Annotated in this window: 174 protein-coding genes and 16 pseudogenes (2 of these 190 running past the window's edge); 78 read left to right on the top strand and 112 right to left on the bottom strand. The window is 57.9% G+C overall.

Annotated elements, in window-relative coordinates; genetic code table 11:
* The 4 genes in view from arsD to hcsS are tightly spaced (each overlapping or abutting the next) and all read left to right on the top strand, a layout consistent with a single transcriptional unit that may run on beyond the window.
* Positions 1-13, top strand: the end of a protein-coding gene (gene arsD, locus Har1131_RS20640; RefSeq protein ID WP_007188974.1) for an arsenite efflux transporter metallochaperone ArsD. It extends 314 nt beyond the left edge of the window; the window shows 13 of its 327 coding nt (coding positions 315-327); its start codon lies beyond the left edge, outside the window; the stop codon is at positions 11-13.
* Positions 14-1,939, top strand: coding sequence for an arsenical pump-driving ATPase (arsA, locus tag Har1131_RS20635; protein WP_151148401.1), 1,926 nt, complete (start codon positions 14-16; stop codon positions 1,937-1,939).
* Positions 1,936-2,304: a halo-CC-star protein HcsL gene (gene hcsL, locus Har1131_RS20630; RefSeq protein WP_151148399.1), complete on the top strand. Its 369-nt coding sequence runs from the start codon at positions 1,936-1,938 to the stop codon at positions 2,302-2,304. Before arsA ends, hcsL begins: the two co-directional genes overlap by 4 nt.
* Positions 2,301-2,483 (top strand): halo-CC-star protein HcsS, encoded by a 183-nt coding sequence (gene hcsS / locus Har1131_RS20625; RefSeq protein ID WP_008308608.1) that lies wholly within the window; start codon positions 2,301-2,303, stop codon positions 2,481-2,483. Before hcsL ends, hcsS begins: the two co-directional genes overlap by 4 nt.
* Positions 2,484-2,703: 220 nt before the next feature.
* Here the strand turns inward: hcsS and Har1131_RS20620 are convergent, their stop codons facing one another.
* A complete protein-coding gene (locus Har1131_RS20620; protein WP_151148397.1) occupies positions 2,704-3,093 on the bottom strand; it encodes a hypothetical protein in 390 nt (129 codons plus the stop codon).
* A gap of 106 nt (positions 3,094-3,199) precedes the next feature.
* On the opposite strand from Har1131_RS20620, the gene Har1131_RS22865 reads away from it, so the two are divergent.
* The 5 genes from Har1131_RS22865 to Har1131_RS20595 all read left to right on the top strand — a co-directional run bounded on the left by Har1131_RS22865 (position 3,200) and on the right by Har1131_RS20595 (position 5,826).
* Positions 3,200-3,640 carry a hypothetical protein gene (locus tag Har1131_RS22865; protein ID WP_050036613.1) on the top strand — a complete coding sequence of 147 codons (441 nt, stop codon included), beginning with the start codon at positions 3,200-3,202 and terminating at the stop codon, positions 3,638-3,640.
* Positions 3,641-3,878: 238 nt separating this feature from the next.
* On the top strand, positions 3,879-4,235 hold the full coding sequence (locus Har1131_RS20610) for a helix-turn-helix domain-containing protein (protein WP_050036612.1): 357 nt from the start codon (positions 3,879-3,881) through the stop codon (positions 4,233-4,235).
* Between the two features lies 1 nt (position 4,236).
* Positions 4,237-4,566, top strand: a complete 330-nt coding sequence (locus Har1131_RS20605) for a type II toxin-antitoxin system PemK/MazF family toxin (protein WP_050036611.1) — start codon at positions 4,237-4,239, stop codon at positions 4,564-4,566.
* A gap of 117 nt (positions 4,567-4,683) precedes the next feature.
* Positions 4,684-5,508, top strand: coding sequence for an N-6 DNA methylase (locus Har1131_RS20600; protein WP_151148395.1), 825 nt, complete (start codon positions 4,684-4,686; stop codon positions 5,506-5,508).
* Between the two features lie 63 nt (positions 5,509-5,571).
* Positions 5,572-5,826 (top strand): hypothetical protein, encoded by a 255-nt coding sequence (locus Har1131_RS20595; protein ID WP_151148393.1) that lies wholly within the window; start codon positions 5,572-5,574, stop codon positions 5,824-5,826.
* Between the two features lie 277 nt (positions 5,827-6,103).
* Here Har1131_RS20595 and Har1131_RS20590 read toward each other — a convergent pair whose 3' ends face one another.
* The 5 genes and pseudogenes from Har1131_RS20590 to Har1131_RS20570 form a co-directional block, all read right to left on the bottom strand.
* The gene (locus Har1131_RS20590; protein WP_151148391.1) at positions 6,104-6,943 is read right to left on the bottom strand and encodes a hypothetical protein; all 840 of its coding nucleotides are present in this window, start codon (positions 6,941-6,943) and stop codon (positions 6,104-6,106) included.
* Positions 6,944-7,038: 95 nt separating this feature from the next.
* Positions 7,039-7,917: a ComEC/Rec2 family competence protein gene (locus Har1131_RS20585; RefSeq protein ID WP_151148389.1), complete on the bottom strand. Its 879-nt coding sequence runs from the start codon at positions 7,915-7,917 to the stop codon at positions 7,039-7,041.
* Positions 7,918-8,433: 516 nt separating this feature from the next.
* The gene (locus Har1131_RS20580; protein ID WP_151148387.1) at positions 8,434-9,201 is read right to left on the bottom strand and encodes a hypothetical protein; all 768 of its coding nucleotides are present in this window, start codon (positions 9,199-9,201) and stop codon (positions 8,434-8,436) included.
* Positions 9,194-9,658 carry a hypothetical protein gene (locus Har1131_RS20575; RefSeq protein ID WP_151148385.1) on the bottom strand — a complete coding sequence of 155 codons (465 nt, stop codon included), beginning with the start codon at positions 9,656-9,658 and terminating at the stop codon, positions 9,194-9,196. Before Har1131_RS20575 ends, Har1131_RS20580 begins: the two co-directional genes overlap by 8 nt.
* 199 nt (positions 9,659-9,857) lie before the next feature.
* Positions 9,858-9,986 (bottom strand): annotated as a pseudogene (locus Har1131_RS20570) (ISH3 family transposase); the annotation flags it as partial.
* Here Har1131_RS20570 and Har1131_RS20565 point away from each other — a divergent pair.
* Positions 9,978-10,121, top strand: a pseudogene (locus tag Har1131_RS20565) (ISH3 family transposase); the annotation flags it as partial. The pseudogenes Har1131_RS20570 and Har1131_RS20565 overlap by 9 nt on opposite strands.
* Positions 10,122-10,354: 233 nt before the next feature.
* Here Har1131_RS20565 and Har1131_RS20560 read toward each other — a convergent pair.
* A complete protein-coding gene (locus tag Har1131_RS20560) occupies positions 10,355-11,044 on the bottom strand; it encodes a hypothetical protein (RefSeq protein WP_151148383.1) in 690 nt (229 codons plus the stop codon).
* A 125-nt stretch (positions 11,045-11,169) separates the two neighbouring features.
* On the opposite strand from Har1131_RS20560, the pseudogene Har1131_RS20555 reads away from it, so the two are divergent.
* Together Har1131_RS20555 and Har1131_RS22860 are read left to right on the top strand one after the other, a co-directional pair.
* Positions 11,170-11,993 (top strand): annotated as a pseudogene (locus Har1131_RS20555) (IS5 family transposase).
* A gap of 296 nt (positions 11,994-12,289) precedes the next feature.
* A pseudogene (locus tag Har1131_RS22860) lies at positions 12,290-12,439 on the top strand (ISH3 family transposase); the annotation flags it as partial.
* 56 nt (positions 12,440-12,495) lie between these two features.
* Here the strand turns inward: Har1131_RS22860 and Har1131_RS20550 are convergent.
* The 7 genes and pseudogenes from Har1131_RS20550 to Har1131_RS22035 form a co-directional block, all read right to left on the bottom strand.
* Complete coding sequence (locus Har1131_RS20550; RefSeq protein ID WP_008313763.1) at positions 12,496-12,933, bottom strand: NUDIX hydrolase; 438 nt, start codon at positions 12,931-12,933, stop codon at positions 12,496-12,498.
* Between the two features lie 2,133 nt (positions 12,934-15,066).
* Positions 15,067-15,729, bottom strand: a pseudogene (locus Har1131_RS20540) (tyrosine-type recombinase/integrase); the annotation flags it as partial.
* Positions 15,730-15,788: 59 nt separating this feature from the next.
* Entirely contained in the window at positions 15,789-16,268 is a 480-nt protein-coding gene (locus tag Har1131_RS20535; RefSeq protein ID WP_225308215.1) for a hypothetical protein, read from the bottom strand.
* Between the two features lie 257 nt (positions 16,269-16,525).
* Positions 16,526-17,086 (bottom strand): hypothetical protein, encoded by a 561-nt coding sequence (locus Har1131_RS20530; RefSeq protein WP_146418217.1) that lies wholly within the window; start codon positions 17,084-17,086, stop codon positions 16,526-16,528.
* Between the two features lie 182 nt (positions 17,087-17,268).
* Positions 17,269-17,511 (bottom strand): annotated as a pseudogene (locus Har1131_RS20525) (IS6 family transposase); the annotation flags it as partial.
* Between the two features lie 130 nt (positions 17,512-17,641).
* The gene (locus tag Har1131_RS20520) at positions 17,642-18,622 is read right to left on the bottom strand and encodes a hypothetical protein (protein ID WP_146418216.1); all 981 of its coding nucleotides are present in this window, start codon (positions 18,620-18,622) and stop codon (positions 17,642-17,644) included.
* A complete protein-coding gene (locus tag Har1131_RS22035) occupies positions 18,612-27,389 on the bottom strand; it encodes a right-handed parallel beta-helix repeat-containing protein (protein ID WP_191907525.1) in 8,778 nt (2,925 codons plus the stop codon). Before Har1131_RS22035 ends, Har1131_RS20520 begins: the two co-directional genes overlap by 11 nt.
* Before the next feature lie 170 nt (positions 27,390-27,559).
* Between Har1131_RS22035 and Har1131_RS20500 the strand changes: the two genes are divergently transcribed.
* The gene (locus Har1131_RS20500; RefSeq protein ID WP_151148381.1) at positions 27,560-28,474 is read left to right on the top strand and encodes a hypothetical protein; all 915 of its coding nucleotides are present in this window, start codon (positions 27,560-27,562) and stop codon (positions 28,472-28,474) included.
* A 92-nt stretch (positions 28,475-28,566) separates the two neighbouring features.
* On the opposite strand, the gene Har1131_RS20495 is transcribed toward Har1131_RS20500, so the two are convergent.
* The 5 genes from Har1131_RS20495 to Har1131_RS20475 all read right to left on the bottom strand — a co-directional run bounded on the left by Har1131_RS20495 (position 28,567) and on the right by Har1131_RS20475 (position 34,799).
* Positions 28,567-29,589 carry a site-specific integrase gene (locus tag Har1131_RS20495; protein WP_151148379.1) on the bottom strand — a complete coding sequence of 341 codons (1,023 nt, stop codon included), beginning with the start codon at positions 29,587-29,589 and terminating at the stop codon, positions 28,567-28,569.
* Positions 29,590-29,944: 355 nt separating this feature from the next.
* Positions 29,945-31,621: a transposase gene (locus Har1131_RS20490; protein WP_151104231.1), complete on the bottom strand. Its 1,677-nt coding sequence runs from the start codon at positions 31,619-31,621 to the stop codon at positions 29,945-29,947.
* 165 nt (positions 31,622-31,786) lie between these two features.
* Positions 31,787-32,518: a hypothetical protein gene (locus Har1131_RS20485; RefSeq protein WP_050038481.1), complete on the bottom strand. Its 732-nt coding sequence runs from the start codon at positions 32,516-32,518 to the stop codon at positions 31,787-31,789.
* A gap of 170 nt (positions 32,519-32,688) precedes the next feature.
* Complete coding sequence (locus tag Har1131_RS20480) at positions 32,689-33,342, bottom strand: TrkA family potassium uptake protein (protein ID WP_014030786.1); 654 nt, start codon at positions 33,340-33,342, stop codon at positions 32,689-32,691.
* A gap of 2 nt (positions 33,343-33,344) precedes the next feature.
* The gene (locus Har1131_RS20475; RefSeq protein ID WP_050038480.1) at positions 33,345-34,799 is read right to left on the bottom strand and encodes an APC family permease; all 1,455 of its coding nucleotides are present in this window, start codon (positions 34,797-34,799) and stop codon (positions 33,345-33,347) included.
* A gap of 211 nt (positions 34,800-35,010) precedes the next feature.
* Between Har1131_RS20475 and Har1131_RS20470 the strand changes: the two are divergent.
* The 3 genes and pseudogenes from Har1131_RS20470 to Har1131_RS20460 all read left to right on the top strand — a co-directional run bounded on the left by Har1131_RS20470 (position 35,011) and on the right by Har1131_RS20460 (position 38,451).
* Positions 35,011-35,658, top strand: a pseudogene (locus Har1131_RS20470) (potassium channel family protein).
* Positions 35,659-36,047: 389 nt separating this feature from the next.
* Positions 36,048-37,727, top strand: coding sequence for a TrkA family potassium uptake protein (locus Har1131_RS20465; RefSeq protein WP_151148378.1), 1,680 nt, complete (start codon positions 36,048-36,050; stop codon positions 37,725-37,727).
* A 172-nt stretch (positions 37,728-37,899) separates the two neighbouring features.
* A complete protein-coding gene (locus Har1131_RS20460; protein WP_014030783.1) occupies positions 37,900-38,451 on the top strand; it encodes a diadenylate cyclase in 552 nt (183 codons plus the stop codon).
* 168 nt (positions 38,452-38,619) lie between these two features.
* Here Har1131_RS20460 and Har1131_RS20455 read toward each other — a convergent pair.
* Positions 38,620-39,210: pseudogene (locus Har1131_RS20455) on the bottom strand (cation:proton antiporter); the annotation flags it as partial.
* A gap of 615 nt (positions 39,211-39,825) precedes the next feature.
* Positions 39,826-41,184 carry a Trk system potassium transporter TrkA gene (gene trkA / locus Har1131_RS20450; RefSeq protein ID WP_255356074.1) on the bottom strand — a complete coding sequence of 453 codons (1,359 nt, stop codon included), beginning with the start codon at positions 41,182-41,184 and terminating at the stop codon, positions 39,826-39,828.
* A gap of 163 nt (positions 41,185-41,347) precedes the next feature.
* On the opposite strand from trkA, the gene Har1131_RS20445 reads away from it, so the two are divergent.
* The 10 genes and pseudogenes from Har1131_RS20445 to Har1131_RS20405 all read left to right on the top strand — a co-directional run bounded on the left by Har1131_RS20445 (position 41,348) and on the right by Har1131_RS20405 (position 52,008).
* Complete coding sequence (locus Har1131_RS20445; protein WP_050038476.1) at positions 41,348-42,880, top strand: TrkH family potassium uptake protein; 1,533 nt, start codon at positions 41,348-41,350, stop codon at positions 42,878-42,880.
* An 838-nt stretch (positions 42,881-43,718) separates the two neighbouring features.
* Positions 43,719-44,150 (top strand): universal stress protein, encoded by a 432-nt coding sequence (locus Har1131_RS20440; protein ID WP_050038474.1) that lies wholly within the window; start codon positions 43,719-43,721, stop codon positions 44,148-44,150.
* Entirely contained in the window at positions 44,147-46,384 is a 2,238-nt protein-coding gene (locus tag Har1131_RS20435; RefSeq protein WP_050038473.1) for an amino acid permease, read from the top strand. Before Har1131_RS20440 ends, Har1131_RS20435 begins: the two co-directional genes overlap by 4 nt.
* Positions 46,385-47,233: 849 nt before the next feature.
* Positions 47,234-48,103, top strand: a complete 870-nt coding sequence (locus Har1131_RS20430) for a ParA family protein (protein WP_151148376.1) — start codon at positions 47,234-47,236, stop codon at positions 48,101-48,103.
* The gene (locus Har1131_RS20425; RefSeq protein WP_004966492.1) at positions 48,100-48,480 is read left to right on the top strand and encodes a hypothetical protein; all 381 of its coding nucleotides are present in this window, start codon (positions 48,100-48,102) and stop codon (positions 48,478-48,480) included. Before Har1131_RS20430 ends, Har1131_RS20425 begins: the two co-directional genes overlap by 4 nt.
* 49 nt (positions 48,481-48,529) lie before the next feature.
* The gene (locus Har1131_RS22030) at positions 48,530-48,730 is read left to right on the top strand and encodes a hypothetical protein (protein ID WP_144443782.1); all 201 of its coding nucleotides are present in this window, start codon (positions 48,530-48,532) and stop codon (positions 48,728-48,730) included.
* Positions 48,727-48,966, top strand: a complete 240-nt coding sequence (locus tag Har1131_RS20420; RefSeq protein ID WP_225308213.1) for a hypothetical protein — start codon at positions 48,727-48,729, stop codon at positions 48,964-48,966. The genes Har1131_RS22030 and Har1131_RS20420 overlap by 4 nt, the downstream gene beginning before the upstream one ends.
* A 57-nt stretch (positions 48,967-49,023) precedes the next feature.
* Positions 49,024-49,848, top strand: a complete 825-nt coding sequence (locus tag Har1131_RS20415) for a hypothetical protein (protein WP_151148372.1) — start codon at positions 49,024-49,026, stop codon at positions 49,846-49,848.
* A gap of 154 nt (positions 49,849-50,002) precedes the next feature.
* A pseudogene (locus Har1131_RS20410) lies at positions 50,003-50,994 on the top strand (hypothetical protein).
* Between the two features lie 192 nt (positions 50,995-51,186).
* Positions 51,187-52,008, top strand: a complete 822-nt coding sequence (locus tag Har1131_RS20405) for an IS5 family transposase (RefSeq protein WP_151148370.1) — start codon at positions 51,187-51,189, stop codon at positions 52,006-52,008.
* 21 nt (positions 52,009-52,029) lie between these two features.
* Here the strand turns inward: Har1131_RS20405 and Har1131_RS20400 are convergent, their stop codons facing one another.
* Positions 52,030-52,233 carry a hypothetical protein gene (locus Har1131_RS20400; RefSeq protein ID WP_151148368.1) on the bottom strand — a complete coding sequence of 68 codons (204 nt, stop codon included), beginning with the start codon at positions 52,231-52,233 and terminating at the stop codon, positions 52,030-52,032.
* 350 nt (positions 52,234-52,583) lie between these two features.
* Here Har1131_RS20400 and Har1131_RS20395 point away from each other — a divergent pair, with 350 nt between their 5' ends.
* Positions 52,584-53,066 (top strand): hypothetical protein, encoded by a 483-nt coding sequence (locus Har1131_RS20395; protein WP_151148366.1) that lies wholly within the window; start codon positions 52,584-52,586, stop codon positions 53,064-53,066.
* A gap of 1,105 nt (positions 53,067-54,171) precedes the next feature.
* On the opposite strand, the gene Har1131_RS20385 is transcribed toward Har1131_RS20395, so the two are convergent.
* A complete protein-coding gene (locus tag Har1131_RS20385) occupies positions 54,172-55,446 on the bottom strand; it encodes an IS4 family transposase (RefSeq protein WP_151148364.1) in 1,275 nt (424 codons plus the stop codon).
* Positions 55,447-55,823: 377 nt separating this feature from the next.
* Positions 55,824-57,500: a transposase gene (locus Har1131_RS20380; RefSeq protein ID WP_151148362.1), complete on the bottom strand. Its 1,677-nt coding sequence runs from the start codon at positions 57,498-57,500 to the stop codon at positions 55,824-55,826.
* A gap of 119 nt (positions 57,501-57,619) precedes the next feature.
* Between Har1131_RS20380 and Har1131_RS22855 the strand changes: the two are divergent.
* Positions 57,620-57,808: pseudogene (locus tag Har1131_RS22855) on the top strand (hypothetical protein).
* 169 nt (positions 57,809-57,977) lie between these two features.
* Positions 57,978-59,150 carry a Fic family protein gene (locus Har1131_RS20375; RefSeq protein WP_064287134.1) on the top strand — a complete coding sequence of 391 codons (1,173 nt, stop codon included), beginning with the start codon at positions 57,978-57,980 and terminating at the stop codon, positions 59,148-59,150.
* 105 nt (positions 59,151-59,255) lie between these two features.
* Here Har1131_RS20375 and Har1131_RS20370 read toward each other — a convergent pair whose 3' ends face one another.
* Together Har1131_RS20370 and Har1131_RS20365 are read right to left on the bottom strand one after the other, a co-directional pair.
* A complete protein-coding gene (locus tag Har1131_RS20370; RefSeq protein ID WP_014030809.1) occupies positions 59,256-59,936 on the bottom strand; it encodes an IS6 family transposase in 681 nt (226 codons plus the stop codon).
* Positions 59,937-60,108: 172 nt separating this feature from the next.
* The gene (locus tag Har1131_RS20365; RefSeq protein WP_014030810.1) at positions 60,109-60,372 is read right to left on the bottom strand and encodes a hypothetical protein; all 264 of its coding nucleotides are present in this window, start codon (positions 60,370-60,372) and stop codon (positions 60,109-60,111) included.
* Between the two features lie 329 nt (positions 60,373-60,701).
* Between Har1131_RS20365 and Har1131_RS20360 the strand changes: the two genes are divergently transcribed.
* On the top strand, positions 60,702-61,781 hold the full coding sequence (locus tag Har1131_RS20360; protein ID WP_050007337.1) for a CNNM domain-containing protein: 1,080 nt from the start codon (positions 60,702-60,704) through the stop codon (positions 61,779-61,781).
* A gap of 86 nt (positions 61,782-61,867) precedes the next feature.
* On the opposite strand, the gene Har1131_RS20355 is transcribed toward Har1131_RS20360, so the two are convergent.
* Positions 61,868-62,722, bottom strand: coding sequence for a coenzyme F420-0:L-glutamate ligase (locus tag Har1131_RS20355; RefSeq protein WP_225308212.1), 855 nt, complete (start codon positions 62,720-62,722; stop codon positions 61,868-61,870).
* Between the two features lie 187 nt (positions 62,723-62,909).
* Between Har1131_RS20355 and Har1131_RS20350 the strand changes: the two genes are divergently transcribed.
* Positions 62,910-63,197 (top strand): amphi-Trp domain-containing protein, encoded by a 288-nt coding sequence (locus Har1131_RS20350; RefSeq protein ID WP_008308543.1) that lies wholly within the window; start codon positions 62,910-62,912, stop codon positions 63,195-63,197.
* Between the two features lie 115 nt (positions 63,198-63,312).
* Here the strand turns inward: Har1131_RS20350 and Har1131_RS20345 are convergent, their stop codons facing one another.
* The 5 genes from Har1131_RS20345 to Har1131_RS20325 all read right to left on the bottom strand — a co-directional run bounded on the left by Har1131_RS20345 (position 63,313) and on the right by Har1131_RS20325 (position 67,795).
* A complete protein-coding gene (locus tag Har1131_RS20345) occupies positions 63,313-64,206 on the bottom strand; it encodes a hypothetical protein (protein WP_079980786.1) in 894 nt (297 codons plus the stop codon).
* Positions 64,203-64,655, bottom strand: a complete 453-nt coding sequence (locus tag Har1131_RS20340; protein WP_014030815.1) for a helix-turn-helix domain-containing protein — start codon at positions 64,653-64,655, stop codon at positions 64,203-64,205. Before Har1131_RS20340 ends, Har1131_RS20345 begins: the two co-directional genes overlap by 4 nt.
* Positions 64,656-64,743: 88 nt before the next feature.
* Positions 64,744-65,541, bottom strand: coding sequence for a hypothetical protein (locus tag Har1131_RS20335; protein WP_050036593.1), 798 nt, complete (start codon positions 65,539-65,541; stop codon positions 64,744-64,746).
* A gap of 981 nt (positions 65,542-66,522) precedes the next feature.
* Positions 66,523-67,053, bottom strand: a complete 531-nt coding sequence (locus Har1131_RS20330) for a GNAT family N-acetyltransferase (protein WP_129754840.1) — start codon at positions 67,051-67,053, stop codon at positions 66,523-66,525.
* 334 nt (positions 67,054-67,387) lie between these two features.
* Complete coding sequence (locus tag Har1131_RS20325) at positions 67,388-67,795, bottom strand: hypothetical protein (protein ID WP_050036592.1); 408 nt, start codon at positions 67,793-67,795, stop codon at positions 67,388-67,390.
* Positions 67,796-68,166: 371 nt separating this feature from the next.
* On the opposite strand from Har1131_RS20325, the gene Har1131_RS20320 reads away from it, so the two are divergent.
* A complete protein-coding gene (locus Har1131_RS20320; protein ID WP_064287138.1) occupies positions 68,167-68,661 on the top strand; it encodes a hypothetical protein in 495 nt (164 codons plus the stop codon).
* Between the two features lie 48 nt (positions 68,662-68,709).
* Here the strand turns inward: Har1131_RS20320 and Har1131_RS20315 are convergent, their stop codons facing one another.
* Positions 68,710-69,441, bottom strand: coding sequence for a hypothetical protein (locus Har1131_RS20315; RefSeq protein ID WP_014030820.1), 732 nt, complete (start codon positions 69,439-69,441; stop codon positions 68,710-68,712).
* 122 nt (positions 69,442-69,563) lie between these two features.
* Positions 69,564-70,322 (bottom strand): PQQ-binding-like beta-propeller repeat protein, encoded by a 759-nt coding sequence (locus Har1131_RS20310; RefSeq protein WP_191907524.1) that lies wholly within the window; start codon positions 70,320-70,322, stop codon positions 69,564-69,566.
* 868 nt (positions 70,323-71,190) lie between these two features.
* On the opposite strand from Har1131_RS20310, the gene Har1131_RS20305 reads away from it, so the two are divergent.
* Positions 71,191-72,186: an HNH endonuclease gene (locus Har1131_RS20305; protein ID WP_151148355.1), complete on the top strand. Its 996-nt coding sequence runs from the start codon at positions 71,191-71,193 to the stop codon at positions 72,184-72,186.
* A gap of 86 nt (positions 72,187-72,272) precedes the next feature.
* Here Har1131_RS20305 and xseB read toward each other — a convergent pair whose 3' ends face one another.
* Both xseB and xseA read right to left on the bottom strand, forming a co-directional pair.
* Positions 72,273-72,449, bottom strand: coding sequence for an exodeoxyribonuclease VII small subunit (gene xseB, locus Har1131_RS20300; protein ID WP_014030824.1), 177 nt, complete (start codon positions 72,447-72,449; stop codon positions 72,273-72,275).
* Positions 72,446-73,657 carry an exodeoxyribonuclease VII large subunit gene (xseA, locus tag Har1131_RS20295; RefSeq protein ID WP_014030825.1) on the bottom strand — a complete coding sequence of 404 codons (1,212 nt, stop codon included), beginning with the start codon at positions 73,655-73,657 and terminating at the stop codon, positions 72,446-72,448. The genes xseB and xseA overlap by 4 nt, the downstream gene beginning before the upstream one ends.
* A 247-nt stretch (positions 73,658-73,904) precedes the next feature.
* Between xseA and Har1131_RS20290 the strand changes: the two genes are divergently transcribed.
* Complete coding sequence (locus Har1131_RS20290) at positions 73,905-74,774, top strand: ParA family protein (protein WP_014030826.1); 870 nt, start codon at positions 73,905-73,907, stop codon at positions 74,772-74,774.
* 9 nt (positions 74,775-74,783) lie between these two features.
* Positions 74,784-75,176 carry a hypothetical protein gene (locus Har1131_RS20285; protein ID WP_225308210.1) on the top strand — a complete coding sequence of 131 codons (393 nt, stop codon included), beginning with the start codon at positions 74,784-74,786 and terminating at the stop codon, positions 75,174-75,176.
* Between the two features lie 89 nt (positions 75,177-75,265).
* On the opposite strand, the gene Har1131_RS20280 is transcribed toward Har1131_RS20285, so the two are convergent.
* From Har1131_RS20280 to Har1131_RS20265, 3 genes are all read right to left on the bottom strand, one after another.
* On the bottom strand, positions 75,266-75,901 hold the full coding sequence (locus tag Har1131_RS20280) for a hypothetical protein (protein ID WP_014030828.1): 636 nt from the start codon (positions 75,899-75,901) through the stop codon (positions 75,266-75,268).
* Between the two features lie 1,288 nt (positions 75,902-77,189).
* Positions 77,190-79,124: an ABC transporter ATP-binding protein gene (locus Har1131_RS20270; protein ID WP_151148353.1), complete on the bottom strand. Its 1,935-nt coding sequence runs from the start codon at positions 79,122-79,124 to the stop codon at positions 77,190-77,192.
* Positions 79,125-79,182: 58 nt separating this feature from the next.
* Positions 79,183-81,036 (bottom strand): IucA/IucC family siderophore biosynthesis protein, encoded by a 1,854-nt coding sequence (locus tag Har1131_RS20265; RefSeq protein WP_151148351.1) that lies wholly within the window; start codon positions 81,034-81,036, stop codon positions 79,183-79,185.
* Between the two features lie 296 nt (positions 81,037-81,332).
* Here Har1131_RS20265 and glnA2 point away from each other — a divergent pair, with 296 nt between their 5' ends.
* The 4 genes from glnA2 to Har1131_RS20245 all read left to right on the top strand — a co-directional run bounded on the left by glnA2 (position 81,333) and on the right by Har1131_RS20245 (position 87,278).
* Positions 81,333-82,682, top strand: coding sequence for a gamma-glutamylputrescine synthetase (gene glnA2, locus Har1131_RS20260; protein ID WP_146418198.1), 1,350 nt, complete (start codon positions 81,333-81,335; stop codon positions 82,680-82,682).
* A gap of 137 nt (positions 82,683-82,819) precedes the next feature.
* Positions 82,820-84,211, top strand: a complete 1,392-nt coding sequence (locus Har1131_RS20255) for a diaminobutyrate--2-oxoglutarate transaminase family protein (protein ID WP_014030833.1) — start codon at positions 82,820-82,822, stop codon at positions 84,209-84,211.
* Positions 84,212-84,213: 2 nt separating this feature from the next.
* Positions 84,214-86,037: an IucA/IucC family siderophore biosynthesis protein gene (locus tag Har1131_RS20250; protein ID WP_151148349.1), complete on the top strand. Its 1,824-nt coding sequence runs from the start codon at positions 84,214-84,216 to the stop codon at positions 86,035-86,037.
* A gap of 38 nt (positions 86,038-86,075) precedes the next feature.
* Positions 86,076-87,278: an ABC transporter substrate-binding protein gene (locus tag Har1131_RS20245; protein ID WP_151148347.1), complete on the top strand. Its 1,203-nt coding sequence runs from the start codon at positions 86,076-86,078 to the stop codon at positions 87,276-87,278.
* 84 nt (positions 87,279-87,362) lie between these two features.
* Here the strand turns inward: Har1131_RS20245 and Har1131_RS20240 are convergent, their stop codons facing one another.
* Complete coding sequence (locus Har1131_RS20240) at positions 87,363-88,052, bottom strand: NAD(P)/FAD-dependent oxidoreductase (protein ID WP_129754850.1); 690 nt, start codon at positions 88,050-88,052, stop codon at positions 87,363-87,365.
* A gap of 1,290 nt (positions 88,053-89,342) precedes the next feature.
* Positions 89,343-90,191 carry a hypothetical protein gene (locus tag Har1131_RS20230; RefSeq protein WP_151148345.1) on the bottom strand — a complete coding sequence of 283 codons (849 nt, stop codon included), beginning with the start codon at positions 90,189-90,191 and terminating at the stop codon, positions 89,343-89,345.
* 538 nt (positions 90,192-90,729) lie between these two features.
* On the opposite strand from Har1131_RS20230, the gene Har1131_RS20220 reads away from it, so the two are divergent.
* Positions 90,730-91,494, top strand: coding sequence for a hypothetical protein (locus tag Har1131_RS20220; protein ID WP_014030838.1), 765 nt, complete (start codon positions 90,730-90,732; stop codon positions 91,492-91,494).
* Between the two features lie 70 nt (positions 91,495-91,564).
* On the opposite strand, the gene Har1131_RS20215 is transcribed toward Har1131_RS20220, so the two are convergent.
* The 7 genes from Har1131_RS20215 to Har1131_RS20180 all read right to left on the bottom strand — a co-directional run bounded on the left by Har1131_RS20215 (position 91,565) and on the right by Har1131_RS20180 (position 97,406).
* On the bottom strand, positions 91,565-92,266 hold the full coding sequence (locus tag Har1131_RS20215) for a hypothetical protein (RefSeq protein WP_014030839.1): 702 nt from the start codon (positions 92,264-92,266) through the stop codon (positions 91,565-91,567).
* Positions 92,267-92,909: 643 nt separating this feature from the next.
* The gene (locus Har1131_RS20205; RefSeq protein ID WP_014030841.1) at positions 92,910-93,938 is read right to left on the bottom strand and encodes a hypothetical protein; all 1,029 of its coding nucleotides are present in this window, start codon (positions 93,936-93,938) and stop codon (positions 92,910-92,912) included.
* A gap of 164 nt (positions 93,939-94,102) precedes the next feature.
* The gene (locus Har1131_RS20200) at positions 94,103-95,011 is read right to left on the bottom strand and encodes a hypothetical protein (protein ID WP_014030842.1); all 909 of its coding nucleotides are present in this window, start codon (positions 95,009-95,011) and stop codon (positions 94,103-94,105) included.
* A 146-nt stretch (positions 95,012-95,157) separates the two neighbouring features.
* Positions 95,158-95,508 (bottom strand): hypothetical protein, encoded by a 351-nt coding sequence (locus Har1131_RS20195; protein WP_023842930.1) that lies wholly within the window; start codon positions 95,506-95,508, stop codon positions 95,158-95,160.
* A 556-nt stretch (positions 95,509-96,064) separates the two neighbouring features.
* Positions 96,065-96,454, bottom strand: coding sequence for a MauE/DoxX family redox-associated membrane protein (locus Har1131_RS20190; protein ID WP_008308456.1), 390 nt, complete (start codon positions 96,452-96,454; stop codon positions 96,065-96,067).
* A gap of 73 nt (positions 96,455-96,527) precedes the next feature.
* Positions 96,528-97,109, bottom strand: coding sequence for a VIT1/CCC1 transporter family protein (locus tag Har1131_RS20185; protein ID WP_050036581.1), 582 nt, complete (start codon positions 97,107-97,109; stop codon positions 96,528-96,530).
* A 6-nt stretch (positions 97,110-97,115) separates the two neighbouring features.
* Positions 97,116-97,406: a DUF211 domain-containing protein gene (locus Har1131_RS20180; RefSeq protein ID WP_008308452.1), complete on the bottom strand. Its 291-nt coding sequence runs from the start codon at positions 97,404-97,406 to the stop codon at positions 97,116-97,118.
* Between the two features lie 355 nt (positions 97,407-97,761).
* On the opposite strand from Har1131_RS20180, the gene Har1131_RS20175 reads away from it, so the two are divergent.
* Both Har1131_RS20175 and rdfA read left to right on the top strand, forming a co-directional pair.
* A complete protein-coding gene (locus Har1131_RS20175; protein ID WP_014030846.1) occupies positions 97,762-98,646 on the top strand; it encodes a universal stress protein in 885 nt (294 codons plus the stop codon).
* A gap of 128 nt (positions 98,647-98,774) precedes the next feature.
* On the top strand, positions 98,775-99,389 hold the full coding sequence (rdfA, locus tag Har1131_RS20170; protein WP_050036579.1) for a rod-determining factor RdfA: 615 nt from the start codon (positions 98,775-98,777) through the stop codon (positions 99,387-99,389).
* A gap of 2,187 nt (positions 99,390-101,576) precedes the next feature.
* Here the strand turns inward: rdfA and lpdA are convergent.
* The 10 genes from lpdA to Har1131_RS20110 all read right to left on the bottom strand — a co-directional run bounded on the left by lpdA (position 101,577) and on the right by Har1131_RS20110 (position 114,152).
* Complete coding sequence (lpdA, locus tag Har1131_RS20155; protein WP_151148343.1) at positions 101,577-103,010, bottom strand: dihydrolipoyl dehydrogenase; 1,434 nt, start codon at positions 103,008-103,010, stop codon at positions 101,577-101,579.
* A complete protein-coding gene (locus Har1131_RS20150; RefSeq protein ID WP_151148341.1) occupies positions 103,010-104,542 on the bottom strand; it encodes a dihydrolipoamide acetyltransferase family protein in 1,533 nt (510 codons plus the stop codon). The genes lpdA and Har1131_RS20150 overlap by 1 nt, the downstream gene beginning before the upstream one ends.
* Position 104,543: 1 nt before the next feature.
* The gene (locus Har1131_RS20145) at positions 104,544-105,560 is read right to left on the bottom strand and encodes an alpha-ketoacid dehydrogenase subunit beta (protein WP_050036576.1); all 1,017 of its coding nucleotides are present in this window, start codon (positions 105,558-105,560) and stop codon (positions 104,544-104,546) included.
* Positions 105,557-106,705, bottom strand: a complete 1,149-nt coding sequence (gene pdhA, locus Har1131_RS20140; RefSeq protein ID WP_050036575.1) for a pyruvate dehydrogenase (acetyl-transferring) E1 component subunit alpha — start codon at positions 106,703-106,705, stop codon at positions 105,557-105,559. Before pdhA ends, Har1131_RS20145 begins: the two co-directional genes overlap by 4 nt.
* A 681-nt stretch (positions 106,706-107,386) precedes the next feature.
* Positions 107,387-108,091 (bottom strand): ABC transporter ATP-binding protein, encoded by a 705-nt coding sequence (locus Har1131_RS20135; protein WP_014030854.1) that lies wholly within the window; start codon positions 108,089-108,091, stop codon positions 107,387-107,389.
* Positions 108,088-108,915, bottom strand: a complete 828-nt coding sequence (locus Har1131_RS20130; RefSeq protein WP_014030855.1) for an ABC transporter ATP-binding protein — start codon at positions 108,913-108,915, stop codon at positions 108,088-108,090. The genes Har1131_RS20135 and Har1131_RS20130 overlap by 4 nt, the downstream gene beginning before the upstream one ends.
* A complete protein-coding gene (locus Har1131_RS20125) occupies positions 108,908-110,215 on the bottom strand; it encodes a branched-chain amino acid ABC transporter permease (protein WP_151148339.1) in 1,308 nt (435 codons plus the stop codon). The genes Har1131_RS20130 and Har1131_RS20125 overlap by 8 nt, the downstream gene beginning before the upstream one ends.
* Positions 110,212-111,309: a branched-chain amino acid ABC transporter permease gene (locus Har1131_RS20120; RefSeq protein WP_050036573.1), complete on the bottom strand. Its 1,098-nt coding sequence runs from the start codon at positions 111,307-111,309 to the stop codon at positions 110,212-110,214. The genes Har1131_RS20125 and Har1131_RS20120 overlap by 4 nt, the downstream gene beginning before the upstream one ends.
* A gap of 332 nt (positions 111,310-111,641) precedes the next feature.
* Positions 111,642-112,760 carry a pyridoxal phosphate-dependent aminotransferase gene (locus tag Har1131_RS20115; protein WP_050036572.1) on the bottom strand — a complete coding sequence of 373 codons (1,119 nt, stop codon included), beginning with the start codon at positions 112,758-112,760 and terminating at the stop codon, positions 111,642-111,644.
* A 186-nt stretch (positions 112,761-112,946) separates the two neighbouring features.
* Positions 112,947-114,152 (bottom strand): ABC transporter substrate-binding protein, encoded by a 1,206-nt coding sequence (locus Har1131_RS20110; protein WP_050038221.1) that lies wholly within the window; start codon positions 114,150-114,152, stop codon positions 112,947-112,949.
* Between the two features lie 1,189 nt (positions 114,153-115,341).
* On the opposite strand from Har1131_RS20110, the gene Har1131_RS20105 reads away from it, so the two are divergent.
* The 6 genes from Har1131_RS20105 (at position 115,342) to Har1131_RS20080 (ending at position 123,163) form a co-directional block, all read left to right on the top strand.
* On the top strand, positions 115,342-117,045 hold the full coding sequence (locus tag Har1131_RS20105) for a thiamine pyrophosphate-binding protein (RefSeq protein ID WP_050036571.1): 1,704 nt from the start codon (positions 115,342-115,344) through the stop codon (positions 117,043-117,045).
* A gap of 61 nt (positions 117,046-117,106) precedes the next feature.
* On the top strand, positions 117,107-118,069 hold the full coding sequence (locus tag Har1131_RS20100; protein WP_050038220.1) for an NAD(P)-dependent oxidoreductase: 963 nt from the start codon (positions 117,107-117,109) through the stop codon (positions 118,067-118,069).
* 114 nt (positions 118,070-118,183) lie between these two features.
* Positions 118,184-119,452 carry a M24 family peptidase gene (locus Har1131_RS20095; protein ID WP_014030862.1) on the top strand — a complete coding sequence of 423 codons (1,269 nt, stop codon included), beginning with the start codon at positions 118,184-118,186 and terminating at the stop codon, positions 119,450-119,452.
* Positions 119,453-119,538: 86 nt separating this feature from the next.
* Positions 119,539-120,543, top strand: a complete 1,005-nt coding sequence (locus tag Har1131_RS20090; protein WP_050036570.1) for an LLM class flavin-dependent oxidoreductase — start codon at positions 119,539-119,541, stop codon at positions 120,541-120,543.
* 164 nt (positions 120,544-120,707) lie between these two features.
* Positions 120,708-121,091, top strand: coding sequence for a PaaI family thioesterase (locus tag Har1131_RS20085; protein ID WP_014030864.1), 384 nt, complete (start codon positions 120,708-120,710; stop codon positions 121,089-121,091).
* Between the two features lie 71 nt (positions 121,092-121,162).
* The gene (locus tag Har1131_RS20080) at positions 121,163-123,163 is read left to right on the top strand and encodes an AMP-binding protein (protein ID WP_050036569.1); all 2,001 of its coding nucleotides are present in this window, start codon (positions 121,163-121,165) and stop codon (positions 123,161-123,163) included.
* Between the two features lie 112 nt (positions 123,164-123,275).
* Here the strand turns inward: Har1131_RS20080 and npdG are convergent, their stop codons facing one another.
* Both npdG and Har1131_RS20070 read right to left on the bottom strand, forming a co-directional pair.
* Positions 123,276-123,947: an NADPH-dependent F420 reductase gene (gene npdG / locus Har1131_RS20075; RefSeq protein ID WP_050036568.1), complete on the bottom strand. Its 672-nt coding sequence runs from the start codon at positions 123,945-123,947 to the stop codon at positions 123,276-123,278.
* Positions 123,948-124,081: 134 nt separating this feature from the next.
* Positions 124,082-125,443, bottom strand: a complete 1,362-nt coding sequence (locus tag Har1131_RS20070) for an NAD-dependent succinate-semialdehyde dehydrogenase (RefSeq protein ID WP_050036567.1) — start codon at positions 125,441-125,443, stop codon at positions 124,082-124,084.
* 104 nt (positions 125,444-125,547) lie between these two features.
* Here Har1131_RS20070 and Har1131_RS20065 point away from each other — a divergent pair, with 104 nt between their 5' ends.
* Together Har1131_RS20065 and Har1131_RS20060 are read left to right on the top strand one after the other, a co-directional pair.
* On the top strand, positions 125,548-126,267 hold the full coding sequence (locus tag Har1131_RS20065) for an EthD family reductase (RefSeq protein WP_023842934.1): 720 nt from the start codon (positions 125,548-125,550) through the stop codon (positions 126,265-126,267).
* 1 nt (position 126,268) lies between these two features.
* On the top strand, positions 126,269-126,853 hold the full coding sequence (locus tag Har1131_RS20060; RefSeq protein WP_014030869.1) for an HD domain-containing protein: 585 nt from the start codon (positions 126,269-126,271) through the stop codon (positions 126,851-126,853).
* A gap of 289 nt (positions 126,854-127,142) precedes the next feature.
* Here Har1131_RS20060 and Har1131_RS20055 read toward each other — a convergent pair whose 3' ends face one another.
* The 4 genes from Har1131_RS20055 to Har1131_RS20040 all read right to left on the bottom strand — a co-directional run bounded on the left by Har1131_RS20055 (position 127,143) and on the right by Har1131_RS20040 (position 131,849).
* Complete coding sequence (locus tag Har1131_RS20055) at positions 127,143-128,201, bottom strand: glucose 1-dehydrogenase (protein ID WP_151148336.1); 1,059 nt, start codon at positions 128,199-128,201, stop codon at positions 127,143-127,145.
* Positions 128,202-128,656: 455 nt separating this feature from the next.
* On the bottom strand, positions 128,657-129,403 hold the full coding sequence (locus Har1131_RS20050; RefSeq protein ID WP_014030871.1) for an IclR family transcriptional regulator: 747 nt from the start codon (positions 129,401-129,403) through the stop codon (positions 128,657-128,659).
* Between the two features lie 52 nt (positions 129,404-129,455).
* Positions 129,456-130,604, bottom strand: a complete 1,149-nt coding sequence (dgoD, locus tag Har1131_RS20045) for a galactonate dehydratase (protein ID WP_014030872.1) — start codon at positions 130,602-130,604, stop codon at positions 129,456-129,458.
* A gap of 237 nt (positions 130,605-130,841) precedes the next feature.
* On the bottom strand, positions 130,842-131,849 hold the full coding sequence (locus tag Har1131_RS20040) for an SIS domain-containing protein (protein WP_050036563.1): 1,008 nt from the start codon (positions 131,847-131,849) through the stop codon (positions 130,842-130,844).
* Positions 131,850-132,094: 245 nt separating this feature from the next.
* Here Har1131_RS20040 and Har1131_RS20035 point away from each other — a divergent pair, with 245 nt between their 5' ends.
* The 4 genes from Har1131_RS20035 to nagZ all read left to right on the top strand — a co-directional run bounded on the left by Har1131_RS20035 (position 132,095) and on the right by nagZ (position 137,221).
* Positions 132,095-133,462, top strand: coding sequence for an extracellular solute-binding protein (locus Har1131_RS20035; RefSeq protein WP_014030874.1), 1,368 nt, complete (start codon positions 132,095-132,097; stop codon positions 133,460-133,462).
* 332 nt (positions 133,463-133,794) lie between these two features.
* On the top strand, positions 133,795-134,655 hold the full coding sequence (locus tag Har1131_RS20030) for a carbohydrate ABC transporter permease (protein ID WP_008308407.1): 861 nt from the start codon (positions 133,795-133,797) through the stop codon (positions 134,653-134,655).
* Between the two features lies 1 nt (position 134,656).
* Positions 134,657-135,574: a carbohydrate ABC transporter permease gene (locus Har1131_RS20025; RefSeq protein WP_014030876.1), complete on the top strand. Its 918-nt coding sequence runs from the start codon at positions 134,657-134,659 to the stop codon at positions 135,572-135,574.
* Between the two features lie 99 nt (positions 135,575-135,673).
* Positions 135,674-137,221, top strand: a complete 1,548-nt coding sequence (gene nagZ, locus Har1131_RS20020) for a beta-N-acetylhexosaminidase (protein WP_175055129.1) — start codon at positions 135,674-135,676, stop codon at positions 137,219-137,221.
* 39 nt (positions 137,222-137,260) lie between these two features.
* Here nagZ and Har1131_RS20015 read toward each other — a convergent pair whose 3' ends face one another.
* Together Har1131_RS20015 and Har1131_RS20010 are read right to left on the bottom strand one after the other, a co-directional pair.
* Positions 137,261-137,965 carry a PIG-L deacetylase family protein gene (locus Har1131_RS20015; RefSeq protein ID WP_058990903.1) on the bottom strand — a complete coding sequence of 235 codons (705 nt, stop codon included), beginning with the start codon at positions 137,963-137,965 and terminating at the stop codon, positions 137,261-137,263.
* Positions 137,966-138,009: 44 nt separating this feature from the next.
* Positions 138,010-139,227 (bottom strand): aminotransferase class V-fold PLP-dependent enzyme, encoded by a 1,218-nt coding sequence (locus Har1131_RS20010; protein WP_050007469.1) that lies wholly within the window; start codon positions 139,225-139,227, stop codon positions 138,010-138,012.
* A 131-nt stretch (positions 139,228-139,358) separates the two neighbouring features.
* On the opposite strand from Har1131_RS20010, the gene Har1131_RS20005 reads away from it, so the two are divergent.
* Both Har1131_RS20005 and Har1131_RS20000 read left to right on the top strand, forming a co-directional pair.
* Positions 139,359-140,489: an ABC transporter ATP-binding protein gene (locus Har1131_RS20005; RefSeq protein WP_151148334.1), complete on the top strand. Its 1,131-nt coding sequence runs from the start codon at positions 139,359-139,361 to the stop codon at positions 140,487-140,489.
* A gap of 1,096 nt (positions 140,490-141,585) precedes the next feature.
* Positions 141,586-142,338, top strand: coding sequence for an IclR family transcriptional regulator (locus tag Har1131_RS20000; protein WP_014030881.1), 753 nt, complete (start codon positions 141,586-141,588; stop codon positions 142,336-142,338).
* Between the two features lie 274 nt (positions 142,339-142,612).
* Here Har1131_RS20000 and Har1131_RS19995 read toward each other — a convergent pair whose 3' ends face one another.
* From Har1131_RS19995 to Har1131_RS19975, 5 genes are all read right to left on the bottom strand, one after another.
* Entirely contained in the window at positions 142,613-143,335 is a 723-nt protein-coding gene (locus Har1131_RS19995) for an ABC transporter ATP-binding protein (RefSeq protein WP_014030882.1), read from the bottom strand.
* Positions 143,332-144,096 carry an ABC transporter ATP-binding protein gene (locus Har1131_RS19990; RefSeq protein WP_151148332.1) on the bottom strand — a complete coding sequence of 255 codons (765 nt, stop codon included), beginning with the start codon at positions 144,094-144,096 and terminating at the stop codon, positions 143,332-143,334. The genes Har1131_RS19995 and Har1131_RS19990 overlap by 4 nt, the downstream gene beginning before the upstream one ends.
* Positions 144,089-146,113: an ABC transporter permease gene (locus Har1131_RS19985; RefSeq protein ID WP_014030884.1), complete on the bottom strand. Its 2,025-nt coding sequence runs from the start codon at positions 146,111-146,113 to the stop codon at positions 144,089-144,091. Before Har1131_RS19985 ends, Har1131_RS19990 begins: the two co-directional genes overlap by 8 nt.
* An 8-nt stretch (positions 146,114-146,121) precedes the next feature.
* Positions 146,122-147,369 carry an ABC transporter substrate-binding protein gene (locus Har1131_RS19980; protein WP_050036559.1) on the bottom strand — a complete coding sequence of 416 codons (1,248 nt, stop codon included), beginning with the start codon at positions 147,367-147,369 and terminating at the stop codon, positions 146,122-146,124.
* A gap of 130 nt (positions 147,370-147,499) precedes the next feature.
* A complete protein-coding gene (locus Har1131_RS19975) occupies positions 147,500-150,349 on the bottom strand; it encodes a penicillin acylase family protein (RefSeq protein ID WP_151148330.1) in 2,850 nt (949 codons plus the stop codon).
* Between the two features lie 195 nt (positions 150,350-150,544).
* On the opposite strand from Har1131_RS19975, the gene Har1131_RS19970 reads away from it, so the two are divergent.
* Positions 150,545-151,015 (top strand): VOC family protein, encoded by a 471-nt coding sequence (locus Har1131_RS19970; protein WP_014030887.1) that lies wholly within the window; start codon positions 150,545-150,547, stop codon positions 151,013-151,015.
* Positions 151,016-151,075: 60 nt separating this feature from the next.
* Here the strand turns inward: Har1131_RS19970 and Har1131_RS19965 are convergent, their stop codons facing one another.
* A complete protein-coding gene (locus Har1131_RS19965; RefSeq protein WP_151148327.1) occupies positions 151,076-151,402 on the bottom strand; it encodes an EthD domain-containing protein in 327 nt (108 codons plus the stop codon).
* 112 nt (positions 151,403-151,514) lie between these two features.
* On the opposite strand from Har1131_RS19965, the gene Har1131_RS19960 reads away from it, so the two are divergent.
* Positions 151,515-152,285 carry an IclR family transcriptional regulator gene (locus Har1131_RS19960; RefSeq protein WP_014030889.1) on the top strand — a complete coding sequence of 257 codons (771 nt, stop codon included), beginning with the start codon at positions 151,515-151,517 and terminating at the stop codon, positions 152,283-152,285.
* Between the two features lie 105 nt (positions 152,286-152,390).
* Here Har1131_RS19960 and Har1131_RS19955 read toward each other — a convergent pair whose 3' ends face one another.
* Together Har1131_RS19955 and Har1131_RS19950 are read right to left on the bottom strand one after the other, a co-directional pair.
* Positions 152,391-153,203 (bottom strand): enoyl-CoA hydratase/isomerase family protein, encoded by an 813-nt coding sequence (locus tag Har1131_RS19955; RefSeq protein WP_050036556.1) that lies wholly within the window; start codon positions 153,201-153,203, stop codon positions 152,391-152,393.
* The gene (locus Har1131_RS19950) at positions 153,200-154,084 is read right to left on the bottom strand and encodes a 3-hydroxyacyl-CoA dehydrogenase family protein (protein WP_151148325.1); all 885 of its coding nucleotides are present in this window, start codon (positions 154,082-154,084) and stop codon (positions 153,200-153,202) included. Before Har1131_RS19950 ends, Har1131_RS19955 begins: the two co-directional genes overlap by 4 nt.
* A gap of 99 nt (positions 154,085-154,183) precedes the next feature.
* On the opposite strand from Har1131_RS19950, the gene Har1131_RS19945 reads away from it, so the two are divergent.
* Positions 154,184-155,326, top strand: coding sequence for a thiolase family protein (locus Har1131_RS19945; RefSeq protein ID WP_050036554.1), 1,143 nt, complete (start codon positions 154,184-154,186; stop codon positions 155,324-155,326).
* Positions 155,327-155,335: 9 nt separating this feature from the next.
* Here Har1131_RS19945 and Har1131_RS19940 read toward each other — a convergent pair whose 3' ends face one another.
* Both Har1131_RS19940 and Har1131_RS19935 read right to left on the bottom strand, forming a co-directional pair.
* Positions 155,336-156,772 carry a zinc ribbon domain-containing protein gene (locus Har1131_RS19940; RefSeq protein WP_050036553.1) on the bottom strand — a complete coding sequence of 479 codons (1,437 nt, stop codon included), beginning with the start codon at positions 156,770-156,772 and terminating at the stop codon, positions 155,336-155,338.
* On the bottom strand, positions 156,769-157,941 hold the full coding sequence (locus Har1131_RS19935; protein ID WP_050036552.1) for a thiolase domain-containing protein: 1,173 nt from the start codon (positions 157,939-157,941) through the stop codon (positions 156,769-156,771). The genes Har1131_RS19940 and Har1131_RS19935 overlap by 4 nt, the downstream gene beginning before the upstream one ends.
* Positions 157,942-158,072: 131 nt before the next feature.
* On the opposite strand from Har1131_RS19935, the gene paaK reads away from it, so the two are divergent.
* Positions 158,073-159,362 (top strand): phenylacetate--CoA ligase PaaK, encoded by a 1,290-nt coding sequence (gene paaK / locus Har1131_RS19930; protein ID WP_044952595.1) that lies wholly within the window; start codon positions 158,073-158,075, stop codon positions 159,360-159,362.
* 3 nt (positions 159,363-159,365) lie between these two features.
* On the opposite strand, the gene paaI is transcribed toward paaK, so the two are convergent.
* Positions 159,366-159,761, bottom strand: coding sequence for a hydroxyphenylacetyl-CoA thioesterase PaaI (gene paaI / locus Har1131_RS19925; RefSeq protein WP_050036551.1), 396 nt, complete (start codon positions 159,759-159,761; stop codon positions 159,366-159,368).
* Between the two features lie 98 nt (positions 159,762-159,859).
* On the opposite strand from paaI, the gene Har1131_RS19920 reads away from it, so the two are divergent.
* Entirely contained in the window at positions 159,860-160,318 is a 459-nt protein-coding gene (locus Har1131_RS19920; protein WP_008308373.1) for a MaoC/PaaZ C-terminal domain-containing protein, read from the top strand.
* Between the two features lie 147 nt (positions 160,319-160,465).
* Positions 160,466-161,917, top strand: coding sequence for an aldehyde dehydrogenase (locus Har1131_RS19915; protein WP_050036550.1), 1,452 nt, complete (start codon positions 160,466-160,468; stop codon positions 161,915-161,917).
* Between the two features lie 100 nt (positions 161,918-162,017).
* Here Har1131_RS19915 and paaE read toward each other — a convergent pair whose 3' ends face one another.
* The 6 genes and pseudogenes from paaE to paaA all read right to left on the bottom strand — a co-directional run bounded on the left by paaE (position 162,018) and on the right by paaA (position 164,916).
* Positions 162,018-162,185: a 1,2-phenylacetyl-CoA epoxidase subunit PaaE gene (paaE, locus tag Har1131_RS22025; protein WP_004594293.1), complete on the bottom strand. Its 168-nt coding sequence runs from the start codon at positions 162,183-162,185 to the stop codon at positions 162,018-162,020.
* Positions 162,182-162,616 (bottom strand): 1,2-phenylacetyl-CoA epoxidase subunit PaaD, encoded by a 435-nt coding sequence (paaD, locus tag Har1131_RS19910; RefSeq protein WP_014030898.1) that lies wholly within the window; start codon positions 162,614-162,616, stop codon positions 162,182-162,184. The genes paaE and paaD overlap by 4 nt, the downstream gene beginning before the upstream one ends.
* The gene (paaC, locus tag Har1131_RS19905; RefSeq protein ID WP_050036549.1) at positions 162,609-163,442 is read right to left on the bottom strand and encodes a 1,2-phenylacetyl-CoA epoxidase subunit PaaC; all 834 of its coding nucleotides are present in this window, start codon (positions 163,440-163,442) and stop codon (positions 162,609-162,611) included. Before paaC ends, paaD begins: the two co-directional genes overlap by 8 nt.
* Positions 163,442-163,741, bottom strand: a pseudogene (locus Har1131_RS22850) (PacF protein); the annotation flags it as partial. The gene paaC and the pseudogene Har1131_RS22850, both read right to left, overlap by 1 nt.
* 54 nt (positions 163,742-163,795) lie before the next feature.
* A pseudogene (locus Har1131_RS22845) lies at positions 163,796-163,969 on the bottom strand (PacF protein); the annotation flags it as partial.
* A 5-nt stretch (positions 163,970-163,974) separates the two neighbouring features.
* The gene (gene paaA, locus Har1131_RS19895; RefSeq protein ID WP_014030901.1) at positions 163,975-164,916 is read right to left on the bottom strand and encodes a 1,2-phenylacetyl-CoA epoxidase subunit PaaA; all 942 of its coding nucleotides are present in this window, start codon (positions 164,914-164,916) and stop codon (positions 163,975-163,977) included.
* A gap of 106 nt (positions 164,917-165,022) precedes the next feature.
* Here paaA and Har1131_RS19890 point away from each other — a divergent pair, with 106 nt between their 5' ends.
* Positions 165,023-165,679, top strand: a complete 657-nt coding sequence (locus tag Har1131_RS19890; RefSeq protein ID WP_014030902.1) for a helix-turn-helix domain-containing protein — start codon at positions 165,023-165,025, stop codon at positions 165,677-165,679.
* Between the two features lie 25 nt (positions 165,680-165,704).
* The gene (locus tag Har1131_RS19885; protein ID WP_050036548.1) at positions 165,705-166,466 is read left to right on the top strand and encodes an enoyl-CoA hydratase/isomerase family protein; all 762 of its coding nucleotides are present in this window, start codon (positions 165,705-165,707) and stop codon (positions 166,464-166,466) included.
* On the opposite strand, the gene Har1131_RS19880 is transcribed toward Har1131_RS19885, so the two are convergent.
* Positions 166,463-167,338 (bottom strand): amidohydrolase family protein, encoded by an 876-nt coding sequence (locus tag Har1131_RS19880; RefSeq protein ID WP_050036547.1) that lies wholly within the window; start codon positions 167,336-167,338, stop codon positions 166,463-166,465. The two genes, Har1131_RS19885 and Har1131_RS19880, sit on opposite strands and share 4 nt — an antisense overlap.
* A 217-nt stretch (positions 167,339-167,555) precedes the next feature.
* Here Har1131_RS19880 and Har1131_RS19875 point away from each other — a divergent pair, with 217 nt between their 5' ends.
* Together Har1131_RS19875 and Har1131_RS19870 are read left to right on the top strand one after the other, a co-directional pair.
* A complete protein-coding gene (locus Har1131_RS19875; protein WP_064287169.1) occupies positions 167,556-168,389 on the top strand; it encodes a CoA ester lyase in 834 nt (277 codons plus the stop codon).
* Positions 168,390-168,431: 42 nt separating this feature from the next.
* Complete coding sequence (locus tag Har1131_RS19870) at positions 168,432-169,154, top strand: class I SAM-dependent methyltransferase (protein WP_014030906.1); 723 nt, start codon at positions 168,432-168,434, stop codon at positions 169,152-169,154.
* A gap of 41 nt (positions 169,155-169,195) precedes the next feature.
* Here the strand turns inward: Har1131_RS19870 and Har1131_RS19865 are convergent, their stop codons facing one another.
* From Har1131_RS19865 to Har1131_RS19830, 8 genes are all read right to left on the bottom strand, one after another.
* Positions 169,196-169,660 (bottom strand): MaoC family dehydratase, encoded by a 465-nt coding sequence (locus Har1131_RS19865; protein WP_050007482.1) that lies wholly within the window; start codon positions 169,658-169,660, stop codon positions 169,196-169,198.
* 3 nt (positions 169,661-169,663) lie between these two features.
* On the bottom strand, positions 169,664-171,382 hold the full coding sequence (locus Har1131_RS19860) for an acyl-CoA carboxylase subunit beta (protein WP_151148323.1): 1,719 nt from the start codon (positions 171,380-171,382) through the stop codon (positions 169,664-169,666).
* 2 nt (positions 171,383-171,384) lie between these two features.
* On the bottom strand, positions 171,385-173,163 hold the full coding sequence (locus Har1131_RS19855) for an acetyl-CoA carboxylase biotin carboxylase subunit (protein WP_151148321.1): 1,779 nt from the start codon (positions 173,161-173,163) through the stop codon (positions 171,385-171,387).
* The gene (locus tag Har1131_RS19850; RefSeq protein ID WP_151104034.1) at positions 173,163-174,329 is read right to left on the bottom strand and encodes an acyl-CoA dehydrogenase family protein; all 1,167 of its coding nucleotides are present in this window, start codon (positions 174,327-174,329) and stop codon (positions 173,163-173,165) included. The genes Har1131_RS19855 and Har1131_RS19850 overlap by 1 nt, the downstream gene beginning before the upstream one ends.
* A gap of 45 nt (positions 174,330-174,374) precedes the next feature.
* The gene (locus Har1131_RS19845) at positions 174,375-176,057 is read right to left on the bottom strand and encodes an acyl-CoA synthetase (RefSeq protein ID WP_151148318.1); all 1,683 of its coding nucleotides are present in this window, start codon (positions 176,055-176,057) and stop codon (positions 174,375-174,377) included.
* Positions 176,058-176,227: 170 nt separating this feature from the next.
* Positions 176,228-177,631: a UbiD family decarboxylase domain-containing protein gene (locus tag Har1131_RS19840; protein ID WP_050036540.1), complete on the bottom strand. Its 1,404-nt coding sequence runs from the start codon at positions 177,629-177,631 to the stop codon at positions 176,228-176,230.
* Positions 177,628-179,133, bottom strand: coding sequence for a UbiD family decarboxylase (locus tag Har1131_RS19835; RefSeq protein WP_014030913.1), 1,506 nt, complete (start codon positions 179,131-179,133; stop codon positions 177,628-177,630). The genes Har1131_RS19840 and Har1131_RS19835 overlap by 4 nt, the downstream gene beginning before the upstream one ends.
* Before the next feature lie 3 nt (positions 179,134-179,136).
* Positions 179,137-179,631, bottom strand: a complete 495-nt coding sequence (locus Har1131_RS19830; protein WP_014030914.1) for a hypothetical protein — start codon at positions 179,629-179,631, stop codon at positions 179,137-179,139.
* A 289-nt stretch (positions 179,632-179,920) separates the two neighbouring features.
* Here Har1131_RS19830 and Har1131_RS19825 point away from each other — a divergent pair, with 289 nt between their 5' ends.
* Together Har1131_RS19825 and Har1131_RS19820 are read left to right on the top strand one after the other, a co-directional pair.
* On the top strand, positions 179,921-181,486 hold the full coding sequence (locus Har1131_RS19825; RefSeq protein ID WP_050036539.1) for an AarF/ABC1/UbiB kinase family protein: 1,566 nt from the start codon (positions 179,921-179,923) through the stop codon (positions 181,484-181,486).
* 219 nt (positions 181,487-181,705) lie between these two features.
* Positions 181,706-182,944 carry an MgtC/SapB family protein gene (locus Har1131_RS19820; protein ID WP_014030916.1) on the top strand — a complete coding sequence of 413 codons (1,239 nt, stop codon included), beginning with the start codon at positions 181,706-181,708 and terminating at the stop codon, positions 182,942-182,944.
* 148 nt (positions 182,945-183,092) lie between these two features.
* Here Har1131_RS19820 and Har1131_RS19815 read toward each other — a convergent pair whose 3' ends face one another.
* The 6 genes from Har1131_RS19815 to Har1131_RS19790 all read right to left on the bottom strand — a co-directional run bounded on the left by Har1131_RS19815 (position 183,093) and on the right by Har1131_RS19790 (position 191,961).
* On the bottom strand, positions 183,093-185,501 hold the full coding sequence (locus tag Har1131_RS19815) for a cation-translocating P-type ATPase (RefSeq protein WP_151148316.1): 2,409 nt from the start codon (positions 185,499-185,501) through the stop codon (positions 183,093-183,095).
* 60 nt (positions 185,502-185,561) lie between these two features.
* Positions 185,562-186,311, bottom strand: coding sequence for a helix-turn-helix domain-containing protein (locus Har1131_RS19810; protein ID WP_014030918.1), 750 nt, complete (start codon positions 186,309-186,311; stop codon positions 185,562-185,564).
* 243 nt (positions 186,312-186,554) lie between these two features.
* Entirely contained in the window at positions 186,555-187,742 is a 1,188-nt protein-coding gene (locus Har1131_RS19805; protein ID WP_050036536.1) for an orc1/cdc6 family replication initiation protein, read from the bottom strand.
* A gap of 1,276 nt (positions 187,743-189,018) precedes the next feature.
* Positions 189,019-189,450 (bottom strand): Zn-ribbon domain-containing OB-fold protein, encoded by a 432-nt coding sequence (locus Har1131_RS19800; RefSeq protein WP_050007977.1) that lies wholly within the window; start codon positions 189,448-189,450, stop codon positions 189,019-189,021.
* A gap of 32 nt (positions 189,451-189,482) precedes the next feature.
* On the bottom strand, positions 189,483-190,652 hold the full coding sequence (locus Har1131_RS19795; protein WP_151148314.1) for a beta-ketoacyl synthase N-terminal-like domain-containing protein: 1,170 nt from the start codon (positions 190,650-190,652) through the stop codon (positions 189,483-189,485).
* A gap of 190 nt (positions 190,653-190,842) precedes the next feature.
* Positions 190,843-191,961 (bottom strand): NADH:flavin oxidoreductase, encoded by a 1,119-nt coding sequence (locus Har1131_RS19790; protein ID WP_151104043.1) that lies wholly within the window; start codon positions 191,959-191,961, stop codon positions 190,843-190,845.
* A 439-nt stretch (positions 191,962-192,400) separates the two neighbouring features.
* Between Har1131_RS19790 and Har1131_RS19785 the strand changes: the two genes are divergently transcribed.
* From Har1131_RS19785 to Har1131_RS19765, 5 genes are all read left to right on the top strand, one after another.
* Positions 192,401-193,597, top strand: coding sequence for an ABC transporter substrate-binding protein (locus Har1131_RS19785; protein WP_008308325.1), 1,197 nt, complete (start codon positions 192,401-192,403; stop codon positions 193,595-193,597).
* Entirely contained in the window at positions 193,597-194,481 is an 885-nt protein-coding gene (locus Har1131_RS19780; protein ID WP_008308323.1) for a carbohydrate ABC transporter permease, read from the top strand. Before Har1131_RS19785 ends, Har1131_RS19780 begins: the two co-directional genes overlap by 1 nt.
* A gap of 1 nt (position 194,482) precedes the next feature.
* Positions 194,483-195,385, top strand: a complete 903-nt coding sequence (locus tag Har1131_RS19775) for a carbohydrate ABC transporter permease (RefSeq protein ID WP_014030925.1) — start codon at positions 194,483-194,485, stop codon at positions 195,383-195,385.
* A gap of 10 nt (positions 195,386-195,395) precedes the next feature.
* A complete protein-coding gene (locus tag Har1131_RS19770; protein WP_151148312.1) occupies positions 195,396-196,535 on the top strand; it encodes an ABC transporter ATP-binding protein in 1,140 nt (379 codons plus the stop codon).
* Between the two features lie 373 nt (positions 196,536-196,908).
* Entirely contained in the window at positions 196,909-197,853 is a 945-nt protein-coding gene (locus Har1131_RS19765) for a glycerophosphodiester phosphodiesterase (protein ID WP_023842940.1), read from the top strand.
* 49 nt (positions 197,854-197,902) lie between these two features.
* Here Har1131_RS19765 and Har1131_RS19760 read toward each other — a convergent pair whose 3' ends face one another.
* Positions 197,903-198,694: an HAD-IIA family hydrolase gene (locus Har1131_RS19760; protein ID WP_050007814.1), complete on the bottom strand. Its 792-nt coding sequence runs from the start codon at positions 198,692-198,694 to the stop codon at positions 197,903-197,905.
* Between the two features lie 122 nt (positions 198,695-198,816).
* Positions 198,817-200,118: an MgtC/SapB family protein gene (locus Har1131_RS19755; RefSeq protein WP_175055128.1), complete on the bottom strand. Its 1,302-nt coding sequence runs from the start codon at positions 200,116-200,118 to the stop codon at positions 198,817-198,819.
* 299 nt (positions 200,119-200,417) lie between these two features.
* Here Har1131_RS19755 and phnD point away from each other — a divergent pair, with 299 nt between their 5' ends.
* The 4 genes and pseudogenes from phnD (at position 200,418) to phnE (Har1131_RS19735) (ending at position 204,041) form a co-directional block, all read left to right on the top strand.
* Positions 200,418-201,596 (top strand): phosphate/phosphite/phosphonate ABC transporter substrate-binding protein, encoded by a 1,179-nt coding sequence (phnD, locus tag Har1131_RS19750; protein WP_175055127.1) that lies wholly within the window; start codon positions 200,418-200,420, stop codon positions 201,594-201,596.
* A gap of 15 nt (positions 201,597-201,611) precedes the next feature.
* Positions 201,612-202,427, top strand: coding sequence for a phosphonate ABC transporter ATP-binding protein (phnC, locus tag Har1131_RS19745; RefSeq protein WP_008308314.1), 816 nt, complete (start codon positions 201,612-201,614; stop codon positions 202,425-202,427).
* Positions 202,428-202,432: 5 nt separating this feature from the next.
* The gene (phnE, locus tag Har1131_RS19740) at positions 202,433-203,248 is read left to right on the top strand and encodes a phosphonate ABC transporter, permease protein PhnE (RefSeq protein ID WP_050036534.1); all 816 of its coding nucleotides are present in this window, start codon (positions 202,433-202,435) and stop codon (positions 203,246-203,248) included.
* A pseudogene (phnE, locus tag Har1131_RS19735) lies at positions 203,248-204,041 on the top strand (phosphonate ABC transporter, permease protein PhnE). Before phnE (Har1131_RS19740) ends, phnE (Har1131_RS19735) begins: the two are co-directional and overlap by 1 nt.
* 754 nt (positions 204,042-204,795) lie before the next feature.
* On the opposite strand, the gene Har1131_RS19730 reads toward phnE (Har1131_RS19735), so the two are convergent.
* The 5 genes and pseudogenes from Har1131_RS19730 to pglX (Har1131_RS19710) form a co-directional block, all read right to left on the bottom strand.
* Positions 204,796-207,711, bottom strand: coding sequence for a helicase-related protein (locus tag Har1131_RS19730; protein WP_151104045.1), 2,916 nt, complete (start codon positions 207,709-207,711; stop codon positions 204,796-204,798).
* 82 nt (positions 207,712-207,793) lie between these two features.
* Positions 207,794-211,989: pseudogene (gene pglX / locus Har1131_RS19725) on the bottom strand (BREX-5 system adenine-specific DNA-methyltransferase PglX).
* A gap of 78 nt (positions 211,990-212,067) precedes the next feature.
* Positions 212,068-214,259: pseudogene (gene pglZ / locus Har1131_RS19720) on the bottom strand (BREX-5 system phosphatase PglZ).
* Between the two features lie 2 nt (positions 214,260-214,261).
* Complete coding sequence (locus tag Har1131_RS19715) at positions 214,262-214,693, bottom strand: hypothetical protein (protein ID WP_151148308.1); 432 nt, start codon at positions 214,691-214,693, stop codon at positions 214,262-214,264.
* Positions 214,694-214,702: 9 nt separating this feature from the next.
* On the bottom strand, positions 214,703-218,944 hold the full coding sequence (pglX, locus tag Har1131_RS19710) for a BREX-5 system adenine-specific DNA-methyltransferase PglX (protein WP_151148306.1): 4,242 nt from the start codon (positions 218,942-218,944) through the stop codon (positions 214,703-214,705).
* A gap of 151 nt (positions 218,945-219,095) precedes the next feature.
* Between pglX (Har1131_RS19710) and Har1131_RS19705 the strand changes: the two genes are divergently transcribed.
* Entirely contained in the window at positions 219,096-219,347 is a 252-nt protein-coding gene (locus Har1131_RS19705; protein ID WP_044952609.1) for a hypothetical protein, read from the top strand.
* Positions 219,348-219,514: 167 nt separating this feature from the next.
* Here Har1131_RS19705 and Har1131_RS19700 read toward each other — a convergent pair.
* The 7 genes and pseudogenes from Har1131_RS19700 to Har1131_RS19670 form a co-directional block, all read right to left on the bottom strand.
* Positions 219,515-223,356 (bottom strand): annotated as a pseudogene (locus Har1131_RS19700) (hypothetical protein).
* On the bottom strand, positions 223,353-223,934 hold the full coding sequence (locus tag Har1131_RS19695) for a BREX protein BrxB domain-containing protein (RefSeq protein ID WP_014030942.1): 582 nt from the start codon (positions 223,932-223,934) through the stop codon (positions 223,353-223,355). Before Har1131_RS19695 ends, Har1131_RS19700 begins: the two are co-directional and overlap by 4 nt.
* Entirely contained in the window at positions 223,931-227,614 is a 3,684-nt protein-coding gene (locus tag Har1131_RS19690; RefSeq protein WP_151148304.1) for a hypothetical protein, read from the bottom strand. The genes Har1131_RS19695 and Har1131_RS19690 overlap by 4 nt, the downstream gene beginning before the upstream one ends.
* On the bottom strand, positions 227,611-228,453 hold the full coding sequence (locus tag Har1131_RS19685) for a DUF1819 family protein (protein WP_151148302.1): 843 nt from the start codon (positions 228,451-228,453) through the stop codon (positions 227,611-227,613). Before Har1131_RS19685 ends, Har1131_RS19690 begins: the two co-directional genes overlap by 4 nt.
* Before the next feature lie 85 nt (positions 228,454-228,538).
* A complete protein-coding gene (locus tag Har1131_RS19680; RefSeq protein ID WP_151148300.1) occupies positions 228,539-229,786 on the bottom strand; it encodes a P-loop NTPase in 1,248 nt (415 codons plus the stop codon).
* Position 229,787: 1 nt separating this feature from the next.
* Entirely contained in the window at positions 229,788-230,399 is a 612-nt protein-coding gene (locus tag Har1131_RS19675; protein ID WP_014030946.1) for a hypothetical protein, read from the bottom strand.
* 2 nt (positions 230,400-230,401) lie between these two features.
* Positions 230,402-230,686, bottom strand: the final stretch of a protein-coding gene (locus tag Har1131_RS19670) for a HEAT repeat domain-containing protein (protein WP_064287189.1). 630 nt of this gene lie beyond the right edge of the window; 285 of the gene's 915 nt are visible here — the last part of the coding sequence; the start codon falls outside the window, past its right edge — the gene reads right to left on this strand; it ends in the stop codon at positions 230,402-230,404.

Raw genomic sequence — 230,686 nt, 5'->3', positions numbered from 1 at the left:
ACAGGAAGCGTAGATGGCTACCACACAAACACCAGCCGAAGAAGTTGTCGAGCCGAATAGCGAAGAGACAGAGTTCGTATTCTTCAGCGGCAAGGGCGGCGTCGGCAAGAGCACTGTCAGCTGTGCCACGGCGACGTGGCTGGCCGACAACGACTACGAGACACTGTTGGTAACAACGGATCCAGCCCCGAACCTCTCGGACATTTTTGAGCAGGACATCGGCCATGAGGTAACCAAAATCGACGATATCGACAACCTCTCTGCTATCGAGATCGATCCCGACACCGCGGCTGAAGAGTACCGACAGGAAACGATCGAGCCGATGCGGCAACTGCTCGACGACGATCAAATCGAAACAGTCGAAGAGCAGTTGAACAGCCCGTGTGTCGAAGAAATCGCGGCATTCGACAACTTCGTCGAGTTCATGGACAGTCCGGAGTACGACGTGGTCGTCTTCGACACTGCACCGACCGGCCACACGATTCGACTGATGGAACTCCCTTCGGACTGGAACGCCGAACTCGAGAAGGGCGGTTCGACCTGTATCGGTCCTGCTGCCTCCATGGAGGACAAGAAGGACCAGTACGAGCGAGCTATCGACACGCTTCAGGACGAACAACGTACGACATTCGCGTTCGTCGGCAAGCCGGAGGATTCCTCACTCGAAGAGATTGAACGCAGCGCGTCGGACCTCGGTGACCTGGGCATCGAATCACAGTTCCTCGTGATCAACGGCTACCTCCCCGAATCGGTCTGTGAGGACCCCTTCTTCGAGGGGAAACGCGAGGACGAACAGGCAGTCATCGAGCGGGCACAGACCGAATTCGACACCGACGCGATGGCGACCTATCCGCTTCAGCCCGGCGAAATCGCCGGTCTGGAGCTGCTGTCGGACGTTGGGGGTGTCATCTACGACGGCAACGAGGCCAACGTCGACGTGGGCGCGCCTACTGATGTCGAGTCGGAGCGGTCTGTCGATATCGATGCGCTAGCCGGTCCGGAATCGGTCGCCGACCAACTCCAGCCGGAAGATGGAACGCGGTACTTGTTTTTCACCGGGAAAGGCGGTGTCGGCAAGAGCACCGTGGCCGCAACGTCGGCGACGAAACTCGCCGAAGCTGGCTACGAGACGCTGGTCGTGACGACCGACCCAGCTGCCCACTTGGAGGATATTTTCGGCGAAGCTGTCGGTCACGAACCGACGTCGGTGAGCCAACCGAACCTTGACGCAGCTCGTATCGACCAGGAGAAAGCCATCGAAGAGTACCGAGCGCAGGTACTTGACCACGTCCACGAGATGTACGAAGGCAAGGAAGACACTGAGCTGGATGTCGAAGCTGCGATTGCGAACGTCGAGGAAGAGCTCGAATCGCCGTGCGCTGAGGAGATGGCCGCACTGGAGAAGTTCGTGAGCTACTTCCAGAAAGATGGCTACGATATCGTAGTCTTCGACACCGCTCCGACGGGCCACACGCTTCGCTTGCTGGAGTTGCCGTCGGACTGGAAGGGCTTCATGGACCTGGGCTCGTTGACGAAGGGGGCCGCACCGGCAAAGGGCGACCAGTACGACGAGGTCATCGAGACGATGCAAGACCCCGACCGGAGTTCGTTCGCGTTCGTCATGTATCCCGAGTTCACGCCCATGATGGAGGCCTACCGAGCGGCCGAGGACCTCAAAGACCAGGTCGGTATCGAGACGGCCTTCGTCGTCGCGAACTATCTCCTGCCCGAGGAATACGGTGACAATGCCTTCTTCGCGAATCGGCGGGCTCAGCAGGAAAAGTATCTCGGGGAGATCAAGGACAATTTCGAGACCCCGATGATGCTCGCGCCGCTGCGCCGGGACGAGCCGGTCGGGCTGGACGAACTGCGCGCCTTCGGTGACGAGATTACCGGCCTCTCGGAACTCACGAAGAAACAGGAGGTGAGGATGTCATGAGTGAGTTCCAGTTCGAGGAGCAAGCCGTCGAAGACACGCTCCGGACGTTCATACAGACACTCACAGACTCCGAGACATATCGCGAATTCGACGAGGCGAGCGAAGCACTTGATGAAGACTCAGAAGCGACAGCGTTACTCCGCGAATTTGACCAGAAACAGGAGCAGATGCAACAGGGTGAGTTCGACCAGTCAGTGATGAGCGAACTGCAGGACCTCAAATCGGAGATGGCAGATAACGACACTATCCAGCGACACCGCGAAGCACGAGAAGCGCTCGTCGAACTCTTGCAGGGTACCAACGAGGTAATAACTGAGCAAATCGGTCGGAAATTCGCTCAGTCAACTGGGGGTGGCTGCTGTTGAGTATCACTGACGAAGACGTGCTGGAAGCGGCCGAAGCACTGGGGGAGGAACTAACGCAGAAACAATCCGAAGCGACCGATTCTGAGTTTGAGACGATACTAGAGGAGTGTAGCAAGGCGATCAGCGAGGAGACCGGAATCAAGTACGACGATGCCTGTGACACCGGCGGTTGCTGTTAAGAGCTGACGGCGATATCGGTAGTTCTTCATATCATATTTCGCGCTTCTAGACTTACTCCTAACCAACTCAACCTACAACGTTTTCAATCGGGGTTTAGATCATGTCAGATTAGACGTATTGAAGACACACATCAAAATCCATTCTCTGAGGTTGTATGTGTGTGCTTGCAAATGATGCCTCAGCGCTTGATACCCACAGTATCGAACACCGGAGGGGTGCTTACAGGGCTGACGACGACTGACCGTCGCTTGTTCGTTCTGGAAGGTCGAGATCGCCGAGGGCAGCGTGCTGGCGGAGAACACACAGATGCGGGCAGACGGTCGTCGCCTGGAAGATTTCGTAGTTACACCAGTCGGCGTGGGTCCCGTTTGGATGCTCGGCCAGCGAGCAATTAACCGGACAGTCGTCGTCGACGGAGACGAAAAACAGGTCCGGGCGGCCGCCCTTCGTTACGTCGACATCGGCATCGAGGGCAGCGTTCCACGTTGCTGACCGGTCGTCACGAATCCGCTGGAAGTCAAGATCACGGGTGCCACTTGGCTGGCGGGATATCCACTGTTTTGGTGGCGAACACTCGCTAGTCGTGGTGGGGGACTCGGCTGTTTTCATGGTGAGTCCGTGTACTAACACATATACCCTCAAACAGCAAAAAAGTTGCTATAGAGGCGATACAGAGCGGATTTTGTGTTTCTCTAGTGGCTGATAGAATCCAACAATGAGTAGTGGATACCGACGAGGGAATACCGGGCCGAAAAAGTTGAAGTGGCGCTGGAAAGATGAGACTGACAATCGTTCTTTGCCCCAGTCGTGGGCCGACAACGGTCGCACAGAATCTCCCAAAGAGAACGAAGTGCAGTTGTACCCAATCCAGTGCCGGGCTGGACTCTTACTTGAGTGGCTGGTCAATACACGAACAGGGAAACTGCTCAGGGGCCCGCTGAGCGAGAAGCCGGGAATTCGTGTTTTGTACGTCACAGCTGACGGTGAGTATGCGGTCATGAGGCAGTTGGAGGCCCGCGAAATTGACGATAGCTGGAGGCCGCCCAAGCAGTTCACCAGCACCATCGCGAAGCATCTTGAGGAGGCTGATCCAGTTCCAGACTCCAGCCAAGACCACTATCGACGGGGGGTCGAAGACCTGTACGACCCGTTGTAGCCGCTGTAGAACGGTTTCTTTGCTCATGACGGCGATTGAAACGACCGCTCAGTGAGCGTGCGAATTGACCGCTGTGAGTCCTGTCAGTTTCAGGTGTTATTCAGAGCGCGTATGCATCACTGCTTGTGCAGCGAGAACAGAGAATATGATCGGCCGATACAGATGTTGATCACGAGCGTTTTTTGACGGCAATAATTTTATGACGTTCTCAGACAAATGCTGACATAGACAGACACTAATGCCAATCAGAATCGACTCCAGCGGAGGGGATACGCCGCCCGTTAAACCGGGCACGAACGCCCACAAACTGCTCACGGTGTTGCTTGACCATCCTGACATGGGGTTCAGCCCGAAGGAACTGACAGAACTGACCGATGTTCCGCATTCCAGCGTCCACAAGACCCTCTCCCGACTCCAAGAGAAGGGCCTCGTTCGGAAGGTTGATTCCTACTGGGCGGTTGCCAAGGACGTCGCAGCCTCGGAGATTGCGAACGCAGTGAGCCTCCAGCAAATCGAGGCCGAGTATGGCGACGACGCTTACGGTGACGATGACGAGTGGGCCGACGAAGCGCCGGATTTAGGAGAAAACGCGTAGGATGACCTACGCACAAGGCAGTGTCGTCCTCGCGCCAGCAACGTTCAAAAGCGGGGTCCGACCGTATCTCGTCGTCTCGAATCGGAACCGACCGTTCTTCGGCGATCGATATACGGTTGCAGTCATCACGTCGACCGAGCGGGAGACGGCAGTTGAATTGACGGCCGATTCGCTCACCGAAGGCGAACTGAAGACGTATCCGAGTTACGTGAGTCCGTGGTCGCTGCACGTCTTTCCCCACCAAGAGATCACCAAGCGTGTGGCGCAGGTCGACGACTCAACGATGACTATCATCGCAGACGGTATACAGGAACTGACCCGAGTACTGTAAATCAATAACGCTGGTTGGTGGTCACCCTGTACTGACCAGATCATTCCACAAGTAGAATTCCCAGAGCGACGTTCTCCGGCAGGCCAGATTTTGTGCCTCTCTGGTGGCTGAGAGAGCATGGCTTCGCCACAGATCGACGTCGACGAGATTGTTGCAACGCTTGAGCAAATTCGCCAGCGCAGGCACAGCGCGCACACGGTCTTCAGAGACTGGGTCAACCTCATGCTGTTCGCACTGCAGGACCGAGACGATCCGTATCTAGAGATTGTCGACGACTATCGCGAGCGTGGCGATATGGACCATCCAGACGGACAGCGCTCGGTCGACCTCTTCGCCAAGGCGTTCGGCCAGCTCCAAGAACGGATGGCGGCTACCGACGCCGACGTTCTGGGTGCTGTCTACGAGGAATACGGGATGTCCAGCGATGCGTTCGGCCAGCACTTCACGCCCCACTCTGTTTGTGAGACGATGGCTGAGATCGCCGGCGTCGGAGGCGAGAGCGATACCGATGATAGACAGACGGTCCTTGACCCGGCCTGTGGGAGCGGTCGAACACTGCTGGTCGCCGGTCGAAAGCAGCCAGACGCGCTGTTTGTCGGGCAAGACAAGGACCCACTGTGTGCCCGAATGACGGCGCTGAACTGCTGCTTCCTGAATCTGGATGCCTACGTTATTCAGGGCGACTCACTGACTGTCGAGTTCCAGCGAGCGTGGCAGACGTCGTACTCTTCGCTGGGTGGGAGCGTTCGCGAGCTAGACGACGAGGAGGTCGAAGAGCTACACGAGTGGGTGACCGACGCCTTCGAGAATACGGTCGAGGCGGAGAACCAGCCCAGTCCAACGCAGGGGACAGACACGGGCTCGGAAGATCGAACACCTCCCGTTGCGACATCTGTTCCGAGTGAGCAGGCCAGTCTGGGTGCGTTCGAGGGCGGCGATTGACGGCTGTTTTGTGTGCCCCAGTCAGGTGCGGGGCGTTCCAGTGAGAGCGTCCCGAGGAAAACCATGTCAGAAGAACCAGACACAGAGCCGGATGCGGGTCCAGACTCAGTTGAAAAGGTCGAACGAACGGACTTTGGGTGCAGTATGGAGGCCCGGATGAAACGAGGAACCGGGACGCGAGACGAAGACAGTATGACGGTCAAGTCGAAGGGTGAGACTGCCGAGGAGACGATTGCGGAGTTTTACAAGCTCCTAGAAGAGTATGAGCAGGAGATCGGTGGTCGGCTTCGGGATGTTCAGCCCGAGGGAGACGAGTAGAAACTCTCAGCAGTAGTCTGGTTATAGTGCGCACTTTTTGTCCCCATCTAGCTGAGCACAATGACTGTCGGTGGTATTCAAGAAACTGGTACATAGACGGCTCTGTGTGTGCGAGTGTAGTAACCGAAATTTGCCGAGATATACTTGAAGACCCTTCTGAACCATAACCCGCGCTCTTGTTGGTCTGAGGAGAGATGACCAGAATAGGGACTGCAGTGTTACTCAAGCACAACCAATTCATTTGATACCATTCAGCCGGACTCACATAGCGGTCGGCTCAAATATCGACCGTGATGACCTCACCCGTCTCAGGATCCAGTTCGGCGATTATATTGGGCCCCTCACTCAGCGAGCGGAGCTTACTGAACACCCTAGTGGAAACCCGCCAAGGATATGTATGAATGTATACGGTGTCGTGTGAATTGGTTACTTGATCGACTGTCCAAGCTATCTCACCAGTCGGCTTAATAGCCAACAGATTGCGTCCCGTCTCATACTCGTAACCCGCGTCTGCAGTCCCCTCTGAATCCGGGTCAAGGACGACGAGAGCAGAATTTGAAACTGGCAAACAATACTCGATAGCCTTAGGGAAACGCTGCTCAATCTCCGTGCCGACAATGTGACCACGGTAGTCTACCTGGAGGTCAAGCTGCGGGAATTCAGTGATGTATCCGAGGGCAGGATCTGGTGAGCGATCTGATTTCAGGAATGTGGTTCGCTTGCATGTAAGTCCGGGGTCGTACGCAACTTGGATTGTAACGTAGCAGTCCGTCGGATCCCAGTCTGAGTCTGGAGACGCCGGCGTATCACAGAACTGATTGAATCCGATGTACCCCTGAATACTATCCCCATGTAAAAATCGGATTGCCTCCAACTCAGCATCTGCTTGCCCCCGAAACTCGTGTCTGGATATGGTCGGCTCAAGTTGTGGTTCAATGTCTTGCCTCTCGTCAGTCACCGTCAGTGTAACACGAAACCAAGCATGTTCGTATTGACCGCGTGTCGGCAATATTTCTTTAGCGAGAACGAGGCTCTGTGTACCACCAGTGAGGTCGAGATAGCCCTCGTCTTCTTCCTTTTCTGCAGTCATGATGCCTGCCAGCTCTGTCTGTACCATCCGATTTGGTGTGACGAACAACGACCTAATAAATCATCAGTTAGAGCACCACTCTCAGAATTGTAGTCGTGAAGTTCAGCACCACAGCTGGTCACCTAACAGCTGTATGGCAACCTCGACTGCAAATCGTCGGGATCGGACACGCCGGCTTCCGTCTCAGTCCTGCTGAAAGACTCTCCGGTAAACTGGATTTCTCCATGGACAGCGGTCCAGTAGACCGGTATATTACGGTCATCTGCTCGGCTGAATACAGCACAGTCAGGTGCGTAACGGTCAGTTTGAGACGTCGACATTTGGTTGCTGTTCGAGATGATCACTGTCTGAGGACCAGTGGCATCCAAGATGCCGTCCGTAACGACTGCCTCCGAGCTACTACTCGTTCCATGATGACTTGCGATCAGGATATCGACACTCGATAGTTGCGAATTGTAGTCCTGGGCAAGTGACGCTTCTTGTGTGCCTCGAATATCCCCAGTGGTGAGGACATCGCCGCTGTCGTGTTGTACGTGCAGCACAATCGAATTCCGATCCATCACAGTTGAGCGAGGATTATTCTCAACCTCATCTGCGGAGCTATCGGGGTTGAGTACATCGACAGTCGCCTCACCAACGGTGAACCGGTCCCCTTCACGAACGGCAGCGGTACTCGTACTTGAAGTGACAGCGCTATTTAGGTGATTTTCAGCGTTGATTTCATTTCGAATGCCGTTGAAGTACAGATTTCGGACGACAATCGTATCATCGTTCAAAATATCATCAACATATGAAATATGATCAGTGTGGTTGTGACTCACCACAAGGTGATCGACGACATATTTACCATTGGAATTGGTTTCGAGTTGGTCGGTCAGTTCTTCTTGATATTCACTCCATGGTGTGTTGGCTATACGCGGATTCGAACCCGCACCAACGAGTAGCGTCTGGTTGCGTCCATTAGCGGGTACCTCAATCAGTGTACTTTGCCCATTAGCCATATCGAATGTCGTTGTTTCCAGTTCAGTACTGTCATCTTTTTCGTCATCGTCGTCTGAGTACTGGTCGTAGATGTTGGATGCCTTGTAGACATCGAGGGCGAAGTCACCGACAGTCCTGATCCAGAGTTTCTCGCGCTCGCTGAGCCGCCAGTCCTGTTCAGTTCCCGGTGCGTCGTCGATCTCCTCTTCGTCGGTAAGCTCCTCGTCATCCTTATTCTATTCTCAACACCAATCCCCAATTGCGGTTGATTATGGTTGTGGTTGTACTACTCGGAGAGATCGCAGGAGGGGTGAGGACTTTCGTGATATCGTGGTTTTAGCCACCAGATAGAGCTATTCTGTACGTTCAGATTCTATTGATCCAACAGAGCCCCTGATAGACTTGCTGTGTTGAATAGCGTCCCCTGAGCCACGGTGAGGCGACATCGATTTCGAGATCAGCGGCACCAGCCCCTGACAAGTCGACTCAAATCTCTACCGTCCGGGACAGCACCGCTATTCAACACAGCAGATAGACTATAAATGGAAGCTTGCGGCACTCGCTTCGACGAGATCCATTGGGATAAATTCTGAGGAGATGGCTGGTGAATATCCCTTCGCTCGTCCCAAGATCGCCAATGCGGTCGCCTCCACAGACATGATTTGCTTAACGACGTTGTCTGCGTCCATGTCCTGTTCGTGGAACGTGACCATCGACTTGATACCCGACTGGATAGCTGCCGGTTCGTCGTCGCGGATACCATGTGCAGTCGATAGCACTGCCCGCCCGTAGTGTGCGTGCGCGCTGGGTTTCTCGTCGTTGACAGTCTCCAATCCCGCCAGTGCAGCATCGTTGACAGTACCCAACACTGCGCCGGAGAGACACCAACCGAGGAAATAGCGGTCAGCCCATTGATCATCAGGGTCGCAGTCTTCTTCAGCAGCAAGCCGTTGCATCGATTCGGCGATATCGACGAGGGCGGATTCCTCGCCTGCCAGCAGTGCTGTGTACACTCCTTGCATTCGTTGGCGGGCGCTATGGACCGGCAAAGAGTCTTCAGCCGCACTCCGTTCATAATACGTCGTGGCGTCGGCAAAAGCCTCCTCTGCGGCATCTCTGTCACCGACTGCGAGTTCCAATATACCGATATTGCGTGCACTACCGGCAATACCGCTGAAGAAACTTGACAACTCGCGCTCTACCCCTCCTTCTTCGAAATTTGACTTCCGAAGCCTCAATCGGCGGCGCTTCTTATTCAGGAGATTTTCAGCCTGGTTCTTTTGATCCGAATTTAAATTAGTCATTGCTATCGTCTTCAGCTTTGAGGTCAATGACTGTTACTGCGCCAACTCCAATCACTGACTTATTACTAATGTCTGACGAGGCGCTACGCGGATTTGCTAGTGTTCGCGTGCTTGATGCTTCAACATCCCGGACGAATACCACCTCTTGACGTATATTCCCATTGTCAAGCGCTAAGATGACCTCGTCAACCGTAGAGCTGTCCAACTGACCTTGGCTCTCAAGTCTTTCTATACTATTCTCGATCCACTCCTCCGAAAGCTGTGGGTCGCCATCGTACGCATAAGTGTTGAACAACGAGATGCCAACTACATCAGTGCTACCAGTTGTCTTAGCCTCGACAATAACGTATTCTCCGGTATTTTCGTCGTAAGCAATGACGTCTGGACCGATCTCTGAGGCGTCTCCTTCGTCGAACCCGCCTTCAGGCCAGACGATCTCGTATCCCTGTTCTTCCATCAGCTCTACAGAGACTCAGTCGATCACATTGGCAAAGTCCCGACAGCCTTCAGCAACCGCTGAATCTGCGTAACCGATACCGGAGAGGGCAGCTGAGCAATAGAGCCGGTACGTTTTGGCCGATGAGGTCGCTGTCGGCGGCGATCCGCCGCCGACACGACGGTGTTGCCACCCACCACTGCACCCTGACGGGGTACAGCTACCGGAAGAACCGGTCGTCAAGTGGTTGATTCGCTGGAACAGACCTGCGGACACCAAGTGCTGTCCAAGCTGCGCGAAGCGTCATTTCGCAGAACTCCGTGAACGACCACTGTAAGAGGCGACGCCCCGCCGCGGGCGTCGCCTCTGGTCCTATTCGTTTGAGGAGTTCATCAATATGCTGTGTCGGGCAGCGTGGACAGCCCTTGCAGTGCGTCGGGCCGTCCCCGCGAACCGGCCACCGGATGACCGGTTCCACCGATAATCACTAGGCGGGGACGCCGTCTTGTGAGTGGCAACGCTGCCGCGTCGGCGGCTGATCGCCGCCGACAGCGGCAGCTCCCCTTCTATTAGCGTCCCTCGACCACTATCGACGACTCATCTCGACAGAACAGGTGACTCAGATCAGGTTAACTGGCGATGCTTTGTGAGGTACTGAGACTCTCCCTTTGGCCGAACCGTTTGTCGGGTCTTTTCGAAAGTACTATTCAGATTTCGCTAAATTGTATCTGATTTCCAATTACCATTGGTAATTATTGCTTCAATCACCTCGGGAAATTGTTCTTGTTTGAATTTGGCTCGTGCATCAAGAGATGTCCGCCTGATACGTTCCCGGTCACCGTTTTCGGGACCTAATCCGGCGGAGTCAGCCAGTTCGACGGCGATGAGAGAAAAGTCATCGAACCCGTCCTCCATCTGCCATCCAAGATCGTTGTCGATGGTCGCATATTGTTCGGCGGCAAGGGAATAGGAGTCATTATAGTTATTAAAACCAGCCACGAGCTGGAAGTCACCAATAATCTCGTGGCCCAATCCAATCTCAGCGGGATCGCGAAAAAGAGTATCTCTGACATCGGTCATGATAGCAACTCCTTGTTCACAGTGACGCTGGCATCGGTCGCCACAGTCAGCTAACCGGAAACAGAGACTGCCAAGAAGGAACTCTCTCAATGCCTGTGTAAAAAATAATTTATTTGCGGTTGACGCATCTGGTGGACGATTATCATCGGGTAACGGAAACGACTCTGCCATTCCAATCCGAGATGCTGCTACATAAAAAGAGCCTGCTGTTTCAAGGTAATCTACTTCTCGGGCTCGACGTGCTGCTCGGCGATACTCTCCGTAAGCTGAAGACAAGTCCGTATTTGTATTGTCACCATCGCCTTCTTTTTTATCAATACCAGTCATGTGTAGTGGGTAGGATCTCGTTAGTCATCTGAATAAATAGGTTTATCTAGCTCTGGTGAATTGCAAGACTGCAACGACTTGGTCCGTCACAACTAGAGAGTTGAAGCGGGAACGGCGGATGCTTCATGTCTAAAATATCCCGCTACACTGGGAAGGTAGTGACGTTGGCTAAAAGTGCTGTTGGTGGTCGAGGCGAATCCGCCGCCCCACAGGGTGGCGGCGGATTCGCCGACTACGCCGTCGTTTCGCTGCATTGTCTGCGGATTTACTTAGAGAAGTCTATCGCGAAGCGCTTGCTCTTCTGAGCGAGATGCCACAAATACTGGCGGAGATCGGCCTTCAGAAGGCCGATCCCCCTGATCACTTGACGCTAGTGAAGGTGTTTAACAGGATCAAGACGGCGGTCTGGCGAGTGATGCCGCGCCTGTCGGCGCAGCTCCACGAGCTATCTGGTCATGCAGCGATTGATGCGACGTTTTTCGACCGCGAAAACGCCAGCAAACACTACTGACGACAGACGAATTATCGTGTTCAAACGCTCAAAACCACCGCACTCGTCGATTCTGAGTCACAAGCTATTCTCGATGTTCACTGTACAACTGAGAAACGTCACGACACGCAGATCGGCTGGCAACTCGCCCGTCGCAACGCAGGCGAGTTGCACAGCTTCGCCGCAGACAAAGGCTACGACTGGCAACGGTTACGTGATAAACTCCGGGAAGAGGACGTAAGACCGCTGATCAAGTATCGGGAGTTCCGTCCCATCGATCCGCGCGTTATGCGCGTGATCGATGGGACTCTCTACGGCCAGAGAGCGTTGTCTGAGACCGTTTTCTCGGTGATCAAGCGCACGCTCGGTGACGCCGTGCGTGCGCGAAGCTGGTACCGTGTGCTTCGTGAAATCACCCTGACGTGTGCCGTCTACAACATCAACCGTGCTGTGAGCTAGGGAAATCCAACGCCGTATGGCGATTCACCACGGCAGTTTCAATCGAATCATTGGGTTAACAGGGCTACGGTTGCAGGCGAGTTGCGGCGTCGCCGTTCGCGGTCTCTCGAGGCCGGCGGCTCGTCGAGGTAGACGAGGACGTCAATCGTGAAGAGACCATGATTGACTGTACAGTACTTCACAAAGCTACTTGCTGAGATCTGAGTTGAGTGCGAGAGCCACAACTAACTAGTAAGATCGTATGAAGGATGTCTGCTTGCGGATGGTGTGTCTAAAACCAACAATCAGACGGTTCCATACACGAAGACCAGTTTCTTAATTTCCTCATCAATCAGCTTAACAAGGAAGCTGCACTCCGTCTCGGTGAGAACGCCCAATACGATGCTGAAGACATCTATGAGGTTTCGTCGGTCTCGGCATTCTATGCGAACAGCGAAGACGCACCCGAAACCTGAGAACGGATTCTTGAGGAACTCTATTCTCGGCTGTAGCTTCCTCGCGGTCAATCTTGCGTCCGGGCTTCTTCTGCGATGTCCGCAAACCGTTGGGTGAACTGTGGAACATCGTCATCCGCTACAATTTCATCATACGTCTTCCAATGTACCGCGGCGACTTCGTCTTCGTCTCTGACGTGCGCATTTCCTCCAGCGTAGCTACATAGCATCACGACGTTAAGACAGAGCGTATCGTCATTTATTTCGAATGTATTACTATGGATGAAATTGATATCGGTTATTGTTATTCCAACTTCTTCGAGGACTTCTCGACGAACTGTGTCTGTAAGGACTTCTTGTTCGAATGGCTCCGCTTCGACTGTTCCACCAGGAAATGCTAATTCTCCGCTCGCATGTTCTTCATCACTGCCACGCTCAATCAGCAAATACTGATCGTCTTTATGGACAACACCATCCGTATTAATAACATAAGCCGGTTTATCCATATTTTATTTTTGAGATTAGTATCACATAAACCAAATGATCTCTTGTTAGCTCTTATTTAGATTTTATTAATTTATAACGAGTGGGGTGGATTCTGAAAACCTGAACAAATTCACATGGTCCCCGGATATTGTGTGGATTGTGTTCGGTAGAGTGGGGGAGATTGACATCGAACAGGGTAATGTGGTTTAGTATTTGGTCTGTTTCACTGAGGTATCTGTAAATCAGAACCGTTCGGTGTCGAACCTGTACGTTGACCAGTGTAGTTGGGCGTGTTTAGAACTTCGAAATCTTGCAGGTTAGCGCTTGAGTGTGGATTCGATGTTTTTGACGGCGGCTTTGAGCGCGTTCGCGGAATTGACCGAACCAGATTCGCGCTCGCAGCGTGTCGCCGTAGCGTCGTTACAGCGAGTGGGTGACTGACTCGACGAGCGACCTGCGGTGGTACGTCTCGTCGTCAAATCGTTCTTCAATCCGGTTCGATTTTCTCTTCAACTTCCGATGGCAATCCGTCTCCGTCATCTGACACTGCCATGCACCCATTTGTAGCATGAGTTGATATATAGCATAGTTCAGAGTCGGCGTTCGACAGTTACCGAATCGCGTTCGGCAACCACCGAATAGGCATTTGTTGAATAAACAACTCTTTGATTGTTAAGTCTAATCCCACCGATGGGTAACTTAATGCTCGAACCAACTGAAAGCGTCGGCGAGCTCCTCCCATATCGACTCACGCCGCAACTGCCGGGCGCGGTCCTCGGAGAGGTAGTTCTGGAGCACGACCTCGGGTCGCTGCTGCCCTGCTCGGCCGCTTGTCCTCCAGGCCGGCGATCACCACCTCCAGTGTCTCGGAGTAACGGTCGTACCAGAACCGTCGGCACAGCTGTGGTGACGGCCGCTCTCCCTCGATGCGTTCCGGCAGATCCGCATCGTCGGAGACCTCCTAGAACCGCCACCAGATAGTCTGTCGGGAGATGTGCTCGCTGTTCGACTGCGTCGACGGGACAGATACCCCGACCACTCGTCCTGCCCCCTCATCTGGACGAGACGCTCCTCAAGGATGTCGATTCCGTAGAGGATACTCACCAACCACGGCCGTTCTTGCGCTCATCGAACTCGACACGTGGCGTGTCCTCGGTCGTGCCCTCAATCTGGTTGATGTGGAGGGCGGCGACCTCGTTCGCACGCAGGCTCCAGCCAGCAGCGCGACCACGAGCAACTCCTGCTCGAGACCGTCAGCCGGGAAAGTATCCCTCGATTTCACTGACTACCAGCCGGGGACCTACCGATTCGCCGCGATCAACTCTGATGATGACAGCGTCACCAACGAAATAGAGCAGGAGTTTACCCCGAACCTCCAGCTCGTTGAGTGGAAAACAGCAACCGAGACAGGCGCTCACACGCCTGAAAACGAAGTGGGTATCGCCAGCCCGGTATTGACTGTCGAAAATACTGGAACCGCGCCGGATCAACTAAACTGGGTTGGGTACGAATCCGAAACGTACACTGCAGAGTGGTATCCCCCGGGAGAAGAAGACGAGACCACGAGTATACCCCATGCTTGGTCGCCGGAAAGTCAACAAGAGTATCTGAGTAAACCACCCTCATTTAACAGTGGCGTAGAAGTGCCGGTAACACTCCAGCCAGGTGAAAGCCGACAATTTGTTGAAAAACGGGGGTCCTCTCTATTGGACTACGTTCGCCAAACTCTTATGATTTTCAAGATGAGGAAACGGCAGGTTGGTCAGTTCAGCAGGGGCTTGAGTACAACGTTACGATCTCAATTGCGACGAAGTACAGCGGTCTGAACTCCAAGACGAAGACTGTTGTTTGGAAACAAGTCGCTGAGGTCGAGTCGTTGGAAGAACAGCCAGAAAGTGCGTCCATCGTCACAAAAGACTCGAAGAATAGCAGTTCGTAACTTCTCCAAGGCTTTGGTATTTTCGAGCATACGCTGATAGAAACTGTGGGTGTTTCTTATTAGAGGGGCTAAAACTACGGAATTGGGCTAGACAGCGGGCGTCGATGAGGATAGCGAATTGGGGCTAGATCTCATCGCCGACGGGAATCCCGCTGACGAGGCTCCTAACTGAGCTAACCAACCTTTGGGGTTCTTGGCCGTTTTGTTGGTTAGTCTACTCACTGGAGATGATATCGTTTGCTTCGTCACGAGTCCGTTTCGCAGCCTCCTGAGCGTAGCCTTCGTGGGTTGTCTCGATGGATTTGTGACGCAGCACGTCCTGTGCCAGCTGTGGATTCTCGCGATAGATCTCCCGCCCGAGGCCACGGCGGGCACCGTGTGGCTTCAGTGGCTCCTCGAAGTCGTACTCAGACTACTCGCACAAGTCTGCGAGGATGTTCCGGGCCGACTGCGTGGTGATCGACGGCGTGGGATCAAGCGCTTTCGCAGCGTTGTCGAGTCTGGGGAAGACGGCCTCATTCTCGTCAGGTTCTCGAAGTTGCTTCCAGCGCCGGAGCGGGCGAAGCGCGTCGTCAAGGATCGGCGCAGATTCTCGGGTGCGGTTCTTTCCGAACACCTGCATTGTGCCAGCCTCTAGATCGGCATGACGCCACCGGAGGCCGTTGCGTTCCTCATCATCAGAAACAGCGACGAGCTCCGCGCTGCGAGCACCGGAGTAGGCGAGCAGGAAGACGAGTGCCTGGTCACGGTAGGCCGCCGTGCGATCGACGTCATCGCTTTCGCCGGCCTTGTCGACGCGGGCGGTCGCAGTAGCGTAGATAGCATCGCGGTCGCGTGTCGTCCAGTACTGCTGGTCTGTTTCAGTCTCGTCTTCGAGAGCGGGCACGCGAGATCCGTCGCGATGAATTATTGTAGACTTTAGATCTAAAATCGCGGTCAGTGATAGCGTTCCGTTTTCGCTAGCGAGAGACCGAGCTGGTCGGCGACTTCCTCACACTGCTGGCCCTCGTGTCCGCACTGCTTGGGTGGTTCCGTGACGGCCATGAAAACGCCACCTGAGTCGAGTTCTTCGACGTAGTAGGCCGGTGCCGACAGGACTTGCTCGCGACCGATTGCCTCAAGCGTTTCCGGACGGAAGACGTTGTACTCGTACAGCGGTGGTTTGGTCCTCGTCGCAAGGTCTTCGACCGTCTCATCTTCGCCGATAGCGAGGCCACCGCGGCGGCCAAAGCCCCATTGTGGATCGAGGATGTCTGCTGCCTTTGCGTGAATTTCCGCAAACCCTCGTCGGCGCTGTTTCACTCTGTCGATGTGGCCGTCGTCGGGGTTCTGGAGCGCGTAGATCCACGTCGTAAATTCTAAGTATGGCGTCGACTGGTGGGAGGGAAAGCCTAAACCGGTTCTATCAAATCCCAAATTGAGCTCATACCCGTCCATCCAGACTTCGACTGAGCAGGATTCAGCGGAAGTTAATACTTTGACTGCCTCTTCAGCGCCGGCACAGACGTATTTTTCTTCACCGTGGTCGGTATATGATATACTAAATTTATCGGCCTCGTATTCCGGACCTGAGTTTCGTGGTACTGCATCGAACAGTAATTCGTATGTTTCCACTGATGGCTCTTCATTGAATATATATGCTACTTCTATCCAGTCATAGTCCTCCATTGTCTCTATGATGTAATTACAGTTCCTGTGTTCTCATTAACAACCTTGATTGTGACCTTTGCTGTATCCCATCTATCACTACTCGACACTATGCCTTCCCATTTCTTGATTTTTGATTTCACCATACTCTTCTTGCCTACACAGGTAGCACGAACTTCAAGCGTATTCCCATCAAAGTCGATTTCTTGGTGATCGCGCATTGTACGTAGCTTCTTTTCGAATTGACCTTCCACTTTTGGGCCTTTATATCCAAACGAGGACTTCGATTCGATTATTTTCCCGGATTTCAGTTGGATGTCTAGCTCACCTTTAATATCGTTGCCGTCTTTGAGTTCGACACTCATTTTACGGATATTCTCTGACCCGATTTCGTCGGCGCGTCGAACTTCTCGCAATGCTCCCTTGACGTTGCCTGGATCCCCGGCGTTCCCGCGCGCACCTGCATCCACAAAGTCATCGACGGGACCGCTATTCAGACCATCGACACCTTCCAGATTGTCGGCATTGCCTCGTTCGAGATTGCGAGCTGCAGCCGTGCGGAACTCGTCAGCACGGTCGATATCCAAGTCGAGTACCCGTTGGAGCCCGTCGCCGTCTAACTCGTCAACGAGCTTGACGCCAGCACCGTCAGTCTCAGCAATGAGTTTCTTGGCCCGTCGCTGCTAAGTGCTGTCGAGGTTATCGACCTTTTTGACGGCCCTATCGATCTGGTCGAAGGAGTCGACGCTGTCGTCATCAGCCGCGCGAGCGACGGCTCCGCCGTCGGCGGGTCGCTCTGTGCCTCAGACAGTGTATGCACCCAGTTCCAGACTGCACCGTGAGAGCGATCGACACCCAACAATTCTAAGATAGCGACCGTCTCCCTGATCGACAGCCCCGCCGAGTGGAGACGCACCCCAAACCGCCGGACGGGTGTCGGGGTGCGCTCATTCTCCCAAACGTCTTGACCGTCCGTTTCCAACGTTTCGCTGAGCAGGTCTGCGAGTGTCATGAACACCTCTCGCTATGGCCTGCTCACTTCTCAATCTCTCAACTAGACAGTGCCGTGAACACTGTCTTGTCAGTGTCCAAATATAATTCAAAATATCACACATACCACTAAGCGGTTCCAATTACAAGTTTTACTCTGGTTGTATTTTCCATCTATCTTGAGTATCTTTGATAAAGATTGTTTCCTTCTCAGGATAAATCACTCTAACAGATGTTCCGTTATCATATTTGTCATCCGGTAACCCCTTACCAAGGTATAGTTGTACTTTCTCGTCAGGAGAACTTCCTCGCACCGAGGTAGCGAGAGCGTTCAGTTCTGCACCTATGTACTCTAATTTGATATCAACCCCGCCAGAATCCATCCATTGGAAATTCTCAAGTACCCACTCGATTGCGTGCCGCTCTTGCAACGAACTACACGCGGGGACCTCCTGCTCTGATGTATGTCGACCGTCCGAACCTTCGGATATCAGTAATTCTATTTCAGCCGGCTCAATACTGTCATATAATCTAAATACCGCGGTTTCCAGACGGTCGTGATCAATTTTCGAGAAGGGTGTGGTTTCCGGTTGTGAGGAGTTGGGCCCGTCCTTCAGGAGCCAGTGATCCGAGTGGCCGATGATACTCACTTTTTCTACTCGGGTAGGTCTATGAGTCTTTACCTGGCCAACTGTAATCTCAAGAGGTGTACACGGACCATCTGAATCTTTTTTGTCTTTATTTTTGATTAGTGAACTCCCGTCCGATTCGGGGAAATAATGGACGCCATCTGAGAGAGTGATACGCGTGCTTTCTGCTATTCTGACCCAACCCAATCGACGAGTGTCAACGTCTTCAACGGCCTTGCTGATTGTCTCCGCGATCTCATCGGCAGTCAGTCCATCTGAGTCTGTTAGTTTCCGTTCGCAATTCCCGTTCCGGCCAGAATCAACTATTCCAAATTCGACTGCAGTCGGGCGGACGAGATATCTGAACGAATCCAAGACATTTGTAGTCGTGCTTATTAGACGGTTGGACTGTCGTTTATTCTGTAGGTGCCCAATCGGTGTCTCGAATGTTATATCGAAGAGCGAACTGTCGTACGTGATGTAGTCGTAGCCTTTAGTTCCCATTGTTCACCTCCCGGTATGCATTTCGGATGGAGAATTCTCCGTTATCAACGACTTCGCCGTCATCATTGATTATCTTTACCGTCATGTCAGGGTTATCCCAACCAGATAAGCTCTTAGGCAATCTATTGATGTCTTCGCCGTTGCGCTTTGCTCTGATTAGTTCTTTGAACGATTCTTTCGGCGTGTCAGTTCCCGTAGTAGTCGGGTTGAAGTCGTCAGGGAGGTCGCCCTCAGCACCTACTTCAACGACTTGGTCATGGTCTCTCGATATTCCGTTGAATGAGCCATCAGCCTTGTGTATTCTGTCCTTCAATTCCAACCCACCTTTGAGGTCCCCTTTGACATTCTTTTGCTCCAGATACAGTGGTTTGGGGTTGCTTCCCCTATTAACAAGCAAATCTGGTCCCCCCTGTCCACTAGTTGCTGGCTCTACAGTCACATCTCCGTGCTTCTCGGCATAGTATTTCGTTCGACTGGCTTCGAATTTTTGACCGCGAATCTGGCTAGCTTTGGGGTCCTCAATCGTTTCCTCCACTACCCTTTCCGGATTCTTGATGTCTATATCATCATTGCCTTTCAATTTCTGTATATCTCGGACATCCTGGGCATACTGTGCGACATCTTCAGATGTGATTGGAGAATCCGTATCACTCGATTGCCGGACAAGAGCGTTTCGCCACTGCCTCATGTCGGCGCCCTGCAAATCAGCCTCAACGAACGAATCCAGCGCGTCCCCATCTGCCTGGTCTAGCTCGTCGATAAGCCTGACTCCGGCTTCATCAGTATCGTCGACTAGGTCTCGGGCTCGCTCTGCAGGTTCCCCATCGAGCTCACTGATACGGTTGTCGACTCGAGTAACCATCGCCGAATCCACACTGTCGTCAGCCAGGAGGTCGGCTTTCGTTCGGTCGTACCCGTCGATACCCCCGTCAGCTACCGCCCGCTGGACGGTATCGTCGTCGGCTTCGGCGAGGAATTCCGTGCCGTCGTCTCCGGTTGCAGCAAGGACGTCGTCAGCACCGTCTTTGCCGCTCGCGTCGAGGTTGTCGTAGCGCTTGACGGCGGTGGCGAGTTCGTTGCTGGAGACCTCACCTTGCCGGTGTGCCTTCACGAACCGGCGTTGGGTCGCAGCATCGTCCATCTTTAACAGAGCGTCTGCCGCCCGCCGGTCGGTGTCAGCGAGATCGTTCAGCGTCTTGCGCCCACTCGGCCCGGCGTTTCGGAACAGATCGGCACTCTTCGTCGCCGGTGCATCAACATCGGTTTTGCTGAGGTATCGTTTTGTCTTCGGATCAAGCTCGTCGAACTGCTCGGTGACCTGCTTGCGCTTCGGGCCCGGCATGTTGTTGAGCTTGGCGCTCAGTGTGCCCGTCCGGACGTTCGTATTTGGCAGCGTTTCATCGATTTTGCCTGCCTGTCGGAGGATACCGGGCCGCACTCCATTTGGAACACGGGATGGAATCGCCGAATCGACCGCGTTGACGACACGCTGCAGTCTGCGGGAGTAGCTGACTGCTTGAACACCGAGCGATGAACCACGAGTTACTGCTGCTGGGAGGACGATTCCAGTTGAGTATCCAAGCGACCATGCCCCACCGAATGTATTGTAGTGTTTTTCACCCCGGTCGAATGGATTCCGGGTTTCATGTTGCTGGCGGGTCTGGTCGGCCATCATTCCGGGCATTTTGGAGACAATCGCCGGGTTCGATTTGACCGTCTGTCCGAGCTGATGCATTTGCTCGGCATACTGCAGCGGGTGAGCGACCATTTCGACTATGCCGACGACTGATTCTTTCCCAACCGTAGTGCCCGCTGAGACGTACCCCATGAAGGAGATGAAGCCACGCTCTGAAGCTACAGTGGGCAGCTTCTCATACTCGCGAGCGGCCTGACCGTAGGTGTCTGGGCCACTGATGGTTTGCCGTTTGCTGTTTCCGTGAATATCGGTCGTCTCGATGTCAACCGTGGTGGGTGAGAAGAATTTTCCGGTCCCTGTGATGATCGTCCCCACCGCCCCCCGGTCCACGTTGAAGGTCCGGTCAGGGTATGTCCCCGCTTCTTCATTGACTTCCGTAACCTGAATCTGGCGCTTTCCGTTTTTGTAGATATTGATAGTGGTGTACCCACTGTCATCTACGACGCTGAATGAGACGGTATAGCTGGTTCCTTGAGCGTTGTTCGTCTTTACCGAGAGTGGATAGACGACTGGCGCAGAGTGATCATGAATCGCTGGGTCAGACCCTTCCTGTAGTTCCTTCTTATCAGGGATAGTATCGCCGTCAGAATCACGCTGTCTCGGGTCAATCCCACTCTGGTGTTCTAGCAAGTCATCTACGCCATCTTCGTCTGTATCCTTGTACAGCGGATCAGACGAGACTGTGACTTCCGTCAACTTATTAACTGAATCCCGACTCTCGTCTTTTGTTGCATTCTCATATCGCTCACCTTGGTCAGGACTTGTAGCTAAGTGTGCATTCCAACCTTCTTGTTCAGTTTTATCGGAGAGTCCGTCCCCGTCGGTGTCGACGGCGGTCGGGTCGCTATTGAGTCGATAATAGGACTGCTCATAAGTACCGGACTCGTTCTCTATTGAGAGGCGAATCCAGTCTCCGATCTCCTCACCGTCCGGTACCCCATCGCCATCAGTATCCGGGTCAGTTGGGTCCGTTCGAATTATCTCACCAGTCCCGGTTTTGAAGCCTCGCTCGATATGATCAGGCACCCCGTCACCGTCGGTATCCTGCTGGAGGCTAAGCCCTACGCGATCGATATATATTCTGGCGAAACCGTTCGTTTCGATGGAGAGTGTGGGTGTGCCCTGGCTCGGTGTCACAGTCGTATTTGCCCAGCTAAACGCACTCTCACCGCTGGTCTCGTTCGAGGCGACGATGGTGGACTCGTCTCTTGAGTTGACTTTGATAGAGGCTGTTCCGTTGTCAATCAGTGTTTGATACCTGACGGAAGCGGGGGTCCGCTGTGAGGCTAGTGAGGCAAACGAGCGCGTGATACTGCTCGTTTGGGCGTTGTAACCGAACGCACCAGGTGGGAGACAGTTCGAGTTACAGGGATTCAACGTATCCACGTCGCCGACGACTTGTCCAGAACCATCGGCGTTGAGATTTCTGTTTAGTGTGGCACCGATTGGGCCACCCTCTTGGCCCCACCAGTTTCCTTGCGCTTGGATTGGTGGCTCATTTGTATTTCTGATTGCCAGGCCGTTTCGCTGGAACACGGAATCGGTGATCGTTGGCTGCCCGGCTACAGTCGTCGGTCCTGGAACTGATCTGCCGCTGACGACACCGGTGGATGTATTCCGAATTGTCACGTGGCGCGCGTTTGATTCAACGATGTTCAATCCAGTACGAGCGCCATCGACTCGAACATGCTCTAGATCCCAGTCACTCCCCCCAATACCTACCCCGCCACCGCTGATATCGATGTTAGTTGCGGCGAAGTCCAACCGATCTACGTCTTCCGGCGACGAAGTTCCATCACTGATTCGTCTGAGGGCATAGTTCGTGTTGTTGAACGTACTATCTCGAATCTGGAACGTGTTCTCCGACCCGGTGAGATAAATACCACTGTCAGACGCGTTCCTGACAGCTATATTATTAGTAGTTACCCTTGAACCAGTGGACCGCAACACAACTCCATTTTGTACATCTTCAAATAGGACATTTGAAATTCGGGTGTCAGCACGAGAACCGTTCTGGCTAAGCCTGATTGCACCGCCGTTGTACTCGCTGAATTGGCTATTGCTAACGGACCATGAGGAGTCGGTTCCACGAGCAATAATACCAGCGTAGTCACCGGAAAACGTGGAATTCGAGACCGACCAGATGCCATCCCCACTTGCTGTGATACCGGTCCCATTGTGCACGACAATTCGATGAGCCTCCCAATCATTGGAGACGTCTACCGCGGAGATTGCGGTGTTTCCGCCCGACAGTTCGACCGATTCTATTGCCCACCTGCCGAGGGAACTGTCAGCTTCTATCGGCGCGCGATTTGTAGAGCTACGTATCGAAACGTTACGCAGTTCCGTCGGCCCGGACGATGCGGTTGATACGAGCCCACCTCTACTGCCAGCAATGGAAGTACCCCGAAGACTCCAAGTACCGGACTTTCTCGACGCGTCTATCCGGCCATCCACCGTTGAACTCGTGAAATTCCATTGCCCGGTGGTCATCTCTGCGGCAATGCTGTTCTGTGTGTATGTCTGACTGATATCCCAGGCCCCCCTGCTATCTGCCGCATCGATTGACGGTATCAGATTGCCGGCGAGCGGATTCGCCAGAGAAACGTTCTGCAGCGACCAGCTACCATAACTGGCGGAGGCATTGAGCGCTGTATCGCTGGCGTTTGTGACTTTGACGGTCGTTAATTGCCAGTCACCACTCGAACCGGCGGCAGCTATTCCGTCGCTATCGATACTCGTACCTTGGGCAATGCCATCGGCGTTCGCATCCACGGACACGTTCGCAAGCGTCCAGTCACCGTTACTGTCGGTTGCGCTAATACCACCGTTTTCAGCTGATATGTTTGCTCTACGCAGTGACCACGTACCGGATGACTCCGACGCGAGTACTGCTGGACCAGCGCTGAAATTCTGAACTAATTCAACATTTTGCAGCGACCAGTCGCCGGTGGTACGGCGGGCGTTTATCGGTGCGACGTTGACCGAAATCCTCGTTGCGTTCAGAGAAATATCACCGAGCGAATCCTTTGCGAACAGTCCGTATCGGTTAGCATCGATAGCGACATGATCCAAGGAAACGCTTGCCGTGGAAGGATTTAATTCGATACCGTCGTTATGCTCGGATTCAATTGTCGTGTTAGAGAGCGAAAGCGAGTCAGAAATGCCACGTGCTCTAACCTGACTGTTCAACTTACTGGACGAGACCGAGACCGACGAAGCAGACCTCATGTCGATACTCGGGCCCAGCGTGTCCGTAATCGTCGTCGAACGGATATCCCAGCGTCCGTACGTATACCGTGCGGATATCCCTTCAGTATATTTTCCTGTGATTGCTACGTTAGCGAGTGTGACATCGCCACTGGCTCCCTGCGCCCAGATTGCCTCGTCTTGTGGATCAATTCGTTCCCACGCCCTCCCATCCGGCATATACTCCTGCGTCCCAGCGTAATCAAGTACCCCGTTGATATGGACCCTGTTGAGGACCCAGTCGCCACGTGCCCTACTGAGGTAGAGCCCGGCAGTATCGCGAACCGTAACCGACCGCAGAGTTACGTTTGCGCTGGAGTACGCCGCAAAGATACCCTCTTCAGCGGAGTTGGAAATGAGTGTTCGGTTTATATCCCAGTATCCCGAAGCGCCTGACATCCAGACTGCAGCTCCAGTATTGCCAGTTTTACCAGTGTCATTGATATACACTTGATTGAGAGTCCAGTTACCGGACGCTGCGCGAGCGAGGATGCCCATGAAATCCGTCCGGTCGACCTCGACACGACTTAGATGCCAGTCGGCAGACGATTCGCTCGCGCGGATGCCCGTTTGCCCCCCAGTTGTATAACGACCGATGTCCGGTATTGTGGTTCGTCGAATGTCCCATGATCCCGACGACCCGTACGCATCGATACCGGTACGGAACACATTCGAATTGGTTATCGACCAGTTGGCAGCGGAATTCTCTGCTGCGATACCGCTGATACGTGAGTTGTTTATATCCCAGTTGCCGCTGCTGTTCCGTGCGTACAGTCCCTGATTCGCGATAGCGCCAGGTTGGACGGCAATAGAATCAGTTATCGACCAGTTACCCCGTGCGTTATTGGCGAAAATACGATCGATATCTGTCGAAACTACGTTCCACGACGACGAACTGTGGCTAGCGGCGAGCCGTCCGATACGAGCGTTTTCGACTGTAATCTCAGCCGCCGAACCGTTGTGTTTCAGTTCCTCAGAATAAAGGTTTTGGAGCCTGACCGACCCGTTTATCTCAGCATCGATGGTTATTGAGGAGAACCGTGTCGCGGTCGTGCCGTACGTTTCGGGCCCGCGACCGACTATCGTCAGCGGCTTATCTATAGTGAGCGAGCCCGACCCCGTCCTGTTGACGTAAATGATATCGCCCGGCTCAGAAGCGTTAATAGCATCTTGAGTCGAATTGAAGTTCGTAGGTTCCCGTGGGTCCGCCGACTGTAGAGCAGGGGCTCCGGTTGGCTGTCTGAGCGAGTGGAACCGCCCTGTCCCCCGCGGCGGCGCACTGAGAGATGCCATCCGAATACACCTCTCGTCGGGATTCGTCTCGATAGTGGTGTTATTGACCGCCGGTTTCGTTACGTTTGCTGCGATAGTCACGTTATCCAGGGCAGCCACACTGTCGGGGTACGTGGCGTTCTCTGAGATCGTCATATTCCCGAGTACAGTAATGGATGCTGGAACTGAGACGTTCGCGGCAACAGTAACGTTTGATAAGACTGTTACATTTGCTCCAATCGTGACGTTCTCGCTGATATACGTGTTCTCAACTGGGTTGGAGGAGTTCCCACCAATCGTTGCTCCTGGAGGAACCTCGACGCCTGCAGGGATAAAAATCGGATTAGTGATGGGTCTTGCTGTTTCACGACTCTCAGGACATCTGTCCCGTCCACTGTCGTCAGTCTCCGTCTGGTTTCGCCGAATGAAAAAGTCAGGATTTTCGGGTTCGTAGTTACCACTGGATGGCCCAACATCGCCACGTGTCCCGAGGCTCATGTTAGCCAAATAGCTCCGGTTCGCCGGTTCGTGTCCCACCGAGGTCACCGGGCCCAGCGAACGCGGGGCTTCGACATCAGCAACACTACTTGTGATATTACTCCCGGCGGATATTTCACTCCGGTTTTCGGGTTCGTCGTAGCCCGCGTCTTCGAGGCGAGCTGGATAGGCTCCAATCGGTTCCTTGTCCTGCGGTGAACCAACCCTGACCGAACCGTCCATTACCTCCACCGACCCGTTTGCATTCCAGTCCGAGAGCGAGTCAGTGCTATTGAACTCGTACGTCGATGACGGATTGCCGCCCACCCTATATCTCTCGATAGTCTCGTTTTGAACGAGTACGGTGTATGTCGAAAAGTGGGGTGTCTCGGCAGAAATTGTGTTATTCGCTGCATCAACCGTCGAGTTCAGCGAGATGTACGTCTGGAGGGTCCGATTATAACGGGCCACTGAAAGCGCCGACTCGGTCCGATTGCCAAGTTTTGACTCGTTGTATTGGAACGTGATTGTCGCGTTCTCGAACGAGTTATTGGTGGTAATGTCAACGACAGGGGCGACACGTTGTTCGTTGAGCGCGTCAGACGCCGCGATAGGATTGGTAGCCTCGCTGACCGAGATACCGTCCGCTTGGTTTCCGTTCCCCGTAACCGATATATTTAGATCGAAACCGTCGCTTGCGGTTGCCGTCTCGAAGGTCTCGTTCCCGTCGAGAACGCCGTCGCCGTCCGAATCGTTGTCCAGCGGGTCGGTTCCGATGGCGAGTTCCTCGTCGTCGTCCAGTCCGTCGGCGTCCGTGTCCGGCAGCGTCGGGTCCGTCCCCAGCTCGATTTCGCGACTGTCGTTCAGCGACTCGCCGTCGGTGTCGGGTCGGTCGACGAGCGTCCCGCGCTGGGCCTCCTCACCGTTGGTCAGTCCATCACCGTCGAGGTCGCCCGAAGCGTCGCTCGTGCCGTCACCGTCCGTGTCGGCGTCGAGCGGGTCGAACTGGTCGTTCCGGTATTCGAAGCCGTCTGAGAGCCCGTCACCGTCCGTGTCGCTCACGAACGGGTCCGTATCGATGGTGTACTCCACGTAGGTCCCCAGCGTGTCCTGGTCGAAGTCCTCCATCCCATCGATGACGTCGTTGTCCGCTTCGGTGTAGTTCGTCAGAGGGGACTCGCTATCGTTGTCGGCGGGGTCGGTCTTTGTGACGTTGCGCTCGTAGCTATCGGGGAGCCCGTCGTTGTCACGATCGTTGTCCAGATAGTCCGGCATCCCGTCGCCGTCGCTGTCGGCGGTGCCCTCCGTCCCGTCGGGGGCCCCGTCGCCGTCGGCGTCGGTGTCGAGCCAGTTGACCGTCTCGTCGAAGTCGACGTCGTGGCTGTAGTTCTGGCCGTCAAGCGCTTCGGTCCGGGTGGTGATGCCGTCGCCGTCGTCGTCGGTGTCGCGGTAGTTGGGCGTCCCGTCACCGTCAGTGTCTTTGGTCCCTTCGCGGATGTCAGGGATACGGTCGCCGTCGCTGTCCGCGTCACGGGCATCGATGATGCCGTCGCTGTCCGTGTCGATGGGCTTACCGCCGTTGGTTTCGGTCCAATCGCCGATTCCGTCGCTGTCGGTATCGGTGTCGAATGCGTTGGTGCCGAGCGCGATTTCGACGGTATTGTTGAGTCCGTCGCCGTCAGCGTCGGTCTCGGTCGGATTGACAGCCTGAACGTAGAGCCACTGGCCGTCGCTGACCGTGACTCGTCCGTCACCAGTGAAGTCGAAACTCGAACTGTAGTTCTGGACGGAGGCGTTCGTGAGATGAGCAAGCAACGCCTGGCTGTCGACGACGTCGAAGCTGCCATCACCGTTGACGTCCTCGAAGCGTCCATCACCGTTCGGGTCGGTCGGGCCCGCCGAGCCGACGACCGGGTCAGGTGTCACAGCCGTGTTTCCGGCGCCAGTGCCGATGCCGGTGTTACCCGCGCCCGTACCGGTGTTGCCTGCATTGCCGGCCTGTGTGAGTGCGCCGGCCGGAACCGCTGCGACGACTGGGCTGGTGACGAGCAATACGGTCAGGATGACCGCCAACAGCGGCCGTGCCTGCTCACTTACGAGTTCGATACCCTCACGAGTACGACTGTGACCTCTAGACATGAAGTATTCCAGTATTAATTCAAAGATTACTTCCGGTTTATTTAATACTGTGGATGTCGGGTTCGATAATATCGATGCAACTCGCTCGTCTCATGAGGGTAGTATTGGTTAGCGCTGCGCTGATTGGGAGTACTGCTGTCGTTTCTGGTGCCGGCGGGACAGAGGTTCGACTTTCGCCGGCTGCAGAGAGCGTTGATTCGGGCGCAACCGTCGAGTACGAGCTGGTGGTGGCCGAGGCCAGCGGTGGTGTCGGTACGTTCAACGCGACAGTGTCGCTCAACGACAGCAGCGTCGCGACCATCGAGAGCGTCAGGTATGCCGACAGCCCAGCGTACGCCAAGCAGCCCGACGGCGGGGCGTCAGTGCAGTTGGCGGCGACGGGAATGAACACGCTCCAGAGCGGCCCAGTGGAACTCGCGACTGTCACTGTCCAAGCCGAGAATTCCGGAACTGTCGGGCTCTCCGTGAGTGTCGCGGCGCTGGGTGACGAGAACGGCAGTGCCTACTCGGTCACCGGAACAGAAGGGCGCGTCCTCACCGTCGAAGGCCAAACCGACGATGCGAATGGGTCGACACCAACGCCGACGGAAACAGCCACACCAACACCAACGGACACGTCAACGCCTACGCCGACTGCAACAGAAACTCCTACCGAGGAAGACTCGTCGAGTTCCGGCGGTAGTAACAGTGATGATGGTGATGACAATGACGATGATACCGATTCCGGCAGCGGTGACTCCAGTGACACAGTAACAGCGACGGACACACCGACAGGAACGGAAACAACGCCGAGTGACACCCCAACAACAACGGCCACGGAAACTGAACACTCGACCGAGACAGACACCAAGCAATCAACCTCAACCCAGACCAGCAGTGGTGGGCCAGCAATCACACCGTCTCAGACCGCGGCCACAGACACTGTCGAGCCGTCTGGCGGCTCACCCACGCATCTGCTTATTGTCGGGAGCATGATCGTCGCTGTTCTCGGTGGGATCATCATCTATCGTCGGTTGTAGAAGCGAGTCCAAGACACACGACACGTTCTCACCTCGCTGACCGGCTCAATTGGGGGTCGTCTGTCGCTTCCTTGTGAAGAGTTGTCGGCAACCTACTCACCGCCGATGATATCGTTCGCTTCGTCACGCGTGCGTTTTGCGGCCTCCTGAGCGTAGCCTTCGTGGGTTGTCTCGATAGACTTGTGCCGGAGTACGTCCTGTGCCAGCTGTGGATTCTCGCGATAAATCTCCCGCCCGAGGCCACGACGGGCGCCGTGTGGCTTTAGTGGTTCCTCAAACTCATAGTCGGCCCACTCACAGAGATCGGCGAGGATATTTCGAGCCGACTGTGTGGTGATCGACGGTGTCGGGTCAAGTGCTTTCGCAGCGTTGTCGAGTCTGGGGAAGACGGCCTCATTCTCGTCGGGCTCTCGGAGTTGCTTCCAGCGCCGGAGCGGGCGAAGCGCGTCGTCAAGGATCGGCGCAGATTCTCGGGTTCGGTTCTTGCCGAACACCTGCATTGTACCGGCTTCGAGGTTGACGTGTCGCCACCGCAGACCATTCCGTTCTTCATCATCAGAGACAGCAACCAGTTCCGCGCTGCGGGCTCCTGAGTACGCGAGCAAGAAGACGAGTGCTTGGTCGCGGTAGGCCGCCGTGCGGTCGATATCGTCGCTCTCGCCGGCCTTGTCGACGCGAGCCGTCGCGGTAGCGCAGATAGCGTCGCGGTCCCGGGCGGTCCAGTACTGCTGGTCTGTTTCGGTCTCATCGGTCGGGAGCGGACCTTCGGCGTGGTTGGTCTTGGCCGGGTTCGTCGGGATCAAGCCCTCATAGACACCCCACGTGAGAAACGAGCGGACATACGCGAAGTACCGACGAGCAGTCTCCGGTGAAATATCGTCTCGGTCATCAGCTCGAGCAAGGTCACGAGCGTATTGCCGACAGAGGTCGTCGTCGATGTCCTCGGGACTGGAGATATTGTGCTGGTCCCGGGACCAAGCTGCGAACTTCCGTAGCACGCTGGCGACGTTTGTTCGGTAGCGCCCGGAGTCGATATCGACCAGTCGTTTCTCGATGGCTGCTTCGAGGGCATCATCCCCGGGAGTAGCGTCGTATGCAGGCGGAAGCCGATCCATGCTTCCCGTACAGCGGCGGCCCGCCTAAAACTGGTGGTGCTTATTACTATAATACAAACCTATCTACAAAACCAGAATATCAACGTTTCAGGCACTCTGTGTGAGAATATTCGGGCTTTCTGTGTCTGATAAAGTCTATGTAGCTATATCAATCTCGCTCAATCTGGAAGTTGAGACTACAGCGGGTTTAGCGGGGCTGTGATGCGTGGTTTCAGCCGAATCAATGAACAGAATCTGCTTCAGATCCCTCTCCAAACGGACATTCTTGTTGAGATGGAAACTAATTCAAGCGATTTCCGATACTCGGGATAGTGTAGCCACTCAGACGCCTCGCTAACCCAGACTGAGTGTCTTTCTACCCGATTCCGGTTTCCTTCTTTAGCAGCGTCAGCGTATTGTCGGCTGTCACAATTGGCGAGTGTTCGTATTCACCGGTCACTTCGACCTGTACGAGTAGATCCACCGCACGCCAAATCGAGTACAGCAGACACGCGAACGCGAAATAGAAGAACCGTAACCCGAAATCCTTTGACGTGGTGGCAGCCATGAACCGCTTGATCGACCTGTAGCCACTCTCGATCTCCCACCGATACCCGTATTCAGTGAGGAAGCTACTACCGCGATTGGACATGAACACCGAGTACTGCCGGTGATCATCATATTTAGAGTCCTCCTTCCGTCGGTAGATCAGCGTTGTCTCGTGCCACTCGTTCTTCCCGAGATGGAGCTTGCGGTCGGTCTCGTATCGGTCTTGACCCCGCTGGAGCAATCGCTTGGCTTGGGCTTTCTCGCTCGTCTGCATCCGTTTCGGGACGACATACGACAGTCCACGCTGGCTAAGCATCTCTAGAATGTGCTGGCTGTCGAACTCCCGATCCATCAACACGTTATCGACGTGGACCAGTTCCTCGGCAGAGTTGAGCAAGTCTTCGACGATTTCCTTACGAGCCTCATCCTTCCGAACTGGTCTCGCATCCAGTACGATTGGGACAGCGTTCCCGACCAGCTGGACTGTCGCCCACTGATAGGCGTACTCATGGGTCTTTTCTTCTGTCCCAATAATCTCGTCTTCATGCCCGGTTCTGTCGCCTGTGAACGGGTCTGCTTCAGTAATATCGATAGCGACGATCCCTGCTCGGAAGAACTCCCCCGTCTCCGCTGCTTCTTCCAACAATCGATTCACAGCCTTCCGGTACATCTCTCGGACCTGTTCAATCGAGAGGTCACGAATCTGATCGCGATGGCCGTGTCCCAATGGCGTCCTATCCCGAGTCGATTCATAGACGAAACTGCGAGCACCTTCGTTAGCAGCCAGCCCCTCACGAAGTCCGAGATACGTTTGTAAGTCCCAATACGCGTTCTCGTGGATCTCACAGCCATCGCCACGATTCAGTGAGAATGCCGGGAAAACGACGTGACTGATGTGGTCCGTAATTGATTCCGCTTCGTCGAGGAGAGCTTTGTTATCTGGGTCTGATTCCTCTTGTTCATCACCGGAAAATGGAAGCTGACGTTCTGGCTCGCGTGGGACAGCAACGTCCGCGTCCTGAGCTTTGATGAGAATCGTCCGAGCGGCTGCCTCGACTGTTTCACGAAGTTCGGCGGTGAACCGATTATGCCAGCTGCGCCACAGCGTCGACTGATCCGGAACTGTTTCCATCCCCAGTTGTTCACGGAGTTCAGGGTGGTGGGTGAGGCACGTAACGAGTGCTGTCTCATGCGTCCAGCCGTGAATTTCTTTGAACAAGAACACGCGAAACAGGTTCGATATCTCATATTCGGTTGCTCCAGAATATCGGTCGTGTGGTCGAAACTGGAAATACGCTACTGGGTAGTGAGACACGAACTCGTCAACGGAGTGGTGTGCCTGGTGGTCGAACCATATGGAGGCAACGGTCCAGATGTCTTCTTTGAGACCAGCAAGGGAACTCCGGTCGTAGAGTGGCGTTGAATCATATGCTGGCCACTCAGCGTATGATTGAGATGCGATTCGTCGAAAGACACTACGTCGAGAGCTACAACTTACAACCACTACAAGTCCGTTTACTGCTTAGCGCGTATGATAGACTTACCAGTGACATAGTACAATTTCGTTCGATGCCTTCAGGTAACTGCTTGACGTCTTTTTAACAGCGCCAGGGTTTGCCAGGTTGACACACAAATTCGGTCCGCAGTGAGGATGCCCCATCAGAGGAATTCAGACACCCGAGCGGATTGTGAGTTGAGGTTTGGCTGTTTGTTCAGCAAGCGTTTTTTGAACAGACCCAAAGACTCGCTCTCGCACTGACGGTTCGGTCTCGCCGAGGACAACAAAGTCAAAGTCAGAAACACGCGAGAGGACTACATCAAGCCGTTTATCTTTCGTCGATTGTTCCCACTTGATTCGGTCGGGGTCGATACCGAGTTCCGCAAGTCGATCTGCGAGGCCGCGGAGCATATACTCTGTTGCATCATACAGACGTTCATTGTCGTTCGTCGCGGCGTGAAAGAGAAGGAGTTCCACATCACTATCGGCAAACAGGGCTCCAAGGGTAGTGACAATCCGATTGAGATCGGCATTCGGTTTCACCAGAACAAGTCCACGTCTCGTCTCCGACGGCGACGATGTTGTCCCCGGAAGGAGGATTGATTCACACTCGTACTTGTTCGCGGCCCCATCGATTGATTGGTCCTTATCATTTGTAAATACCAATCGAGTCTGCACCGTGGCACCCTCATCGGTAAAACGGAGTGCCACTGTCTCAAGTCGCTCCTGAGCTTCCTCTTCGAACTGATTACGGACTTGGCTGGGGGCCGATTGGTCCGGAATTGGCCAGTATCCCAGAAGGATAACCTCTGATGATTGCACTATCTGAGTGTCCATCTCAGACCGAGATGTTGAATCGGACACATCAATCGGAATCAAGACCCTGTTGAGCGATTCCGGCATAACGTACGAAGATACGCTCCCCAGCGCTTATTTGTGTTTTCCCTGTCACCTCAGTGAGTCCAGTGGCTACATCACGTGGGTAGTTGTGCAACAGGACAGGCCCGACCACGGTTCACAGGCAGTCGAGACGGATGCCACGAGGCTTGACTCCGAGGTGATTGATTAGCCGCCTAGCCGCGCATCAAATTCATGACCTCATCGACCACGTCAGGTTCGACAGCGACGACGTAGCTGCTCCCTGGTGTCAGGGTCGTGTCGGCACGAGCGATTTGCTCACCGTTCGCGTCGGACACGACGAGGGTTCCCTCGGGAAAGCGTACGTCCGAGAGCGCTTTCCCAGCGGCCGGAGCGCCGTCAGCAACGCGAATAAGCATGATATCGAGGGAGCCCGTGACGTCGGCAAGTGTTTGGACATCGCTACCCAAGATTTCGTTGGCCGCCACTCTCGAGCCGGCCCGTTCGGGAAAGACCACCGCGTCGACGAATCGGGTGTAGGCCTCACCGCCTGTGCGGTCAATACGCGCGACCGTCCGGATGTCGGGTGTCAACTCTGCGGCAGCTAAACAGACCGCGAGATTTAATCCTGTTTCACCCGTAAGCGCGGCAATTACGTCCGCTCGCTCAAGGCCTGCCTGTTCGATGATATCCGGATTTGTCGCGTCACCCTGGATAACAGTCGCTATCCATTTATCGGCGATATCCGAGACAATCCGGTCATCGCGTTCGATAATCGTCACGTCGTGACCGCGGTCAGCGAGTATCTCGGCTGTCTGGAAACCGACGCGTCCACCGCCAGCGATGATAATGTCGAGGTCACTAGTCATGGTTAGTCTTCAGCTTCAGGTGTTATTTCAGTGGCGGCAGCCGCCTGTTCGCGGTCCGATTGCCCTTTGACCCGTTTAAGCGCGAAATACACGAGGGCTCCGAGCAGAATCCACGCCATGCTGAGTGCCAACGCCAATGGATCTGTTCGGAGCAGGTACTCCACGAGCACCCCTGTTAGAAGCAGATTGAGCGCGATACCAATCAGTGGTGGTGCCGGGTAGAACGGCATCTCGTACGGCCGGTTCATGTTCGGGCGCTCCCTGCGGAGTCTGATGACGGCGACGTTGACGATAATGAACGACAGCAGGAAAAACAGGCTCGACATGTTGCCAGCACTTTGTGTCGGCAGTGCCACTGACCCGAGCATCACGACTGCGCTGGCGAGGATTGCGACGAACGGCGTCCCGTAGCGGTGGTGAATCTGGCCGATCGACGGGAGCAACTGTCCTTCACGTCCCATCGAGAACGCCACGCGTGACGACGCGATGACGACTGCGTTGAGGGCGGTGAGTGTCGAGAACACGGCCCCGAAAACAATGAGTGCACCACCGTTCTGGATAATCGGTAACCCGGTCGGCATGAACGATGTTGCTGCCGTTGCGATGCCGGCTTCGCCAGCGTCGGCGAGTCCCTCAGCCCCGAGCGTCCCGATGGCGACTGTCACAACGGCCAGATAGACGACAACCGTAACGGCGAGACTGATGAATATCGCCTTGGGGATGTTTTCACGCGGGTTCTGTACCTCCTCGGTGACGGTGGTGATGAGGTCGTATCCCTCGAAGGCGATGAAGGTTAGCCCCATCGCCGGCAGAACCGCGGCCGCCCCGCTGCTCTGTGGAAACAGCGGCTGGAATTCGGCCCCAGAGAACATCGGAGATGTGAGTCCGAACGCGACGAACACCACCAGAATGGAGACTTTGATGATGGTGAAAATCGTCTCGACACTGCCGCTGGCGGCCGTCGAGACGGCGTTGAGCGCCACCAAACCGAGTACCGCCACGAACGCCAGCAGGAAGGCCAGCGGGAGCGCCGCGTCGATGACTGGAACCGCGACAGCCCCCACTTGATCCGGTGGCGGGACCACACCGTAGACGTGCAGCAATTCGAGAAAGTTCGGTGCAAAACCCAGCGCATACAGCGCCCCCGCAATCATGTAGGCAAACCAGAGCATCCAGCCCATGATGAACGAGGCAAAGTCATCGAATATCTCTCGCACGAAGGCGTATCCACCGCCACTTTTCGGAATCGAGGCGGCAAGTTCCGCATATGAGAGTCCTGTGAACGCTGTGACGACGCCGTTCAACGCGAAGACCAGAATCGCTGCCGGACCCGCGATTTCGGCGGCCAACCCTGTCAACACGAAGATACCGGCCCCGATCATCGCTCCCATCCCAATCATCGTCGCGTCAAGTAACCCGAGTTCAGCCTCAGGTGATCGAGTCTGGCTCTTACTCATTGCGTCCTGTTTTTATTCGGCGTGCCATCAATCGTACGCTGTATGCACTTTGTTCAGACCATTTGAGTACCGGGGAGAGTTCTTCCATTGGAAGAACGGTGAGTGGATTTTTTAAAAGCTTATTATAGCTGTTCCCCGGTACAATAGTGGTATTCTCGACCCATTAGAACTGCCGGGGCATTGAAGATGACGCGTTTTAAACAATACTGCAATGACCCGAACAAAGCGATTCGTCATCGCCGGTGGCGGCCGTGTCGGGAAACAGGCCGCCGACAATCTCGCGGATCAGGGTCATGACGTACTGCTAATCGAATCCGACGAGGAGCGTGTTGAGACATTGTCCGGTGAGTACATCGGCCCCGTTATCCACGGCGAGCCACAGCCCGTCAATTCTTGAACAGGCCGACATAGCCGATGCGGACGCCATCGCCGCACTCACTGACCAACCGGGCACGAACCTCGCAATCTGTATGGAGGCCCAGCAGTACGCCCCGTCGATTCGGACCATCGCGAGAGCGGAGACGGGGACGGAGCAGGAGTACGACGAGGTGGTGGATGCGACGCTGCTACCCGAGTATCTTGGTGGCGACTATGCGGCAGATATACTGACCGGCGAGGATATCCGCATCCTCGTCTATCCGACCGCTGAGCTCGACATCCTCGAAGTGAGTGTCGCCCCATCGGCCCCCGTTGCGGGGTGCCGTCTCGATGAAATCGCTCTTCCGTCCGGAAGCCTGCTGATCTCGACGGCGGACCGGACCTCGCAGGAGCTGATACGGTGCTGGAACCTGATGAGCGCTATATTCTCGCTGTCGAAACCGACGTGGTCGATGCAGTGCTGAATCTCATGCGTGGCTAGCATTATAGAGATTAAGACAGAGTACAACCACGAGTGATTGGAATTCTATATATAACCGATAGGCGACCTCTGAGCGGTTCAGCCATCGCACAGCTTTCGACCAGGCTAGCGGAATATTTCTTCAGAGAACAGGTCGTATCGTAACCCAGCAAATATTCTACCTGCGGTACAAAAAGTACCGGCATGAACCCAGGGGTGGACGTCACAAGTCGGTTTCAGGGTCGAGGTACCTGAGATCCTCACGAGCCTATTAACGATTGTTTGGGAGTGGCCAGTGGCCCTGCCACGAGGACTCACATCCGCCATTGAGTATACCCAAGACTATATAAGTTGAAATAGTATCAGGAACTCTTTTCAAATCATAATAACTATACTGGTAGCACCCACCGATGGTTGACCCTCTGAAACGACTGACTAATATCCAGCTTTCTCGGCGAGACCGCCTCGTCACCTATTACCTCACCGGGCTCGCTGCATTGATTGTTGTCTATACGGTCACGTATAATTTCGCGCTGGCACAATTAGAGGGGGTCAACCAATCGATATTCGCGTCATTCGAATTTATCGTCCAGACAATGACGACGACTGGATACGGCCAAGATTCGGGTATCTGGAGCCATCCATTGATGTTCTTGTTCGTTGCAGCGACACAGATCTCCGGCATCGCGCTCGGGTTCTTTACACTCCGGCTCATCATTATCCCGCTGTTTACTGGTGCAGAGGTCAATCTTGACAATCGTCTCACCTCCAAGCAGGACCACGTCATTATTTGTGAATACCGTCGGGATTCGGCCGTACTACTCGACGAGCTAAGAGAGCTCGGCATCGAGTATGTCCTGATCTCCTCGTCCGAAGAGCACGCCAAGGAACTCGCTGACGACGGGTACTCCGTCATTGACGGCTCACCGCAGCATACGTCGGCGTTCGAACGAGCCAGCATCGATTCCGCACGGGCCGTCATTACAGATGCCGGTGATGCGAACGTCAACACTATTCTGACAGTGCGCTCGATCGACCCGGACATAGAAATCATCACCCTTACCGACGACAGCGATATGCGTGATATCCTGCTGGATACGGGCGCCGATACCGTGCTGTCACCACACGGCGTTCTCGGTCGCCGACTCGCCGAAAAGGCCATCTCTTCGTTCAGTTCGGACTTGACGGATACAATCGATATCGGCGGTGAGATAGAGGTCACAGAAGTCCCAGTCCAGCAGGGGAACCGACTCATCGGGACGCGAATCCGCGATTCGAAAATCAGGGAAGAGACCGGCGCAAATATCATCGGTGCGTGGATCGACGGGGAGCTACAACTCCCACCTCACCCGGATGCGATTATCCGCTCGAATACGGTATTGCTCGTCACGGGCGCCCACGATGCCCTAGAGGCGTTCAGTGACTTTACCCAGCCGGCCCGAACGCTCCGGAAACACGAGCGTATCATCGTTGCCGGACAGGGAGAAGTCGGCCAGGCTGCACGTGACGTTGTGTCCGAGAGAGGGCTTGACACCGTGACGATTGATATCGAAGACCGAGATGGCGTGGATGTCGTGGGTGATTCCGGATCTGACGAAATCTTGGCTGAAGCGGGTATCGAGAGTGCTGGTGCTATTATTATTGGTCTGCCGGATGACTCTGCGGCACTACTGACAACCGTGTTAGCTCGGTCGTTGAATCAGGATATCGAAATCCTCGTTCGGGTGAGTGACACCGATGCGACCCGGAAGGCACTCAGTGCTGGAGCGGACTACGTGCTGTCGGTTCCACGGGTGAGCGCTCGAATGGTCGCCAGGGAACTCCGCGGCGAGGATGTCCTTGCACCAGCGAGTCAGATTCGGCTACTCCGTGTTCCCGCCACACCGCTGGTTGGGTCGACACTCGCCAAGTCAGGCATCTACGAAAAAACGGGTTGTCGCGTCATCGCTATCGAGGACGAGTCTGGGTTCACCAGCGCGGTTGATCCACAACGGAAGTTCACTGGAACCGAGCACATTGTCCTCGTCGGCTCCGATGAGTCAGTCCAGCAGTTCAGAAAGCAGTTCGACGTCTCACCGATAAAGTCTTAGAGATAACAGCCTGGGGGGTATCTAACCCTGCTGTTCGATGGGTGTGGATCTCTCTGAGGCCGATGATTGCGCCACAGACCGACCCAATATCGAATCGATACCTGATCTGCTGTCAATCCGTAACCGACCGGTCTTATTACAGTAGACAAGTGAATGTAGGATACGGATTCTCATGACGGACCCGGATCCATTACGAGTCGAATACACGACAGTGAGAGAGCTGATTGATTTTCTCATGTATACGGTCGAGAGCATCAGCCTTGGCTTCGATCGGTGGGAGGAAGAGCACATCCGCGGCCCTGGATTGTATTTCGTTATCGTGACAGGGGTCCACTCCGGGGCATATGCTGACTCATTAGGCGAGAATATGTGGCCGACCGAAACCTGTCAGGTCGTGTCGGAAGATCTTGATAGACTCGTCGAGGCGGCACGCACGGTTGGGTTCACACGTGATGGTGCTGTTATCATCAGCACGGACGGCACCATCCAAGAGCAGATGGTCCGAATCAAAAGCCAAAGTGACGCCGACGAAGACACACCGCTTGATTATGCCGACTGGATGGGAACAAAGCATCTGAGCGCCATTGAGGTCTCGGTTCGTTCAGAGGTCGTTGCAGCTATCACACTCAGCGAAGAAGACGGACGGATGTCGCTTTTCCAAGATGGCAGTTACGAGGATTACAAGCGCCACGAATTAGGTGGTGTGTGGCGTCCATCAGACTAATCAAATCGTCTTTGTCCCCGCTCACAAGTCGATTCCAATTTCACTACCCCATAAAAAAGGCAGTTAGCTACCTCTACGACGGATACATATCGTCGGACGGTATATGGGAGACCAGAATTGCTTCGATCCCTCAGCGAGTATTTCCGTCGGTTGCGGTTGCTCGTGTGGAACCAGCAAAAGGAGGATGACACCCAGTGCGACTCCGATCGACTGGACAGCCGCCCCGATATCACCGCCCCCAAGCAGCAGTGCCGAGGCGATCATGAGGTACACCGCGATGACGAGGTCCTCGTAGACGAGCGTCCCCAGCATCGGTTCGGCCTCATCGTTGGCGATCCACCCGATGTCGATGAGGGATTTCGTAATGATGGCCGACGAGGAGATGTAGACGATTCCCGCCACCAGAAACGCCGGCAGGAACGCCCGAAAGAGGACGAACCCGAGCACCAGCCCGCCCCCGAAGTTGACGACGAGGTCGACCGTCCCGGCTTTGCCGATGCGGCTCCGGTTGGCGAGCAGGCGATTGAGGTTGAACTCAAGCCCAAGGAAGAACAGCAGGAACACGATACCGAGTTTTGCTCCCAATTCGACGAACTCGGTCGCGTCAAGCGCGTAAGGACCGAGTCGCCTGGCAACATTTGGACCGAGAAGGATGCCAGCGCCGATATAGAACAGGACGACCGACTGCCGGAGCTGGCTGGCGATGCTACCGACGAGTGCAACCGCGGCAAATAACACTCCGAGTTCGAAAAGCGCCACTTCACTGACCACACCACATCACCTCCAGTTCGTTCGCCATGGAGTCACTCTGAGTTAGCGGCGTCGTTGGAGAGGAACGAATCGAACTTCTGCAGATCCTCTTGGGTGCCTAATAAAAACGAGCGAGTATCCAGTGAAAATCAGACTATTCGCTCCATCGGTGTCGTCAAATCGACCCCTGTCGATGGCACTAAAAACTAGGAGAACGGTAGTGGGCAATCATTATTTTTGACTTATTTGCTTTCCACAGTTTGGACAATACCTGACAGAGGACAACACAGGATGGAGAAATTTCACTTCGAATTCGTAGTCACAGTGTGGACAGGTATTATCGGGCGGTTCACGCATCCAAATTCGGAGATTGGGCTCTGGTTCCTTCTTTTGAATCCTCCCAGCCATGGTGAGACTTCGAAGGATCGACCACATGTTACCGAGAGATGTACCGATGCGGTCTGCCAACTCTCGGGTAGTATAGGGTACGAACGGTTCCATTTCCTCGTAGACCGTTTCATCTGAGATCTGTCCAGAATCGTGGTTGTCCGATGGGGGATCAGTGGGCATTTGATAGCAGTACACTCCGGACCGTTGTAAACGCCTATATTCACAGTGACTCCCTCAGATGGCGTTCATGACTTCTGAGAGGATATGGGTACTAACAAAGAGCACGACGTGGTCGCCAGGCTTGATAATGGTCTCACCCCGAGGGACAATGAACTCACGGCCACGGGTGACTGCGCCAATCACAACTTCGGATGGAAGGTCAGTGATGCTTTCGTTGATCGGACGGTCCGCGAGAACACTCTCCTCAGTGACTTCGATCTCGATAACCTCTGCTTGACGATTCTCAACTAAAGAGAGATTCTCGATCTGTCCTTCTTGAGTGAAGCGGATAATTTCCTCGGCAGTAACTTCCCGCGGGTTGACTGCGACGTCAACGCCCACCGCCTCAAACAACGGGGCGTACTCCCCGTCTTCAACGATTGCAACCGTCCGCTGGACGCCAACATCCTTGGCCAGCAAGGAAACGAGAAGGTTCTTTTCGTCGCTATCTGTCGCTGTGATGAGTGTCCCCACCTGGCCGATATTTTCACTGCGGAGGAACTCCGTATCAGTTGCATCGTTATTCAGCACTAGGGTGTGTTGTAGCGTCTCGGCCAGTTCCTGTGCTCGGTGTGCATCTTGTTCGATCAGGCGCGGCTCGATATCTTGGCCTTCGAGTCGTCGTGCCGTATGATATCCGATATCGCTGCCGCCAACAATGACGATATCGTTACTCTTGTCTGGGACAGTAGCAGGGGTAACTGTTCTCGAAAATGCCCGAATGCTTGCTGCCTCACCAATGATAATCACTCTATCTCCGGCTTCAATGAGGGAGTCTCCATCCGGGATAATAATGTCTTCATCTCGGGCAATCGCAGCAAATGTCAGTGCCTCGAACTGGTCCGCCTCCGCAACAGTTTGGCCGACAAGTTCGTTTTCTTCCATAAGCTCAAATTCAGCCATCTGGACAAGGCCGCCAGAGTACGTCTCAACATCAACTGCTGCTGGGAGTCCGACGATGCGAGCAATGTTATCAGCTGTCAGGAGATTCGTTGAGACCATGAAGTCCACGCCGAATGCCCCCTCAGACAGTTCCCACGTATTAAAGAAGATCTCGTTACGGACTCTGGCAATCGTAAAGGCGTCGCTGACGGTCTTTGCTGTCCCACAAGTGACTAGGTTCGTCTCATCATCGTCTGTGCTGGCGATGAGCATATCGGCCTCCGCAATGCTAGCTTCCTGTAGTGTCTCAAGGGAGGTCCCATCTCCCTCAATCGCCAGCACATCTATTGAATAAGTGAGTTGTTCAACTTTTTCCGGGCTAGTATCGATAACGACGACATCGTGGTTCTCAGAAAGACTTGCTGCGATATTTAACCCCACCTGGCCAGCGCCGACAATCACTACTTGCATTGGCTTCCGGGAACCATTCATACTCTGATTAATAGACGACACCCACTAATGGTCGTTCTGCATATCCCAGTTTGATGACGTATACTATATGGGGCTCTCGGCAGCATCGGGAGACGTGAAGACTTTTTATACTCCTCTCAACATGGTGATGACGGGAAGTTAAACGGAGAAAGTTGATTCTACTATGAGAAGCTACGTCGACTGGCGATCTGGGTTCAGCTTCGTTGGGACAATCCTGCGGAAACTATCTATGGCCCCGCTTGTTCCGGCTCTGGTTGCAGTGTATTACGGTGAGAATATACTCCCGTTTATTGTCACCACAGTAGCTATGTTTGGAGCTGGTTTCGTACTCGAACAACTTCGTGATGACCGGGAACTCGGCAAGCGTGAGGCGTTCCTAATGGTGAGTGCTACATGGCTAATTGTTCCTATTTTTGGTGCCATTCCGTATCTTATCGCTGGTCAGGGGACAATCGCACAACCCGTGAATGCCCTGTTCGAAAGCATGAGCGGATTTACGACGACCGGGTCAACCGTTCTGGCAGAAATCTCTTTTGAACAGCACTCCCACTCGATTTTGTTATGGCGACAACTCACACAGTGGATTGGGGGAATGGGGATTATCGTTCTCATGGTCGCAATTCTCTCTGAACTGTCTGTCGCTGGAGCCCAAATCATCAACGAGGAAGCACCCGGTTTTTCACTTGAGAAGTTAACGCCACAGATTCAGGAAACTGCACGAGCACTGTGGAAGATCTATCTCGGATTCACTGTTGCTGCCGCTCTCGTTTATTATGGTTTGCACTTCGCCGGGGTCGCTCCAAACATGGGTGCTTACAATGCCGTTGCACACGCTCTTACGACAATGCCGACAGGTGGTTTTTCGCCCGAAGCACGGAGTGTCGAAGCCTTCGCTCCCATCGTCCAGTGGGCAGTGATGCCGTTCATGATCGTTGCCGGAACCAATTTCGCGTTATTGTGGTACCTCTTCAACGGTGAACCGAGACAACTAACGAAGAATCCAGAGTTCCGAACGTATCTCCTCGCTGTAGCTGCCATTGGCTCGCTCTTATCTGTCCTCTTAGTAACTGGATTAGGGATAGCGGAGATTCCGACCAATATCGGTCAGCTTTCCGGGGATCTGGAAAATTCGCTACGCCAGGGACTCTTTCAGACAATCGCGATCATCACGACCACGGGGTATGCCAGTATGGATTTCAATACATGGGGAGAGTCAGCTCAACTGGTTCTTCTGTTCGCCATGTTTCTCGGCGGGTCAGCTGGCTCAGCAGCGGGGTCTGTCAAAATCATTCGCTGGTATATTGTCTCCCGAGCGATGGGTCGACAGTTGTTCACGACAATACATCCGTCGGCTATTCGACCAATTCGTCTGAACGACGATACAGTCAACGAAGAGACTGTTCGAGACATATTTGTCTTTATATTCACATTCGTCTCGATATTCGTGTTTTCAACCGTGTTAATCTATTTAGACGCACTCCGTATCGGCCTCGATATCTCCGCACTCGAAGCAATCAGTGCCACGATTGCCACACTCGGGAACATCGGTCCGGGTGTGGGTATCGTCGGCCCAATGGACAACTTCCGGCCGTTCTCTGCGCCGGCCAAGCTCTATATGGTGGTTCTAATGTGGATCGGGAGACTTGAGATTATATCCGTGCTGGTAGTCTTCACGCCGAGCTTCTGGCAGCGATAGGAGTGAACCGCCTCGGGGTCAAGCTCCGAGGCACTCAGCCTGTCCCGCCTGTAGAGCACTCTGGATTACCGTATTACTCTCTTTGACTTCAAAATTCGCTGACCGATTTTCGAACGAGTATAGAAACTGTGCTCTCTGTAGATACATCCTATCTCCAGAAAGCGTCGTTGAGACAGAATCCGCTACCTATAGGCCCAGTATGAAACAAACGATAGGAAATGAGAGTTCAGATAAGGATCAAAAAAAATTGAATCGCCTGCGGGAGGGTAACTCGAAGTACTGCCCCGCTGCACCCGAGACTAATGAAACCAAACAGGATAGCAAGCTGTGATTTATCATCTTCTATCCCGACCAACATCTGGTACAAAACGAACGATCCGGAACTCTGTAGCATAAATAGTCCCATCAGTGCCCCACCACTTACAAAAAATGGGTCTGCTTCGAGTGAAAAGACTGGATACGATAGAGCAGGCCATCCGAGCAAAATTGCAGATATACCTGTAATGACGTAGAGAAAGAACGGGGCCAATACTACAAGAGTGGCACGGACCCCCATAGCTAAAGTGAATTTGAGAGACGCCTCCAGAAGGGTAGCTATCATGGCCATCCGTGATTGAGGCGAATCCAGCGTATCGGACACAGCTATCTCGTATCGGCGTTATGTGGGGAGAGCTTATCAAAATACTGTAACGACTGTATACCTATCGAAAAGCATCAAACTGATGAAATGTTTGCCTTGTAGTATTGAGTTGGCAGAGCCGCAATCCGTCATAGACTGGCCCCACACACTACGGAACTGGATACACACTCTTAACAGATAGTGGATGAACCTACCAGTATGAGCAGTGAGACCGACGACGAAGATATCCTTGCACACGTGCTTCTTCCCGTCGCTCACGAAGCCGACGCGTTAGCGACGGCAACCGCGCTTGAACCATACGGGCCAGCCAATGTGACCGCCCTTCACGTTGTAGAGAAAGGCGGTGGCGTCCCGGACAAGACACCAGTCGAACAGTCCGAGGACCTGGCAGCGGAATCGTACGCCGCTGTCCGGTCCGTGTTCCCTGACGCCGACGACCACACCGCCTACGGACGGGATGTCGCAGCGAAAATATTCGACGCAGCTGACGAGGTCGACGCCAGTGCCATTGCCTACCGTTCCCGCGGCGGGAATCGCCTCATGCAGTTTCTGTCCGGCGACATCTCGGTGAAACTGGTGACTCAAGCAAATCGCCCCGTCATCGCGCTCCCCCGAGAGGAAGAGACATGAGCGAGGAAGACCTCGCCAAGGACCTCGGACCACTCGCGGCACTGACCATCGGTGTTGGAACGATGATCGGTGCAGGCATCTTCGTTCTGCCGGGCGAGGCTATCCTCAAGGCTGGGTCGCTGGCGTCTGTGGCGTTCGTTTTGGGTGGCATCATCGCCATGTTCACGGCACTGTCTGCCAGCGAACTCGGCACTGCGATGCCCCGATCAGGTGGGGCCTACTACTACGTCAATCACGCGCTGGGGCCGATGTTCGGGTCGGTCGCTGGCTGGGCCAACTGGCTCGGACTGGCCTTCGCCAGTGCCTTCTACATGGTCGGGTTCGGCCGGTACATTGCCCGCATCTTCGGTCTCTCCGGTAGTGTCGGTGTCGGTCCGATATCGATCACCGTAGTGAAGATAATCGCGCTCGTCGGTGGCGCCTTCTTCGTCCTCATCAACTACGTCGGTGCGAAGGAGACCGGCCGGCTTCAGAACATCATCGTCGTCCTGCTGATTGGTATCCTCACGGTGTTTACGTTCCTCGGGACGCTCCGAGCCGAACCGTCGAACCTCCCGGCTGCTACTGATGTCGTCACCACCCTGGAAACCACGGGCCTCATTTTCGTCTCCTATCTCGGTTTCGTCCAGATTACGAGCGTCGCCGAGGAAATCAAAGACCCTGGTAAGAACCTCCCGCGAGCGGTCATCGGCAGCGTCGTCATCGTGACTGTCATCTATGCGCTTGTCTTGGTGATCATGAGCGCAGCCGTCCCACAGGGCTTCATCGCGGACATCATCAGCTCTGACGCCGAGAACCCCATCGCTGTCGTCGAGGTCGGGAGCTACATCCAGGGGGCCGCGATGGGTGGTGCACTCCTGTTCGGCGGCTTGCTCGCTACCGCTTCCAGTGCGAACGCCTCTATCCTCGCGTCCTCGCGTATCAACTTCGCCATGGGACGCGATCGGATCGTCACACCAGCTCTCAACGAGATACACCCGAAGTACGGAACGCCGTACAGAGCCATCGGTATCACTGGCGGTCTGATTCTCCTGTTTATCGTCATCGGGGACTTAACGCTGCTTTCGGGCGCTGCATCGGGACTCCATCTCATCATCTACGGGTTGCTGAACCTCGCACTCATGGTCATGCGGTACGTAAACCCCGAGGAGTACACGCCCGACTTCGTCGTCCCACTGTATCCCTTGATGCCGATTCTCGGTGTCGTGCTCTCCTTTGCGTTGCTGGTGTTTGTCGCCGGAGACGCCCTGTTGCTTTCGTTTGGTATCGCCGCCGCGGCGGTACTATGGTACGGACTCTATGCCCGCTCACGTACCGAAAAACAGGGGATCCTCTCGAAACACATCATTTCACGGTCCGAGAAGATGCCCGACGCGGCCGTCAACGCGGCGGCCGGCGTCCAACCCGATGGCGGACAGTACCGTGTGATGGTGCCCCTGGCCAATCCCGAACACGAGAAGGACCTCATCACACTCGCCAGCGCTGTCGCCAAACAGCGCGGCGGGAGTGTAATTGCCACCCACATCGTCACGGTGCCTGACCAGACGGCGCTCTCGGCCGCTGCCGAGCGGTCCGACGAGATAGACAAGAGCTCACAGCACCTGCTTGATAGCGCCCGTGAGGACGCTGAAACCTTCGGCGTCGATGTCGAGACACATACTATCCTTTCGCACAAATCCTACGAAGCCATCTTCGATGCCGCCCGCACACACACCGCCGACCTCGTCGTGATGGGATGGGGCCCGGACTCACACGGTTCACCAGGGCGGGCCGAATCGGCTATGGACGAACTCACCGAGGCGGTCCCCTGTGACTTCCTCGTCCTCCGTGACCGCGGGTTCAACCCCTCGCGTATCCTCCTTCCCACAGCTGGCGGCCCGGACTCTGAGCTGTCAGCCAACATTGCGAAGCTGCTCCAGTCCGAATACAACTCCGAGGTGACGCTGCTCAACGTCAACGACGACCGCGGGGCAGGCGAGCAGTTCCTCCAGGATTGGGCGGCCGACCAGGGATTAGAGGACGCCGGACTCCTCGTCAAATCCGGTGACGTCGAAACAGCTATTATGAATGCCGCTGATGACGCCACACTCCTGCTCCTTGGCGCGACTGAGGAAGGGTTACTTCGCCGACTCGTCTCCAGGTCGCTCGTGTTAGACGTTGTTGACGACGTGGAGTGTTCGGTACTGCTGGCGGAGAAACACCGTGACCGAGGCCTGATTGAGCGACTGTTCTGAATGGGGGACCTCCCCACATTATCCGTTCGGTTGTGCTAAAACTCGTTGAAATAGCGATTCGAAGACGTATGCATTGAGAGCGCCAGTCTCAACTAGCAGCCCCAAATTCTGACCTCTAAGAAACAATATATTAGCATAGATCGTGCAGGAGACCAAGATGGACGTCTGATGCGTGAGAATTTAGCCGTCTCAGCGGTTACAGTGGGCTGAGAATGAAGCAAGGTTGGTTCATGATAGGTTATATTTTAATACCTGCGAAGAAATAACAAATATGTGACTGATAGTTTTGATAAGCTAGGGGGCGAATATCTGCGTATCAAGTTGGCCCTTGTAGTGTGGGCATTTGTTACAGTTGCTGCTACCCTGATAGTGGAGATGTTCATCAAGAATGTATTTGATTTAGTTCTATCTCTGATAGTAGGAATTATATTCGCGTTCGTCACATACCGAGGAATTTAGATTTTCTTGACTTCCGATCTGACCTTCCCAAAGTGATCAACTTCATGATCGCACATTTATCCAGCTTGGTGACCTTCCGAACTGTTGAGAGGACTTCTTTGGTTTTCTCGTGAAGCGGTTCGAATGCTCTTGCACAGGTCGCGGCTGTGTGGGTCATCGTGACAGCTGATGACCCACACGCCACTCAGCCATTCATGGAAATTGACGGTTACAACAGTGCGTTCGTTCAGTTATCCGTCGAATCACACGCATTAGGAGCGTCATTCTGTACTACATATATGGGTCTTAGACAAGCATCTTAGATAACTGTCTTAGCTAACTGTCTTAGCTAAGACTCTTAGATTAGTTGTCTGACGAAGTTACTTATCTTAGAGGGACACAGAAGAACATATGCTGAGCTACACAGTGTACTCTGAAGCTGGGGGCGTCGGCAAGACATCGCTGACCGCGAACCTCGCCGTCGCACACGCCCGGGCCGGTCTCGATGTCCTGACCATCCCACTCGATCCACAGGATGGTGACCTCTCCAGACTGCTGGGCGTCGACGACGACCGCGCCGACAGTAGCGCCGACAACCTCGTCCGGCATATGGTAAACAGCCCCCGAGGACCGTTCGAGGATCTCATTTGTACCGCCGACGGCGTTGACGTGGTCCCAGAGCACAATATGCTTTCGGACCTCTCGGACCACCTATCCCGTGAGCAAGACAAAGCTGAGGATCTCGGCGACGCGTACAACATCTACGCGCAGTTGCAGCGTGTACTTCGTGGTGCCGGCGTTGCCGACAAGTACGACATCCTCATCTGTGACCCACCGGCAACTGAGTCGGACCACCTCTACAACGCAATCTACGCGACGCGGAATCTCGTCATCCCCGTCGAACCTTCCTGGAAGGGGCAGGCCAGTGTCGAGGGGCTTGCCGAGCTCGCTAGTAACTTCGCTGACCAGCTCAATATCGATGTCGGCGTCCTCGGCGCCGTCCCGAACGGTGTCAAAAACACGAGCGACCAGCGCGAGATGCTCGATGACATCGAGTTCGCCACGCCAGAGACAATCGGCGACAGGACATCGCTCATGGAAGGCTGCTGGAAGCAGCAGTGCTCTGCATTCCGATATGTCCAAGAGCATCGCGACCGCCGCCGCGACTACGAGGTCGAGACGCTTGCTCAGTTTGACCGTCTCGCCCGGTTCTTTGAGGCCGAAGCCGGCGTCGATGCACCGAGTCCGCCCGAGCCCGGCGCACTGGAGGAAACAGCATGACGGGCTTCAAGAGCGGTGCGAGTAATGACGACCCGCTCGGCAACGATGATGATAGCGACGGAGACGACAACGATACGCCGGCGATGACCGACGCGGAGATATCTATAGAGTCAGACACCGATGTCACGGAAGAGCCGTCTACGTCAAGCCTGCCGTGGATCTACGCGCGCAATGGAATTACCGATGGCCGCGCCCGGACCGTGCAGCTCCACCTGCAGCAATCGACTCTCGATAAGGAGCAAGCCGCGCTGCGAGACGTCGATATCACTGAATCAGTTAATAAAGCCGACCTCCGCGAAGCAGCGTATTTAGTGGGTCTTGCCAATTTAGACGCCGTCGCCGGCCAGTTACGGGAGTGGGGCTACGACGCAGAGTAACCAAGGGATATCTTGGAAAAATATACACCGGTCTCTCAGTTGCGGCAGTATGTACAGGACGATCAAAGCCGGCGCTGGCTTCGTGTTCGTTGGGACAATCGGCGTAATTGTCGAACAGACAATTTTGAGCACCAGTATCGAAGTTACCTCCGGACCGTTTTCAGGCGCAATCAGGGCCGTGGCGGCGCTGCCACAACTGAGTATCGTCGCCGGGTGTGCAGTTATACTGGCCTCTGTTTTGACAGATTGATTTATCAGAACCGGAAGCTCCTACTCTGGCAGCTCGCAGCAGACGGACGCTCGTTCTGTGGTATCCAGTTTATCGCTCGGGAGCGCGACTTGCAGGACGCTTCTATCGACGAGCAAGTCCAAGCCTTCGTCGACGATATGCTCTCTGACGGCGAGGTCCGGCCAGAGTACGACGCGATGGCGGACTGGGAAGCCCTGGAAGCGAACCACGGCGACACCGCCGACCAGTACCTCTAGATCGGACTCTGCCGCAGGGCGATTTTGTGTCGCCTCCATGGCTGGAGGCTTTCCAGTATGTTGCCGACAACCGAACCACCGTTTGACCCGATCTTCGTCGATGAACCGCTGCTTATCTCAAACTACAAAGAGACGATCATCAGCAAAGTCGGCTTGCCATTCTACGCCGACGTTGACCGCCCCGATGAAGCGCCCGCTGACGAGCGCGAGCGAACTATCGACCTCGCGGAGCGAATCCTGCGTGCCGGCGGCGTCCGAACCGGCTTCGGACACCACGAGGAAGTCCGAACCTCAATGGAGTCGTGGGCTCCCGATGCCGACGAGGAATGCGACGCTGACCCCGGCTACTGGCGGTCGTCAGTTCTCTTGATGGCTCCCCAAGAGATGAACTTCGGACAGCTGGACGGCGAGCCCGAGCAGAAGTACAAGAAGGCCAAGACCGTGCTTGCGTGGGCCGCCGACTGTATCGACAGCGACGTCCTTCAGGAGATCGAGCGGTCCCAAGCCGAGGACATCAAGCAAGCGTGGCGCGACGCCGCAGAAGCCGAGCTGACTCAGCGCGAAATCGAGCAGTTCGCCGAGGACCCGCCGGAAGCGCTCGATGGGTGGACGAGACTTGACGCCAACCACGACGCTGTCAAGGTCGCATACGTCGCTGACAACCACGGGACGCCATCGGTCGCGGCCGTCTTTGAAGACGCTGACAGCGAGTTGGAGGCGCTTGAGTTTACGCTGGAAGAGTGGCAAGAGAACGACGGCAATCCTCGTGAGGCCCGGCTGAACCGGTACTGCGTCACCACTGACGGCGACGGGGCCTACGCCCAACTTCGGTCGCATCTGCTGACATTCGAGGTCGAGCCGATGGAGCCACTCGAAGTGTAGGCCATTCCTGCGCTGAGCATGGTCACATCCCAGGTTCACCACACCGTGTTTCGAGTGTAAACACTACTGCTGTCTGGTGGTTTTTCACCGGAAATGGTGGTGTGTCTGCACGCGTGAGCAGTAGTCATTTGATGGTGGCAGTACTGGATCGAATATGTCGTTCAGTGTCAACTGGCACACGCTGTTGGAGGAGGCTGATGAACTCCCATCTGATGCAGTGCTGGTGACGCCACTCTCACATACGCCATTCCGGATCAGTGAGACACAGGAACACCGAATCATCGTCGACTACGTGGAAAAGGATGAGACACGACCACTCCAGCGCGAACAGTTCGAAACGCTGTTTCGGCGAGTGCATGACGAACCAAATCAGGAGTTCGCTCTTGACCGATTGCCACCCGACGCCGAACCCTTCGCTACGGTCTGGTCGCTCCATCCACGAATAGAGATTGATGAAGACGCCGGCATCATCCGACAGAGCGACCTCGAAACCACGACACAGATCGCTACGACCGGCGATGAGGATAAAGAAACCGAGCGCACTGAACCGGATCTGCAGGTGTACAGCGACGCACTTCTATTGACTGATGCGCTTGAGCGCCACGACGTCGACACGTTTGGCGATATCGAGACGGATACGCTGTGGACCTGTACACGATGTTGTCGGATGTCCAGCGCAGTGCCAACGACCTCCGGAAAGAGGTCGCTGACGTCATCCTGAGTCGGCTCCATCACGATCAGCCAGTCAGCGGGCAGTTTGGCTCCGTCCAGCGGACCGCACGCCGCCAACGCTCGCTCAAAGACGAGGAGACTGTGCTGAACGCACTGGAAGCCGCTGGGATTGACCGCGAGCGAGTAACGAGTGTTGATCGAGACAAGGTAGACGATGCTCTTGAGGTGACCGAGCTGTCAGAGGCGGATCTGTATGACATTGAGAGTACCGAGTACGTCCGCAAAGCCGATGTTGACGAGGAGACCAAAGAGACCCGGCTTCAGGGGCTGAAAGATCGCCTTGTCGCCAGCGATGCTGACGATGACGAAGTTCAGCAACTCCAAGACGAGATTGCGGAACTCGAAGACCGCATCGAGGAGTTGACCTCGTTTGACTCCGGGGCGTCCTATCACACGTCTTCAGCGACCGAATAAGCGCTCATCAGCTGCCTGCTTGTAGTAGTCTGTTGTCGCCTCAGGTGAGCAAATCACACTAGGTGTAGCTGTTCTATCGGTTTGAACTGTCAGCAACAAAAACTCAGGCTCAGACACACACACCAGATTTTGAGTAAGGAGGCTCTGTTGAAATCCTTAGAGAATTACAGGATTGAGCAGTAGTTTGATCGAATGCAGGCCCTCCCAAAGTCGCAGTTGCTCCGGTTTGTTGAGCAGGCGTATCACTTGGCTCAGCGAGCTGTCGCTCGGTACTCTTCGAAATTCTCGAAACGGCGGTACACACTTCATCAACACATCGTCCTCCTCTGTCTCAAGGTTCGGAAGAATACAACGTATCGAACGCTCCTTGACGAATTAATCGAGATGCCTCGGATTCGAAGCGCTATCGATCTTGAGGAACTCCCATCCCCCTCGACGTTGTGTAAGGCGTTCAATCGCCTCGATATGGCGGTTTGGCGCGTCCTGCTCAACCTCTCAGTCGCACTCCTTCCGACCAACGGTGTCGTCGGGATTGATGCCTCGGGGTTCGACCGGAGTCACGCCTCGAAACACTATACGAAGCGAGCAAAGCTGACGATTCAGCAGTTGAAAGTCACGCTTCTCGTAGACACGAGGTCGAACGCGATTCTCGACGTACACGTAACGACGACACGAAAACACGACTCGAAGATCGCGCCGTCGCTCATCAAGCGGAATACCGACGAAGTAGCGATTCTCCTCGGTGACAAGGGGTACGATGACCAGAAGATTCGTACATTAGCTCGTGAAGATGATGTTCGTCCGCTCATCAAGCATCGAGAATTTTCGCCGCTCCACAAGGCGTGGAACTCCCGGCTTGACGCTGACCTCTACGGGCAACGTAGTCAGAACGAGACGGTGAACTCTCGTCTCAAACGGAAATACGGCACATTCGTCCGCTCACGACGCTGGTGGAAGCAGTTCCGGGAACTCGCTATTGGCTGTCTCACCCACAACCTCGACAAGACACTCTGAACATTCTACAGAGCTGGCACACTAATCAGGCCGTCGAGATTGTACGACTGTTGCTACCCCTGAGATAACGAGAAGGAGGCTACCACCAATTGCAACCAAATTAACTGGTCTATTTTGTATCTCTGGCCCAAGTGGGTTCTGAAATGCACCAGTAATTCCGAGAAGAGCAAGACCGACTGCGCCAAGAATGAGAGTCCCAATCCCCCACTTGAGTTGGTCGTTCATACTCGGAAGAAGCTATCGGATAAATAAAAAACTGTGCCAGAGTCGGCGATTGGTTCGCAGTTCTACCCAACAACTGCTTTAGCGGGGAAGTGTCTATCCAATAGGACTTCAACAGAGCCGGTACTTCATGAATTAGGCCACGCATTGATCGACTATAGCAATGAACACAACTTAGGCTATCTCCAAGAACCATCTGGTGAATCCGAGAACTTCGCAACTCCATTGGCCGATCAGTATCAAGATGGTGAGTACAAATGTGGTAGTACACCAACTCAATATCAGGGCTCACACGACTTTATGTTTTATTCCGATTGTGCAGATGATCTAATGGAGCACACGGGGGTTCCATCATGAAAAACCCGATTTCTCGTCGGGAAGCACTTCGAAGTGGGGCTATTCTCTCAGTCACGGGATTTGCAGGGGCAGTTAATGCAGCCCCCAGTTCCGATAACGGTAGTCAGGGACGTAAAGAGCTTGAAGCTGAGTCTGAGACTCCGAAAACCGAGAACGATATTATACTTAAGAATCACAGTGCAGATACCACAACCCTTACTTTAGAATTTAGTCGTGGTGAGGATGGCTCTGGCAATACCGAATATAGCGTGGAGGAGCAGTTAACCTCCGGTCAGGATCCTAGCAGTGATAAATCTTGGAAAGCCGAAGAAACGAATATCCCTTTGAAGCGAGGAAGATACTTTGTTGAGGCATCAGATGATGATGGAAATTCGGATTCCATGTATCTCAAGTTAGCAGGTAAAGAAAATAGAGGTTACATCAAAATCACATGTAGGAAAAAATTTAATTCGCTACACGTTTGGATTACTGAATACTAGTGTATTCCTTCTGACTTTATAAAGGAAAATACCGATCGTTTTCCAATATACTTCTGCAAATTATTTTGGTATTTAGTAAATAAGCTTGTCTTAGTAAAGCCATAAGTATCCTAGTTAGTGTACTATAACAACTATTAATACCAATTTTCTTCTGATCAGACTAGTATACACAAAGTTTTTACATTTTTGGAGAGACAAAGCAATTATGAAGCGCCGAAAAATAATCACATCTTCGTTATCCGTAATATTCTTATCTGGATGTTCTAACGATTCGAACAATCAAAATACCCCGAACAGTACAACCACTGAATCTACCCCAAACAGTACAACCACTGAATCTACCTCTTCAACGGGAGATTGTTACCCACAGTTTTGCAGGGGAACGAAGCTTGTAGACGTGGTTGTAGACGCAGACTTTTCGGGTACAGTTGTAGTAGAAGCAGCATGTCGTGAGAGGGACTACAAACTTCAATCGGGTGACTCAATCACGATCACACGGGAGGTTGATGGCGAATCTTGCGATATTATAATATCTGCGAATAATCAGACAGTGTATAATCAGACTATTGCTGACTATGTATCTATTTCACTTCGAGTTGGCCCAGATGGCAACGTCTCTAGATCAGCAATTACAGAATTGTAACTATATAACGACTGTTAATATCTTGACCTTGAATTAGCCGGCTGGTTTATAAAATGTCCAGATATGCCACACCCCTCCGATTTTGTCCAAAAAGAAGGGTGTAGGAGAAGTGAAGGCAAACGGCGCTCGAACGCAACTTCAGACGACAGCCAGACTTCACGGAACCTATCAGGAAAACAGGATAGGGAACAGCGGAAGCGGTGGTGTGCTCAATCGATCGGTGCGTCGGCGTTCGCGAACTGGTCGGCCCCTCCTGCCCAACATCATCGATTGCTCTAGGGTCCTCAACATTGCGGATGTAGATGTCGAACTTCTCGCGCCACCGGGCGACCGCTTCTTCTTCACCGAGGAGCCATGGTTTGAGAGTAAATAAATCAAATTGTGATTTCATCAAGCGCGTTCAGGCGTGAGAAATACGCATCCAGAATGAACAATTAATCCAGCCACGGCATTCGTCTTTAGCTAAGACTCACACCTCGGTTGTGTAGCGGTAGCGAGCGTCTCTTGTAAGATCGGTCGTTGTTGGTGGATTTTCTGAGCATCCTCGATCAGCCGCTCCAGCAACGGCGGTGGCGAGTAGCCGAGGTACTCACTGAGTTCGTGGAGGATGAGCTGGGCGTGCGACCAGAAGGTCGCCGCCCAGCGTTCCGGCGGAAACACGATCTCATCGTCGGCCTGCTCGGTGACCAGATCCAACAACTCCCGGCTCACCAGCAGTGACAGCAACGCAGCGTATAGTAGAATTTTCACGACATCAGGGTTGTTCGTGTCGAATTCGTCCAGTTCGTACTGCGTTTTCAACTCACGGAACAACGTTTCTACCTCCCATCGACACCGATACAGCGTCGCTAGATCCGCCGGGAGAAACTCCTCTCGCGGCAGATTCGTGATGTAGAGATGGTAGTCGTCGGCGTCCTCGTTGCGGACGCCGACGACGCGAAACCGCTTCGTGTCCAGCGACCGTGTGCCGTTGTACGGCCCACGTTTGAACTCTGCCTCGACTTCTACGACGATATACTTCCGCGAGAGATCATCGACCACGTCGTGAATCTGCTTGCCCTCCAAGGGAATGGCGCGGCCGCGCCATTCCCGTAATTCCGTCGTTATCACCGGATTTGCGTTCTGCTTCAGCCGACTCACAAAGTAGCCGTCATTCTCATCAATCAACGCAAAGCGGCGGTACTTGAAGTACGCTCGATCAAACAGAACCAGTCGTCCTTGCAGCCACGATCCTGTCTTGAACAGCGCGCTGTCGTGCGTTTTCTCATCAGTCACATCGATCCGTTCAATCGTCTGGTCGGTGGCGTTGTGGAGCAGGTGGAGCTTCGCTCCAGCCTGCTCCTCGTGACGGGCTTGGAACTCATCAGAGAGGAACTCGTGCAACCGCAACACCGTTCCATCAGCGATCATCACGTCCCTGAATCGGTCGATATCAGCGTCAACAGCGTCTGGAACAGCGACCTCGTCGAGCACGGACTCGACGAGGTCGCGGAGATACTCTGCCAACGTCGGTGTCAACCGGTGATAGAAACCGCCAGAAGAGATCGGTTCGTCAGCTGTGGCGTTATAGTAGCGTCTGAACCCAGCGAGTGTTCGGCTCTCGCCTGCGGCGAAGCCGAACACGAGCGCCCACACGAGGACAGGAATCTGCAGTTTGCCATCCCGTTCGACCACGCCGAGTTCCTCGGCGTGCTCTTCGAGGAACTCAGATGGAAAAAGCGTAGTGAGCCGACGCATGATTCTCGGTGAGGAGGTGTCGTTGTGCACACTCGTCGCCTCCTCATTCCTCTCGAAAAGTAGCCCCGATAAGCCGTCGCTGTCACGTGGTTTGTCTCTTAGCTAAAGACGGATGTCCAGCCACGGTTCCCCTGGATCTAATTTCGTATGCATTGAGACGGCCAGTCTCAACTTCTGGCCTCAGTCTGGAAGTTGAGACTACAGGGGGTTTAGCGGGGCTATGATGCGTGGTTTCGGCTGGTTCAGTGATCGGGAACTGGCACAGACTGCTCTCCAAACACCTGATCTTGTTGCACTGCCACTCATTTTCGCGAATTTAGACGACTTCCGACAGCGTTGCCACTCAGACGCGGCGCTAACACGGAGAGAGCCCCTCACTATCCGATTCCCGTTTCCTTCTTCAACAGCGTCAGCGTATTGTCGGCTGTTACGATCGGCGAATGCTCGTATTCACCAGTCAATTCGACCTGTACCAGTAAATCGACTGCTCGCCAAATCGAGTACAACAGACACGCGAATGCGAAGTAGAAGAATCGGAGGCCAAAATCCTTCGATGTCGTGGCGGCCATGAAGCGCTTGATCGATTTATAACCGCTTTCAATCTCCCAGCGATACCCATACTCGGTAAGATAGGCGCTGCTGGTGTTTGTCATGAATACCGAGTATTGCCGGTGATCGTCGTGCTCAGAGTCTTCTTGCCGACGGTAGATCAGCGTCGTCTCGTGCCACTCGTTCTTCCCAAGATGGAGTTTCCGATCAGTCTCGTATCGGTCTTGACCCCGCTGGAGCAATCGCTTGGCCTGGGCTTTCTCACTGGTCTGCATCCGCTTCGGGACGACGTAGGAGAGCCCACGTTGGCTGAGCATCTCTAGAATATGCTGGCTATCGAACTCACGATCCATCAATACGTTATCGATGTGAACCAACTCCTCGGCAGAGTTGAGCAGGTCCTCGACAATCTCCTTGCGAGTCTCGCCTTTCCGAACCGGACGTGCGTCTAACACGATTGGGACGGCATTGCCGACTAACTGGACCGTAGCCCACTGATAGGCGTACTCATCGGTCTTCTCCTTGGTCCCAATAATCTCGTCTTCGTGCCCGGTTCTGTCGCCTGTGAACGGGTCGGCTTCCGTAATATCGATAGCAACAATCCCAGCTCGAAAGAACTCCTCTGTCTCTGCAACTTCATCGAGTAATCGATTTACGGCTCGTCGGTACATCTCCCGAATCTGTTCAATCGAGAGATCACGAATGTGCTCGCGATGGGCGTGACCCAGCGGTGTCCGGTCACGGGTCGACTCGTGAACAAAACTGCGAGCCCCCTCGTTAGCAGCCAACCGTTCCCGAAGTCCGAGATACGTTTGTAAGTCCCAGTACGCGTTCTCGTGGATTTCACAGCCATCACCGCGATTCAGTGAGAATGCTGGGAAAACGACGTGGCTGATGTGGTCCGTAATCGATGCTGCTTCGTCAAGAACGGTTTGATCGTCTGGGTCTGATTTGTTCGCTTCGTCATCGTGCGATGGAAAGCTACGTTCTGGCTCGCGCGGAACAGCAACGCCCGCGTTCTGAGCTTTGATTAGAATTGTCCGCGCAGCTGCCTCAATTGTCTCGCGAAGCTCTGTAGTGAATCGTTCGTGCCAGCTTCGCCATAGCGTCGACTGGTCTGGGACCGTCTCTATGTCTAGTTGTTCATGGAGTTCAGGATGGTGAGTGAGGTACGTGAGGAGTGCCGTCTCGTGGGCCCAGCCGTGAAGTTCTTTGAGTAGAAATAATCGGAACAGTTGAGCCATCTCGTACTGAATAGCTCCAGAATACCGGACATGTGGCCCAAACTCGACGTACGCTACTGGGTAGTGAGATACGAACTCGTCGACGGAGTGGTGAGCCTGGTGGTCGAACCATGTGGACGCAACGGTCCAGATGTCTTCTTTCAGGCCGGCGAGAGAACTCCGGTCGTAGAGTGAAGTCGAATCATATGCTGGCCACTCAGCGTATGACTGCTGTGCGATTCGTCGAAAGACACTGCGTTGAGAGTCGCAACTCGCAACCACTACGAGATGCTGGCCACGGCAGGCTCAAGAATCCGCTTACTGCTCAGTACAGGGAAGGTACGTAAACTCACTTTTTTGAAGTCCACAAGACAGATATTGCCTTGACCGGAAGTTCAGTTATGCCCCGTGACACCCTCGTTTCGTGGAAAACATTTGCTCTATTCCTCCTCTTCCCGCCTCTTGCCATCATCGCTATTGTATTGTTCCCTCTGACGCTACTCGTCCTATTCTGACTCTATAACAGGGGAAAGACCCAAGCAGTACGTGAGAGAACCACCTCCGAGCCGGGGTCATCTGTTGATAACTAAGCACCTTACTGAGCAGTTGTTTCACCTGCAAGATAGGGGGCGAAAGCTGTATATCAAATCTGTCTCCAGAAATCCCGAGTAGTGGTGACGGTGCAATCAACAGCCATACTATTTTGATTTGGTCCCGTAAATACCAATAGTGGCCAGCATATCTGTAGAAATACCACTGATGGAGCGAGATGACTTCGACGAGACGGCCCCTGACGAAATCATTCCCACGACAACGCCGAAAGGGACGTATTCGGCGTTCCGGCCTGACCCGCTTCCCCCCTCAACTGACACTGAACAGCTCATTACACCGCTGGCCGAGGCGACACAGGCACTTGGACGACTCCACGGTATCGGCCCACGTGTTGGCTCAAGAGAGATCCTGATCGAACCGTTCATTCGAAAAGAAGCCCTGGAATCCTCGCAAATCGAAGGAACACATGCTACCCTCTCGGATATCTACGCCTATGAGGCCGGACAGGAAGCTCTTATCGACGAAGACAGACAGCAGGGCACCCAGGAAGTCGTGAACTATCTACACGCCCTGACGCACAGATTGGATGCGATCACAGCTGGCGATCCAATTACCGTCGAATTGCTGTGCGAAATGCACAACCGGTTGCTTTCGGGTGTCCGTGGGGATGAGGCTGACCCAGGTGAACTTCGTACAACCCAGAATTTCATCGGCAGTACGCCATACATCCAAGACGCCAGGTACGTGCCGCCACCACCGAACGAAATCCCTGACCTTCTCGAAGACTTGCTCGAGTATGCGAACCAAGAGACGAATTTACATCCACTCCTCCGAATCGGATTGATTCACTACCAATTCGAGACGATTCATCCGTTTCTCGATGGGAACGGACGACTCGGGCGGCTATTGATCAGTCTCCTCCTACAACGTGACGGTCTTTTGCCCGAGCCGTATCTCTACCTGAGTTCGTATTTCAATGCACGACGTTCGGACTACGTCGATCACCTACTGGCAGTCAGTCAGCGGGGTGAGTGGGAAGAATGGTTGCTGTTCTTTCTACGTGGTGTGCAGTCACAGGCAGATGAAGCTCACCAGCGAGCGAACCTACTGGTCGACCTCCGAGAGGACTATCAACAGCGCTACCAGAGCGAGCGGTCTGAGAATATCCTCGAACTGGTCATGCGACTCTTCGAAGATCCGTACTTGGACGTGAACACAGCAGCCGACCGGTTGGATGTCGAATACAGCACAGCCAACCGACTGATTGGACAACTCGAAGATGACGGGATACTCGAAGAACTCACTGGAAAAGAGCGTAATCGGTTCTACCGTGCAAGCGAAGTCTTCGAGATTATTAACAAGCCAATCGACCAGCTCTAGATCATAGCCTAACAAGAGACGAGCCATATGCATTGAGATGGCCAATCTCAACTACTGGGGAGAGGGGGAAGTCACGTTTTCGGGATCTCAAGTTCTAGGCACTGTCTAGTTTTGGATGACCTCAGTTGGCGTTCGTCCGTCAAGTGCTTGGTTGGGTCGTTCGTGGTTGTAGTGGTGTCTGAAGCGTCGTAGCCACTGTTTCGCGCTGGATTGACTGCCCCTCCAGAAGAAATGAAAGCGGTCGATTCGCATGGTCACAGTCTGGAACCACTTTTCGATGTGGTTCCGGCTTCGGTAGTTGAGCCGACCGCTCAAATCGTGGCGTGAGAGGGCAGTCAGATAGCCGCCAGCATCGGCGAGAAACTCTGTATCGGCGACATCGTGTTTCTGAGTGAGTCGGTGCAGGAACGCCGCCGCGGGGTCGGTCCCGCGGCGGCTGAACACGTCGACCTCTAGCAACAGCTTCGAATCAACGTCGACGGCGGCGTACAGCCACTTCTTTTCGCCGTCAACCTCGATTTGTTTCTCGTCGACCGCTACCCGCGACGGCTCCGCCGTCGGCGGGTCGCTCTGTGCTTCCGATAGCGTGTGAACCCAGTTCCAGACCGCTCCGTGAGAGCGATCGACACCCAGCAAGTCTAAAATTGCGACTGTCTCCCTGATCGACAGCCCCGCCGTGTGGAGACGCACCCCAAACCGCCGGACTGGTGTCGGGGTGCGCTCGTTCTCCCAAACGTCTTGACTGTCCTCGTCTAACGTTTCTCTGAGGAGGTCTGCGAGCTTCATGGACAAAACTCACTAAGACCTCCTCGCTTCTCAAACTCGCTCAACTAGACAGTGCCTTTACGTGTACCATATGTGTATTTGTGACAATTAATTCTTTCCGAGAGTAGTTAACGCAAATAGATAGTCTGGTAGCTCATTCTATTGACTTAAGAGTCTAACAGACGCAAATCCGCTACTCCTCGGTGGCAGCCTCCCAGCCCTTATGAAAGTACACCAGCGCCATGTCGGAGTCAAAACACTGCCCGGATGGAACGTGCTGAAAGACGTTTTGTTCAGGAATTGGCTCAACCACACCCTCATTGAGTAGACTGGTGACCACCTCACAGCCTCGTGGCTCGTCGATCTCGACAGTATCGGGACGCTGCCGGTCGCGGTCCTGTGCGATCTGTTCGCGCTCGAAGCGCTCGTAGTCTGGAACTGTTTCAGTCGGGTCCATGAAGGAAATCCCTCACCCGACCGGGGAGACACAAAAGTAGCGTTAACCAACAGTCGGGAAGTATTGCGGTCGCTATTGGTTAAGACACCAGCGTGTCATAGAAACGTTCGCAAGACCGAGAGAAACTTCCTCGTCAAGCCGGTTGTCGAGGAAGTTAAGGAGTTGGTACTCGTGAATTTCACTGTCTGCTTGCTGCTGTTTGCTAGGCACATTCGCAGCAAGCAGACGTCTCAACTAACCGGCTTTGTGAGGTCCTAAATCTACATAGAGCGTCCGACTCCGGCGTGTCAACAATAGATTTAGATAATGCCCGGAGAAACCAGGATTTGATGGCTATCTCGCTGGTAACGTGGCTCCGTCTGTTCGGTGGTGTCGCCCTCCTTCTGGGAAACAGCTTTTTCGTCACGACCGAGTTCGCGATGACCCGCGTCAGGCAGTTCGAGGAGGCGGAGTTTCTCGGTAATGGACGTGGACTTGAACGCGCCTGGAACATGACCAAGCGGTTGGAGATATTTCTCACAGGCTGTCAGGTGGGGATCACCATCTGCAGTGTCGGCCTGGGAGTGGTCGCTGAACCGGCCGTCACAGCAGTCCTGGGACCGCTACTGGGTGCAGTTGGCGTCACCGGCGGCGGACACACGACACTGTCTGTCCTCCTCGCGTTGGTCGTTGTCAATCTCATGCACGTTATTGTCGGCGAGCAGGCACCGACGTATCTGGGGATCGAGCGTGCCAAGTTCGTCGCCAGGTACGGTTCGGGCCCGCTGTACGCCTGGACAAAGCTCATGTATCCGGTAATCATCTCGGCGGACTGGGTGGCGAAAACGTTGCTGGGCCTCTTCGGCGTTGAGATCTCCCGTTCGTGGACCGAATCGGAGGCCGAAAGCGATCTCGCAACTACTCGGGCCGAACTGCGTAGCGAAATGGGCGAGTCGCTCAGCCGACTCGATATCCCTGAAGAGCGACGGACTGAAGTTATCAACGCTCTCGACATCGGCGCGACGACGGTCAGTGAGATCATGGTTGACCGCAGTGACATCGTCGCGCTCTCGACGACTGACGACTTCGAGACGAACATGGACCGGATCGACGGAATGCCATACGTCCGCTTTCCGTTGATCGAAGGCTCACTGGACTCGTTCGTGGGTGTTGTCTACGCGCCGACGGTGCTGCACAACTACGAAGCGCTGGATTCGGGGACGACCACACTCGAAGAACTGGCAACCTCGCCGCTAACTGTCGCTGCTGAGACGACTATCAGTGACTTCATCGACCGGTGTCAGGACGAAAGTCAGGAACTCGCCCTCGTGGTTGCAGACGACGATGTCGTTGGTCTCCTCACCGCGACAGACGCCTTCGAGGCAATCACCGGTGAACTCGAAGACCCGATGGATCGCGCGGCCGAGTGACTGTCAGCACAGGCACATCATCGTCAATGTGTACCGAGAGTTCGATGACCTCTCCAGTATCCCGACTCTAGATTATAACGTCGTTATCAGAACCACTCGCGGGCCTTCAGGCGAGCCGTTAGCTGGACGCTCTTGCGGAGTCCGCGGCGGACGACACCGCCCGAATTCGGCACGCCCTCTCCGTCTTCGTACTCCAGTCCCCGGACGACCGTAACGGGGATCTGTTCGTCCGCCTGTCCGAACAGCAACGCCGACCCGGCGGTGAGTTCGTCTGCGACGAGGTCGACACCGCCGACCTTCGGCTCTCCATACAGGTCCGTCTGTCCGAAGTTGTTATCGATCGCCTCGATCCCTGAGCACCCGATCGCCAGATCCATCGAACCCGGGCCGGCAATTTCCGAGTCGGCCAAGACGACAGCCACATCTGCGCCAGTCTGTGCCTCGATTCCCTCGCGGAGGCGACGGGCACTCTCGTCTGGATCTTCAGGTAGTAGCGTCATCATCCCGTCCGGACTGTTTGACCAATCGACACCCGCGTTCGTACAGAGTCGACCGTTCCGCTCGGTCACGAGCATCGCTGGGACCTCAGCAAGTGCCTCCTGTGCCGCTTCGGGGTCTACGGCATGTTCCAACAGCACGTCTTCGCCGACCTCTGCGATCGGGATCGCACCGATGACCTCGCTTTCGTCGTAGATGACGGCCACTTCTCGCGGATCGATGCCGGTGATGTCTGCCACCCGGTGGTCGCGGTCAGTGACTTCGACCTCGTCGGCTTCAACGAGTCGGTTCTCGGCGAACGAGACGACCTTCGCGGTGACGACGACGATGTCACCGTCTGTCAGGGGATACTCTGCAGCCGCTGTCTCGACGATCCGGTCGACGAGGTCGTCGTTCGGTTCGACTTGCCCGATATTAAGTCCGTGGAACGTTAGTTCCGTCATCAGTTGAAGATCGGAAACAGCACACTTCAACGCTGAGACGATTGCATATCGCTGGGAATAGACGAGACGTTCTTCGAAACGTGTCCCACTCAGTGTACCGGCGGTATCGGGCAGTCGACGGAACGTAATCACGTCGCACCCACACGGCAGGCGGCTTTATTGGTGCAGGCTGTGTATCGATTCCTGTATGCCCGAAGAAGTCCTGTTCAAGTCAGAAAGTGATCAGAGCCGAGAAGAGATCGCATCGTACCTCCGGAAAGTCGCGGATAATCTCGACAGCGGAAACGCTATCAACCTGAAAGCAGGCTCCGAGTCCGTAACGCTGGATCCCCCTGCCCGACCGACCTTCGAGGTCAAAGCCGAACGTGAAGGGCCGGCAGACAATATGACGGAGCTAAGTGTCGAGTTCGAACTCGAATGGGACGAAAATGATGGCGAGGAGGGCGGCGGAAGTGGTCAGTTAGAAATCGAGTAATCACGCCAACACACGCTGGGAAGTCGATTCAGCGGAACCTATCTAAAACAAATGAAGTCGCTGTGCTGTCCGGTCTCTTTAACTCTTCCTCCTGTTTCTGTCTGGGGGACTGCGTTTACGATACAATCTCTTGGATGTAGAGGTGGGCGTACGCGCTCGCCCACACGATTGAAAGTAGGTCTCCAACGCTTGTAGAGAACACACGCAAAACAGGCGTCACCGAAGCGACGCCCGTCCCTATCTCGGGTAGATAGAGGTTGCTTACACTCCCGATAGCGATCACTGCGATGAGCACGAACTTCCGACGGTAGTTCGTCGTAATCTGCCAGCTAATCCGAAGTGATTTGAGAGGGCCATATTGGCCGATAACGCAGGCCTCCGGTGCGAACCAGAACTTGAACAGCAAGCCGAGAAACGGCACGGCAAAAACGAGCCCACCCACCGCCGCAACGACGGGAAAGCCAACTATATCTGCGGGGTTTCCCGGAATAGCGCCAGCAAGGAGGAGTAGTGGCAGAAACAGAAAGAACGGAACCGTCATTACAGAAAAAACGATAAGCAGTGTTACGCCAATCAACGCCGGTGTCCGGGTGATACTCCGATGGACTCCTTCGCGTATCGTTACAGAGTTATCAGTCAGTTCTCCGGCGACAATTGTTCCCACATAAGCTCGAATCAAGATTATGAACACAAACGCCGTGAGAGCATCGAATACGCCGATTACAGGCATCGGGAGCCCGTTGATGATGTCCGTCTCGAGAAGTCGGTTGGCCAAGATAGTCACACCCGCGAAGGCGATGATCGAGGGGTAGGAGCGAAACAGGCGAACGGACCAGACCAATGCATCAAGGACGGTCCGATTGGTGGTCGTCGTCTCGATGTTTCGGCATTCGAGACAACCACAGCCATCGATATCTTCCCGTGACTTGATCGTTGGTGCCACGTCACACTCGCTTGTGTCGTCACTGGTAGAAGCGCTTCGGACTGGGGGGTCGGTGTGTTCGCTCATTCGGCAGTGATGAACTGTGAGACGGATTCGCCGATAGCGAGTAAAACCGAGGGGGGACCAAGCAGCGAAGCGAACGATTTGAACGCACGTTTGAGACTCGGGCGGTCGTCCTCAGTGCCGAGAAAGAGGAGTGTCGGGTCCTCTGATACGACGTATACACTCATCTCACGGCCTTTCTCCGAATAGCAGGTGTCAGTCACTTCGATTACGCCGGCCGATTCGAGATTCTCCAAATGATAGTGAACGTTCTGCAGGCTCTGGCCGAGTTGCTCAGCGATCCGTGCCGGTGTCGCTGGCGTTTCGTTGAGCAGTTGGAAAATCTCGTACGCAGTCTCGGAGGACAACGCTTCGATTACCTCCCGTGTCGTGTCGTCATCGAGACTCAAGATAGCGGGGTTATCACTTCGTTCGACGGCGGCGTCAGTTTGTGTTGGAAGAAGTCGTGCCATGTGTGTGAGTAGCTGCTGTGGCTGGAGCACGGGATCTGACCCGGCTGGTTGCTGTTCGAAACTATCGGTTGTAATTGTTGGTCGGTGTTTATGTTGATTCCGGGACAGCAGTCAATCGCAAGTAATAGGCCGTGTAGACCGTATAAAAGTACGCGAAGCCGACTGAAGACAGAGCGATCCCGAGAGGGAGCAAGACGGTCATCGGAATCCCTATCTCAATCGGTAATACGTCAGCCGGTCCAGCGTCCGTCAGCGTCAACCGGACGAGATATTCGGGGATGAAGAAGGCGTTCAGCAGGACACTCCACGCCAGCGAGAATCCAACGACGCTTCTGAGATTTGAGCGGACGAGTGCAACACTTTTTCGGAACGCATCAGTAACACTCTCGTTCTCGATGACAATCGCAGTGTCGTAGAACTGCACGAACATAATGACAACGAGGATGGACAGCAGCCAGATGAGTATAGATCCGACGCCGGCGACGAAGGCAGCCATCTCGTTAATTGGGGCGAGTGCCATCGATCCGATACCGAGGATGAACCCGATAAATCCGAGTCCGACAGCGGTCCCGAGCACGATAAGTATGAACAACACAGTTGCGAGGAGAAGTGGGAAATAATGTGTTCGCCCTTCAATGAAAAACTGGGTGAACGACGCGTCTACTCCTTCGATTGCGGTCTGTGCGGTGCCGATGAAGCCACCGAGAACGAACGGGAACACAATGAGCCATACGAGAGAGACACCCGCTGACAGTAGTGGTGATTCGATCAGATGATCCACGTACTGGAGTTGACTTACGGCCCCGATGAGGAGCCCGGCAACGAACAGGATCGGGTTTTCTCGGAGGGCAGCGGATCCGTCTTTGAATGCGGAGACTGTCACCATTGTGTTCACGAATTACTGTCGTCGGGTATTAGGTCGAGCGTAGTATCAAAATCAGATTTGAGCATTTTGAACGGTAGTACAGGCGACGAGTACCGATCTCGCCAACGCTCGGTGGGGTAGTCATCGAGCCACCTTCTGGTGGCGGGACGGTGGAGCCTCTGCAGTTGTCGGATGGATAGACTGTAACTCTGAATCACAAGTATTTTTGATACCAAGCACGTACTGAATAGTTGGGTTCTGGTCCCCACTCCACTTCCCCCCTGAATCGTATCCGATTCACCGATCGGCCCGGATCCAGAACCCGTTGTCGTAGATGACGGCTTCCAATGGTGTGTAGCACGCCGCTCCCCCCAGCTGCACATCATCTCCCCAAGCCTTTGCTGCTTGGACCGTCGGAGTCGTGCAAGCGTGTCTCATTGAAGTTTATCGTTGAGTGAGTTGTGTAATCGGAAAATCGACAGACAGCGTGGGGGTGACACAAGCGTTTTCGTGGCCACTCGTATCAGGAGCAAGTGGGTTCCGTGCCCTGTCCAATTCCATTGGACTCACCCATCCCATCGATTGTTTCAGGGTAGAGCCCGTCGTCGAAGTAGACGACTTCGGATGGTGCGTTGCAGACCGCTTCTCCCACCCCTATCCACCATTCTGCTGGTGTACACAGCGGAGCCACGGGGTAGTGTGTACGTCCAAGTGCGTACGCCACTGGAAACATCGGTAGGGTGGTAGAGCTGGCCACTATTGTGAATGGGTTGATGCGTGGTATTTGCTACCGTGGTTCCACAAAGGCTATTTATGTGGCGTCTGTCACAACCGAGTGGGTTCTGGTCCCCGCTTCGAGCTCCCCTGACTGCTGGTCATCTGACTGGGTTTCCCGGGTCCAGAACCCAGCCGTGCCTCTGACATAGCAAAGTGGTGGGCGCTACGCAAGGTGCCCATTGCAGCCCACCATTTCCCTCCAAACGAACGGGCAAATATCAGTTCCTATCTCTCCTCACAGTCGTCGACGCTAGCCACCATGTGAGACTGCGTCCTTTCGAATCCGAGCTTTTCGTAGAAGGCGATGGCTCGCTCGTTGTCTACGTGCGGATCGAGACTGAACTCCTCACATCCGGCTTCGCGTGCCCAGTCTCTGAGACGGTCGAACAGGTCCTCAGCCAGTCCGGTTCCACGATACGGTTCGCCAACGTAGATGTCACAGATGAACAGTCGGTCGGGGCGGTCGAAGACACTCGGCGCTTCGTCGACTTCGGCCGCGATATACCCGGCAAGCTCACCGTCAGCATCGGCGAGTGGAGTCTCGTCGGTGAATCCATCGACGGCGATCCACGTTCGATACTCCTCCGAATCGAGTCGATCGACGCGGAACGGGAGTTCCTCCGCGACGAGGTCGACGTCGTCGGCGAGTGAGAACGTATCGACAGTCCCTTCGAGTTCGCGGTAGTACGGTAGCCAGAGTTCCTCGATAAAGCGCCGGACAGCAGGCTCGTTTGCTGAGAGTTCCACGATCTCCATACCTGTCCGGACCAGTCGCGCCACTTATTTGTTGTTACTCTCGGGGTGACGATGACTTTGAGAGCAAGAAAGCTGATTGACGGAGCGCATCCAACGCCAGAGCCAATAGAAGGGGCACCTGTCTCTGCACCTGCTGATGGATGTTCTGCTCATTTGCTGCGTGCTCTCTCCCCGAATCGGTGAGACAACAGTATGACTCGGTCGAGGACCACGAACGTCACCCCAGACTTGAACCGGTCCATCATTTAGGACTAACTGACAAATCCTTTGATTGCCTTGAAAAACAGTGTCTCGTTGACGCGTCCCTCTTCTATGGACGGTCAATATGGCCTTCTCACGGAGCCGATGTTCTGTACAAGTAGATGGCACAGAGGGCGAGGATGGCCTCAGCTACCTTCGCTGCGACGGCCAGCGGATTCAGGTTCCCCTGCATATAGAACGCGTCAAAGCTGAACCCCTGGAACACAAACAGTGCGAGAATGGTGACAATGGCGTATCCCGCAGCGACAAGGTACAGCTCGGGTCGCCAGTACCGGCTACTGTACAGGAGGACCCCGCCAAGAAATCCAAGCCCATTCAGAATAAACAGCGCCCCCAATGTCTGACTGAATCCCATGACCTGTGGACCGAGCAGTAAGTGGATGCCAGCAGTGGTAAGCGTAGCTACGATTGCGAGGTACCCTACTGGATGCGATGGGAGTGTAAAAAACGAGTCTTGTCGCTGTGTCGATTGAGCAACCATACTGAGTAATTGTCACTGAAGTGTATTAAATCCATGTGAGTTTTTCGACATTACGGGAGCAGGCAGAACGGATATGATCGGCTGCGTTCCTGGTTCAGCACTGGGTGTAGGAAGTTATCTGTCCGTTCGACTGTCCCATCGAATGCGGAGACAGGCCAGTACATCAGCACAATCAACTACCAGTACTGTGTCCGACGACCGTATCTTCCCCAGCGGTAATACGTCCCGTTTTCTGCATGAGTCTTCTGGCCCCTCATCAGCAATCTCAACCTGAATCACTGATTCGATCTCGATTTATCAACTCTGGCCGTGACACTCGGATGAGACAATCGGAATGATATTCTGTTTCCTGTTGGAACACGATCCTACGGATGGTCTCCCGTCGAACAATCGCGCTCCTCCTCGGATCGGCGCTTGTGATTGGTTATGTCCAGTATGATACCGTCTCTGGACCCTTCAAACCTACACTGACTGTGGAAAACAACGACACGACAGCGTATCAACTGTCAGCGTACACTGTCGAAAGCAGAGAGCAGGCGATGTACCTGAATTTCGAGGTCACGACCAGAGATGGCGAACACAGGCTCAAGACGCTCTCGCAGTTGATCTGGCCGGATGGGGATCGAAACGTCACACTCGCTGACGATGGGGTCCCCACGCAACAGATCACCGTCGCTCCCGGCGAGACGGTGACGACCACGATTGATGGGTGGACGCGTGGGGACGTGACAGTGTACCTCGGCGAGAAAGTCGCCGATAACGGGACGCACGTCTACACTAGAATACGGACGTGTCCCAGAACTGGTCAGGAACACAGTTTGACCTTCGAGGAAGCTGGAACCAGTGGTAGCGCAACCTGTGCCTGAGTGATGCGCTAGTGACGATCCACAACAGCGAGACCGCTCACAAACGTATTACCGCCTCTCGCCCGGGCGTGCATCCCTCGATTCGATCTGGTTGGCCGGGATCGCCGCTGTCCCACGAGAGCCGGTCGAAAAGACGGTTCCGATCGCCACAGAGTGGATCGGTGCCACTACCGCAGTACTCAGAAACCCGCCGGCGACCGGCACGGTCGCGAGACCCCAGTAGGCGAGACCAATGACGATGATGAGGCCGCCGATGGTCATGCCCTGACCTTGTGATCGATGATAGCTCTGCCTGAGTGCCGTCACAAAGCCACGTCCGGTGACTAGCAACGCCGGAAGCAGGAACAGACGGGTCAGAACGAACAGAGCAACCGCCAACAGCAGCAGTCCGAACAGGAAACCAGTGATATCCACCGAGAAACCGCCCAACAGCTGCGGGATGGAGACGACCGCAGCCAGCGCGATAAGATACCTGCTCAACGCACGGGGACCTGAGTGGGTATCGAGGACTCGTGTAATCGTCACCCAACCGGCGATCCCGACTGCGAGTGGAACGAGGGCTTCGAGCCCCACAGCCCAGAGGAGATACCGTGTTTCGAGGTCGACCAACGCACCAACGTGTCGGGCCGTTCGTGCAGTCCCTTGCGGGAACACTGCGTAGTTGACACTGACCGATTGACTGAGCGCGTCGGTTGGTGCCATTGGAATTGAATCGTGCTGGCGAAGCCAGTCGACGAGTGCAACCAGCACACCAACGACGGCGAATGGGACAGCGAGCACAGGGTCGCGACGAATGCGCCCGAGCGCGGACTTGAGAACGCCCAGAGTAGACAGTCGAGGCGTCGGGGATGGGTGTCCAGGTGAAGACACCCTTTCGCTTCCAGCCCCCTCTTTTCGGGGCACTATGCTTCCTCCAGTGCGAGAACTCGGCCACGGTTCGCCAGATACAGCATACCATCCCCGACCATCGGTGGCGAGAGGGGTACTTCCGAAGGATGGTACTCGAACTGTTTCTCACCCGTGGCGACGTCGAACGCCTCCAGTGCCCAGAGTGAGTCCACAGCGTAGACGCGACCGTCAGCGACAACCGGCGTCGTTTTTCCGTCGAACGGAGCTGTCCACCGTGTCTCGCCGGTTGCCAGCGAAAGCGCATGCAGTTCCTCCCGCTCATCGGCAACGAATATCGTCCCGTTGGCTACCGCTGGCGTGCTGTCGGTCACATTCCCGTCAAGGTTGCGTTCCCACAGGAGTGCGCCGTCGGACCTGGTACGCAACTGAACCGACTCACGCGTCGGAATGACGACGCCCTCGTCTGTCGCCACTGGCGGCAGAACTGTCATCCCTTCGAGTTCACGGTGCCAGTGTTGCTCACCAGTATCAGCACGATACGCAGTGGCCTGTTGTGGCCACGCGGTGACAAACACGAGGCCGTCGTCCACCGCGGGTCTGTTGTACGTCCCACTGACTGCCTCGTCTTTGTGATGGGTTTGTTGCCACAGGATCTCCCCACTGTTCGGGTTCAGTGCTACGATTGAGTTCGTCCCAGGTAGTGCCGTGTATATCGTCCCGTTCGCAGTGACCGGCGTTGTTGACTCGGCCGGCCCGAAGAAACCGGGCGTCGGTGATCGCGGTCCTATCCATCGCTCGCCGCCGACGCTCATATCTATGAAGGGAAGTTCCCGTCCGCCATTGGCGTTAAGCCCGTAAACCCCATCTGACCCGGTTATACCGAGTGTCTTCGTCTGATAGATCGAGGCTGGGGCAATCGCTGGAGTTGAGTGATACGGCCCCTGGAAGCTGAACCGCCGCTTCCCAGTCTCGGTATCGAGCGCAAGCAGTCCGTTGCCACCGACGTATAGCGTCTTCCCACGGCGGATCGGTTGGGTACTCCCCCGAAACCAATCCGGGGCCTGGTGTGTCCACGCAACCGCTACATCGTCTTTTGGACCTGATACTTCGGGATTGTGCCCGGTTCCGGGAGGATCGTACCGGCCCATCGGCCAGTCGGAGGGTGACTGACTACCAATACGTTTCTGCGTATCGAGAGACGTGAAGTCAGCTGAACCGGTAATTCCCAAGGCGGCTAATCCCAGAAATCGACGTCGTGAGGAGGGCATCTACTCGCTGGTTTATCACAAGCAAAATTATCGCTGTCGGTCTTTTCGCCGGGTTCACAAGCGGCTGAGTTTCGATGAGAAGCGCTCTTTTCGTAACCCAAATCTGTTCGAATACCAGGCGTCGATCCAAACGGTGACTGACCAACCCAGGTAGTTTCCACAGTACTCTGGATACAGGGTTTTGTTCTGGATGTGAACCCGGTGTAGGGCAGTTTACCCACAGCAGTCCCATGATTGTCTGGGTGTACTGCAACCGCTTTCGAGCCTATAGCTGAGTCTACCCTCCAGTACAGTTATCAAAAATACTACGCTGAAGACTCGGAATGCACTCAATTTCGGTCCAGCTATTGACTAGTGACCCGACCGCGTAGTCCCAAAGACCATGTACTGACCTCCAAAATACCAGCCAGAGATGCCACCTGACCGGCTCCGGAGTATCGTCCCGATGTTCGGCGGCGCAACGAACTACGTCAAGACACTCAATGCAATCCTCGAGTACGTCGACGACCAACAGCCCACTCCCGATGAACTCATCGGCTGGCACCGGGGACACTTCGAACGAGTTTCGAGCCGGGACTCGATACAGCGCCGGATCGACTATCTCGAAGATGTCGGCTTTATCGAACGCGACGGCCACCACTGGCGACTCGGCCCGGAGGGTCCCACCTACATCGCTGAGCAAACGACCGAAACGCTCCTTGAAATCATGTGTCGCCGGAACGTCGGCCTCCGGAGCCTGCTGTACTCACTTGTGCCCGCTCCGATGACAATCGAAGAAATCGGGCACCAGCAACTCAAGACGCATACAAGCTTGGGCTGGGATCCGGCCAACACGGACATGGCCAAACAGCGGGCAAACTGGCTCCGAAGCCTCGGACTCGTCCACAAGGACGGCCAGCAGTATGCCCTCACAGATGAGGGCCGCCAGTTCGTTGAGACCGCCGTCGAGCAGTGGGCTGGGTCTACCCCACAGGCCGATGCACCTACCACAGATACTCCGACGGTAACGACCTACGAAACGACGGTTCAGGCCCGTGCAGTTGATCCGGAGTTCCGGGAGACAGTCCTCGTCCAGTATGATAAGACCTGCCCGATATCCGGCGTTGACCACCGCGGGCTGTTGGATGTCGCTCATGTCCTGCCCTGGAGCGACTACCCACAGCACCGGGCGGATCCCACCAATGTCCTCCCACTCAGCAAGATTCACCACGCAGCTTTCGACCGCGAACTATTCACTATCGACCGCAACTCTCGGCTGCACGTCAATCCCGACTTCGAGACCGACAGCGACCTGCTGAAACAGACAATCGTCGACCGAGCTGGTGAGTCAGTCCCCCAGCTGGACGGCAACGTCGCACCAACGTATCTCCGGCAGCACAATGACTCTCTCGATTGGGTGACGAATTAATCGGAGCGAAGACTGTGCCTGACGTGTACTTCTCGAACGCTTTCGCGGGGGAGGATACCACAGCACAAAACGGATTCAACCGGGCTTCAGCGGTCGATAACCTCGCCGTCCCCAACAGCTAGTTCGGATTCGAGTTCGGCGATCAGTTTCGTTCCCTCGGCATGGAGTTCGTTCGCCCGTTCCAGCGAGACGTCTCCGTTTTCGAGCTGGTCGATAATCTGTTCGAGCCGGTCGGTCTTGTCGGCGATTGTCTCGTCTTTCATAGTGGAAGCAGGATGTACAGGAGCAGAGCCACAACAAGCAGGCCCAGAGCGAGCAGGACGAGCAGCAGCCGTCGACGCTGGCGGCGATAGGCTGTGGCCTCCTGTTTCCGTTTCCGCTCCTGATCGTACTGGGTGCGTGCTTGCTCTAGCCGGTTCTCAAGATCGGTCAGTGCATCGCGAACGTGCGTGTCGTATGCGCGGTCGAGTTCGCCTTCGAACGAGGACAGGTCCGATTCGGCGGTCCGTCTGTAGGCGTGGGTGAGTCGGTCATCCATCGTCTCCAGCGTCGTCTCGACGGTCGCTGTGTAGGCCGTGTTGAGACGCTCTTCGAGTGTGTCCAGCTCCGCGTCAAGGGTTGTCCGCTCCGGAACGATGTTGCCTACCTCGGTCGGCGTCATCACCCGTCTGTCGGCCACTTCGTCGGCCAGTGTTCGGTCGTTCTCGTGGCCGACCCCAACTACGATTGGCGTCTCGGTTTTGTGGATAACACGGCAGAGCGGCGTTTCGTTGAACACCCGGAGGTGCTTGTCGGACCCACCACCGCGAGTAAGCACGATAACGTCGATCAGCGGGTCGTCATCGAGTTCACTGATCGCACCCATGATCGACATCATCGCATCGTCGCCCTGAACGCTCGTGTTCTGGATGACGATATCCACGTCGGGATACCGCTCGTGGACGCTGGTGATCGCATCCATCCGGGCATCGCTTGTCGCACTGGTGGCGATCCCGATCCGTTCTGGAAAGTCCGGCAGGGCTTGCTTGTGCTCCGGATCGAGCAATCCATCCGAGTCCAGCAGTTCCCTGTTTTGCTCGTAGATCTGCTGGTACGTGCCCTCACCGACCGCCACGATGTCTTCGACGATGACGGAGACGTTGCCCCCGTCTTCGTAGTACGACAGCGAGCCTTTGACAGCTACCTGCATCCCATCCTCGATTGTGGTGTCGATTGTCGATCGTTTGTACCCAAAGAGCACGCAGTGGATCGTCGAACCCTCGTGGACCAGATCGAGGTGGACGTGGTCGCTTGAGGACACACCATAGTCGGAGACATCACCGACGACGTAATCGAAGGCGAGCTGGTCTGCGCTCTCGACGACTGTGCCGATATCCTCGTTCAGCGTATCGACGTAGGTGATTCGCTCCGTTTGGAGTGCTTCCTGCAGTGTCTCCAGCGACGTGTGCGTCGGCTCCGGCTCCGAACCCATTCGACTCCTCTGTAGTGCGGTTGTGTACTTAAGCCATGGTACTATCTTGTGACAGCGATCCGGACGACCAGACGCGGCCAGCCAGCGGTGTGCCCTGACCGCATTTTGTCGATTTGTGTTGCCTCTTGAACTAGATGATTGAACCAATTGATTGAACCAGTTGATTGAATCGGTTAGTTGAACAAGTTGCTTGAATCAGGAAAATCAATCAATAGGTTATTTCAACTGAAGGCTATAACAACCAGCTATGCTCTCATACAGCACTTACAGCGAGGCCGGCGGCGTCGGCAAGACGACGACCGCCGCGAACCTCGCCGTCGCACACGCCCGCGCCGGTCTCAAACCACTGGTCGTCCCACTAGATCCGCAAGAAGGCAATCTCTCGCGGCTATTTGGCGTCGACAAGGACCGCTCGAAGAACATCGATCATCTCGCCCGGCATATGATCAACCGGCCCAAAGGTGACTTTGAGGATCTCATCGTCACCGCTGAACACGGCGTCGATGTCATCCCTGAACACAACCAACTCGCCGATCTCGGGGACTGGCTCCGCCGCGAACAGGACCAGGCCGCCGCTGTCGGGGATGCGTTCAATATTCACGCCGCGTTACTCAGCACGCTCGCCGATGCTGGCGTTCGTGACGAGTACGATGTGCTGATTTGTGACCCGCCGGCAACGGAAGGCCCACACCTACACAACGCTATCAACGCCACACGGTCGTTGGTTATCCCAGTCGAACCGAGCGCGAAGGGTCAAGCCGCTGTTGAGGGGTTGGAACAGCTCGTTTCCGGGCTTGAAGACACGCTTGAAATCGATGTAGGCGTCCTTGTGGCCGTCCCGGTCGGCGTGAAAGGGACGAACGACCAGAAGCGCGTCCTTAGCGAGATCCCGTACTCGACACCAGAAATCTTCGGCGACCGTACCTCGCTAATGGAAGGGTCGTGGGCACAGCAGTGCTCGGCGTTCACGTATGTCCGAGACCATCGCGACCGTCGACGTGACTACGAGGTCGAAACGCTAGCACAGTACGACCGATTGGCTCGCTACCTCGAAGCGCAAGCCGAGATCGAAGCCCCGAACCCACCGGAACCCGGCGCTATCGAGGAGGTGGCGTAAATGGCGGGCATGAAAGAAGGCCCCGGAGAGGACCCGTTCGCCGAGGAGACGACCGACGAGCAAGACGACCCAGCGCCGGACCCAACACCTGAAACGACAGCCGAATCTCCGTCCGAATCCGAAAGCGATAGCACCGACAACATGAGTACAGACGAAATCCCGTACGTCATTCGCCGACAGACGGTCAAAGAAGACCGCGATAACGAACACGTCGCGTTCCTCCGTGACGAATACGCCGAATTAGAGGACCAAGTGAGGGGCGACGTGGCCGATGAACTCGGTATGCGCTCAAAAGATGTCTCGGTGACGGATCTGCGCGAGGCGTTCGTCGAACTGGCGGCAGAGAATCCCGACACTGTGGCTTCAATACTGGAGAGTTGGGGCTACGAGCATCTCAAGTGACCAAGACCAGACACTATCGAATACGCTGCTCGCACAAAGCAATGGGTCGCAGATCGAGTGGATGACCCACCGGTCGCGATTCATTGCGGCTACCGCATATACTGCTTGCCGTTCCTCTCCCTCATGTATGCCCACAGGAGTCCTATCAGGACGACAATAACGGCGATAACTCCAAGTTTAACGAATTGTATTGGGGCAAGCAAAGGGAAGTCAAATTCGGGACCGAGGAGGTGGAACGCGATTCCGGGGACAGTAATAAGTGCCTCAGTTCGAGTTCCGGTCCAACCTTGTGACGGCATGAACGCAACTCCGGCGAGGAGAGCCCCATAGATGATGAACGGCAGTTGGTAGACCAAATATACGAAGAAGAATCCGCCACCCGACATCGTAAAGAGCCGATAGTACTGCCCCTCATAGGCAATCACATACTGACCCTTTCCGGGGTTGATCGTATCACTGTAGAAGAAACGGTCCGGAAAGTCTTCATGCCCATAAATCGTGTAATGGCCGTCGGGGGATTCGATGGCTCGTCGAACAGGGTCTTGCGCGGAGTTTGAGAGATTATCATACTGGAGTACCGGACTGTTTTCATTGATGTCGGATTCCTCGATAGGCTCAGTAGTGAAGTCTGCCTCCTGGCTCCAGTCCAACATAGTAATTGGAGCACCGATGAGTGAAGCTGCAACTATGAGGGCAAAGATTGAATGGACCAATCGATAATTCATGAGTAGGGTATCTGGAGAAGGAAATAAATGTCTTGTCTGTATGACTAATACAGCGACTCGTGCAGGTCGAATTGACCGGTGCATACGCACACTCGCCAATTGTGACAGTCGATAATACGTTGACGCTGCTGAAGAAGAATGGAATCGGAAAGTGAGGTACTCCGTTCGGGTTAGCGCGGCGTCTGAGTGGCTACACTATAGTACCATTGGAAATCAATGCACACCTGATCGCACGGCGGCAGTGCGATCAGTGTGTACATCGTTTCAATCGTTACTATAGCTGGTGCCTCAGAACCACTCTGAATTCGTTGCCTGTACACAAGACCGACCGTTTGGAGAGCAATTTGAATCCGTCTCCATTCGTTGATTCGGCTGAAACCACGGATCACAGTCCTGTTAAACCCACTGTAGTCTCAACTTCCAACGCAACAATCCATATAGCGATGTGTGCTTTAAAGCGATATTTACCAAACCACCGTAGAGACATAAGTCCAGTACAAGCCACCCGCATCGACGGCTATCTGTTCCCCTCGGAACGCTCGAAAAACGGCCACGTCGACGGAGCCACAATCGCAGGCTAGTTCCACGACCTTGCCGAGAAGGCCGAGTTCCAGAAGAGATCGACGGCGTCGCACGGAAGTCGCACATGGGCCGGCGGTTCTGGTACGATGCGTATTCGCGAACCACGCAGGATCTACTGGAACACGTCCAAGATATCGCTGGCGAGCAGGGTAGTGCAAGTGCCAAAGTCGTGTCTGATGACTATCTGACCGATGAACGGAAGCGCGAACTCCGCGTGTGGGAACTTCCGGTATTCGACCTAGGGGTATTGGTCGGGCAGGCGGTTACCTACCTAGCGGTTGGATTATTTGTCTTCCGGGTTGGGACAGCTAAAGCACCCAAACGGGGTGTTCTCGGGCACTAGTAATGGATGGGAAGCAGTGGCCGATGTGTAATAAACCCAAACGCCACACCAGTGCTATGTGATAACATAAAATATTTCCCACATATTTAGACTGAATTTACAAGTATAAACACCACCATCATGATATAACAAGCGTACACTTGTAAGATGTGGTGATTTAATCGGTTCTATGGTTCTTTCTAGCGGTTTCTCCAACAGACACTGTCGCTAAAAACGCCCCTGTGAGCCGACAGTTCCACCAAAGCTTATTGCAACGACCGCGGGATATTCGATTTCTTCCCATCGCCAAGCAGAATCTCGGACCCGGATCACCAGAGTAATTACCTGACCCTTGACTAAACACGACGTTTTGGGTAGGGTAGGTTACCTAGTTACGACAGAGTCGGTCGCAACATGACGCTCTAAACGCTCGGGGAGTTCGTCCATCTCTCCAGTCTGAATTCTCCACAGCATCGCGTACAACCCGTCTTCCTCCAGCAAATACTTGTGAGTGCCGCGCTCGACTATCTGTCCGTCTTCAATGACCAGTATCCGATCTGCATCACAGACCGTTGAGAGACGATGCGCGATTGCTATCGTGGAGCGTTCCTCCGCAAGTTCAGTCAGACTCCGATTGATCAGCAGTTCCGTTTCCGTGTCAACACTTGCCGTCGCCTCGTCAAGAACGACGACATCCGGATCCTGAAGGAATACTCTGGCAAGCGCGATTCGCTGGCGTTGTCCCCCAGAGAGCTTCACACCGCGCTCCCCGACTTCTGTCCCGTACCCGTCTCGGAGATTCTCGACGAACTCGTGTGCCTGTGCCGCTCGTGCCGCCTGTCGGACGGCTTCGTCACTCGCCTGTGACTGCCCGTATCGAATGTTTTCCGCTACCGTGCCATCGAATAGGAATGGCTCTTGGTTGACGTATCCGATGGACTCGCGCAAGCTCCCTAGCGTCACCTCCCGAATATCGTGCCCGTCCGCTCGTATCTCTCCGCTCGTCACATCGTATAATCGTAAGAGGAGCTTTGCTATCGTCGACTTTCCTGCACCAGTCGGGCCGACGAGTGCAACGGTTTCGCCCGGATTCAGCGTGAACGAGATGTCAGCAAGTACAGGTTCGTCAGCGCTCGACTCAGGATTATTTGTCCCGTAAGCGAATGACACTGTATCGAACTCGACGTGACCATCGATGCTGTCGAGCACCGCTGCGTCGGGATTTTCGGTTACGTACGTGGGTGCTCGTAGGAGTCCACAGATCCGCTTTCCAGAGGCTTTCGCGTTCTCGTACCGGTCGACGACGTCGGAAAGCTTCGCGAGTGGGTCGGTGAGCCGTTGGGTGAGTAACATAAATACGACGAATGTACCGACAGTGAGATCACCCGTTAACGGACCTGGTGGCCCGGTGAACACCCAAGTTCCTCCGACGACGAACGTTGCGAAGAGTATCAATCCGGTTAAAAACCGCATGCCAGGCCGGTAAACAACACTCAATCTGATTGCACTGATCGCATCGTCGTACAGATCTTTCGCCGCGTTATCGATGCGGTTAGCCTCGTATCCCTTTGCTGGCGCTGTTTTGACGAGCAGGCTGCCGCTGATCGCGTTCTGCAAACGAGTGTTTAGATGCCCGACTGACGACCGCCAGCCGGCGTATCGTGGCTCGACCGCCTGGGTGAACCACCATGTGAAACCTATGAAAAGCGGGAGTGCGAGCAGTGTAATCACTGCGAGCTGGTAGTTGAGATGAAGAAGAATTCCCGTAACTCCGACCACCATGACACCGATCCGTACCATGTCTTGAAGTCCGTTGTCGAAGAACCGTTCCAAATTGGTCGTGTCGTTGTTCAGGATGGACATGACCTCCCCAGTGTCTACCTCCTCCTGAAACACCGTGTCTAACTCTTGGAACTTCCTGTAGCTGTCCGCTCGAATATCGTACATAACACCGTGGGCGAAATCATTCATCATATAGTCTCGGAGCCATGCCGTCAAAGCGACCAGTACGAGTGACCCGCCAACAAGCAAGGCTGAGAGCCAAAACTGACTCGTTGCGTCCGATGGCAACCAGGCACTGGGGACGAGAGGAAGTGTATACGCTCCCTCATTGTTAAAGACGGCGTCGATGGTTGTTCCCAGAACTATCGGCGTGACGAGCCCTGCTCCGCGTGAGACGACACTGGCGAACAATCCGAGTGCTAACCGTCGCTGCTTCGTCCGTCCATATCGAACGAACAGACTACGGAGAGGCTGTTGGATGTCCCGTCCGAGTTCGTCGATAGTGGACCCGTCCCCGCCTGTGTTCTCCTCTGTCATGTGTTCAAAACGCTGCTGCTATTGAACTCTTGATTCTCGCAAGTCTGGTCAATGCGTATCATGTGAACTCAGCGAGTGGGTTGGGAATGGTACCGTGATGGCGCACTTTCGGGCGCGTATTGGTGTTCGTGTAGCCGTGATCCAGCAACCGATTCCGGTTGAGACAGTAGTTCCGGAACCGAGGTCTAAAAAGGTCGATTGCTTCGTACCGATCCTCGTATCTCGGGAACTTTTTGTGGTAGTTTTCGATGGTGTTCCGAACGTGCTGCCAGAACGCTGCTTCAGTGAGTCCGTGGGTTCGCTCCAGCGCGTCAGAGACAAACCGGAACACACCGTCGAACAGCGTTCCCACGATTCGATGACAGAGGAGAATCGGTGGTTTCCGCTTCACGATACTGTGCGTGTATCGGTCATCGTCGCGGAGTTCTTCGGGGAGCTTCTCGATCAGTTCAGGGAAGTTCCGGTCTATGACCGCAACCTCGTCAACGAAGTCCGTGATCGCAATCCGGGTGGGAACGTCGTCCTCCAGTATCAGGACGACATTCGTACCGTGCGGCATAAATACAAGACCATAGCGATAGAGACAGTGTAGAATTGGATTCAGCAGAGTCTCCAGAAACTCGGTGAGCCACGTCTCCGGTGTCATCCCCGATCGATCGACGAGTTTTGCCACGACCGGCGTCCCATCGAAGTCATCCTCGTACACTGCAGCCAGAGCTATCGGGGACTCGCTGGAGTCTACTGAAGGCGTGACGCTCTCTCGCCAGACACACCCGAGTAGCTCGTGAAGTTGGTACGGAGCGTCCTCGAGTTGGCTGAACTTGGGGTGTTCGTAGTTCACACCTGCGATTTCTCCGGGAAGGACGAGGTTACAATTGGTTCGAAGATACGGATCGTCGTCTAGGATTGACTGTACGAACTCGGTCACACGAGGGGCGGCTTCAGCTTGCTCACCGAGTATCCCACGGTACACGTTGGTGTTCAGCACGCGTATGGGGAGCTTCACATGCTTCTTCTCGGGATCTGTGACATTTGAGAACGTACGAATGGACTGCTGGGGAAGGTACGTATCGGGACCTTCACCGAGAGGGACGAGCAAGTCGTCCGCGAGGTCGCCAGCGAACAGTTGGATAACGCTGTCCGTCCACTGCCAGTCGTGAACAGGAAAGAGAACGTAGTCGTCCGGATCGAGCCCGTCACTCGAAAGCCGTGACCTGAACGCCTGATACTGGTCCCCCAACTCGTTCTCAAGGAGTTCTCTCTGTGAGATCCCAACAACCGACGTGAACGTGGCCCGATTCTCATGTGCCGCGACCCAGGAGAGTGTCCGCTTACGTTTCGTCTCGGGGGCGTACTTATGGTAGTCGTCGTAATCGAACCCGACCCTGCCTTTGTTATACGTGTACTTGGGATGTCCTTCCAGTTCTCCTTCGACCATTGCGTAGGGGAGGTCAAGAATCGACTCACGCTCACGGTTATCTTTCGACGCGCGAACGTGTGTGTCGGCGACGAGTGTGTTGTAGTACTCTCTGAGGAGGCGTGCGAGGGTTGTCTGGCTGGTTCCCAAATACGCCTGGGCGTCGACCAGGAACTGAATCGGGTCGTCTGCCGGCTCCGGCTCAGTCCCTGCAATACCGTCACGTCGAATGATCGAGTCACAACGGACTCGATAGGTTCCGAGCGCGCGCTGATGCGCGTCGAACTGGTACTCGACACCATCTGTCAACCGTACCACGTATCGAGTCCACTCCTCGACGGGCTCGTCGGATTCTGCGGGGACGGTCCGTGTCTCCGTCGGAGCTAAAAGGCCCTCGCGGGTGAACTCCGCAAATATCTTCCGTAACATAGCCTCGTTCGCCCGCTTCCAGTGGTCGCTTCCGAATGTGGAGCGTACCGTGTCTGAGTACTCCATTATCTGTACTCCCCGTCTGTGTTTGCAATCCGTCTGTCGCTCTTGCAGTGACTGAGTACGAACATCGTAATCGCCTAGTTTTAGGCTAGCCTAAATTATATATAAACCTTGTCCTGCAAGAACGGTGTGTTGTATGGACGGCTAGTAGCCATTGAAAATCAATGCACACCTGATCCACGAGGGCAGTGCGATCAGTGTGTGAATCGTTTCAATTGTTACTATAGCATCGTGCATTTCACACTACAGCGCCTACTTTTTTAGGCTAGCCTAATAATATCTCCCATCGAGGAGTGCTGATGACAAAAGAACCAGCTATCCAGTCCCGATGTGCAGAGGAAGATATCGACCTTGTTCGGTTGCTCTTCGTCACACAGAGCGGCGCAGTTCGCGCGCAAACTGTTGACACGGCCAAACTGGACGAAGCAATCGAAAACGGAACGACCGTCTCACAGTTGATTCAAATGTACAACGCGGTCGGGCGGAGAAACAAGGACGGTCATCTCACGACTGTCGGGGAAGTTCGGCTCCGTCCGGACCCAGACACGTTTCGAGCCCTTCCCTACGCGGAGCGAACAGGAGTCATGTTTTGCAACATACAAACGCTCGACGGGAATCCCTGGACGATTGACGCTCGTTCGTCCCTCCGTTCGTTCTCGCGCACCCTCGAGAGTAAAGGCTTGTCGCCACGAGTCTCCTTCGAGAGCGAGTTCCATCTGTTTGAGCGGAACCCAGAAGGCGGCGACCAGACTATCGGTTCGCCCGGCGCATATCTTACAGAAAGCACGCGCGAAACACACGGGACGATCCTCCGAGCTATCGATGCTCTCGAGGAACAAGACGTCGTTGTGGAAAAGTACCATCCAGAGTACGCCCCCGGAAAGCACGAAATCGTGACAGGTCACCAGTTTGGACTCCGTGCGGCCGATGAGCACGTCCTCGTTCGTGAGACGGTCGACAGCGTCGCCCGATCTGATGGATACCGGGCCACGTTCTTACCTAGGCCGTTTGATAACGCGACGAATGGCTGCCACCTTCATGTTTCACTCTGGGACGGGGAGACGAACCAGTTCTACGACTCTGGGGATGGGAGCCTGAGCCGGATAGGCAAGCAATTCATTGCCGGTGTGCTAGAGCACGCACCAGCACTTACAGCCCTTGCAGCCCCCACTGCCAACTCGTACGCCCGACTACGACCGCAGAACGGTGCAGCAGGGTACGTCTGCTGGGGACAGGAGAACCGAGAGGCTTTGGTTCGCGTCCCGGCGCTTAACGCGGGCGATCAGAGTGGGAACTCGTTACGACTGGAATTCCGTGGTGCGGACAATGCGGTGAACCCCTATCTCTGCTTGCTGGGACTTCTCGGGGCTGGATACGACGGTGTTGATCGGGGTCTGGAGGTTCCCGAACCACTCTCCGTTGATCCAGGGAATCTCACTGCGGAGGAGCGGTCTAAAAAGTGTGTCGAGCGATTGCCCCGGACGCTTGGCCAGGCGCTTGACGAACTTGAGTCCGACGACGTGTTGCGGGACGTGCTCGGTGACGCGTTGTTCGAAACATATGTACAGGTAAAACGCAGTCACTGGCGTCAGTTCGCGTACGACAGCGCACAATCGTGGGAGATGGAGCACCTACGAAGCGTGTATTAGGCTCTTACCGCTTAACACAGACCCTTGCCACCTCATTCACTGTAACGATGTAGAATAAAATTCCGGCTGTCAGATTTCACCGCCATTTTTCAATCACCCGACAGGCTTTTGTGTTTTTAGGCTAGCCTAAAAAACGCATGTATCGAGAATCCAGCCGTTCAGGGAGAATCCCGCACCGAAGATACGAGCAATCTAATACCCAACTACGGCAGAGCCAAGAGAATAGAGAGTCCAGCGCGCGGACGTATCCACGAACACTTCCCTTCGCAGTCGCACGAGCCAAAGGTGCGATACTTGTCGACGCCGACGGAAACGAGTACATCGATTGCTTGGCTGGAGCCGGGACGCTAGCCCTCGGACACAACCATCCAGACGTGGTTTCGGAGGTGGAGCGAGTGCTAGCCGAGGACCGGCCCCTCCACACATTAGATATCACGACCCCTGAGAAGGAAGCGTTCGTGGACGCGCTATTCGAGAGCTTCCCGGACGAGTTCTCGGACACGGCAAAAGTACAGTTCTGCTCCCCGGCAGGAACTGACGCCGTCGAGGCCGCACTGAAATTGGCGAAAACTGCGACCGGCAACCGAAGCGTCCTCGGCTTTCAGGGCGGGTATCACGGGATGACTAATGGTTCTCTCAGCCTTATGGGAGACACCGATGCGAAAGAGGCAGTTCCGGGGCTTATGCCAGGCGTCCACCACCTACCATACCCGGACCCATACCGTCATCCGTTCGGGCTGAAGGCAGGTGAACACGAATCTATCAGCCGATTTGTAGAGCGAGTGATCGCTGACTCCGAGAGCGGCGTCACCGACCCTGCGGCGGCGATCGTCGAACCCGTTCAGGGAGAGGGCGGCGTCAATCCGGCACCCGACAAGTGGTTGCGGAAGCTCCGCCGAATGACGCGTGAAAACGACGTTCCGCTGATCGTTGACGAGATCCAGACCGGTCTGGGCCGCACTGGTGAGACATGGGCGTTCGAACACGCAGGAATCACTCCGGACATCGTTACCTGCTCGAAAGCGGTCGGCGGCGGTCTCCCACTGGCGCTTGTTGTCTACGATGAGAATTTCGACGTGTGGGAACCTGGCGCTCATGCCGGAACGTTCCGCGGGCACCAGCTTGCAATGGCCGCCGGCCGAGTAACAATACGGCACGTATTAGAAAACGACCTTGACGAGCACGCAGCGAAGATGGGCGAGCAGCTTCGAGAGGAACTCGACTCGCTAAACGCCCGCTTCGATGCGATCGGTGACGTACGTGGCTGTGGGTTGATGCTCGGTGTAGAGTTTGTCGACCAGACGGTGGACACTGACGATGGAGAGGTTCCCCCGCCAAACAGCGAACTTGCGTCGACGGTGAAGGCGGAGTGTTTTGATCGCGGACTCGTCATCGAAACCGGTGGCCGTGACTCAGCTGTCGCACGGTTCCTGCCGCCACTCACTATCGACCAGAACCAAGTGAACGAGATTGCCGTTCGTTTCACCGAAGCCGTCGAAGCGGCGATAGACGAAACAGCCGGGATATAATTATGAGCGACAGGAAGAGGTCACAGGGGCTCGGAGCAAACTGCAAAACGCCAGCAGAGCACGCTGAATCAGCTACCCTGCATGCACTACTGAACTGTTATCACCGGGAGACCGGTAATGGACGGATCATTTCCGGTGCGGAGGCTCCCGTGTCGGTTCACAGTACTGAATCCATCCTTTACGTACCATTCACACAACAGGAGGTTGCGGTGTATGCAGCGCTTCGATACGACTCTGAAACCGGTCGACACATATTTGACCTTCCGATACACGTCCGTCAAAAGGGCCAGACTTCTACAGTAGACGCTGGAACGCTGGCTGCGTTTATCCGCCGCGAGATTATGTTGTCAACGGGAGCAGATACAACCGAGGCGACCGATTTACTGCGACGTATCCTTGTCTCACAGCGCGAAATAGAGCGATTCATTCGTGAACGCAGTGACAACGCTGCTCACTTGGAGAAACTCCCCACTTTCATTCGAGCAGAACAGTCGCTCTGTTACGGTCACCTCCTCCATCCGACTCCAAAGAGCCGTGAGGGAATCGCGGAGCACGAGGTTGCCGAGTATGCACCAGAACTCCGTGGTTCGTTTCAGCTCGACTACTTTGCCGCTGATGCCGAGATCGTTTCACAATGGTCGGCACACGACGAGAGTGCAACCCAGTGGATCTCGTCGGGACTCCGCGAAGCGAACAGTATGATCCCGCAGCGAGCAGAGTCTGCTCTCAACGATGGAAAGTTACTTATTCCCGTCCATCCGTGGCAGGCTGACGCCCTACGCTCACGACAATACGTGGCGGATGTAATAGACACGGGACACCTGATCGATCTTGGCGAATTCGGTCCCACATTCTATCCTACCTCTTCTGTTCGGACGCTATGGAGCCCCGAAACTCCCTATATGGTCAAATCCTCGGTAGCCATAGAGATAACGAACGCCGAGAGAACAATACCGCGGTCGAAACTTCGGTTAGCAGTCGCCGCTGCCGAGCTTCTCACTACAGAGTACGCCGATCGGCTCAGTGATGCTCATCCGCAGTTCTCGATATTGGCAGACGCTGCTGCTGCAACAATCGATGTCGGCTCCGGAAGCGAATCGGGGTTCGAGATGATTCTTCGAGAAAACCCATTCAGAGGCATTTCTACGGAGAATACTGCTACCGTCGTTGCGCTCTGTCAGGATCGACCGTCTGAGCCACCGTGGGTCTCACAGATCATCCAGCGAATAGCACAGCGGGAGGGTCGTCCGGCGTCAAAAGTAGCCCGTGAGTGGTTCCGTCAGTATCTGAGAACCGTAATTCACCCTGTTGTGTGGTCGTACTTCAAGCTTGGTGTCGGACTGGAAGCTCATCAGCAAAACACTGTAGTTCGACTGGATGAGGACGGCTGGCCAAAGGAAGGGTTCTATCGAGACAACGGTGGATACTGCTTCCCGAGATCACGGTACGATCTGGTCGATAGCTGGATTCCCGGCCTGGAAAATCGGGTAGAAACCGTTTGCTCCGACGAAATTATTGACCGTTGCCTGAGATACTATCTATTCATCAACAATGCATTCGGTGTGATTAACGCACTGGGTGTCGGCCGGGCTGCTGATGAAACTACGCTATTAAAGGTTCTCCGCGAAGAGATAGCGTCTCTTGTGGAGATCGAGCCCGCAACCTCCGACCTTCTCTCAGTACTACTCGACAGCGATCAAATACCATGCAAGGGGAACCTGTTTACGAGGTTCGAGGGATATGACGAACTGGATTCGACTTTAGATGACGAGTCGGTCTACGTCGAAATAGCGAATCCACTCACAACGCTTTTTAGGCCGTCCTAAAACGCCAACGTTAAGTGAGATTAGGCTGGCCTAAAAGTATGGGCGGCAATAACGGTTCCCAGGAAACACCAACGCGGCGAGATGTCCTCAAGTACGGCGGAGTTGCTACAGGCAGCGGATTGCTGGCGGGCTGTGCCGGTGTATTTGGATCTGACTCTCAATCCACTCCGGCCAATAATACAACGGAGAAATCAACTGAGACCGCTACTGAATCTACTAACTATTCGGTAACGATGGAACCGATAGGTGAGGTAGAGTTCGACTCAACTCCTGATCAATGGATTGCCTACGACGGTAGCTACGCTGATATGGGGGTCGCACTGGGCCAAGCCGATGGCATGACCGGTATCGGAGGTGCTGACCGATACTACACACATCTGTACAACGAAATACCAGGTGTGGAGATCGATACCGAACCTATCGAGAGTTATCCAGAGGTCCGGACAAAGGAAGAATTCTACGAACTTGACAACGATGTCCACCTATACGATCCGCAAATGCTCATTAATTGGTTCGACTGGGATGAGTCGGACATCGAGGAAATCACCACGAACGTTGCCCCGTTCGTGGGGAACTTGATCTTCCGAAGATCGGACGACTGGCACGACTACCGGTACTACACGTTGTACGAGGCCTTCGAAAAGGTCGCACAGGTGTTCCAAGAACAAGAGCGCTATGCGGCGTTCAAAGAACTCCACGACGAGTTCATTGCGGACATACAGAGCCAACTCCCGACAGCCGATGAGCGACCGAATGTCTTCCTTACGTACGGTGTCACGCAGGAACCAGATGAGTTCACACCGTACCGGCTCAACGACCAGGGAACGAGTAAGAAGCAGTGGCGTGACCTCGGCGTGAGCGACGCACTTGGCGGGACGGACATCGAGAATCAGAGCACTACGGGGAACATGGACCTCGACTACGAAGGGCTACTCGATTTGGACCCGGACGTGATTCTGTTCCGGAATTTCGCCGAGATGTCGGTCGAGGAGTTCCGAAATACCATCCTCGCATATATGGAAGATCATCCGGTCGGTAGCCAACTGACGGCCGTCAAGAACGGTCGCGTCTATCGTGGCGGATACCTCCATCAGGGACCGATCCACAACCTGTTTTTGACCGAACAGGCCGCAAAACAGATTTACCCCGACGTATTCGGGGACGTGACGGACGACACGGAACTGTTTGACCGGCAGCGCGTCGCGGACATCGTCAACGGGGATTTCTATAGTAACAATTGAAACGGTTCACACACTGATCGCACTGCCGTCGTGCGATCAGGTGCGCATTGATTTTCAATGGCTACTATAGAGTCCGGTCTCAAACTACTGTCGCTCGTCGTCCAGTCCAGACGACCGTTCCGTTTTGATCTCCTCGGCCCGTTCAAGTACCGCATCGTCGTCGATGTGCTCTACGAGATGGCGGTGACCATCCCGACGTCGTTTGCGCTGTTCGGATGGTGAGATCGCTTGCTCCACCTTCCGCTCGACGTACTGTGACTGTAGCTCATCGAAACGTGCCTCGGAGAGGTCGGCGTCTCCAACCCGTTCCGGGAACTCCTTCCGGACGTGTGCTTCCCAATCACCGTCGATGACAGACCCTTCAACGAACACCCAGTCAGTGTAGTGAGTTGCGAGATCCTCGGGCAAGCCCTCATCACGCCGCACGTCATGGATCAGTCCGAGCGCAGTCTCGCCCGCTTGTCCTGCGGCGACCACAGCTTGGTCCTCAGCCGTCCCAAGTCGACCAGCAAAATAGAGTCCATCTACCGATGTTCGACCGTAGCGTTTGTGCTCTTCCCAATTGATATCGACTCCCCCGTCGTCCCCCAGAAATTCTCCCTCGTCAAGTGTTTCGAGCCACTCTCGCCCGTACTTTGCTGCCGCGACGAGCGATTCAGTTGCATACTCGTCACCCGTTTCAGTCTCAATACGAAAGCCGTCTTCTGTCTGGGTTGCTTCTACAGCCTTCTCACGCGTGATTTCACAACCGACTCGCTCGGCTTGTGCGTGCAAAAGTTTCTGGAATGTTGGCGTATCGATTCCGCCAGGGAAGCCAGGAAAGTTCTCCAGATGTGCGATCCGGCCCAGTGATGACCGACCACGATCTAGGATTAGTGTGGAGAGTCCGTATCGACTCGTAAAAACACCAACTGTAATCCCTCCGACTCCTCCGCCAACAATAACAACGTCGTATTCTCCAGCCACGACCTTTCGAGACTTCTTCGACATGAGTGGATTAGGCTGGCCTAAAAGTAAAATTCTTCGATTTGCTATTTATTATCTGTCAAGAGGGTTTTCCGGAGCCAGTACTTCTGTGAGGGGTTCAACTTAGTATTGGGAGTTGTGGGCCACGTCGAGCTGTCGCTGTAGAAGGGTGCCGCGGTAGCGTCACCCGACACGGTCCGACAGTAGCCATTGAAAATCAATGCGCACCTGATCGCACGACGGCAGTGCGATCAGTGTGTACATCGTTTCAATTGTTACTATATCTGAAGTACTGAGTTCAACGGCAAGCACTGTAAGCTTGCTGTGGACGGTCAACTGGTAGTGTTTAGTTTAGAGGGATGTGTCAGCAAGATATTCTAAAGCCAATTTCCAGCGGTGGTCGGTTCGTCGTGTCACAAACATATGAAAACGGAGAGTTTCTTTGTCCTGTGTTTTAGCTTATATATTTGACAGTAGTCCGATTTCCATAGTGTGCTATCAGGGATGGTCCAAACTTGTTGAAGTAAAGCTCAGGGATGTTTCGTATTACATACGAGAAACACAGAGGCTCGCCATGTGTTTTGCTCTAGTCCTTGGAGAAGGATTTCTGTGTGATTTGTTGTCATGGTCAAAGACAACCGCTATGGAGAATATTGCTTCTTTTCGGACTCGTAGCGTTTATGAGCGTGCGCTTTTGTCCAGCCCATCAGAATGGGATAGCCGTTCTGAGGACGGCCTACAGGTAGAACTACTGATCGGTGGTTCTACTGATTACAGGAGGAACTATTAATTCCTTATATATACTTTCGCAATGTCACTTTCAAGCATTCAGAAAGAATCAAAGTCGTCATATTTTTGTCGTACGGGAAAGGTTGGCTCAGTCTCGGGAGTTCGTGTGAGCGCTGTGTCCGCGTTGACGGATTTGCTCAAGCGTTGCAACAATCACGCCGACACCGATCTGTGGCGGAACCATACTCGCTCGGCCAGCAGAGGGCCACAAAATCCGACCGTCGGAGGGCACCACTCTGGGACAACTACTCGTGGCATGAACTGGTCAGTACAGACGAACCAATTATTGATGCTAACTGATCAGGAGTGCTAATCCGAAGCAGTCTCAACGCTATATTCATATCCAAGTTTCTCACGTAGCTGACGGAACGCCTCCAGTATCTTCTCTCCGTCTTCACCGGCAGGAATCTCGACGTGTGCTGGTGGAGTGGCACTCTCCGGATTCAGGACTCGCCAAACCGTTCGACGAAGTAACGACTCCTGGGATACCGGCTTCCAATCGAGACGTAGGCTATCCTCAGAAAACAGCACAGTCACCTGCTTCAGTCGTTCCAAATCATATGATGCGCTCTTCTCTTTATTGGAGCAATACAGCGAGTCCCATTTCAAATCATACGTGGTATCGTCAGTTGTCCAAGAGACAAGCCCGCCAAACGGGACAACAGCCGACCCTCGTACCGGATCGAGTGTCTCGTTCAATTCCTCAATTACTCCCTCGTGTCCACCCGCGTTGATTTCTCGGATATGGGTCTCATGCGGTACTGAGCGATACAGCCACGACTGGTCGGTCAAGACTGCAAATTCGTCGAAGTAGAACAGACGGTCCGTCCACGCGTCAGTATCACCGTCCGGGATTTCGAGTACTGACTCAATCACCACCCGGTCCTCAGGAAGCGACGCTCGAAATTCGTGATCCGAACGGACAAACATACATTTCGAGTCGGGAACCCGCACTAGCTCCCGTTGTACCGTCTCAAATTGACCGTGTTTTGGCTCAAGCTCTAGGTGGACAACGGTTCCGTAGTCCATCAGAACGCGAATCGCCCGGTTCTCGACTGTCACAGCGCCGAGTTCGTCCCAGTCCTTAACACCGGATAGACCCCGAGAGACGAGCCTATGTGTCGGTTCTGCAGCATCGAACTTCTCTGTAAACCCCATTGTTGTCGCGTACTCCCGGGGTTATTAAAATCCTCGGCAGTGATCTATGCTAATTCAGTTACAGTCAACACAGGGGAACTCTTTAGCGGGTCAAACTTCTGGTAGGACGTATGGAGGCAGTTCAACGGATGCTGTTTCGTGAACCAGACGGACGACGGAAGGGCCTCTTATTCTCACTCTTCTCGTTCATTTGCATCCTTGGGTGGGCGTATTTCGGTATTGTACTCAACGGCCCTCACAACATGCTCTTTTTGGGTATCGCGTTTGCGTTCTCTGGATTAGCCGAATCTCTTCCTCCGAGCCGACAACGTTCGGCAGGGGTACTGCGAATACTTGGTCTCGGTATCCTCGTTGTCTTCCTTGCTCTCCTCATAGTGGTTCCAGAATCAATATGGGGTTGAGCGCAAGTAAACGGGTTTGACAACTACTTTAGCGACGGGCGAGGCTGGTCACAGACACGTTCCCGCCCGCGGCTAACGCGACAAAGATGTCATTGCTGGTGAATACATTCTTAATCGTACGACGTAAATGGCCATGCATGGGACTGCGTTGTGAGGTATTTGGACACGACTTCGGGGAGTCGACGATAGAGGAGTCGTACGACGAAGGTAAGCGGGGCACTGTTCTAACTGTTCGGGAATACAAGTCTTGCGAGCGCTGTGAGCATATCCGAAATATCTCTGAGAACCAAGGCCTGATATCCACCACAGAGGAATCGAAAGCGAATGGCGAGCGGTCGGAAGAAGTCGAACACAGAACCGAAAACAAGGGGCCAGCGGGGGTGAGAGAGAACGCGGAGGTCGAGACCGAAGCGAGAGATCCGGTGCAGGCAGCGGACGAAACGGAACCGACCGAGCCACCCGCATCAACGATGGCCGTGTCAGACAATGTGGCAGAAACATCTCCAGATGTGGAGGCGAGTGACGAGTCACCGGCGGTGACCGAATCGGCGCTTCTGGAAACGACTGATGACGCCGTGATACTGTCGGAGACACAGGAACCAGATGACGACAGCGACACGCCGTCAAGTAACGACGATGCAGTCCTCATTGATGATGCTGCTACAGACACGGCAGAACCGTCGTCTGAAACCCCCAAAGAGCCGGGTATAGGAAACGGTCGAGACGAGCAGTCGTATACGGCGGACCGCTCAAAGAATACCACAAGCGACTCGGTTCCGACGTATCAGTGTCCGAGGTGTGAGTTCGAACTCCCCGCGAGTGAATCGTCGTTCTTTCCCGGTGACGTTTGCCCACAGTGTCGGGTCGGCTACCTCGAGGACGTATCGGATGGTGAGTCGTAGGCGCTCGATGGGACGTACCCTCGTGGAGAGATAGTCGACGTCAGACAGTGTTTTCGCGAGGAGAGTGTACTCAGTAGTTTTGAAACAGCAGTTTTCGGACGTCGTCTTTCGTCCGGGCGCTCACCGTTGAACCGTCGGGAAGTGTGACTTCGTATGGTTCGTCGGTCTCGTCTGACCGGGTCCACTTCTCGTCATGTTCGGTTAGCAAACGGTTGGCAGCGGAAAGAGTATCACTCGGAGTGTCGTCAGCTGCCGCGTTCGACTCGGCCGCGTCGGCGCTTTCGATGGTATCGGCTGACGGTGTGGTCTGTGTCGGCGTACCGTTCTGTGCGACGTCACGTCCGTCGTCTGGCGTGTCCCCTGGCCTAGGTGGGCCGGCGGCCGCCTCCTCACCCCCCTCGTTCGCTCTTTTTTCAGGTTCGATATCCGCGAGGCGATCCGCAAGTTCACTCGTTCCAAGTGCTGCGAGCAGTTTTCCTCGCATCTCATCGGCCTCAATACCGCTACCGGGAACGTCCGGCACCTCGGAGGCGATGTGTTGAAGTTCCGGATACTCAGCCGAGGCGAGTCGCTCGTAGTCGGTACGGCTCAGGCCTTGCTCGTCTTCCAGCTGGTCCGGCGGTGTGTATGTATCGAGGAGGTAGTCAACGACATCTTGCGTACGAATGTGCCCGTACGTCTCGATGAACGCGTCTTCGAGATCCTCCCGAATCGTCGTCAAGTCATCCTGTTGTGTGTCCGTAATCTCGATCTCCGGCATCACCTCCAACATCGGTCGCCCATCTCATAACTCGTTCCCTGGACGGCGATACCTGACGGAACCATTGTATAGCAGAGGCACGCATGGTCTAGTATGCGGTGTCCCCGCTGCGAATCCGATCTCAGCACGTATACGCTTGCGACCGCTGACCAGACAGCTATCGTCTGTGAATCGTGCGGCTTCGCAGACATCTCTGCGTCGCATCACAACGAGGCCTCCCCCCAGAGTCCTGGGAGTTCGCTCTCGCTCGGTTCAACGAGCATCCTGATTCTAACCCCGGTAAACCCGAAAACACCGGCCGTACACCCAGCGTCCCGATTCCCGAAAGGGACGAGCCCACAGACCGACCAGAGTTCTCGCTTGAACAGGCTGGTGTCGCGGTGGGAGTCTCTCTTGGGTCTGCTGCTAACAGGTTCCGACAGGACGCTGTTGACGAATTGAACCGTGTTATCGACGAGAACGAAATTGAACAGAGCGGGAAGGTTACAGCCAAATCTAATGAGAACGACGAGAATAGCCAAGACACGGAAACTGAAGCCGACAAAAACGGGGACGAAACTGAGTAGCGTCCGACGTCAGTTGTATTGTCTGGACGGGGACCAGTAGAATGTTCCGGCTGACGCCGGCGAGCAGTGCTTCTATTCGAGACCAACCGTTACTCGGCGGTGGTGTCAGATTCTTCGGCCTGCTCGTTTTGCCCCTCGCGCTCTTCTTCCGACCGCGCTGCGACGAGTGCGCCCTGTGCGACACTATACAGCGGATTCTCGGCTTGGCGGACGTCGCTGATTGAGAACGGTATCTCGGATTCGTTGATCCGTTCGGCGAACAACTCTTCGAAGCCGTCAGGACTGGATGTCCCACCAGTCACGACGACCGGGACATCCAGTCCCTCCTCGACATCTTCCTCATCGACTTCACTGATGATGTTCTCGATGACATAGTCGAGGAGATTATCGTAATAGATACTCAGTGCACCTTCAATACCGCCGACGTCCGTCTCGAAGTTGAGTGCGAAGTCCTCTTCTTTAACCGAGGTGACCTTATCGACGGGCGTGCCAGTCGCCTGTGCAGCCTGCTCGTCGATCCAGTCGCCACCGCGTGCGATGGAGAACTTCATTACGGGGACTGCATAGTACGACAGACAGACGTTGGTCATCCCGGCGCCGAAGCTGATACCGAGGCCAGTGAACTCACGGTTGGCAAGCTCGGAGTAGATGACGGCCATCCCTTCATTGATCGGTTCCGGGCTGTAGCCCATATCAGTGAGTAGGGACTCAATCGTCTTTTGATGATATAGCGTCGAGACATCGGCATCGATTGGGTCCGCGGGAACCGAGAAAAACAGGCGTTCATTCGGGAACTCCGGCTGTCCAACCACCTGTTCCGTGATGAGCTTAATCATCGGAATAGCTGATTGCTCGTCGCTCGAGAGAATCCCGGCTTGCATCGGGCGGCGTGTCTCCTCACTGAAGATGTTCGCGAAATTCAGGGCGTCATCGCCAACGATGTAGACGCGATCATCCTTGCGGATGTGGAGAACATCACTTCTCGACAGCATCTGTTCGGCCATGTCGCTGTAGTCAATTTCGACGAAGGAGTTCCGCTGCTGCACAAATACTGTTTCGTTACCATCTTGGCGTGCAGACAGGAGGTTCATCGTACCGACATCGAGACCTTGGGGCATACAGTTGTATTCCTCCCACCAAGTTGAAAAAACTATCCTGTTTTGTTGCAATAGGTTACATTTTATTTATGAAAACAGACGGACTGGTTCGTAGGAACATATTACTCCGGGTTACCCCACGCAACGAGAGAACAACAGCGGAGTGTCTGTGGTGAGCAGACAGTCTATTCAAATAACAACGACCGAAGACGGGTAACAATGCTTCGTTGCTCTTTGACACCGGTTTCCACATCGTCATCTTCGGCCTGCTCATTTCGAAACTGCGTGAGAGCGTCGACCTGTTCTTCGGTACCGGTGCTTCGTTCTGTCTTTGATTGGCCACCCTGTAGCTGTCTGAGCCCATCTACTGCGTCATCAACGTCATTGCTGTCGGCTCGTGTCGTGGTCGCCTCGGAATTCTCGATAGCCGTCCGATCGAGGTCAGAGTCCGTTTCTGGCATATCCAGATTTAGCCGCTTAGTTTTGGGCTGCTGTTCGACACCACCCCACGATAGTTCCGCTCCGTCTAGTGCCTGTTCGATATCGTCGTCCACATCTGCTTTGCTGACAGATTCAGACTCGCTCTCGGCCGACTCGACTGGTTCAGTTGAGTCGCTTGGGGTTGCCGCTTTCTCGAGGTAGTGTGCAACCAGCGCCGCTCCTGTTGAGGCCGCAAGCATGACTAAGCCAGTGGCGTAAACGCTGATCGTCCAGACGCTGCCGTTGACTCCGCCACTGTTCGTCCACCCATACGGAAAGACATTAACCAGAATTATCGTTGCGGCGAGACAGAACAACGTGCCGGCGGCACTGACGACCCGGGTCTTGAAACCGACTGGGAGGAGTACGACGACGCTCAACAGCACGGAGGGCAGTCCGACGAACCCAACGACGAGCGCAACCTCACGAATCTGCCAGTACGGTGCGCTCCCGGGCTCCAGAACGTTACTGTACAGAAAGAGGCAGAATCCGACGATGGCAAGCGTAACTCCGGCAAAAAAGAGTCCGAACCCAACGTAAATATCTCGCTCTTTAGCTGGTTCGCCGACATATTCGTAATAAATCGACGCAAGCGTGTCGCGATAGCCCGACACTGAGTCGGCAGACTCTGGGGACCTGTCCGATGTAGATGCAGAGCTCATTCCGTTTGTTATTTGGTCCCGATGGGTGTTAAAGATGGCTTACCCTATTTCGTTCGATCCTACCTGCGGGGGGCGAGTGGGAGCGGCGACACGCTGGTTCAGGGGCGTGAGGGCGTCACTCCTTCCTTGATGGTGATCCCGTCGTTCTGAATGTGGACGAAGATAGTCCGTTCAGGTTCGTCGGAGACTGTCACGGCAGCGACTGATTCGTGTTGTCTATCGAGAACGGCTTTAACCCTGTAGCAGCCAGCCTGTAGCAAGTTGACCGAACAGCCGGACTGGCCCGACAAGAGCTGATAGTGGGCTCTATGACAACACACCTCGCTGTCGTATATTTCTATGCGGACATCATGTTTGGTATCGGTGGTGTTTCTGATGTGGAGGTCTTCGTTCGCCAGACGCCACTGTTCACTGTTCGTCGACAGAAGTTTACGACTACTGGAGGGCATGTCGACATTGTACCTATGCTACAGTTACGAATATGTCTTATGGATTGACAGTGCATCGCGATGTCATTAATGTGCTCTCACATGTAGTGTAGTTATATACTGGTTCCCAATCGGTACCTGTTCATGTCTAATCTGGCAAAGCAGCTCCCCGGAATCTTGGAAGCGCAAGAAGCCAGATGGCATCTGTGCCGTGTGTCCCCTTCACGGACGACTCCGCCGTCGTGGACACGGGCGTCGCGTTGCGTCTGCCAGGCGGATATCCGCTGAAAAATGGCGGTCGCTCGCGGTTGTTCTGGCTCTCGGCACGGTTCTGATGATGGCGGTGAGCGGCCCTCTGGTTCTTGTTGGGCAGTCCTCGGCGTCTCACACTATATGGCGATATTCGTAGGGACAACAGTGGCATCGACCGATTCGATCGTTGCGACCCAGCGGCGCTACCGGTCACGTCCACGCCGACAGCTTCGTCCCACAACCGGCGACGACGGCGTCGATCAAATCCGTCACAGACGATGAAATACGACCGATTCAGCCCGGTCACTCGGGGCTTTCGCCACGCTCAGTCGGTGTACCAGTACGCCCAGAGGATCAACACGCCCTGCAGCGGCAACCGTGCCCAGCGGACCAACACAGAGGGATCGCCGCCACCCGTCCCCTCGATAGTGACCATGGAGACAGCCATATAGACGTTCGCGGGAAAGATCGCGACGAGCAATGCGATCGTCGCCCACGCGGCGTACGAACGCGTCCGGGGCACCAACAGGCCGAGCCCGACAGCGATTTCCGCGACGCCGGACAGATACACCAGCGCAAGTGCCGCCGGCAAGACCGGTGGCACGATCTGGACGTATAGTTCCGGCACGACGAAATGCAATCCTCCCGCGACGACATACAGGAGCGCCATCACGTAGCACAACGGCCGTTTGAACTGTCGCAAGCCAACACGCATCTACTACCGTGTATGGGGACCAGTGGAAAGCAAGTTGGGATTTGTCCTCCAGTGAGAACGGAGTCTCGGCCTCTCACCCCGGAAGAAAGAGATTAAGAATTGCGACGACCAAGCCGGCGAGTCCCATCCGCGCTGCGGCAACGTACCACCGCTGACCCGAAATCGAGCCCATGTAAGCGCCGAACGCACCCAACACACCGATACCCAGGCCGACCGAGATGAGTGCGGCTTCTACCATTGTGACAACGGTCCCCGCGACAACGAACGGTGTCAGTGGAATCAGAACCCCGATGAGTGGCCCCAGGCCGCTCATCATGGCGTGTACGAAGCGGGCACCGCTCTGGTCGCGTTGAACGCGGGTATCGTCGAGGTCTTTGAGCATCGCTCGCTCGATACGTCTGATTTCGGCCCGGGTTTCGGCACGTTCGATTTCCCAGACGCTCCAGACCGCAGACGTCCCGAGACCGACTGCCGCGCCCAGTCCGATTTTGATGACAGTGGAGCCATCTGAAACTCCCGAAAGGACAGCGCCGACGATGATGCCGATGCACGTCAGCGTCCCGTCGAAGCCGTTCGAGATGAAGTACCGGCGCGAGATTGCGAGGACGTCCTCCTTCCCGAGAAGACGCCTGAGGAGTTGTCGAATGGACGTCACGGCGCGTCAGGCATCCTGTAACGTCCGTCGGTCCGTCACGACGCTGTCACCGCAGGCAACCTGGTCCACAGAGTGGACTGACCCGCCGAGGTTTTCGATCGTTTCTTCGATTGCCTCGAAGTCCAGCTCTTCGCCTTCGAAGGTGAGCTTGACGTTTTGCACTTCCTGATCTAGTTCGATCAGAGACGAAGTGACGCCCTCGACGCACTCAATTTCGGCCAGCTGATCGGTGAACATCAGCAGGGGCGGATCGTGGGGTTTCAGTACATCGATAACGAGGCGCCGGACTGCTGCCATATCTCAATACGGTGGGGGGATTGGCTTAAAAATGTGTGTCAGCACCGTCCTGTCGACGCGCCAGCCCTGGTGGGGGCGTAGAGCAATCCCCTGTGTGTCCCAGCCACAGATGGCTGGAGAGCGCTCCGGTGGGCGAGATATTATTAGACGTCACTGCGTAGTCCGCCACACAGCCTCCGAATACAATGTCTCTGAAACCATACCGGCGCGAGTGCTTTGATGCGTAGGCAACGGCACAGAGTGCGCGAGGACGCAGAAGCCACAATCAGGGAGTGCGAAGATAGGGACCCGCCTACGGACAACCCGACGCGCTCCCCGCGACCCAGATAGCTGATCCACATTCCAGCACGCCACTATGTACGACACTATCCTGTTCCCAACCGACGGAAGTGACGCCGCAGAATCGGTCCGTGAGTACGCAATACAGATCGCAGTCGAACACGAGGCGACGATTCATGTTATCAACGTCGCCGACACCGGCCGAGACAGCGTCACCACGATTCGTGGAGAGGTCATCGACGTTCTCGAAACAGAAGGGGAGCGCATCGTGGCGGAAGCCACACAGGATGCGAAAGATGAAGGCGTTCCTGTCGTCTCTGCGGTCCTCCAGGGTGACCCGCACAAGACGATAGTCGACTACAGCAAACAGTCCGACATCGATTGCATCGTTATGCCGACGCACGGACGGCGCGGGCTCAAGCGAATCCTGCTCGGAAGCGTCACCGAACGCGTCATCAATACGGCAGCGGTTCCCGTCGTTGCGGTCAACCCTGCCGAAGGCCGACCACTCGTGTATCCACCCAAGCACGTCCTCGTCCCGACGGATGGAAGCCGTGGCGCAGCACTCGCAGTGGCAGAGGGGATCGATGTCGCGAAGGCGACGGGAGCAACGCTCCACCTGCTTCACGTTGTCGAGACCGGCGGTCTCGGACCGGATGCACGCTCCGTCCTGAAAGAAGGGGAGTTGACTGAGCGGGCAAATGAGATTCTGGCCGAAGCGACCGAGAAAGTCGAGGAGACGTCGCTCAACTCGGTCACCAGCGTCATCGAACACGGGACCCCCTCGAAGGTGATTTGCGACTACATCGACGAGAACGAGGTCGATCTCGCGATCATGGGGACCCACGGACAGACTGACTTCAGCAGGTACGTCATGGGTGGTGTCAGCGCCAAAATTGTCCGGCAGTCCCCAGTTCCGGTGGCGTGGGTTCGCGAGCCTGAATCCGAATCAAATGAGTAGCTCAGCCCGTGAATCGGCCGACACATACCAGAGCACGGGCCTGATAAAGCTCTCCGCGTGAGGGACCTCGCCAAACCTCCCGGTATGCGGGAGTGTTTAGTAACTATGGCGTTCAGGTAAATCGGATCATGACCGCAGACGACTCACAGTCCGGAGGGGGAACGAACAAGGTGGATGCCGTAATTCGAAAATACGATCTTGTCGGGATGGGTGCAGAACTCGAAGATCGGTGGGTCGGCGCCGACGGGGAGGAAGAAAGTACCCGAGACCTCGCGGACTACTTCAATCAGTCGGTGCTCGAGTCCGCCATCGAGGGGAGCGACGCACCGACATTGAGTGGCGACATCCAGCAGGTCTATCAATCACTTCGCGAAGATGACGCGGACGCCCCGCTCATACGCTCCCGTCTCGAACAGAGCGGGGTCGATATCGAATCGGTGATGGACGACTTTATCTCCCACCAGACGGTGTATCGCTATCTCAAGAACGACCGTGGGGCGGCCCGACCCGAGCGGACGCCCGCAGAACGGAAAGAAAACGCCATCGACTCAATACAGCGGCTTCGGGGCCGAACCACCGCTGTAACGAGGCAGACTATCGAGAGCCTCGAAAAGAACGACGCCATCTCGGCAGGCGATTTCAACGTCATCAACGAGGTGCAGGTGCTGTGTGAGGACTGCGGCCATAGCTACGATATTGTAGCGTTTCTGGAACAGGGTGGCTGCGACTGTCAATCCGCGTGAGGACTCGGACCGTATTATCGAACCGACGCCAAAACCCCAGTATGGTCCTGTAAACCGACAATGCGCCACGCCAGCCGGCGGTCAGCCGAGCCTCGGGAACCGAGCGGTCTTACAGTCGACACCGCAGAACGCGTATTCCGAGACGTTGCCAGCACTATCTCTGGTCGTGACATTACGATACCGGACGTTGTCGTCAATTGATGCGCCGCAGTGATCGCAGTGTCGCGTTTCAATCGAGCTAATTACGACCCTGATAGATTGGCTCTCAACGCTTTCGGGGGCTGCACTCCGCGCTCGGTCCGCGTTTGCGATGTCTGCTGATTGTTGGCTACGGTACTCCTGCGTGTTTTGTGCGTTCATGATGTCGCTGATTATGGGTTTGTAGTTGGTGTCGCAGCGCTTCGTGAGATGGGTCATCGCGACCCGAAAACCGTCGGCTGGTGTTTGGGAACCAGCCAGGACCGACGTTTTCCACCTGTGTGCCGGCGTTTACCCGCACTGTGGTGGTCTACGTCAGTTTAAAATTTGAAAAATGTAAAAAACGCAAAACCGGATGTGATGGGGTCTGCACCGATCAAGTGCCGGGGCAGCGGGCTTGCCTGCCAAGCCGTACAGTCAGCGCCCGGATTCATGTCCTTATCTTTAATGGATGTACACTTAATAGTTCCGTGAGTGGCGTTCACACCCAACGAAAATAACTGGCCCAAACCTGTGAGTCCAGCGAGACTGCACAACGTAGCCGTGGCCTGCAGCAGCCATCACTCCAAGACATCTATAGTAACAATTGAAACGATGTACACACTGATCGCACTGCTGTCGGGCGACCAGGTATGCATTGATGCTCAATGGCTACTATAGCTTGCTTCGAGTTTGTGAGCGCCCTATCTCAGTGACGAAGCTAATAGGGACTAACCAAATGATTAAATACGGAAGTTCCGTACTGGGAGGTATGGAACCGGGTACCAAAACGGTAGAACCGCCCCGGAAAGCGAGCCAATTAGCGGCTGTAACGTCCGGTTATACGTTTTTTACACTTTCTCTCCGATACCCCACGTAGCCCACCCCAGTCCGGGCAGTAACCCGGCATAGGCGGAAAACGGTGGTAAAGCGACAAGAGCGATCCAGAGTAATGTGTAACAGTCGACGGAACGAGTCCGACCCCTGTCAACAACGAATCGATACAAACGATGAATGGACAAACTGAGGCGGAGCAGTCACTAGCAACTGCTCGGTGCGCTATGGAAGCCAGCGGCAACACGGCCGCTACCGAACTGAATATCCAAAACAAATCAACTCGAGTCTTGGTCGATGGGTCACCGAACTACCGCTGTGATTACTGTGGACAAGTGATCAGCGAACAGATGAAGTTCAGCGCGGTTACGATACGTGATCCGGACGGAGAGATAACGGAGCATTTCTTCTGTGAAGAGGAATGCATGACATCACAATACCCAGATATCTAACATACCTGTTTGGATTGCGATCAGAACAAATATTAGGTCTACAACGAGATAGTATATAATCCAAGATTTTTGGATTGTATCCGACAACATAGAAAAAGACAGATGACAGGAAGTGATGGCATATGAGACAGTAGCTGAACTTTCAGCGCAAAAAACAGGTCGTATATATCCGTATCGACACCGAATCCAAACAAATACTCTATAATCTCGTTCTGGAAAATTGGTCGATGTATAAATATTCTCGAAATATTAATATTTGGCGGTACAGAATAAGGGACGGCTTTATATGTTTCCATCAGCCATGACATCGCATGACATGCTACAACGCGAGCAAAGGAATTCTGTACGAAAACCTTCCAACAGACGTACCGAGACCCGAAGAAGAGGAGAGCAAGCTGAGTGCCAGTGACGGTGCCGCAAGCCAAACAGTCGCGAACGACTGAATCTGGAACGTATCTGGTGTCCGACGCTGGAGACTACAGTAACAATTGCAACGATGTACACACTGACCATACTGTCGTCGTTCGATCAGGTGTGCATTGATTTTCAATGGCTACTATAGCTTCGACCTGTACCCACAAAAGAACGTAGCGGTCACTCAGGGTGGGTTCTGTTCCCGAGTTGTCGTTTCGTTTCAGTAAACAGCATCGGATAGGCCACAAATGGGTATAGATTGAACGGTTTTGGTCGTAGATCTGGGTTCTAAGGCGTCAATATTGACCAGTCAGTTTTGTCTGTGTATTGCTTTCCCTCTCGCATTCTGTGCGGCTTCCATTACCGCTTCACTTAATGTTGGATGCGTATGGACGGTGGAGCCGATGTCCTGAAGCTTTGCACCCATCTCGATCATGGCTGCGATTTCTGCAATCAACTCGGATGCCTCCGGACCGACGATCTGTGCACCGATCACACGTTCGGTTTCTTTTGCGGCGACAATTCGGACAAAGCCTTCTGTCCGGTTCGCTGTTAGTGCCCGTCCAGACGCCTGGAACTGGAACTCACCTGTAACTGGAGTAACACCCTCGTTCGCAGCTTCGTGCTCCGTCAGCCCGACGGTTCCGATTTCCGGATCGGTGAACACCGCAGCCGGGAGTGCCCGATAATCGACTGCGGCGGGCTCGCCAGCGATTACTTCCGCTGCGACTTCCCCTTCTTTCGAGCCCTTGTGTGCCAGCATCGGCTCACCCGCAACGTCGCCGACCGCGAAAATGTGCTTCTTGTTCGTCCGGCATCTGCTATCCGTTGGAATGAACCCCTGAGCATCGGTTTCGACGCCGGCAGCTTCGATACCGAGCGTGTCAGTCACCGGGCGTCTACCCACGGCAACGAGTATTTTGTCAGCAGTGAGTTCGATATCGCTATCGTGCGCCGCCTCGTCGGCGGGGACAGCAGTCAGGACGGCCTCACCGTCCGACTCTGCCCAACTGTCCGCCGTGTACCCGAAGTGGAAGTCGACGCCGAGACGCGCTGCTCGCTGTCGGACTATCGAGGCAACGTCTTCCTGATAGCCGGGAAGTGCCTGCTCAAGGGTCTCAATTACCGAGACGTCGCTCCCGAGTCGGCTGTAGACTGTCGCTAGCTCCATGCCGATGTATCCGGCTCCGACGATGACGAGTTCGGCGGGTACCGTTTCGAAGTTCAGAGCGCCAGCAGAGGAGACGATGGGCTCGTCATCGAAGTCGAATCCCGGAATTTCGATCGGCCGGGACCCCGTTGCGATGATGCAGTGGTCGAATTTCAGCGATTCAGAGCCCTGCCCCTCTCCCTGATGGACGATTCTGATCTTGTTCTCAGCAGCAAATTCGGCAGTCCCTTTCAGCAGATTCACGCCGGCTGCCGTACACAGTTGCTCGATACCGCTCGTTAGTTGGTCGACGATGCCGTCTTTCCAGCTCATCATCTCGTCGAGCGCAACTGTTGGGTCCGCGTAAATCCCCAGTTCCTCCGCCTGGCCCGCCTCCGATGCCAGGTCTGAACCGTTTAGCAGCGCTTTAGAGGGGATACAGCCACGGTTGAGACAGGCTCCCCCGTACGCCCCTTTTTCGACGAGAGTGACATCGAGACCAAGCTGTGCAGCGCGGATTGCGGCGACGTATCCGCCGGGGCCCGCGCCAATAACCAGTACGTCAGTCGAGGTAGTGACATCTCCGACGACCATTATTCTAGTAGTAGCAGGTTTGGATTTCGCAGGTACTTCTGTATGGAGTTCGTGAACCGTGCGGCGTCTGCGCCGTCGAGTACTCGGTGGTCGAACGACAGCGATAGTGTCATCACATGACGGGGTTCTATCGTCTCTTCACCATCGGCTTCGACAACCCGTGGCTTCTTTTTGATCTCTCCCAGTGCCAGAATTGCGCTTTCCGGCTGGTTGATGATCGGTGTTCCGTACTCTCCGCCGATCCCGCCGATGTTCGAGATAGTGAACGTCCCGCCACGCATCTCCTCCGGCGACAGACTCCGTTCTCTCGCTCTCTGGGTTTTTTCGTTAGTTTCCGATGCGACTTCGAGCAGGCCTTTCGCATCAACATCCTCGACAACGGGAACCAGCAACCCGGCATCAGTCGCCGTTGCGACACCGATGTTGTAATACTCCTTTTCGACGATTTCTTCGTTTGCTTCGTCGAGGGAGATGTTTACCTGTGGGTTCTCTTGCAGGGCCGCGGCACACGCTTTCATCACGAACGGCATGTACGTCAGTCGTATATCGTGCTCCTCGGCCTCCTGTCTGAGGGTCGAACGAGCGTCGACCAGCGCAGTCACGTCGACCTCGTCCTGATGAGTGACGTGCGGGGCCGTATATTTCGACTCCGTCATCGCGGCTCCGATCGTCTGCCTGATCCCGTTGTACGGCGTCCGAGACTCCGGGCGCGCCGGCTCGTCAGCCGCTGCCCTCTCGGCTACCGCTTCTTGATCCTTTTTCTGTGCCTGCTGTTGGGCCTCTGCGTACTCTCGGACCGCTTCGAGCGTGACAAAGGGTTCTCCGTCCTTTCGTTCATCAGTTGGGATATTGTCGAGATCGACCCCTTCCTCCGCTGCGACGTGTCTGGTTTTCGGGACGGCCACCGTCGTCTCCCGGTCTGCCGTTTTTCTCGCCTGAACTGGGCTGACAGACTGCGGCGAAGTTGCTTGCTGTTTTTGTTGCTTCGCGGCGGCGGTCCGCTGGTTTGACTGCGCCTGCGTCGAGGAGTGAGAGTCCGTGTTCGCGTACGCGCGGACATCCGACTCCGTTATACGCCCCGGAGACGAGTCCGCAATGCTGGAGATATCGACGCCCAGTTCACGGGCGAGACGCCGCACAGACGGCGAAGCGGCGACTTGGACGTGCTGTGTCACCGCTGGTTCTGACTGCGTCTCTTCGGCTGGCTGTGTTGGTGCTTCGTCGTCGGTTTGGTGCCCGCTGTCCGCAGTGGCGTCGTCTGCAGGCGTTTCAGTTCCGTCCGGTTCGTCTTCCCCTTCGACCCGGAAGACGATAATCACGTCACCGACTGGGACTGTCTCACCTTCCGCGGCACGGAGTTCTTCGACAACACCGTCGACGGGGGACGGGACGTCGACGACGGCTTTGTCGGTCTCGACTTCCGCTACTGGCTGGTCTTCCGAAACTGCGTCGCCCGGCGCAACCCGCCAGCGAAGCAGTTCGCCCTCGGCGACGCCTTCACCGACATCGGGGAGTTCGAATTCACGGACCATGTTAGAAATCGACTGTTTCGCGGATGCCGTCCTGGATACGGACCGCCTGTGGCAGATAGTAATCCTCCAGCGAATGGAGCGGCATGGGGGCATCGAAGCCGGCGATTCGTTTGATTGGCGCTTCCTGATGAACGAGCGCTTCTTCCTGAATCGTCGTTGCGATTTCCGCCCCCAGTCCGCCGGTCTTCGGTGCTTCGTGTACAATCGCGGCTCTGCCGGTCTTTTTGAACGAGTCCGTAATCGTCGCTACATCGAGGGGTGACAGGGTCCGCAGGTCGATGACCTCGACCTCGATGCCATCTGACTGGCTGAGGTTCTCCGCAGCGATCAGGGCGGGCCGGGTCATTGCTCCCCACGTATAGACTGAAATATCGCTTCCCTCCCGCCGGACAGCAGCCTCACTCAGCGACACTTCATACGGTTTCGTCGGGACATCTTCACGGAAGGCGCGGTAGATCAACTTCGGCTCCAGGAAGATGACTGGGTCCGGGTCGTGGATGGACGCCGCCAGGAGCCCCTTCGCATCGTAGGGTGTGCTCGGTGAGACGACCTTGAGGCCGGGCTCATGCACGAAGAACGCTTCCTTTGACTCGGAGTGGTGTTCTGGGGCGCGAATCCCACCGCCGTATGGGGCCCGTATCACCATCGGCACCGAGTACTGCCCCTGGCTACGGCTCCGGAGGCGCGCAGCGTGACTGACGATCTGGTCGAACGCGGGGTACATGAAGCCCATGAACTGCATCTCGGGAACAGGCTTCATGCCGGTCTGGGCGAGTCCAATCGAAGCCCCGATGATTCCGGCTTCTGCCAGTGGCGTGTCGATGACGCGGTCTTCGCCGAACTCCTCGTATAGCTGGTCGGTTGCTCTGAAAACACCGCCGTTCTTCCCGACGTCTTCGCCCAGAACGACGACGCTATCGTCTTGCGACATTTCCGTGTACAGTCCGTCCTGTATCGCCTCCACGAGGGTGAGACGCTGTGCGTTTTGCCCCGTCTGCGTACTGGCTGTCGAACTCATTCCAGCACCTCCGAGAACGCGCCGTCGTCATACTTCTCGCGCAGCCGGTTCAGTTCGTCCCGCTGTTCTTCGAGCCGCGCTGGAACGTCCTCGTACACATGCTCGACGATGTTGTCCGGACTCGTCTCTGTCTGCTCCGCCGTTTCTATCGCCTCGCTGACTTCTTGTTCGATACTGTCCTGGATCTCACTCTCAAGGTCGGAATCGAGGATGCCCTCGTTGTACAGGTACGTTTCAATGCGGTCCACGGGGTCGCGGTCGCGCCAGGCCTCTTCTTCCGATTCGTCTCTGTAAACGGACGGGTCGTCCGCAGTGGTATGCGCACCGAAGCGATACTGGACGGACTCGATAAGCGTTGGGCGTAGCTCTCCGGGACCCGGATTCCGGGCTTTCTCCAGTGCCGCACTGGCGACTTTGTAGACCGCCAGCGGGTCCAGCCCGTCGACTCGAACGCCGTCGATACCGTATGCCTGTGCCTTTTCAGCGATGGTTTCGCTCGCGGTCTGTCGCTCGCGGGGGACCGAAATCGCCCACTGATTGTTGTTACAGACGAACACAGCGGGGACGTCGAACACCCCAGCGAAGTTCAGTCCTTCGTGGAAGTCGCCTTCGGAGGTCGCACCGTCACCGAGGTGACACAGGACGGCCGTATCGGTCTTTCCCTGTAGCTTGTGTCCCCACGCCATTCCCATGGCCTGTGGAACCTGGGTCGCAATCGGAATATACTCCGGCATCACGTTGACGTCGTCGGGGATCGCGTATCCCTCTCGATAGCCTCTCAGTGGCTCGAAAAGGGATGCAAGGTCCATCCCGTGGGCGTACTTCGCCGCGTGCTCCCTGTAGGTCGGGAACAACCAGTCCTGCTCGGCAAGTGCCAGGCTCGTGGCGACCTGTGACCCTTCTTGGCCCGTCATTGGTGCGTATGTCGCTAGCCGCCCCTGTCGCTGGAAGCTGATCGCCCGCTGGTCGAAGTGACGAGCGAGCTTGATTGTCTCATACAACTCAAGTAACTGCCTGTCTGAAATGTCCGGAACAGACGCCTGTGGTAAGACATTTCCTTCAGCATCCAGTACCTGGACTAGATCCGAGTCTTCTCTGACGGCCGCTGGCACGTCCTTGCTTCCTGCTTCGTTTTTCATGTTCATTGTTTTCGATGATGTTTTTTGTATTCGACAGACGCTCCCTCAACAGACCCTGATAACCCGAACAGCCGCTGAGTACGGCTCCCCGAGCGTGTTCAAGGCTGGCGTTTTCCACCGGGCACAGGGACCACCTGTGCGCTGGCAGTCTACGCCAGTTTAAATGTCGAAAATGTGAAAAATGTAGCTGTGGAAGAGGGCAGTGCCCAATCCATTAACTGCCGGGACAGCTGACCTGCAGGGCAGGCGATAGGGTTCAAGCCCGGATGCATATGTGGAGACTGACATGGTAGATACTTATTGTTTGTGCGACACTCGTTCACACGCCACAGTAGCTATCCCGGTATGAGCGGTGACAGTTACTGGGCCAAAGGGACGTAGAGACAGCAACAAGTACAACATATTTGACTATTATATCTACCTTCCCTATCTTGTGATGATTGTAACACAACATATATTCAGACGGTAATACGGATAAGTCGATATAACGAGGTGCTGTGAAGAACTAAATACGTTCAAATATCTACAACTTCACTGAATCCGGGGCTGCAGTGTGGCAATCCGTTCGCTGATTATGGGCCGTCAAGGACTCAACAGCCCGTGCCGGCTCGACGGCCCGTACAGTATCTCGCGTCGGCGCCTTCCTGTGGCAAAAAGCAGTCTCCAAGCCAGTCCTGGGTACAGAGACTACCCGCCGAGGAAGTCCTCGCGAACCTGCTGGTCGTTGAGAAGTGCTTCACCACTGTCTTCGTGTCGGTTCTGTCCCTGCACAAGGACGTAGCCGCGGTCGCACCGCCGCAATGCCTCTTTGGCGTTTTGCTCGACGAGGAGGACGGCGGTTCCGGCGTCGTTGATCTCGTCGATGCGGTCAAACATCTCGTCGACGAGGTCCGGTGCGAGGCCTGCACTGGGCTCGTCAAGGAGTAGCAGATCAGGGTCGAGCATGAGCGCACGGCCCATCGCAAGCATCTGCTGTTGGCCGCCTGAAAGTGTACCCGCCTTCTGTTCTGACCGCGTTTCCAGTATCGGGAACCGGTCGTAAACCGCCTGTAGCCGCTCTTCGGGAAACTGGTCCAGCGTGTATGCACCCATCTTGAGGTTCTCCGTGACCGTCAGCGGCTCGAACACGTTGTTGCTCTGGGGGACGAAACTCAACCCATACGAGATGATATCTTCCGGCTGTTCGCCAGCGATGTCCCTATCATTGAATACGATCTCGCCCCCCATGTACGTCGTCAGTCCGAACACTGACTTCATCACAGTGGACTTACCTGCGCCGTTCGGGCCGACGATGGTGATGTACTCACCCTGTCCGACTTCCATATCGACGTCTGTGAGGATCTGCAGGTCACCGTAGCCGGCGTCCAGTTGCTGTACTGACAGCAAACTCATATTTTCACCTCTTCTCCGAGGTAGGCGTCAAGCACTTTCTCATTGTTTTTCACCGCGTCCGGTTGCCCCTCGGTGAGAACGCTCCCCTGGTGCATAACGATGACCGTATCGCAGTTGTTCATGATAACGTCCATGTCGTGTTCGACGAAGAGGAAAGTGTAGCCACGCTCTTTGAGCGTGTGCAACCGGTCGATGAGTTTCTCCTCGAGTGTCGGATTGACTCCCGCAAGCGGTTCGTCCAGCAGCACCATCTCGGGGTCGGTCATGAGCACGCGCGCCATCTCCAGAAGCTTTCGTTGGCCCCCTGAGAGATTGCCGGCGGATTCGTGCGCGACGTGCTCGATCTCGAACAGTTCGAGCATCTCCCAGGCCTGTTCCCGGAGCTCTTTTTCCTGTTCGACGACCTTCGTTCTGGCTCGCGGGAGGACCGCTCGCCAGACTGCTTCGCCGGCCTGGTTCTGTGGTGCCAGCAGCAGGTTTTCCAGCACAGTCATCTCCGATAGCTCCCGTGCGATCTGAAAGGTCCGGACGAGGCCCTGGTTTGCGACCTGATCCGACCGGTACCCCGTTATCTCCGTGTCGTTGAACTCGACTTCGCCCCCGTCCGGCCGTTGCACACCGGTAATCAGGTCGAACGTCGTCGACTTGCCAGCCCCATTCGGGCCAATCAGGCCGGTGATCGACCCCTTTTCGACGTGGAAAGAGACGTCGGCGACAGCGGTAATACCGCCAAACGTCTTTCGTAGGTTCTCCACTTTGAGTATCTGCTCTTGCTGTCCCTTTTGGGTCTGGTCGCTCCGTGCTGAGTGTGCGTTCTTACTCATTGTCGTCCTCGCGAGTCGCCTGTTGTGAGAGGTCAACGCTCGATGCGATTGCTTTTCGATGGCCAAGCAGCCCGTCCGGATGCCGTTGCATGAGATACACCAGGACGATACCTAACAGCATGAGACGGAGCGCGGAGATGCTCACGTCCTGCACGGAATAGGCCAGCAGGGGCGTGACATCAAGGGTCCCCAGCTCGGCAAGCGCACCGACAAGCGTGTCGGGGGCGTTGCTGAGCTGGAGGTACTCTGCCACGACCCGGCGGACGAACGAGGGTCCCTCGAAGAGCAGACTCGCGAACAGGGCACCGCCAACGATACTTCCTGTCGGTGAGCCAGTCCCGCCGATAAACAGGGCAATGAAAATATAGAACGTCTGTATCGGCTTGAACATCCGTGGCGATGCATAGCCTCCGGAGAGCCGCCAAAGGATGGCAATCAGGCCCATGAGCGCACAGCCAAGCGCGAAGGTCTTTATTTTGAACAGGCGCGTGTCTTTCCCCAGTGCCTGCGTGACCTGCTGGTCCTCGCGGATGCTCTTGAGGACCCGGCCGAAGGGTGACTTCCCGATACGGATCATCAGCCAGTACAGGAGGCCGAGACAGAGACACAGCACGACCACGTACGCCCAGCCGATGACCAGCGTCTGCTCGATTCCCAGTGGTTCCACGGCGCTGAACATCGCCGCACCCAGCGCATTGGGCGCTGGGGCTGTTGCGGCCGGGTCTGTGTAAAAGAGAATCCGGATCGGGTTCGATGGCAGGGACAGGCCCGTCGCACCGCCAGTTCCGAATGCGACGCCGGCAATGCGAGTGTTCGCGAACTCCGGGGCACGGAGTGTGAGGCGAACGATCTCCGAGAACGCGACGGTTACGATGGCAAGATAGTCGGCACGAAGCCGGATCGCCGGCAACGCTGCGAGGCCGCCGACGACCCCAGTCACGAGGATAGCAGCCACAATGGCGACCGGGAGCGGCAGCCCGAAGCCGGGCGGACTGGCCGTCACTGGGGCGGTCAGTATCCCCATCGTGTACACACCGATCGCCATGAACCCGGCCGCACCGAGATTGAACAGGCCCGCGTACCCCCACTGGAGGTTCAGTGCGAGCGCTAACATGGCATAGATAGCTGAGAGGAACGCGACACGACGGAGCGTGTTGACGGTACCGTTCAGCTGGAACCCGAGGACGACACTGAAAAGCGCGTACAGTCCCCCGATCGCGAGAGCAAGCGCGACAAGCAGGCGCACGTCATTGTTGCCAAGCCAGCCCTCAGCCCGCGCCTGAATGGAACCCGTACTCATGCCGTCGTCCTCCCACTGAACAGACCCGACGGGCGCACGAGCAGCATGACGATCATAATGACGAATGCCGCAACCAGGAGGAAGCTAGCCGGGATCCAGACGAGTGCGAGTCGACTCGCGATGCCGAGGATGACCCCACCGACCATTGCGCCGTAGATCGATCCGACACCGCCGAGAATGACCGCTGCGAACACCAGTAACAGCAGGTCCCACCCCATTGTAACTGTGAGCGTTCCCTGCTGTAACGCGATAAGAAAGCCTGCACACCCAGTAAGCCCGCCGCCGATAATCCATGTGAGCTTGACGACGCGTTCCGTTGGGATGCCCGTGACTTTTGCGAGGTCTTTGTTCGCGGCCATCGCACGCATGGCCGTGCCGATCTTGGTGTACTGGAGCAGAATGTGCGTGCCGAGCATCAGGAGTGCGGCGACGACGACCAGCGTAATCTGGTGCCCACCGAACGTGACGCCCGCGATGGTAAATTGGGGGATATTGCCGCCTGTCAGCCCGCGACTGTCAGTCAGGAACGAAAAGGTGAGGAAATTACGAAGGAACAGTGCGACGCCGACACTGGCGATCATCAGCGTCACGCCATCGGCACTGCGCATCGGTTTGAATACGATTCGATCCAGCAAAAGCGAGAGGGCGGCTGTGAGGGCCGCGGCGACGAGCAATCCAGCCAAAAGCGCCAGTGGGGTATTGACAACATTGATGCCAAGCTCATTCGAACCGACTGCGATCGGGCCGCCGATGAGGACGAGCGCTTCGGCAGAGAATTCACCCAGCCCTGCAACCAGAAACGCCGTCGCCCATCCGGCGAACGCACCGCTCGTAATCAAGTCACCGTGGGCAAAGTTCGCGAAATTGAGGATACTGTACGTCATCGAGAGGCCGACACCGGCCAGTCCAAGCGACATCCCAAGCACCAGTCCGTTCCAGAGATAACTCATGAGGTCTGTGACGACGATTGTTCCAGTGCCTAACTGTCGAAGGATGTCGAATACGAGAAACACGCCGATAACGGCGAATATAACGAGTACTGGGCGGTTGTATAGTAGATTCTGTCCACGGCTGTAGTAGTCTCGTGCCGCCATATTATCGTGCTCTGTACCCAGTGTTAAAAATCTTGATGTAAAATCGTCATAGAATCACAGGGAACCGAAAATATACGCCCATTTCATGCTAGTGACACACACGATAATGTACAACATATATCAGACATGTAACTAAGTCAGGCGGGCTTTGCAACCGCAGGCGTTGATACCAGGGTTCAGCGTTGATACCAGTAGTCAGTACACAACGGCGGGCGCATACGCTCCCGACTTCGGCAGTGCTCGCTTGAAGCGCATATGTATCTATGTCCACGACGAGAAATATGAAACCGATTGTCGGAAGGCTCAGTCAGTCGCGAGTCCCTGCTGGCGCGCTACAGAGAATCCGTGACCGTTCCCATCACTTCCAGCGCCTCTTTCAGTTCAGCTGTGCTCGTGGCATACGAGATCCGCGCCTGTCCCTCACCGCTCGGCCCGAATGCCTCGCCAGGAACCACGATGACGTCGTTGTCCAGCATCTTCTGGGTCCACCCGTCCGGGACGTGAGGCATCGCGTAGAACGCTCCCTTCGGCACTGGCGTGTCGAGGCCGATATCCTCCAACCCATCGAGAAGCACGTTTCGACGCTCCTCGAAGGCCGACACCATCTCTCGCACCGGTTCCTGTGGGCCGGTAAGCGCCGCTTCGGCAGCGTACTGCGATGGAGCGCTGGCACACGCTTGCACGTACTGGTGCACCCGTAACATCCGTTCGATTCGCTCTGAACTGGCCGCCACCCACCCGAGCCGCCACCCTGTCATCGAGTACGTTTTCGAGCACGCGCTGGCCTGAATTACCCTATCGGAGCTGGCGAACTCCGCCGGTGAGTGGTGTTCACCGTCGAAGACGATCTTCTCGTAGACCTCATCGGAGAGGCAAATGACTTCGTGCTCATCCGCTAGCCGCGCGAACTCCGCCATATCCCGCTTCGATTGCACCGCACCGGTCGGGTTCGCAGGACTGTTAACGATAAACAGTGACGTGTTGTCCGTAATGGCGTCCTCCACAGCAGCGGGGTCGAGGGTCAGGTCATCTCTGAGTTCGACCCGCTTTGGTTCGCCGCCGGCGAGTAGCACCAGTTGTTCGTAGGCCAGAAACCCGGGGTCGGGGCAGAGCACTTCGTCACCTGGCTGGACGTGGGCTTCTATGGCGACGTGAATCGCCTCGCTTGCGCCGGCAGTGGCGATGATGTTTTCGGGCGGTATGTCCTGTCCGTTGTCGGTGGCATAGCGTTCACTGATGGCTTCTCTGAGTTCTGGAACGCCCTTGTTGGACGTGTATGAGTCGCCCATCCCATCCTGAATCGCACTCGTCGCTGCCTCCCGGGCGTGTTCTGGCGTTGGGAAATCAGGCTGACCGAGACCCAGATTTATTGCGTCTTCGCCTGCCGCCTCGAAGACTTCTCGGATGCCGCTGATATCCATCTCTTCGACGCGTGCTGCGTACTGAGACATCAGTTCATGAGTATAACGGTATTTGATTATAGTCTTTCGGTTGTACGACAGGTGCCGTTCCCCCAACCTTGCCAGACAGTATGATGAACATGTTCTATCTGAGCCACGGCAATGGTACAAAATCTACTTCGACTGTCGTACTGAGGGGCAATTGTAGTCAGAGGAGAAAGCCCAGCGGTATTTCGGTTACACCTCCACCTGCTCGATATTCTCTGTGCCGTCCTCCGTGTACCTGAAGTAGTTGTACACGGCGCTGGCCAGGTCGCCGTTCTCGTCGAACTCAACCGGGCCCGAGACGCCCTGGTAATTGATTTCGTTCCCGTCGGCCGCCAACGAAACACCCTCTCCAAGGTTTTCGGGTCCGACTGTTTCGCCGCCGGGATCTGTGACCGCCCGCATTTGGTCTCGGATTGCAGTCCCGTCATCTTCACCGGCTGCCGCGCGTGCCAGCAGCAGAACCGCCGCAGCATCGAACGACTGCTGATTGAACGGTCCCGGTGCAGAGCCGTACTCCTCCTCGTATGCAGATCTGAAGTACTCGATCCCCGGTCCGGCCGAGGACGGATTGGTCCCGCGAACGTTTGTCATGTCGTGGCCCACATTCCCGGGCAAGTCATCGGCCCTGAGCCCGTCCGGCACCAGGATATCCATGTCCGCTCTGTCGAAGTTCTCGTAGAAGTTCCGGAAGATCTTGTTCCCACTCTCCGGATAGCCGATAATCACGAGCGTCTCCGGGTCACCGTCAAGCACGTTCTGTAACTGGGAGGTGTACGAGGACCGACCCGCCGAGTACGAGACCTGATTCAGGACCTCACCACCGTACTCCTCCTCGAACGTCTTCGTGAATCCGTTCGACAGGCCGTTCCCGTACGCGTTGTTGAGAAAGAGGATAGCTGCGCTCTCCTTCTCGAGCCGTTCGGCCGCTATCTGTGCCAGCAGTGACCCCTGCAACTTGTCCGTGGGGGGCGTCCGGTACACGAAGTCGTTATCCTCCAGTGACGTGACATCCGGCGACGTCGCCGATGGTGAGCACATCACGGTCTGGTTCGGAATTGCGACGTTCTCCGCGACCTGCAGTGTCACCGATGACGCCAACCCCCCGCAAATCATCGGGTAGCCACCGTTCACGAGGGCTTCCGCACCACTCACACCCCGACTGGGCTTGGTCTCCGTATTCTCAAACTGCGTATCGACTGAGAACCCGTTGTCCGCGTCTCGGACCTGTTTTACGGCTAGTTCTGCTGCGTCCCGAATCGCAGGACCCACTTCGGACAATCCACCTGTGACTCCCATTAGGATACCCATGCTGATGGTGTTCTCGCTGCCACCATCACCACCATCTGCCGAACAGCCTGCAAGTCCGACAGCGCCTGCGGCACCAATGCTCTTCATGACAGTTCGACGGCTGACTGTATCGTGCATCGCAACACTACCCATGACACCATCTTTCGTGATAAACGTTATTATGAACCGAAGCGGTTCTGCTCAGAGACGAAACGGGCCCTGAGAGGGACGAGTCCGATCCGAGCTGATCTCGAACACAGCGATACGCAGAAGACTCTCAACAGACGTGCCTGTATTGTCAACGCTGTCGTGTGCGCACCGCGCCAGTGCCGATACTCGTTCGAAACATACGAACGGTGTCGGCGACAGGGCGTTCGACGTACCCTATAACCGTTACAGCGCACTTCTGGCCCAGATAGGTACGGGTAGCCGATGCGAGAGTGCTGGTTTGAGCGTCCAATCGAGCACCAGCACCGGACTAGCCATACCGAATGCGCAGTCCGGTTCTCGTATCGGAATGGGCTCTCAAATTCGGCGATCAGTCGTCACTCTCCGCTCGGACAGGCAGCTATCCAGAGGACTCTAGTATATAAATCAATCGTAGATCGTAATGGTTCGAATTATTCGAACGGACTCACAGCCACGCTCACTGAACCTTCGGTATGTAGTTCGGTGAATGAGTCCCCAGCTGCTACGGACTCCCCAGAACCGCTACTGCCTCTACAGCATTGAAGAACCGATAGTTCCGCTCCAAAGAAGAGTTATTCGTCGATGTAAATAACAAAGATATGAGGACAATGACAACCGAGCCTGCACAGCAGGGTGCTGTTACATCTATATGAGTGTAACAATATGCGAAAATCGTGCGACAAACGCTGTTACAACAGTAACGCTGTAATCCGCCAACCGTAGTATCCAATACTCCAAGGTTCAGGTGTCTTACTCAGTAGGTGAAGTCAAACTTAGAAGGTCTTTACCGACAATTTTCCTAATTTATCCTTTCAGTCAGTATATGAATCTAGGGAGTCTGCACTGGAATTTACTCTGTTCTAACTATTAGAACAGTTTTCGGGAGCAATAACAAGGAATCCGAGCGGTCAAAGGACCGAGTCCGCTAGAAACTGGTAGTATGACTTTGTCGAATTACTTGAACACCGCGGCAGGACATCGAGTTTCGCAGGGCCCCGAATAGTACGTCCGTTCACCGGGATTGGTGCAACGTTGACCCCAAACTCTATATCTTGGGAGTTACCCACAGTGGGACGTAACGCGATAATGACTCTCAAATTCACTACCCATGACTGAAACAGGAAAGCGCCTTGTCGAAGAACTGGACGAGCAAGGCGTCGAGTACGTCTTCGGATATCCCGGCGGTCGTGCCATCGAGATTCTCGATCACGTCCCGGAGGCCGACGTCGAGATGGTCCGACCACGCGATGAGCGCGAAGCCAGTGTCATGGCCGAGATGCACGGGCGACTCACCGGCAACCCCGGGGTCCTCGCGGGGCAAGGCCCCTGGATCGGCAGCCTCGGCGCAATCGGCCAGATGGAGGGCAAGCTCGCTTCGTCACCGATGGTCGTTATCACCGAGGCCAGCGAGCGTGGCGACTATTCCACACTCGCGCCGTACCAGCAGGCTCGCGGTGACTACGGCGGGCTGGACCTGCCGTCAGCACTCGACGCCTACACCAAGGAAAACTGGTTCCCGCGCTCACCGACGGAGACGGTGCGAAGCCTCCAGCTCGCGTTCAAGCACGCGACTGCCGGCCGGCCGGGGCCAACGGCAATAATCCTCGACGGCGACGCCGTCACCGAGGAGATGCCCGAAGACCCGATTCCGCCGGTCTGGGACGGTCACGATCAGGTGCAAAACTGGGAATCGCGACCGGCCCGCGAGGACGTCCAGACAGCGATAACAGCCCTGAGCGAGGCCGACCGACCGGTCATCATCGCCGGCAACGGCGTTCACGCGGCCGACGCCTACGACCAGCTCGAAACTGTCGCTGAGGCTACTGATGCCGTCGTCACTACCTCCTATCTCGGCAAGTCCACGTTCCCCGAAACCCACGACCTGGCCGCGGGCGTTATCGGCTCCTTCGGGCACGAGGGCGCAAATCAGGTTGTCAGCGAGGCAGACGTCCTCCTCGTCGTGGGCTGTCGCATGAACCCGATGGACACGAACTGGCAGTCCCCGGAGTTCATCCGGCCCGACGAGCAGACCATCATCCACGCTGACATCGACACACGCAACGCTGGCTGGGTCTACCCCGCGGATGTTGCACTCATCGGTGACGCCGCACAGAGCCTCGACGACCTGGCGGCAAACCTCCCCGAGAGTGCTGGAAACGACTGGGCGCGCGACCGTGCGGCCGCGGCGCAGGAGTCGTTTTACGCCCCCAGATGCGAGTCGGACGCGTCGCCAATCAAGCCACAGCGGGCGGTCAAAGAGATCGAGGCAGTGGTTGATTCGGAGACCATCGTGACCGCAGACTCGGGCAACAACCGATTCTGGTTGCTGAACTACCTCCAGACACCGGACACCGGGACCTACTACGGCAGCGGTGGCGTCGGCGCGATGGGATGGGCAACGCCAGCCGCGGTGTCCGCCGCCATCACGACGGAGAAAGATGTCATCGCCGTCGCCGGCGACGGTGGCTTCACGATGACGATGACGAGTGTGGAGACAGCCGTCGAGAACGGCGTCGCGCCCACGTTCGTCGTCCTCAACGACACCAGCCTGGGGATGGTCCGTCAGATGCAACACGAGGCGGGCGACATCGCTGGCGTCGAGTTCCACGACACCGACTTCGTGAAAGCGGCCGAGGCGTTCGGCGCTGAAGCGACACGAGCCGTGACGCCTGCTGAACTCGGGGATGCACTCGCCGAAGGGACCAGCGTCGATGTCCCGTTCGTCATCGACGTCCGCATCGACCGCGACGAAGAGATGGTCGAGTCCCTCCAATCGTCGTTCTACGAGGAAGTCGGCGGACTGCACGAATGACGTCCCAGACACGGGTTAGCAAAGAATATAAATCAACCACGGAACACACACTGATATGACAATGACAGATACGACGGTGCTTGTCACTGGTGGAACCGGCTTCCTCGGCTCGTATGTGGTCGAGGACCTCATCGAACACGGCCACGACGTCGTCGCCTACGACCTCTCGACGGACGACCACATCCTATCGAAGTTGGGTGTCGCCGACGACGTGACCATCCGGCGCGGTGATGTCTCCGAGGCGACGGATGTGATTCGTGCCGTCAAAGAGACGGGGACGACACACATCGTTCACCTCGCGGCACTGCTGACGAACACAGCACGGGACAACCCGCGGGCTGGCCTCGATGTCAACATCAGGGGGACGAACAACGTCTTCGAGGCCGCACGCACCCTCGACGACCAGATCGAGCGTGTCACCTGGGCCTCCAGCGCGGCGGTGTACGCGCCGCCACACAACTACGCCGCCGAGTACGTCGACGAGAACGAACTCGTCTATCCAGATACGCTCTACGGCGCAACCAAGGAGTACAACGAACATCAGGCCCGTGTCTACCACGAGGACTACGGTGTTGACCACGTTGGACTCCGTCCGACAGTCGCGTACGGCCCCTACCGCGAAACCGGTGGGTCGGCGTTCCTCGCAAACATCATCGAGAAGCCGGCACTCGGCGAACCGTTCAGCGTCGAGTACGGTGATCAGGTGATCGACTGGCAACACGCCCGCGATATCGCACAGGCGTTCCGGAAAGCAACGTTCGTCGACGAGGACGATCTCAGCCAGCGCATCTACAACGTCCGCGGCGTCCTCGCGACGATCCGTGAAGCCGCCAACGCTGTCCGGGAAATCGTTCCGGACGCCGACCTCGATGTCTCCGACGAGGGCGAACTCCCCTGGACCCAGAATCTCGATATGACCGCTGCGCAGAACGATCTCGGCTACGAGGTCGAGTACGACCTCGAATCCGGGTTCCGGTCCTACATCAACACCCTCCGGGAGGAGAACGGGCTCGAATCGCTCTGATACACCAGTCCTGCCGTCGCTGTGTGACGTGCGTACCGTGGGTGCTTGCGTTTGTCCCGTATCGGCCGGAGTGAACCCAGTGTTTGATTAGGGACCTGCCTGTACGCATACGTGATGTACGAGCGCGACTTCATGGAAGGAACGCGTGGCACCATGGCCGTCGACTGGGAAGAGCGGATCGACGTCAAGCGGATGCGACGCGAGCGCAAAGACCGAGCCCTCGACCGACTGCAGGACTCCGAACTGGGGTCGATGCTGCTTATCAATGACCCGAATGTCCGGTACGTCACCGGGCTGGCGATGACCGGCGGGAGCGGGGCAGATCACTACACGCTCCTGACCGAAGACGGCGACGTGGTTCACTGGGACACTGCGGACCACGCATCGAACCAACGGTTCAACTGTCCCTGGCTCGACGACATCCGGTATGCCTGTCCTGGACTCGGCAACGTTCCCCGGGCGTCAGGCAGCGCTTCCGCGCGCGACTGGCTCAAAGACAAGATGGCCGAGACGGTGTACACCGCCATGGAAGAGTACGGTGTCGACCGGGAGCCGATGGGCATCGACGTGGGGAACGGGACGCTTATCGAGAAGTTCGAAAACCGCGGCGTCAATGTCGACACCAGTGCAGCGACCGATATCATGCTCGACGCGCGGAAGACCAAAACCCGCGACGAGGTCGAGTGTCTGCGACAGGTCGCTGCCATCTGTGAAGCGGGCTTCCAGAAGATTACGGAGAGTGCAAAACCGGGCAAGCGGGAATCGGAAGTCTGGGGCGACGCAGTCGGCGAACTCTGGGGCCACGGCGCGATGGCCCAGGGTGGCTACGTGACCTCTGGTCCGAACACCTGGCCGAAACATCAGGCGAACACGACCGACCGAATGATCCGGCCGAACGACCTCGTCTACGCGGATTTCTACAACATCGGCTATCTGGGCTATCGCTCCTGTTACTACCGGACGTTCAGCATGGGTGAACCGACGCAGGCACAGAAAGACGCCTACCAAAAGGCGCGTGACGACCTCTACGACGTCCTCGAACGAATCGAGCCGGGGGCCACGACCGACGAGATCTGCAAGGGCTTCCCCGACAGAGAGGGTGAGCATATGGACTGGTACGACGCCGACGAGTTCTGGCAGATGACGACCAACCACTGGGCGCATGGGCTGGGGCTACAGCTCTACGAGACGCCGCTCATCTGGCGCGGGCTCTCGCCGGACCACCCGATCGAAATCGAGGAGGGTATGACGATGGCTGTCGAGACGATGCAACCCGCAGAGCGACAGGGCGTCCGCGTCGAAGAGATGGTCGTTGTCCGCGAGAACGGCGTTGAGATCCTCAGCGAATGGCCCGTTTCGGAGATCACGCGGATAGACTACTGACTGGCAGGCATCTTGGCCGGTCTCACGCACTGTCTGGTCGCCGGCGTGCCACTACCGTTAAGTCGGTCGCGCCGTTACGGAAATTTATGCAACTGGGAACAGGCCTGTTTACCTGTCAGCAGCGCCCGGACGACGACCGCGAAACCAGCGATATTTACGACGAAATGCTCGAACTGGGGGAAGTTATCGACAACGCGGGTCTCGATAGCGCCTGGGTCTCAGAGCATCACTTCCTCGACGACGACTATCTGTCGGGCGTCACACCGGCGCTTGGGGCGTTAGCCGCAGTCACCGACGACATCGAAATCGGGTCCTGCATCGCACTCGCGCCGCTGTACGATTCGATCCGGCTCGCCGAGGATATCGCAACGGTGGACCAGATCTCCGGTGGCCGAACGACGCTCGGGATGGCAATCGGGTCCAACGTCTCAGAGTTTGACGCCTTCGGAATTCCCGACGACGAACGGGCTGAACGGCTAGCCGATGCGGTCGACACGCTTCGCGGTGCCTGGTCCGACGGGCCGCTCGACTACGAGCCGGAATTCCACGACATCTCGTCGGACGTCACTGTGACACCGAAACCTGCACACGACGTTCCCCTCATGCTCGGTGGGGCGTCGCGGCCTGCCGTCCGGCGAGCCGCCCGGACCGCTGACGCATGGTGTGCCCCGTCGTCGCTGTCAGTCAATGGCGTCCGCAAGCGCGTCGAGGACATCCGTAACGTCCGTGACGACGAGGATATCGAGGGCGACTTTCAGGTGTACGTCCTCCAACACGGGTTCGTCGGAGACTCCCGCGAGGACGCGTGGGAGCGGATGCGCGACGGCTACCTCTACATCCAGCGCCGGTACGAGGAGATATTCTCCGGCGAGACCGTTGCGGAACTGGACGAAGACCGCAAGCAGGAACTCAAAGAGCAGGCTATCTTCGGGACACCCGAGCAAGTCACGGCGGAACTCGAAACGTACCGCGAGGCGCTGGGCGACGACATACACTTCATCTTCCGGACGTACCACCCGGGAACCGGAACGCAGGAGATGGCCGAGTGTATCCGACGCCTCGGAGAAGAGGTGCAGCCGAAGGTCAGCTAAGGACTGGCACGTCGTGTCGGTGACTGTTGAACCGTCAGATGCTGTCTAACCCGGAAGGGCTGAGACACCACGAGCACCAGTGACCCCCTAAGTGTCGACCGTGTGTTTCGGACCCCGTGAACACCAATATTTATTTCCCTAGGTGAAGAACCGAATTGATGAGTATGGACATCGAAGCGTTCTTCGAGAACATGCCGTTTGCCGACCTGCTCGATATCGAAATAACCACAGTCGACAACGGGTACGCCGAAGGGCATATCCAAATGCGCGAAGAGCTGTCGTGGAACGAAGAGCAGATAATGGCCCACGGCGGCGTCACGTTCACGCTCGCAGACACCGTTGGTGGGGCCGCTCTGGTGTCGCTCGTCGACCAGCCGGTGCCGACCATCGATATGCGCATCGATTACCTCGAAGCCGGGACAGGGGACCTCCGAGCAGAGGCGGATGTGGTTCGCCACGGCGGTGACGTTGGCGTCGTCAGCGTCGAAGTGTACGCTGAAGACGGCACACAGGTCGCGGACGCACGCGGCGTCTACAAGACGGGGTAGCGCAACCAGACGGGGTCGCTCAACTGCAGCGACTGCACAGCTTCCGACACTGTCACAGCCACTTGAATCCAATGTCAGATTCACTCACAGCACTCGACGAGGTACGGTACGAACCGAGCGAGACGTTCGTGACCGAGAGCAACGTCTACGCGTTCATGCAAAAGCACGGCATCGAGGACTTCGAAGAACTCCACAGGCGGACGGTCACCGATATCGACGGTGAACCGGCATCCGGACTGGACTGGTTCTGGGACGAGATAGTCGACTATCTCGACCTGGAATTTTACGAGGCGTACGAGCAAGTCCGCGATGACACAGACGGCCCCCAGTTCACGGACTGGTACGTCGGTGGGGAACTCAACATCGCGCACAACGTCGTCGATCGTCACGCAGCCCCAGATTCAGAGACCCGAAATACCGTCGCGACACTCTGGGAAGGTGAGGACGGGACAGTCCGTAAAATAACCTATCACGAACTCCACCAACAGGCCAATCGCGTCGCCAATGCACTCGAAGAGCGCGGTATCGGAACCGGTGACACCGTCGGGCTGTACATGCCGATGGTTCCGGAAATCGTCCCATTGCTGTATGGCTGTTTCAAAGTAGGTGCGATTGCCGTCCCTATCTTCTCCGGCTTCGGGGTCGACGCGACAGCAACTCGCATCGAAGACGCCGAGTGTTCAGTCCTGTTCACCGGTGATGGTTTCTACCGCCGGGGAAGCGAAATCGACCTGAAGTCGGCCGCAGACGAGGCTATCGAAGCGGCGGGCCACGTAGAGCACACAATCGTCTACAATCGGCTGGGTTCTCGGGAATCCACTCTCTCGTGGGACCCCGCTCGTGACGAATGGTGGGCGGATGCAGTCGGTTCCCAAGCTGCCGACTACGAGACCCAGTCGCTCCCCGCCGACCACGAGTCGATGCTGCTGTACTCATCTGGGACAACAGGCAAACCGAAGGGCATCGTCCACACGCACGCCGGCGGGCTCGTCCAGCCGGCGAAGGAAATCTTCTTTTCGTTCGACCACAAGCCCGCAGACCGCTTTTTCTGGGTCTCGGACATCGGCTGGATGATGGGTCCATGGACGCTAATCGGCAATCATGCCCACGGTGGGACCGTCTTCATGTATGAAGGGGCACCCGACTATCCTGAGCCGGACCGGTTCTGGGAGATGATCGACACCCACAATCTATCGGTGTTCGGGATTTCACCGACAGCGATCCGTGCGCTACAGAAGCACGGCGACGAGTGGCTGGATGGGCACGACCTTTCGACGTTGCGCCTGCTGGGTTCAACTGGCGAGCCATGGGACCCGGATTCCTGGGAGTGGTTTCTGGAAAACGTCGGCAACGGCACAACACCGATTATGAACATCTCCGGCGGAACGGAGATATTCGGCTGTTTCCTGCAACCGACGCCGCTGCATTCGCTGAAGCCGGGGACGCTTGGTGGTCCGGCGCTCGGCATGGACATCGACATCGTCGATGCACAAGGGGAATCCGTTGCCGAAGCCAACGAGAAGGGGTATCTGGTCTGTCAGTCGTCAGCGCCGTCGATGACAAAGTCGCTGTGGAGCGGTGACGAGCGGTACCTCGAAGAGTACTGGTCGCGGTTCGGCGATATGTGGGACCACGGCGACTGGGCACAGAAAGACGAGGACGGCTTCTGGTTCTTACACGGTCGGTCGGACGACGTGCTCAACGTCGCCGGCCGGAAGGTCGGCCCGGCCGAGGTCGAGAGCGCACTCATCGAACACGATGCGGTCAACGCCGCTGTTGCCATCGGTGCGGACGACAAAACGAAGGGGACCGCGGTTGTCACATACGTCATCCTCAACGAGGAGTACGAGGCGTCAGACGACCTTCGAGAGACGTTGCGCGCGCAGGTCGGGACCGCGCTCGGCAAGCCGTTCCGACCGCGTGAACTCCACTTCGTCGACGCGTTCCCGAAGACCCAGTCGGGAAAGATTGTCCGTCGAATCGTTCAGAACGTCTACGAGGGGACAGCACTGGGGGACCTCTCGAGTATCGAAAACCCCGACGCGATCGACGAAATCGACAACGCGCGCTGAGATAATTCCTGATCTGGTTGCGACTGTCTACAGATACAGGCAAACGCGAGGACGTCGCCGATCTCGCTACGATACTATCGAACCGCGGCGGCGGACGGAAGCGCGGCCGGGTCTAGCTAAAACTCACACCGACATCGTGCATATCCTCGTTGTATCGAGCGATATTGATGAGCAGTGGCGTCAGACTCTCGACCTCCGTAGCGTTCGATAGCGGCCCAGCAGGGATCGGTCGGACGCCCGCAAGGTCATCAGTTAGCGTCACGACTCGTTCACTGACCGCCGGGTCGTCCGCGACCACCAGCGTATCCACATCGAGCGTGGCCTCCAGATCCGCTAGCCGGTCCGCGGCGAGGTTGTGGAACGCGCCGGCCACTGGAACAGATTCAGGGGCTCGCTCCGCGACAAACTCAGTAACGCTCCCTGTCGACGGTGGTCGGTAGTGAAGTCCATCCCCATCGCCGTTCATTCCGACGGCGGGGCTAATGAGCAGTTGGTCTGAGAGCACGTCATCTTCTGCCAGTGCTTCAACTGTATCGCCGACGTGGTGTGGCGGAATAGCCAGGATAACCACGTCTGCACCGGCCGCAGCGCTACTGTTGTCTGTCCCGTTGATTCCAGTCTCGACGCCGTGCTCGGACAGTCGTTCTTCGTACGTGCTCGCTCGCTCGGTGGCTTTCGCAGCGTCCCGCGAGCCGATCGTAATCGTGTGGTCCGTGTCCGAGGCAAACCGCATTGCGAGCCCCTCACCGATGTCACCAGTACCGCCCAGTATTGCTAACTCCATGCGCTTGCATAACGCCCCTTGAAACAAGAAGGTTTGTCCTGTCACGCGAATCGCTGACTACCATCGTTGCTGCCGGCAGACGAGAGCCGAGCGCGTCAGCAATGTGAAGACCACCCAGTGCCAAACGCGAACGGTTATTCGACCCAGACTGTCTTTTTGTTGACGAACTCTTTGATTCCCATCTCCGAGAGTTCACGGCCGTAGCCGGCGTCTTTGATGCCGCCGAACGGGACCCGCGGATCTGATTTGGTCATCTCGTTGATGTAGACACAGCCCGCGGAGACCTCTCGTGCCAGCCGCTGGCCGCGTTCTCGGTCCGCTGTCCAGAGGCTTGCACCAAGGCCAAACCGGGTGTCGTTTGCGACTGCGATTGCTTCTTCCGCATCGGCAACCTCGTAGACGGTCGCCACTGGTCCGAACGTCTCCTCTGTGTCGGCAGGGCATCCTGAAGGGACATCAGTCAGTACTGTCGGTGGGTAGAACGCGCCGGTCCGGTCAAGCGGCTCGCCCCCAGTCAACAGCGTTGCACCGGCGTCGACGCTGGTCTGTACCTGGTCGTGGAGTTCGGCCATGAGGTCAGGGTCAGCCTGTGGACCGACATCAGTTTCGTCGGCCATCGGGTCGCCGACAGTGAGGTTTTCGAAGGCAGCGACGAGCCGCTCAACGTACTCCTCGTAGACGTCTGTGTGAACGATGAAGCGCTTGGCGGCAATGCACGATTGTCCGCCGTTGAGCGTCCGTGCTTGTACCCCAGTCTCAACGGCAGCGTCGAGGTCCGCGTCGTCGAGGACGATAAACGGGTCAGACCCACCGAGTTCCAGCACAGTCTTTTTCAGGTGTTTGCCGGCCGTTTCGGCGACGGCGCGCCCAGCGGGACCACTTCCGGTAAGCGTCGCCGCGCGAACGCGTTCGTCTGCGAGAACGCCGTCGACATCGCTGGAACCGACCAACAGCGTTTGGAATGCGCCTTCGGGATAGCCCGCTTCGCTAAACACCTCTTCGAGCGCGAGCGCACACCCGGGAACGTTCGAGGCGTGTTTGAGGAGGCCGACGTTGCCGGCAGTGAGATAGGGCGCGGCAAAGCGAACGACCTGCCAGAACGGGTAGTTCCAGGGCATCACCGCGAGTACCGGCCCGAGCGGGTCGTGGACCGTCTTTACTTCTGTCCCCGGCGGGCTGGGGTGGTGCTCATCGGAGAGATATTTGTGCGCGTATTCAGCGTAGTGGTCACACGCCCAGGCACACTTTTCGACTTCAGCGACGGCCTGAGTGATGGGTTTGCCCATCTCCCGGGTCATCAGCTCTGCGTACCGCTGTTTGTTCTCCCGGAGGACCTCACCAGCGTTTACGAGCAATTGCTCGCGCTCACGCAACGGAACATCACGCCACTCCTCGAACGTCGCTGCGGCTCGGTCCAGTTTCCGTTCGACCGTGTCGTCATCATCCGGGTCATACACGTCTAGCCGCTCACCCGTGGCTGGGTTGACTGACTCCATATCGGTTCAGTCTTCGGCGTCACACGTACATTAATCTTTACTGACCTAACTAATCTGATAGACGACAGCGTTAGCTTTTATATTCATAGGTCAGAAATGTGCTGATGATGTACAAGCACGTAGCCCTGTTAGTCAGACAGGACGGCATGTCTCACGAGGAGTTCGTCGACTACTGGCAGACCAATCACACGCCGATTGCAAAGGACATCGAGGGCGTGGTTCGCTACCAGCAAGTCCTTCCAACAGAACCAGCACACGCCGAATTCGACGGACTGGCGGAGCTGTACTTCGAGACGCTTGCGGACCTGCACGAGGCGCTGGGTAGTCCCGGCTCCCGTGACTATGACCCCACGAAAGCGGTCGCCGCGAAGGCCCGCGAGGACGTGAACAACTTCCTTGCTGTCGAGGAGCGGCCGCGTATTATCGGCGAAGAGATCGTCCAGAAAGACGAGGTCGACGGCGACACCGACGGCCTCTACAAGCACTCGGCGTTTCTCGTCCGGCAGGACGACATGACACACGATGAGTTCGTCGACTACTGGCAGAGCAACCATACACCGATTGCCCGCGAAATCGAGGGCGTCGTCAAGTACAATACGGTCATCCCCACTGACCCCGAGAACGCCGAGTTCGACGGCGTCGCCGAACTCTACTTTGACGACCTCGAGAAGCTATACGACGCGCTCGGCAGCGAAGGGTCGCGGGATTACGCGCCCGACAAAGGGAAAGCGAAAGCGGCACGCGAGGACGTGGATAACTTCTTGGCTATCGACGAGCGGCCCCGGTTTATCGGCCAGGAACAGCTCGTCCAGGACGAGGGGTAGTATGCCCGACTACGAGGAGCAAGTCACGGAGGCGTTCCCGGAACTCGACTACATCTCGTCGGACAGCCTCCGCAGCAACGTCATCGAGGCGTGGACACTCGCGCTCGACCGAGGTGGCTGGCGCGACATTACCGATATCCCCTACGCCTGGAACATCCACGAAGTAACCAACGTCAGGCACGTCCGCGGTGTCACCAGAATCGCACGGGAATCCGCTATCGAACAGCAGGAGTTCCACAGTGCCGACCCCGATATGGACGTCATCGTGGCAGCCACACTACTCCACGACGTCGGAAAGTGCTACGAGTACGTCGACTTCGTCGAGGACGAGAAGCTACTCGACCCGGACCCGAAATACGCAACCGAAGAGGTCCCACACTCCCTGTCGGGCTATGCACTCGCACACGAGGTCGGCTGTCCGCTGGCGGTCCAACGAGCGATTCCGCACTTTATCGGCGAGATCCCGACGCGGACACTGGAAGCCGAACTCGTCAAGAGTGCGAACTCCGCGTCCTCGAACGCGATTACCCAGTCAACGATGGGCATCACGCTGCAGGAGTGGGTCGATGAGTATTCCCAAACGTAGACACTGGCGCGAACGATAGCGCTCTGCCACAGCGTCGACCGGCGAAACTAGTCCCTACGAGGCTTTCATTTTGAGTTTTCAATGGATTTCTACGCCTCCAACCAGCATTTACGTCTAAATGCACCGAAAATATTCTCATACATCATAATTCCTTGCCATAAATGTCCCTAGAGGAGACTAATTTCGAAAATTCCCGTCAAAAGAATGATTAAGACGATTATTAATGTATAAATCCGGGGAGATACCACTCTTTCGAGTGTATATACACATATCAAGGGTATGCTGCGGCTTATGCGCTGAATTCGATGTACGATTTGATAGTATCCGGCGACTTCTCGAATGCGTCTGCAAACCCCGACACCGAGCACCGGGTCGTCATGATAGACGCAAGGAACCAGTCCGGGTATTCTGCAAGTGTGTTACGAGCGCGTTTGTAATGCCTGACGTTAGAGTTCACGCTCCCGAGCAACGCTTTGTTCTGGAGGACCAACTGCCTGTGAAGCGCTCCACCGTTGACAGTAAATTCCCAGTCCTCAGGGATGCCAAGGAGGACCCCGACTCCGTTCGCATCGAGTGCCTCGACCGTCGAAAACGCGTGTTTTGCATGCCCTGTCGCCTCGAACACCAGATCCATCGGCTCGTGGACATCGGGTATCTCGTCGACGGCCGTCTGTCGAGAATTAACGTAGGTAGCCCCCAGTTCCTCGATAATGTCGATGGTCGGGTCCGGCCGTTCACGACGGCCGAGACAGTACGTCCGCTCACACCGGTCTGCAAGCATCGCCAATGTGAGCAGTCCTAGCGGTCCGTTTCCGAGGACGAGTCCGGCAGCATTCTGCCACTCGAAGGTCGACCTGGAACGCTGTGCCAACTCGAGTGCCTTTTCGGCATTGCTGATCGGTTCGACCAGGAATCCGACATCCGCCAGCGATTTCGGGATCGGGACGAGAAACGATGCGGGTGTGGTGAAGTACTCGGCCATGTAGCCGTGCGCCCCCGCAATCCCCCGTTCGACATACTCACCTGGTGGAGCCATATCGGGCTCGTTGTTCTCGAAGAACCGACTCGACGTGTTTGCGGGCCGCCGGACTGTCGGGACGACAATCTCTCCCTCGTTCAGCGCGGTCCCGTTCGAGGACTCCACGACGCCGACGGCCTCGTGGCCCAGTATCTGGTAGTCGCTGCCCTCGGGAAACTCGCCGTGTGATCCCGATAGCACCTCAAAGTCCGTTCCGTCGATGCCAACACGGAGCGTCCGCACGAGCACCTCTCCCTCGTCCGGTTCCGGGCGCTCGATGTCGATGCGTTCTGGTCGAGTCTTCCCCCGCTTGACAGCGATTGCATCCATTGTTGTAGGTATCCCCGTGAGTGAAACGCACCATCCATCAACAGTTGAATGTTTCGACCAATAGACAGAGGGACTTAGACGAAATTATTTCGTATTATGAAAAGCTGTAGGGATGCGGGAAGCATACTGAACGACAGCGGTGTGAACGGCAAGTGGATGAGAAAGAACCGATGCAGCACCGCTACAGTACGATATGTGCATATTTAGGAGGGCCAGGTTCAGGTGAGTGAATTAGAATAATATGTGTACGGCTGTTATTTCGCTCACCACTCGCTCTCAAATGGTTTCGCTAAAAGAAATACCCTATCTCGGATAAAAAATTCTGTTGGGATATGTATGGCATTGCTGAAACTGCCGTCGGTCAGCTAGGACTGGAGTTGCTGCGGCTGTACTGAACATTGCTGATTCCAGGCTATATTGATAATGGCCGTGAACACGAATGGCTGACGAATGACTCAGATTTGCTCCGCATTGAGTTGCCTGACGGCGCTCAGAATCATCCCGGGGACATCCTCCTGTAACCGCTTCCCGCTCAGCCGTTCAGCGTGTCCTGCCACGTACACGGCTGCGGTTGTAGACTGGTCCTGAATCGGAACCGCGACGCAGTTTACGTCTGGATACTGCTCGCGACGCTCGAACGCGATACCTCGGTCCCGGATATTGTCGAGTTCGGCAGTGAGCGTCTGGCGATCCGTAATCGTGTTCTCGGTCATTGCAGGCAGACCAGTGTGGTCTAAAATAGCATCGACCGCCTCTGGGTCGGTCGCCGCGAGGATTGCCTTTCCCGGAGCGCTGCAGTGAAAACACGGGGAGTTTACGTGTCTCGGAGAGTCGTCAACAGCGGTGTGATAGACGTCGGCAATTTGCTTTTCGCACTTGATAACCAGTCCGGCAGACTCGCCGGTCGTCGCTGATATCTGGTCTATCTGGGGCTTCGTGTCGTGGTAGATGGGTGCCTGAGATTTAACGTGTTCGCCGATATCGGCAAACTGTAACGTCAGCTGATAGTTTCCTGTACTCTTTGTAACGTAGCCTGACTGCAACAGCGTATTCAGGTGCTTGTATGTCGTACTCCGAGTGTACCCGAGTTGCTCGGCCACCTCTGAGACGCCAAGCGGCCCGTCGGCGTCTCTGAGCACGTCGACGATGGCGAACGTCTTCATCGGTGCCGAAAGTGTTGCTGTCTCAGTTTTATCGGGCATAAGATTACTACTCCCGTCTATAGCTTAAGTTTTTATTATTATGAAACGATCGTTACCAGTCGGCGACGCTACCGTCCTCGTGCCGCCATATCGGGTTGTGCCAGTCGAGATCGGCCTCTGCTTTCTCCCGAACAACGTCTAGCGCTACGTCGATACCCAGTCCCGGGCCGTCCAGCGTCTTCAGGTAGCCGTCGTCGAACGCAAACGGGTTCGAATTCAGCAGGTCGTGTGCGGGACTGGTCGTCTCAGAGTGGACGTCGAACCCCTGATCCTGGACTAACAGGTTCGGAACGACCGTATCCACCTGGATCGACGCAGCCAGCGCAATTGGACCCAGTGGGCAGTTCGGTGCAATGGCGACGTCGTGTGACTCCGCCATGTTAGCAAGTTTGACCATCTCTGAAATACCGCCTGCGTGAGAGACATCGGGCTGAATCACGTCAATCGCCCCCGTTTTGAGGAGGTCTTTGTAATCCCATCTCGAGTACAGTCGCTCACCTGCTGCGATTGGTGCGCGTGTCTGTGCCGCGATGTTCGGAAGGTGTTCGATGTTCTCGGGAAGCACTGGCTCTTCGATGAACATCGGTTCGACGGATTCGAGGCGGTTGGTGAGGGTCTTGGCCATCGATTTTGATACTCGGCCTCTGAAATCGATCCCGAGATCCACTCGGTCGTCCACCGCTGTTCGAACGTGCTGAATCCGTTCTGTGATCTCGTCGAGCGACGCCTTCGTTTCGATGAACCGGGTCTGATTCGTCGCATCCATTTTGAGTGCGGTGTAGCCGGCCTCGGCTAACCGCGTCGCTTCTGCAGCGACATCCTCCGGCCGGTCACCGCCGATCCACTTATACACTCTAACCTTATCACGGCTCTTCCCACCCAACAGTTCGTACACAGGTGCACCGAAGTGTTTCCCCTTGATATCCCAGAGCGCCTGATTGATACCAGCGATGGCAGACATCAGGATCGGTCCGCCGCGATAGAACCCGCCACGGTACAGCGCTTGCCAGTGATCCTCGATTCTAAACGGGTCCTTCCCGATGAGATACTGGTCCAGCATCTCCTCGACCGCCGCTCGAACTGTTTTCGCTCTCCCCTCGATGACGGGCTCACCCCACCCCAGAACTCCGGTGTTGGTTTCTAGTTTCAGGAAGACCCAGCGGGGAGGGATTTCGAACAGTTCGTATCCGGTGATTTGCATACTGCCGCATCGTATCCGGAGTGTGATTAACCTTCATGATATAATCTGCATAATCCAGCTCCCACTGGGTTTACATATCGGTTGTGCGGCTGTGTATCGTGACGGTCGTCACCGCTGTCAGCTATCGACAGGACTCCAGAGGGCGGAAAAGAGACCAGTGTGAGTTAGCCGTTTCAATTCGTTGCTTCTCATCGGTGATCGATACGTGCCATTCGCTAGGGTTGCTGGTGTAGCCAGCTATCCCAGTGCACTCCACTCGATATGTTTCGAGAGTTCCGGTGGATCGTCCGGATTGTATCCCTTCTTGACGGCCGTCTTGTACGTGAGCGATTGCAGGATCTTCAACGGGACTATCGGGTGGTCCGGTGATCGGGACGGGAGTTTGATTGAGATGTCTCCACCGTAGTCGTTCGTCGGCCGCCGCAGGACAATTGTGATCACTCCGGCGTCGCGTAGCTTTGAAACGACCTCGCTGGTCAACGATGACTTCGATTCTCGGGTCGCAATGACGAGTGCCGGCTCACCGGCAGCGTTTGCGATGGGACCGTGGCTGATTTCCGGTGTCGGGAGTGCTGTCGTATGCAACAGTGCACCCTCGCCGAACTTCGTCGCCGCCTCGCCTGCAAGCCCATATTCGATCCCCTGTCCGAGAGTGTAGAGTGTCTTGGCCTCCGCGAGGACAGCGACGGCTGCCTGAAAGTCCTGGTCGATGACGTTCCGGCATGTGCGTTGCAGTTCGCTCGGTGTGTACTCACTGTATTTGCTTTCGAGCAGCGAGAACGTCAGCATCAACGCGGCATCGACTGTTTTGGTAGCAAGGACTGCTTTCTCGGTCCCCGCCGGCGTGACGAGGATCTCGTCCGCTACAGACCCCAGCGTCGAATCGGCGCTGTTTGTAATACCGATAACGACTGCACCTCCCTCTTTTGCTCGGCGAGCGGCTGTAACGGTTTCAGACGTTTCGCCGGACTGGGAGTAGGCGACGACAACCGTTTCCTCAGTAATCGGCGGACCGGCGAACAGATATTCTGACGCGGCGTGCGCCGTTGCATCGATGCCGCTCTGGAAAGACGCATACTGACCGATCACGCCGGTCCAGTACGAGGATCCACAGCCGATGAAGTGGACTCGGTCAGCGTGTGCAATACGCTCGCGTGGCTCGGAAAGGTCGTGCGTGCTCAGTTCGAAATCGTTCAGTCGGTCGATACCGGAACGGATCTCGTCGTAGACTGCGTGTGTGGTCATGTTTTGATGTTCATGGGACGGCACTGTGGTCAGTTGTTTCAGCGACAACGCCGGCAGAGGCTTCGGTCAGCCAGCAACTGTCTGACTGACCGAAGCCTCTCTGCGATCACTTAGATTACCAATTGATGGCAGTGTATTATAAAACCACACGATAGGTATTTGTGATAGTCCACAGGAACACAGTGTTACGAAGAATATCCTAAACAATTAATTATATATACTACATGGGTCGTTGGTGATAGCATATGTCAGACAGTAGTTTGCGGAGTGGCAAGCGACGTCGCTTCATCAAAAGCGCCGGAGCGGCAACAGTCACGCTGCTCGCGGGCTGTGGCGGCAACGAAAGTTCAGAGAGTACCTCCGGGGATGGCGGGGACGGCGACTCCGGCGCGAGCACCGGGGAGCAATCGAACGATATAACCACCCTCACAGTCCGTCACTTCGTCAATGACCACATTGAGACGTTCTACGAGAAGCACAATCCCATACTGAAGAAAGAACACGGGATCAGCGTGGATTTCGAGACGATGGGCTGGGGCGTCGCTCGGAAGAAGCAAAACAACAGTATCTCCACCCGGACCGGTCCGGACGTCGAAGAGATCGCATCGACGTGGATGCCACAACAGGTCAATTCCGACGGCTGGATGGACCTCGAAGAAGCCGGCGTCTCGATGCCGACAGACAATATCTACGAGTCACCGCTTCAGATCGGTAAATTCGACGGCGTCCGGGCTGGGTTCCCCTGGTTCTGGGGACCCCGCGGACACATTTATTATAAATCGCTGTTCGAGGAAGCCGGTATCGATGGCCCTCCGTCGACCTGGGACGAACTCGCGAATGATGCGTCGAAGTACAACACGCAGGCCGAAAAGTGGGAACAGGAAGGCTACAACACGAGATACCTGTTCGGCATTCCGGGGGCGAACAACTGGGCAGTCGTCCAGTACTATATGATGCTCATCTGGCAAAACGGCGGGAGCGTGATCGACGGGTCCAAGCCGACATTCGACAGTGACGCGGCGGTGGAGGCGCTGAATTTCTACAAGGACCTGTCGACGACGCACAAGGCGTCCCCACAGGCGTCAGTCGAGTGGAACGGCGTTGCACGGAACAACGCGTTTAGCAGCAAACGGATAGCCTCGACGTGGCAGGGGCTCAGAGTAGCAAACGATATCGACGCCGAACTCGGCGTCGGCAAGCCGCCGGCCGGTCCCCGGGGAGAGTCGTCGACCTTCTTCGGAGTGAACCTCATGGGCATCCATCCCTGGACGAAGAAGAAGAGCGAAGCCGCGACGTTCATCGAGTATCTGATGCAGCCGGAGGTCAACGCAGAACTCGCGAAGGGCTCTGGCTTCTTGCCGACGATCAAGAGTAGCTTCGAGCAAGACGCCTTCCAAGGTGAGCTGTATCAGTCCTTCAGTGAAGACGTTCTGAACAACACAAACGCCAAGACAGCGCCGCAAGTCGTGGGCTGGGGTGATGTCTCCGGAGCGATCAAGGGGGCTGTCACGAAGGTACTCACGAAGGCAGCAACGGACTCCTGGTCCGAAGGCGATACCGAGAAGGCACTCCAACAGGCTGCGATGCAGGCAGAAAACGCGCTTCAAGGATAACCTCGGAAAACAGGCGTTTCAGTGTGGTTCTGTGCTTGTCCGGTCGAATAGCTACTATAGTAACAATTGAAACGATGTACACACTGATCGCACTGCCGTCGTGCGATCAGGTGTGCATTGATTTTCAATGGCTACTATAGCTTTGTGTCGGGACCGTGTCACTCTAGCGTCGTGCAGAACGGTTAAATACATTGCATAATAATCGATTGTGTATGCTCCTGTCCGCGTACCAGCGAGTCAGACGTCGACTCCCAGCGGTTCATATCCCATACGTTAGCTCGTTACCTGCAAGCCAGCGCTTCGGACTCAAGCTCATTGCCCCGGCTCTGGCAATGATGCTTCTCGTCCACGGGATTCCAGTCATCCTCGGGTTCGTTATGAGCTTCTACGAGTTCCCGTCGCTCAGATATACTGACTGGTTCCGCCCAGAGACGTTCGTCGGGCTTGACCACTTCGCGAAGGTCTTCCAGAAGGATACGATCTATGGCGCACAGTTCTGGAACTCGCTCAAAGTCACCATTCTGTACACGGTTGGCTCGGTCGTAGGGACGTACGTTCTCGGGCTCGTCACCGCACTCACCCTCGATAAGCAATTCCGGGGGAAGCTTGTCGCGAGGACCGTGATTCTGATTCCGTACGTGACACCGGTTGTCGTCACGCTTCTCACCTGGCGGATGATGTTCCGGAGCGATACTGGAGTCATCAACGCGTTACTCCGGCAGGCCGGACTCATCGAGGGGTCCCTGTTCTGGCTACTGGGTCCAAACTCACTGTACGCGATAATCATCGCGAACGTCTGGCGGAACTTCCCGTATGCGGCGATCATGTTGTACGCCGGACTGCAGTCGGTACCGGAGCAATTGTACGAGGCTGCAGAGATAGACGGGGCCGGCCGATGGGGGAAGCTGCGGTACGTGACGCTGCCACAGTTGAAGCCTGTCTCTGCCGTCATTCTGCTGCTGTTGATCCTCTGGACCTTCATCAACTTCCCCGTCCCGTATATTTTGCTGGGAGGGTCACCGAGCGAATCGGGGAACGTCCTGATGTTGCTCATCTACTCCTTTGGCTTCAAACAGAGTGCATACGGGATCGGGTCCGCGCTCAGCGCGATGCTGTTCCTGTTCTCTATGACCATCGCATACGTCTATTACAAGCGCGTTGTGGCGTCTAGCTACGACGGAGGGGCTATCTGAGATGCTCAGTTCGCTCATGGCTGCTGTCGGGTCAGAAAGTACGATGGTGCCCGACGAAATGCGGCTGACTGCCGATGGTAAAGAGCTCGTGTACCAACTGCTCTGGCGCTCCGTGCTCATCCTTGTTCTCATATTCGCGATATTCCCCGTCTGGATGATGTTCACGACGTCGTTCAAAACCCGCGATGAAGTGCTGCAACTCGGGCTTGACATAATTCCGGCGGACCCCTATGTCCAGAACTACTTCCTGATGTTCCAGCGGTTCCCGCTCGTCGACTACTACGTTAACAGCCTGGTCATTTCGAGCGTGACAACAGTTCTTTCGCTGCTCATCGGTGGACTGGCTGCCTACTCGTTGTCGCGATATGAGTTCCCTGGCAAGGAGAAATTCGAGATGGGGGCACTCGCAACGCAGATGATCCCCGGAGTACTCATCCTCATCCCGATGTTTCTGTTGTTCATCGTCATGGACCAGTCGGCGAACGTGCCGATGAAAGACACGTACCATGGAATGATATTCCTCTATACGACGTTTACCGTCCCGTTCACCATCTGGATGCTTCGTGGGTACTTCGACACGATACCGACCGCGCTGGAGGAAGCCGCGCGGATCGACGGCTGTACGCGGACACAGGCCCTGTTCCGCGTCGTCATGCCGCTTGCAGCACCGGGCCTGGCTGCGACTGGGATGTTCGTGTTCCTGCTCGCGTTCAACGAGGTGCTTTTCGCGTCGGTCCTGGCGACCGACAACGTCACGCCGTTCTCCATTGGGATTCAGAACTTCCAGCAGCAGGATCAGACGATGTGGGGCCAGATGATGGCTGCCTCGACGCTCGCCGCTGTCCCACTGCTCGCAATCTTCGTCGTGTTCCAGCGGCAGATCGTTTCCGGGCTGACGTCCGGGAGTGTCAAGCAGTAATCTTCGGCTCCAGTTTTGTGGCGGTTCGCGATTCCAAACGTAGTTTTATATCCCCAGCACGTCGGATGTTGTTATATGCAGACTCAGACGGTGGCGAGTATGCCATTAGCACAGAAAGTCGGCCAGTTATTCATGGCTGGCTTTGATGGCACCGAACCGACTGCTGGGATACGGGAACTGATTCGTGAGTACAACCTCGGCAACATCATTTATTTCACCCGAAATATTACGTCGCCCGCGCAGGTGGCAGCCCTCTCGACGGAGTTGCAGTCAGAAGCCACAGCAGTCGGCGCTGGCCTCCCACTGTTCGTCGCCACCGACCAGGAGGGCGGCGTCGTCTCACGCCTCGACTGGGGGACGCAACTGCCGAGTCAGATGCTCATTGGGGCCTGCGATGACGAAGCGATGGCTCGGAAAGCAGGTGCGACCGTCGGACGGGAGCTACGGAGCCTCGGGATCAATCTGAACCTCGCGCCAGTCCTCGACGTTAACAACAACCCGGAGAACCCCGTAATCGGCGTCAGGTCCTTCGGTGAAAATCCCGAGCGTGTGGCCGCGCTGGGCGCAGCCATGGCCCAGGGCCTCCAGTCCGTGGCTGTCGCGGCCTGTGGGAAGCATTTCCCCGGTCATGGCGACACGGCAGTCGATTCACATCTCGACCTGCCGGTGGTCGCCCAGGAGCGTTCCCGACTGGAACGCGTGGAGTTCGCACCGTTCGAAGCGGCGATACAGAGCGGTATCGACGCGATCATGACCACACACGTTGCCTTTCCGGCGATAACAGGTGACGACGAACTACCAGCGACGATATCGTCGGCAGTCCAGACAGCACTGCTTCGAAAGCAATTGGGGTTTGATGGGTTACTCGTCACGGACTGTCTCGAGATGGACGCGATTGCCGAAGGCGTCGGTCCCGCCGAAGGGGCTGTCCGTGCAATCGAGGCCGGGTGTGATATCGTCACTGTTTCACATACGTTCGAGCGACAGCGTGCAGCGATTGAGGCCGTGCTTACCGCCGTCCGAACGGGACGGCTTACCGAGGAGCGAATCGACCGGTCGCTGCAGCGCATCCGGCGTTGTAAACAGCAACGGATGGGTGCATCTGAGACTGCCGAAAAGCCGGAATGGAATCGCTGTGCGCCCGAATCGAAACAGCTTGCAACTGAAATCGCAAACTGTGGGGTAACACTCGTCAGGGACGACAGCGAGACAGTGCCGTTCGATACGTCGCGTCACCTGCATGTGGTCAGCTTTACCGGAACGCGGGGGTCGCCCGCCGAGGACGAGCGCTACGACCCAGAGGCGGTCTCTGCTGCGCTCAGCGAGGTCGGGTTTGAAATCACGACACATACAGTGGCGACCGGTGAGACTGTCGAGATAGCGCCAGAGAACGAGCAGATTGTCGCTGTCAGTTACGATGCCCTGGCAAACGAGTCACAGGCAGCGACGCTCCGGACGCTCATTGCGCACCACGACCAGCTGGCAGTCCTTGCCGTACGGAACCCATACGACCTCTCTGTCTGTCCAGGTGCGGCCACGTTTTTGACGACCTACGGCTACTCACCAGGTGCGATTCAGGCAGCGGCGAAAACACTGGCAGGGACAGTCGACCCAACGGGGACGCTTCCGGTCACGATTCCCGACTGAGGTCGCTTCAACGACAGTGCTCGTGAAACGCCAGCGACCTTATCCGAGAAACTCCTGTGCGGACTCGTGCAGCGGGACGAACCCCTCCGCACTGCGGGCCCCGGCCTGTTTCCCGAACACGAGATTCTCGGCGCGAAGTCCGTCGATGAGGTTGTCGAACTCGGCGTCGATGCCGCCGTGCTCGACGAGGAACTCTACCTGAGACTCGTGTTTCTTGATCGCTATGACCTTCTGTTCCAGGTACCCATCGATATCGATGAACATGGAGGGGGTAAACTCCGATGTCGGCTTGCCGAAGTAGTAGATGTTGTCCGGATCACAGGGTTCGAAATCCGTCTCAACGAGGGGGAGCGAAGCCATGTAGTACGCGTCCGTCACTAACCGTGACGTCGCTCGGTGGTCTGGATGCAGATCGTCTTTGTAGTGCGTGAGGATGATGTCCGGGTTATACTCCCGGATTACATCCACCATCTCTACACGGTTCTCCAGGGAGTAAGTGATCCGCCCGTCTTTGAACTCGAGGAACGCGACTTCCGAGGCGCCTAACACCGCCCCCGAAGCGCGGGCCTCTTGTTCACGGACTCTCCCGACGGCTTCCTGTGAGTCCGTTCGCAGCCCGCCGTACTCTCCCCGAGTCATGTGTACGATACTGACCTCGTCACCGCGTTCAGCGTGCTTTGCTATCGTACCGCCACAGAAGACATCTGCGTCGTCTGGGTGGGCAACTACTACGAGGACGTCCATACTATGCTATGGTATTGTAAGTTATTATTTATATCTTTTCTCTGTTACAGATGTGTGAGCAGGCGGTCGACGACGTACGCAGCACCGTCTTCGTCGAGACACATCGGGTTGAGAACAATCTCGCCCTCGTCGATGCGGTCCTCGCCGACATACACGCGCGGGTCCTCGCGCTGCAGTTCTGACACCAACGCGGCTGCCGAAAGAGTCGATTGGGAGTGAGTTATATCCACAATGATCCGTGGAGCAACACTCTGCTCACCACCAGCAACAACTGTGGTCTCTACGCCCGCTGCCTCAAGTTGGCTCGCCATGTTTTCGGCGAGGTTCTCCCACTCGGCGACAAGCGCTTCCTGATCCTCTTCGATGAATAGTTCTAGCGCGCGAATGAGGCCGACAAGTTCCTCCTTGCCGACCTTGAGCGACCGTCCGATTCCCTGTCTGGGAACCCCATCGAACCGTTCCGTATCGATAAGCGAGCTGGGTGGGTTCCAAACCCGGCGGTCGACGTGCATATCCTGATGCTGCACAGCGATTGAACGGATATACTGACGTTTGCCGGCGATGATACCCGTCGTCTGTGGGCCGCGGATTCCTTTGCCACCGCTGAACACCACCATGTCCGCTCCCTGCTCGACGAAACGAGAGAGGTTCTCAATGGGCGGCACCTCGGCGGCAGCGTCGACAATCACGGGAACATCGTGTCGGTGTGCGATCTCCGAGACCGTCGAGAGGTCCGGCTGTGTGTATGTTTTCTGGACGTACGCGACCCCGGCAGTGTTTTCGTCGATGGCGCTTTCGATTTCCCAGGGTTCCACGTTTGTTGCGCCAGTGCCGAGGTGGTAATCGTTTGTCCCGACATCGACGATGTTTGCGCCAGCCGCTCGCAGTGCGTGGTCGTACCCCGTCCGGTGAGTCCGGGGCATCACGATGTCGTTTGGTGCGTCTGTCGGATGGGGTAACTCCGACATGGTCTCCGGGTCGTCCCCCGCGATTGCGGCAGCCGCGGCCAACAGCAGGCCGGCCTCAGCACCCGGCGAAACGTATCCGGCTTCCGACCCGGCGATCTCAGCGATCTGTTCGGAAGCCTTTGCCTCTAGGTCACTCAGCTGAACGAATTCGTCGGCAGCAGCGCGCATGGCGTCCGCGGCTTCCTCTCGAATGAGGCTGCCGCCAATCCGCGTTTTTGTGCCCGCTGCATTGACGACCGGCGTGACACCCAACTGACGATACACCGACTCTGACTCTGTTGTGAATGGAACCATAGTTGTGCTCTTTTCACTACCGCTAGTCCCGTATACGAACTCAAACCCGCTCCAGGTATATGAAAGGTTCCCATCTATAATCGAAGAACACAAACTATTATATATCTCTGTGGAACAATAACAGGTATCGCATGGCACAGTTAGAGCTCGATAACCTTGTCAAGACGTTCTCCGACGGGAGCGACGAGGTTGTCGCTGTCGATACGGTGAATATGTCGCTAAACGACGGCGAGTTTCTGGTACTGGTCGGCCCGTCCGGCTGTGGAAAATCGACAACCTTGCGGATGGTCGCCGGGCTTGAGACGGTGACTGAGGGCGATATTCTGATCGGAGACGAGTCTGTTATCGGCACCGAGCCCCGTGACCGCGACATCGCGATGGTCTTTCAGAACTACGCGCTCTATCCACATATGACCGCAGAGGAGAACATGTCGTTCGGGTTGAAGATGACGACGGATCTGGATACAGAAACGATTGAACAGCGTGTAACCGAGACAGCCGAGATGATGGGCATCGAGGACTTGCTTGATGATCCGCCAAAGGAGCTATCTGGGGGCCAGCAACAGCGGGTGGCGCTCGGGAGAGCAATCGTTCGGGACCCAGCGGTGTTCTTGATGGACGAGCCACTGAGCAATCTGGATGCCAAACTCCGGACGAAAATGCGGACCGAACTAAAGAGCCTCCAGAACGAACTCGACGTGACAACGATCTACGTTACTCACGACCAGACGGAGGCAATGACGATGGGCGACCGTATCGCTATTCTGGACGACGGCGTGTTACAGCAGGTCGGAACGCCACTGGAGTGTTATCACCGTCCAGCCAATCGGTTTGTCGCCGGGTTCATCGGGTCGCCCTCGATGAACTTCATTCCTGCCGCTGTCGAGGACGGGTCGCTAGTGCACCAGGAGTTTACCTACGGGCTGTCCGCTGAAACCACCGCCCAACTCGACGGGTACGAGGAAGTCATCCTCGGTGTCCGGCCTGAAGATATTCAGCTCAACACCGCGACTGGCCCGGAGCAGACCGTTACCGCGACCGTCGACGTCGTCGAGCCACTTGGGGACCTGTTTCATGTGTACGTGACTATCAACGGGCAGCAGTATACGGTCACCGTCGAGGATGGAGCAAACCTCGGGAATGGCGTCACGGTCGGATTGCAGTTCCCAGAGGAGGTCATCCATCTGTTTGATGCGGACTCCGGCACTGCGATCAAGAACAGTGAAACGGAAATCGACGAAGAGAGTCCGGTTGCAGCCTGATTTTTCTCATTCCGCGACGTCCGATAGAACGTGGCTTGAGAATACCCGAGAAGGGTACCAGTGGTAGTGACGGCCGGAAGAATACCAAAGGAGCCACTGGGAGGACCAGCGCGGAACCGACCCATTTTGACGGCTCTGTGAGCAGGGCTTGCTGACGAGATGGTCTGAGACGTGCTTGCTCAGTATTCAATATTTCCGCTCTGCGAGCGGGTGTGGGAGTTCGTTTCGTAATGTGAAATTCATTCACGCAGTCACCAGAAGTAGCTAGCGAGGCGCAGTCACTTGCTATATGAACTGTTGTCGTTGTGAGGGGTCAGTACCGCAACGGCACTGTGTTTCGTAATACGACATCTGCATGGCCTTCAGATAACAGGCGTACAAATATTATCGGAGTGGTCGACTGCTCTACACGTCTCACTAGGCGTCGGGAGCAGAGGGGAGACAGATGCAACCCTGACTGAGATTCAACACCTGTGAACAACCCTCACTGTAGGCCGGATGGTTGCACTGCGCTCTGGAGCGCACATATCTCAGAGATACAGCCATAGGATAACAGGCGTACATCTATTATCTGATTCAGAATCAGCCTGAGAGTTACCGGCCGTAGGTGATAGTGTCGGCGTTGGAGTGCAGACCAGTATCGAGGCGATACGAGAAGCGATTGCGGTTGTGCAAGGAGAGTGCTGAGCACGAACAGGGCGAATCGAAACGGACTGGGAGACCGTGACAGGACTAGTCCCGGTAACGCTGCTATCCTCGCTATGTTCTCATTTGTATTTCGTATGCTGCGGCCGAGTTCAAGCTGATTGAACATCCTGGTGTACAGCAAGTGCCACCGTCCGACATCTGCATCGGCCGGCATTAGAGCACCGGGACACCGCCGCCTTACTCCGTTTCTCAGTGGCAATACAGTGGTCAGTAGGTACGTAAACGGACGGACGGAATTTAGGAGAGTCACTGGATTGCCGAGTTTTGGGTAGTATATCATGGTGCAGTCGTCGCGACGCCACTGGGAATACACCTGATAACACAGTCCCCGGACACAGAGTTCAATCTTGTTGAATAATTTTATAAACAGTTAGCCGAATATACGCGTATGACAGGACAAGGCCCGATAGAGTCCGCCGGGAGGGTGCTGGACATTATTGAAGCACTGAAAACGGAACAGGCACTCGGCGTCACTGAGCTGGCAGAGCGGGTGGAGATGCCCAAGAGCACAGTCCACGTTCATCTCTCGACACTCCAGAGCCGAGGCTACGTCGTCCAGGACCAGAACAAGGCGTATCGGCTGAGCTTGCGGTTTCTGGATATCGGGATGAAAGTCCGCGAGCGGCAGGAGATGTACCAGGAGGTCGCCCCGAAACTGAACGAGATAGCCGACGAAACCGACGAGAAAGCGTGGTGGATCGTCGAAGAGAACGGAAAGGCGGTCTTCCTGGCCAAAGCGCTCGGCAGTCGGGCGATTCAGACAAACTCACAGATCGGCCAGTACACCGAACTGTACAGGCTCGCTGGTGGCATGGCAATCCTCTCAGTGTTGCCGAAACACCGGCGGGAGACAATCCTCGAAAGCTACGACTACCCCCTCCCCGACGGTCGGGAGCGGCAGGAACTCGAAGCAGAACTCGACGAGATTCAGGACCGCGGCGTCGCCTACGGCATCGACCAGTTCCTCGAAGGCGTAGCCGGCGTCGGTGCCCCGCTGGTAGACAACGCCGGCAACACGTACGGTGCCATCAGCGTGTCGGGACCAGCGAACCGGCTGGACTCCGAACGCATCGAAAACGAACTGACCGACCTTATCCGTGGGATCTCCGGCGAGCTACAGGTGAATCTCTCGTATCAGTAGTTCTACTGACTCGAACACCACTGATCTGGGCAAGACACCTGTGAGACCGTTCGAATCCCTTCGGAACAACGCTATAGCACGATAGAAGCCGATTCAATAGAATAGAACTGACCGTGTTATATGTTGACACTCTTGATGTGTTAGCACTCTAGTGGTCGTTACCGCTCGGTGCATGGGGCTCGAACTATGGTCGGTAAGCCCCGTCTCGAACGGGGCCCTGCGCTATACGGCTAGTGACCGGGGATCGGGTCGTGCCCGGCGATTGTCGCCATAGTCAGTCAGTGACACCGACGCCGAGGTGTCTGTCGAGTACGTCCTCGTTGTTCTGGATCTCCGCCGCAGTCCCCTCGTGGACGATCTCGCCCTTTTCGAGGATGTACGTGTACTCCGAGACCGCCAGTGCGACCGGGATGTTCTGCTCGACAACCAGCACCGTGATACCCTGTTCGTTCAGTTCGAGGATAAGGTCCTCTATCTGTCGGACGACATAGGGTGCGAGCCCTTCCGTCGGTTCGTCAAGCAACAACAGATCCGGGTCGGCAGTCAGGGCACGGCCGACCGCGAGCATCTGCTGTTCGCCACCGGAAAGGACCGACCCGTCCTTGTGTTCTCGCTCCGCGAGGTTCTCGAACATATCCAGTACGTCGTCGACTGACGGCCCGTCAGGCGACTCGGCACCGATTTCACCCATTCTGATGTTCTCTCGGACGGTCAACTCGGGGAAGATCCGTCGCTCTTCGGGAACGAACCCGATGCCGCTCCGGATCGTCGCCTCGGAGTTGCGTGTCGTGATGTCCTCGCCGTTGAACGTTATTGACCCACCAGTCGGGGTGATGTTACCGACAATCGACCGTAGCGTCGTCGTCTTGCCGACGCCGTTGCGCCCGACCAGCGACACAACGCTTCCGCGTTCGACATCCATCGAGACGCCCTGTAGCACCTCGGTCATCCCGTACCCGGCCCGGACATCTTCGAGAGAGAGGAGCGGGTCAGTCACTCTCGGACACCACCGAGGTACGCATCGCGGACGTCTTCGTTGTTTGCGATCTCGTCGGGTGTCCCGCTTGCGAGTTCTTCGCCGCGAGTAAGGACAGTAATCCGGTCCGAGACACGCATCACGAGGTCGATATCGTGTTCGATGAGCATCAACGACCGATCCGAGAGGACCTCATCGATGAGGTCCATCGTGGCCTGTGTTTCCTCGCTACTCATTCCGGCGGTCGGTTCGTCGAGCATGACGAGGGCGGGGTCTGTCGCCAGCACGAGCCCCAGTTCGAGTCGTCGCTGATCGCCGTACGCCAGGACCTCCGCGTGCTCGTCAGCCCTGTCTTGGAGCCCGATCTGTTCCAGCACCGTCCCGGTTTGCTCCGTGATCTCGTCGAAGCCGTTCTTGTCACGGAACAGCGCTTCGCTGGGATTGATCTCGTCACTGTGGACGGACTGTGCTGCCAGCCGCACGTTTTCTCGAACGGTGAGACCGCCGAAAACGTTCGTAATCTGGAACGAGCGGCCCAGTCCGCGGCCAACCCGTTCGTGTGGCGCGACGTCAGTGATGTCCTCACCTTTGAACCGCACGACACCCGCTGACGGCGATAGTGCGCCAGTGATGAGATTAAACGTCGTTGTCTTCCCGGCCCCGTTTGGCCCGATAACGCTCCTGAACTCACCGTCCGCAACCGACAGCGACACGTCGTCAACGGCGGTGAGCTTGCCGAACCGCTTCGTCAGTCCGTCCGTTTCGAGTACAGTCTCAGTCATCGCTTCTCACTTCCGGCTCATCCATGTCGACAGGACCGTCCGCGTTGTTGGCCGTCTCCAGCCGTTGTGCGACGAGAGACGGAATCGATACGATACCGCGTGGGACGAACAGCACGAACAGGATAAACATCGTCCCGATGATAAGCCGCCACTGGTCGGTGTACGACGAGAGGAACTCCTCGGCACCGAAGAAGACACCGGAGCCGATCATGGGACCGTACAGTGTCCCCATTCCGCCAAACAGCGCAATGACGATGACTTCACCAGAGTGGATCCAGTTGAGGGTCTGGTCCGGTGAAATGATGACTGTCGACGGACTGATTGCGAGGAGGCCGCCGGCCAGTCCAGCCATTCCGCCGCTGATGACAAACGCCCGGCGCTTGTATCTGTTGACGTCGTACCCGATGAACTCCGCTCGCTCCTCGCTTTCCCGAATCGACTGCAGGACACTGCCAAACGGCGCGTTCATCATGCGCCGAGCGAACAGGAACGACAGCAGGGCGATGAGCAAGGCGAGATAGTAGAACACGAACTGCTGTCCGAGTTCGTAGCCGAGGAGCCCGAACTCGATGTTCGAGAGCGACGCCCCGACAGTACCGAATCCGAGGAACGCTTCGAAGCCGAGCAGGCCGTCGCTCCCACCGGTGAAGTCGAACTTGAACACAGCGCTGTAGAGCAGTTCCGCGAACGCCAGCGTGATCATGGCGAAGTACACGCCGGAGACCCGAATCGAGAGGCTGCCGACGATCCAAGCTAGGACAGCACAGATGAGAATCGCCCCGAGCAACACGACGAAAACCGACTGCGAATAGTGCAACATGACGAGCGCGGCGGTGTACGCACCGACGCCGTAGAACATCGTGTGGCCCAGGGGGACCAGGCCGGCATAGCCCATCACGATATCGAGACTCAGTGCGAAGATAGCCCAGATCAGGATCTCGTTGAGAACGACGAGGTAGTACTGGTCGCCCATGAACAGAATCGCGAGTGGGGCGAGCGCGAGCGCGACAACGGCGATACCGCCGAGCCGTACCCGTGTGCTGTCCGCCAGTACCCCGCCGTACCCCCCGACGAGGATCTCGCCCTCGCTTTCCGACTCGTCACCTCGCGTTCCGAACAGTCCTTGCGGTTTCACGAGCAACACGGCGATCATGAGCAGGTACACAGTCAACCCCTCGAGATTGGGAACGCTCAGCGTGACATCGCCGACCGTTGCCACGACAGACCCACTGTAGGCCCGCATCAGCGTCTGGACGACACCGACGAGCAACCCGCCGAAGACGGCACCCCTGAAGCTACCGAGGCCGCCGAGGACGACGACAACGAACGCCGGGATGATGACGCTGTTCCCCATGCCGGTGTTCACGTTCTGGTAGCCGCCGAGGACGATCCCGGCGACGGCAGCGAGCGCCGCACCGACACCGAAGACCAGCGTGTAGTACTGGTCGATGTCGATACCGACGTTTCGGACCATTTCGCGGTCCTGCGATCCGGCACGAATGATCATCCCGTACTTCGTCCGGTTCAGCAGGTACCACGTCACTACCGCGAGCAGCGCCGCAAAGACGATCATGAAGTAATTGTACACGGACACCTGGACGCCCAGTATGGACACTGGCCGACTCAGATACTCCGGGACAGCTAGCTGTCGTTGCTGTGTCCCCCAGATAAGACGGATACCGTCGTTGATCACGAGCACGAGCCCGAACGTCAGGAGAATGTGATATAACGGGTCTCGACCGTACAGCGGTCGGACAGTCGTTCGCTCGATAGCGGCACCGATGAGGCCGACGGCGACCGGTGCAACCACTATCGCGATCCAGAACCCAGTCCCCGCGCCGAACGGCGCGATGATGCTGAGGGAGAAATACGCACCGAGTGCGAACAGTTCGCCATGGGAGAAGTTGATCACGTCCATCACGCCGAAAATGACCGACAGTCCGGCGGCTAGCAGGACGTAAACCATCCCCAGGGTGAGGCCATTCAGCAGTTGTTCGATGAAGTCGGCAGCAACCATTGTGCTACCTACATCTCACAGCCGAGGTCACTGGCTGGTGGCAGCGTCTCCGAACCCGGGACCTGCTCGAGGAGTTCGACATCCGCTGAACCACCATCGCCTTCGACGAGTTCGGCCATCCACGTCGGATTGGTGGCCTGGTGATCGCTCTCCCGAAGCGTGATATCCCCAAGCACTGTCGTGAACGTGCCACCTTCGAGGGCGTCTCGGACATCCCCGGGTTCGGTGCTCCCGGCTTCGTTCATTCCCTTGGCCATCAGCCGCATCGAGTCGTAGCCGACGCGGGCGAAGTTGCCGGGCTCTCTGTCGTTCTCGCTGGCGTAGGCCTCGACGAATGCCTGATTGTCCCCGGTCTCGAGCGAGGGGTCATACCGAGCGCCGCCGAAGGTGCCGACGCTGTTCGACCCGGTCCCGGCACGGACGCTCTGGAACGTCTGGGTCGGACCGACAACAGCCATCTGGTCGGTGAGGCCCTGATCTGCGGCCTGGTTAGTGAAGTTCACCAGATCACCACCGGTCATCCCCAACACGACCACGTCAGCGTCGGAGTTGCTGATCTGCGTGATGAACGAGCCGTAGTTGCTGGCACCCAACGCCGACGTTGATGTCCCGACCTCGGTGTAGTCGTCACTGGCACTCTCCATTCGTCTGCTCGTGCGGTTGTACACCGAGTCGCCGTACGCGTAGTCCGCGTAGTGGAACCAGACGTTGTTCCCCAGATTGTTGACTGAATACGCCGATATCGCCTCAGCGATCTGTGCAGTGTTCGTTTCAAAGCGGAACACCCATTCGTTGCAGGCAGACCCGGTGATCGGAACCGCTGCGCCGCCTGGGAAGTAGATATGCTCAGATTGCGCGGCAAAGTCGTTCAGCCCGAGCGCAACGGAGCTTGAAATCGCACCGAACACGAACTCTGCCCCCTCTTCCTGAACGACACGCTGGGCCTCGGACTGTGCGGCCCCGGCCTCAGTCTCTGTATCGCCCGTCACCAGCTCGAACTCGAAGTCGTAGTCGTCGTTGTTGTTTATCTCCGTTACAGCGAGTTCAGCGCCAGTACGCTGGCCCGGCCCGAGAGAGCTGAACGGGCCAGTCATTGGATTCAGGCTCGCGACGGTCACCGCCTCCTCGCCACCTGTTGATCCACCTTGGCAGCCGGCGAGGCCAAGCGCGCCGACCGCGCCAGCGGCGGCGATGAACTGTCTCCGTGAACGGTCGATTCCCACACTACTGTCTGGTGAGGTACCTTCGCTCGACATAGGTTCATTATCTATTGTTAAGCAAATCGTATTAAAGCCTTGCCCCCTGTCGGCGTGTCTCGCGCTGTTCGCCGCGTTCGGTAACTCCACTATCGCGTCTCGCGGCTTTTGATCCCCACCGCCGTGGGGGCTAGCTGGTGTTGTCGTCCTGTCTGTACAGCCACGCCAGCGCAGTCCCGAGTACTGCGGTCGCCCCAGTCAGTGCTGTAAAGCCGGGACCACTGGCGGCAGTCCCGGTATTCGTCTCCGTCGCTGTGACCGTGCTCTCTGTCTCGGCAGGAGTTGTCGCCCCACCGGCCACAGTACTCTCGTCTGTCTCAGTGCCCTCACTCGTCGGCGTGTCATCGGTGGCACCGTCAGCCGGGCTTGCTGACCGCGTCAACTCACGGGTTTCAGCCGTTGCGGACTCGATAGCGGCGTCAGCGAACAACAACTGTTTGTACTCGAAGTCCTCGAACATCGCCAGCTGGTCGTCGTAATGTTCGCCGGTAGTGCCGTCTGGAGCGACGTAGCCGTCGTTTCCGGGCGGGAGGATGTTCTCTGCCTGCGGGTCGTCGCTGAGCCGGACGACGTGATTCTCGGTCCCACGGTTCATCAGCGCCGTGTTCCCCGCGGACGTGACGCCGATAGGCATCCCGAACAGCGCGAGGTTGTCGAACTCGTGCAGGGCTGCCTCACGCCGCCAGGACTCCGGGTCGCCGTCGTATCGCTCGGCGAGTTCGCTCACTGCGGTCCGGAACGCCCTGACCAGCGCGTCCGTGATATCTCCATCGGCGTACTCGGCCTGCGTCGGCAGTGCTGTCTCCGCCGGGTTGAGGACCCGCATCAGGGTGCCGCGCCCGTAGTCGTAGTCGAGGAAGTACGATGCCGGTCCGTATGCGCTCCCGAACGTCTCGCTGAAAACCTCTTCCAGAATGTACGGGAACGTCGCATCCCAGATCGTGTAGCCGGCAGAGTGGCGTCCCTCGTTGTCTTCGCCGTCGGCCTGGGCGAAGTGGTCCCACGAAGCCAGTTCGTCGCGGGCTTGCTGTTCGGTGCCGGAGAGGTCTGCGTCCGAAAGCGCGTCGAGCAGATGCTCTCTGTACCGAATCGAACGCAGATCGGTGAAGGAGATATCGTAGATAACGGTCTTCAGGAACTCGTAATCGACTGTCCCCTCCTGTACTAACCGCTGTTCGACCAGATTGATGATCCGCTGCACGCGGTGGTCGGTCGCCCACGAATAGCTCAGGTCGCCGTTGTTCCAGTCCGGTGCGGGTTTGTTGTTCCACTGTGCCGAGTACCCCGGGGCGGGGTTGATCGCGTAGGGCACGTCACCGTCAGCCGCGCGCAGGTAGTCCGCCGACGTGAGTTCGTACTGCGTTCCGTCGGCCGGCAACCGAGTGTCCCAGTCGACTGCTTCGCTGTCCGGATACCGTCCCAAGTGAACATACGCGATGTCGCCGTCCTTGTCTGCCCACATGAAGTTCAGTGCATAGTCACAGCGCTGTGCTGACTCCCGGAACTCCTCGGCGTCCGTCGCGAACTGACACTCGTAGAAGGCCCGCCAGCAGTTCATGTGCCGGCCGGCGTATGACTTCGTCTGCGCCAGCGCTTCCCCGTTGTCGGGGTCCCACTGTGTCACGACACCATGGCGTGTGAACCGTTCAGTATACGTCACGTCCTCGCCGTCGGCGACAGTGATCGTCTGCTCGGCTGTTTCGACCTCGTACTCCTCGCCCTGGAAGGTGTACGTGTCCGGACCCGACGCGTTGGTCGTGATCGACTCCGTGAACATCTGGATGCAGTTGTCGATCCCGGCGGTCGAGGTCAGTGCCCCGTTGCGGTTGTGGCCGAACATGATGAACGGATACCCGGTAACGGTGACACCGGTGACGTCGAAATCCGGCCCGTGCAGGCTCGCCTCGTACATTATCGAGGGCGTGTTGAACCCCATCTGTGGCCCGCCCATCAGTAGCGCATCGCCACTGGCCGTGATATCACCCTGAACAGCGAGGGCGTTGCTGCCGTACTTAATCGGGAGGCCAAGACTGTCGAGTCCGGACGCAAGCGTTCGCATCCGCTCCATCTCTGCCTCGTGCATCCCGTCGGCGTCAGTTGGTGGCGTGTAGTCACCACCGGTGACCAAGTTGCTCGGCGTCACAGACGCGCCGGTTGCCCCGCGCGTCACCCTGTCTGTCTCCTGTCCCCCGGTCACGTTGGGTGTCGACCCTGCCCCGACATCAGTATAGGGAGGGGAGTAGGCATCCGATGGCTGGACTGTCGAGGTCGGGCAGCCGGGGTCGTTACCCCACTGCAGGTCCTCGAAGAGCGCCGTGGCACGCTGTTCGCTCCCGGTTTCCTGCGTGAGTGCGTCGAGGACAGTCGCGCTGAGGGTCTCCAGCTGGAAGCCGCTGAAATATGCCATACTGGCGACGAACATCCCCGCGGTGTCCGCCGTAGTAAACGCCTCGGGCTCGAACCCGTGCTCCTGAAACGCCTGGTGGAATTCCAGGTCCTCACTCTCACGGACGTCGGTAATGTACCGGTTGATGCCGTCGGTAAACGCCTGCAGGACCGCTCGCTGGTCCGCCGTCAACTGTTCAGCGGCCTGCTCGTCGAGCGGTGGCTCGCCGGCGGTGTTGCGCCGCGCCTCGATATCGAACTGGACCCAGTCGGTGTCCCCGTCACCCGAGCCGAGGATCTCTGCGACAGTCCCGTGATAGTACCGCCGGTACAGTTCTAGCTGGTAGAGCCGGTCGGCCGCGGTCGCGTATCCGAACCCATAGAACACCGGGGCACGGCTGTCGGCGTCGCGGGCGTAGACGTGTGGCACGCCGTAGTCGTCTCGTCGTATCGTGACCGTCGCGTCATCGTCCTGTGCGTACGCTAGCTCCGTCTCCACGGCTCCGATACCGGTCATGCCGGTGACCGCCGCGCCCGTCTTCAGGAGCGTTCGTCGTGTGAGGTGCCGCCGCGATTGCTGGTGCTGTGCTGGCATCCCGTAGTCGACAGTCTGGATATTTAATAAATATTTGGGAACATTTCAGACGGAGTCGGGTGTGTCTGTTCGAGTCCGGTATCAGTGGTGCAGGAGTATAGACTATAGCAGGGAGGGGCCGGGTACCCTCCCACCGAGATTGACACTTATCGTCCGACCCAAGCATATAATTGGGAGCCTGACGCAGTCCTCGCCATGTCTCAGGAGACGCCGATCCGTGTCGATCATATCGGAATCGCTGTCGAGGACATCAGTGACGCCGAACCGTTCCTGTTCGCCCTCGGCTGTCGGAAACTCATCGAAGAGTCCGTCGAAGGGCGGTTTCGCTGGGCGCAGTACGATTTCGGTCGGGAGGCGTCGCGGCTGGAACTCATCGCTCCGGAGGCACCGGACACGTTCCTCACGTCGTATCTCGACGACCACGGTCCGGGACTCCACCACGTCACGCTCGAAGTGGCTGCTATTGACGCGATGAAAGCGGTCCTGGAACGCAACGGCTACAGCGTCGTCGAGTACCGCGAGTACCAGGACTGGACCGAGGCGTTTGTCCCACCGTCGAACCCGACCGGGGCGCTCTTTCAATTGTTCGAGTATCACGACAGCTACGACGCTGAGCGGCCGCCCGCCGAGAAACTCTACGTCGATGGAAGCCGACTCGATGGCTGATATCTGCAACGGTTCGCTCTCGGGAAACGGAGTCGAACGGGAACAGCTGGAGCGACGTTATCAGTCGTCTCTTTCGTCGAGCTGGACCGTTTCCTCGACAATCATTCGGGGGCCGGCCTCCAGGTCAATAAACTCAGCCGCGTCAGCCTGGACCATCTCGGCGAGGTCGGAATCAAACGCCTCGCTGAGTGCGTCCATGTCCTCGAAATAGAGCTCAAGCACGCCGTCGTAGGCTGCACGCTCCGGGTCCGTTGGCACGGATGTTACGTAGCGTTGCAGTCCCGGCAGATCCTTCGCCAGCTCCGAGTGATCGCCTTGCCATCGGTCGGCAAACTCCTCGTGAGTGTAGCCATCTCTCCGGACGAGCAAATCGACGATTTTTGTCATGCGTTCCCCGTGTCGCCCCGGAGTGGCTTTTACTTACCGATCAGACAGGGCTGCCACCGATTCAAGCTACTCGAACAAAACACTTGTAAGCCAATTAGTCATGTGTGTACGTATGGCAATCCCGCCCGCTGTCAACAGGCCGGTCGGAACGATTGAGCGAGCGATCGAGATTATAGAGTATCTCAAGGAACACGACACGGCCACCGTGTCGGAGATGACGGCCCACCTCGACTGTGCGAAGAGTACAACGCACAGATACCTGAAGACGCTCGCGGCCAACAGCCTCCTCGTCGAGGACGACAACGAGTATCAGCTCGGTATCCGCTTTCTGGACTACGGCGAAGTGGCGCGGAACAAATACCGGCTCTACGACGAGGCCAAGCCGAGAGTCGACGAACTCGCGGAGGAGACCGAGGAAAAGATCTGGTGTGCGGTCGAAGAACACGGCCGGAGCGTCCACATCTACGGCGCGCAGGGCAAACACTCGGTGCAGACGTACGCCCGGGTCGGCCATCGGAACTATCTCCACCAGCACGCCGCGGGGAAGGCCATACTCGCACACCTTCCGGATAGCCAGATCACGGAGACCATCGACAGGCACGGCCTGCCCGGCCGGACGCCACAGACGATCACCGACAGGGACGAACTCTGGGAGGAAATCGAGACGATACGTGACCGCGGCTACGCGTTCAACTTTCAGGAGTCTGTGGAGGGACTGCACGCGGTCGGGGCCCCCATTACGGACGAAAACGACGTTGCCATCGGGGCGATCAGCGTATCCGGCCCGGCAAGCCGGCTTGAAGGCCCCATTCTCCGGGACGAACTGCCGACGCTGCTACTGGGCGTCGTCAACGAAATCGGGATAAACATGGCCCATCCGTGAGACCACCAGCGCAGTTCTAGCGGGGCAACTGGCTGTTTTTGGACTGTTCTTCCCTGTGTGCGGTATCAGCCAAGCTAGGGACTTCGTTCTGGGATGGGGACGCGCTCACTCGCTGGTCCACTCCGGCTCTCTGTCTTCGAGGAATGCGTCGATCCCTTCGTCCTTGTCGCCAGTGGCGAACAGTTGCGCGAACAGTTCGGCTTCGTACTCGATGCCGGCTTCGAGGTCCATGCGGGAGCTTGCGCGGACGGATTTCTTCGCAAATTCGAGCGCCGCGGGGCTTTTCTCTGCAATGGATGACGCTAGATCGTAGACGCGCTCGTCGAAGGAGTCGTCGTCGTGGACCTCGTCGACGAGGCCGATGTCAGCGGCCTCCGTCGCGTCGATGAGTTCGCCGGTGAGGATCAGCCGCATCGCGTGGCCTTCGCCGACCAGACGTGGCAACCGCTGTGTCCCGCCACCGCCGGGCATGATGCCGAGGTTGATCTCCGGCTGGCCGAACTTCGCGTCCGTGTGCGCGATCCGGATATCAGCCGCCTGAATCAGCTCACAGCCGCCGCCGAGCGCGTGCCCGTTGATGCGGGCGATGACCGGCATCGGGCACTCGTCGACGTACTCGTAGACCCGCGGTCGCTTGCTCGCCTCCCGTTGCTCTAGCATATCCCGCTCGCGGAGTTCCGTCACGTCGGCACCCGCAACGAATGCGCCGGTGTCTGCCGCGCCAGTCAACACGACAGCACGTACGTCACTGTCCGGAACTGCGTCGAAGACCTGTTTGAACTCCGACCGCAACTGCGTGTTGAGCGCGTTTCGGGCCTCCGGACGGCGTAATTCGACGGTAGCGACGTTCTCGACGCGGTCGCCGACGCTCACCGAAACCGTTTCACAGTCCACCGCGGCGTCAGCGAGGTCCGTCATGCGTCCCCCCAGTCGCCGCTGGTGCCGACGATGTCGCCGTCCTCCCAGACGTAGAACCCCTCGCCGGATTTCTTGCCGAGTTTCCCGGCCCGGACCTTTCGTTTCAGGATCTGTGGCGGGCGGAACCGTTCACCGAGTTCCGCACGCAGGTACTCGAGGATATCGAGGCGGACATCGAGACCGACGACGTCGCCGAGTTCGATCGGCCCCATCGGGTGATTGTAGCCAAGTTCCATCGCGGTATCGATATCCTGTGGTGTTGCAACGCCCTCCTGCACCATCCGCATCGCTTCGACGCCCAGCGAGACGCCGAGGCGGGAGGAAGCAAAGCCCGGTGCATCGGCCACCTCGACCGGTGTCTTGTCGATCCCGTTCACGAACTCGCGGGCACGCGCGACCGTCTCGGCACTCGTCTGTTCCGCGACGACGATCTCGACGAGTGCCATGATGTGAACCGGGTTGAAGAAGTGAAGGCCGATGGCTCGGTCGGGATAGTTGAGGACGCTCGCTATCTCAGTCAGTGACAGCGAAGAGGTGTTCGAAGCGATAAGCGTCGCCGGGTCGACGTGGGATTCGACCTCGGTAAGCGTCTCGTGTTTGATTTCCATGTCTTCGGGGACTGCTTCCACGACGAGGTCTGCCCCGGTCACGGCTTCCTCCAGCGATGTCGTCCCGGTGAGGCGGTCCAGGGTTGCCTCAGCCGTGGATTCGGTCACTTTCTCCCGGTCGATACCCTCCTCCAGATTCGACTCGATGGCGGCCAGACCCTCGTCGACGATATCCGCATCGATATCTCGGAGAGTGACGTCGTGACCGGCCATTGCCGACACTTGAGCGATACCGTGTCCCATGGTACCGGCGCCTAGGATAGCTACGTGCATCGTTTCTCAGCACAGTAGCGAAGGATAAAAACGTTGCTTGCGTCTCGGCGCCGGCGTGGCCTGCATTTAATACGGCGGCCGCGATAGGAGTCGGTGAGGATGACTGCTTCCGACTCGCAAGCCGTTGTTGTCGACGCCGTACGAACGCCACAGGTACCGAAGGATGGCGCGCTGGCCGGGACACATCCCGAGGACCTCGTCACCGCTGTGCTTGCCGCACTCGTTGACCGGACCGATGTCCCGGCCGTCGAGTGGGACGACTTCCGGCTCGGGTGTGCAAACCAGGAGGCAGAGCAGGGGCGCAACCTCGCCCGGCAGTCGATACTCGCCGGTGGGTTCCCCGAGACGGTGCCTGGGGCGACGACGACCCGCCTGTGTGGCTCGTCACTGACGACGCTCGTCGACGCCGCTCGCGCCATCGAGGCGGGCGACGGGGCGGTGTACCCGGTCGCCGGCGTCGAACACATGAGCACCGTTCCCTTCTCCGACTGGCTGCATCCAGCTATCGAACAGCGGTACGACCCCGACAGGCTACCCATGGGGCAAACGGCCGAAACCATCGCACGGGACCACGACATCAGCCGTACAGCACAGGACGAGTTCGCGCTGCGGTCACACGAGCGTGCGGTCGCTGCGATGGAAGGCGGGCGGTTCGACGCAGAGATCGTGCCAGTCCACACCGGCGAGACAGCGGTAGAGAGCGACAAAACACCGCGAGCAGACACGTCAGTCGAGCAGTTGAGCGAACTCCCGACGGTGTTCCGCGACGACGAGGCGGCGACAGTAACGCCGGGGAACGCGTCACCGCTGACCGACGGCGCGGCCGGGATGCTCGTCACTTCGGCGGCGTACGCAGAACAGCACGACCTGGATGTTCTCGGCCGGGTCAAGACGCGGTCCGTCGCTGGTGTCGACCCGCTAGTCATGGGCCGGGGACCGATTCCGGCGACGCGTGCCGCACTGGACGACACTGGACTGACAATCGACGATATCGACCTCGTGGAGCTCAACGAGGCCTTTGCCGCGCAGAGTCTCCGCTGCAAGCGCGAGCTGGGGATTCCGGCCGAGCGGCTCAACGTCAACGGTGGCGCTATCGCGCTCGGCCACCCGCTTGGCTGTTCGGGGGCGCGGATCACGACAACGTTGTTACACGAGATGCGACGGCGGGAGGCGACGCACGGACTGGCGACGATGTGTGTCGGTTTCGGTCAGGGCGTCGCGGTTGTGTTCGAGCGTCCCTGATGCTGTCGGCTACCGGCGCTGGCTGGCGACCTGTGCTTTGAAGCCGTATCTGATGACGCCCTCCTGCGTGTAGATGCGCCGCGTCGTCAGCACGACGGAGGTGCCTATCGTGACCTCGTCGGTTGTATCGAGCACCTGTGCGGGGACGCTCACAGTCTGCTCGCCAGATGGATCATCAAGCGCGACGATAGCGCTATCGAACTCGCCGCTGCTGGACTGCTGGGCGACGAACTCCGGTGGCGCACCCCCCTGTTCGATAGTCGTTACTGCCTCGACTGTCCCGGTCCCGGGCAGTTCGACAGTCTCGAAATCACCGGTGCGCTCGTGACAGTCGTTGCAGGCCCCGGTGGGCGGGAAATTCAGTGTACCGCACGCAGAGCACCGGCCGGCGACGAGCCGGTGGCGTTGCGGAAGCGTCCGCTGCCAGGACGGGACGCTAACGTAGGCGCCGCCACCCTCGGGTTCGTCGCGCGTAATCTCGCCTCGCCGCCTGAGGTACTCGGCGTAGGACAGGGAGACGGCACCGTCCAGTGCAGTGTTGACCGGAACAGGACCAGTGGCGACGAACAGCGTCGCACTCGCACCGCTTCCGTACGCTGCGATCAGCACGCGTTCGGCGTCGTCTGCAAACGCTGTCGCCGCTCCGAGAAACGCACTGGCAGCGCCGGTGTCCCCGAGCGTACTGACTGTGTCCGCGGCGGCAATAGTCTCTGCGTCAACCCCGAGCGCACCTGTTGCCCGATACGGGAGTTTCCCGTCCGGGGACTGGACCGCTGCCGCATCGACTGTATCCATCGACACGTCCAGTCTGTCGGCCGCACTGCCGAGCGTGGTCGTGAACGCCTCGCGGTCGTACTGCGTCACACCCAGGCCGGTCGTCCGGTCGTCCCCACCCGTTCTGAAGCGCGTTCCGGGGTAGGCCTCAGTGTGTGACGCTCGCTCAGTGACGGTTCCGGGACCGTCCTCATCGACAACGACCGCAACACTCCCGGCACCGGCGGCGTGTTCGATCCCGCTGTCAGGTTCGCCCTGCGGACAGTCACTGATGACGACGAGGCCGACACCGTCCCCGAACGGCCCGCCGTCCATGGTTGCGTCCAGTGCCTGCGCACCGACGTGCGTGGAGCCGGTCATGGTCTGGGTCTTTGCGCTGTCGGGGACGTTGAGAATACTGCAGAGTCGCGCCGCAAGGTCCTCTTCCGCCATCGGTGGTGTCGTTGTCGCGAAGGCCAAGTGCGCGACATCCGTCCCGGACGCGTCGGCCGCAGTGAGCACACGGCGTGCGGCTTCGACACCCATCGTGACCGCGTCCTCGTCGGCGTCGGGAACCGCTTTCTCGTCGACCCCCGCTGCATCGAACCGACCCCAGGCGGCTTCGAACTCCGCGGCGTCGATCCGCAGGCGAGGTGCGTACGCGCCGATAGCCGCGAGCCCTGACGCAGTCATCGTGCAGCCTCCCGTTCGAGGATATGGACAACTGCGCTGCCGCCGCTCCCACCCACGTTGTGAGTGAGCCCGTACTTCGGGGCCGCTAGCTGCCGGTCCGCGGCGCTGCCGGTGAGCTGTTTGAACGCTTCGACAAGCTGTCCGGCCCCGGTTGCGCCGATAGGGTGGCCCTTCGATTTCAGCCCGCCGGAGAGATTGACCGGCATGGCTCCGTCAGCTTCGGTCGCTCCCTGTTCAAGCAACTGCGGTGCCTCGCCGCGGTCACAGAACCCGAGGTCCTCGTAGGCAAGCAGTTCGGCGATCGTGAAGCAGTCGTGGACCTCGGCAAAGTCGAGGTCGTCGGGGCCGACTCCGGCGCGGTCGTAGGCTGTGTCCGCAGCCGCTTCTGATGCAGAAATCGCGGTGTAGCTGTCTCGCTGGAAGAGCCCGACCCGGTCGCTGGCCGCGCCGACTCCGGCGACCCGAACCGGGGCATCAGTGTACTGCTCAACGACGTCTTCACTGGCGACGAGAGCGACGGCTGCGCCGTCGGAGGTCGGACAGCAGTGATAGAGGTTCAACGGGTCCGCGACGACCGGGGCGTCGACGGCGTCTTCGAGGGAACACTCGAAGCCCAGATGGGCCTTCGGGTTCTTTGCGCCGTTCCGATGGTTCTTGACCGCCACCATCGAGAGGTGCTCCTCGCTAGCCCCGTACTCCCGCAGATACGCGCTTGCCATCTGTGCATAGACGCCGGAGAACGTCGTCCCGGTCAGCCGTTCCCACTCTGTTTCGCCGGAGACGCCGAGCCAGTACTTCGTCACGTCGCTGCTCATGTCTGTCATGACTTCGACGCCGCCAGCCAGCGCCACGTCGGCCATCCCGCTTTTGACTGCCTGCACCGCCTGACGGACGGCGTAGCCCGACGCAGCACAGGCGTTTTCGACGCGCACGCTGGGGATTCCGTGCAGCCCGGCGTGTTCGGTTGCTGCCGGTCCCGAGAGACCGAGTTGTCGACCGCCCACGCCGAGTGAGCCGACGACCGCTTCGTCTATTGCATCCGTGTCGATACCGTGGTCGACACTGTCGATGGCTTCGCTGACTGCGTGGTCGAACAGTGATCTGTAGCTCTCTTCGGGCATCGAGCCAAACGGCGTTTGCCCTGCGCCGATGAGATACGCGTCCCGCATACATGGAACTCTGAGGGTACTGAAAAATAGCTTTGCATCACTTGCCGACAGTCACACAGCAAGCACGACCGGCACTCGGAGTGGTCAATCCCAAACCATTTTATCACTATCATTCCACTCTATCATTGACGATGGTGTACAAGCAACTGGAGGCGGCTGACCGTACAGAGCTGCGTGCGTTGCAAACCGACCGATTACAGGGGGTTGTTACGCACGCCTACGAGAACGTCCCGTTTTATCGGGAGAAGCTCGACGAAGCGGGCGTCTCGCCCGAAGACATCCAGAGTATCGACGACATCACGAAACTGCCGATGACGACGAAAGAGGATTTCCGCGACGAGTACCCCGATGGCCTGTTCGCCGTCGACGATGCGGACGTCGCCCGGATCCACGCGTCGTCCGGGACGACCGGGAAGCCGAAAATCGTCTCGTACACGGATGACGACCTCGACAGCTGGAGCGAAGTCGTTGCCCGTTCGCTGGCTGCGAGTGGGACCGAACCGGGCGACACCGTCCAGAACGCCTACGGATACGGGCTATTCACCGGCGGATTGGGGCTTCACGACGGAGCCGAGGAGCTGGGGGCCACAATTATCCCTATCGGGAGCGGCCAGACCCAGCGACAGGTCGAGTTGATGACCGACCTGGAGAGCGATGTGTTCACATGCACCCCGTCGTATGCGCTGTACCTCGCCGAAACGGCCGAGGAAATGGGCCACGACCCCAGCGACCTGCCGATCTCGACGATTATCTTCGGAGCGGAACCGTGTACCGATCCGATGCGGGCAGAAATCGAAGAGCGGCTGGGCGTCGACGGCATCGATGTTTACGGGCTCTCGGAGATCATCGGTCCCGGCGTCTCGTGTGAGTGCCACGAAGCACAGGACGGGCTCCACATCTGGGAGGACCACTTCTACCCGGAAGTCATCGACCCACAGACGAAAGAACCAGTCGAGGAAGGCGAGGAGGGTGAACTCGTTCTCACAACACTCACCAAAGAAGCGTTACCGGTCTTCCGATACCGGACCGGGGATTTGACGACGCTGAACTACGACGAGTGTGCGTGTGGACGGACGATGGTTCGGATGGACAACGTCACCGGTCGGACTGACGACCTCCTCATCGTCCGTGGCGTGAACCTCTATCCCAGTGAAATCGAGCACGCTGTGCTTGACATCGACGGCGTCGCTCCGCACTACCGCATCGACCTCTACGAGGAGAACAACCTCGACGTCCTGGAACTCACCATCGAACGGACTGCGGAGCAAGGGCCGGGCGACAAAGCGCTGGAAGACGAAATCATCGAGCGACTGGAGAACGTGCTCGCGTTCACCCCGGACGAACTCGAACTCGTTGCGCCCGGGAGCATCGACCGAACGCAGGTCGGCAAAGTAAAACGCGTCTACGACCACCGTGACTGACTGTCAGGGCCGGTAGACTCGTCCGCGAAACGTCGCGATGCGCTCGCCATCCTGTGCAGTCACCGTTACCTCGTACTCTGCGGTGCTGTCCGCGAGATGCGTCTCCTCGGCGACCGAAGACAGCGTCTCACCGGTTTCGACGGCGTCTAAATACGAGATGTTCGTCTCCAGTGCGACCGCCGCCTCGCCGTGCGAGTTCGACGCCGCGGCGAAGGCTGCATCGGCGAGCGAGTAGACCGCACCGCCATGGGGCGTCCCATGAAAGTTCAGCAGGTCCTCGGTAATCGTCAGTTCAGTCTGGGCGTACCCCGAGTCGAGTTCGACGACGTCAATGCCGAGGGTTTCGCAGTACGCGTCGGATTCGATGCGCTCTCTGACTTCGTCGGCGACGCCGGACATACGGCCTGTGGTTCTATCAGGAATAATAAATATATACCGGTCGCCGCTGCTGTCAGCGGAGCGTAAAAATATAAATGTCTGCTATCAGATGGGGAACTATGGCGTACAGCTACGAGCCACACCACTTCGAGGACTTCGAAGAGGGACAGGAGTTTATCAGTGTCGGCCGGACGGTCACCGAGTCCGATTTCGTCATGCACTCTGCGCTGTCGGGCGACTGGACGGAACTGCATACGAACAAGGAGTACGCGGAAGAACAGGAGTTCGGTGAGCGGATCGCACACGGGCCGATGACGTTCGTTCAGGCGACCGGCTTCGTCTACCGGACCGGTATCGTCGAGCGGACCGCGTTCGCGTTCCTCGGGATGAACTACATGGACCTCCCGAACCCGGTCCACATCGGCGACACACTCCAGTTGGAGATCGTCGTTGACAACACCAAGGAGGTTGGGCGCGACGACGCCGGGTTAGTCGTCCTCGACACTGAAATGGAAAACCAGGACGGAACCGTCGTCTTCAAGGGCGACATGAAGTTCCTGATCAAGAAACGCGAGTGAGTCAACTGACGCGTCTGAAAGCGATGCATCGGTAGCGGGTAGTGCCTCGATTGTGCGACTTGGAGATCGAGGATCGCGCTCTCGCCACCCAGACATTAATGATCAATAATAACAACTAAGACGCCGCGCACTCCCTCTGTTATTGCAATGGAGTACACCGGCCCGACAGACCTGTATATCGGCGGAGAATGGCGAGAAGCGACCAACGGCGACAGCATTGAGACGGAGGACCCAGCAACTGAGCAGCCCTACGCGTCGGTACAGAAGGCCGAGGCGACTGATATCAACGATGCGGTACAGGCGGCACAGGCGGCCGTCGAAGACGGCTCAGAGTGGGCGACGATGGACCCGGGGACGCGCCGGGCGAAACTCCACGCGATGGCCGACGCCATCGAGGAGATGAAAGACGAACTGTCCATGGTTGAATCCCACGACAACGGGAAAACGCCGTTCGAAGCGGGGCTAGAAATCGACATGGTCACCGATACGTTCCGCCATTACGCCGGCTGGACGGACAAGATCCGCGGTGACGAGATTCCTGTCGAGAGCGGTCGGCTCAACTACACCGTCCGCGAGCCGGTCGGTGTGACCGCACACGTCGCGCCGTGGAACTATCCTTTCCAGCTCGCCGGCCGCGGCCTGGCACCGGCGCTGGCGGCGGGGAACAGCGTTATCCTCAAACCGTCCGCTATGACGCCGCTGTCGGCGCTGTACTACGCGAAAGCCGCCGAAGAAGCGGGCCTTCCGGATGGTGTCGTCAACGTTGTTCCCGGGAAGGGCTCCGAGGCCGGCGACGCACTCACCGGACACGAGGGCGTCGATCACGTCACTTTCACCGGGAGTACAGGTGTCGGAAAGACGGTCCAGCGCAGTGCTGCCGATGCGGTCGCCGACGTAACGCTCGAACTCGGCGGGAAAGGGCCAGCAGTCGTGTTCCCCGATGCTGACCTCGATGCCGCCGCCCGCGGCATCCAGTACGGGATTTTCATGAACGCCGGGCAGATGTGCTGGGCGAACTCGCGTATCGTCGTCCACGAGGACGTCTACGACGAGATGGTCTCCCGGATGGCAGAGATCGCAGAGAACATCCCACTCGGCGGTGGCATCGACGACGATGGGCAGATGGGACCAGTCGTCAGCGCGGGCCAGCAACAGGAGATACTCGACTACATCGAGACCGGCAAGGAGGAGGGTGCGACTGTTGTGGCTGGTGGTGGCGTTCCTGCGGACAGAGACACCGGTCACTTCGTCGAGCCGACCGTCTTTGCCGACGTGGACAACGGGATGACGATTGCACAGGAGGAGATCTTCGGTCCCGTGCTCACCGCAATCGAAGTGAGCGACGAGGAAGAAGCGATTGCGGTCGCAAACGATTCACCGTTTGGCCTCACCGCCTGCGTCTGGACGAACGACCTGACTCGCGCACACACCGTCACAGACAGCCTGGACTACGGGATGGTGATGGTCAACGAGACGCCCAACACCTGGCCACAGACACCCTTTGGCGGCACGAAACAGAGCGGCCACGGCCGCGCACAGGGCGAGCAGGCTATCGAGGCCTACACCGAGGTGAAAAACGTCCACATCAACCTCGGCTGAAACTTCCCCCGACGAGTCGTGCCCAGGCAGCCAGCAACAGTTCCACCGCTCTGCCTCACGCTGTGAAACTCCGAAGGCAAAACTAGCGAGTAATAACTGCTTACTCGAACTTTTTGAACTGCTGCAGGCACTCGTTGCAGTAATGAATCGACTGGCACCGCGACGGCCCGCGTGGGTGTTTCCGCTCGGTGTCGGTCGAGCCACAGTACGGGCACTCAGCGCCCGTCTGTTCGCCGCTGGTCGTGACACTGGGGTCGGGTTCACTCATCCGTCGAAACTCATGCCGAAGTCCCGCAGCGCTTCTTTGCCCTGTTCTGTGACCAGATCAATCGACCAGTCCGGGGCCCAGACCAGTCGGACCGACGCGGTCTCGATTCCGTCGACACTCTCGGCGGCCTCCTCGACCTCATCGAGGATGATCTCGCGCGCTGGACAGCCGCTGTAGGTGAGCGTCATGTCGACCGTGACAGCACCGTCGGACACGTCGAGCCCGTATATGAGGCCCAGGTCGACGATGCTGACCGGCATCTCCGGGTCCTCGACCTGATACAGCGCCGCCCACACGTCGCGTTCAATGCCGTCGGCGTCTTCGCCCGTGGCCGGCACGTCGTCCGCTGCGTGGTCTTTGGTCTCGTAGTCGGTGTACGAACACGCGGTAGCATCAGCGTCCGCGCGTGGCCGGTCGTAGTCGCTACTCATCGTCGGCCGCCATTATCAGCGTCGCTTCGTCACGGCCCAGATTCCGGTAACTGGCCGTCATTTCGTCGTGTAGGTCGTGCCAGTGGTCGGTGTGTTCGTTGTCCCGGCCTGCCGGCGTTGCGGGGGCAGCATCGGTCGGCACGTCGAACCCCAGTTCGGTCAGGAACGATTCGACGCGGGTCTCCCACTCGGTGCGCATCTCGTCGAGGGTCATCGTGCGGATGCCCAGCCGGTCGATGTCGGCCTCCACGTCGCCAACGGGTTCGAACAGCGTGAGGGCGTACGGGTAGAGCTCGTCGATAGCCGCCTGAACGCGTTCGCTGGCCTCCTCGTCCAGTGCCATCCGGTCCAGCCAGCTCTCGGCGTGTTCGAGGTGATAGCCTTCCTCGCCCTGGATGCGACTCGTTCTGTTCCGGATGATTTCGTACGACGAGTCCTCGAGCGCAGAGAGGCGGATGTCTTCAGCGACGTCGTAGAGGTACGCTCTGACGATAGCATCGGCCCAGTCACCTTCCGCAAACGGTAGCTCGACGAGCGTACTGTGCTGGAAGTCGCTGGGGTCGCTCTCGTAGATGAGCGATTCCTCGGAGTAGCCGAGTTGCTGTACCGCATCGTACCACAGTCGGGCGTGGCCCAGCTCGTCCTGTGCGTTGTTCGAAATCGAGAGATCCGATTCCAGTGTCGGCGCACGCACCTGCCAGAACGTGTAGCGTTCGGCCTGAACCAGCTCGTCGTCGGCGAGTCGGAGTAGCTGTGCCTCGACTGCGCGCTGTTCGTCCTCGGACAGGTCGGCTGGACCGCCGAGGTCGGATTCCGTTGTTGCCATTAGATCTCACCTCGCTGTTTCTCCGCTTCTATCTGCTCGGATTCGGAGGCTTCGACCTCCTCAGCAGCCGGATCGACGTTGTACGTCTGTGCGAACCGGTAGGACTTGTTGGTCGTTCCGCCGAAGCTCACGTCGTCCTCGGTGACTTCACCGATGTACTGGTGCTGTACGACCCAGAGACTGTTGGGGTCGTCGTCAGTGAACGCCGCAATCGCCGCCTGTTCTGCGCCGGCGGTGCTGGGGGCTTCGACATCACCGCAGTGCGCGTGATACCCGCCGGGCTGGTCCTGCCGGAAGACAGCCCACGGTTTCTCGGCGCTGTTTCCGACCTCGCCATGGCTCTCTGCATCGGGGTCGACCTGCGTGATTTTCTCCTGCGGGGCAACCCAGAGGGCGTGGGTTGGCTTCCGTCGTCCGTGCTGAATGACCGAGAACTGCTTCGCCATCTCTCGGTCGGGTGCGTGGACATCCCGGCAGTGAACGAAATCCGCGTCCGGACTCTGTTGTCGGAATACTTCCCAAATCATTGTTCTCAGTCCGCTGCCTGTGACTGCGGGCCGCTGTTCGTCGTCGTCTGGTCGTCCATCATGTCACGGACCCACTGCACCGCTTCCTGAGCCTGCCGGCGACCGGAAATCTGTTCGATACTGCCGTCATATTCGTTCTGCGAGACGGTGAAGAACTCGTCCCAGTCGAGGTCGTCCTCGACGACCTCGTAGGTCCCGTCACCGTTGTCCCGAATGCGTGGCTCGTCGGGCATCTCCAGCCCGTATTTTTTCGCCTTCGGGATGTAGGTGTTGAGGAACGCGTTCCGAAGCTCGTCGTTCGTACACGTCTTCAGCCCGACCTCCGCGGCGAAGTCGTGGTGGGTGCTCTGGTCGTCGGTCGGGCCGAAGAACTGCAGGATTCGCGGCCACCACTCTTCGAAGGCCTCCTGAGTCATGCGCTGTTCCCTCCGGGAGCCGTTCATCAGTTCGCGGAGGATCGACTCACCGTGCTTGACGTGCATCCCCTCTTCGAAGCAGATCTTGTCCATCGCGTGGGCGTACGGCTCCCAGCTGGACTTTTTCAGGGTCGCCTGGCGGCGCATCGCGGCCCCGTCGACGAAGAAGGCAATCATCGGCGTCTCGACGTAGCTCTCCATCGGGTAGTGGAAGCAGTTCAGGAACTTCCCGTCCCCGTTCGCCAGGTCGTCGAGCATCTCTTCGCGGGTCTTGATACCGAGCGACTCCGCCGCTCGGTAGAGCATCTGGCCGTGGCCGATTTCGTCCTGCACCTTCGCGCTGAAGGCCATCTTTCGCTCGATGCTCGGGGCTTGTCTGATGAAGGGCCGTTCGAGGTACGCCCCCATAATCTCGCTGTTGGCGTGGAATTCAAGCATCCGCGTGGCTGCCTTCCGATACTCTTCGGGAAGGTCGTCTTTCGGGCTGAACTCCCGGGGTCCAGCGCGGGCTTTGACTTCGTCAACGTTCATATGTATCCCATAAATCGTGAGGAATGTTCATACTAATTTGCCCCTATATAGACGGGTTTTATAAGTATATCCGCACATATACGAGGCAATGATAGAGGAGTGTCTAATGGTCGAATTTCGCATCGAGGGCGATGACTGTCCACTGGCAGATGCGAGTAGTGCCACTGGCACGCCCATCGAGGCGGCCCCGCCACTCCTCCGGGATGACCGTAACGTACTGTTGCGGTTCAGCGCGCAGGCGAGTGAGGAACTCGGGGACTACCTCGACGGCGACGACCGGATCCGCTATCTCTACCAGTCAGTTACCGAGGGTCGGTACAACTACCGGTGTCTGTCGCTCCAGCAGTGTGTCGTCCACAAACTCATCAGCGCGGGCTTCATGGTGGAATCGCTGACCTATCGGGACGGAAACGCGATTCTAACTGGCGCTGTGGTGGGCCACGAGATCCTCCAGACGGTCATGGAGACGGCCGGTGAAACCGTCGGCGTGAAGCTACAGCGGGTGTACGCCCTGCGTGCGAGAGAAGACGCGTCTATCGCCCAGCAGTGGGACCTGACCCCGGCACAGGCGGAAAGTCTCCGGTACGCGGTCGAGATGGGCTACTTCGTCGTCCCACGACAGACCACCGCTAGTGAAGTCGCCGCCGAACTCGGTATCAGTAAGTCCGCGTTCCTCGAACGACTCCACCGCGCACAGCACTCGCTGCTCACACAGCTGTTCGGCGGCGTCGGCGAAGGCCGACCGGACGACGACCGGGAGTAAAGTACCCGCGCGTGTGAGTACGACCATGCGCGTTGAAGACGGCGCTGTTCGACGAATCGTATTCGACCGTCCCGATGTCAAAAACGCGATGACCGGGGCGGTCGCGACTGAGCTCGCTGCTGCGCTCGCTGACCTCGACCCAGCGACACACGATGCCGTGCTCCTCACCGGCGACGGCGACGCCTTCAGTGCCGGCGGGGATATCGAGGCGATGAGCGAGCGTGAGGAGTCCGCGACGGAAGCCTACGAGCGGGTCCGGACGACGCTGGGTCGGGTGGCCAGCAACATCCTCGAAGCGCCGGTGCCTGTCGTCGCGAAGGTCAACGGGGATGCGGTCGGTGCCGGGCTGTCGCTCGTGGCTGTCGCTGATTTCGCGTATGCCGCCCAGTCCGCCCGGTTCGGTGCGTCGTTCATCAGCGTCGGCCTCGTGCCGGATATGGGCGCAACCGCGATACTCCCCCGGCTCATCGGGCTCAGGAAGACCAAGGAACTCGCGTTCACCGGGAAACTGATCGACGCCGAGACCGCCGCCGAGATAGACCTGATCAACGAGGCTGTCGAGCAGCGTGACCTCGACGCGCGGACGGCCGACCTGCTCGAAACGCTTCAGGCACAGCCGACGGCGAACCTCGGGCTGGCGAAGGAAGCGATCCACGACAACATCGGCCAGCCGTTACAGACCGGGCTGCGTCAAGAAGCACGCATCCAGTCACTGGCGTACGATACGCCGGCTCATTCGCGTGGTGTCGAGGCGTTTCTGGACGGTCGAACCCCGGACTTCGATTAGCGGTGGAAAAACTCCTGTGCGTTTTCGAACAGAATCTTCCGCTGGACGTCCGTGTCGAAGTCGGTATCGCGAGCGAACGATTCGAGCCACGTTTCGGGGTCGATCATCGGGTAATCGGTGCCGAACATCACCTTGTCTTTGAGAACGGTCCCGGCGTAGTGAAGGACCTGGTCGTCGATGTACTTCGGCACCCAGCCCGAGAGGTCCATGTACACGTTGCCCTTCTGCTGGCAGATCGCCAACTGCTCTTTCTCCCACGGGAACGCGGGATGGGCAATGAGGATGTCGAGATCCGGATAGGCGGCGGCCACGTCGTCGATGAGCATCGGGTTGCCGTACTTGACTTTCAGGCCGCGACCGCCAGCACTGCAGGCCCCTAGTGTCGAGTTCCCGCCGTGGAAGACGACGGGGACGCCGAGGTCTTCGATGGTACTCCACAGATGGTCGTGGCGTTCATCTGAGGGGTCAAAGCCCTGTGCGATCTGCTGGAACTTGAACCCGGAGAGGTCCAGATCCTCGACGCACCGGATTGCCTCCTGCACACAATCGTCTTTCAGAGGGTCGACGCTCCCGAACCCGACGAAGAAGTCGGAATACTCGTCCCGGACCTCGGCGACATAGTCGTTCGGGACGGGCGGGTTCCCGGTGTTCGTCTCCGCGTCCCAGCCAAGCAGGACAGCGCCACCGACGCCCGCTTCATGGTACTCCGCGAGCATCTCCTCGTAGTCCCACGTCTCCAGGTCAGTGCCAAAGCGGTCGGCGGCGTCTTGCATCATTTCGCCGCCGGCGTCGTGGAGGAACTCACTGGTCGGCTGATGCGCGTGCGTATCGAACAGTTGCCTGTCGGCTACGCCGGGGAGGTCGGTTGTCACAGAAGGAGCTTTTACCCAGTATCATAAAAATCCATGCCTGATTGTGCTGTGCAGAATACTCGCCGGAGCGAGTGGAGAACCGTGCTGAGGATACCAGCATCGAGAAGAGCCGATGATAACGGCGGCAGACGAACAAATCGCCAGACGAAGGCTCACCCCCGGTATGGCCGGGCGTCAATCCCCTACAATCTTACTACCGGGGAGTGAAGGCACAGCTATGGTTCGTCGCAGTGTTCTGTTCGCACCGGGTGACAATACGGAGTTGATGCGGAAAGCGGCCGGTGGCGACGCCGATGTCGTCGTCTTCGACCTCGAGGATGCGGTTGCACCGGCGGATAAAGAGCAGGCACGTCAATCCGTTCAATCAGTACTCTCGGCTGTCAGTTCGGACAACCACATCTGCGTTCGCATCAATCCCGTAGGGGTCAGCGCCACAGCGGACCTCGCAGCGATACTGACGGATGCCAGCCCTGACAGCGTGATGCTCCCCAAGGCCGGGTCCGCCGGCGACATCGAAGCACTAGAACGGCTCCTCAGAGAACACGATACGGATCTCCCGGTGCTTGCGCTGGTGGAATCGGCCGCCGGCGTCCTCAACGCGGCGGAGATTGCAGCCGCCGATGCCACCGATGCGCTCTTGTTCGGGGCCGAAGACCTCGCGGCCGACATCGGTGCGAGTCGCACCAGCGATGGACGGGAGGTGCTCTATGCACGCCAGCGGGTCGTCGTTGCGGCCAGCGCCGCAGGAATCGATGCAATCGATACGATCTACCCGGACTACGGCGATCTGGATGGCCTCCGTGACGCAACTGAGTTCGCTGCCCAACTCGGGTACGACGGGAAGATGGCAATCCACCCAGATCAGGTCGCGGTCATCAACGACGCGTTTACCCCAAGTGACGAGGAGATAGCATGGGCCGAACGCATCATCGCGGCCGACGAAGAAACAGATGCTGGGGTGTTCGAAGTCGACGGGGAGATGATCGACGCACCGCTTATCGCACAGGCGGAGCGTGTCCTCGAACGCGCTCGCGAAGCCGGTCAACGGTAGTCAACGGCAACACCTATCCGGGACCTGGCTGTGCTGTCGCGTATGAAAGACGTCGTCCGGCAGAACTTCGATGCCAGCGTCGACGCCTACACGACCTACGAGCGGCGGACCAATCGCTTCACGTCGCTCGCACGCCTGCTCGCCGCCGAAATGGATGCTCGTACTGACGGCGGCCTCGGGACAGTTCTCGATGCGGGCGCAGGAACAGGCGTGAGCACACGCGTATTCACCGAGACAACAGCGGACACGATTGCCCTTGATATTAGCCGCGAGATGCTGAGCGAGATCGAGTCCACGGCCCGACTGCAGGCCGATTTCGACCACCTGCCGCTCAGTGACCAGTCAGTCGACGGCGTCGCGTTTACCGCCTCGCTCTTTCTGGTCCCCGACCCAGCGACTGCAGTACGGGAAGCTGCCAGAGTCCTCCGGTCTGGTGGAGTGGTCGGGGCCGTCGCACCGCTTGGCTGGTTCGATTCTGACGGCACAGACGCGTTCGAGCAGTTCGAGCGCGAGTCGCGCTCCCCGACTGATACACCGGCTATTCGGGACGCCCTCGCGGCTGAGTTCTCGGCGACTACAGGAACCTGGAAATTTTCGACAAGTGCCGAAAATATTCGGCTATTCCACGCGATTCCCGCGATGGCCGCACGGCTCTATCCGAAACTCGAAACGGAGAAACGAGTGCGGCAAGCCCGTGAACTCCTCGGCGCTCTCGACGGCACGTTCGAGCAACGATGGCGCTGGGTCGTCGGTGTGCCCGAATAGGTGACTGGAATCTGCGGTTCGTCCGTCGAGCGGGCACAGCGTCACTCGGCGTGGTCCCGTTTCAGCGACAGCACGGTGCGGTCGAATTCACAGACGAGGACGTCGTCCGAATCTGCGAGTTTGAACACCTCGACGTGCATCGTGACGACGCCGCGTTCGCCGTCGCTGGTCTCGCGTTTGTCGGTCACGGTCGACTGCACGCGGATCGTGTCGCCGTGAAACACCGGGTTCGGATGCTCGACGCTGTCGTAGGACAGGTTCGCGACGATGGTGCCATCGGTCGTCTCCGGGATGGTCAGACCGACCGCTAAACTCATCGTGTAGAGCCCGTTGACCAGTCGCTCGCCGAACTCCGTCTCGGCCGCGAACTCGGCGTCGAGATGGAGCGGCTGCTGGTTCATCGTCATATCGCAGAACTGCTGATTGTCGCGCTCGCTGACGGTACGGCGCTTCTCGTGTTCGATGGTCTCGCCGACCTCGAACTCCTCGTAATAAAGTCCTGTCATAGCTCAGAGGATGGTCCCGTGTTTCTTGTCCGGGAGGTCTTTCTCGACGGTCTCGTAGAACGCAAAGCGGTTCGTCAGTTCCGTTCTGAGGTCGCTCGGCGGGACGATGTCGTCGACGACGACCTCGCTAGCCATTCGATGAATGTCGATATCCTCGCGGTAGGCCTCGCGGAGTTCCTGCTCCTTTTGCTGTCGCTCGTCCTCGTCGTCGATCTCGGAGAGCTTGCGGGCGTAGACGGCGTTAATAGCCGCTTCAGGTCCCATGATCGCGATTTCCCCACTCGGAAGGCCGATTGTCGACTCGGGGTCGTAGGCGGGACCGGACATCGCGTAAATGCCCGCGCCGTAGGCCTTCCTGACCACAACGGACTGCTTGGGCACTGTCGCCGAAGACGTGGCGTAGATCATCTTCTTGCCCTGTTCGAGGATGCCCTCTTTCTCGACGCCAGACCCGGCCATGAACCCCGGCGTATCGCAGAGATACAGCAGCGGGATGTTGTAGGCGTCACAGGTCCAGATGAACTGGGCGGCTTTCTCCGCCGCGTCCGGGAAGATGGCCCCGGCACGCTGGGCTGGCTGATTGGCGATAACTCCGACTGGCCGCCCGTCTATCCGGGCGAACGACGTGATTATCTCCTTGCCGTATTCGGGCCGGAGTTCGAGCGTCGACCCGGCGTCGACGACCCGCTCAATCACGTCAAACATATCGTAACCCTTGTTCGGCTTGTCCGGGACAACGGCGTCAATACCCTCCGGCGAGCGCTTCGGGGCCGTCCCACTGGTCTGTGGTGGGTCTTCGTCGGCGTTGTCTGGCAGATAGCCGATGAGTTTCGCGACGAGTTCGCGGGCGTGTTCCTCGTCGTCAGCGATGAGGTCCGCACTCCCGGAGTGCTGTGCGTGGACAGCAGGGCCTCCGAGGTCGTCGAGGCTGATCTTTTCGCCGGTGACCATTTCGACCATCCGGGGGCTGGCGATGGCCATTGCGCTCATGTCCCGAACCATGACGGTGAAGTCCGCGAACACCGGCGTGTAGGCTGCACCGGCGATACAGGGACCGTACAGCACACAGATCTGTGGGACCCGCCCCGATAGCATCGAGTGGTTGTAGTAGAACTTCCCGATACCTTCGCGGTTGGCGAAAAAGCCCGTCTGCTGGTCGATACGGCCGCCCGAGGAGTCCATCAGGTACAGCACCGGACGCCCGGTTTTCAGTGCCCGCTGTTGCATCCGGAGGAACTTCTCGACACCCTTTGCCGCCATGCTGCCACGTTTGACCGTGTAATCGTTGGCCATGAAATGCAGGTCACGGCCCTCGAACTCCGCGGCCCCCGTGATGAGCCCGTCAGCCGGGAGCTGGTCGTCGGCGTCGAACTCCGCAAATTTCCCGTCCTCGAACAGGAAATCGTCACCGAACCACAGGTCGATACGGTCCCGGACGAACAGCTTGCCCTCCTCAGGCAACTGCTCCTTGTACTTTTCCGGCCCGCCTTCGAGGATCTCTTCAATCTCCTCGCGCAGGGCCTCCTCGCGTTCGGTCGGGCCGAGGTCGTCCTCAACTGGGTCCGTGGATTCATCCTGCCGAGTGCCGTCGTACGTGGCACTGCTGACCGCTTCGCCGCCGTCGACAACGAGGGTAATGTCGTCCTCGAAGTGTGTCGCCAGCGCCTCGGCAATGGCCTGTGCTTCCGATTCGGTCGCGTCGTCTGAAATTTTGACTTGCATACTTATTCCGCCAGTACAACCAGGGTGTCACCCATGTCTACGGAGTCGCCCTCCGCGACCGGGACGGACGCGACAGTGCCGCCCGTGGATGCCACCACGTCGTTTTCCATTTTCATCGCCTCCAGCACGCAGACGACATCGCCCGCTGCGATATCGTCACCGGGCGCGACTTCGGTCGAGAGGATAGTGCCCTGCATCTCAGCCGTAATCGCACCCGACGTGGCCACCGGGCCGCCACCGGATGAATTGCCGCCCGAAGCGCCACTGCCGGAGCCGCCACTGGCGTTACCATCACCGGAGACGCGGGGTCGTCCGTCCGTAACGACGACATCGAAGCGCCTTCCGTCGACTTCGACGGCGATTTCGTCCGTCGACGCCGATGAGGTGTTGCCGCCGACCTCGTCTGTCCCCCACCGCGCGACGGCCGCGTCAAGGGCATCGTCGGCGAGTTCCTGATCGAGGTATTTCGTCGTGTGCGTCCCGGCGCGGAACGTGTCGTCGTCCAGCATCAATCGATGGAACGGGATGGTCGTGTGGACACCCTCCACGGTGAAATGGTCGAGGGCACGCCTCGACCGGTCCAGACAGTGGTCCCGGTCCTCGCCAGCGACGATGAGCTTCGCGATCATCGAGTCGTAGTCGCCCCCGATCTCGTCGCCCTGCGAGACTGCGTGGTCGAGCCGCACACCGATACTGCTTGGCGGCGCGTACGTCGTCAGCGGTCCCGGCGTCGGCGCGAAGTCCTCGGCCGGGTTCTCCGCGTTGATTCGGTACTCGACGGCGTGTCCGTCTATCGACACGTCCTCCTGTGTAAAGTCCAGTTGCTCGCCCGCGGCGACCCGGAGCTGCCAGCGAACGATGTCGATGCCCGTCACAGCCTCGGTGACGGTGTGTTCGACCTGAATGCGGGTGTTCACCTCCATGAAGTAGAACTCCCCGTCCTCGACGAGGAACTCCACCGTGCCGGCGTTCGTGTACCCGGCTTCGCTGACACCGCGTCTGGCGGCCTCGCCGATCTGCGTCCGCAGTTCGGCATCGAGAGCGGGACTCGGAGCTTCCTCGATGACCTTCTGGTGGCGACGCTGGAGCGAGCAGTCGCGCTCGCCCAGATGACGGACGTTGCCGTGTTCGTCTGCAAGCACCTGCACTTCGACGTGTTTCGGTGCTTCGAGGTACTTTTCGACGTACACGGAATCGTTGCCGAAGTAGGCTTCCCCCTCGCGCTTCGCGCTCTTGAGCGCCTCCGCGACCTCGGCCTCGCTTCGGACGATCTTCATGCCGCGACCGCCGCCGCCACCTTCGGCTTTTATCGCGATGGGGTAGCCGTACTCGGCACCCAGTTCGCGCACTTCGTCCGGCTCGCTGACGAGGTCCGTCGTGCCGGGGACGACCGGGACGCCGGCGTCCTGCATCACCGTCCGGGCTTTCGTCTTTTCACCCAGCGTCTCCATCGCGTCGCTTGGCGGCCCGACCCAGGTGATGCCGTCGGTAGCCTCGACGCGGCCAGCGAACTCAGCGTTTTCGGCGAGGAAGCCGTACCCGGGATGGATCGCGTCGGCCCCGGCCCGCTCGGCAACATCGAGTATCGCGGTCTGGTCGAGGTACGACTCGCTTGCGGGTGCCGGGCCGACGTTGTATGCGTCGTCGGCGTACTCGACGTGGCCGGCGTTGCGGTCGGCATCGCTGTAGACGGCGACCGTTTCGATACCCAGCTCTTCACACGCAGCCATCACACGGACCGCGATTTCGCCGCGGTTTGCGACAAGGACTTTCTCGAACATTAGTAGGATCTGGGGAAGCCGAGGTGCTGCCCGATGTGGTTGTACGCCATCTGCTGGGAAACCGGGGCCAGCCGTGTCAGGTTGATTTCACGCCACCAGCGCTCGACGTCGTACTCCTTCGCGTAGCCCCAGCCGCCGAACGCCTGCATGGATTGTTTGACCGCTTCGATGCCAGCGCTGACGGCCGTCGCCTTTGCGACGTTTGTCTCGTAGCCACACTCCTCGCCCTGATCGTAGAGCCAGGACGCTTTCTCACGCATGAGCGCCGCCGTTTCCATGCGTGCGTACGCCTTGGTGATCGGGAACGACACCGCCTGATGGCTCCCGACAGGCGCGCCAAACACCTCCCGGTCGCTAGCGTACTCGATAGCAGTGTCGGCGGCCAGTTTGCCGATACCGGTCCCGGCGGCCGCAAAGCCGATGCGTTCCGGGTTCAGCATATCGACCAGAGTCCACCAGCCGTCGTCTTCCTCCCCCAGGAGGTTCTCCTCGGGGACCCGAACGTCCTCGATGAAGACTTCACAGGACTTCGAGTAGTTGATGCCGTGTTTGGGAATCGGGGACACGTCGATGCCGGGGTCGTCCATATCGACGATAAACAGGCTTATACCGTCGGTCCCGCGCTCGACCTCGTCGCGTGGGGTCGTGCGCGTGACGAGAATCATGTTGTCAGCCCGGTCGGCGAAGGTAATCCAGGCCTTGTTCCCGTTCAGAACGTACTCGTCGCCGTCTTTCTCCGCGCGGGTGGCGACGTTCAGCGTGTTTGTCCCGGCCTCGGGTTCCGTGATGCCGATAGAGAAGTTTCGCTTGCCGTTGGCGATGTCCGGCAGATAGGTCTGCTTCTGCGCTTCTGTTCCGCTCTCGCTGATACCGGCAGCGGCCATGCCGGCGGTGAGCACCAGATACCAGGTGCCTGCCATGCCACAGCCCTTGGCACAGAGCGTCTCCATGACCAGCCCCATCTCCTGTATGCCCATCCCGGCCCCTTCGTACTCCGGCGGGACCAGCAGGCCGTGGAAGCCGGCCGCGGCCAGTTCGTCCCAGAATTCCTCTCCGAACTCGCCTGCTTCCTCTTTCTCGCGCCAGTACTCCGGTCCGTACTCGGCCGCCACGTCCGCCGCGGTCGACCGAATCATCGAGCGTTCCTCTGTTTCTTCGAAATTCATTGTGGTTGTGTCTGCGTTGGCACTCGTACTGCTTGATACCCTGTGTCAGGATTCGACTTCGGCTTCTGCTTCGGCGTCGTCGTGGAGTTCGGTTCGGCGAATTTTCCCGGTCACTGTTTTGGGTAGGCCCTCCCGGAACTCGATTTCGCGCGGGTACTCGTGTGCTGAGAGCTCTTCTTTCACGTAGCTCTGGATGTCTTCTTTGAGCGAGGCGGATGGCTCAGCGTCCTCGCTCGGCACGACATAGGCCTTGACGATGTTCCCTCGCGCTTCGTGTGGTTTGGGGACGACTGCCGCCTCGGCGACCGCGTCGTGTTCACCCAGCGAACTCTCGACCTCGAACGGCCCGATGCGGTAGCCAGCAGAGAGGATCACGTCGTCCGCACGCCCCTCGAACCAGAAGTAGCCGTCCTCGTCTTTGTGTGCCAGATCACCCGAGAGGTACCATGTCCCGGCCGGTCCGTCGACGAACGCTCGCTGGGTCTTCTCGGGCTTGTTCCAGAACTCGGCGAAGAAACACGGGTAGTCGCCGCGCTGTGCGATTTCGCCCGTCTCACCGGGTTCCAGAACCTCGCCGCTCTGTGGGTCGACGATGTCGGCCTCGATTCCGGGGAGTGGTTTCCCCATCGACCCGGGCCGGAGGTCCATCGTTGGATAGTTGTTGATGATCATGTTCCCGGTCTCAGTCTGGCCGTACGTATCCAGAATCGTGACGCCGAGTTCGTCTTCTCCCCACTCGACGACGCCGGCGCTGAGCGGTTCGCCGATGGAAAGCGCATGCCGCAAATCGAGGTCGACATCCGCAAGGACCTCCTCATTCTCCCGGAGCATCCGGTACGCCGTCGGAACCGAGAACAGGACGCTAATCGGGTATTCGTCGAGCAGGGCGGCCCACTCGTCGGTGTCGAACTCGCCTTCGTACGTGAACAGCGACGCACCCCAGAACCAGGCACCGAGGGTGTTGATTGCACCCGTCAGCCAGCCGAGGTCACCGGTCGACCAGTACAGGTCGCCGTCTTGAAGGTCCACGGCGTACTTCTGTGTTGCCGCGACGCCGGCGATCCAGCGCTGTTTGTGGAGGACACCCTTTGCCAGCCCGGTCGTTCCCGAAGTGTAGTACAGCAGCGCGTCGTCTTCCCCGCTGGTCTCAGCGACCTCGTACGCCGTGCTCGCGCCATCAAGCGCGGTATTGAACACCACGTCGTCAGCGGGTGCGCCGCCCCCGCGGTCAACGGTGAGTACGTGTTCGACCGACGGGGCCTCGTCCAGCGCGTCTTCGACCGTGTCGCGATTGTCGGTCGTGGTGACGACGACCTTCGCGTCGCAGTCGTCCAGACGGTACGAGATGCCGTCGGGGCCGAACCGCTCGTTGACACTTCCCCAGACGGCACCGTGTTTGAGCGTGCCGACCAGCGCCACGTAGTGCTCCGGAATCCGGGGCATGTATGAAAAGACCCGGTCACCCTGGGCGACCCCGAGGTCGTCGAGAACGTTGGCGAACTGGCTCGAACGGTCAGCAAGCTCCCAGAACGTCATTTTCGACAGCTCTCCGTCGGTCCCGACCTGGTAGAGTGCGACCTGGCCCCGGTCGGTCGCGTGACGGGCGGCGACTTCGTGCCCGATGTTCAGCTCGTTTGGTGCGTCCCAGTCCGCTGCCGCGTATATATCGTCCCAGGAGAACTCGTTTCGCGCTGTGTCGTAGTCCGGGAGGTTGTGGCTGGTGACCATACACCGCTCGGAATACCGGATTCTGGTATAACTGTACCGGTTACTTTTTGCGAAAAACGTATTGAATCTATTTTATTTTTCATTCCTACCTAGGTATTATTCGATTTCAGTATGGCGTAAACAGAACTGATTACAACATATTCGAAGATATATACACGCGAGAGACATATTCAGTGGGGCGATTCGTTTTCAGTCGTCTCTCCGGGAGCGGTGTCGGGTTCGTCCCACAGGACACGAGCCACGTCGCGGACGTCGTTCGGGAAGGAGTTCTCGAACGTGACTCGCGGCGCGATGTAGGTTTCCTTCCAGCGCGGGTCCCACGCCGCGTTCACGTACAGGCGCGAGCCGGTTTCGTTGTCTCGTCGATAGTGAGGGCGTGTCGCTGCCGGTGCATCCGGTTCGCTGAACGTCCAGTCGCGGGCGGGGTGGGATTTCAGCCAGATATCGGCCAGAACGCGGCCGAAGTCCTGTGGCGGAACGTCTTCATCGACGATAACGACCGTGTCGAAAAGCGACGAGAACGAAAAGAGGATGTTCGCGAGTTGCCACTCGAAGCCGCCGTAGAGCACGTCACTAGCGACGAAACAGATACCGAGTTCAGCCTCTGCCGGCAGCATAATCCATTCGACTGGCGAGATGCCCCAGTAGTTGTTGAGTCGGTGATAGAGCGCTGCGGCGGTCACGAGCCCCGTGAGACGGGTGTCATCCGCGAGTGGGCGACCGACGGGGGAGACGGGGATGACCGGGTTTTCAGTAGTGCGGACGCGCTCGACCGACAGCGAGAGCGGGCCGCTCTCGATGACGTATTCCCAGCCCTCTCGACGGTCGGACCGGAAGTCCGGCTTGCAGTCCACGACCGTCGTCTCCATGACGACCTCCGTCGCGCTCGGGACGAGGCCGCCGTTGGTCGGGACGAGCGGGACGGTTCCGGTCACCCCACAGGACTGGATCGGCGTGGCAGTTTGCTCGGTGACAGCGAGCAGGTACGCCGTCGTGATCGCCGCCGGCGGCACGCCGAGCGCTATCGTTATTGTCGTCCCTTCACTGACAAGCGACGACAGCGTGTCCGGGACGCGCACTCTGAGCGTCTCGCCGCCCACGACCGAGCCGTGAACCGGTGCCCAGTGTGTGCCGTCAGCGGTCGAGACCGATGCGACGCCAAGCGTCACTGCGGGCCACGTATCGGTTTCGCCCTGCGGGAACCGCAAGTCCTGTGCGTCGATATCTGTTCCCGAGGCCGCCTGACCCGTGTATGTCGGGTCCAGGTTCCCGCCGGCCGGGCCGAGAGTGCTGATCGTCTCCAGTAGATCAACGAGCGTGGCTTCCGGGTCGAGTCCGAGGCCGAGCGACAGCCGCGACCACGGCCTGGCCTCGCGCTGGTGTGTCTGGTCCGGGCCGCTGAACACACCGCTAACTAGATCACTGCCGGCGGCTCGCTGGAATCGAAGCGCCGGTCCACTCGCGCGGAGCGCCTCCGCCGCAAGCACGTCCACCGGGACTTCGAACGGGCCGTTGAGTCGGACGAGGTCGTCGTCGCCGGCCAGTCCGCGGACGTACTGCGTGAACGGTATCACTGTGACTGCCCCTCCCGCTCGTCAAGCCGGTCGAACCGCGCAGCGTTTAGGCCCGCTTCGACCAGCCGCTCCTGGGCTCGCTTCCGGGTTTCTGTGGTCGCTGCCATCTCCGCCGCGTCACCGTCGGTCGTTGCGTCAATGTAGGCTTTGGCCGTCTTCGCCTTCGACGTCCCCACGTCCGCGTTGCCCTTCTCGTCGGGCGTCTGGTAGATGTTGAGCGGAACTTTCGGCATTCGCTCGACGCCGAACTGATGGAAGTCGGCGTCCGGATCGGCCTCAAGCGCGATAGCTGTCAAGACTGCCCGTGGGTCGAGCGGGTCGACAGCAGCGTCGACAAACACGAAGAAATCGATGTGGAGCATCCCCCACGTCGTGAAAATGAAGTTCGCCAGTTCGTGGAGATAGCCCGGATACGGTCGATCCGTCGCGATGACCCAGACGGTGCGAGAGGTGAATCGCCACGGGACCGCCATCGCAACGTCGAATCCGGCGGCCCGAAGACCGACAGTCGCGTCGGGGCCGGCCGCGACGAGCCGGAGCGTACTGGTCGAGTTTTGCCCGTATCCGACACCGCTCCCCTCGACACAAAACGGTATTCGCGGTTCGTGGCGGTGGGTGATCGCATCGACCTCGAACACCGGCATGGAGCGTCGCGGGCCGTTCATGTAGCCGAAGTAGTCGCCGAACGGCCCCTCGTCGAGGCGGTCGTCGGGTCGAACGTGGCCTTCGAGAACTAACTCGGCCGTCGCCGGGACGTACAGGTCATTGGTTTCGCACTGGACGAGGTCCACAGGCTCGCTTTTCAGGCCGCCCGCGAATGCCGCTTCGCTCCGGCCTGTCGGAATCCACATATCCGCAGTACACTCGACGGTGGGTTCGGCACCGATGACGACCGCGACGGGCATCGGTTCGCCCCGGGGTTCGTAGTCGTAGTAGTAGCGGTTGGGTACCTGCTCGCCGGCCAGTAACAGCAGACTGGCCTGGGAGGAGTCGTGGATCATCATGCGATGGCTCGACCAGGTCCCCCACTCCGTGTCGGGGTCCGGTGCGACGATGGTGTGGAGATTCGAGTACCGTCCCCCGTCGCCCTCATGGATATATGGCCACGGAAACGACAGGAGGTCGACCTCGTTCCCCGTCCGCACTGTTTCTTTGCAGGGAGCCTCCTGGCTCGCGACAGTTCGGGGCGCTTGTGGCGCGTTGAGGCGATCAATCACTCGGTCGTAGTACGTACGGCCCGAAAGGCCGCCTGAGAGTCCCAGCGCGCGGGCGAAGTGATCCCAGGGACGCGTCTGGGGGCCGCGGTACGGATCGCCAACCAGTTTCGACTCCGTCTCTAGCCCTGCGATGGACTCGAACACCGGAATCGGGCCGTCGCGGATATTGGCGAGCATCGTCGCCGCGCTCGCTTCGAGGTCCCACGACACCGGTTGGTCAAAGGACCGGAGCCAACCGGTCGTGTCGAGCAAATCGAGGTACTCGCGGAGCGAACTAACCGACATAGATCACTCCTGTTGTTCCAGCACGCGCCTCAGTGGGTCGTCGTCGAGTTCACGGCGGACCTCAGCGTAGGCGTCAAGCAGGGCCGGTCGTTCTGTGGCGAGCTGGTCGAACGCGATCTCGCGAAGCGCATCGGCCGTTGACTCGTACTCGCCTGTCTCGACGAGATACTGTAAGAGGACCTTCAGATCGTCGGATCGTGTATTGAGGATGTTCGACGCCGTCTCCTGTTCGGCCGCCAGATGCGTCACCAGCTCCTGATCGATACCAGTCGCCTCAGTCTCGTCGAGCAGTTCGACGTATCTGGTCTCGCTGACGCTCTCGTGTGGCCCGGCGACGATTGTTAGCGGTTCCGGGTCAGTGAGCGCATCGGGGTCTTTGGCAATCCGAACGCGTGCCTCGAAAATGCGTTTCGTTTGGGCATCCGTGATCTGTAGTGTGGTCTCTGTCTGTGCTTCTTCGGGGAGATGGTCTGCTGACGTGATGTAGTGGTTCGACATTACCTGCCCTCAGTTGTTTTGCTGATGTTCTTAGCAACCTCTTGTCCCTATTGCATATATGTACCGTCGTCAGTCCACCGTTTCACTGACCCGTGCATCCCAGGCACAGTTTGTCGCTCGAATCGGGCTCTGTGAGCTGAAATGCGCGGATCACTAGTATTGAGAGGTTGTCAGAAAGTGTATATTTACACGAGCCAGTATAATGTTTCCTTCAGTTATATATGCCGCTTGATCGAAGCCAGAGTATGCACTGCCAATTGACGCGACTCAGCCGTTTTCGCTTCGATAGATGAACGGATTGTTTCGCCGGTACCTGGTCGTTATCGTCCGGTTTTTACCCTTCGCGCTGTCATTTCTCCGTGACCGTCGGCGGTTCGTCCTTTTTGGCTCACGAAGACAGGTTCCAGACGAGAAGCATCGACAACGGGCCGAGCAGATCCGGGATACGATGCTCGAACTCGGACCGGCCTTCATCAAAGTCGGGCAGGTACTCTCGACGCGCCCAGATATCGTTCCACCGGTGTATGCCGACGTTTTCGGAACCCTTCAGGACGAAGTGCCAGAGGGTGCAGGGGGCGATCCAAAACACGTCGTCGCGGAAGAACTGGGCGACGAACTCGATCAGTCGACGCTCGAACCGGTCGCCGGCGGGTCGCTCGCGTACGTCTATACGGCAGACTATCGGGGTGAGCGAATCGCACTGAAAGTTCGACGTCCCGAATTGAAACCCGTGATAACGCGTGACCTCCGGGTGGTCCGGGGGCTGCTTCCGCTGATTCGCCCCTTCGCTACCGAACGCCAGCAGTATTCGATCCAAAACGCGGCTGACGATTTTGAGGACATCATCCTGAACGAGTTGGATTTCAAGCGTGAAGCGACGATCATGGCCGATATCAGGGAGAACTTCGACGACGATGAGCGAGTCGTCATCCCTGCCATCTACGAAGACCTGTGCTCTGAGCGCGTGTTAGCTATGGAGTATCTGACCGGTCGGAAAATAACCGACGACGACGCTTTCGACGATGTCGACGTGACGCCACACGAGATGGCGACACGGATCATCAATGTGTACCTGGAGATGGGTCTCGTCGACGGCGTGTTCCACGCTGACCCCCATCCGGGCAACCTCGGCGTCACAGACGACGGCCATCTGTTACTCTTCGATTTCGGCATGAGCGAACGCCTGCCACCGACGGTTCAGGACGATATCATCGCCCTCTATCGGGCACTCGTCCGTCGTGACGTGGACGACCTGGTGGACGCGCTCATCGCGCTCGATGTCCTCGAACCACACGTCAACCGCGCCGAGGTCGGCCGGGTGCTCGAACTTGTCATCGAGAACCTCGAAGGACAGTCGGAGATCACCTGGCGGCAGATCATTACGGAGTTGACGACGACCCTCCGTGCGTTCCCGTTTCGGATTCCGCCGGACGTGATGCTACTCATCCGTGTCGGGACCGTCGGTGAGGGCGTCTGTCGACAGCTCGATCCGGAGTTCGACTTCCTCGCCGCTGTTCGCTCGTTTCTCGTCGAACAGAACCTCATCGAGAGTGAATTGGACGCAATCATCGAGGAAACGTGGGCGGACGTGCGCCGGTCGCTTCCCGCGCTGGCACGGGTCCCGTCACGAGTCGACCGAACGTTGTATCGGCTCGAACGTGGTGAACTGGTCGTCCGTACGGAACCGGCTGATGGACATGGAATAGGGGAGCGGAATCTCGGTTACGCGGTGATCGCCGGAGCGCTCATCGTGGCAGCAGCGATTCTGACCTTTCACCAGCGTCCGTACGAGATCCCAGTACTTGCCGTCGCCGCCGGCTTTCTCCTCGTCTACCTCGTCGACATCGAGTCGTAGCTCCTGCCTCACCGGGTCTCCAGAAGAACAAACAGCAATCCGACCGAGAGTCGGAATGCAGGTGACGGCACAGGTGTAGTCGGCTCATCCGGAATGGCTCGCGCAGTTCTCCGGTCATCAGGGAAAAACCGAGCACGGCTCCGAAGTCGCCACAGCAGACGACCGATACCGGCTCTCACACCCGAAGTTTGACAACTTGGAGGCATGAACCCCTAGAGAATGGTCGCGATCATCGATTCGCTCCTCCTTCGTCTCCTCGTTGCATTCGGTATTGGTGCTCTCATCGGACTGGAACGGGAACAGGCGAAATCTGGGGGTACGTTCGCTGGCAGCCGGACGTTTCCGCTGTTTGCCCTCGTCGGTGCAACCGCCCAGGCGTTCTTTCCGGCCCTCTTACCCGTCACTGTCCTCGCTATTGCAGTCCCCCTGACCGTCGCGTATGCCGGGAAAGTGCTGACTGAAGGGGATATCGGACTCACGACGGTGACCGCTGCCTTGCTCACTGTCCTTCTGGGTGCGTTGGCAGTGTCCTCCGAACGCGGGATGCTGTTCGCGATCATTCTCGGCGGGAGTGTCACTGTCCTCATGTCGGCGAAACCCATGATCCACAGTTTCGTCGACCAGATCGACGAGCGGGAACGCCGTGCCTCGCTCAAATTCATCCTCGTCGTGGTGGTCGTGCTGCCGATCCTGCCTGATCGTGAACTCGATGTCCTATACGGCCTCAATCCGCGGTTCATCTGGCTGATGGTCGGCTTTGTCACCGGCCTGAGCTTCGCTGCCTACATCTTGAGCCGGTTTCTCGGAGCCAAGCGGGGGATCGCCCTCACGGGAATCCTCGGCGGGTTCGTCTCTTCGACCGCGACGACGGTCTCGATGGCCGAGCGGATCAGTGAAACTCCAGAGCTCTACAAGATCGGCTCGTTCTCGATTGTCGTCGCGTCGATCGTCATGTTCCCGCGCGCACTCGTCGAGGTCGCCGTCGTCAACCCGGCCTTACTCCCTCGCGTCGTCGTTCCGCTCGGAGTAATGACTGGTGTCGGCGTGGGTATCGCCGGCATCGTCTACTGGCAATCGACGACAGAGTCCGCGGTCGAGACCGATCTCAAGAACCCGTTTCGTCTCCGACCGGCACTGTTTTTCGGCGCTGTTTTCGCAATCGTGCTCCTCGTGTCCCAGTCCGCGAATACCTGGTTCGGCGACTCGGGTATCTATGCGACTGCGTTCCTCTCGGGGCTCGCTGACGTCGATGCGATCACGCTTACGCTGAGCGCGCTCGAAGCGGACGGTGAGATCTCGCCCGAAGTAGCGACTACCGGCATCGTCATCGGCGCTATCGCGAATACGCTCACGAAAGCCGGACTCGCGTGGCTACTGGGGACGGTCGAACTGGGCCGGCGAGTGACGGTCGCTCTTGGAATCGTCGCCGTCGCCGGCATCGCTGTCGTCGTCCTCTAATCCGTTGGGCCACCGAAGCCACGTCAGTCCCGAAAAATCGCGTCCGGAAGCCGTGAAGAAACTACCTGCGAACGTACGAGATATCGGGAAGCTCCGAGAAGCCCGCAGAATAGCCTGTAACGCAGTGATGGGCTGGCAGACGGTCAGATTACCGGTCCGGCTCGATTCGCGACAGCCGCATCGCGTTTCCGGTGACGCCGAGGCTCATCCCCATGTCGCCGACCACGACCGCGAGCGCGACACTAACCAGCCCTAGTGGGACACCCAGTGCGAGCAGGAACTTCGCGCCGAGGCTCACCCAGATGTTCTGCCGGATCACGCCGTTGGCGGTGTGTGACAGCTCGTACAGGTAGGGGAGCTTCCCGATATCGTCGCCCATTAGTGCGATGTCCGCCGTTTCCAGCGCGGTGTCGGTGCCAGCAGCGCCCATCGCGATACCGACTTCCGCGGTGGCGAGCGCGGGCGCGTCGTTGATCCCGTCGCCGACCATCGCCACCTCGCCGTACTCCGCCTGCAACCCCTCGACTGCATCGACCTTCTCGTCCGGCAGGAGTTCGGCGCGGTACTCGTCGACGCCGACCGCGTCGGCGATAGCACGGGCGGTACCCTCGTTGTCGCCGGTCAGCATCACGACGCGCTCGACACCCAGCTCCTGTAAGCGCTGGACAGCCTGCTTCGAGGCGGGGCGTACCTCGTCGGCGATGGCGATGGCACCCAGCAGCTTCGACTCCGTTCCGACGATAACGACCGTCTTGCCCTCCCGCTCCAGTGCGGCGAGTGCATCCTCGGCGAACGCCCCGTCGTCGGACGCAGCCGTTTCTTCCGGCACGATGCCACCGTCAGACCGATGCGCTGACGAGGCTCCGGTCGCTCCGCTCCCGGGGACACCGTCTGGGTCGCGGCGGGCCCGCGAGAGATCGAAGCCCAGTTCCTCGAAGAGCGCGGGCTTGCCCGCGTAGTACGTCTCGCCGTCGATCTCCCCGCGGATACCCTTCCCGGTGAGGCTCTCGAAGCCCGTCAGGTCGGGGCGGTCGTCCACACCCTCCTCGTTTGCACGGGCGAGGATCGCCGTGGCGATCGGATGCTCGCTGCGCCGCTCCAGTCCGGCGGCGTGACTGAGGAGCGTCGCCGCATCCGTGTCGCCGGCAGGGACGACGTCGGTGACGGCGAGTTCGCCCTTCGTGAGCGTGCCCGTCTTGTCGACGGCGACGGCGTCGACCCCGCCCATCGCTTCGAGGTAGTTACCGCCCTTGATGAGGACGCCGTTCTTCGCGGCGCTGGTGATGCCCGAGACCACCGAGACGGGCGTCGAGATGACGAAGGCACAGGGGCACGCAATCACCAGCAGCGTGAGCCCGCGGATGAACCACGTCTGCCAGTCACCGGCGAACGTGACGCCGTACCCGGCCACGTTCACTGACACTGGGTCAGCGATGACCAGTGGCGGAATGGCGGCGGTCAGAATCGCCAGCACGACGACAACCGGCGTGTAGTAGCCCGAGAACCGGTCGACGAACTGCTCGGTGTCGGTCTTTTTCGCCTGTGCGCCCTGCACCATCTCGATGATGCGCGAGAGCGTCGAATCGCCCGCCGTCGACGTGACTTCCACTTCGAGATAGCCACCCTCGTTGATGGCACCGGCGTACACTTCGTCGCCAGCGGCCTTGTCGACGGGGACACTTTCGCCGGTAATCGGTGACTGGTCGACCGCGCTCTCGCCCTCGACGACCGTCCCGTCGAGCGGGATTTTGTCGCCAGGGCGGACGACCACGGTCTCACCGACTTCCACCTCGTCGGCGGGCACCGTCACTTCCTCGCCATCGCGCATGACAGTCGCCTCGTCCGGTGATAGCTCCATCAGCTCGCGCAGGGAGTCCCGTGCCCTGTCCATCGCGTAGTCTTCGAGCAGCTCGGCGATGCTGAACAGGACAGCCAGCGTCGCGGCCTCGACGAAGTAGCCGATACCGGTCGCGGCGATGATAGCCGTCCCCATCAGCAGGTCGATGTCGAGGCTCAGATTCTTCGCCGAGTAGTAGCCGCTGCGGACGACAGGGGCGCCGCTGGCGGCGACGGCCCCCAGGAACAGCACGTCGGCAACGGCCAGTGGATAGCCGAGAACACTTGCCACCGCGATATTCTGTGCTGTCAGGAGAAACTCGAAGAGGAGACCGAACGTGACCAGCGCCGCGCCGACCCACGTCTTCTTCGCGCGGGGACTCGTCCAGACCTCCGACGGCGGCGCGATGTCGACGCTGTCGCCCGACTCCACCCGTTCATCGGCGTCGGAGTCCGAGCCGCCAACGACTTCGTAACCAGCGGCTTCAATCGCCTTGACTACATCTGCCTCGCTAGTACGTTCAGAATCGTACGTGACACTGGCTGTACCGGTGGTCGGCTGGAGCGTGGTGTCGACAACGCCGTCGACACGCTGGAGACTTTTGTCGACTTTCTGGGCACAGGAGGGGCAATCCATTTCGGGGACTGTGAGGCGGACAGTCAACTCCTGTTGCTGACCGCCCCCACTTGCCTGCCCCGTCGAATCCGGATTCTCTGTCATCACTTCATGATAGGCGCGTGAGTTCGATAAGGCTTTGTTGGAATATTCCAACCCGATGGGTCAACGTGATACCGAGGACTCCTCGCCCACTCGGCTGCCCGCGACGTACTGCTTCGCCAGCTGTTCCTCAGCCCGACGCAGTCGGTAGGTGAGCGTCGACCGGGGGACGTCGAGGTGCTCGGCTAACTCGCCGACGTCGACCTCTCGGGGTGACTCGTAGTAACCGTGCTCGACAGCGGCCCGGAGTGCGGCCTCTTGCTCCGGCGATAGGGCACCCTGTGTCCCGTCGGATTCTCGCATCGACGCCGTCGTGTCCGCAGTGCGGAGTATCTCCATCTGGGCACTTTCCCCGACGGCCGCCGCGAGGTCGTCGAAGAACGCGGCCACGTTACCCTCGCCGGAGTGAATGAGTCGCCACGTATAGTGATGCCCCTCGTGGCGCGTCTCGAACAGTACGCCCTCTCCGAGGTGATCGCGGGCGATGTGGGGAACCGAAGCACAGGCGGGGGTGCGTTCCCAGTCGGAGTAGAGGACAAGCGTGTCGTCGGCGCGGTCGAGGACGCGAGTGGTCTGGGTGGCTCCGCAGTCCTCGGTGGCGAGACAGTCGGCGTAGTAGTCGCTGGTGAGAAAGGCGTCTTCGATGGCGTCGAGCGCCTCGGGAGTTCCGGTAGCGTGGTCGACGCGCCAGAGACGGTCAGCAGTGGCGTGCAGCGAGAGCGAGCGGACACGGGCGTTGGGGTGTTCGGCGAGAGCGTCTGCAACCCTGTTGCAGCCCGGCTCGTAGTCGAGAGCGAAAACGAGTTCGCGCATACGCATCGTAAGCAGCGGTTCGATAAAACACGTCGGGACGATGCCGTTCAGCCTTGACTTCGGGACGCTCCGCTCATCGTTGACGACAGTCAGAGCACGTCATCGGTATCGAACAGGCCCCGCATTCATTGGATCGCAATGGCTTGTCGCTCGCGGTCCGGAATTCCGTCGGAGAGATTGTCTATGTCTGCTCTCCGTCTAACAGCGGAACCAGTGGGGTGGCTAACAGCGGAAGCGGTGGGGTTACGGGCTTTTTTTCAGGAGTTCTGACAGCCCTGTTTTGATCGAGCTGATGGATTGCTCTAGCTCGAATTCCTTGTACTTTCCACCGCCTTTCCCCCGGTTGTACTCCGCTGAGGACACAATTCCGAGTTGTGTGAGCTCACCGAGATAGTCACGGACCGAGCGCTCTGAAACCGGGTCCAGACCCTCATCACGGGCTAACTCCTGATACGCACCCAGGATGTCTCGTGTCCGGGCTGGCGTGTCATCGTCTTCGGCGAGCCCGGTGAGCGCATAGAGAACGAGTTGGCCGTGATCGGAGTAGTTACGGATACCTTCAACGACCTGATCGGTCTGTAGCCGCTGCCGGGCTTCGCGTACGTGATGTTCCGTTACGAGTTCATCGTCGTACTCCCGAGCGAGGTCTCCGGCCTCAAGGAGGAGGTCCAGAGCCTGGCGGGCGTCCCCGGAGTCTTTCGCGCCGTACGCAGCACACATTTCGATGACGCCGTCATCGAGGACATCGTCCTGAAACGCGACAGCCTCACGCTGTTTCAGAACGAGCTGAAGCTCGTTGGCGTTGTACGCCGAGAAAGACACTTCCTTTTCACAGAGACTCGACCGGACTTTCGAGGACAGTTGGTTGCGGAAATCGAGATCGTTCGAGATACCGATGACGCCCAGTTTCGCTTCGGAGATGTCACCGTTCGATCTGGCGCGAGGAAGTTTGTACAGCAGCGAATCGTCTTCGATGTGATCGACTTCGTCGAGAACGATGAGTACCGTGCCGCCCAGGTCATCGAGTGCGTCGAAGAGGAATTGATACACTGAAGCCTGTGGATATCCGGTGTTGGAGATTTGATTCGCCGGATCACGAAGTGTGTTGACGATTGCGACCGCGGCCTGATAGCTCGAATTGAGTCCATCGCAGTTGACTTCGACCGTACTGAGGTCCAGTCCGTCGACATCTGCTGCGTCGCGTTCCAGGGCGGAGAGGAGGTATCGGGTGGCAGCAGTCTTCCCGACACCGCTTTTCCCGTACAGGAAGATGTTCGACGGAGTTTCGTTGTTGATGACTGGCTGGAGAGCAGCGTGATACTTCTGGAGCTCCTCGTCACGTCCGACGAGCTCCTCAGGAGTCCACTCTTCGAGTAGTGCCTCGCGTTGTTCGAATATTGTGGAGGTGGGCGAAAACGTAATATCGCTCATTTGTGTGTAGTTGCAACACGGAGTGTCTTAACCTTTGGTTCCGCTGCTTCCGCTGTTCGGTTGGGTATATAAATGATTGACCCCGCCACTTCCGCTGTTAGATGAGAGGGGAACACCTGACTGACCACTCCCCCACCCCACCGCTTCCGCTGTTAGATGGGAAATGGGATAGCAATCCTCCTACTCCCCCACCCCACTACTTCCGCTGTTAGATGAGAAATGGGATAGCGACCCTCCTACTCCCCCACCCCACCGCTTCCGCTGTTAGCGCGGTAGCCGAGAAGTTCCCTGGTCGAGGAACGGGATCGAGTAACTGCGAGTGGTTAGACAGCAGGATTTCGCGGGATTGTAGCTGTAGAGCGACACACCCACCCCACTACTTCCGCTGTTAGCTCGATGGAAAGGGGTATACGCTGTGGGACCACGCTGTTTCTCCACCCTGAACAGGTCGAGTATCTTGGGATACCTCTTCTTCGACCCCTACTCCCACCCCACTGGTTCCGCTGTTAGGACCGAAAGTTGGTGGTGACCTATCCAGATCGCGGCCTGAATATCTCTAGAGCTAGTAAATAACTTCAAGTGTCTCAGTAATAAACCATAACCGTAGGACGTTATCACAAAATAGCAAAGCACCCCCTCCCATGGGGGTGGTGCCGTCTATTTATTCCCTAACAGCGGAACCAGTGGGGTGGGGGTGTGGACCCATTCTTGTTACAGTTGCTGGGGCAGGCCATCCACAACTTCCAGTCGAGGCGGAGAGTCGGCTGAGGCGTCTATCGACTCGACACAGCGGTGAACCATACGGCCCAAACTTACGCCGACAGACGATACCCGGAGTAGACTTTATTCATGAGCGAGAGTAAGACAACCGCTCGGTAAGCGTACGGATTGACTGAATCCAGAACTGTAATACGACTTGAAGCTGTATTGTCCATTATGTCCGACAAAAAACCACAGCCAAATAATCCATTAGCTCCGTATTATCCCTCAGAAACGCCGAGTTTGTCGGGGAATGGTCGAAAGTGGTTTGCCATACTTGTTCTCGGGTTCTGGCTATTTCTGGCGGCGATTGCGCTCGCTGTTGAGCTTTTCCTGTGATTTCGCCACAGTTGCGACTGAGAACCGCCGGCACGAATAGACACACCCGGCAGCGCCCAATATCCATTTTCAGCGTATTACCCGCGTCTCTTCACCTCACGGCCCCTCTCCAGTTTCGCTCGCACCAGACTGGGCTCCCGATCACTCACCGATAATCGCTGTGGAGCCGGCCTGCCCCTCACCGCGGTTCGAAGACGTGGACCGGCCAGTCGCTCTCGTAGTCGAGCGCGACCTCACGCTCTGTGGCCGTCGGCTCCCGCACCGTGAGTTCGACCGGGTCACCGATGGTGACGTCGGCGTAGTCGGCGGCAACGCGGCCAAGCAAGCGGCCACCGTCCGCGAGTTCCACCACGGCGACCGTGTAGGGCGCGTCCGCTTCGAACGCCGGCGGCGGCGTGTGGACTGCCGTGTACGAGAAGATCTGGCCCTCGGGTGACTGCGGTTCGACGTCGACGTCGCGACTGCCACAGGCGTAGCAGGCCGGTCGCGGCGGCAACAGGACCTGTCCACAGTCCGTACAGACCCCGCCCAGGAGTTCGCCATCGGCGAGCGCGTCGAAGAAGCCCGGCAGCGTCCGCGGGTCGGTTGCATCAAGGCCGCCGTCAGTCATGCTGTCTCCGCTGGCATCGAGATCGCCGTCAGTCATGGTGCCTCCGCCGTCGTAAGCACATGGCCAACGGTAACCGCGTCCGCGACGCCCCCCTCGTTGAGCAACAGGGCTGTCTCGGCATCCTCGACTGCCCGGTCGCCCGCGGCCCCCGTGAGCTGTTCGTAGGCTTCGAGCGCCTGCAAGAGCCCGGTCGCACCGATGGGGTGACCGCGGGCCTTCAGGCCGCCGCTCGGGCTCAACTGCACGTCGGTCCAGCCGTCAGCCCGCTCCGCTGGCGGCTGGTAGCTCTGATAGCCCGTTCCCGCGGGAGCGAAGCCGGCGGCCTCCGCGAGCAGCGCCTCGCAGACGGTGAATGCGTCGTGAACCTCCGCGATGTCGACGGATTTGGCGTCGATACCCGCTTCCTCGTAGGCCGTCTCGGCGGCAATGCGAGCGCCCGCGATGTCGGTCATGTCCCGCTCCGCGACCGCGATGTTGTTCGCGGAGGCCCCGCTGCCCGCGACGCGCACCTGCGGCTGGTCGAGGTCGGCCGCCATTTCGGCGGTCGTCACGAGGACGGCGGCGGCACCGTCCCCGACGGGCGCGCAGTCGTAGAGCTTCAGCGGCGGGGCGACGGGGTCCGATTCTAGCACGGTCGCGACGTCGATCTCTTTCGGGAACTGTGCCCGGGGGTTGCGAGCGGCGTTGGCGTGGTTCTTCACTGCGATCTCGGCGAGGTCGCGTTCCGTGGCGTCGGTCTCGTGGAGGTACCGCTGGCCGAGCAGTGCGTACTGGCTGGGGGCGGTGATGCCGGAACGCTGCTCGATGGCGCGGTCGAACGCCGCCGAGAGCGCGTCCGTCGCACCGCTGGTGCCCGCGGACGTCATCTTCTCGACGCCGCACGCGAGCACGGCCTCGTGTTCGCCGTTACGGACGTCCTTGACCGCGTGTCGTAGCGCGAGCGCGCCCGCGGCGGCACACCCTTCGACTCGCTCGGCGGGGACGTGTCGGAGGCCGGCCCACTCGGCCAGCAGCGTCCCCTGCATAATCTGGTGTTCGTAGGTCTCCGACTGGTTGCCGACGTACACCGCCTCGACGATGTCGGCAGGGTCGGGCAGGTCGTCGAAGGCCTCCGCAAGCGCGACCGAGAACAGGTCACGGCCCGGGAGGTCTGTGCGGCCGAGCGGCGAGGCACCGACCGACGCGATGACTGGCTCTGGCATCTGTACCTCCCACATGTCTGCGAGCCTAGTTAGTCATTCCCATTTTCTAGATAGTTGAAATATTGGCCCCGTCGAACTACGCACATAGCATCGCAGGTGCCGTCGGGGTCGCTCGTCCCCGATCTAACTCACCCCTCGAATCGGCGTTCGGACCGTCTTTCGCGTCGCGGTATCTGGTGTCCAAACTGCTTCAGTCGTCGGCCGAGGCACCGCTTGTCTGCAGTTCATGCTCCGAGAGTTCTGCGGATGGAGCGAGGAACTCAGCAGGGTCGAATGCAGTCAGTTCTTCACCCTTTGAGACCTTCTCAGGCCAGTCCGGATTGGCGAGTGCGCTCGTCGCCAACGTTACCAGGTCGGCACCGGCATCGACCTTCTCGCGTGCCGCGTCAGGCGCTCCGAGCCCGCCGTTGTCGATGATGACTGTCTCATCTGCTGCGTAGGTAGCCGCGGCCTCGGCCAGCGTCGGTCCGTCGTCGCCAAACGCCGGCGTGGTCGCATCGGGTTCGGTGACGTGGATGTAGTCGGCACCGGCCGTCGACAGTTCCTCGAAGAACACCGCTGCGGCGTCCTCGCCTTCGGGCCACAGGTGGTCCTCGTCAAGGGCGGTCGACTGTGAGACACGAATGCCAACGACGAAATCGGCGGGTGTCGCCTCGTCGACCGCAGCGACAACCTCACGCGGATAGCGCACCCGGTTCGCAGGCACACCACCGTACTCGTCATCACGCTGATTGAACTCTCCCGAGAGGAACTCGTGAAGCAGATACCCGTTCGCACCGTGTATCTCGACACCGTCGAACCCCGCTTCGATGGCGTTCTGCGCTGAGGTAACGAACCCGTCACGGATGTCGGCTAGCTCGTCGACCGTGGCTGCTTTCGGCGTAGGGAAGTCACCGCTCCCGCCGTAGGCTTCGGCCTTTTGTCCGTCCGGTTGCACCGCCGATGGGGCGATGGTCTGTTCCCCGTCGATATGTGGATTCCCCTGGCTCTGTGCGCCGGCGTGCATCAACTGGGCGAAAATCGGGACACCGGCGTCGTGGACCGCCTCGGTAACCCGTTGCCAGGCCGCTGCCTGCGCGTCGGTCGCCAGACCTGGCTGGTTCAGATACCCCTGGCTGTATGCGTTGTCTGGATAGGTCCCCTCTGTAATAAGAAAAGAGAACCCACCGTCGGCGAACCGCTGATAGTACTGTGCCATCTCCGCCGTCGCACGGCCGTCGTCGGTGGCGCTCACCCGTGTCATCGGCGCGAGGCCAACTCGGTTGTCTAACGACAACTCGTTGAGTGTAGTTCCGTCGAACAGTGTCACACCACCCGGTAAGCGGATAAGACAATTAACGGCTGGTTCAGCATACGCCGAATCAGTCGCCTGTGAGTAAAAAGATAATACATTTGCCATTTCGAAGCACGCTTCGAACGTGTTCACTCCGGCGTGACTGGGGAGCCTCCAAACGCACGGAGACTCGGGAGCCAGCCGCTCACTTGCTACGTCTATCGTTCGGTTATGACGCCCATATACGCGTACTGTCTGCTATAGAGAGCAATTATAATCATTCATTTTTCATGCCTTGCTGGCAAAGGGTATGGTTCAAAGTGGTGGCGGGTACGACCATGTATCGCGGCGGTCGGTTCTGAAAACATCGGGGGCTGCACTCACGGTGGGGACCGTGGGGCTAGCCGGATGTAGCAGTAGCAGCGGTGCCAGTGTCCGGCCGGTCGACGAAGACAGCCTCACCATCTGGCATGCCATGGGTGGTACCAACGGTGAGACGCTGCAGGGGCTGGTCGACCAGTTCCAGTCCGAGACGGACATCGACGCGAACCTGGTCTTTCAGGACTCCTACGAGGGGGTACTGACGAACACACTGAGCGCACTTGACTCCGGCGAGGTCCCCGATGTCTTCCAGATCGACAGTCTGTTCGCACAGCAGGTCCTCGACACGGACGCGGTCGAGCCCGTCGAGAACTTGCTCTCCGACGACTACCCGGTCGATGACTTCCTGTCGAACGTGACCTCGTTTTTCACCATCGATGGGACGCTTACGTCGATGCCGTTCAACAACTCCAACGCCATCCTCTATTACAACCGGTCGGCGTTCGAGGAAGCCGGACTCGACCCGGACAGTCCGCCGACCACGCTTGAGGAAGTCCGAAGTTACTCGCAGACGCTCGTCGACGAAGGCGTCACCGACGCCGGCCTCACATGGCCGAACCATGTCTGGTTCGTCGAGCACTTTTATTCCGTCGACGGCCAGACGCTACTCGACGCCGAGAACGGCCACGCCGGTCAGCCGACGACGATGCAAACGGACAACGCCACGGCCAGGTCACTGTACGAATGGTGGCACGAGATGGCAGACAACGGCCTGTTCAGCAACCCCGGGATAGAGGCTTGGGGGGAAGCAACGTCCACGTTCCTCACCGGACAAGCCGCCATGTTGATGACCTCGACGGCATCGGTCACTGGTATCCGCTCCGGCGCGGAGGAGAACGGGTTCGAGGTCGACAACGCGTTCTATCCGACGATTGACGGCGACCGGACCGGGCCAGTTATCGGCGGGGCTTCGTGGTTCGTCCCCTCCGGACTGCCACAGGACCGCCAGGACGACATCGGCAGCTTCCTCGAATTCATGGGTCGACCGGAGTCACAGATCACCTGGCACAAGGGGACTGGTTACTACCCGATCCGACAGACCGCTGTCGAGCAACTCGAAAACGACGGCTGGTTTGCGGAGAACCCGATGTACCGAACCGCGTTTGACCAGTTGACACAGGCCGAGAACACGCCGGCGACAAAACGGATGCTCATCGGCCCGGCTCGGCAGGTCCAGACAACAATTCAGGATATGTCGGTCGAGCTGTTCAGCGGCGAGGTCGGCGTCGACGAGGGGCTCTCCGAGCTGAAATCGGCCGTCGAAGACGAACTAGACCGATACTACAGCTAATGTCCACCCACGAAGTATTCACAGACCGCCTGCAGGCCGGTGTGTTGCTGTTACCGACGATGGTCGTGTCGCTGTTGTTCCTCTATTACCCGACGGTCCGTGCGATAGGGCTGAGCTTTTACCAGGCCTCACTCGCCCGGGGTGACGTGTTCGTCGGACTGGAGAACTACAGGCGGTTAGCCGGCTCCACAGAGTACCTCCGGAGCGTCCTGCTATCGGTCCTGTTCGCTACGTGCGTCGTCGTCGGCGTGATGGCCGTTGCCCTGTGTGTCTCCTTTCTCATCCACGAGATCGAAGTCGGGAAGGGGCTGTATCTGGTGGCGGTTATCTGGCCGTACGCGCTGCCGCCGGCAGTCGCCGGGTTGGTGTTCCTGTTCATCGCACACCCGAACATCGGTATCTTCACGAGCTACATCGAGGCTCTCGGCATCGATGTCAACTGGTTCAGCAACGGTCCACAGGCGTTCGTCGTCGTGTTGATCGCAGCGGTGTGGAAGCAGATCGGATACAACGTTATCTTCATGACAGCCGCGCTCGGCAACGTCCCCGAGTCGCTGACTGAGACCGCTGAACTCGACGGCGTCTCCCGAACGCAGCGACTGCTTCGCGTGTACGTCCCGATCATCTCGCCGACACTCGTGTTCCTGGTCATCATGAACACGATTTACGGCTTCTTCGGCACGTTCGCCATGGTCGATCTCATGACCAAGGGCGGTCCCGCCGGTGCGACGAACATCCTCATCTACGACCTCTATCGGACCGCCTTCCAGTTCTACGAGTTCGGATTCGCCTCGGCGAAGTCCGTTGTACTGTTCGTCGCTGTCGGGCTGTTGATGTACGGCCAGTTCCGGCTGAGCGACAGGTACGCCTACTACGGAGGCTAACATGCTCGGGTCACTCCTCACCGCGTTGACTGCTGCCGCTGAGCGCTCCCGAGCTGCGGGACGAACCACCAGCGACCGCATCCGGCGATTTGAGACGGAGCAGCTCACGCTGCACGTACTCACAGCGACCGTCGTGTTCCTGATCGTACTGCCAGTGTTGATCGCGGCGCTTGTCTCAACGAAGCGGGCCGGGATCGTCACCTCGATCGCCGATCTGGCACCTGGCGGCCACGCGCTGTCGAACTACCGTCGTGCCCTCATTGGCCTCGAATTCTGGCGGTACATGCTGAACTCATTTGTGATGTCTGTCGCCGTCGTCGTCGGAAAGCTGATCGTGTCGCTGCTGGCCGCGCTGGTGATCGTCTACTACAGGTTCCCGTACAAGAACGCCGTGTTCCTGTTTATTCTCTTTACGCTCTTGCTCCCGGTCCCGGTCAGGTTTGTGCCACTGTATCGCTTGACGACGGAGCTTGGCATGGGTAACACGATCTTCGCTATCACGGTCCCATACTTGGCCAGCGCGACGACCGTCTTTATACTGCGCCAGCATTTCCTGTCGATTCCGGCCTCGCTCGTCGAGACGGCAAAGGTCGACGGTGTCGGGCCGCTGCGGTTTCTGTGGTCGGTCCTGGTCCCGATGTCCCGTGCCGTCCTCGTGGGCGTCTCGGTGATCATGTTCGTCTACACATGGAACCAGTATCTCTGGCCGCTGGTGATCATCAACGCCGAGAGCCTGCAGGTCGCACAGGTCGGGCTGAGCCTGCTTCGCGGACAGGCCAGCACCGGCGAAGTGGCCTGGTCGATGGTGATGACCGGGTCGATACTGACCCTGTTGCCGCCGCTGGCACTGCTAGTGCTGTTCCGACGACAGCTGCTGGAGACGTTTACGATCCAACAAAAGTGAGAGGATACCAATGACTGACGTAACCTTACAGAACGTACGGAAGGAATTCGATGGTGTCGTCGCCGTCAAAAACATCGACCTCCAGATACCGGACGGGGCGTTCGTGACTGTCGTCGGGCCCAGTGGGTGTGGCAAAAGCACCACGCTTCGGCTGATCGCCGGGCTAGAGCGGGCCACTGACGGCACGATCCAGATGGGCAACCAGGACGTCACCGGCGTCGAACCGAAAGACCGGGACGTCGCGATGGTGTTCCAGAACTACGCGCTGTACCCGCACATGACCGCGCGCCGGAACATCACGTTCGGCATGAAGTCGGCCGGCGACTTCAGTGACGAGGAAATCGACCGCCAAGTGAGAGAAGCCACAGCGGTGCTCGACATCGACGACCTGCTCGACCGAAAGCCAGGCGAGCTATCGGGTGGCGAACGACAGCGAGTCGCACTTGGCCGCGCACTAGTCCGTGACCCGGAGGTGTTCCTCATGGACGAGCCGCTGTCGAACCTCGATGCCAAACTCCGGATCAAGATGCGGGCTGAACTGGCGAAACTCCACGGCGAATTCGAGACCACGACAATCTACGTGACCCACGACCAGACAGAGGCGCTGACGCTCGGTGACCGGGTGGTAGTGATGAACGACGGCCGCATCCAGCAAGTCGACAGCCCACAGCGGCTGTACGACTACCCCGAGACTCGGTTCGTCGCGGAGTTCATCGGCGACCCCGCGATGAACATGCTCGCCGTGGATATCTCCAGTGATGGCACTGAATACGAGGCCGTCGGGCCGACGTTTCGCATCCCGTTACCCGAGGGCGACGGCTTGGAAACAGTCGCCGGAGGACAGGCGCTGCTAGGCGTTCGTCCGGAGAGCCTTTCGGTAGCTGATTCGGCCGACCGAAGCTCGTTCGCCGCTGAAGTAACCGTCACCGAACCGCTCGGCGATAGCCTCCTGCTGGAGTGTCGGACCGGCGATCAGGAGTTCAAACTACACGCCGAACCCCGAACGGCCGTCGAGCCGGGCGACCGAGTTGCGTTGACAGTTGAGACCGAGCGGCTCCACCTGTTCGACCCACAGACGGGCGAGGCCATCTATCACGCAGCGGCGGCGCAACCACCCGAAGAAACTAGCCCCATCGATAGCACTCTTTAGGTTTTCCGACCGATTCTCGATCCTCCGATAGAAGGGACGGGCACCGACATTTTCGGTTCGATCCGGTGCTGTGGGCTTCTCGAACGCGCCGACCGGCGCGACCACGGGGATAGTGGCAGAGCGCTGTCTCAGAGCCGCTGCTAGCGAGAGCGCTGTGCAAGCCCAGTTCCGTCCGATTCGCTTGCTACATGTAGTCTCAATACAACAAAGCTGGGGATTCAACCGGCATTTATGCTATATATTGATATATACATCCACTCTGCAGCCGTTTCTACTGCCGTATAACCCAAATAAACTCAAGAAAACGCAATGGTATATACTGATATGTGCAATCAATAGTTATATATAGATTGTGTAGGTAATAGGCCACGGAATGGTTCGAATACCAGACATATGCCGTCGAACCGTGCTAAAGAGTACGTCTGCTGCCGCACTGGGCTCCATTGTAGGCACTGCGGCTGGCAGGGAAAACGATCACAGCAGTACCGAACCGCCCATCGCTTCTCCACCGATCCTCGCTGCACACCGTGGCTACCGCGGTCTGTATCCGCAAAACACCATCGCCGCAGTTCAGCAGGCGGCGTACGGCGGTCCCAGCAGTCACGAGTACAATACCGATATGATGGAATGTGATCTCGTGCCTGCAGGCGGGAAGCCCTGGAAGGGTGAGGACTTCGAAATCGTCGTTTTCCACGACGATAAGCTAGACGACCTGACAGACGAATCAGGGTACGTCTGGGAGAACGACGTGCAGACGGTTCTGAACGCTGAAATCCGTGACAGCGGACAGACAATCCCTCGACTAGACGAGTTCGTCGAAGCGACTCCGGACAGTATCCCACTCGACATCGAGTGGAAGGCCGCTGGTGTCTCTCCCGACGACGACGCGTCGGAATCCGATGTCGAGACCTGGGATCCGTTCACGGAACAGGCACTCGAAGTCCTCTCGCATCACGAAAACGATGTTATCATCCAGTCGTTCCAGAAGGCTGCGCTGGAGTCCGTCCGAAACGCGGACGCCAGTATTCCGATCGCGTACCTGTTCTGGGATTCAATCGAGGACGGTCTTTCTATCGTCCGTGACCTGGACGCGGAGTACATCCAGCCGCCGTACAATATGATCATGAACACGCCCTTCTTCAACGAGGACTACTACCTCGAAGACCCGGATTTCGCCGAGATCGATCTGGTCGAGACCGCACACGAGGAAGGTCGGAAGGTAATCCCGTACACGATAACGACCTGGCATCAGGCGGAGAAACTGGTCGAGGCCGGTGTCGACGGAATCATCGCTGACTACCCCGGAGTGCTCGACTGAGCTCTGGGTATCGAGACCCCTGGAAACAGTTACTCCCCTGTTTCCGGACCTACTGTCCGTTTTCTACGATAGCTGCCAGTTCTGAAAGGTCGGTCACGACGTGGTCCGCGCTCACGTCACTCTCCTCTAAGTCCGCCGTACTGGTAACGCCAGTTAGCGGCAGTACCGTCTCCATCCCGGCCTGGTTCCCCATTCTGATGTCTGTCCCGAGGCGATCACCGATCATGAGACAGCGCTCCGGCTCGCCACCGAGCCGTTCCAGCGCCATCTGAAGGATTACGTTGGACGGCTTGCCGATCAACTGATCCAATTCCTGCCCGGTAACTCCTTCTATTGCCCCGATCATCCCTGCTGCATCGGGTATCTCACCACCATCTACCGGACACGTTCGATCCGGGTTGGTCGCAACGAAAAGCGCGTCGTTCTCGGTAAGTGCGATTAGCGCATCTTGTAGCGCCTGGTAATCGAAACCAAAATCAAGTGATGCGATCACAGTGCCCGCTCGTTCGGGGTCGGACGTCGTTTTCAATCCGGCGGCACGCAACTCCGCGACCAGAGCGTCTTCGCCGATGACGTAGATTTCGCGCTCCGGGTGCTGCGCGGATAGATAGTCCGCTGATGCAGTGGCGGACGTGATTATGTCCTCACTGCTGCAATCGATGCCCAGCGCGTTCAGTTTCTCGCAATACTTCTCCCGCCGGTCGATCGGCTTGTTCGTGACGAACAGCGTCGAAAGCCCCGCCTTACGTACTGTCCGTACCCCCTCTGCAGCGTTTTCGACTAACGAATCCCCGCGATATATCGTCCCGTCGAGGTCGATGATGGCACTGGTGTACGTCATCTAGAGTTCCTCCATCTCGAACGGTGACGCTTCGGCAGAAGCCGCTGCCGACGTGATCACAGGCGCTTCCTCTGCCGCAGGGGCCGCGGCGACCCTCGAAACACGCTGATAGCTCTGACTGTTCATATCAATTGGATGCTGATAACCACGCCACCGATCCCGATGAGCGACAGGTAGAGTGACTTTCGCACCACCGGCGCTAGCAGTGAGCGGTTGATACTTGTTGCAAACCCGATTTTCACGAGTATACTTGAGAGTGTCCCGGCCAGCACGCCTTGCGCCGCTACTGCCGGCGATATCTGACCGGTCGACGTCAGCGTCACTGCGGTCGTTGTCGTCGTGCCGCTCGATACGATGCCGCTGAGGAAGCTCGTAATCAGGAACCCGGCTGTTCCGAAGATGCGCTGTGCTCCGGCGGTCAGAATCAAGACAGCGAGGAAGAGCAAGCCGAATTTCAGCGCATTTGCACTGCTAAACGGCGAGTCGAAATCCAGTTCCAGATCTCCCTCCCAGTCGCTATCGTAATATGCGAGTCCGACGCCACTAATCGCGATCAGGCCGAGCGGGAGTCCAACACTGACAGCCGACTCGGGGACGAATGCAACGATGATCGCTAAATTACGGACCGCCATCGCCGCATCAGCGATCAGTATCGTTCCGACTGCGAGCTCTGTGATCCCCGCATTGTTCTTTGCCCTGCCCGCGATTTCGCCGATCACGGCAGTGGAGTTCACCAGCCCGCCGAAGAAGCCAGTTACAGCGATCCCCTTGCTGCCGTATCGCTGCATCACGATATAGTTGACAAACCCGATCCCACTGACTGCGATCACGAGCATCCAGACCAGTTTCGGATCGATCGCATCCCATGGCCCATACGTCCCGCCGGGCAGGAGCGGATACACGACAAACGAGATGATCGCAAACTCACCTGCGCTGCGTACTTCTTCTCGCGATAGCTGGTTCGCAAACTCGTGTAGCTCCCGCCGAAGGACTAGCAGGAACGACGACGTTATGCCAATAATGACGCCGATCAGAACGTGATTGGCTCCGACCAGTATCCCGACCGCGTACGCGACAAGTAACGAGGTCGAGGTTGTCAGAGACAGGCCGAACTCCAACTCACTATCGTCGCTGGTCCACTGTGCGACTATTCCCCGGATCCCGAGCAACCCCCCTTGCACGAGTACCAATGCCCCTCCCAAGGCAAGTAGTATCCTCTCGTCGAGTGACATTGCGGCAGCGCCGACCAGACTCGTCAGCGTAAACGTTCGGATTCCCGCAGACTTGTTGGCCCACTCTCGTTCGAGCCCGAGCAGCATACCCAGTGCACCTGCAATAAATAGGTGGAGTATCTCAGTATCGACAGTTATCCCCTCTATACCTCCGAAAGCAGCCGTATTCGCGATTGCACTCATTACAGTCATCTTATCTTACAAACGGTGGTTCCGTCATTTTTATATAGTCTATATACTACTATATTCTATATGGAGACAAATATACTGATGGGTAATAGGTGTTGGCCTTGAGGATCGCTTGAATATTGCCGTGGCCCCTGCGGAACTCGAAGGTCGCCCTCGATTACTGCTTAGTGTCCAGTATCCTTCATATGTCTGAATCTAATACTTATTCTAGTTTTTATATGAAGAGCGCGTAAAACTCGGTATGAGGGGTTTGTTGTTTTGTCAAATTTAAACATAAATACTTTTTAACCCAGGTTTCGCACATGTCTGCGTCGACAATGAAACAGAACCCAGTTGACCGACGATCTGTGTTGAAAATTGGCGCTACTGCGCTTGCAGCGGGCGTTGCAGGCTGTTCTCAGGAGAGTAGCCAGAACACTGAAGCGTCTGGTGGTGACAGCACTGATAGCAGTGACGGTTCCAGTAGTGGCGACGGTAGTTCCGGACAGAGTACCAACTATCCCGAGTTCGATCCGGCGAACCCGGAGTTCCCGCAGCTGATGCAGACGCTCATCGAGGCAGGGTTCGAGACGGGGTCCCTGCAGGACCTGAAGAACATGAAGGAGCGCGAGAAGCCCCGCTACGGTAACCCCGTCCAGAGTACTCCCGATAATCAAGACGACCTGATTGACCCGGACCGCATCGCGTTTGCGATGACGCCGACGGAGGACCCGGCAGTCTACCGGGATACGATGCAACCGCTGATGGACAACATCGCCGAAGAGACGGGGAAATCGGTCAAGTACTTCCCCCTCAACTCGTACGCGTCCCAGATTGAGGCGATGCGATCCGAGCGCCTCCACGTCGCCGGGTTCTCCACTGGGCCAACGCCGTTCGCTGTGAATCTGGCCGGCGCTGTCCCGTTCTCGCTCCAGATTTCGAAGGAGGGTGACTTCGGTTATCGGCTGTGGCTCGCCACACAGGCGGATAACGATGAGATCTCGTCGCTGGAGGACCTCAAAGGCAAGCGTGTCGCACACGCTGAGCCGTCGTCCAACTCCGGGAACCTCGCTCCGCGTGCGCTGTTCTCGAACCAGGGCGTTACTCCGGGAGACGACTACGAAGTGAGCTACTCTGGCGGGCACGAACAGAGCATCCTCGGAGTGGCAAACGATGACTACGACGCTGCCCCCGTTTGTAGCACCTGTGTCACGCGTGTTGCGGAGGCGGACAACATTGACCCGACGAATCTCAAAGTCGTGTGGGCCAGCAACCCGTTCCCCACAACGAGCTTCTGTTACCGCTACAACCTGAAACCAGAAATTCAGGAAGGTATCAGGGCGGCATTCCTCGATTACGACTACTCGGACACCAAGATCGCGGAGGTCTTCGGTGGTCGCGGAAAATGGACGGAGATTGATTACGCCACTGTCTACGATATCATCCTCCAGATTCAGGAGAACAACGACATCAAGTACAACACCGAGAACATCGAAGGCTAAGAAGAGAACCGAATAATGCTCACTGTAGATAATCTGGAAAAAACGTACGACTCCGGTGATAAAGCACTCAAAGGTGTCTCATTCGAAGTCAGTGGTAACGAGATCGTTGCGATCATCGGGCCAAGCGGGGCCGGAAAAAGCACGCTCGTTCGTAGTATCAACAGGCTGACCGAGCCAACTGGCGGGCGTGTCTCGCTCGATGATACAGAGGTGACCGGCCTGGACAAATCAGCCCTTCGCGATGTCCGTCGCGATATGGGCATGATATTTCAGGAGTTTAATCTCGTCGAGCGCCTCACGGTGATGGAGAACATACTCTCCGGCCGCCTTGGCTATCTCAGTACGTGGAACGCGTTCCGTCGGAACTTCCCACCAGAGGATATCAAGCGCGCACGGGAAATCCTCAGTCGGGTGAACCTAGAGGGCGTCGAGAACAACCGTGCAGATGAACTCTCCGGTGGCCAGCGACAGCGCGTCGGTATCGCCCGTGCCGTCATTCAGCGGCCGAAAATTCTGCTCGCTGACGAACCGACGAGTGCGCTGGACCCCGATACCTCCCGGGAGGTTATGAGCCTCTTGACGGACATCGCTCACGAAGACGATATCCCGATCATCATCAACATCCACGAAGTCGATCTGGCGGTCGACTACGCGGACCGGATCATCGGACTCAGTGACGGTGAGATCGTCTTTAACGGCCCACCTGACGATCTGGATCAGGCAGCCAGAGACGAAATCTACCGCGGTGGTGAATCCATTGCGGACCGCGAAGAGCCGAGTGCTGGTAGCAGCACCGGATCTGACGACGTCATTGCTGAACGAGGTGACTAATCAATATGGCTGCTGAATCTGGATCGGCCGTTGAAGGATCTTGGGAGCGGCCCACAGTCTTCTACAACAAGAAAGTCAAGTATCTCATCTACGGGCTTATCTTGTTGTTCTTCGCGTATAGCTTCTGGAACCTTCGGATTTCTCCCAGCCGGTTCGTGCGAGGGATCGGAGCTGGTGTCGAACTCGTCACCAGTATGCTCCCGCCAGCGTACACTCCGTCGCAGCGGGAACTCCTCATACAGGGGATCGTCGAGAGTATCGTGATGACGATTGTCGCCACGACAATGGGTATTATCGTCAGCGTGCCGGTCGCTGTCATGGCTTCCAATAACCTCTCGCCGAAGCCAGTCTACTACGTCGGTCGCAGCATCGTTGCAGTCACGCGCTCACTCCACGAGCTCATCGTTGCGATCATTATGGTCAAAGCGGTCGGATTCGGTCCGCTCGCTGGTGTCCTTGCCCTCGCGTTCAAAACGATCGGATTCTTCGCGAAACTTCTCGCAGAAGAGATCGAAGACATCGATCGTGGGCAGATGGAGGCGATCACTGCTGCCGGCGGGACACCCGTTCAGACGTATCTCTACGGCGTTCTCCCGCAGGTAATGCCCCGGATCGTCGGCCTGTCGATTTACCGCCTGGACATCAACCTCCGACACAGCACTGTCGTCGGAATCGTCGGAGCGGGCGGTATCGGTATCACGCTGCTGAACTCCTTCGATAAGTACGATTACCAGTTTAGCATGGCAATTATCGCTGTCATCGTCGCCATCGTCATGGTTGGTGAAGGTGTCAGCGCTCTCGCTCGGAGGCGGATCCAATAATGTCAAACAGCACTGACTCATGGAGCCGGTTCGATCGCCGTGAGCGCTTACTCCGGTTCTTCGGGCTGCTAGCTGGACTCGTCATCCTCGTCGCAGCCTGGCGCGCCATGGAAGTGAATTACGGCTACGCCGTGACTGCCCCGCGTGAGCTGGCCGACCTCTTCGGCCGGATGTATCCCCCAATGTGGGGTACTCCCGGACTATTGTCGGGCCGCTGCTCGAGACGATCAATATCTCGATTCTGGGAACGGCACTGGCCATCGTGATGGCGATCCCGGTTGCGTTCCTCGGAGCCAGCAACACGTCGCCCAACAAGCCGGCGTACCTGCTGGGGAAGTTCATCATCTCGTTTACCCGTTCGGTCAACGTCATCATCTGGGCACTGATCTTCGTGGTTATCTTCGGCCCTGGGGCCCTCGCTGGCGTGCTGGCGATCTCGATCAGATCGATCGGGTTCACTGCAAAGCTAATCGCGGAAGCCATCGAGGAGATCGACCGCGGGTCTGTCGAAGCGATCACTGCAGCCGGAGCATCGCCGATTGATGTGCTCATCTACAGTATCGTTCCACAGATCAAGCCGGCGTTCATCAGTGTCGCGACGCTTCGATGGGATATCAACGTCAGAGCGTCGACGATCATCGGGTTCGTCGGCGCAGGCGGGATCGGCGTCCCGCTCCAGACTGAGATCAATTACTTCAACTGGGAAGCAGTCCTGACGATCCTCATCTCGATTCTGGGCCTTGTGCTCATCAGTGAAGCCATCTCGGCCTATCTGCGCAAGAAAGTAATGTAGGCGAGCAGTCCGCTCGTATCGCCTATTATTATCCGCCCAGACAAATACATAATATTGTAAAGCATCTATCAAAAAACTTATATGTTTGGGCTGTATATTGATAGTGGGGCCAACGCCAGTGTCTGCCAACCTGGTTTCCCCACTCTCCGTTTTGCGAGTGCCTCTATCGACGGATACAGCGTCGCGAGACAAGTCATTCCGCAAGAAGGTAGGATATCGGGGCCGTCGGTGCGGCCCGGATACCGGAGTGGATCTCCTGCCTAACCGTGATGCTCGCCCCAATGGGTATACGTGAGCTTACGATGTCTTACACCAGAGCCACGCTGATATACCCGAACCAGTCTGTGGCCGCCCCGCTGCTGGAGAGACGTGGTAGTGACGGCAGACGAACTCCCGGATACGTATCACGAGGACTGCTATCCCCTCACTCAGGTCAGCAACGGAATGGTGGGCAGCCGGGGGGGGGGGAGTGGCGTGCAACGCACCATTCGAAGTCGTCATCCACGACGACAGGTTCTGGACTCGGGCCAATCGATGATCTGAATCGGATTCAAGGGGGAAATGGAGCGAGGACCAGAACCCACCTACCGGTACACAGTTGGTAACAAAAACAGTTGTGATATCGGCTTGCAGTCTATCGGTTCTGTGATTGTTGCGCGGCCACGAACGCTCTCTCGGAAGGCAAATTATTCAGCCGACTGTCAGCGAGCCCGTCGCAATTACGACACTGAGGTAGTCTCATTCAGAAACCGATTCATAATGGGAGAGTCAAACAGTAGTTCTCAACCTCGGGCGCCAGTGAGATGATCTGTTCTCGGCGCTCTAATTCACGGCGACGTGTCTCGATTCGCTCTTCGAGCTGTGCAAGTCGCTCCTGTTGGCCACGGATCGCGATGTCCATATCCGAGCCGGCGTCGGATTTGCGCTCGTACTCCTCGATGAAGGCCTCGATCCGTTCTCGTTCCGCCTGTGCATACTCCTCGAGATTTTCCAACTCCTGGGCAGTCTCCTTGTGACGTTTCTCCTGAAGATGGTTCTTGATCTCGTTGACACGCACGCTCACGTACCGGTCAGCGGCCGCCCGTAAGTCGGATTGAGCGTCGAGAACCGTTCGCAAGTCGTCGACGTCGGGCTTTGCTGCTACCGAGTCGCCTTCGACGACACGTTCACCAAGCGCCTGCTGAGCGTCCCCTTGCGTCGCATCCACGAAGACGGGGATGGTCTCCTCACGAATCACATCGCCAGTGCCGTCCTCGAACGCCACGCGATAGTTGTAGGTAATCCCCGGCGTGTCGACGAACGGAAGCAGTTTGAGTCCGACCGTACCGCGCTCGTCCTCCAACACGCGTGCCATGAGCCGTTGCAGGACGTCCGTGTCCGGAGCGAGGTAGGTGATGTCCTCGTGATCCATCGCGAAGTCGCGGTCGAACGTGAACGGGCCGAACGTCGCATCTTGGCCGGGCGAATTGATCCCATCAGGCAACTCGGCTTGATAGAGGTTGGTACCGCGTTTCTCGAATTCGCCTCCGAAGGCTTCGACTGCTCGCTCGAAGAACTCGCGGATGTCTCCCTCGCTTCCGTAGACGTCCGCTGACTCGTCGACGACCTCCTGAATCTGCCGGCGACTCTCCGCGTCGAACGTGCTCGTATCGACGAGACTCCGCTCGTACCACTCCTCGAGCGTCCGCTGGCGCTCCTCGATCAGCTGCTCGAGTTCCGCTTTGGTCGCACTCGGCGGGTCGTCGTTCTCGATGGACTCCATGATGAGCGCATCCACGTCGATGTCGTCGAGGATGCCAAGCACGTCCGCTGTGTTTCCGAGCTGGGAGCGGATCTCCTCGACCTTGGTCTGGAGCATTTCGAAGATTTCGCTCTCGCGGGTGTCGTCGAAGAGGAAGTTCCAGACCTTGACCTCCTCTTCCTGTCCGTAGCGATGGATGCGTCCGATCCGCTGTTCGAGGCGGTTCGGGTTCCACGGAAGCTCGTAGTTAGCCATGATGTGACAGCTGTGCTGGAGATCGATCCCCTCACTCGCTGCATCGGTCGCGAACAGGAGTCGTGACTGCCCGTGATTGAACTCGTCTTCGATCCGGGTCCGTTCGTCCTTGTCAACGTCGCCGTGAATCACCAGAATCTCGTCGGCCCACGGCTCGTCCTGCACGAATTCGAGAAGGTAGTCCAGCGTATCGCGGTACTCCGTGAACAACAGGAGTTTCTCGTCCGGCTGTTCCTCGAGGAGTTGGGAGATGAACCGTCTGACTTTCTGGGCCTTGGAGTCGACCGGTAGATCCTCCGCCAGCGACACGAGGTCGCGGAGCGTATCGATCTCCTCTTGGAGTTGTTCGTCGGTACTGGTGACGGTCAGACCGGCGATCTCGTCTTCCGCGTGTTGCTTGTCGTCCTCGTCTAGATCCTCGCCGTCGAGATAGGCTCGTGCTTCCTCGGAAAGCCCGTCCGTTTCTGCCTCTTCGTCGAGAAGGTCGTCGAGTCGTCGTCGGAGCGTCGCGTGAATCGCGCCGACGCTGCTCACCAGTCGTTTCTGCATGAGCGCCATCGCGAACCCGACTGCGGGTTCGTTCAGCTTCTCCGAGCGGTTGTAGACGTTTTTCACGTAGTCGGTGACAGCCCGGTAGAACTGTCGTTCGTCGTGGGTCATCGAGACCGATACCGAGTTGACCTCGCGGTCCGGGAAGACGCGTTCACCGTCCTCGTCGTAGATGTCGGTCTTCCCGCGACGGATCATGACGCGGTCGACTGTTTCCTGTGAGAGTTCCTGGTTTTCGGCGACGAGGAACGGATCGATGTACTCCACGAGCGAGCGGAACGCCTCGCCCTTCCCGTCGTGTGGCGTCGCGCTGAGAAGCAGCAACGAGTCGGAGTTCCCCGTGACAGCGTCAATCATCCGTGCCGTCTTGCTCGGTGAGTCCCCCCGCTTTGCAGCCTTGTGGGCCTCGTCGACCACGACGACGTCCCAGAACGCGTCCCGGAGTGCAGGCCGGAACTCGTCCTGCCGCAGGAACGCCATGCTGGTGACGAGCCGTTGCTGGTCTTGGGCCCAGATGTTAGCCTCCTCGCCGAGCCGTCGGCGCTCACCTTCCACCCACGCGCGGTCTGCCACGGTCAGGTCGATGTCGAAGAAGCGGTCCATATCCCGGATCCATTTCTTCTGGAGGTGGGCGGGAACGACGAACAGGACGCGGTCAGCGCGATTCCGTGCAGCGAGTTCCTTGAGGACGAGGCCCGCCTCTATCGTTTTCCCGAGCCCGACGTCGTCACCGATAAGCGCCCGCTGCCGGAGCTTCTGCATCACCCAGTTTACGGCGTCAAGCTGATACGGTTCGAGCCGAACGAGCGAGTTCGAGATGCTCAGGAGCTGTCCCTGTTCGTGAGCGAGTTTGAGCTTCGTCGCCTGCGTCCGGAGGTCGAACCACTGCGCCGCGACCGCATCGTGATCCGGATGAAGGTCGTCGATTCGCTGGTTGGCCAGTTCCTCGATTCCGGACTGCTGTGGCTGAATCTCTACATCGTCGAGACAGACAGTCTTGACGCCTTTCCCGTCGATGTATGCTCTCAAATATTCGATCTCGCCGACTGTCTGTGTTTTGATGATTTCAGCCGGCGCTCCGTTGAGAAGGACTCGTTGCCCGGACGAGAATGAAGAATCCGTCATCGAGTGCTACGTGTTCCAAAACGGCATAGACTCTTGAACCTTGTCAGCCACCTCCTCTGACGGAGATCGGTTCCCCACCGCCTCAGAGTACGTTGTCCGCCACCACTTCCGGGACGATGTCTTGCTCGGCGAGCGGCGTGATGTTGATCGCGACGCCGTGTTTGTGGGTGGGCTGGTAGCCTGCGGTCACGACTTCTGAGAGCGCCCGTTCCTCCCAATCGCCGGAGATATCGGTCGCAACCTCGTCGCAGTTTGCAGCGATTTCGTCGGCCAGTTGCCGATACTCGTCAACGTCGGCCGCGAGTTCTGCGAGCAGTCGCTGCCGCTCGGCGACGCCGGTGTCTCCGATCTGTGACTGCTCGGCATCCTCGAACTGTTCGAAGTAGTACGTCATGAACAGGATCCCGTTGCTCGCGTAGTGGGAGGAGCCGACGAGATCGTCGTAGTACTCGAAGAGGTCGTAGAGATGTGCTTCGACGGGTTCTGAGCCGTCTTCGGCGTATGCCTCGAAGGCGGTCTGCAGGTCGTCGAGCGCATCGACCCACTCGTCTTTGTTCTCCTGTACCGTCTCGTAGAACGAGGGACTGAACAGGTCTGCCATATCTACGTCCTTCAGGTCGGCGAGGGTTTCGAGAGTGTCTAGCCGTGATGCTGTCCGCTCCCGGAACTCCGCCACGCGTTCGGCCGCCTCGGCCGCGCGTTCCTGATTCACGCTGGGCCAGTCACTCGGGGTGGCCTGCGAAAGGTCGCCAAGCCGTTCTTCGAACGCGCTGAGCTGTTCGAGGGCGCTCTCACACTGGTCGTACTCTTCGGCGGCGTCGGCTCGCTCAGTGGTCGAGAGCGATTCGTCGTTCCGACGGCTGTTTGCCGCCGCCTGGCGTTCGCGGAGGTGCGTCCGCCGCGGTTCGAGATACTGGTTCTGCAGTCGGTCGAAGATGCTCGCGTCCAACTGATGGTAATCGACGAGACAGCCGAAGCCCTCGCCCGTGGCGTCGGAAACGAGTCGCTCGGTCGAAAGCCGCCAGAGGATCGGCGTTCGGTCGAACTCCGCGACGTGGTACTCGAACAGGTCGTTTTCGAGCCACGCCCGAAGGTTCGGGTACGCTTCGTCGCTCGCGTTGCGGTTCCCGAGTACCGCGTCGGCTTCCGCGAGGCGGTCGGTCGCGTGCTCGCCCCAGACACGTTCGAACTCCGCCTCGATGTGGGTCAGAAGGTCGTCCGTGCCGTCGATTTCGGAAAGCGGGATAATGCCGTCATCGGTGTCGTTGATCGCTCGGAGCGTGAAGTGGAGAAGGAGGTCTTTGACCTGTTCCGGGAAGTCGCTAGACGGCTCTGAGATGGCCGCTGGAGCATACACTTCCTGTTCGCGTGGATCTTCGATAGTTCGGAGCGCGATCTCCTGAAGGATCGTCTCGCGCTGCCCGTCGGTGATGTCGAAGCAATCGAAGACGGCATCGTCGATGTCGTTCGCACAGGACTGGAGGGTTTGCTCGACTCGCGCCAAGTGTTTCGCGGCGGCAGTTCCGACCTGATTGAGCGAGTCTGCCGTGGACACAGTTTGTGTCGGGCTATCGAGCGAAAGTTCGTCCCGAAGCTCGCGGTGTGGATGATCGTACTGCGGTAGCGGGTCATCGACACCGAGTGCATCGAGCAGGACAGGCCCATCGTAATGCGGCGACACGAAGTCGTACTGCCGCTTCGAGATGAGGTGCCCGACGGCTTCCCGGGCGAGGGTTGCCAGTTCGTCGATCTCTTCGAGTTCTGTCCGCCACGGGACTTTCGAGACGAACCCGACTTCCCACATTCGCTCGGAGGTCTGTGCAAGCATCAGATACGTGAATAGATGGCTATTCGTGTACGAGAGGGCGTTCCAGATAGCCCGATCCGGAATCAGAACCGAGCCCTTGTGACCGAAGACGGACGAATCGTGGAGATACCCGAACCTCCGACCGCTTCGCTTTGCGACGGTGTACGTTAATGATTCGTTGAAGTAGGCGTCTGTATTGCGGGGGTAGGATTTGGGGTATCTATCGACTTCCGTCCCGTCTTCTCCCCAGAGGAGGGTGTTCTTTATTCGAGGCAAAAGCCACGCATCAGCGCCCCCCTTCGCAAACGGCACCCATTCAGCGCCCCTGTCTTCCCAGAACTTATGCACGAACCGGGAATCGTCTGCGGTTGCGGTACCCTGTTTGATGTCTCCAAGCGTCTCCCGGTCCTCTAAGCCCGCATTATCCGCGTCGAGAACGGTATCGGACTGATAGATGCTTCGCAGGCCTCGTGGCACCCAATAAGAAAGCGGCGTGCCGGGAACCATCGCAAACTCGGACAGGTCTCGGTGATAGAGTCGCTTGACACCGGTTTCAGAACCCTCGAAAGACGCGCGGATGAATTCCCCTTCCTTCTCACCCTTTGCAACATCCGGGAGGCGGATGAACGTCCCTGTCTGCCCGCTGTCTGCCTCGGAGCGAACAACTGTCCCGACAGTGCCGACGGTCGCGTTGTCGAGGATGTCGTACCCGAACTCTGAGAAGAAGTCGAACGCACCTCTCCCACCGACGAAATCCTCCCGGAAGGTCTGGAAGGACTTGTTGAACATGAACGACCACGGAACGAGCATCCCCGTGCGTCCGTCGGCTTTGGCCAGCCGATCACACGCCTCGAAGAAGTTGATGTAGTACTCCGTCGTATATTTGTAATTCTCGTTCTCTTCGACGTATTCCTGCACGGTGTCCGGCATTCGTCCCCCCGAACCATACGGCGGGTTCATAAGCGCCACGTCGTACGATTGGCTTAACACTACCAGCAGATTCAGGAAACTCTTGAGGTTCTGTTCGCCGAACGAATCTGACGAGCGCTCACCAACGGCTTCTCGAAGTGCCTTCAAGAAGGAGTTCAGCGACTGGTGTGTTCCGTCGCCCCAGTCCGAGAGGTCCGTCTGACCGCTCTCGAACACGTCTTCGAGCGTCCCGCTCACGTCCAGCAGGCTCCCGAGGGCTTCCGTGTGCTGGAACGTGTCGATGATCTCTCCCAGCGCAGCACGCAGGTCCGTTCCCTCGCCGGTAATGTCGTCCAGCACTTCTGCGCCTTCCTCGACGTCCGCCACGCGGGCGTCCGCACAGACGATGTCGACGCTGGGCATCTCGAACTGGCCGTCTTCCGCTTCGGTACGTGTTCTGGCCTTCAGATACAGATTGAACGCCGAGAGCTGACACGAGCGCAGGTCGATGTCGACGCCGTAGAGGTTGTGCTCCAGCACCTTCGCCGGAATCTCGGCGCGGTCGAGATCGGTTTCGGCCCACCAGATGCGCTCCAGTACGTCGAACGCATAGAGGAGGAAATGGCCGCTCCCACAGGCCGGGTCGATGACCCGCAGTTCCGACGGATGATCGAACTCCGGTGCATCGCCGGCCTCCTCGTCAGGGATAAGGTACGTACAGAGTTCGGGAACGGACGGGCTGTCCTCCGGCGTGACCAAGCGCTCTTTTCGCTCTTCGGGCTGAGTGCGTCCGGCTGCGGAACGGCGTCTTCCTGTCCCGTGGCTTCGAGATAGAGCTTCCCGAGCGAGTTGTCGGTGAGCATCCGGACGACCCAATGGGGCGTGTAGAACTGGTTCGCCGGTCCCACGTCCTCCGGTTCGAGCGTGTTCTTCGCGTCGAGCGCTTCGACGACCGGGCGGTTGTAGTACTCGTACACCCAGCCCAGCACGTCGTCAGCCCGCCAGACCTCGTCGGGTACCTCGTCCAGCATTCCGCAGAGATCTTCGTAGGTGTCGTCGTCGGGGTCGATCTGGCTGTAGGCGGTCGAGCGGTCGAAGAGGATCTCGATCTCCGCGGCCAGTTTGTCGCACGCGTTCCGATAGGCTTCGAGGACGGCCTCCTCCTCCAGCATGAACTCCTCGGTGACAAGCCGGTCAGCGGCCGGTGTGAGGCCGTCGTCACGGAAGGCCGTCACTTCGTCGTCGATGAAGTCCCGGACCTCCATGCAGCGAAGCGCGGCCAGCCGATTGACGACCGTGTAGCCGACGCCCGTAATGTACTGCTCGTGGGCCTCCTCCCAGTTGTGGCCATCGGCGGCTTCGAGTTCGATAGCTTCCACGAGGGTTTCCTGCGTCTCGCTCAGGGACGCGTCATCAGGACGGTCTGCCAGATCAGACGCTTCGAGCTGGTAGCGAACGTTCGCCTCGATACGGTCTCGCATCTCGGTGACGACCGCTTCCAGGTGTTCGCGCTCTTCCTTGTCGAGTTGCGCCTTTCGGGGGGCCAGAGCGTTCCCATCCATATGAGAGTCAGTGATATTCTCCCAGTACAACTGTGGTCTCTTGAATATTGCCCCATCGCGATGGCTCGACCAGGACAGCTACCCCTGCGTGATGCTGATGAAATCGAGCACGAACTCCTGTGGGAGCAGGCCACCGTGGTAGAACCGTGCGTCCCCGAGGCCCTGCTTTTTGAACCGCTTGAGCGGGCTCGCCAGGACGCTGACGTTGGCATCGAGATACCCCAGCCGGGAGCTGGAGTCGAGTAACACGCCGGGCGAATCCTCGTCCACGTCCTCCCCAGCGATCCATCGGCGTCCGGAGTCGGACGCTTCCGCTGGCCGAGAAATCTTCTCCGGCGACGCGCTGTCCGGGAGCAGGACGAACCCGTGGTCGGTCAGCACGTAGGCCTGGTCCCACTCTCCCTGTTCGAGCTTCGTCCCGATGAACTCCGCGAGCGAGTCGACGCGTCGGGCCAGCATCGCCTCGAGGTCGCTGAGTTCCTTCTCGCCGATGTCGTCGAGGTCGTTTTTGAAGTAGGCGACGCGCGTCGACTGCCAGCCGTCCTCGGTGTCGCGAGTGACCGTCCAGCCGTCGCCGCCCAACAGCGAGTTCCGCCGGTTCGTGTTCACCTTTCGGTTGTTTCGAAGGGGCTGTAACTCGCCGTCGACCAGCGAGACGTCGAACATCTGGATCTCTCCCGGCGTGAGTGCGGCCTTCCCGAACTCGGTCTCCGAGGGCAGCGTCCCGAGCCAGACGTCTTCGTCGACGGCGAACTCGGGGGCGTCGGCCGGGAGCGTCGCCACGTAGTCGCGCAACTCGTCCGCGAGCCGGCGCGCGAGGTCGAGTCGGAGGGCGTCGATGACGAACAGTGCGACCGTCTGGCCGCTTTCGAGGCCGGCGGACTCCTTCGTGAAGAACTGATAGGAGTGGTCCTCGTCGACGAACGGAGCGCCGGCCTCGACAGTTTCGGTGACGCGGTCGCCGAGGGCTTCGAGGTACTCGACGTATTCCGACTGGAGCTGGGTGCGGAGGTCGTCGAGGGTAGCGACGGCAGGGTGGTCGGCAGGGAGGTCGGACTCGGGCGCGCCGGCGACGACGAGGTTGAGCATCGCGTTGTCGATCTGCCACGTTCCGTCGTCCGGGTCGGCGTACAGCGAGACGACGTCGTCGGTGGCCCCCTCGTCCCACGTCTCGAGTTGGTGTGCGAGGCGGGCGACCTCCGCGGCCTGCTCCCACGTCTGCGTCCACGGACTGTCCGGGCCGTAGGCACCGCGGTAGGTGCCCCGGAAGTCCTCGCTGCCAAGGAGGGCGTCGTAGCGCTCCGCCGCGCGCGTGAGACACGTCTCGTAGTCGCCGGCGTCGAAGGACGCGTGCCACTCCTCCCAGAGTCGCCGTTCGAGCGCGGCGTCGACGAGACAGTCCGCGAGGTCCCACGGGTCGTCGACGTCCGCGACGACATCGGGCCAGGTCGCTTCGCCGAGGTAGCGGTCGGCGAGGAGACCGGCCGAGGTGGTGTTGTTCAACAGCGACTTGAGTTCGGGGAGGTCGTGATCGCCGGCCGTCTCGGCGCGGCACTCCGTCGGGAACCGTTCGGCGTCGACACCGGCGTGGATCAGCCACTCGGCGACGGCCCATCGACGCGTCGCCGCGACGATCCCCGCGGGTTCGTCCTCGCTGGCGACCGCGTCGACGCCCTCGCTGGTCAGCAAGTCCTGCATCTGCTCGATGGTTCCGGGGCTGTCGTCGATGTCGCCCCAGCCGTTCTCCAGCACGAACGCGACCGGGTCGGTGTAGCCGCCGGTGACGATCCGCGTGCGGAGCTGTTCGAGCGTCGGGAGCTGGCCGCCGGTGAGCTGGTCGTGGAGAATCCGCGCGATCTCGCGGCGCTTTGCGGGGTCGTCCGACCGCGTCGTGGTTTTCAGCTCCCACGCGTCGAGTTGCCCGCGCTCGAAGGCGTGGACGGTGAGGTCTTCGATGCTCATCTCCACCTCGCCGCCGGTGTGCTCGACGTCGCGGAACCAGTCGAAGTCGCCCTCGGCGTCTTCGGGCTCTTTGACGTGTGGGACGTACCAGACCTGTTCGCCGTCGACCGGGTTGGCACGGAGTTCCAGCGGCGTCTCCTCGGCGACTTTCAGGTGAACGCCAAGTTCGTCGCAGGCCTGCTCGATGACGTCTTCGAGGTAGTTCCCGTCGTCCCACCAGAGGACAATCGGGTCCGCTGATTCGGCCCGGTCGAATTCGTTTCGGATGGTGTCTTTCGCGGCTTCGGGAGCGTTTGCGTTGCTTGCATAATCAGTTGGGACGGAGACCGTCGAGATACTCGTCTACCGGTGCGTTGGTGTAGTCAAGGTAGGCTGCTATCGAGAGAGTCGAAACAACAATGAGCAACGTCGTGCCCATCGCGTAGACATTCATACGTGACTCTGGGACGGCTGAATTGAAAAACTGCATTGTACTGATGAGTGTCACCCACCCGATGCTAGCCACGAGTAGCCAGTACCCGGTCAGCTTCTCCGCAAACCGCTCAGGGAGATCATACAGCACGACTGGGACACCGATGACGAACATCGGGCCAAGAAAGCCCCACATCGCGACGGAGTCCCAACTCAGTACGCCGAGGTACCCGAAAAAGTACGAGACAGGGTAGCTAATCGGGAACAGCGATGCTCCGCAGAGCATCGCAAGAATCGCTTTCCCGACCGGGAATTCGACTTCGTTGCTCATGGGTCCGACTTACAGCACTTTGTCCTCGACGATTTCGGGGACGATGTCTTGCTCGGCCAGCGGCGTGATGTTGATCGCGACGCCGTGTTTGTGGTTGGGTTGGTAGCCGGCGGTCGTGATTTCCGACAACGCTCGGTCTGCCCAATCGCTGGGGATGTCTGCAGCGATCTCGTCGCAGTCGTCAGAGATTTTGTCGCCCAGTTGTGTGTACTCGTCAACGTCGGCCGCGAGTTCCGAGAGTAGCCGTTGTCGTTCGGAGACACCAGCGTCCCCGATTTGGGCCTGCCCAGCGTCCTCGAACTGGTCGAAGTAGTACGTCATGAACAGAATTCCGTTGCTCGCGTAGTGAGAGGAGCCGACGAGATCGTCGTAGTACTCGAAGAGGTCGTAGAGATGTGCTTCGACGGGTTCGGAACCATCCTCGGCGTATGCTTCGAAGGCGGTCTGCAGGTCGTCGAGCGCGTCGACCCACTCGTCTTTGTTTTCCTGTACAGTCTCGTAGAACGAGGGGCTGAACAGGTCTGCCATATCCACGCCCTCCAGATCGGCGAGTGATTCAAGAGTTTCCAGACGCGAAACGGTTCGCTCTCGGAACGCAGCCACACGTTCGGCTGCCTCGGCGGCACGGTCTTGCTTCTTGTCGGGCCATTCGCGATGGTTGGGTTCAGAAAGTTCGCCAAGTTGTTCTTCGAAGGCGCTGAGCTGTTCGAGGCCGCTCTCGCACTGTTCGTACTCTTCGGCGGCGTCGGCTCGCTCAGTGGTCGAGAGCGATTCGTCGTTCCGACGGCTGTTTGCCGCTGTCTGGCGCTCCCGGAGATACGTTCGCCGCGGTTCGAGATACTGGTTCTGTAGGCGGTCGAAAATGCTGGCGTCTAACTGGTGGTAGTCGACAAGGCAACCGAAGCCCTCGCCCGCTGGGTCGGAGACGAGTCGTTCGGTCGAGAAACGCCAGAGAATCGGCGTCCGGTCGAACTTCGAGACGTGGTACTCGAACAGGTCGTTTTCGAGCCACGCACGGAGGTTCGGGTACGCCTCATCGCTCGCGCTCCGGTTTCCGAGTACCTCGTCGGCTTCTGCGAGGCGGTCGGTCGCGTGCTGTCCCCAGATGCGTTCGAACTCGGCTTCGATGTGGGTCAGAAGGTCATCTTTACCGTTGATCTCTGAGAGCGGGACGATGCCGTCGTCAGCGTCGTGGATCGCTCGGAGCGTAAAGTGGAGGAGGAGGTCTTTGACCTGTTCGGGGAAGTCTTCGGAAGGCTCTGCGATTGTTTCGGGATCATATTGTTCTCGTTCGCGCGGATCTTCGATAGTCCGAAGAGCAATCTCCTGAAGCACTGTTTCGCGCTGTTCATCAGTAATATCGAAGCACTTGAACACAGCATCGTCGATGTCGTCAGCGCAGGACTTGAGGTTTTGTTCGACGCGTTCGAGATGCTTTGCAGCCTCTGTCCCGAGTTGTTTCAGCGAGTCTGGTGGTGCCGCATCTTCAGAAGTGTTATCGAGTTCGAGTTCTTTCCGGAGTTCCCGGTGAGGATGGACATACTGTGGGAGAGGATCATCGACACCTAAAGTATCCAGTAGAACCGGGCCATTATAGTGGGGGGAAATAAAGTCATACTGACGTTTCGAGATGAGATGTCCGACGGCTTCTTTGGAGAGTGTTTCAAGGGCATCTATTCCTTCCAACTCTTCGCGCCAAGGCGTTTTAGATACCTGACCCGCCTCCCACATTCGCTCTGCTGTCTGTGCGAGCATCAGATATGTGAATAATCGGCTATTGGTGTACGATAGTGAGGCCCACTTCTCTCTCTTCGGGAATACTACGGGGCCCTTGTCCCCAAATATCGATCCAGAATGGAAATACCCAAAGCGCCTCCCGGAGCGCTTTACCCGATTAAATGTTATCCCCTCCTGCAGGTAGAAGCCCATATTACGGGGATAGGAACCAGAATATCGACGCACCTCCTTTCCGTCGTTTGACCAGTTGACAACTGCTTTGACTCTCGGGAGTAGCCAAGAGTCCTGACCACCTTTCGCCAGAGGGAGCCACCCTTCCTCATCTTGCTCCCAAAATGCTCTCGTGAAACGGCCGTCATCACCGGTTTGCAGCCCGATTTTTATTGATCCAAGACTTTGTCTGTCTAAACCCGCATTCTCCGAATCAAGGACGGTTTCGGATTCGTATAGCTGGCGAAGTTCTTTCGGCACCCAGTAGGAGAGCGGCGTTCCGGGAATCATCTCGAATTCCGACAAATCTCGCGAATAAAGCCGCTTCACATCGGTTCTTCGTTTGAATGCTGCGTCAAGGAACGTGGGTTCTTTCTCCCCTTTCTCTACGTCTGGCAGGCGAATAAACGTCCCCGTCTGCCCACTATCACTTTCCGACCGAACGACAGTTCCAACGGTTCCGACAGTTGCGTTATCGAGGATGTCATAACCGAACTCAGAAAAGAAGTCGAACGCACCGCGGCTTCCAACGAAGTCCTCACGGAAAGACTGGAAAGACTTGTTGAACATAAATGAATGCGGCACTAGCATCCCGATACGACCATCCGCTTGAACGAGCCGATCGCAAGCTTCGAAGAAGTTGATATAATATTCAGTCGTGTACTCGTAGTTCTCTTCTACGTACTCTTGAACACCGTCAGGCATCCGACCACGAGCCCCATATGGCGGATTCATCAGCGAAATGTCGTACTCCTGCGTTAGTACTACCAGCAGATTCAGGAAGCTCCTGAGGTTCTGTTCACCGAACGAATCAGATGAACGCTCGTCGACTTCCTCACGGAGTGCCTTTAGGAACGAGTTCAGCGATTGGTGGGTCCCGTCGCCCCAGTCCGAGAGGCCAGTCTGCCCGCTTTCGAACACCTCCTCAAGCGTCCCGCTCACGTCGAGCAGGCTTCCGAGCGCCTCCGTGTGCTGGAACGTGTCGATGATCTCGCCCAGCACCTCCCGTAGATCAGACCCTTCGCCGGTGATTTCGTCCAGCACTTCTGCGCCTTCCTCGACCTCTGCCACGCGGGCGTCCGCACAGACGATGTCGACGTTGGGCATCTCGAACTGGCCGTCTTCCTCCTCGGTTCGGGTTCGAGCCTTTAAGTAGAGATTGAACGCTGAAAGCTGACACGAGCGGAGATCGATGTCGACGCCGTAGAGGTTGTGCTCCAGCACCTTCGCCGGGATCTCGGCGCGGTCGAGATCGGTTTCGGCCCACCAGATGCGCTCCAATACGTCGAACGCATAGAGGAGGAAATGGCCGCTCCCACAGGCCGGGTCGATGACCCGCAGTTCCGAGGGGTGGTCGAACTCCGGTGCGTCGCCAGCCTCCTCGTCAGGGATGAGGTACGTACAGAGTTCGGGAACCGACGGGCTGTCCTCCGGCGTGACCAAGCGTTCCTTGCGTTCCTCTGGACTGAGTGCCTCGGGCTCCGGTACTGCTGACTCCTGTCCCGTGGCTTCGAGATAGAGTTTGCCGAGGGAGTTATCGGTGAGCATCCGGACGACCCAGTGCGGTGTATAGAACTGGTTCGCCGGTCCCACGTCCTCCGGTTCGAGCGTGTTCTTCGCGTCGAGCGCCTCGACAACAGGACGGTTGTAGTACTCGTAGACCCACCCCAGCACGTCGTCGGCCCGCCAGACCTCGTCGGAGACCTTGTCCAGCATCCCACAGAGATCTTCGTAGGTGTCGTCGTCGGGGTCGATCAGGCTGTAGGCGGTCGAGCGGTCGAAGAGGATCTCTATTTCATCAGCGAGGGCGTCGCATTCGTTCCGATAGGCTTCGAGGACGGCTTCCTCCTCCAGCATGAACTCCTCGGTAACCAACCGGTCAGCGGCCGGCGTGAGGCCGTCGTCGCGGAACGACGTGACTTCGTCGTCGATGAAGTCCCGAACCTCCATACATCGGAGCGCCGCCAGACGGTTGACGATAGTGTAGCCGACGCCCGTGATATACTGCTCGTGAGCGGCCTCCCAATCGTGGCCGTCGGCGGCTTCGAGTTCGATAGCCTCGACCAGGTTTTCCTGCGTCTCGCTCAGGGACGCGTCGCCGTCCTCGCGAGCGTCAGCGGGGGCGGGCTCGCCGGAGCTTGCTCCGACGGTGTCCGGCTTCTCGTCGAGGCCGTACTCGTCTTCGAGCTGGTAGCGAACGTTCGCCTCGACCCGGTCGCGCATCTCGGTGACGACGGCTTCGAGATGCTCGCGTTCTTCCTTGTCGAGCTGGGCCTTGCGGGGGTGGGTAGATTGTCCGTCCATACGAGAATCCGTGATGTTTCAAGCAGAGCCATTGCGATGTCTTGAAGATTGTCCCTCGATCTCTCGGACGGCGGTTGGATTAGCACTCGGAGATAGGCCGACGGGGGTAACCCTCCACGAAGCATTTATGCCAAAATGTGGAAGCTGAGGTATGGTAGATGCCTTCGCCGGCCCTCGGAAGCTTCGGTACTTCCTGTATCTACTGTTGATAGCCGTCTTCGGTGCCGTGATATCGAAGATACTTGCGGACTTCTACGGGATCGAGTTTCTCGAACCAATCTTCTGGTGGTTCGTAGAGAACCCGATGGCGCTCTTTGAGCTTGCAGGGTTCTTCTCGATCATCGCGCTCATCCTTATTGTGCTGATGAAAGCTCTGGAAATGGCCGAGAATAGCGGATTCTAAGCATGATGTCGAGATAGTATCACAGACGCATGATAATCCTTTGGAGCCACCAGTAAACGATGAGTGCGATTTCGGACAAGCACGTCGTTTCAACCGCGATAACGTCGTTATGTTGCGTAATTACGAATCGAACATAAATGAGTTCGGCGTTTTGCAACGCCGGTGTGTCAGTCGAGCGGCTCGATCAACACGACAGCGCCATCCGGTAGGTCATCCATCGTCTCCTGAATCCGCCGCAACTGCTCGTCTACGCCCGCAAGCACCTGTTCAGCTTCTTCGATCAATTCACCCACTCGTTCCTCACTCGGCGAGCGGGTACCCGCTGCTGCATCGACAATCTCGTCGGTGATGTCGTGATCGGGGTGCTCGGACTGCAGTTCCGCGGCGAGTTCCGCAAGCCGCTCGTCGACCGTGAACGGGTTCTCTGCCGCATCGAGGAGTTGCTCTACATCGTCGACACTCGGCGGCTGCGACCGGCTGAGCATCTCGCTCACGTCGGCCGTGACTGGGTGATTCGGATGGTCTTCCGCGAGTCGTTCCGACGCGTCGCGGAGTTGCGACCAGAGCGAGGCCTCGCCACCGGATGCTTCGAGGAGTCGCCGTGCCCGCTCGTACCGCTTGGCCTGCTGGACGACCGCCGGGTCGACGAGGGCTTCCTCGGAGAACGAGTCACCCCGCCACGCCGTCTCGAAGAGATCGTAGAGGTCGTCGATGGTTACGCCGTCGAATTCGACGGCGACGCGGTCCGCGGTTTCCTTGCTGCTCCCGTCGTGTGCGTAGAGCCACGTCGCGAGACTGGACACCACGCTCTCGGGCTCCTCGTCCGTCGGCGGTCCGCCCGTGATGCGTTCGTACTGCGCACGGACGACGGTACGCCTGTGCGTGTCAGCTTCTTCGAGTAGTGCTCGAAGCCGGTCGGCATCTGGCACTTCGTCCCCGCCGATGACTGCTTGCATCTCCCCCGTAATGTCCGGACCGGGGTAGCGCCGCTTCATCTCCACTGTCCGCTGGCTGAACTGCTCCCAGAGGGACTGGCCGTCTTCGCTCGGCTGGAAGAGCCCGCTGGCCCGAGCGAACCGCTCGGACTGCCGTTCGACCGTCTCGGACGCGAACGCATCCGTTTCGAGCGATTCGCCCCGAGTGCGGGCTGGAGCGCCGTTTCGAGTTCGTCCAGCGAAGCGCCGTCGCCGAACTCCCTGCTGACACCTCGCAGGACGCGTTTCACCAGCACGCTGTTCTCGTCAACCCACTCGGCTAACGCAGAGAGCCACGCGTCAGGGTCGGTCCCGTCCGGCTCATCGCCGATCAGCGTCTCGACGGTGTCCCGAATCTGCTCTGGATCGATCTTGCCTATCGACTCGAAGCGGATCTGTATCTCGGTCAGGTTCGTCTTGTTTCTGACCGCCCGTCCGATCTCCTCCGGTTCGGTAATGTACTCGTCGTCCCGCCGGAGTGCGATCTCGTTGGCCGTAGCGAGCGTGGTCAGCAGTGCCGAGATCGACTCCTGGGGCGTCCCGCGATACGCGCCGCCGCGCTGGACAGTCTGGGTGAGCACGTCTTCGGCACGAAGCGACTGGGTGTCCGCGTACTCGTCGAGGAATTCCTGACACCGGCCGTCGGCGAGTTCGGCGCGGTCTGTATCCACCCCGAGCGTGACAGCGTCCTCGCTCGTGAGCGGCCAGTCGGCGACACCGCGGAAGAACTGTGCCATCCGCCTGGCGTCGTCGACTTCCGTGATACCGTTCGTCAGGACGAACCGCGTTCCGCTGAACACGGACTGGACTTCCGTTTGAACGACCTGCTCGAACGCGTCCTCGTACCGCCCTCTCGTCCCGCCCGTCCGGACGTAGACGTCCGCTTCTTTGAGCTGCTCGCGAATCGTCGATTCGAGTGCCCGCTGTTCGTCGCGGTGATCGGACTCAAGGTCCGGATAGGTATCCGTCTCTTCGGAGAGCACTTCCTGCATCCCCATCACGTCCCGCAGGCGGTCGATTGTCGATTGCTGTAGACTGACGGCGACGAGGATATGCTCACCACCGTCACGGCCCTCGTTTGTTGCCTGCCACGCAGTAACCTGGTCGCTGATCTCGGCGTCGCGGTTCGCGACCAAGCGCACACGAACGGCGTCGAACTCCGGCGTCGGTGCTTGCTCGATCGGGTCTAGGACGGAGTAGCCGAACCGGAGCGGGACTTTGCGCTCTCCCTCGAAATCCACCTCGTGTCGACTGCCAGCAGAGAGCAAGCGATCGCTGCCCTCCCGGATGGAGTTCTCCAACTTGGCCGACAGCCGATGCGACGGAATCTGCTGTGCGCGAGTCTTCGCCCGCGTCAGGATGTCCTCCTGTTCCTCGGAGACCAGCAGGTACTCCTCGTCGCCGCGGTCGTTCGTCTCCGTCAGCACCTTCCGATCCTTGAGGAGGGCAGACAGCGCCGATTCGACATCGCTTCGGACGGATTCGAACGACTCGTCGGTCGACGTGACCATCAGTCGGGCGAGGTTCGCCGGCGTCGACGGCACCGCGGACCGAACCTGATTCAGCAGGTACAGCGCCTTTGCCACCCGAACTGAGAACGCGTTCTCGTCGCCGCCCGCCGAGGGGACGAGCTTGTTCTCGACCATCTCCTGTACCCAGAGCGGGACGTACGTCGTCTCCTCGACCAGCAGGTCGTACAGTTCGTCCCATGTGACGAGAGCACCGACCCGCTTGTCGCCCCACTCGAACCGCGTGAACAGCGAGCGGACGAGGATGAGCAACGCCCGACCCTGCACGTACTCCTCTTCGGTCACGCGTCCCCGCGGCATCAGTTGCTGAATCACCGTCCGGAGCAACCCGAGGTCGTACTCCCGGAACGGGTACGACTCGACTGCGTCCGGATCGGCCCCGGCGATATCTGTGTATGCGTCGAGTGTCAGGTCGGGCATCTCCCGGAGTGCGGTCTCGACGGCCTGTCCGCCCTCGACATCCTTCTGCAGCCACCGTTTCCGGACGATGATCTCGGTGTCGGCACCCTCCAACGGTTCCTGGGCACCGTACCACGGTTGCTCCGTGACTTCCGTATCGTCGAACTCACCGTGAATACGCTCGATCGGATACTGTCCAGTCCCGATGACCGGCGGGTTAGGCCCGACGCCGAGCTCGGTCAGCGCTTCCATCGTCTCCTGGAACTCCCTGTAGCGATGGCGGCCATCGCCGATGAACAGAGCCACCTCGTCGAGCCCGATCAGCAACTCCGTCTCGGTCTCCGGCGTGCTCAGCGACGCTTGCGCCGCTTCGATGCGCTCGACGAGATCGGCGGAGTCGAACTCACCGGGATCGACCTCCTCGATGGCGTCGTCGATCGACTGCTTGACCTCCGCCCGAGACGCGAACGGCGAGTCATCGAGCGTCGGAACGGCGTCGTAGAGCCAGCTCCGCAGCGACGCCCGCTCGTCGTACACATCCTCGAACGTCTGGCCGTCGTGCTCGACTTGCTGTAGCCGCTCCCAGCAGTCACCGTGGTTCATGTCGAGCTGCCACGCCCACTCGAGCAGCCAGTTCGGATCAGTCGGATAGCCGAGTTCGCGGCCGATCGCCTCGTAGATGAGATACGGGAGCGGCGGCTCCTGTGCTGCGTCCCGGTTGAGGAGGTTCAGGAACACGGGTTTCAGCCGGTCGACGTGCGAGTCAGCGACGCTCTGTCGGAACGACTGGAACCCCGGCCACCTGTTCGCCAACTCTTCGCCGAGATCGGTGAACTCCGATTCGGTATCGGCGGCGAAGCCGATGAGTTTCAGGAGGTGTGTCTTCCCCGACCCGAACGTCGCGGAGATGTAGAGGAAACGCGGTTGCTCGTGTGGATACTTGTCGACGAGGTCCCCCAGCGTGGTCAGCACGTCGCGAGCGCTGTCGGTCTCGTAGAACTCGCGAACGTCGTTTTCGGCCTGCGCTCTGGCGTTTACCTTCTGGACCTCTTCGAGTTCGCGAGTCGGTGATTGCTGGAAGATGTCGTGAATGTGTGTGTCGCTCATTGGAGATGCACCCCCTCAACCCGGCCTTCGATCTGGTGGGCCGGGTAGTAGTTACGCGATTCCTCGCCGAAGAAACTCAGCTTCCCACCGACGATATCTCCGGGGAACGGAATGCCGATAGTCGACTGGACGTTGCGACGGTCGAGTTCGTCGAGGAGTTCCGACGCACGCGTGAACGGGTAGAGGCTCCCGAGGTGCGTGAGGAGAACGACGTGTCGCTGCTCACCTGGTGCCTCGATCCTATCGAGCATAATCCCGACCAGTTCTTCCGCTAGCCGGTCTTGCATCGTTTCGGTGATCGTCGCTGGTTGGCTGTGCTTCCCGAGGTCAACTGCGAGTTCGAAGACTTCTGTTTCGACGAACACCTCGTCTAACCGGAGGATCTGGACGGTTCCGTCGTCCGGGAACTCCTCGGTTCGATGCGGGTTCGTCGCCCACTCGGTGAGCCGTTCGGCGACGCGTCGCTCGTACTTCGGCTGGACGGGAACGATGACGAACGGGTTTCGGATGCCGCGTCGCCCGTCGGCGAACTGTGCGATCCGATCCGTGAAGTCCCGGAAGGGACGTTTTGTCGTCATCGGATAATAACCCCCGTTTCAGTCCGTTCGACACTGAGTTCGTGGTGTTCGACGAGCCGTTCCAGTTCGGAGTCAAGCGATTCGCGATCCGACGGGAGCACCCCGATCGCCGTGACGTCCGCGGGAGACTGCTCCCCAACGAGTGTCTGTAGCTCTTCGAACGTCGCTCGTAAATCGCCGATGTCGCTACCGGCAACCACGGCGAGAGGGTCGCTGTCGAGGAGTGCGTTCGTTGCCCGAATGAAGTCGTCAGCTTCGGCGTTGGTCGTTCCGCCAGTCACCGTCGACACTGCGTTCGAGACGTCAGCGTACCACGATGCGGCGCGGCGGAGCGGTGTGATGTATTCACTCTCGAAAGCCGGCCGAACGTTCGATTCGAACTCTCTCAGGGGCTGGATCCACGGATGCGCCTGTAACTCGTCGACGAACGCATCGACCCCGGTTTCTTCTCGGAACGAGTCCCACGCGGTCCCGATCGCGTCGTCGAGCGCCGGTGCGGTGGTTTGGGCGTCGTTGAACCGATCCCACCCATCGTGTGTCCACCACTCGCCCTCGTAACCGTCGATACTCCCACGGAGCGTCTGGCTGGCCGTGTCACACTCCTCGGTCAGCCAGTCGTACGACTGCTGGGCGAGCGTTAGCTGCGCGTCGATTCGTGTGAGCGCGGGCAGGCGCAAATTCCACACCTCCTCGGCGTCGTCGTACCATCCCTGTGCGTCGTTGGTTGCTTCGACGACTGCCGCCCAGTCGGTATCGCGTGACTTGACGGCCTCTCTTCGGTCGATAGCGCTCTGCTGCTCGGCTTCGAGCGCCCCCACGAACGACTCGAGGAGGGTGCGAACGGCTCGCGTTTGGATGTCACTCTCGGCGACCAGTTTGACGTCTTCTACGAGACTCCCGAGTCGACCCGCGAGCGTGTCGTTCGCGGACTGGAGCCTGACGATTCCGTCCGGTATGGTCTCCGTCGAGTCGATGAAGCCGCCCTCGCGGAGAATCCCTCGGACACCGCCACTCCCCGCGATCTTGAGACGCGTCGTCGTCAGTTTGTTGAGGTCGATGACGGCGTCGAGTTCGAGGGAGTCGCCCGTTTCGTCGACGGGCAGGAAGTCCCCCTTCCGGCAGAGCCCCCAGATAATCGCACACAGCGCCGGGCGAGCGTCCTCGTAGATCGGCTTCTTCTTCACGATGCCGTCGAGGATCGTCGCCATCGCGAGGTTCCCGCCGCGTTGCTTCAACTGTCGGCCGGTGAAGGCGCGTACGTTGTTCTGGATCGACCCGCCGTGCGTTTCGGGGTCTTCTGTCGCGACATCGATCTGCCGGGCCCACGCAGGGAGCGGGTCCTGGGCGGAGAGTCCCTGGAGCTCCTGTAAGTGTTCGTCCCCGACCTGCAACATTACGGGATGGAAGTCGTCGGGATAGGTGACGTCGAGATACTCCTCGACTCCCGAGCCCATGCCCCCGATCTGGTCGCCGCGATCCTTGACGTCGAATGCCCCGCTATCGAGAGCCCCGACGAGCTTGCTCTGAACGCGAGCCGCGCGATCGGAGAGATCTCGTTCGACAGACTGTGGGAGCGTGTGGTCTCCGACGGCATCTCTGAGCGACCACCACTCGATGAGGCTATCTCGGAGGTCGTCGAGCCCGTCTTGACCGATCGTCCATTCGAGCGGGTCGCCGTCGTGGTCGACGTCTGTCGCCGCAGGTGAAATACCTCTGACGGCGACCTCGACATCGAGTGCGTCCGCAGCGTCGACGGTCGTGTCGAGTTCTATCCCGTCGATACTGAACCCGTAGCGAACGGGGTACTGCTCGCCAGTCTCTCCGTACTCGGCCGACGTCGGGAGCGAGAGGTCACGCACGATGTCGTCACAGAGATACCCGTCCACGGCTTCGATGATGGACTGCCAGTCCGGGTTGTCGAGGTTCCGCTCTGCGGCTTCGATGATCTCGCGCTCTTCCGGATGCGTGAACGCGTACTTCGGCCCGGTTTCGTCGTGCGTCGGACGGATGAATTTCCGAAGCCGCTGGAGCGAGTCCTCGACGCGGTTCTCCATCTGGAACTGAGTCGGGCCGTCGAGGTCGCTCAACACGGCGACTGCGAGATTCCGCTCGGACATCGGAATCGTGTCCGGGATGTGCTGGAGGAGCAACACGGCCTTCGCGACAGCCACGTCGATCTCCTCCAGTTCGCCTGCCTCGTGTTGTTCCTCGATCTCCTCGATGACTCCCACGTCCTGTGGCGTAATGTCATCGAGTTCCGGCTCGATGAGGTCGTAGAAGTCGACAAGCGAAATGACGTGAGTCTCGTCGCCGGCCTCTAGCCACTCTTGCAGGAGGCCGTGAACGAGGGCCAGAATCGCCCGTGCGGTTCCCGAGAAAATCGACTTCGCCGGATCGTGGGCCTCCTGCCGGAGGTTCGAGAGAATTTCGAGAAACAGCGGTGGCTGATACGGGAGGAACGGATAGAACTCGATGAGACGCTCGCGATCGATGTTGTCGAGCGGCGGTTCGGTGTTCTGTTCGATACCGGAGTACACGAGCAGTGTCTCGGGCTCGTTGCTGGTACGGTCGAGGACGCGCTCCGTGTCCTCCCTCCCGGCTTCCGACTTTTTGAGTAGCCGTTGCGTCGATATTTCGCCGACGTGTCGGCTCGGCAGGCCAAACCGATGCGGGAACCGGTCCTTGACGATGCTGAAGTCGGCCCCGCGAGCCGCGAACTGCGGCTGGACGTCCTCGATTTTGGCCTGTGCTGTCGCCACCAGTTGGATGTCGCCGTCGCCGGTCTCGTCGACGCTCTCCGCGAGCGTCTGCAACTCGGTGAGGCGGTCGAAATCCGTCCCGATGAAGAGACTGACCTCGTCGAGCAACAGCACGAGTTTGACCGGGCGGCCGAGTTCCGATTCGCGATCGCTCCGCAACTGTTCGAGGCGCTCGACCATCGCCTGCGGGTCGAGATCCGACGGCATCAGGTCATCTAGACCATCCGCCGTGCCGGTCTCCTGCTCGAATAGTGTCGGGAGAACGGCGTCGGCTAGAGCGTTGTACTGCTGCACGTCCTCCCAGTTGTACTTCTCGGGGCTGTCAACCGTACCCCGGAGTGCCGTGTGGGTGTTGGCGGTCCGGTCGGCCCACGCGTCGGTCGTCCGGTACCAGTCCTCGAAGAAGGCAACGTCGAGTTGCGAGGAGAGCCCTCCCTCTGCACCAGTGAGCCGTTCCGACGTGTGGGCGCTTCGGAGGACGATCTCGCTGAAGCTCAGTTTCTTCTGGCCCTGATGCTTCAGGAGGTTCACCGAGACCGGAATGACCTCGTATTCCTCGTGAATCGATGACCACGTTGACTCGAGCGTCTCTAGCGACCGACCGTCGGGTAGCCGTTCCCAGACATCGTCCCGCTGTCGCAGCCATTCGCTGTCAAGAAGTCCGCGGAGCACGCTGAGGAGGTGGCTCTTTCCGCTCCCGTAGTACCCGTAGAGCCAGTAGTTCGCGCCTGACCGCATATCCTCGGACCGACCGAGTAGCCGTGAGAAGAAGTCGGATATGAACTCCTCGGACTCCTCCGTTACGTGGTAGGTGTCGATCGATTCCAGCCGATGATCCCGCCCGTCGTCTTCGCGGTCGATGCGCACGGACTCCTCGAAATCGCTCCCGACGTCGGCAGCGAACCAGCCCTCGTCCGTCACACTTCGCCCTCCCACGGTTCAGCCCAGCCGTACGTGTCATCGACCGGCTGGAGCCGCAACTCACCGTGAATCCCGCTCCCTTCCCAGTTCGGATCGTCGCTCACGCGTTCGGCCAGGGCGTCCCAGTACTGGTCCGACTGGAAGAGGTAGAGCCAGCCGGTCGGCTGGGAGAGCCAGTCGTCGCCGTGGATCTCCCACGAGTAGCCTGATGCGACGAGTAACGGCGTCGACCCGAGGTTTGGGATCTGTCCCTGCAAGGTCTGTTGTGTGTCGAGAACACCGATATCGCGCAGCACCGACCGGAGCCCCTCTCCCCACCGGCGCGTCGTCGATTCAGCATAGTCAAACTCGCTCCCGTCCTCGTAATGGAACTCGCTCAGGAGGCGCTCTATCGTCTCCTGCTCGAAGCCCAGCCCGTCGACACCGGACTCCTGCAGGCGGTCGACGTATCGATGCACCGTGTACTTCACGAGGGGGTCGTCTTCCAGCAAATAGAAATACAACACCTGCGCTTTGTCACGCACCGTCTCACACCGGTCGAGTACAGAGGGGAGCTGGACAATAGAGGGAAGTTCGCTGCCAGCGGTCTTGAACCGCGAACTGAGAGCTCGGTAAATGCCCTTCGAACTCCCACGCGTGCTGCGCTCGTCGAATCGCTCTTCGATCCACTTCTCTTCGACAACCGTCCAATCCCGATGGTGGGCGTACAGTCGAGCGAGCGTCTCCGCTCTGTCAACGAGAAGCCCGCATCTAGTAAGAACCATCGTCACTTCGTCGTCAGAAAATGTCGAGTCGAGCGACGGTAGAGAAACACCCCTCCCGTCGGTGCGGAGAGTCATATATCATCTCGAACCGGCCACACCACTTAGTTGATAGGGAAAACCGAATCGGAGGCGTCCGGTAACCCGGGTGTTCGACCGTCGGTTAGCAGGGTACGTCTTCGGCTGGGTCAGGGGCGGTCTTGAATATCTGTAGCGCCCACACGCCGGACCGCTTCTGTTCTACGGCCACCCGTGGCGGTGCCGAGGTGAGATCTTCGAGGGCTCCGCTGACGTCGCCCGGACGGGTGTCCGTCACGAGATGGAGCGACTCGCCGGGAGCGAGCGCGCCGAACTCCGCGCGAACCTGTTCGATACGCGCCCGGTCGGGGACGCCGCGAAGGTCGAGCGCAGTCTCGGGAACCGTCACCGTCGTCCGGTCCGTAAGGGCTTCGCGTACGTCGTCGCCCAGGTCCCGGAAGGCTGCTGGGACGTCTCCCTCGGTCGAGCGAAGCGAGTCGTCGATGGGGAGCTCCGCGAGTACGTCCGTACTGAGGTCGGGGTCGCTGCCGAACGGCGCGTGGTCGTCGCCACAGGTGGGACAGGTGAACCCGGCCATGTTGACAACGGCTCCGAGTACCGGGACGCCCTCCTCGCGGAACAGCGCCGTCGAGCGCTCCGTATCGCTGGCCGCGGTCGGAAACGGCGTCGTCACGAACACCGCGCCGTCGACGGGGAACGACTGCAGCGTCGTCAACACGATGTCGCCGGTCCCCGGCGGCAGGTCGAGCACCAGCGTGTCGACGTCCCAGGCGGCGTCGGTCAGCAGTTCCTCGACAGCCTCGTGGGCCATCGCGCCGCGCCAGGCCATCGGTTCGTCGTTGGCGATCAGGCCGACGCTGACGACCTGCAGGCCGTCGACCTCGACCGGCTCCGCCCGGCCGTCCTCGGTCGAGCCGAGTGGCCCCTCGATGTCGAGTAACTCCGGCGTGTTCGGACCGTACACGTCGGCGTCGAACAGGCCGACCCGCTCGCCGGACGCGGCCAGTCCGCGCGCCAACTGGGTCGCCACGGTGGTCTTGCCGACGCCGCCTTTCGCGCTGGCGACGGCGATGATTTGGTCCACGCCGGGCACGACAGTCCCGTGATCCGGCTCTGTGATGTCCGTCTCTATGTGGACCGCCTCGACACCGCCACATTCTAGCACTGCCGCCCGCATCCGGTCGGCGAGCGCGTCCGCCGTGGCAGGGTCCATGCCGGACAGCGCCGTCTCCACGCTGACGGTCCCGTCAGTGGTAGCCACGGACGCTACCAGCCCCGCGGCAACCACGTCCTCGTCACTCTCGGGCGTGGCCACAGTCCGAAGCGCGTCCCTGACCGCGTCTTCCGTTGGTTCGGGCTGCTCTCCGGACATATTACCACGTCTCCCCGTGTTCGGTTTCCGGTTCGGGACCATCGTCGTCGTCCATCAACGTGCCGCCGTAGGGGCGGTAGTCGATTTCGAACACGCTGTCGATACGCTCTATTAGGTCCTCGCGCCTGGCGATGATCTCAGTATCGAACTCCGCGGCTTCCAGGGCGTCGACGAGGCCGTCGTCGTCGAGCCGCCCGTCGCCGTAGGCGGCGGCGACGCCGTCCCGGAACGTGTCGGCGTTGCGCCGACACCGCAGCCCCTCGTCGATGTCCGTCTCCGCTTCGCTCCGGTCCCCGTCCAGCGGGACAGCCTCGAAGTGCTCGATGGCCCGCCGGTCGAACTCGGCTGCCTTCGAGAGCACCTCGGTCGCCTGTTCGATGGGGGACAACTCCGCCCAGGCATCCCGGGCGACGGGCGCGACCATCGTGTCGACGATGTCGGTCCAGGTCGTCGCTCGCTCGGGGTCCTCCAGCGCCTCGGCGACGAACGCACCGACGTGGTCCTCCGGGATGGTCATGCCCAGCGACGACTCAAGACCGCCGCCCTCGTCGGTTTCTGTCTCGTTCCCGTCCTGTTCCGCTGCCGTGCCGGTCGAGTCGAGTTCGTACGGCATCGTCAGGTCCTGTCCTCCGGGTCGGTGTTCAGGTCGCGCCGGGGCTCGAACCCGGGCGCGCCGCCGGGGGCCGGTGACCCGCTCCCGGATCGGGCCGAGCCAAAGGAGCCGGCGGGGTCGTAGCCATCGACGGACTGCTCCGCGGGCGTGTCCGGCCCGCTACCGGGGGCCGACGGCGGCCCGATTTCGACATCTAGCTCCTCGGGGTCGGTCCCGCGAGCGCTCGCGAGCGCCTGTTTGGCCGCGCGGGCGACGTCCTCGCTCTGGTCGGTCACGCCGTGGGCTTC

Source organism: Haloarcula sp. CBA1131, from assembly GCF_008728975.1.
GTDB classification, from domain to species: domain Archaea; phylum Halobacteriota; class Halobacteria; order Halobacteriales; family Haloarculaceae; genus Haloarcula; species Haloarcula hispanica.
Note: the sequence above shows the minus strand (reverse complement) of the source record. Positions and strands in the feature narration are given on the sequence as shown.

Coding starts and splice junctions, on each gene's coding strand:
- Har1131_RS20190 (WP_008308456.1), bottom strand. CDS start 96,454: ATGCGTGTTGGCTTGCGACAGTTCAAACGGCCGTTGTGCTACGTGATG.
- Har1131_RS19705 (WP_044952609.1), top strand. CDS start 219,096: ATGGTAGATGCCTTCGCCGGCCCTCGGAAGCTTCGGTACTTCCTGTAT.
- Har1131_RS20250 (WP_151148349.1), top strand. CDS start 84,214: ATGAGCGACAGGAAGAGGTCACAGGGGCTCGGAGCAAACTGCAAAACG.
- Har1131_RS20135 (WP_014030854.1), bottom strand. CDS start 108,091: ATGAGTTTGCTGTCAGTACAGCAACTGGACGCCGGCTACGGTGACCTG.
- Har1131_RS20290 (WP_014030826.1), top strand. CDS start 73,905: ATGCTCTCATACAGCACTTACAGCGAGGCCGGCGGCGTCGGCAAGACG.
- Har1131_RS20595 (WP_151148393.1), top strand. CDS start 5,572: ATGTCAGAAGAACCAGACACAGAGCCGGATGCGGGTCCAGACTCAGTT.
- Har1131_RS19875 (WP_064287169.1), top strand. CDS start 167,556: ATGGTTCGTCGCAGTGTTCTGTTCGCACCGGGTGACAATACGGAGTTG.
- trkA (WP_255356074.1), bottom strand. CDS start 41,184: ATGAATGGTTCCCGGAAGCCAATGCAAGTAGTGATTGTCGGCGCTGGC.
- Har1131_RS19780 (WP_008308323.1), top strand. CDS start 193,597: ATGTCCACCCACGAAGTATTCACAGACCGCCTGCAGGCCGGTGTGTTG.
- Har1131_RS20050 (WP_014030871.1), bottom strand. CDS start 129,403: ATGCCCGATAAAACTGAGACAGCAACACTTTCGGCACCGATGAAGACG.
- Har1131_RS20040 (WP_050036563.1), bottom strand. CDS start 131,849: ATGACCACACACGCAGTCTACGACGAGATCCGTTCCGGTATCGACCGA.
- Har1131_RS20035 (WP_014030874.1), top strand. CDS start 132,095: ATGTCAGACAGTAGTTTGCGGAGTGGCAAGCGACGTCGCTTCATCAAA.
- Har1131_RS20005 (WP_151148334.1), top strand. CDS start 139,359: ATGGCACAGTTAGAGCTCGATAACCTTGTCAAGACGTTCTCCGACGGG.
- Har1131_RS20340 (WP_014030815.1), bottom strand. CDS start 64,655: ATGGCACGACTTCTTCCAACACAAACTGACGCCGCCGTCGAACGAAGT.
- Har1131_RS20110 (WP_050038221.1), bottom strand. CDS start 114,152: ATGAAGAGCATTGGTGCCGCAGGCGCTGTCGGACTTGCAGGCTGTTCG.
- Har1131_RS19775 (WP_014030925.1), top strand. CDS start 194,483: ATGCTCGGGTCACTCCTCACCGCGTTGACTGCTGCCGCTGAGCGCTCC.
- Har1131_RS19990 (WP_151148332.1), bottom strand. CDS start 144,096: ATGACTGAGACTGTACTCGAAACGGACGGACTGACGAAGCGGTTCGGC.
- Har1131_RS19980 (WP_050036559.1), bottom strand. CDS start 147,369: ATGTCGAGCGAAGGTACCTCACCAGACAGTAGTGTGGGAATCGACCGT.
- Har1131_RS19815 (WP_151148316.1), bottom strand. CDS start 185,501: ATGACAGAGAATCCGGATTCGACGGGGCAGGCAAGTGGGGGCGGTCAG.
- Har1131_RS20320 (WP_064287138.1), top strand. CDS start 68,167: ATGGTCTCCCGTCGAACAATCGCGCTCCTCCTCGGATCGGCGCTTGTG.
- Har1131_RS20475 (WP_050038480.1), bottom strand. CDS start 34,799: ATGAGTAAGAGCCAGACTCGATCACCTGAGGCTGAACTCGGGTTACTT.
- arsA (WP_151148401.1), top strand. CDS start 14: ATGGCTACCACACAAACACCAGCCGAAGAAGTTGTCGAGCCGAATAGC.
- Har1131_RS20120 (WP_050036573.1), bottom strand. CDS start 111,309: ATGGCGGCACGAGACTACTACAGCCGTGGACAGAATCTACTATACAAC.
- Har1131_RS19935 (WP_050036552.1), bottom strand. CDS start 157,941: ATGCGGGACGCGTATCTCATCGGCGCAGGGCAAACGCCGTTTGGCTCG.
- Har1131_RS20180 (WP_008308452.1), bottom strand. CDS start 97,406: ATGGCAGCAGTCCGGCGCCTCGTTATCGATGTACTGAAACCCCACGAT.
- rdfA (WP_050036579.1), top strand. CDS start 98,775: ATGACCGCAGACGACTCACAGTCCGGAGGGGGAACGAACAAGGTGGAT.
- Har1131_RS19835 (WP_014030913.1), bottom strand. CDS start 179,133: ATGTCGGTTAGTTCGCTCCGCGAGTACCTCGATTTGCTCGACACGACC.
- paaD (WP_014030898.1), bottom strand. CDS start 162,616: ATGAGTAGCGACTACGACCGGCCACGCGCGGACGCTGATGCTACCGCG.
- Har1131_RS19675 (WP_014030946.1), bottom strand. CDS start 230,399: ATGCCGTACGAACTCGACTCGACCGGCACGGCAGCGGAACAGGACGGG.
- Har1131_RS20090 (WP_050036570.1), top strand. CDS start 119,539: ATGCAACTGGGAACAGGCCTGTTTACCTGTCAGCAGCGCCCGGACGAC.
- Har1131_RS20255 (WP_014030833.1), top strand. CDS start 82,820: ATGTATCGAGAATCCAGCCGTTCAGGGAGAATCCCGCACCGAAGATAC.
- Har1131_RS20015 (WP_058990903.1), bottom strand. CDS start 137,965: ATGGACGTCCTCGTAGTAGTTGCCCACCCAGACGACGCAGATGTCTTC.
- Har1131_RS19950 (WP_151148325.1), bottom strand. CDS start 154,084: ATGCACGTAGCTATCCTAGGCGCCGGTACCATGGGACACGGTATCGCT.
- Har1131_RS19685 (WP_151148302.1), bottom strand. CDS start 228,453: ATGACTCTCCGCACCGACGGGAGGGGTGTTTCTCTACCGTCGCTCGAC.
- Har1131_RS20560 (WP_151148383.1), bottom strand. CDS start 11,044: ATGACTGGTATTGATAAAAAAGAAGGCGATGGTGACAATACAAATACG.
- Har1131_RS20480 (WP_014030786.1), bottom strand. CDS start 33,342: ATGACTAGTGACCTCGACATTATCATCGCTGGCGGTGGACGCGTCGGT.
- Har1131_RS19970 (WP_014030887.1), top strand. CDS start 150,545: ATGTCTCAGGAGACGCCGATCCGTGTCGATCATATCGGAATCGCTGTC.
- Har1131_RS20465 (WP_151148378.1), top strand. CDS start 36,048: ATGGTTGACCCTCTGAAACGACTGACTAATATCCAGCTTTCTCGGCGA.
- Har1131_RS20245 (WP_151148347.1), top strand. CDS start 86,076: ATGGGCGGCAATAACGGTTCCCAGGAAACACCAACGCGGCGAGATGTC.
- Har1131_RS19680 (WP_151148300.1), bottom strand. CDS start 229,786: ATGTCCGGAGAGCAGCCCGAACCAACGGAAGACGCGGTCAGGGACGCG.
- phnC (WP_008308314.1), top strand. CDS start 201,612: ATGCTCACTGTAGATAATCTGGAAAAAACGTACGACTCCGGTGATAAA.
- pdhA (WP_050036575.1), bottom strand. CDS start 106,705: ATGAACATGAAAAACGAAGCAGGAAGCAAGGACGTGCCAGCGGCCGTC.
- Har1131_RS19755 (WP_175055128.1), bottom strand. CDS start 200,118: ATGACTGTAATGAGTGCAATCGCGAATACGGCTGCTTTCGGAGGTATA.
- lpdA (WP_151148343.1), bottom strand. CDS start 103,010: ATGGTCGTCGGAGATGTCACTACCTCGACTGACGTACTGGTTATTGGC.
- Har1131_RS20280 (WP_014030828.1), bottom strand. CDS start 75,901: ATGAATTATCGATTGGTCCATTCAATCTTTGCCCTCATAGTTGCAGCT.
- Har1131_RS20220 (WP_014030838.1), top strand. CDS start 90,730: ATGGGACTGCGTTGTGAGGTATTTGGACACGACTTCGGGGAGTCGACG.
- Har1131_RS19695 (WP_014030942.1), bottom strand. CDS start 223,934: ATGACGACAAAACGTCCCTTCCGGGACTTCACGGATCGGATCGCACAG.
- Har1131_RS20360 (WP_050007337.1), top strand. CDS start 60,702: ATGGCTATCTCGCTGGTAACGTGGCTCCGTCTGTTCGGTGGTGTCGCC.
- Har1131_RS20375 (WP_064287134.1), top strand. CDS start 57,978: ATGGAGCGAGATGACTTCGACGAGACGGCCCCTGACGAAATCATTCCC.
- Har1131_RS20270 (WP_151148353.1), bottom strand. CDS start 79,124: ATGACAGAGGAGAACACAGGCGGGGACGGGTCCACTATCGACGAACTC.
- Har1131_RS20440 (WP_050038474.1), top strand. CDS start 43,719: ATGAGCAGTGAGACCGACGACGAAGATATCCTTGCACACGTGCTTCTT.
- Har1131_RS19915 (WP_050036550.1), top strand. CDS start 160,466: ATGGAGTACACCGGCCCGACAGACCTGTATATCGGCGGAGAATGGCGA.
- paaC (WP_050036549.1), bottom strand. CDS start 163,442: ATGGCAACAACGGAATCCGACCTCGGCGGTCCAGCCGACCTGTCCGAG.
- Har1131_RS22865 (WP_050036613.1), top strand. CDS start 3,200: ATGAGTAGTGGATACCGACGAGGGAATACCGGGCCGAAAAAGTTGAAG.
- Har1131_RS20000 (WP_014030881.1), top strand. CDS start 141,586: ATGACAGGACAAGGCCCGATAGAGTCCGCCGGGAGGGTGCTGGACATT.
- Har1131_RS20325 (WP_050036592.1), bottom strand. CDS start 67,795: ATGGTTGCTCAATCGACACAGCGACAAGACTCGTTTTTTACACTCCCA.
- Har1131_RS20405 (WP_151148370.1), top strand. CDS start 51,187: ATGCAGGCCCTCCCAAAGTCGCAGTTGCTCCGGTTTGTTGAGCAGGCG.
- Har1131_RS20485 (WP_050038481.1), bottom strand. CDS start 32,518: ATGCCGGAATCGCTCAACAGGGTCTTGATTCCGATTGATGTGTCCGAT.
- Har1131_RS20195 (WP_023842930.1), bottom strand. CDS start 95,508: ATGCCCTCCAGTAGTCGTAAACTTCTGTCGACGAACAGTGAACAGTGG.
- Har1131_RS20285 (WP_225308210.1), top strand. CDS start 74,784: ATGAAAGAAGGCCCCGGAGAGGACCCGTTCGCCGAGGAGACGACCGAC.
- Har1131_RS19795 (WP_151148314.1), bottom strand. CDS start 190,652: ATGCCAGAGCCAGTCATCGCGTCGGTCGGTGCCTCGCCGCTCGGCCGC.
- Har1131_RS19785 (WP_008308325.1), top strand. CDS start 192,401: ATGGGTGGTACCAACGGTGAGACGCTGCAGGGGCTGGTCGACCAGTTC.
- Har1131_RS20205 (WP_014030841.1), bottom strand. CDS start 93,938: ATGCCCCAAGGTCTCGATGTCGGTACGATGAACCTCCTGTCTGCACGC.
- Har1131_RS20575 (WP_151148385.1), bottom strand. CDS start 9,658: ATGGAAGAACAGGGATACGAGATCGTCTGGCCTGAAGGCGGGTTCGAC.
- Har1131_RS19820 (WP_014030916.1), top strand. CDS start 181,706: ATGGTCGCGATCATCGATTCGCTCCTCCTTCGTCTCCTCGTTGCATTC.
- Har1131_RS20395 (WP_151148366.1), top strand. CDS start 52,584: ATGAAAAACCCGATTTCTCGTCGGGAAGCACTTCGAAGTGGGGCTATT.
- nagZ (WP_175055129.1), top strand. CDS start 135,674: ATGCCATTAGCACAGAAAGTCGGCCAGTTATTCATGGCTGGCTTTGAT.
- hcsL (WP_151148399.1), top strand. CDS start 1,936: ATGAGTGAGTTCCAGTTCGAGGAGCAAGCCGTCGAAGACACGCTCCGG.
- Har1131_RS19850 (WP_151104034.1), bottom strand. CDS start 174,329: ATGAATTTCGAAGAAACAGAGGAACGCTCGATGATTCGGTCGACCGCG.
- Har1131_RS20415 (WP_151148372.1), top strand. CDS start 49,024: ATGTTGCCGACAACCGAACCACCGTTTGACCCGATCTTCGTCGATGAA.
- Har1131_RS20435 (WP_050038473.1), top strand. CDS start 44,147: ATGAGCGAGGAAGACCTCGCCAAGGACCTCGGACCACTCGCGGCACTG.
- Har1131_RS20365 (WP_014030810.1), bottom strand. CDS start 60,372: ATGGACCCGACTGAAACAGTTCCAGACTACGAGCGCTTCGAGCGCGAA.
- Har1131_RS22030 (WP_144443782.1), top strand. CDS start 48,530: ATGTACAGGACGATCAAAGCCGGCGCTGGCTTCGTGTTCGTTGGGACA.
- Har1131_RS19870 (WP_014030906.1), top strand. CDS start 168,432: ATGAAAGACGTCGTCCGGCAGAACTTCGATGCCAGCGTCGACGCCTAC.
- Har1131_RS20030 (WP_008308407.1), top strand. CDS start 133,795: ATGATGCTTCTCGTCCACGGGATTCCAGTCATCCTCGGGTTCGTTATG.
- Har1131_RS19825 (WP_050036539.1), top strand. CDS start 179,921: ATGAACGGATTGTTTCGCCGGTACCTGGTCGTTATCGTCCGGTTTTTA.
- Har1131_RS19770 (WP_151148312.1), top strand. CDS start 195,396: ATGACTGACGTAACCTTACAGAACGTACGGAAGGAATTCGATGGTGTC.
- Har1131_RS20130 (WP_014030855.1), bottom strand. CDS start 108,915: ATGAGTAAGAACGCACACTCAGCACGGAGCGACCAGACCCAAAAGGGA.
- Har1131_RS20070 (WP_050036567.1), bottom strand. CDS start 125,443: ATGGAGTCAGTCAACCCAGCCACGGGTGAGCGGCTAGACGTGTATGAC.
- Har1131_RS19865 (WP_050007482.1), bottom strand. CDS start 169,660: ATGACAGGACTTTATTACGAGGAGTTCGAGGTCGGCGAGACCATCGAA.
- Har1131_RS19885 (WP_050036548.1), top strand. CDS start 165,705: ATGCGCGTTGAAGACGGCGCTGTTCGACGAATCGTATTCGACCGTCCC.
- paaK (WP_044952595.1), top strand. CDS start 158,073: ATGGTGTACAAGCAACTGGAGGCGGCTGACCGTACAGAGCTGCGTGCG.
- Har1131_RS20065 (WP_023842934.1), top strand. CDS start 125,548: ATGATGTACAAGCACGTAGCCCTGTTAGTCAGACAGGACGGCATGTCT.
- Har1131_RS19830 (WP_014030914.1), bottom strand. CDS start 179,631: ATGTCGAACCACTACATCACGTCAGCAGACCATCTCCCCGAAGAAGCA.
- Har1131_RS20350 (WP_008308543.1), top strand. CDS start 62,910: ATGCCCGAAGAAGTCCTGTTCAAGTCAGAAAGTGATCAGAGCCGAGAA.
- Har1131_RS20010 (WP_050007469.1), bottom strand. CDS start 139,227: ATGGTTCCATTCACAACAGAGTCAGAGTCGGTGTATCGTCAGTTGGGT.
- Har1131_RS20310 (WP_191907524.1), bottom strand. CDS start 70,322: ATGAGCGTCGGCGGCGAGCGATGGATAGGACCGCGATCACCGACGCCC.
- Har1131_RS20085 (WP_014030864.1), top strand. CDS start 120,708: ATGGACATCGAAGCGTTCTTCGAGAACATGCCGTTTGCCGACCTGCTC.
- paaI (WP_050036551.1), bottom strand. CDS start 159,761: ATGTCCGGCGTCGCCGACGAAGTCAGAGAGCGCATCGAATCCGACGCG.
- Har1131_RS20265 (WP_151148351.1), bottom strand. CDS start 81,036: ATGGAGTACTCAGACACGGTACGCTCCACATTCGGAAGCGACCACTGG.
- Har1131_RS19800 (WP_050007977.1), bottom strand. CDS start 189,450: ATGACTGACGGCGGCCTTGATGCAACCGACCCGCGGACGCTGCCGGGC.
- Har1131_RS19975 (WP_151148330.1), bottom strand. CDS start 150,349: ATGCCAGCACAGCACCAGCAATCGCGGCGGCACCTCACACGACGAACG.
- Har1131_RS20520 (WP_146418216.1), bottom strand. CDS start 18,622: ATGGGAACTAAAGGCTACGACTACATCACGTACGACAGTTCGCTCTTC.
- Har1131_RS19955 (WP_050036556.1), bottom strand. CDS start 153,203: ATGACGGACCTCGCTGACGCCGCGGTGGACTGTGAAACGGTTTCGGTG.
- Har1131_RS20230 (WP_151148345.1), bottom strand. CDS start 90,191: ATGGGGTTTACAGAGAAGTTCGATGCTGCAGAACCGACACATAGGCTC.
- Har1131_RS20425 (WP_004966492.1), top strand. CDS start 48,100: ATGACGGGCTTCAAGAGCGGTGCGAGTAATGACGACCCGCTCGGCAAC.
- Har1131_RS20080 (WP_050036569.1), top strand. CDS start 121,163: ATGTCAGATTCACTCACAGCACTCGACGAGGTACGGTACGAACCGAGC.
- Har1131_RS20620 (WP_151148397.1), bottom strand. CDS start 3,093: ATGAAAACAGCCGAGTCCCCCACCACGACTAGCGAGTGTTCGCCACCA.
- Har1131_RS19715 (WP_151148308.1), bottom strand. CDS start 214,693: ATGAGCAACGAAGTCGAATTCCCGGTCGGGAAAGCGATTCTTGCGATG.
- Har1131_RS20115 (WP_050036572.1), bottom strand. CDS start 112,760: ATGTCTCAGTACGCAGCACGCGTCGAAGAGATGGATATCAGCGGCATC.
- Har1131_RS20105 (WP_050036571.1), top strand. CDS start 115,342: ATGACTGAAACAGGAAAGCGCCTTGTCGAAGAACTGGACGAGCAAGGC.
- xseB (WP_014030824.1), bottom strand. CDS start 72,449: ATGAAAGACGAGACAATCGCCGACAAGACCGACCGGCTCGAACAGATT.
- Har1131_RS19960 (WP_014030889.1), top strand. CDS start 151,515: ATGGCAATCCCGCCCGCTGTCAACAGGCCGGTCGGAACGATTGAGCGA.
- Har1131_RS20055 (WP_151148336.1), bottom strand. CDS start 128,201: ATGGATGCAATCGCTGTCAAGCGGGGGAAGACTCGACCAGAACGCATC.
- Har1131_RS20600 (WP_151148395.1), top strand. CDS start 4,684: ATGGCTTCGCCACAGATCGACGTCGACGAGATTGTTGCAACGCTTGAG.
- dgoD (WP_014030872.1), bottom strand. CDS start 130,604: ATGCAAATCACCGGATACGAACTGTTCGAAATCCCTCCCCGCTGGGTC.
- Har1131_RS20460 (WP_014030783.1), top strand. CDS start 37,900: ATGACGGACCCGGATCCATTACGAGTCGAATACACGACAGTGAGAGAG.
- Har1131_RS19860 (WP_151148323.1), bottom strand. CDS start 171,382: ATGCAAGTCAAAATTTCAGACGACGCGACCGAATCGGAAGCACAGGCC.
- Har1131_RS19945 (WP_050036554.1), top strand. CDS start 154,184: ATGACTGCTTCCGACTCGCAAGCCGTTGTTGTCGACGCCGTACGAACG.
- Har1131_RS20385 (WP_151148364.1), bottom strand. CDS start 55,446: ATGCGTCGGCTCACTACGCTTTTTCCATCTGAGTTCCTCGAAGAGCAC.
- Har1131_RS20400 (WP_151148368.1), bottom strand. CDS start 52,233: ATGAACGACCAACTCAAGTGGGGGATTGGGACTCTCATTCTTGGCGCA.
- phnD (WP_175055127.1), top strand. CDS start 200,418: ATGTCTGCGTCGACAATGAAACAGAACCCAGTTGACCGACGATCTGTG.
- npdG (WP_050036568.1), bottom strand. CDS start 123,947: ATGGAGTTAGCAATACTGGGCGGTACTGGTGACATCGGTGAGGGGCTC.
- pglX (WP_151148306.1), bottom strand. CDS start 218,944: ATGGACGGACAATCTACCCACCCCCGCAAGGCCCAGCTCGACAAGGAA.
- Har1131_RS20175 (WP_014030846.1), top strand. CDS start 97,762: ATGTACGACACTATCCTGTTCCCAACCGACGGAAGTGACGCCGCAGAA.
- Har1131_RS20370 (WP_014030809.1), bottom strand. CDS start 59,936: ATGAAGCTCGCAGACCTCCTCAGAGAAACGTTAGACGAGGACAGTCAA.
- Har1131_RS19810 (WP_014030918.1), bottom strand. CDS start 186,311: ATGCGCGAACTCGTTTTCGCTCTCGACTACGAGCCGGGCTGCAACAGG.
- Har1131_RS20495 (WP_151148379.1), bottom strand. CDS start 29,589: ATGGATCGGCTTCCGCCTGCATACGACGCTACTCCCGGGGATGATGCC.
- Har1131_RS19760 (WP_050007814.1), bottom strand. CDS start 198,694: ATGACGTACACCAGTGCCATCATCGACCTCGACGGGACGATATATCGC.
- Har1131_RS20060 (WP_014030869.1), top strand. CDS start 126,269: ATGCCCGACTACGAGGAGCAAGTCACGGAGGCGTTCCCGGAACTCGAC.
- Har1131_RS20330 (WP_129754840.1), bottom strand. CDS start 67,053: ATGGAGATCGTGGAACTCTCAGCAAACGAGCCTGCTGTCCGGCGCTTT.
- Har1131_RS20100 (WP_050038220.1), top strand. CDS start 117,107: ATGACAGATACGACGGTGCTTGTCACTGGTGGAACCGGCTTCCTCGGC.
- Har1131_RS20605 (WP_050036611.1), top strand. CDS start 4,237: ATGACCTACGCACAAGGCAGTGTCGTCCTCGCGCCAGCAACGTTCAAA.
- xseA (WP_014030825.1), bottom strand. CDS start 73,657: ATGGGTTCGGAGCCGGAGCCGACGCACACGTCGCTGGAGACACTGCAG.
- Har1131_RS19805 (WP_050036536.1), bottom strand. CDS start 187,742: ATGAGCGATATTACGTTTTCGCCCACCTCCACAATATTCGAACAACGC.
- Har1131_RS19845 (WP_151148318.1), bottom strand. CDS start 176,057: ATGGTCACCAGCCACAACCTCCCGGACTACGACACAGCGCGAAACGAG.
- Har1131_RS20215 (WP_014030839.1), bottom strand. CDS start 92,266: ATGTTGGAGGTGATGCCGGAGATCGAGATTACGGACACACAACAGGAT.
- Har1131_RS20305 (WP_151148355.1), top strand. CDS start 71,191: ATGCCACCTGACCGGCTCCGGAGTATCGTCCCGATGTTCGGCGGCGCA.
- Har1131_RS19985 (WP_014030884.1), bottom strand. CDS start 146,113: ATGGTTGCTGCCGACTTCATCGAACAACTGCTGAATGGCCTCACCCTG.
- Har1131_RS20445 (WP_050038476.1), top strand. CDS start 41,348: ATGAGAAGCTACGTCGACTGGCGATCTGGGTTCAGCTTCGTTGGGACA.
- paaE (WP_004594293.1), bottom strand. CDS start 162,185: ATGAGTGAACCCGACCCCAGTGTCACGACCAGCGGCGAACAGACGGGC.
- Har1131_RS20145 (WP_050036576.1), bottom strand. CDS start 105,560: ATGAGTTCGACAGCCAGTACGCAGACGGGGCAAAACGCACAGCGTCTC.
- Har1131_RS20610 (WP_050036612.1), top strand. CDS start 3,879: ATGCCAATCAGAATCGACTCCAGCGGAGGGGATACGCCGCCCGTTAAA.
- Har1131_RS20125 (WP_151148339.1), bottom strand. CDS start 110,215: ATGAGTACGGGTTCCATTCAGGCGCGGGCTGAGGGCTGGCTTGGCAAC.
- Har1131_RS19920 (WP_008308373.1), top strand. CDS start 159,860: ATGGCGTACAGCTACGAGCCACACCACTTCGAGGACTTCGAAGAGGGA.
- paaA (WP_014030901.1), bottom strand. CDS start 164,916: ATGAACGTTGACGAAGTCAAAGCCCGCGCTGGACCCCGGGAGTTCAGC.
- Har1131_RS20095 (WP_014030862.1), top strand. CDS start 118,184: ATGTACGAGCGCGACTTCATGGAAGGAACGCGTGGCACCATGGCCGTC.
- phnE (WP_050036534.1), top strand. CDS start 202,433: ATGGCTGCTGAATCTGGATCGGCCGTTGAAGGATCTTGGGAGCGGCCC.
- glnA2 (WP_146418198.1), top strand. CDS start 81,333: ATGACAAAAGAACCAGCTATCCAGTCCCGATGTGCAGAGGAAGATATC.
- Har1131_RS20335 (WP_050036593.1), bottom strand. CDS start 65,541: ATGGTGACAGTCTCCGCATTCAAAGACGGATCCGCTGCCCTCCGAGAA.
- Har1131_RS19940 (WP_050036553.1), bottom strand. CDS start 156,772: ATGACTGCGTCAGGGCTCGCGGCTATCGGCGCGTACGCACCTCGCCTG.
- Har1131_RS20430 (WP_151148376.1), top strand. CDS start 47,234: ATGCTGAGCTACACAGTGTACTCTGAAGCTGGGGGCGTCGGCAAGACA.
- Har1131_RS19765 (WP_023842940.1), top strand. CDS start 196,909: ATGGTTCGAATACCAGACATATGCCGTCGAACCGTGCTAAAGAGTACG.
- Har1131_RS20355 (WP_225308212.1), bottom strand. CDS start 62,722: ATGACGGAACTAACGTTCCACGGACTTAATATCGGGCAAGTCGAACCG.
- Har1131_RS20550 (WP_008313763.1), bottom strand. CDS start 12,933: ATGGATAAACCGGCTTATGTTATTAATACGGATGGTGTTGTCCATAAA.
- Har1131_RS19855 (WP_151148321.1), bottom strand. CDS start 173,163: ATGTTCGAGAAAGTCCTTGTCGCAAACCGCGGCGAAATCGCGGTCCGT.
- Har1131_RS20585 (WP_151148389.1), bottom strand. CDS start 7,917: ATGGCTAATGGGCAAAGTACACTGATTGAGGTACCCGCTAATGGACGC.
- Har1131_RS19730 (WP_151104045.1), bottom strand. CDS start 207,711: ATGACGGATTCTTCATTCTCGTCCGGGCAACGAGTCCTTCTCAACGGA.
- Har1131_RS19965 (WP_151148327.1), bottom strand. CDS start 151,402: ATGACAAAAATCGTCGATTTGCTCGTCCGGAGAGATGGCTACACTCAC.
- Har1131_RS20345 (WP_079980786.1), bottom strand. CDS start 64,206: ATGAGCGAACACACCGACCCCCCAGTCCGAAGCGCTTCTACCAGTGAC.
- Har1131_RS20590 (WP_151148391.1), bottom strand. CDS start 6,943: ATGGTACAGACAGAGCTGGCAGGCATCATGACTGCAGAAAAGGAAGAA.
- Har1131_RS20580 (WP_151148387.1), bottom strand. CDS start 9,201: ATGACTAATTTAAATTCGGATCAAAAGAACCAGGCTGAAAATCTCCTG.
- Har1131_RS20150 (WP_151148341.1), bottom strand. CDS start 104,542: ATGGTCCGTGAATTCGAACTCCCCGATGTCGGTGAAGGCGTCGCCGAG.
- Har1131_RS20025 (WP_014030876.1), top strand. CDS start 134,657: ATGCTCAGTTCGCTCATGGCTGCTGTCGGGTCAGAAAGTACGATGGTG.
- Har1131_RS19890 (WP_014030902.1), top strand. CDS start 165,023: ATGGTCGAATTTCGCATCGAGGGCGATGACTGTCCACTGGCAGATGCG.